210 protein-coding genes, 1 tRNA gene, 5 pseudogenes and 1 riboswitch are annotated in these 230686 nt (G+C 38.0%); of the genes and pseudogenes, 125 read left to right on the plus strand and 91 right to left on the minus strand.

The genetic code is table 11. The annotated features are described in order from the left end of the window. Positions 1–272: 272 nt before the first annotated feature. Positions 273–912: pseudogene (locus tag O1450_RS06700) on the plus strand (IS1595 family transposase). 41 nt (positions 913–953) lie between these two features. Here the strand turns inward: O1450_RS06700 and rlmKL are convergent. Then, entirely contained in the window at positions 954–3158 is a 2205-nt protein-coding gene (gene rlmKL, locus O1450_RS06705) for a bifunctional 23S rRNA (guanine(2069)-N(7))-methyltransferase RlmK/23S rRNA (guanine(2445)-N(2))-methyltransferase RlmL (protein WP_269230174.1), read from the minus strand. A 439-nt stretch (positions 3159–3597) separates the two neighbouring features. Here rlmKL and O1450_RS06710 point away from each other — a divergent pair, with 439 nt between their 5' ends. The 4 genes from O1450_RS06710 to O1450_RS06725 all read left to right on the plus strand — a co-directional run bounded on the left by O1450_RS06710 (position 3598) and on the right by O1450_RS06725 (position 7264). Next, complete coding sequence (locus O1450_RS06710; protein ID WP_269230175.1) at positions 3598–3969, plus strand: hypothetical protein; 372 nt, start codon at positions 3598–3600, stop codon at positions 3967–3969. A 119-nt stretch (positions 3970–4088) separates the two neighbouring features. Then, positions 4089–5105, plus strand: coding sequence for an aspartate carbamoyltransferase catalytic subunit (locus O1450_RS06715; RefSeq protein ID WP_004662590.1), 1017 nt, complete (start codon positions 4089–4091; stop codon positions 5103–5105). Positions 5106–5117: 12 nt separating this feature from the next. Beyond that, positions 5118–6350 carry a dihydroorotase gene (locus O1450_RS06720; RefSeq protein ID WP_269230176.1) on the plus strand — a complete coding sequence of 411 codons (1233 nt, stop codon included), beginning with the start codon at positions 5118–5120 and terminating at the stop codon, positions 6348–6350. A gap of 131 nt (positions 6351–6481) precedes the next feature. Continuing rightward, entirely contained in the window at positions 6482–7264 is a 783-nt protein-coding gene (locus tag O1450_RS06725) for a Rossmann-like and DUF2520 domain-containing protein (protein ID WP_269230177.1), read from the plus strand. A gap of 184 nt (positions 7265–7448) precedes the next feature. Here O1450_RS06725 and O1450_RS06730 read toward each other — a convergent pair whose 3' ends face one another. Then, complete coding sequence (locus O1450_RS06730) at positions 7449–7808, minus strand: hypothetical protein (protein ID WP_046738100.1); 360 nt, start codon at positions 7806–7808, stop codon at positions 7449–7451. Positions 7809–8173: 365 nt separating this feature from the next. Continuing rightward, positions 8174–8890 carry a tRNA (guanosine(46)-N7)-methyltransferase TrmB gene (gene trmB, locus O1450_RS06735; protein WP_269230178.1) on the minus strand — a complete coding sequence of 239 codons (717 nt, stop codon included), beginning with the start codon at positions 8888–8890 and terminating at the stop codon, positions 8174–8176. 184 nt (positions 8891–9074) lie between these two features. Between trmB and O1450_RS06740 the strand changes: the two genes are divergently transcribed. Together O1450_RS06740 and O1450_RS06745 are read left to right on the plus strand one after the other, a co-directional pair. Next, entirely contained in the window at positions 9075–11540 is a 2466-nt protein-coding gene (locus tag O1450_RS06740) for an ExeM/NucH family extracellular endonuclease (protein WP_269230179.1), read from the plus strand. 238 nt (positions 11541–11778) lie between these two features. Next, positions 11779–12390 (plus strand): glutathione binding-like protein, encoded by a 612-nt coding sequence (locus O1450_RS06745; protein ID WP_004662579.1) that lies wholly within the window; start codon positions 11779–11781, stop codon positions 12388–12390. 56 nt (positions 12391–12446) lie between these two features. On the opposite strand, the gene O1450_RS06750 is transcribed toward O1450_RS06745, so the two are convergent. Both O1450_RS06750 and ahpF read right to left on the minus strand, forming a co-directional pair. Further along, complete coding sequence (locus O1450_RS06750) at positions 12447–12791, minus strand: hypothetical protein (protein WP_269230180.1); 345 nt, start codon at positions 12789–12791, stop codon at positions 12447–12449. A gap of 159 nt (positions 12792–12950) precedes the next feature. Then, the gene (ahpF, locus tag O1450_RS06755) at positions 12951–14516 is read right to left on the minus strand and encodes an alkyl hydroperoxide reductase subunit F (protein WP_269230181.1); all 1566 of its coding nucleotides are present in this window, start codon (positions 14514–14516) and stop codon (positions 12951–12953) included. 231 nt (positions 14517–14747) lie between these two features. Here ahpF and O1450_RS06760 point away from each other — a divergent pair, with 231 nt between their 5' ends. Further along, positions 14748–14966, plus strand: a complete 219-nt coding sequence (locus O1450_RS06760) for a DUF1653 domain-containing protein (RefSeq protein WP_004662574.1) — start codon at positions 14748–14750, stop codon at positions 14964–14966. 38 nt (positions 14967–15004) lie between these two features. Then, positions 15005–15592, plus strand: a complete 588-nt coding sequence (locus O1450_RS06765) for an O-methyltransferase (RefSeq protein ID WP_005159636.1) — start codon at positions 15005–15007, stop codon at positions 15590–15592. On the opposite strand, the gene O1450_RS06770 is transcribed toward O1450_RS06765, so the two are convergent. Next, positions 15569–16618, minus strand: coding sequence for an AraC family transcriptional regulator (locus O1450_RS06770; protein WP_269230182.1), 1050 nt, complete (start codon positions 16616–16618; stop codon positions 15569–15571). The two genes, O1450_RS06765 and O1450_RS06770, sit on opposite strands and share 24 nt — an antisense overlap. A gap of 122 nt (positions 16619–16740) precedes the next feature. Between O1450_RS06770 and O1450_RS06775 the strand changes: the two genes are divergently transcribed. After that, positions 16741–17940: an alkane 1-monooxygenase gene (locus tag O1450_RS06775; protein ID WP_269230183.1), complete on the plus strand. Its 1200-nt coding sequence runs from the start codon at positions 16741–16743 to the stop codon at positions 17938–17940. Between the two features lie 46 nt (positions 17941–17986). Here O1450_RS06775 and O1450_RS06780 read toward each other — a convergent pair whose 3' ends face one another. Continuing rightward, entirely contained in the window at positions 17987–18199 is a 213-nt protein-coding gene (locus O1450_RS06780) for a KTSC domain-containing protein (protein WP_269230184.1), read from the minus strand. A 253-nt stretch (positions 18200–18452) separates the two neighbouring features. Continuing rightward, positions 18453–19016, minus strand: a complete 564-nt coding sequence (ahpC, locus tag O1450_RS06785) for an alkyl hydroperoxide reductase subunit C (RefSeq protein WP_004662563.1) — start codon at positions 19014–19016, stop codon at positions 18453–18455. A gap of 499 nt (positions 19017–19515) precedes the next feature. Here ahpC and O1450_RS06790 point away from each other — a divergent pair, with 499 nt between their 5' ends. The 3 genes from O1450_RS06790 to O1450_RS06800 all read left to right on the plus strand — a co-directional run bounded on the left by O1450_RS06790 (position 19516) and on the right by O1450_RS06800 (position 25797). After that, positions 19516–20676, plus strand: a complete 1161-nt coding sequence (locus tag O1450_RS06790; RefSeq protein ID WP_269230185.1) for a sterol desaturase family protein — start codon at positions 19516–19518, stop codon at positions 20674–20676. A gap of 113 nt (positions 20677–20789) precedes the next feature. Next, positions 20790–24644 carry an ATP-dependent RNA helicase HrpA gene (hrpA, locus tag O1450_RS06795; RefSeq protein ID WP_269230186.1) on the plus strand — a complete coding sequence of 1285 codons (3855 nt, stop codon included), beginning with the start codon at positions 20790–20792 and terminating at the stop codon, positions 24642–24644. Positions 24645–24690: 46 nt separating this feature from the next. Continuing rightward, complete coding sequence (locus O1450_RS06800; RefSeq protein ID WP_269230187.1) at positions 24691–25797, plus strand: beta-ketoacyl-ACP synthase III; 1107 nt, start codon at positions 24691–24693, stop codon at positions 25795–25797. 67 nt (positions 25798–25864) lie between these two features. On the opposite strand, the gene O1450_RS06805 is transcribed toward O1450_RS06800, so the two are convergent. Beyond that, positions 25865–27568, minus strand: a complete 1704-nt coding sequence (locus O1450_RS06805) for a DUF4394 domain-containing protein (RefSeq protein WP_269230188.1) — start codon at positions 27566–27568, stop codon at positions 25865–25867. Between the two features lie 385 nt (positions 27569–27953). Then, positions 27954–28967, minus strand: a complete 1014-nt coding sequence (gene lipA, locus O1450_RS06810) for a lipoyl synthase (protein ID WP_269230189.1) — start codon at positions 28965–28967, stop codon at positions 27954–27956. Between the two features lie 191 nt (positions 28968–29158). On the opposite strand from lipA, the gene sthA reads away from it, so the two are divergent. Continuing rightward, positions 29159–30574, plus strand: coding sequence for a Si-specific NAD(P)(+) transhydrogenase (sthA, locus tag O1450_RS06815; RefSeq protein WP_005159656.1), 1416 nt, complete (start codon positions 29159–29161; stop codon positions 30572–30574). Between the two features lie 87 nt (positions 30575–30661). After that, positions 30662–31144: a DUF3465 domain-containing protein gene (locus O1450_RS06820; RefSeq protein WP_269230190.1), complete on the plus strand. Its 483-nt coding sequence runs from the start codon at positions 30662–30664 to the stop codon at positions 31142–31144. 40 nt (positions 31145–31184) lie between these two features. On the opposite strand, the gene O1450_RS06825 is transcribed toward O1450_RS06820, so the two are convergent. The 8 genes from O1450_RS06825 to O1450_RS06860 all read right to left on the minus strand — a co-directional run bounded on the left by O1450_RS06825 (position 31185) and on the right by O1450_RS06860 (position 38299). Continuing rightward, a complete protein-coding gene (locus tag O1450_RS06825) occupies positions 31185–31637 on the minus strand; it encodes an Mpo1 family 2-hydroxy fatty acid dioxygenase (RefSeq protein ID WP_269230191.1) in 453 nt (150 codons plus the stop codon). 189 nt (positions 31638–31826) lie between these two features. After that, positions 31827–32438 carry a septal ring lytic transglycosylase RlpA family protein gene (locus O1450_RS06830; RefSeq protein WP_269230192.1) on the minus strand — a complete coding sequence of 204 codons (612 nt, stop codon included), beginning with the start codon at positions 32436–32438 and terminating at the stop codon, positions 31827–31829. 287 nt (positions 32439–32725) lie between these two features. Beyond that, positions 32726–33727, minus strand: coding sequence for a lytic murein transglycosylase B (gene mltB, locus O1450_RS06835; protein WP_269230193.1), 1002 nt, complete (start codon positions 33725–33727; stop codon positions 32726–32728). Positions 33728–33746: 19 nt separating this feature from the next. Further along, positions 33747–34889 (minus strand): rod shape-determining protein RodA, encoded by a 1143-nt coding sequence (gene rodA / locus O1450_RS06840; protein ID WP_269230194.1) that lies wholly within the window; start codon positions 34887–34889, stop codon positions 33747–33749. Between the two features lie 196 nt (positions 34890–35085). Further along, positions 35086–35745 (minus strand): hypothetical protein, encoded by a 660-nt coding sequence (locus tag O1450_RS06845; protein WP_269230195.1) that lies wholly within the window; start codon positions 35743–35745, stop codon positions 35086–35088. Between the two features lie 33 nt (positions 35746–35778). Next, positions 35779–36597 (minus strand): NADPH-dependent 7-cyano-7-deazaguanine reductase QueF, encoded by an 819-nt coding sequence (queF, locus tag O1450_RS06850; RefSeq protein WP_269230196.1) that lies wholly within the window; start codon positions 36595–36597, stop codon positions 35779–35781. Next, a complete protein-coding gene (locus tag O1450_RS06855; protein WP_269230197.1) occupies positions 36594–37367 on the minus strand; it encodes an ABC transporter permease in 774 nt (257 codons plus the stop codon). The genes queF and O1450_RS06855 overlap by 4 nt, the downstream gene beginning before the upstream one ends. Continuing rightward, positions 37364–38299, minus strand: a complete 936-nt coding sequence (locus O1450_RS06860; protein WP_269230198.1) for an ABC transporter ATP-binding protein — start codon at positions 38297–38299, stop codon at positions 37364–37366. The genes O1450_RS06855 and O1450_RS06860 overlap by 4 nt, the downstream gene beginning before the upstream one ends. A gap of 322 nt (positions 38300–38621) precedes the next feature. On the opposite strand from O1450_RS06860, the gene O1450_RS06865 reads away from it, so the two are divergent. After that, on the plus strand, positions 38622–39425 hold the full coding sequence (locus O1450_RS06865; RefSeq protein ID WP_269230199.1) for a DUF4882 family protein: 804 nt from the start codon (positions 38622–38624) through the stop codon (positions 39423–39425). A 64-nt stretch (positions 39426–39489) separates the two neighbouring features. On the opposite strand, the gene O1450_RS06870 is transcribed toward O1450_RS06865, so the two are convergent. The 3 genes from O1450_RS06870 to O1450_RS06880 all read right to left on the minus strand — a co-directional run bounded on the left by O1450_RS06870 (position 39490) and on the right by O1450_RS06880 (position 41090). Further along, positions 39490–39565, minus strand: a tRNA-Arg gene (locus O1450_RS06870). A 119-nt stretch (positions 39566–39684) separates the two neighbouring features. Beyond that, entirely contained in the window at positions 39685–40257 is a 573-nt protein-coding gene (locus O1450_RS06875) for a hypothetical protein (protein WP_269230200.1), read from the minus strand. Positions 40258–40397: 140 nt separating this feature from the next. After that, positions 40398–41090, minus strand: a complete 693-nt coding sequence (locus tag O1450_RS06880) for a putative quorum-sensing-regulated virulence factor (protein ID WP_269230201.1) — start codon at positions 41088–41090, stop codon at positions 40398–40400. A 266-nt stretch (positions 41091–41356) separates the two neighbouring features. Here O1450_RS06880 and O1450_RS06885 point away from each other — a divergent pair, with 266 nt between their 5' ends. Next, positions 41357–42595 carry an alpha/beta hydrolase gene (locus O1450_RS06885; protein WP_269230202.1) on the plus strand — a complete coding sequence of 413 codons (1239 nt, stop codon included), beginning with the start codon at positions 41357–41359 and terminating at the stop codon, positions 42593–42595. 56 nt (positions 42596–42651) lie between these two features. On the opposite strand, the gene O1450_RS06890 is transcribed toward O1450_RS06885, so the two are convergent. Continuing rightward, entirely contained in the window at positions 42652–43494 is an 843-nt protein-coding gene (locus tag O1450_RS06890) for a DUF695 domain-containing protein (protein ID WP_269230432.1), read from the minus strand. 162 nt (positions 43495–43656) lie between these two features. Here O1450_RS06890 and glyA point away from each other — a divergent pair, with 162 nt between their 5' ends. Continuing rightward, positions 43657–44913, plus strand: coding sequence for a serine hydroxymethyltransferase (glyA, locus tag O1450_RS06895; protein WP_241282463.1), 1257 nt, complete (start codon positions 43657–43659; stop codon positions 44911–44913). A 51-nt stretch (positions 44914–44964) separates the two neighbouring features. Here the strand turns inward: glyA and O1450_RS06900 are convergent. Next, positions 44965–45231 (minus strand): annotated as a pseudogene (locus O1450_RS06900) (IS4 family transposase); the annotation flags it as partial. Positions 45232–45305: 74 nt separating this feature from the next. Between O1450_RS06900 and O1450_RS06905 the strand changes: the two are divergent. From O1450_RS06905 to O1450_RS06915, 3 genes are all read left to right on the plus strand, one after another. Then, positions 45306–45467, plus strand: coding sequence for a hypothetical protein (locus tag O1450_RS06905; protein WP_269230203.1), 162 nt, complete (start codon positions 45306–45308; stop codon positions 45465–45467). Positions 45468–45883: 416 nt separating this feature from the next. After that, complete coding sequence (locus O1450_RS06910; protein ID WP_269230204.1) at positions 45884–46318, plus strand: putative hemolysin; 435 nt, start codon at positions 45884–45886, stop codon at positions 46316–46318. A 200-nt stretch (positions 46319–46518) separates the two neighbouring features. Beyond that, on the plus strand, positions 46519–47082 hold the full coding sequence (locus O1450_RS06915) for an FxsA family protein (RefSeq protein ID WP_269230205.1): 564 nt from the start codon (positions 46519–46521) through the stop codon (positions 47080–47082). A gap of 43 nt (positions 47083–47125) precedes the next feature. On the opposite strand, the gene O1450_RS06920 is transcribed toward O1450_RS06915, so the two are convergent. Further along, complete coding sequence (locus O1450_RS06920) at positions 47126–47308, minus strand: hypothetical protein (RefSeq protein WP_269230206.1); 183 nt, start codon at positions 47306–47308, stop codon at positions 47126–47128. 243 nt (positions 47309–47551) lie between these two features. On the opposite strand from O1450_RS06920, the gene O1450_RS06925 reads away from it, so the two are divergent. Beyond that, positions 47552–47809 (plus strand): hypothetical protein, encoded by a 258-nt coding sequence (locus O1450_RS06925; RefSeq protein ID WP_269230207.1) that lies wholly within the window; start codon positions 47552–47554, stop codon positions 47807–47809. 50 nt (positions 47810–47859) lie between these two features. Here O1450_RS06925 and metK read toward each other — a convergent pair whose 3' ends face one another. Next, a complete protein-coding gene (gene metK / locus O1450_RS06930) occupies positions 47860–49026 on the minus strand; it encodes a methionine adenosyltransferase (protein WP_004653111.1) in 1167 nt (388 codons plus the stop codon). Between the two features lie 385 nt (positions 49027–49411). Here metK and tkt point away from each other — a divergent pair, with 385 nt between their 5' ends. From tkt to O1450_RS06945, 3 genes are all read left to right on the plus strand, one after another. Continuing rightward, positions 49412–51400 (plus strand): transketolase, encoded by a 1989-nt coding sequence (tkt, locus tag O1450_RS06935; RefSeq protein WP_269230208.1) that lies wholly within the window; start codon positions 49412–49414, stop codon positions 51398–51400. Positions 51401–51463: 63 nt separating this feature from the next. Then, a complete protein-coding gene (locus O1450_RS06940; RefSeq protein ID WP_269230209.1) occupies positions 51464–51997 on the plus strand; it encodes a DUF3916 domain-containing protein in 534 nt (177 codons plus the stop codon). Positions 51998–52014: 17 nt separating this feature from the next. After that, positions 52015–52512, plus strand: coding sequence for a hypothetical protein (locus tag O1450_RS06945; RefSeq protein ID WP_269230210.1), 498 nt, complete (start codon positions 52015–52017; stop codon positions 52510–52512). A gap of 13 nt (positions 52513–52525) precedes the next feature. Here the strand turns inward: O1450_RS06945 and O1450_RS06950 are convergent, their stop codons facing one another. Further along, complete coding sequence (locus O1450_RS06950) at positions 52526–52936, minus strand: OsmC family protein (protein ID WP_269230211.1); 411 nt, start codon at positions 52934–52936, stop codon at positions 52526–52528. 227 nt (positions 52937–53163) lie between these two features. Here O1450_RS06950 and O1450_RS06955 point away from each other — a divergent pair, with 227 nt between their 5' ends. Then, a complete protein-coding gene (locus tag O1450_RS06955) occupies positions 53164–53742 on the plus strand; it encodes a YceI family protein (RefSeq protein ID WP_269230212.1) in 579 nt (192 codons plus the stop codon). 99 nt (positions 53743–53841) lie between these two features. Here O1450_RS06955 and O1450_RS06960 read toward each other — a convergent pair whose 3' ends face one another. The 3 genes from O1450_RS06960 to O1450_RS06970 form a co-directional block, all read right to left on the minus strand. Beyond that, positions 53842–54348: a GNAT family N-acetyltransferase gene (locus O1450_RS06960; RefSeq protein ID WP_269230213.1), complete on the minus strand. Its 507-nt coding sequence runs from the start codon at positions 54346–54348 to the stop codon at positions 53842–53844. A 78-nt stretch (positions 54349–54426) separates the two neighbouring features. Continuing rightward, complete coding sequence (locus tag O1450_RS06965; protein ID WP_269230214.1) at positions 54427–54684, minus strand: YjhX family toxin; 258 nt, start codon at positions 54682–54684, stop codon at positions 54427–54429. A 123-nt stretch (positions 54685–54807) separates the two neighbouring features. Next, complete coding sequence (locus tag O1450_RS06970; RefSeq protein ID WP_269230433.1) at positions 54808–55350, minus strand: lecithin retinol acyltransferase family protein; 543 nt, start codon at positions 55348–55350, stop codon at positions 54808–54810. Positions 55351–55521: 171 nt separating this feature from the next. Between O1450_RS06970 and O1450_RS06975 the strand changes: the two genes are divergently transcribed. Continuing rightward, complete coding sequence (locus O1450_RS06975) at positions 55522–56259, plus strand: phosphodiester glycosidase family protein (protein ID WP_269230215.1); 738 nt, start codon at positions 55522–55524, stop codon at positions 56257–56259. A gap of 46 nt (positions 56260–56305) precedes the next feature. On the opposite strand, the gene O1450_RS06980 is transcribed toward O1450_RS06975, so the two are convergent. The 4 genes from O1450_RS06980 to O1450_RS06995 form a co-directional block, all read right to left on the minus strand. Then, entirely contained in the window at positions 56306–56533 is a 228-nt protein-coding gene (locus tag O1450_RS06980; RefSeq protein WP_004661846.1) for a hypothetical protein, read from the minus strand. Positions 56534–56782: 249 nt separating this feature from the next. Next, on the minus strand, positions 56783–57868 hold the full coding sequence (trmA, locus tag O1450_RS06985; protein ID WP_269230216.1) for a tRNA (uridine(54)-C5)-methyltransferase TrmA: 1086 nt from the start codon (positions 57866–57868) through the stop codon (positions 56783–56785). 173 nt (positions 57869–58041) lie between these two features. Then, complete coding sequence (gene coq7, locus O1450_RS06990) at positions 58042–58677, minus strand: 2-polyprenyl-3-methyl-6-methoxy-1,4-benzoquinone monooxygenase (protein ID WP_269230217.1); 636 nt, start codon at positions 58675–58677, stop codon at positions 58042–58044. A 3-nt stretch (positions 58678–58680) separates the two neighbouring features. After that, positions 58681–60000, minus strand: a complete 1320-nt coding sequence (locus tag O1450_RS06995) for an MFS transporter (protein WP_269230218.1) — start codon at positions 59998–60000, stop codon at positions 58681–58683. Positions 60001–60163: 163 nt separating this feature from the next. On the opposite strand from O1450_RS06995, the gene O1450_RS07000 reads away from it, so the two are divergent. The 7 genes from O1450_RS07000 (at position 60164) to O1450_RS07030 (ending at position 72629) form a co-directional block, all read left to right on the plus strand. Continuing rightward, positions 60164–62890 (plus strand): autotransporter assembly complex protein TamA, encoded by a 2727-nt coding sequence (locus tag O1450_RS07000; protein WP_269230219.1) that lies wholly within the window; start codon positions 60164–60166, stop codon positions 62888–62890. Positions 62891–62938: 48 nt separating this feature from the next. Further along, a complete protein-coding gene (locus tag O1450_RS07005; RefSeq protein ID WP_269230220.1) occupies positions 62939–67444 on the plus strand; it encodes a translocation/assembly module TamB domain-containing protein in 4506 nt (1501 codons plus the stop codon). Positions 67445–67575: 131 nt separating this feature from the next. Continuing rightward, a complete protein-coding gene (locus tag O1450_RS07010; RefSeq protein WP_269230221.1) occupies positions 67576–68058 on the plus strand; it encodes a DUF4124 domain-containing protein in 483 nt (160 codons plus the stop codon). 103 nt (positions 68059–68161) lie between these two features. After that, positions 68162–68521, plus strand: coding sequence for a hypothetical protein (locus O1450_RS07015; protein WP_269230434.1), 360 nt, complete (start codon positions 68162–68164; stop codon positions 68519–68521). Between the two features lie 259 nt (positions 68522–68780). Further along, the gene (locus O1450_RS07020; RefSeq protein WP_050040059.1) at positions 68781–71420 is read left to right on the plus strand and encodes a bifunctional aconitate hydratase 2/2-methylisocitrate dehydratase; all 2640 of its coding nucleotides are present in this window, start codon (positions 68781–68783) and stop codon (positions 71418–71420) included. 116 nt (positions 71421–71536) lie between these two features. Further along, complete coding sequence (locus tag O1450_RS07025) at positions 71537–72118, plus strand: hypothetical protein (RefSeq protein ID WP_331276168.1); 582 nt, start codon at positions 71537–71539, stop codon at positions 72116–72118. A gap of 10 nt (positions 72119–72128) precedes the next feature. Further along, positions 72129–72629 carry a hypothetical protein gene (locus O1450_RS07030; protein ID WP_269230223.1) on the plus strand — a complete coding sequence of 167 codons (501 nt, stop codon included), beginning with the start codon at positions 72129–72131 and terminating at the stop codon, positions 72627–72629. A gap of 47 nt (positions 72630–72676) precedes the next feature. Here O1450_RS07030 and O1450_RS07035 read toward each other — a convergent pair. Then, positions 72677–74073: pseudogene (locus O1450_RS07035) on the minus strand (DASS family sodium-coupled anion symporter). 125 nt (positions 74074–74198) lie between these two features. On the opposite strand from O1450_RS07035, the gene O1450_RS07040 reads away from it, so the two are divergent. Further along, positions 74199–74813: a DUF2238 domain-containing protein gene (locus O1450_RS07040; protein ID WP_269230224.1), complete on the plus strand. Its 615-nt coding sequence runs from the start codon at positions 74199–74201 to the stop codon at positions 74811–74813. Between the two features lie 22 nt (positions 74814–74835). On the opposite strand, the gene O1450_RS07045 is transcribed toward O1450_RS07040, so the two are convergent. Then, positions 74836–76044, minus strand: a complete 1209-nt coding sequence (locus O1450_RS07045) for an MFS transporter (RefSeq protein WP_269230225.1) — start codon at positions 76042–76044, stop codon at positions 74836–74838. Positions 76045–76270: 226 nt separating this feature from the next. On the opposite strand from O1450_RS07045, the gene O1450_RS07050 reads away from it, so the two are divergent. Further along, positions 76271–77062, plus strand: coding sequence for a DUF4198 domain-containing protein (locus tag O1450_RS07050; protein ID WP_269230226.1), 792 nt, complete (start codon positions 76271–76273; stop codon positions 77060–77062). Here O1450_RS07050 and O1450_RS07055 read toward each other — a convergent pair. Further along, on the minus strand, positions 77043–77426 hold the full coding sequence (locus tag O1450_RS07055) for a demethoxyubiquinone hydroxylase family protein (protein WP_269230227.1): 384 nt from the start codon (positions 77424–77426) through the stop codon (positions 77043–77045). The genes O1450_RS07050 and O1450_RS07055 overlap by 20 nt on opposite strands. Before the next feature lie 11 nt (positions 77427–77437). Further along, complete coding sequence (locus O1450_RS07060) at positions 77438–77677, minus strand: demethoxyubiquinone hydroxylase family protein (protein WP_269230228.1); 240 nt, start codon at positions 77675–77677, stop codon at positions 77438–77440. Between the two features lie 291 nt (positions 77678–77968). On the opposite strand from O1450_RS07060, the gene O1450_RS07065 reads away from it, so the two are divergent. After that, the gene (locus O1450_RS07065) at positions 77969–78889 is read left to right on the plus strand and encodes a LysR family transcriptional regulator (RefSeq protein WP_269230229.1); all 921 of its coding nucleotides are present in this window, start codon (positions 77969–77971) and stop codon (positions 78887–78889) included. A gap of 123 nt (positions 78890–79012) precedes the next feature. Here O1450_RS07065 and O1450_RS07070 read toward each other — a convergent pair whose 3' ends face one another. Next, positions 79013–79468, minus strand: coding sequence for a DUF441 domain-containing protein (locus tag O1450_RS07070; protein ID WP_269230230.1), 456 nt, complete (start codon positions 79466–79468; stop codon positions 79013–79015). Between the two features lie 167 nt (positions 79469–79635). Then, entirely contained in the window at positions 79636–80493 is an 858-nt protein-coding gene (locus O1450_RS07075) for a hypothetical protein (protein ID WP_269230231.1), read from the minus strand. 441 nt (positions 80494–80934) lie between these two features. On the opposite strand from O1450_RS07075, the gene O1450_RS07080 reads away from it, so the two are divergent. Beyond that, complete coding sequence (locus O1450_RS07080; protein ID WP_269230232.1) at positions 80935–81495, plus strand: TetR/AcrR family transcriptional regulator; 561 nt, start codon at positions 80935–80937, stop codon at positions 81493–81495. Between the two features lie 125 nt (positions 81496–81620). On the opposite strand, the gene O1450_RS07085 is transcribed toward O1450_RS07080, so the two are convergent. Beyond that, entirely contained in the window at positions 81621–82400 is a 780-nt protein-coding gene (locus O1450_RS07085; protein ID WP_241336150.1) for a ferredoxin--NADP reductase, read from the minus strand. A gap of 100 nt (positions 82401–82500) precedes the next feature. On the opposite strand from O1450_RS07085, the gene tsaA reads away from it, so the two are divergent. The 5 genes from tsaA to O1450_RS07110 all read left to right on the plus strand — a co-directional run bounded on the left by tsaA (position 82501) and on the right by O1450_RS07110 (position 87600). Continuing rightward, positions 82501–83235: a tRNA (N6-threonylcarbamoyladenosine(37)-N6)-methyltransferase TrmO gene (gene tsaA / locus O1450_RS07090; protein ID WP_269230233.1), complete on the plus strand. Its 735-nt coding sequence runs from the start codon at positions 82501–82503 to the stop codon at positions 83233–83235. A 44-nt stretch (positions 83236–83279) separates the two neighbouring features. Further along, on the plus strand, positions 83280–85058 hold the full coding sequence (locus tag O1450_RS07095; RefSeq protein ID WP_269230234.1) for a GspE/PulE family protein: 1779 nt from the start codon (positions 83280–83282) through the stop codon (positions 85056–85058). A gap of 83 nt (positions 85059–85141) precedes the next feature. Continuing rightward, complete coding sequence (locus O1450_RS07100) at positions 85142–85504, plus strand: NirD/YgiW/YdeI family stress tolerance protein (RefSeq protein ID WP_269230435.1); 363 nt, start codon at positions 85142–85144, stop codon at positions 85502–85504. Positions 85505–85601: 97 nt separating this feature from the next. Next, positions 85602–86261, plus strand: coding sequence for a response regulator transcription factor (locus O1450_RS07105; protein WP_269230235.1), 660 nt, complete (start codon positions 85602–85604; stop codon positions 86259–86261). Positions 86262–86265: 4 nt separating this feature from the next. Beyond that, entirely contained in the window at positions 86266–87600 is a 1335-nt protein-coding gene (locus O1450_RS07110; RefSeq protein ID WP_269230236.1) for a sensor histidine kinase, read from the plus strand. A 76-nt stretch (positions 87601–87676) separates the two neighbouring features. Here the strand turns inward: O1450_RS07110 and hemP are convergent, their stop codons facing one another. Further along, positions 87677–87847: a hemin uptake protein HemP gene (gene hemP / locus O1450_RS07115; RefSeq protein WP_004661888.1), complete on the minus strand. Its 171-nt coding sequence runs from the start codon at positions 87845–87847 to the stop codon at positions 87677–87679. 176 nt (positions 87848–88023) lie between these two features. On the opposite strand from hemP, the gene O1450_RS07120 reads away from it, so the two are divergent. Further along, complete coding sequence (locus tag O1450_RS07120; RefSeq protein ID WP_269230237.1) at positions 88024–88935, plus strand: thiamine phosphate synthase; 912 nt, start codon at positions 88024–88026, stop codon at positions 88933–88935. A 7-nt stretch (positions 88936–88942) separates the two neighbouring features. On the opposite strand, the gene O1450_RS07125 is transcribed toward O1450_RS07120, so the two are convergent. Both O1450_RS07125 and mrcB read right to left on the minus strand, forming a co-directional pair. Continuing rightward, positions 88943–89515 (minus strand): tetratricopeptide repeat protein, encoded by a 573-nt coding sequence (locus tag O1450_RS07125; protein WP_269230238.1) that lies wholly within the window; start codon positions 89513–89515, stop codon positions 88943–88945. A 19-nt stretch (positions 89516–89534) separates the two neighbouring features. Beyond that, positions 89535–91943, minus strand: a complete 2409-nt coding sequence (gene mrcB, locus O1450_RS07130; protein ID WP_269230239.1) for a penicillin-binding protein 1B — start codon at positions 91941–91943, stop codon at positions 89535–89537. A gap of 234 nt (positions 91944–92177) precedes the next feature. Between mrcB and O1450_RS07135 the strand changes: the two genes are divergently transcribed. The 3 genes from O1450_RS07135 (at position 92178) to O1450_RS07145 (ending at position 94340) form a co-directional block, all read left to right on the plus strand. Beyond that, on the plus strand, positions 92178–93086 hold the full coding sequence (locus O1450_RS07135) for an NAD(+) kinase (RefSeq protein ID WP_034601775.1): 909 nt from the start codon (positions 92178–92180) through the stop codon (positions 93084–93086). Continuing rightward, the gene (locus O1450_RS07140; RefSeq protein ID WP_005159772.1) at positions 93083–93355 is read left to right on the plus strand and encodes a YeaC family protein; all 273 of its coding nucleotides are present in this window, start codon (positions 93083–93085) and stop codon (positions 93353–93355) included. The genes O1450_RS07135 and O1450_RS07140 overlap by 4 nt, the downstream gene beginning before the upstream one ends. 295 nt (positions 93356–93650) lie before the next feature. Next, on the plus strand, positions 93651–94340 hold the full coding sequence (locus O1450_RS07145; RefSeq protein WP_269230240.1) for a hypothetical protein: 690 nt from the start codon (positions 93651–93653) through the stop codon (positions 94338–94340). A 223-nt stretch (positions 94341–94563) separates the two neighbouring features. Here O1450_RS07145 and O1450_RS07150 read toward each other — a convergent pair whose 3' ends face one another. Continuing rightward, positions 94564–95562 carry a glycosyl transferase family protein gene (locus O1450_RS07150; RefSeq protein WP_269230241.1) on the minus strand — a complete coding sequence of 333 codons (999 nt, stop codon included), beginning with the start codon at positions 95560–95562 and terminating at the stop codon, positions 94564–94566. A gap of 249 nt (positions 95563–95811) precedes the next feature. Between O1450_RS07150 and O1450_RS07155 the strand changes: the two genes are divergently transcribed. Continuing rightward, positions 95812–96957 carry an acyl-CoA dehydrogenase family protein gene (locus O1450_RS07155; protein ID WP_269230242.1) on the plus strand — a complete coding sequence of 382 codons (1146 nt, stop codon included), beginning with the start codon at positions 95812–95814 and terminating at the stop codon, positions 96955–96957. A 90-nt stretch (positions 96958–97047) separates the two neighbouring features. Here O1450_RS07155 and O1450_RS07160 read toward each other — a convergent pair whose 3' ends face one another. Next, complete coding sequence (locus tag O1450_RS07160) at positions 97048–97992, minus strand: alpha/beta hydrolase (RefSeq protein WP_269230243.1); 945 nt, start codon at positions 97990–97992, stop codon at positions 97048–97050. A 191-nt stretch (positions 97993–98183) separates the two neighbouring features. Between O1450_RS07160 and pheA the strand changes: the two genes are divergently transcribed. The 4 genes from pheA to O1450_RS07180 all read left to right on the plus strand — a co-directional run bounded on the left by pheA (position 98184) and on the right by O1450_RS07180 (position 103911). Then, on the plus strand, positions 98184–99293 hold the full coding sequence (gene pheA, locus O1450_RS07165) for a prephenate dehydratase (protein ID WP_269230244.1): 1110 nt from the start codon (positions 98184–98186) through the stop codon (positions 99291–99293). A 142-nt stretch (positions 99294–99435) separates the two neighbouring features. Beyond that, positions 99436–101685, plus strand: a complete 2250-nt coding sequence (locus tag O1450_RS07170; RefSeq protein ID WP_269230245.1) for a bifunctional prephenate dehydrogenase/3-phosphoshikimate 1-carboxyvinyltransferase — start codon at positions 99436–99438, stop codon at positions 101683–101685. 280 nt (positions 101686–101965) lie between these two features. Continuing rightward, on the plus strand, positions 101966–102349 hold the full coding sequence (locus tag O1450_RS07175; protein ID WP_005215912.1) for a hypothetical protein: 384 nt from the start codon (positions 101966–101968) through the stop codon (positions 102347–102349). 101 nt (positions 102350–102450) lie between these two features. Then, positions 102451–103911, plus strand: a complete 1461-nt coding sequence (locus tag O1450_RS07180) for an aminoacyl-histidine dipeptidase (protein WP_269230246.1) — start codon at positions 102451–102453, stop codon at positions 103909–103911. Positions 103912–103927: 16 nt separating this feature from the next. On the opposite strand, the gene O1450_RS07185 is transcribed toward O1450_RS07180, so the two are convergent. The 6 genes from O1450_RS07185 to O1450_RS07210 form a co-directional block, all read right to left on the minus strand. Continuing rightward, a complete protein-coding gene (locus O1450_RS07185; RefSeq protein WP_269230247.1) occupies positions 103928–104497 on the minus strand; it encodes an RNA 2'-phosphotransferase in 570 nt (189 codons plus the stop codon). A 12-nt stretch (positions 104498–104509) separates the two neighbouring features. Then, positions 104510–105559, minus strand: coding sequence for an RNA 3'-terminal phosphate cyclase (rtcA, locus tag O1450_RS07190; protein WP_269230248.1), 1050 nt, complete (start codon positions 105557–105559; stop codon positions 104510–104512). A gap of 258 nt (positions 105560–105817) precedes the next feature. Further along, positions 105818–106276, minus strand: a complete 459-nt coding sequence (locus O1450_RS07195) for a DIP1984 family protein (protein WP_269230249.1) — start codon at positions 106274–106276, stop codon at positions 105818–105820. A gap of 12 nt (positions 106277–106288) precedes the next feature. After that, positions 106289–106672 carry a DUF7684 family protein gene (locus O1450_RS07200; protein ID WP_269230250.1) on the minus strand — a complete coding sequence of 128 codons (384 nt, stop codon included), beginning with the start codon at positions 106670–106672 and terminating at the stop codon, positions 106289–106291. A gap of 264 nt (positions 106673–106936) precedes the next feature. Next, on the minus strand, positions 106937–108211 hold the full coding sequence (locus O1450_RS07205) for an RtcB family protein (RefSeq protein WP_269230251.1): 1275 nt from the start codon (positions 108209–108211) through the stop codon (positions 106937–106939). Positions 108212–108505: 294 nt separating this feature from the next. Next, positions 108506–109471 carry a ribonuclease Z gene (locus O1450_RS07210; RefSeq protein ID WP_269230436.1) on the minus strand — a complete coding sequence of 322 codons (966 nt, stop codon included), beginning with the start codon at positions 109469–109471 and terminating at the stop codon, positions 108506–108508. A 67-nt stretch (positions 109472–109538) separates the two neighbouring features. Here O1450_RS07210 and rtcR point away from each other — a divergent pair, with 67 nt between their 5' ends. After that, a complete protein-coding gene (gene rtcR / locus O1450_RS07215) occupies positions 109539–111140 on the plus strand; it encodes an RNA repair transcriptional activator RtcR (protein WP_269230252.1) in 1602 nt (533 codons plus the stop codon). Here the strand turns inward: rtcR and O1450_RS07220 are convergent, their stop codons facing one another. The 3 genes from O1450_RS07220 to O1450_RS07230 all read right to left on the minus strand — a co-directional run bounded on the left by O1450_RS07220 (position 111141) and on the right by O1450_RS07230 (position 113426). After that, the gene (locus tag O1450_RS07220; protein ID WP_269230253.1) at positions 111141–112211 is read right to left on the minus strand and encodes a DUF2157 domain-containing protein; all 1071 of its coding nucleotides are present in this window, start codon (positions 112209–112211) and stop codon (positions 111141–111143) included. A gap of 125 nt (positions 112212–112336) precedes the next feature. Next, positions 112337–112768 (minus strand): hypothetical protein, encoded by a 432-nt coding sequence (locus O1450_RS07225; protein WP_269230254.1) that lies wholly within the window; start codon positions 112766–112768, stop codon positions 112337–112339. A 28-nt stretch (positions 112769–112796) separates the two neighbouring features. Then, on the minus strand, positions 112797–113426 hold the full coding sequence (locus tag O1450_RS07230; RefSeq protein WP_269230255.1) for an alpha/beta hydrolase: 630 nt from the start codon (positions 113424–113426) through the stop codon (positions 112797–112799). Between the two features lie 124 nt (positions 113427–113550). Between O1450_RS07230 and yaaA the strand changes: the two genes are divergently transcribed. Genes yaaA through O1450_RS07245 form a run of 3 tightly spaced genes read left to right on the plus strand, consistent with a single transcriptional unit; the run spans position 113551 to position 115245 of the window. Continuing rightward, on the plus strand, positions 113551–114333 hold the full coding sequence (yaaA, locus tag O1450_RS07235; protein WP_269230256.1) for a peroxide stress protein YaaA: 783 nt from the start codon (positions 113551–113553) through the stop codon (positions 114331–114333). 21 nt (positions 114334–114354) lie between these two features. After that, complete coding sequence (locus tag O1450_RS07240; protein WP_005313397.1) at positions 114355–114618, plus strand: hypothetical protein; 264 nt, start codon at positions 114355–114357, stop codon at positions 114616–114618. A gap of 9 nt (positions 114619–114627) precedes the next feature. Then, positions 114628–115245 (plus strand): HD domain-containing protein, encoded by a 618-nt coding sequence (locus O1450_RS07245; RefSeq protein WP_269230257.1) that lies wholly within the window; start codon positions 114628–114630, stop codon positions 115243–115245. A gap of 48 nt (positions 115246–115293) precedes the next feature. Here O1450_RS07245 and O1450_RS07250 read toward each other — a convergent pair whose 3' ends face one another. The 5 genes from O1450_RS07250 to O1450_RS07270 all read right to left on the minus strand — a co-directional run bounded on the left by O1450_RS07250 (position 115294) and on the right by O1450_RS07270 (position 119968). Beyond that, complete coding sequence (locus tag O1450_RS07250; RefSeq protein ID WP_005215950.1) at positions 115294–115605, minus strand: ArsR/SmtB family transcription factor; 312 nt, start codon at positions 115603–115605, stop codon at positions 115294–115296. 489 nt (positions 115606–116094) lie between these two features. Next, complete coding sequence (locus tag O1450_RS07255; RefSeq protein WP_269230258.1) at positions 116095–116664, minus strand: TetR/AcrR family transcriptional regulator; 570 nt, start codon at positions 116662–116664, stop codon at positions 116095–116097. 346 nt (positions 116665–117010) lie between these two features. After that, complete coding sequence (locus O1450_RS07260) at positions 117011–117517, minus strand: hypothetical protein (RefSeq protein WP_269230259.1); 507 nt, start codon at positions 117515–117517, stop codon at positions 117011–117013. A gap of 33 nt (positions 117518–117550) precedes the next feature. Next, entirely contained in the window at positions 117551–118606 is a 1056-nt protein-coding gene (locus O1450_RS07265; protein ID WP_269230260.1) for a linear amide C-N hydrolase, read from the minus strand. A 201-nt stretch (positions 118607–118807) separates the two neighbouring features. Further along, complete coding sequence (locus O1450_RS07270; protein ID WP_269230261.1) at positions 118808–119968, minus strand: cupin domain-containing protein; 1161 nt, start codon at positions 119966–119968, stop codon at positions 118808–118810. 203 nt (positions 119969–120171) lie between these two features. Here O1450_RS07270 and dnaX point away from each other — a divergent pair, with 203 nt between their 5' ends. The 19 genes and pseudogenes from dnaX to O1450_RS07365 all read left to right on the plus strand — a co-directional run bounded on the left by dnaX (position 120172) and on the right by O1450_RS07365 (position 140374). After that, positions 120172–122262, plus strand: a complete 2091-nt coding sequence (gene dnaX / locus O1450_RS07275; protein WP_269230262.1) for a DNA polymerase III subunit gamma/tau — start codon at positions 120172–120174, stop codon at positions 122260–122262. A 110-nt stretch (positions 122263–122372) separates the two neighbouring features. After that, positions 122373–123009, plus strand: a pseudogene (locus O1450_RS07280) (vWA domain-containing protein). Between the two features lie 34 nt (positions 123010–123043). Then, a complete protein-coding gene (locus O1450_RS07285; protein ID WP_269230263.1) occupies positions 123044–123685 on the plus strand; it encodes a TerD family protein in 642 nt (213 codons plus the stop codon). Positions 123686–123722: 37 nt separating this feature from the next. Beyond that, positions 123723–124358 (plus strand): vWA domain-containing protein, encoded by a 636-nt coding sequence (locus O1450_RS07290; protein ID WP_269230264.1) that lies wholly within the window; start codon positions 123723–123725, stop codon positions 124356–124358. A 34-nt stretch (positions 124359–124392) separates the two neighbouring features. Beyond that, on the plus strand, positions 124393–125451 hold the full coding sequence (locus O1450_RS07295; RefSeq protein WP_269230265.1) for a TerY-C metal binding domain-containing protein: 1059 nt from the start codon (positions 124393–124395) through the stop codon (positions 125449–125451). A gap of 21 nt (positions 125452–125472) precedes the next feature. Next, entirely contained in the window at positions 125473–127284 is a 1812-nt protein-coding gene (locus O1450_RS07300; protein WP_269230266.1) for a PP2C family serine/threonine-protein phosphatase, read from the plus strand. Continuing rightward, positions 127277–128809: a helix-hairpin-helix domain-containing protein gene (locus O1450_RS07305; protein WP_269230267.1), complete on the plus strand. Its 1533-nt coding sequence runs from the start codon at positions 127277–127279 to the stop codon at positions 128807–128809. Before O1450_RS07300 ends, O1450_RS07305 begins: the two co-directional genes overlap by 8 nt. After that, the gene (locus O1450_RS07310) at positions 128806–129867 is read left to right on the plus strand and encodes an ATP-grasp domain-containing protein (RefSeq protein ID WP_269230268.1); all 1062 of its coding nucleotides are present in this window, start codon (positions 128806–128808) and stop codon (positions 129865–129867) included. Before O1450_RS07305 ends, O1450_RS07310 begins: the two co-directional genes overlap by 4 nt. Positions 129868–129921: 54 nt before the next feature. Beyond that, positions 129922–131040, plus strand: a complete 1119-nt coding sequence (locus O1450_RS07315; protein ID WP_269230269.1) for a phosphoribosyltransferase domain-containing protein — start codon at positions 129922–129924, stop codon at positions 131038–131040. Positions 131041–131052: 12 nt separating this feature from the next. After that, on the plus strand, positions 131053–131871 hold the full coding sequence (locus O1450_RS07320) for an HAD hydrolase family protein (RefSeq protein ID WP_269230270.1): 819 nt from the start codon (positions 131053–131055) through the stop codon (positions 131869–131871). Next, positions 131855–133006: a cysteine protease StiP gene (gene stiP, locus O1450_RS07325; protein ID WP_269230271.1), complete on the plus strand. Its 1152-nt coding sequence runs from the start codon at positions 131855–131857 to the stop codon at positions 133004–133006. The genes O1450_RS07320 and stiP overlap by 17 nt, the downstream gene beginning before the upstream one ends. A 1-nt stretch (position 133007) precedes the next feature. Next, positions 133008–133892 carry an HpcH/HpaI aldolase/citrate lyase family protein gene (locus O1450_RS07330; protein WP_269230272.1) on the plus strand — a complete coding sequence of 295 codons (885 nt, stop codon included), beginning with the start codon at positions 133008–133010 and terminating at the stop codon, positions 133890–133892. A 72-nt stretch (positions 133893–133964) separates the two neighbouring features. After that, the gene (locus tag O1450_RS07335; RefSeq protein WP_269230273.1) at positions 133965–135149 is read left to right on the plus strand and encodes a TerD family protein; all 1185 of its coding nucleotides are present in this window, start codon (positions 133965–133967) and stop codon (positions 135147–135149) included. Between the two features lie 114 nt (positions 135150–135263). Next, the gene (locus O1450_RS07340) at positions 135264–135842 is read left to right on the plus strand and encodes a TerD family protein (RefSeq protein WP_269230274.1); all 579 of its coding nucleotides are present in this window, start codon (positions 135264–135266) and stop codon (positions 135840–135842) included. A 48-nt stretch (positions 135843–135890) separates the two neighbouring features. Then, the gene (locus O1450_RS07345) at positions 135891–136973 is read left to right on the plus strand and encodes a DUF475 domain-containing protein (protein WP_269230275.1); all 1083 of its coding nucleotides are present in this window, start codon (positions 135891–135893) and stop codon (positions 136971–136973) included. Positions 136974–137057: 84 nt separating this feature from the next. Continuing rightward, complete coding sequence (locus O1450_RS07350; RefSeq protein ID WP_018678204.1) at positions 137058–137633, plus strand: TerD family protein; 576 nt, start codon at positions 137058–137060, stop codon at positions 137631–137633. 87 nt (positions 137634–137720) lie between these two features. Further along, positions 137721–139013 (plus strand): VWA domain-containing protein, encoded by a 1293-nt coding sequence (locus tag O1450_RS07355; RefSeq protein WP_269230276.1) that lies wholly within the window; start codon positions 137721–137723, stop codon positions 139011–139013. A gap of 12 nt (positions 139014–139025) precedes the next feature. After that, positions 139026–139739, plus strand: coding sequence for a TIGR00266 family protein (locus O1450_RS07360; RefSeq protein ID WP_241336299.1), 714 nt, complete (start codon positions 139026–139028; stop codon positions 139737–139739). Between the two features lie 53 nt (positions 139740–139792). Further along, positions 139793–140374, plus strand: coding sequence for a TerD family protein (locus tag O1450_RS07365; protein ID WP_269230437.1), 582 nt, complete (start codon positions 139793–139795; stop codon positions 140372–140374). A 55-nt stretch (positions 140375–140429) separates the two neighbouring features. Here the strand turns inward: O1450_RS07365 and O1450_RS07370 are convergent, their stop codons facing one another. The 3 genes and pseudogenes from O1450_RS07370 to O1450_RS07380 all read right to left on the minus strand — a co-directional run. After that, the gene (locus O1450_RS07370; protein WP_269230277.1) at positions 140430–140873 is read right to left on the minus strand and encodes an acyl-CoA thioesterase; all 444 of its coding nucleotides are present in this window, start codon (positions 140871–140873) and stop codon (positions 140430–140432) included. Beyond that, the gene (locus O1450_RS07375; protein WP_269230278.1) at positions 140870–142030 is read right to left on the minus strand and encodes an iron-containing alcohol dehydrogenase; all 1161 of its coding nucleotides are present in this window, start codon (positions 142028–142030) and stop codon (positions 140870–140872) included. The genes O1450_RS07370 and O1450_RS07375 overlap by 4 nt, the downstream gene beginning before the upstream one ends. 150 nt (positions 142031–142180) lie before the next feature. Continuing rightward, positions 142181–142284: pseudogene (locus tag O1450_RS07380) on the minus strand (IS5/IS1182 family transposase); the annotation flags it as partial. Positions 142285–142500: 216 nt separating this feature from the next. Between O1450_RS07380 and O1450_RS07385 the strand changes: the two are divergent. Genes O1450_RS07385 through O1450_RS07400 form a run of 4 tightly spaced genes read left to right on the plus strand, consistent with a single transcriptional unit; the run spans position 142501 to position 146230 of the window. Beyond that, positions 142501–143007 carry a low molecular weight protein-tyrosine-phosphatase gene (locus O1450_RS07385; protein ID WP_269230279.1) on the plus strand — a complete coding sequence of 169 codons (507 nt, stop codon included), beginning with the start codon at positions 142501–142503 and terminating at the stop codon, positions 143005–143007. Between the two features lie 16 nt (positions 143008–143023). Continuing rightward, a complete protein-coding gene (gene murB, locus O1450_RS07390; RefSeq protein WP_269230280.1) occupies positions 143024–144058 on the plus strand; it encodes a UDP-N-acetylmuramate dehydrogenase in 1035 nt (344 codons plus the stop codon). Positions 144059–144066: 8 nt separating this feature from the next. Continuing rightward, positions 144067–145200, plus strand: coding sequence for a YdcF family protein (locus O1450_RS07395; RefSeq protein ID WP_269230281.1), 1134 nt, complete (start codon positions 144067–144069; stop codon positions 145198–145200). 1 nt (position 145201) lies between these two features. Further along, on the plus strand, positions 145202–146230 hold the full coding sequence (locus O1450_RS07400) for an alpha/beta hydrolase (protein ID WP_269230282.1): 1029 nt from the start codon (positions 145202–145204) through the stop codon (positions 146228–146230). A gap of 33 nt (positions 146231–146263) precedes the next feature. On the opposite strand, the gene O1450_RS07405 is transcribed toward O1450_RS07400, so the two are convergent. Then, on the minus strand, positions 146264–147934 hold the full coding sequence (locus tag O1450_RS07405) for an FMN-binding glutamate synthase family protein (protein WP_269230283.1): 1671 nt from the start codon (positions 147932–147934) through the stop codon (positions 146264–146266). Positions 147935–148434: 500 nt separating this feature from the next. On the opposite strand from O1450_RS07405, the gene hppD reads away from it, so the two are divergent. After that, the gene (gene hppD / locus O1450_RS07410; protein ID WP_005215973.1) at positions 148435–149490 is read left to right on the plus strand and encodes a 4-hydroxyphenylpyruvate dioxygenase; all 1056 of its coding nucleotides are present in this window, start codon (positions 148435–148437) and stop codon (positions 149488–149490) included. Between the two features lie 58 nt (positions 149491–149548). On the opposite strand, the gene O1450_RS07415 is transcribed toward hppD, so the two are convergent. The 6 genes from O1450_RS07415 to fahA all read right to left on the minus strand — a co-directional run bounded on the left by O1450_RS07415 (position 149549) and on the right by fahA (position 154450). Next, on the minus strand, positions 149549–150328 hold the full coding sequence (locus O1450_RS07415; protein WP_269230284.1) for an IclR family transcriptional regulator: 780 nt from the start codon (positions 150326–150328) through the stop codon (positions 149549–149551). Between the two features lie 271 nt (positions 150329–150599). Then, entirely contained in the window at positions 150600–151241 is a 642-nt protein-coding gene (locus tag O1450_RS07420) for a 3-oxoacid CoA-transferase subunit B (protein ID WP_241307579.1), read from the minus strand. Between the two features lie 10 nt (positions 151242–151251). Continuing rightward, positions 151252–151956: a CoA transferase subunit A gene (locus tag O1450_RS07425; RefSeq protein WP_250748919.1), complete on the minus strand. Its 705-nt coding sequence runs from the start codon at positions 151954–151956 to the stop codon at positions 151252–151254. Positions 151957–151958: 2 nt separating this feature from the next. Beyond that, positions 151959–152507, minus strand: coding sequence for a VOC family protein (locus tag O1450_RS07430; RefSeq protein ID WP_269230285.1), 549 nt, complete (start codon positions 152505–152507; stop codon positions 151959–151961). A 16-nt stretch (positions 152508–152523) separates the two neighbouring features. Continuing rightward, positions 152524–153156, minus strand: coding sequence for a maleylacetoacetate isomerase (gene maiA / locus O1450_RS07435; RefSeq protein WP_269230286.1), 633 nt, complete (start codon positions 153154–153156; stop codon positions 152524–152526). After that, positions 153143–154450 carry a fumarylacetoacetase gene (gene fahA / locus O1450_RS07440; protein ID WP_269230287.1) on the minus strand — a complete coding sequence of 436 codons (1308 nt, stop codon included), beginning with the start codon at positions 154448–154450 and terminating at the stop codon, positions 153143–153145. Before fahA ends, maiA begins: the two co-directional genes overlap by 14 nt. A gap of 355 nt (positions 154451–154805) precedes the next feature. Between fahA and O1450_RS07445 the strand changes: the two genes are divergently transcribed. Beyond that, positions 154806–156194 carry an amino acid permease gene (locus O1450_RS07445; protein ID WP_269230288.1) on the plus strand — a complete coding sequence of 463 codons (1389 nt, stop codon included), beginning with the start codon at positions 154806–154808 and terminating at the stop codon, positions 156192–156194. Positions 156195–156402: 208 nt separating this feature from the next. After that, positions 156403–157575, plus strand: a complete 1173-nt coding sequence (locus tag O1450_RS07450) for an MFS transporter (RefSeq protein WP_269230289.1) — start codon at positions 156403–156405, stop codon at positions 157573–157575. A gap of 1 nt (position 157576) precedes the next feature. Here the strand turns inward: O1450_RS07450 and O1450_RS07455 are convergent, their stop codons facing one another. Beyond that, positions 157577–159067, minus strand: a complete 1491-nt coding sequence (locus O1450_RS07455; protein ID WP_269230290.1) for an amidase — start codon at positions 159065–159067, stop codon at positions 157577–157579. 204 nt (positions 159068–159271) lie between these two features. Between O1450_RS07455 and O1450_RS07460 the strand changes: the two genes are divergently transcribed. Continuing rightward, a complete protein-coding gene (locus tag O1450_RS07460) occupies positions 159272–159748 on the plus strand; it encodes a hypothetical protein (protein ID WP_269230291.1) in 477 nt (158 codons plus the stop codon). 46 nt (positions 159749–159794) lie between these two features. On the opposite strand, the gene accC is transcribed toward O1450_RS07460, so the two are convergent. The 5 genes from accC to O1450_RS07485 all read right to left on the minus strand — a co-directional run bounded on the left by accC (position 159795) and on the right by O1450_RS07485 (position 164421). Further along, entirely contained in the window at positions 159795–161159 is a 1365-nt protein-coding gene (gene accC / locus O1450_RS07465; protein WP_269230292.1) for an acetyl-CoA carboxylase biotin carboxylase subunit, read from the minus strand. Between the two features lie 17 nt (positions 161160–161176). Further along, the gene (gene accB / locus O1450_RS07470; RefSeq protein ID WP_005160413.1) at positions 161177–161599 is read right to left on the minus strand and encodes an acetyl-CoA carboxylase biotin carboxyl carrier protein; all 423 of its coding nucleotides are present in this window, start codon (positions 161597–161599) and stop codon (positions 161177–161179) included. 26 nt (positions 161600–161625) lie between these two features. Continuing rightward, complete coding sequence (aroQ, locus tag O1450_RS07475; RefSeq protein WP_269230293.1) at positions 161626–162075, minus strand: type II 3-dehydroquinate dehydratase; 450 nt, start codon at positions 162073–162075, stop codon at positions 161626–161628. Between the two features lie 744 nt (positions 162076–162819). After that, positions 162820–163830, minus strand: coding sequence for an ABC transporter substrate-binding protein (locus O1450_RS07480; protein WP_269230294.1), 1011 nt, complete (start codon positions 163828–163830; stop codon positions 162820–162822). Continuing rightward, on the minus strand, positions 163831–164421 hold the full coding sequence (locus O1450_RS07485) for an ANTAR domain-containing response regulator (protein WP_004661975.1): 591 nt from the start codon (positions 164419–164421) through the stop codon (positions 163831–163833). A gap of 526 nt (positions 164422–164947) precedes the next feature. Here O1450_RS07485 and O1450_RS07490 point away from each other — a divergent pair. From O1450_RS07490 to O1450_RS07550, 13 genes are all read left to right on the plus strand, one after another. Next, complete coding sequence (locus O1450_RS07490; RefSeq protein ID WP_420001112.1) at positions 164948–166300, plus strand: MFS transporter; 1353 nt, start codon at positions 164948–164950, stop codon at positions 166298–166300. 28 nt (positions 166301–166328) lie between these two features. After that, positions 166329–168875: a nitrite reductase large subunit NirB gene (gene nirB, locus O1450_RS07495; protein WP_269230296.1), complete on the plus strand. Its 2547-nt coding sequence runs from the start codon at positions 166329–166331 to the stop codon at positions 168873–168875. Between the two features lie 11 nt (positions 168876–168886). After that, the gene (nirD, locus tag O1450_RS07500; protein ID WP_269230297.1) at positions 168887–170506 is read left to right on the plus strand and encodes a nitrite reductase small subunit NirD; all 1620 of its coding nucleotides are present in this window, start codon (positions 168887–168889) and stop codon (positions 170504–170506) included. Positions 170507–170698: 192 nt separating this feature from the next. Further along, the gene (locus tag O1450_RS07505; protein WP_269230298.1) at positions 170699–173479 is read left to right on the plus strand and encodes a nitrate reductase; all 2781 of its coding nucleotides are present in this window, start codon (positions 170699–170701) and stop codon (positions 173477–173479) included. Then, entirely contained in the window at positions 173476–174105 is a 630-nt protein-coding gene (mobA, locus tag O1450_RS07510; RefSeq protein WP_269230299.1) for a molybdenum cofactor guanylyltransferase, read from the plus strand. The genes O1450_RS07505 and mobA overlap by 4 nt, the downstream gene beginning before the upstream one ends. 172 nt (positions 174106–174277) lie before the next feature. After that, positions 174278–175153, plus strand: a complete 876-nt coding sequence (locus tag O1450_RS07515; protein WP_269230300.1) for a MaoC/PaaZ C-terminal domain-containing protein — start codon at positions 174278–174280, stop codon at positions 175151–175153. Between the two features lie 20 nt (positions 175154–175173). After that, positions 175174–177465, plus strand: a complete 2292-nt coding sequence (locus O1450_RS07520) for a molybdopterin-dependent oxidoreductase (RefSeq protein ID WP_269230301.1) — start codon at positions 175174–175176, stop codon at positions 177463–177465. Positions 177466–177737: 272 nt separating this feature from the next. Beyond that, positions 177738–178766 carry a GTP 3',8-cyclase MoaA gene (gene moaA / locus O1450_RS07525; protein ID WP_269230302.1) on the plus strand — a complete coding sequence of 343 codons (1029 nt, stop codon included), beginning with the start codon at positions 177738–177740 and terminating at the stop codon, positions 178764–178766. A gap of 27 nt (positions 178767–178793) precedes the next feature. After that, complete coding sequence (locus O1450_RS07530; RefSeq protein ID WP_087536153.1) at positions 178794–179045, plus strand: MoaD/ThiS family protein; 252 nt, start codon at positions 178794–178796, stop codon at positions 179043–179045. 2 nt (positions 179046–179047) lie between these two features. Continuing rightward, entirely contained in the window at positions 179048–179560 is a 513-nt protein-coding gene (locus tag O1450_RS07535) for a molybdenum cofactor biosynthesis protein MoaE (protein WP_269230303.1), read from the plus strand. Between the two features lie 17 nt (positions 179561–179577). Beyond that, positions 179578–180501, plus strand: a complete 924-nt coding sequence (gene moaCB, locus O1450_RS07540) for a bifunctional molybdenum cofactor biosynthesis protein MoaC/MoaB (RefSeq protein WP_004661994.1) — start codon at positions 179578–179580, stop codon at positions 180499–180501. Next, positions 180501–181727, plus strand: coding sequence for a molybdopterin molybdotransferase MoeA (locus tag O1450_RS07545; RefSeq protein WP_269230304.1), 1227 nt, complete (start codon positions 180501–180503; stop codon positions 181725–181727). Before moaCB ends, O1450_RS07545 begins: the two co-directional genes overlap by 1 nt. Before the next feature lie 179 nt (positions 181728–181906). Beyond that, on the plus strand, positions 181907–182389 hold the full coding sequence (locus O1450_RS07550; RefSeq protein ID WP_004661997.1) for a winged helix-turn-helix transcriptional regulator: 483 nt from the start codon (positions 181907–181909) through the stop codon (positions 182387–182389). A gap of 5 nt (positions 182390–182394) precedes the next feature. On the opposite strand, the gene O1450_RS07555 is transcribed toward O1450_RS07550, so the two are convergent. After that, on the minus strand, positions 182395–183789 hold the full coding sequence (locus tag O1450_RS07555; protein ID WP_269230305.1) for an aminotransferase-like domain-containing protein: 1395 nt from the start codon (positions 183787–183789) through the stop codon (positions 182395–182397). 121 nt (positions 183790–183910) lie between these two features. On the opposite strand from O1450_RS07555, the gene O1450_RS07560 reads away from it, so the two are divergent. After that, the gene (locus O1450_RS07560; RefSeq protein WP_269230306.1) at positions 183911–184774 is read left to right on the plus strand and encodes a DMT family transporter; all 864 of its coding nucleotides are present in this window, start codon (positions 183911–183913) and stop codon (positions 184772–184774) included. A gap of 10 nt (positions 184775–184784) precedes the next feature. Here O1450_RS07560 and O1450_RS07565 read toward each other — a convergent pair whose 3' ends face one another. From O1450_RS07565 to tusD, 4 genes are read right to left on the minus strand one after another with little or no spacing between them, the layout of a single operon-like run. Further along, on the minus strand, positions 184785–185096 hold the full coding sequence (locus O1450_RS07565; protein WP_269230307.1) for a TusE/DsrC/DsvC family sulfur relay protein: 312 nt from the start codon (positions 185094–185096) through the stop codon (positions 184785–184787). A 27-nt stretch (positions 185097–185123) separates the two neighbouring features. Next, positions 185124–185408 (minus strand): hypothetical protein, encoded by a 285-nt coding sequence (locus O1450_RS07570; RefSeq protein WP_269230308.1) that lies wholly within the window; start codon positions 185406–185408, stop codon positions 185124–185126. An 11-nt stretch (positions 185409–185419) separates the two neighbouring features. Then, positions 185420–185770 (minus strand): hypothetical protein, encoded by a 351-nt coding sequence (locus O1450_RS07575; protein WP_269230309.1) that lies wholly within the window; start codon positions 185768–185770, stop codon positions 185420–185422. Between the two features lie 43 nt (positions 185771–185813). Further along, the gene (gene tusD, locus O1450_RS07580) at positions 185814–186182 is read right to left on the minus strand and encodes a sulfurtransferase complex subunit TusD (protein WP_005160335.1); all 369 of its coding nucleotides are present in this window, start codon (positions 186180–186182) and stop codon (positions 185814–185816) included. Positions 186183–186245: 63 nt separating this feature from the next. Here tusD and galE point away from each other — a divergent pair, with 63 nt between their 5' ends. The 4 genes from galE (at position 186246) to O1450_RS07600 (ending at position 191063) form a co-directional block, all read left to right on the plus strand. Continuing rightward, positions 186246–187253 carry a UDP-glucose 4-epimerase GalE gene (gene galE / locus O1450_RS07585; protein WP_269230310.1) on the plus strand — a complete coding sequence of 336 codons (1008 nt, stop codon included), beginning with the start codon at positions 186246–186248 and terminating at the stop codon, positions 187251–187253. A gap of 152 nt (positions 187254–187405) precedes the next feature. Next, entirely contained in the window at positions 187406–188800 is a 1395-nt protein-coding gene (fumC, locus tag O1450_RS07590) for a class II fumarate hydratase (protein ID WP_269230311.1), read from the plus strand. 115 nt (positions 188801–188915) lie between these two features. Next, on the plus strand, positions 188916–189407 hold the full coding sequence (locus O1450_RS07595; RefSeq protein WP_269230438.1) for a hypothetical protein: 492 nt from the start codon (positions 188916–188918) through the stop codon (positions 189405–189407). A 140-nt stretch (positions 189408–189547) separates the two neighbouring features. Then, positions 189548–189637, plus strand: a riboswitch (glycine riboswitch). 181 nt (positions 189638–189818) lie between these two features. Then, positions 189819–191063, plus strand: coding sequence for a D-amino acid dehydrogenase (locus tag O1450_RS07600; protein WP_269230312.1), 1245 nt, complete (start codon positions 189819–189821; stop codon positions 191061–191063). A 39-nt stretch (positions 191064–191102) separates the two neighbouring features. Here the strand turns inward: O1450_RS07600 and O1450_RS07605 are convergent, their stop codons facing one another. Then, the gene (locus O1450_RS07605) at positions 191103–191750 is read right to left on the minus strand and encodes an A1S_1983 family putative colistin resistance protein (protein ID WP_269230313.1); all 648 of its coding nucleotides are present in this window, start codon (positions 191748–191750) and stop codon (positions 191103–191105) included. Between the two features lie 98 nt (positions 191751–191848). On the opposite strand from O1450_RS07605, the gene ispF reads away from it, so the two are divergent. Further along, complete coding sequence (gene ispF, locus O1450_RS07610; protein ID WP_269230314.1) at positions 191849–192340, plus strand: 2-C-methyl-D-erythritol 2,4-cyclodiphosphate synthase; 492 nt, start codon at positions 191849–191851, stop codon at positions 192338–192340. Here ispF and O1450_RS07615 read toward each other — a convergent pair. The 5 genes from O1450_RS07615 to glnL all read right to left on the minus strand — a co-directional run bounded on the left by O1450_RS07615 (position 192328) and on the right by glnL (position 197408). Beyond that, complete coding sequence (locus tag O1450_RS07615) at positions 192328–192852, minus strand: protein tyrosine phosphatase family protein (RefSeq protein WP_004662015.1); 525 nt, start codon at positions 192850–192852, stop codon at positions 192328–192330. The two genes, ispF and O1450_RS07615, sit on opposite strands and share 13 nt — an antisense overlap. 150 nt (positions 192853–193002) lie before the next feature. Next, positions 193003–193923, minus strand: a complete 921-nt coding sequence (argF, locus tag O1450_RS07620; RefSeq protein ID WP_004662017.1) for an ornithine carbamoyltransferase — start codon at positions 193921–193923, stop codon at positions 193003–193005. A gap of 112 nt (positions 193924–194035) precedes the next feature. Beyond that, positions 194036–194677 (minus strand): TetR/AcrR family transcriptional regulator, encoded by a 642-nt coding sequence (locus tag O1450_RS07625; protein WP_004662020.1) that lies wholly within the window; start codon positions 194675–194677, stop codon positions 194036–194038. Positions 194678–194824: 147 nt separating this feature from the next. After that, on the minus strand, positions 194825–196312 hold the full coding sequence (gene glnG / locus O1450_RS07630) for a nitrogen regulation protein NR(I) (RefSeq protein WP_005216038.1): 1488 nt from the start codon (positions 196310–196312) through the stop codon (positions 194825–194827). Continuing rightward, the gene (glnL, locus tag O1450_RS07635; RefSeq protein WP_269230315.1) at positions 196299–197408 is read right to left on the minus strand and encodes a nitrogen regulation protein NR(II); all 1110 of its coding nucleotides are present in this window, start codon (positions 197406–197408) and stop codon (positions 196299–196301) included. Before glnL ends, glnG begins: the two co-directional genes overlap by 14 nt. A 328-nt stretch (positions 197409–197736) precedes the next feature. On the opposite strand from glnL, the gene rimO reads away from it, so the two are divergent. The 12 genes from rimO to lpxA all read left to right on the plus strand — a co-directional run bounded on the left by rimO (position 197737) and on the right by lpxA (position 210073). Continuing rightward, positions 197737–199080, plus strand: a complete 1344-nt coding sequence (gene rimO / locus O1450_RS07640; RefSeq protein WP_269230316.1) for a 30S ribosomal protein S12 methylthiotransferase RimO — start codon at positions 197737–197739, stop codon at positions 199078–199080. Positions 199081–199131: 51 nt separating this feature from the next. Then, positions 199132–199860: a UMP kinase gene (gene pyrH, locus O1450_RS07645; RefSeq protein WP_004662027.1), complete on the plus strand. Its 729-nt coding sequence runs from the start codon at positions 199132–199134 to the stop codon at positions 199858–199860. Positions 199861–199937: 77 nt separating this feature from the next. Beyond that, positions 199938–200492, plus strand: coding sequence for a ribosome recycling factor (frr, locus tag O1450_RS07650; protein WP_004662028.1), 555 nt, complete (start codon positions 199938–199940; stop codon positions 200490–200492). Between the two features lie 4 nt (positions 200493–200496). Next, positions 200497–201246: a polyprenyl diphosphate synthase gene (gene uppS / locus O1450_RS07655; RefSeq protein ID WP_269230317.1), complete on the plus strand. Its 750-nt coding sequence runs from the start codon at positions 200497–200499 to the stop codon at positions 201244–201246. A gap of 2 nt (positions 201247–201248) precedes the next feature. Further along, the gene (locus O1450_RS07660; protein WP_269230318.1) at positions 201249–202076 is read left to right on the plus strand and encodes a phosphatidate cytidylyltransferase; all 828 of its coding nucleotides are present in this window, start codon (positions 201249–201251) and stop codon (positions 202074–202076) included. After that, positions 202077–203273, plus strand: a complete 1197-nt coding sequence (gene ispC, locus O1450_RS07665) for a 1-deoxy-D-xylulose-5-phosphate reductoisomerase (protein ID WP_269230319.1) — start codon at positions 202077–202079, stop codon at positions 203271–203273. A 5-nt stretch (positions 203274–203278) separates the two neighbouring features. Then, positions 203279–204634: an RIP metalloprotease RseP gene (rseP, locus tag O1450_RS07670; RefSeq protein ID WP_269230320.1), complete on the plus strand. Its 1356-nt coding sequence runs from the start codon at positions 203279–203281 to the stop codon at positions 204632–204634. A gap of 36 nt (positions 204635–204670) precedes the next feature. Then, positions 204671–207181 carry an outer membrane protein assembly factor BamA gene (bamA, locus tag O1450_RS07675; protein ID WP_269230321.1) on the plus strand — a complete coding sequence of 837 codons (2511 nt, stop codon included), beginning with the start codon at positions 204671–204673 and terminating at the stop codon, positions 207179–207181. A gap of 40 nt (positions 207182–207221) precedes the next feature. Beyond that, positions 207222–207722, plus strand: coding sequence for an OmpH family outer membrane protein (locus O1450_RS07680; protein WP_269230322.1), 501 nt, complete (start codon positions 207222–207224; stop codon positions 207720–207722). 3 nt (positions 207723–207725) lie between these two features. Next, positions 207726–208796: a UDP-3-O-(3-hydroxymyristoyl)glucosamine N-acyltransferase gene (lpxD, locus tag O1450_RS07685; protein ID WP_269230323.1), complete on the plus strand. Its 1071-nt coding sequence runs from the start codon at positions 207726–207728 to the stop codon at positions 208794–208796. Positions 208797–208802: 6 nt separating this feature from the next. After that, on the plus strand, positions 208803–209288 hold the full coding sequence (fabZ, locus tag O1450_RS07690) for a 3-hydroxyacyl-ACP dehydratase FabZ (RefSeq protein ID WP_004662038.1): 486 nt from the start codon (positions 208803–208805) through the stop codon (positions 209286–209288). Continuing rightward, positions 209285–210073, plus strand: a complete 789-nt coding sequence (gene lpxA / locus O1450_RS07695; RefSeq protein ID WP_269230324.1) for an acyl-ACP--UDP-N-acetylglucosamine O-acyltransferase — start codon at positions 209285–209287, stop codon at positions 210071–210073. Before fabZ ends, lpxA begins: the two co-directional genes overlap by 4 nt. A 47-nt stretch (positions 210074–210120) precedes the next feature. Here the strand turns inward: lpxA and O1450_RS07700 are convergent, their stop codons facing one another. Further along, positions 210121–211053, minus strand: coding sequence for an AraC family transcriptional regulator (locus tag O1450_RS07700; RefSeq protein ID WP_331276169.1), 933 nt, complete (start codon positions 211051–211053; stop codon positions 210121–210123). Between the two features lie 190 nt (positions 211054–211243). Between O1450_RS07700 and O1450_RS07705 the strand changes: the two genes are divergently transcribed. Further along, positions 211244–212488, plus strand: a complete 1245-nt coding sequence (locus tag O1450_RS07705) for an alkane 1-monooxygenase (protein WP_269230326.1) — start codon at positions 211244–211246, stop codon at positions 212486–212488. A gap of 155 nt (positions 212489–212643) precedes the next feature. Beyond that, positions 212644–213996: a glutathione-disulfide reductase gene (gene gorA, locus O1450_RS07710; RefSeq protein WP_269230327.1), complete on the plus strand. Its 1353-nt coding sequence runs from the start codon at positions 212644–212646 to the stop codon at positions 213994–213996. A gap of 66 nt (positions 213997–214062) precedes the next feature. Here gorA and O1450_RS07715 read toward each other — a convergent pair whose 3' ends face one another. From O1450_RS07715 to O1450_RS07730, 4 genes are all read right to left on the minus strand, one after another. Beyond that, positions 214063–215262 (minus strand): acyl-CoA dehydrogenase family protein, encoded by a 1200-nt coding sequence (locus O1450_RS07715; protein ID WP_269230328.1) that lies wholly within the window; start codon positions 215260–215262, stop codon positions 214063–214065. A 15-nt stretch (positions 215263–215277) separates the two neighbouring features. Continuing rightward, positions 215278–216564 (minus strand): acyl-CoA dehydrogenase family protein, encoded by a 1287-nt coding sequence (locus O1450_RS07720; RefSeq protein WP_269230439.1) that lies wholly within the window; start codon positions 216562–216564, stop codon positions 215278–215280. Between the two features lie 236 nt (positions 216565–216800). After that, positions 216801–218174 carry an ABC1 kinase family protein gene (locus O1450_RS07725; protein WP_269230329.1) on the minus strand — a complete coding sequence of 458 codons (1374 nt, stop codon included), beginning with the start codon at positions 218172–218174 and terminating at the stop codon, positions 216801–216803. Positions 218175–218367: 193 nt separating this feature from the next. After that, positions 218368–218673 (minus strand): hypothetical protein, encoded by a 306-nt coding sequence (locus O1450_RS07730; protein WP_269230330.1) that lies wholly within the window; start codon positions 218671–218673, stop codon positions 218368–218370. Positions 218674–218836: 163 nt separating this feature from the next. Here O1450_RS07730 and ybaK point away from each other — a divergent pair, with 163 nt between their 5' ends. The 9 genes from ybaK to O1450_RS07775 all read left to right on the plus strand — a co-directional run bounded on the left by ybaK (position 218837) and on the right by O1450_RS07775 (position 230535). Beyond that, the gene (ybaK, locus tag O1450_RS07735) at positions 218837–219304 is read left to right on the plus strand and encodes a Cys-tRNA(Pro) deacylase (protein WP_269230331.1); all 468 of its coding nucleotides are present in this window, start codon (positions 218837–218839) and stop codon (positions 219302–219304) included. Between the two features lie 320 nt (positions 219305–219624). Beyond that, a complete protein-coding gene (locus tag O1450_RS07740) occupies positions 219625–221409 on the plus strand; it encodes an IucA/IucC family protein (protein ID WP_269230332.1) in 1785 nt (594 codons plus the stop codon). After that, positions 221402–222883, plus strand: coding sequence for a lysine N(6)-hydroxylase/L-ornithine N(5)-oxygenase family protein (locus tag O1450_RS07745; RefSeq protein WP_269230333.1), 1482 nt, complete (start codon positions 221402–221404; stop codon positions 222881–222883). Before O1450_RS07740 ends, O1450_RS07745 begins: the two co-directional genes overlap by 8 nt. Next, positions 222880–224697 carry an IucA/IucC family protein gene (locus tag O1450_RS07750; protein ID WP_269230334.1) on the plus strand — a complete coding sequence of 606 codons (1818 nt, stop codon included), beginning with the start codon at positions 222880–222882 and terminating at the stop codon, positions 224695–224697. The genes O1450_RS07745 and O1450_RS07750 overlap by 4 nt, the downstream gene beginning before the upstream one ends. Before the next feature lie 33 nt (positions 224698–224730). Beyond that, the gene (locus tag O1450_RS07755; protein ID WP_269230335.1) at positions 224731–225378 is read left to right on the plus strand and encodes a GNAT family N-acetyltransferase; all 648 of its coding nucleotides are present in this window, start codon (positions 224731–224733) and stop codon (positions 225376–225378) included. Then, positions 225375–225746: a hypothetical protein gene (locus tag O1450_RS07760; protein WP_269230336.1), complete on the plus strand. Its 372-nt coding sequence runs from the start codon at positions 225375–225377 to the stop codon at positions 225744–225746. Before O1450_RS07755 ends, O1450_RS07760 begins: the two co-directional genes overlap by 4 nt. Beyond that, a complete protein-coding gene (locus O1450_RS07765; protein WP_269230337.1) occupies positions 225743–226993 on the plus strand; it encodes an MFS transporter in 1251 nt (416 codons plus the stop codon). Before O1450_RS07760 ends, O1450_RS07765 begins: the two co-directional genes overlap by 4 nt. A 9-nt stretch (positions 226994–227002) precedes the next feature. After that, on the plus strand, positions 227003–229261 hold the full coding sequence (locus tag O1450_RS07770) for a TonB-dependent receptor (RefSeq protein ID WP_269230338.1): 2259 nt from the start codon (positions 227003–227005) through the stop codon (positions 229259–229261). A 53-nt stretch (positions 229262–229314) separates the two neighbouring features. Next, entirely contained in the window at positions 229315–230535 is a 1221-nt protein-coding gene (locus tag O1450_RS07775; RefSeq protein WP_269230339.1) for an MFS transporter, read from the plus strand. Positions 230536–230686: the final 151 nt, after the last annotated feature.

Genomic DNA, 230686 nt, shown 5'->3' on the forward strand with positions numbered 1-230686 from the left:
GATTTTAATCTTGGAAGGTGGGATAAAAAGAAAAGAGTGATACGATTTGCTTTCTATTTGTTAAAATATGGAAAAATTGACAATTTATTTCACCTATCAAGACATTGTTATAGACAGACTTTTCTATGATAATTTGGTTGGTTTTAACTAGGTTCTGTTGACATTTTATAATGGCAACCAAGTGTATATGCAAGCTAAAGCAACAGTATTTTCATAATTTACGTTGGGGCTTAGGAAGTTAAGCATATTAAAAAGTATGGTAACTTCCTTATATGAAAGAAAAAAATAGATACTATTTCCGTTCAAGAATCGCAGAAGCAAAATTCAGGCAAATCATTCGCTTTTTTGACATGGATTTTACTGCATCTGATACTGTTAAACTTACCAATATTTCTGTTCGCTGCATCAATACAATTTATATCAAATTGCGTAAAAAGATTGCTGTCCAATGTGAAGAAATATCTCCCTTCAATGGCATTGTTGAACTGGATGAATCTTACTTTGGTGCTCGTCGTGTTCGTAGTAAGCGAGGTCGTGGGGCATCAGGAAAAACCATTGTATTTGGGTTGCTCAAACGAGATGGAAATGTGTACACGGAAATTGTACCAGATTGCTCAAAAGCTACGCTGCAAGGGATTATCCGTGGGCATATAGAACTGATTCAGTCATCAATACAGATGGATGGAGGTATAGATATTGGCTTTGATAAGCACTTAAGATTAAATCACGGGGACAATGAATTTGCCTGTGGGGAACGTCATATTAACGTTATAGAATCCTTCTGGGGGCTATGCAAAGAAGCGACTCAGTAAATTTAATGGAATTCACAAGAAGATGTTTTATTTGCATCTTAAAGAAACGGAGTATCGCTTTAATCATCGGCATGGTAATTTATACCTCGATTTGCTTTAACTACTCCGTAACAACCCTCTTTAAGTTCCTAAGCCCCTAATTTAAATTGGTTGGTGTTGGATTTTCCAAGCACGATGAATTTTCTGATTACGTTTAAAGTCTAGGCCTATCGTTTCAGAAGTAATTTCTTCAACTTGATACATTGCTTCGATTTCTTCATCTAACTCAAACCCACGATAGTTATTTGAGAAGTACAAAGTACCATCACTAGTTAAACGGTTCATTGCACGTTTAAGCAGAGAAACATGGTCGCGCTGTACATCAAATGTGCCATAAAACTTTTTCGAGTTAGAGAAAGTTGGAGGGTCAATGAAGATGAGATCGTATTGTTCATGGCCTTCTTTTAACCACTCAAAGCAATCGCTCGAAAAGAACATATGTTGTTCATCAGCATGATCTACAGTTAAACCATTCAATACAAAATTTTCTTTTGACCAATTCAAATAAGTATTTGATAGGTCGACACTCGTGGTACTTGCTGCACCGCCAAGTGCTGCATGTAAGCTAGCAGTTGAGGTATAGCTATAAAGATTAAGAAAATGTTTGCCACGTGCTTCTTTGGCAATTCTTAGACGAATTTGACGGTGATCTAAGAATAAACCAGTATCTAAATAGTCTGTTAAATTGACGAGAATTTTAGCTTTGCCTTCCTGCACAATAAAACGTTTAGACGCAGTGCTTTGTTTTTCATATTGATTGGTTCCCGTTTGCTTTGCACGAGTTTTGATAAAAATTGCGTCACGATTTAAGCCTGTTACTGCACGAATGGCAGCTAAACCCAAATTAAAACGTTTTTTTGCTTTTTCAGGATCAATTGTTTTTGGTGGTGCATATTCCTGAACATGCAAACGATCTCCATATAAATCGACGGCAATGTTAAAATCAGGTAGATCGGCATCATACAAACGTAAGCAAAATATATTTTCTTTCACAGCCCATTTCTTTAAGGCTTGCATATTTTTTTGCAAACGATTGGTAAAGTCTTCCGCACCTTCAATTTTTTCAAATTGCTGAGGTTGCCACGTCGCTAAGAATGGTTGAACTACGGCTGCAGGTTTTATTGTGCCGAAACGGATATAAATTGGAAGTTTACCATTCATCAAACGTAAAGTTTGAGGTTCGGTGATGGCTAGTACATCTGCTTGTTCAATTTGTGCTGCAATCACGGCAACAGGTTGATTTGGAAAATTCTTTTGTAATAATCCTGATAGACCTAAATAGAATGATCGACTAGAGGCTTTATCACCTAAACGTTCCCCATAAGGCGGGTTGGTGACAATAAAGGCTTTTTTACCTTCAGCGTGGAAATCATCCCAATCAGCTAAAGTACGTTCCTCAATTTGAATCTGATCGAGGATTTTTTCAAAACCTGCTGCAATGATGTTTTGGCGAGTAGCTTTAACTGCTTCCCAATCCGCATCGTAGGCATAAAACTTAGGCAGAGGTTGCTCTAAAGCCTTTGCATGACGTTCTGCTGCTTCTGCTTTAAGTGATAACCACAGTTCACGATCATGTCCATGCCAACCATTGAAGCCAAAGCGACGTACTAAACCTGGTGCACGATCAGTTAAAATCATTAATGATTCAATAATGAATGTGCCTGAACCACACATTGGGTCAAGAATTAAATCAGGTTGCAGTTGTTGTAGTTTTGCTTTTTGTAAGATTGCCGCTGCAAGGTTTTCTTTAATCGGTGCATCCGTCATAAAGTGACGATAGCCACGTTTATGTAAAGAATCACCTGATAAATCTAGGCAGTAAGTATGCTCGGTTTTACCAGCTAGTACATAAAGTGTAATTTCGGGCTGTTTAATATCAATACTTGGGCGTTTTCCAACCGCTTCCATAAATGAATCAACTACACCATCTTTAACTCGTAGAGTAGCGAATTGTGTATTGACTTTAATTTCGCGTTCTACATGTAGACGAACAGCAAAGGTACTTTGTGGTGCAAAAATTAGAGACCAGTCAAAGCTAATTGCACCTTCATAGAGCTCTTCTGCAACATCACGTGCATCATGCGTAAATTCAAGTTCATGGGTATGAATTGGTAACAACACACGAGAGGCAAGACGTGACCACATACAAACGCGATAGGCATTCTCTAGTGTGCCTTTAAATATTAAACGTCCAGCAAAACGTTGGATATTTTGAATGCCTAAATTCTCAAGTTCTTGTTGTAATAAGGTTTCAAGCCCGTCAGCACAGGTCACCCAATAGTCTGTTAGACGTGGTTTAGCGTTCATTCAAATTTCCAAAACATTTTTAGCAATCGGCTATTTTAACTGATTTTGGAGTATTGATGCGGTTGATATTTGCATCATTGGTAGGAATTTTAAAATTTATTTACATCAAACTGGACTCTCAAACCCCAAAATAAAGTGAATTGTTTTGTATAAATTTTTTAATTATTGCCTTTGTTCACAGAATTGGCAGCCTGCCGATCAATCGGATTAAAACTTTTGTGCTGTATTTGATGTGTCCGATTTTCTTTTCAAAGTGTATTCACAGCATAGGTATTGGATGTGAATCGTGGGAATGTTTATCTATTTTTTCTTATATAGACTCAGAGTATCATGATGTAAAGAAAATAATTTTTTGAATATATTTGAATAGTTGGTATATGTTTTGCTTCTCTCTAAGCGGATGATCAACAAGCACTTCTCCCAACGATGTGAGGACGTTATGAAAGCAAATATGAACCATGAACTTGTACTAAATGCCGAAGCTTTTTCTGTTGCAACTCAAATGTACGTGCGATTAAGACGAGTGTCTGGTCGAGTTATTGATGTTATGTATTTAGTCCACGATAAAGATTATGCAAAGTATGTCGTAGAAATCGCATTAGCAACTGAAGATACAGAGTTAGAACGTTATGCTGCACGCTTAGGTTCTTTAATTGATTTATACCCTGAGCCAATTTTGGCCCTTGATGAAGCTAAAGATGATTCAATCAATACGATGATTGATGATTTGGATACATATTCCTCAGAAGTAACTGATGAGGAAATTTACAAAGCGCAAGTTGCTCATCACTATATTGGTGCATTACGTTAATTCATTATGTTGCAACTCCCTAATTAATTGCAACATAATGGTGAAAAGTTGTTCTGCGAAAGTAGAGAAATTGGGCTACACTATGCAAGTTTTGGTGATTCGACCTATAGGAATCTTTTATGCATATTGCAGCCCTGCATCAACCAAGTCAGGTTCAATTGAATCAACAAGGAAATTTAAAGCACTTCTTAACCATTGAAGGTCTTTCTAAAGAAAGCCTGACCAAGATTTTAGATACCGCACAAAGTTTTTTAGACGACAATAATAATTTGATTAACCGTCCGTTATTAGAAGGGCTGACGGTAATGAATCTTTTCTTCGAAAACTCTACTCGAACTCGCACTACATTTGAGGCAGCTGCAAAACGGTTGTCTGCAAATGTTCTGAATATCGATATTGCACGTTCAAGTACCTCTAAAGGTGAAACTTTACGTGATACGCTTTGGAATTTGGAAGCGATGGCTGCGGATATTTTCGTAGTTCGTCATTCATCTTCTGGGGCAGCACATTTTATTGCTAAAGATGTTTGTCCTAAAGTTGCAATTATCAATGCAGGTGATGGACGCCACGCGCATCCGACTCAAGCAATGCTCGATATGTTGACGATCCGTCGTGAAACCAAGAAGCCATTTGAAGCACTTAGTGTTGCCATTATTGGTGATATTAAGCATTCACGTGTAGCACGTTCCAATGTGGCTGCTTTACAAACATTAGGTTGCAAAGATATTCGCGTGATTGCACCAAATACGCTATTACCAGTTGGTTTTAATGAATATGGCGAAAATGTACGCCTGTTTAATAAAATGGATGCAGGCGTGACAGACTGTGATGTGATTATTGCATTGCGAATTCAAAATGAGCGTATTGATTCACCTGCATTATCTTCACAATCTGAATTCTACAAAATGTATGGTCTAAACAAAGAACGCTTGGCGCTCGCTAAACCTGATTGTATCGTTATGCATCCTGGTCCAATGAACCGTGGTGTTGAAATTGATTCAAGTGTTGCCGATGGAGATCAATCGGTTATTTTGAAGCAAGTTACTAATGGGATTGCGGTTCGTATGGCAGTGTTGGCACTTGCGATGCAAGGGCAGTTACAGGAACAAGGTTTAATTGAAGCGATTGCACTTTAAAGGATAGATCACATGAGTATTGTAAAAGTTGAAAATGTCCGTGTGCTCGATCCAATTCAAAAAACTGATCAAGTTCAAACGGTTTATATTAAGAATGGTAAATTGGTCGATAGCGCAGATCAAATTGATGAAACGATTGACGGTCAAGGTAAATGGTTAATGCCAACCATGGTTGACTTGTGTGCACGCTTACGTGAGCCAGGGCAACAACAACATGGGACATTAAAGTCAGAAGGTAAAGCTGCGCGTGCGAATGGTATTTTGCATGTCATTACTCCACCAGACTCAAAGCCAATCGTACAAGATAATGGCGCACTCATTCATGGTCTGATTGAAAAGGCACAACTAGATGGCGGTATTTATCTACATATTATTGGTGCACAAACTCAAGGCTTAAATGGGAAGCAACCAGCGAATATGGCAGGCTTAAAGAAAGGTGGTTGTACTGCCGTTTCCAATGCCAATGCCGCATTTGAAAATGATGATGTTGTGATTCGTACTCTTGAGTATGCTGCTGGTTTGGATTTGACCGTTGTCTTTTATGCCGAAGAGCCACAGCTTGCAAAAGATGGTTGTGCGCACGAAGGTTTTATCGCTTCTCGTCAAGGTTTACCAATGATTCCTGCGATTGCTGAAACAGTTGCCATTGCTAAATACCTTTTGATGATTGAAGCAACAGGTGTGAAAGCACATTTTGGTTTATTGTCTTGTGGTGCGTCAGTTGATTTGATTCGCGCAGCTAAAGCCAAAGGTTTGCCAGTCACTGCAGATGTTGCGATGCACCAATTACATTTGACTGAACAACTCACTGATGGTTTTAACTCACTTGCGCATGTTCGCCCACCATTACGTTCTGAGCAAGATAAAGCATTGTTACGTCAAGGTGTGAAAGAAGGCGTGATAGATGCAATTTGTACTCATCATGAACCATTAAGTAGTTCAGCAAAAATGGCACCTTTTGCAGAAACGCAACCAGGAATAACGGCTTTTGATACTTATGTCGCTTTGGGTCTGCAACTGATTCAAGAAAGTCTGTTTGGACCATTAGAATGGGTTGAAAAAGTGACTTCAATTCCAGCGCAAGTTGCAAATATGACTGAACGTTGGCAGCAAGAAGCCGGTTGGGTATTGGTTGATCCAGAACTAGAGTGGGTAGTATCAAAAGAGACAATTTTATCTCAAGGTAAAAATACACCTTTGCTAGGTCAGACTTTGAAAGGTAAAGCAGTACAGACATTCATCTAAACTTTGTTGCTGAGCAGAATAGGTTTTGTGACTTATTCTGCTTAACTTTTTAGTAGGCTAATTCATTATTAGAAATTTTCCGTAAATAATTTAATAATGAATAGCTTTGCTTGTATATAGGTCGAATAAAAATGAGAATTACATTTATTGGTGCAGGGCGCGTTGCTTATCATTTAGCAAAAGTACTACATCCTGATCACCAGATTGTACAAGTTTTTAGTCGTGATTTAGAAAAAGCAAATCGTTTAGCATCTTTAGTTGAAGCCACTGGGATTAATCATTTTGATCAATTAAACTCCAATACTGATCTCGTTATTATTGCCATATCAGACCAATCCATACCTGATGTTATTCAGGAAATTAATCATTATTTGCAGCAAGCATTAATTGTTCATACCTCAGGAAGTACCAGTTTAGAGGTGCTTTCAACAGTACATGAGAGATCTGGCGTATTTTATCCCTTACAAACTTTTAGTCATGAGCGTGCGATTGATTGGGCGGAAACACCTATGTTTGTCGAGGCAGTTCGTTACAATGACTTGGAGTTGCTCGCTTCATTAGCGCATAGTCTGACTCCGAAGGTTTATCAATATAGTTCTCAACAACGCCAGACATTACACATGGCTGCTGTTTTTGCATGTAATTTTAGCAATTACTGTTATGATCTTTCTAAACAAATTGTTGATGAGCAACAGGTTGATTTTTCTTTACTTTATCCATTGATTTTAGAAACTGCTCAAAAAGCAACGATCAATAATCCTAAAGAAATGCAAACAGGTCCTGCAATGCGTGGTGATGAAAATATTTTAAAAATGCATCAACAATTATTAGAAAAGAATTCAGGAAGCGATTTTGTTGATGTTTATAAACTTCTAAGTGAAAGTATTATGAAACGACATTTACACGGAAAATAATGATAGGGAAACCATTTCATTTTATTTGTGATGGACAAAATTTGAATGATTTTTAATATCAAGAAATGTTAGAAAAGCATGTATTTGTATTCTAGAAAATCGAGCGATTATCTGTAAATACATTGAGCTGATACAATTTTTTAAATATCAGCTTAGAAAGAATGTAAATATGCCTTAAGCTTAATCAATTTTTCTGTTTAAAACGATGTTTACATTTGAGGCAAAGATAGTCTTGGAAAATATTCTTGTCGATCGCCACACCTGCTTTTTTCCCAAAAATATTACCTACGATTCCTCCAGTAATACCGACACTAATTGCACCTACAAATGTTCCGATAGTCCCACCCACAATGACGCCTAATGGACCTGCTACAGTACCAATCGTGGCACCAACTGATGCACCTGTTGCAGCTCCACCCACTGTTCCTGCAGTAGTTCCAGCCGCAGTCATTAGAACTCCGCCTGTTGTTTTTAGTAATTTGTTATGATCACGTACTTCGATTTCTGTAGAACCACATTTAGGGCATTGCAGTGTTTTTTCCATAAAACCAACCTATCTTCATCATTGAGTTAAATCATTACAGTGAATAGCACTCATTGTTTATGAAACGATAATTTCTTAAAGGGATGTAAAAATTATCTATCTCTCATTTTAGCTAAATATGAGTAAAAAATATTTATAGATCATGTAAATAGAAGAGCTTAAATTTGATCAGATTTGATTTTATAAAGTGAGTTCGATAATAACGGTTTTAGAGATATCGTTTTTATCGTCTATGGACACCAGAGAGCATTCAGTTTTTTGTTCTTTTAAGATTTGAAAAAACTAATATGAGTAAGCCAATAAGAGATAAATAGCATTAAATAAATAATATTTAATGCTATTTGTATTTGAAATTTTACGAGTCACTACTTAATTTTTTTAAAAATAAAGTCATTGATCTTGTGACCAGATTCAAGTCCACGACGTTCGAATTTAGTTACTGGACGCCATTCAGGGCGAGGGTAGCTATTGCCTTTACCTGCTAGATTTTCTAGATTAGGACGATGATCTAAAACGTCAAGCATCCATTCTGCGTATGGCTCCCAATCAGTAGCAGCATGGAAAGTGCCTCCAAGCTCTAACTTTTGTTCAACCAGTTGCATACGCTCGTGAATCACAAAACGACGTTTAAAGTGACGTTTTTTCTGCCATGGGTCTGGGAAGTACAGTTGCACACAGTTAATGCTATTGTCTGGCATTTCACGTAGTACTTGGATCGCATCTGCATCGAGTACAAACAAGTTCTTTAAACCAGCCATACCGACTTCATACACACATTGTGCGATACCAGGAATATGCACTTCAATCCCGACAAAGTTACGCTCAGGATTTGCCTTTGCCATTAACATTAAAGAACGACCCATACCAAAGCCGATTTCGACTGTTAATGGGCGCTCAGGGTGTTCAAAGTGTTGACGTAAATCACCAACAGGATATTCCAAAATTAAATCACGATAATCTTCTAAAGCAGTACGTTGTGAAGTATTGAGCGGAGCTGAACGACGCATAAACGTCACAATTTCACGGTGCTCTGGCAAATTGTCGAGTTCCGTAATTTGCGTTTCTAACTGATCGTTTGACATGATTCTGGAGATATAAAGATAGAAATGCCGTATTTTAAGTGTTCAGGTGGTCAAGTCAAATGTTTAAATGACTTTATTTAAGGGTTCATTTTTTTGATTGCCTAAAACTTGTAAAAAAATCTTCATATCGTTGTCACACAGATTGAATAGCCTAATGTCGATTTGAACATTAAGTAAAAAATTTATGAAAAACTTTAAATTCCATTCGATTGCAGTTTGTTTAGGATTGTTGGGTGCATCTTCGATATTTTCTGTGGCACATGCGCAGCTTATGTTTAGCCAGTATATTGATGGCAATAGCAATAAAAAGGGATTAGAAATTTATAATCCAGATGCGACATCGGTTAACTTGGCTGATTATGAGATCCAACAGTTTAATAATGGCACGACGTTGAAGCCTTTAGTTTTTCCTTTGAATGGGAACCTGAAAAGTAAGGGGCGCTTTCTAGTTGGACATGCTGCATTACAAACTGAGCTAGGTGATAAGGTTAATCAAGTCGCTGGATTTACGTTTAATGGTGATGATGCAATATTATTAGTTTATAAAGGCAAAGTGATTGATCGTTTTGGACGATTAGGTGAACAACCTACATCAGGCGGTTGGGGAACAACTACTATCAGTAAAGCGAATAGTTTTACTCGCTTGCAAACGGTCAATCCTGTAACTGAAATTGATCCAACCACAGCATTTGATTTAGATGGTTCATGGCGTGCATGGAAGGATCGGAATGATTTTTCAAATATAACAGGTTCAGCAACAACACCTCCTGTCAGTGAAACAGTGAGTTGCTCTAGTACGGACACAGCGATTGCAGATTTAAATAATAAAGCAACTCAAGGGCAAAACTATACGCTCCGCGGTGTGATCACTGCTGATTATCGTTATGAAAATGGTTTTTCTGGCTTCTATATTCAAACTGTTGATAGCAAAGCTAAACCAAACGTGAGTAATGCGATTTTTGTTTATATTCCAGCGAGTAGCTCTGTTAAAGGTGGGCAAGTTGGGGATGAAGTGATCTTACGAGGACGTTTGACTGCGTATCAAAACCAATTACAGATTGATCAGTTACAGCAAAATATTTTGACCTGTAATAGCAATATGGCAAGCCAGGTACAGCCAAAAAGTGTTGATTTACCGTTTAATAGTTTGACTGAATTAACTGTAAATTCACCACAACTTTATCAAGGAATGTTGGTAAAACTACCACAAACTTTAACCATCAGTGAAAATTATAATTATGGTCGCTTTGGTGAGCTGTCACTGAGTAAGGAGCGATTATTTATTCCAACAAACTTATATCCACCTTTATCTGCTGAGGCAAAAGCATTAGCACAGAAAAACTTATTATCGAAGATTATTTTAGATGATGGTTATAACAATCAAAACAGAACGCCTTGGTTGCCGCAGAGCTTCAGTGCAACAAATAGTTTGCGCTCTGGTGATCAGCTTAAGAACATTGAAGGGATTTTAGAATATCGTTTTAATGGTTGGCGCATTCAGCCTATTCAGGGGCGTAATCTCCCAGAATTGGTCGCTAAAACACCATCAAGACCAAATGTCGCCACTAAAGATACGCAGTTGATTCGTGCAGCAGCATTTAATGTCTTAAATTATGATAATGGTAAAACAGGTTTCCCTACTGAACGTGGTGCAACGAGCCAAGCTGAGTTTGATAAACAACATCGTAAAATTATCAAAGCATTAAAAGCAATTGATGCCGATGTATACGGTTTGATGGAAATTGCAAACAATGGCTATGATAAAAATAGTGCAATTGCATATTTAACCCAAGCTTTAGGCGCTGATTGGAAATATGTAGTTCCTGAAAATCAGGATCGTTTAGGAACAGATGTGATTGCTGTTGCCATTATTTATAACAGCAAACGTATAAAACCTGTGAACAAGCCAGTTGTACTTGATTTAGGTGATAAGAATAGATCGACGATTGCGCAAACTTTTCAACCGCTTTCTGGAAAGCAAATGTTCACGATTATTCCTAATCACTTGAAATCTAAAGGATGTACAGGTGTTGACACGAATACAACAGACGCTGATCAAAAAGATGGGCAGGGTTGTTGGAACCCGACACGTGTGAAAGCTGTTCAACAGCTCGTTCAATGGATGGCAAAAAATCCAACTCAAGTAGAAAAGCCAAACATCTTAGTTTTAGGGGATATGAATAGTTATGCCAAAGAAGATCCGATTCAGGTGTTTGAAAAGGCAAATTACAAAGTTCTATTAAATGACAAAGTTGTAGGGCAAGGTGAGCAGGCTTATAGCTATGTATTTGGTGTATCAAGTAATACGGAAGGCTATGGTGGCGCAGGCAATTTAGATCACGCAATTGCAGATGCAAATTTATATAGTAAAGTAAAAAAAGCATTTACTTGGCATATCAATGCAGATGAACCAACAGTCTTAGATTACAACGAAGAATATAAAACCGATGCACAAAAAGCATTATTTTTCTCAGAAGATGCTTATCGCTCTTCAGATCATGATCCTGTAATTGTTGATCTTGATATGAGTGATGTCGAGAATAAACCTTCACCGTCAAATACTTCATCGGGGAGTTTTGGATGGTTATCGATCTTAGGTCTTTTGGGTCTTGCAAGTTTTTCCAAGCGCTCAAGAAAAGATAAAGTGTGATCTATGCAAAAAGAGGAGGATAGAAGTAATCTATTCTCCTCAAAAAATGATCTATTTGAGCAGGATATATACGATGATAATAAAAAGTTGACATAAGACTACTTGCAAAATCATGTAATTTCACTAATAGTCAGATCATTCAGTATTTTTTACTTTTTTTGACAAATTTGTGGAAACACATTTTGCAAATTAAGGTAAAGCATTTTAGAACATAAGCGTTAGATAACAAGGATCAATTATGAAGTTGTATTATTCGCCTGGTGCTTGCTCATTGGCAGCACATATTATTTTAAATGAAATAAATGTAGATTTTGACTTAGAACGCGTTGACCTAAAAACACATAAAACCTCGAAAGGGGTAGATTATTATGAAATTAACCCGAAAGGTTATGTTCCAGCTTTAGAGATTAATCCTGGTTTAATCTTAACTGAGAACGTTGCCATCTTACCGTTTCTGGCACAACACGATCCTAAACAGGATTTAATTCCACCATCGGGCATGGGGCGTGCCAAAGTCCTTGAATGGTTAGGTTATTTAAATTCTGAGTTGCATGATGCTTATGCAGTTTTCTTTAGTGGTAAGTTAACTGATGATGAAAAAACCAAAGCGTATGCTGAAGTAGATCGTTTACTGAAATATATCGACAATTATTTAGCTGAATCAGAATATGATTATTTAGTGGATGATAATTTTGGTCCAGCAGATGCATATTTATTTGTACTTACAAATTGGTCAAATCATATTGAACATGACTTAACACCTTATATTCATATTATCGCTTTGCGTAATAAAGTGGCCGAACGTCAGTCGGTACAAATTGCAATGCGTGATGAAGGATTACTCGGTTAGTTTTCTCTGCATTAAAAAAGCCTCTGTGATCAGAGGCTTTTTTTATAATCAAAAGATTATTGTTGAGCTTTTTCTTTTACATCAGCAGCGCCGTTTTCAACTGCACCAGCAACTTTAGCAGTTGCATCACGTGCAGCGGCTTCAGTTTTTGCAGCAGCTTCAGCAGTTGCATTCGCAGTATGATCAGCAGCAGCATCAATTTGATCAGCAGCAGTATCTACCGCAGTAGCAACATTGCTCGCAGCAGAATCAGCAGCATTTTTTACATCAGCACTCGCTTGATCAGCGGCATGTTCTAAGTGTTCGCCAGTAGTTGCCCCAGTTTCAGGCGCTTTATCTTTATTACAGCCTACAAGTGCAACAGTAGCAGCGAGACCTAATGCAACAAGTAATTTATTCATTTTCATGTTTCCTTTTCTTTGTGGCATCCAATAGGTATGGATAGCGAAAATATAAACATAAACTGTATGAATAATAAAGTTGAAAATTTGTTGATAACTTGTAAAAACACGCACTTACATTTTTGAAATGTAAATGCGTGCACATGTTTTTAGATTATTTTAAACATCAGAGCGAATCATATAGTCAAAAGCTGATAGAGAAGCTTTCGCACCTTCACCTGTCGCAATAATGATTTGCTTGTACGGCACGGTGGTACAGTCCCCCGCAGCAAACACACCTTTGACATTGGTTTCATTTCGATCATTGATCACAATCTCACCACGATTGCTGAGTTCAACCGCACTGTTCTTCAAGAAATCGGTGTTTGGTAATAAACCAATTTGTACAAAGATTCCTGCAAGTTCGACCGTATGCTCAACATCAGTCGCGCGATCTTTATATTTCAACGCCGTCACTTGTGAACCATCACCGACAACTTCAGTACTAAGCGCATTCAAAATCACAGTAGTATTTGGCAAGCTGTTTAACTTGTCTTGCAACACTTGGTCTGCACGAAGCTTGGTATCAAACTCCACCAACGTCACATGCTCTACAATGCCTGCAAGGTCAATCGCTGCTTCTACACCAGAGTTACCACCACCAATCACCGCAACACGCTTGCCTTTGAAGAGTGGGCCATCACAGTGGGGGCAGTACGCCACACCACGGGTACGGTATTCTGCTTCACCTGGTACATTCATTTCTCTCCAACGTGCACCTGTTGAAAGAATAATGGTTTTAGATTCAAGCTTAGCCCCATTTTCCAATTCAACTTCAACCAGACCATTGGCTGTCTGATCTGCACCTGTGATCTTGCTGACACGTTGCAAATTCATGATGTCCACACCGTACTCACGTACGTGTGCTTCCATATCTTGAGCAAACTTTGGACCTACCGTTTTTTGTACTGTGGTGAAGTTTTCAATGTCCATGGTATCCATGACCTGACCGCCAAAACGTTCAGCCACGATACCTGTTTTGATGCCTTTACGTGCTGCGTAGATCGCTGCTGTACCACCTGCAGGACCGCCACCAATCACCAATACATCAAAAGCATCTTTGGCATTGAGTGCTGCGGCATCTTTCTCAGCAGAATTAGTGTCTAGCTTCGCCACGATTTCTTCCAAAGTCATACGACCTTGTCCAATATGTTGATTGTCTTGAAACACCATCGGTACAGCTAAGATTTTGCGTTCTTCAACTTCTTCTTGGAAGAAACCACCATCAATCATGGTCGCAGTTGCATTTGGGTTATAGATTGCAATCAAGTTGAGTGCTTGAACCACATCTGGACAGTTATGGCAGCTCAATGAAACAAACACATCAAAGTTTGCTTTTAAGTTTAAGCTTTTGATCTGAGTTAATACTTCATCAGAGACTTTAGGGGCATAGCCTGACACTTGTAATAAAGCCAAGATCAAAGAAGTAAACTCATGTCCCATCGGTAAACCAGCAAAGAACACACGTGGTTGTTCACCTGCTTTAGCCACACCGAAACTCGGACGGCGAGCGTTTGAACCGTCAAAACGTGCCGTGACTTGATCAGAAAGTTCTGCAATTTCAGTCACAAGTTCTTTAATTTTTGCGGCTTTGTCTGATTCATCTAAAGCAGCAACCAACTCGATTGGACTTTCTAAACGTTCTAAGTAAGCTTTTAATTGCGTTTTAATATTTTGATCTAACATGTATTTCTCCAAATTCTAAGCAGTTCAAATCAGCTAAATTCATTCAATGAAGCTATAGTACGCAAAATGTATAAATAGGTAAAACAGTATGTTTTTATAAATTTAATCGGATTTTTGAATTTTAAAGTATATTTGTGGAACTTTTGTGCGTACATGAGCATAAAAATTTGAATCGAATCGAACTTGTTATATAACTGCAATCATTTCATGGCATATATAAGGAAGCAGAAAATGGTATTACAACGTGGTATTTATCAACACTACAAGGGTCAAATTTATCAGGTATTTAATGTTGCTCGACATAGTGAAACTGAGGAACAACTTGTTGTATATCAGTGTTTATATGGTGATTATTCAATGTGGGTGCGTCCATTATCAATGTTTGTTGAAACAGTTGAACTTGAAGATGGGCAAGTTATTCCACGTTTTAAATTAATACAAGCGACTTAAATTTGACCTTTTGCTTTTGAGCATTACGGAGACAAGACATGACGAGCACCGTTTTTTTACAACGTATTGCTGATTTATATGATGAATTTAAGCAACATGATGCTCGGCAGTCTGATCGTTTAAGACGTTACCGAAATATTGAAGCAGAATCTGCTAAGTTACTTGGGATGTTAGTACGTACTCAGCAATCAAAGCAGATTCTAGAAATTGGAACATCGACAGGATATTCAACCTTATGGTTGGCTGAAGCTGCAAAATCGGTCGGAGGTAAAGTTCAAACCTTAGAGATCAATGCTTTCCGTAGTGCTCAAGCCAAGAAATATGCTGAAGAATTTGGATTAGAGAGTTTTATTGATTTTTGGGTGGGCGATGCCTCAGATTATTTGGCACAAGCAACTGAATCCTATGATCTAATTTTATTAGATGCAGAGCGTGGCTGTTATGTGAGTTATTGGAATGATTTAAAACGTCTATTGCAGTTCTCGGGTAATACTTTAATCGTAGATAATGTCATTTCGCATGCTGCTGAGGTCAAAGATTTTCTTGAGTTGATCAAAGCAGATGAAAACTATATGAGTACCATTTTGCCTGTTGGTGCTGGTCTATGTCTGGTCGTCCTGAAGTAAGGGCATCTGATTTTGATGTTTTAGACGATAGCTTTGTGGGCTACAACCAATAATTTTATTAAATGCACGGGTAAAGTTGGCAGGGTTCGAATAGCCTAATTCATAAGCAATATGGGTGATGGTAAACTTGGAATTCTTTAATAAATCAATGGCCCGCTCGGTGCTAATCTGCTGCTTTAAATTTTGAAATTCAACTCCTTGTTGCTGCAAATAACGTTGTAAAGTTTTGGTGGAAATATTTAGAACTTTAGCGCATTCAGTTAATGTTGGAATCTGATTGGCTTGTCTTAACATCATGCTGACCCATTCAACAATTTCACCTTGATGATAAATTTTCTGAATCTGTTCCTGACAACGTTGTTCAACCACTTTTAGGCTATGAGCATCCGCTAAAGGTAAGGGAAGTGCCAGTTGTTGTTGATCAATCACAACGCGTATACCTGATATCCATGTGTAATTAAAATGAAAATTTGCTTTAACGAGATGTATATAGCGTTCAGCATAAACAGGCTCGGGTATACTTAAATAAATTTGGTAACGTTGTAATTGTTGTCCTGCAAGTTCTAATAAGCTGTAATAAAATCCAACGGCAATTGCTTCAATATGAAATGCTAAACATTGCTTGTTCATTTGCAAGATGGGTTCAAGTAATAACTCAACCTTATGTTGATTAGTTGGAAATTGAATCGATAGCTTAAAGCTCGGCATAATTAGCCGAAAATATTGTGCGATTAATCTCAAAGCATGTTCTAAATTTGGACTGGTCATTAATGCATATCCAACCAAACTATGCGAACTGAGTTTTAGATTTTTACCGAGTTCAAAAGCCAAATCTTCTGTATTTGGTAGGCTCAGGCCAAGTGCAATAAATTGTTCAATTTGTTGAATTGATAAAAGCTCAGTTTTAGAGAGTTCGTTATGAAATGCGTTTAATACCTCATTATCATATTGATGAGTACCAATCAGAATTTCGATCAACCGCAAATAATAACGAGACGGAATAACAGGGATTTGCTGTTTTTGCACAATAAAAATCCAGTAAAGTCTTAAAATGATAATATCAAGTCTTAAAATGATAATATAGAGTGACTGTAAAAGAACACAATCAATTCAAGCAAAACTTTTTGTGTTTGATTGAGGAGTTTCTAATGAATATGCATACTCAACTGGATGTAGAGCAAGCAACAACAACTTTTAAAGATAAAAAACGTCACTTGTGGTTATTGGGTTTGGCTGTACCGACTATTGCAATGAGTGGTTTAGCAGGTTATCAATTTGGACCGAAAAAAACCAAAAAATTCTTTGCCTCTTTTGGCCCATTATTTATTCATGGTGTTATTCCTGCATTGGATAAGTTAATTGGCGAGGACACAGAAAATCCACCACTTGATGCGATTGCAGATTTAGAAGCTGATCCATATTATTCTCGAATTGTTAAACTTTTTATTCCATTGCAATATGCGACCAATATTTACGGCACTTATTTGGCAAGTCGTAAAGGTACATCACTTGCAGATCAAGCGTTATTGGGTACTTTGGTGGGGATGGTGAATGGTATTGCCATCAATACGGCGCATGAATTGAGCCATAAAAGTGGTCGTCTCGAACATTATTTATCACATTTGGCATTAGCTCCATCGGGCTATAATCATTTCCGTATTGAGCATCCATATGGTCATCACCGTCGTGTTGCAACGCCAGAAGATCCGGCATCATCTCGACTTGGTGAAACTTTCTGGAAATTTTTACCTCGTACAGTGATTGGTAGTTTCAAATCAGCGATTGAAATTGAGAAAAATCGTTTAGAACGTAAAAAATTGCCATTCTTCTGTAAAGAGAATGAATTGATTCATGGTTGGGCGATGTCTGCCGTATACCATGCTGCTATGTTTAGCAAATTTGGAGTGCGTTCAGTACCATTCCAAGTGACACAGGCTGCCTATGCGATTACTTTGTTTGAATCGGTAAATTATATTGAGCATTATGGTTTAAAACGTGAAAAGAAAGCCAATGGTCAATATGAGCGTACTTTACCTGAACATAGTTGGAACAATAACAATGTAGTGACTAACTTGTTCTTGTATCAATTACAGCGTCACTCAGATCATCATGCAAATCCAACACGTAGCTTCCAGACTTTACGTCATTTTGAAGATGCACCGCAATTACCAGCAGGTTATGGTGCGATGATTTTGCCAGCCTTTATTCCTTCATGGTGGTCAAAAATTATGGATGATCGAGTTGTAGAGCATTACAAAGGGAATATGGAGAAAATTAATATTCATCCAGACGCAAAAGAAAAAATATTAGAGAAGTATGCTGAACAAGCTGAAGTCGAAGCTGCTTAATAAATTTAAATAAAAAAACCAGCCTTAATATAGGCTGGTTTTTTATTTATGAGGCTAAAAGATAAAGTCGTTTAAAGTGAAGATCAAACTCAAGGTATTTATGAACAAATGCGGTCTTATCCGAGGTGCGTAGTAAATTATTATAAATAAACTCTGGAACAGGGTGATAAAGCTCGGCAGTGCCATTGCTATAGAAAATTTTTAAATAACGTGAAGAAATATCATATTTCCAAGAGGTTACAACAACAGTTTTTTCCATATATTTGCCCCCATTTCAGTTTGATCATTTAGTACATACAAAAAACTCTTTATGTTTCATAATTTGACATTACTCCATGTAATGCAGGCTGACAATTGATAAATGAATTTCGCTATAAATTTATAAGTATAAGAATTGTAAAAAATTTACTATTGAATTGAGATCGACGTATCGTAAAAAATGACCAAATGACAAATAAAAAGAAACCACTCTTTTTAGAGTGGTTTCTTTTCAACATTGTTAAATCTAAAAATTAGATTTTACCAACGAGGTCGATCGATGGAGCAAGCGTTGCTTCACCTTCTTTCCATTTAGCAGGGCAAACTTCGCCTGGGTGGCTTGCTACGAATTGAGCAGCTTTAAGTTTACGTAAAGTTTCTGATACATCACGCGCAATTGCATTGTCATGAATTTCAGCAGTTTTAATCACGCCTTCAGGATTGATGATGAACGTACCGCGTAAAGCTAAACCAGCTTCTTCAATATGCACATCAAAAGCACGTGTTAATTGATGCGTAGGGTCGCCAACTAATGGGAATTGAGCTTTACCTACAGCAGGAGAAGTTTCGTGCCATACTTTGTGAGAGAAATGAGTATCAGTTGTTACGATATAAACTTCTGCACCAGCTTTTTTGAATTCTTCATAGTTTTCAGCAGCATCTTCAACTTCAGTTGGGCAGTTAAAAGTAAATGCAGCTGGCATGAAAATAAGAACAGACCATTTGCCTTTAAGATCAGCATCAGTTACTTGAATGAATTCACCGTTACGGAATGCATCAGCTTTAAATGGTTTAACTTCAGTATTAATTAAGCTCATCATTGTCTCCATGATTGAGGTTTTATTGAGAGGCTATGCCTTACTTGTTTACGAGGTCAAGAATAAATAATTTTTAGTTATTGGGGAAATAGTATTTTTACATGACTAAAATCGGAAAATTGAATGAATCAATATAAAACGATTTTCACCCTAAGATATAAGCCTATTTGACTCCAACAAGATGAAGCAAATATGACGAATACCTAAAACTAACTTGCATAACAACATGCAGTCGATAGTATTAAAATTCAAGGGTAAAATTGAAAAAATCTAAAAAATATAGAGAAAACCAAGATATAGATTTAAGCACACGATAATTGTAATACGATGTTTTTATCGAACTGAGAGCTTATATTGTTTGTTTTCTGAGCTTGTGTTAAATATTTGATCACTTTAGAATCCGCTAAATTTGATGGATGCTCAAATTTTTTTATTTGAGAAAAACGAAAATTTTAGCTCGGAAATTTACATTCTCGGGTATACAGTGAAATCTATAAAAATGACTGATCAATTAAGACAAAAATTCGAAAATTTAGAGTTGAATGCAGGCTTAGGTAAAATTAGTGCTTTTATTTCAATGTCCTTGGGTTTGTTAGCTATTTTTGGGGCTTTGTGTTTTATGTTCCCGTCGGTACTGACTATGCCTGAACTACGTCCTATTTATGCCAAACATTATGATATTTTTTATTTCAGTTTGATGTTTGGTATTACGCTGAGTGCTGGTTTTGGGATTTTTAGTGCGTTATTTCGACAAAATCGTTATGGTTTTTATGGCTTATGTTTTGCTGTTGTGGCAGCAGTTTTAGGCTGTGGATTAATTAAAGCGCCAACCTTACCCAACCTACCTTTTTACGCAGGTATTGATTATTTCATTTTAACCCTAGTGCTCTTGGCTCTTATCTTCATTCCACTTGAGGGGTTCTTTGCTAAAAATCCTGATCAAAAAATCTTAAGGGTAGGTTGGGTGACGGATATGAAATATTTCATGTTGAGTCATATCGGAATTCAATTGTTCACCTTTTTGACAGTGATGCCGATTCAATACTGGATTACCCACTTACCCAATAATCCAATCGTACCTTTTGTGCAAGCTCAGCCAATTTGGTTGCAGTTTATTGAGTTATTGATTGTGGTTGATTTCGTCGTGTACTGGTTGCACCGAGCGATGCATGAAATAGATCTATTATGGCGTTTCCATGCGATACATCATTCCACCGAGTATATGGATTGGTTGGCATCTTCACGACTGCACATCGTAGAAGTACTAATGACACGTTTTATTGCTACCTTACCTATTTTCCTACTGGGCTTTCATACATCGGCTGTATTTGCTTATCTTGTTTTTATTTCGTTTCATGCCATTTTTATTCATTCAAATGTACGTTTTCGTTTTCCATATTTGCGCTGGCTAATTGCAACTCCTGAGTTTCATCATTGGCACCATTCTTCAGAGAAGCCTGCGATTGATAAAAACTATGCTGCTTTTATTCCAATCTATGATGTGATCTTTAAAAGTGTATACATGCCAAATCATCTTGCGAGTGTTTACGGCACAGTTGGTTATAAGATACCGAATAGTTTTGTTAAACAATTCACATGGCCATTTAAAAAGTATATAAAACGTTTGCGGCAACATTTTGATCATTCATCTAAATCATAAGCATAAAGACATAACTGCATTAATATTCTGAACAGATTGATGCAGTTTCTTTGCATAGCAACGCTTTAAGGCGTAAAATAGCCGATTATTTTTATTGTTAGGAAAGCTGTTCAGTGCAGAGTCATTTAAATGTAGATCAATGGGTTATGGCACGTGACCGTCACCGTTTAAATCGACTACGCAAAGATAAAAAAACAGAAACAGCGGAAATAGAAAAACTTTTTCAACAGTCAAATGACAAAGTCAAACAACGCTTAGCGCGTATTCCCCAAATTAAACTCAATCAAGATTTACCTGTTACTCAGTATGCAGATCGTTTGATTGCCGCAATACAAAAGCATCAAGTGATTATTGTGGCTGGTGAAACGGGTTCGGGTAAAACCACGCAGTTACCACAAATTGCCATGCTTGCTGGTCGTGGTCTCACTGGGATGATTGGGCATACTCAGCCGCGACGTTTAGCTGCTCGCAGTGTCTCACAACGTATTGCAGAAGAAGTTGGGCAGAAACTAGGTGAGGCGATTGGCTTTAAAATCCGTTTTAATGAGCAGGGGTCACAAGATTCTATCGTGCGTTTGATGACGGATGGTATTTTGCTGGCTGAGCTGACGAACGACCGCTTCCTTTCAAAATACGATACTATCATTATTGATGAAGCCCATGAACGTTCACTGAATATTGATTTCATCATGGGTTATCTCAAACAGTTGTTACCAAAGCGTCCTGATTTAAAAGTAATCGTGACGTCGGCGACTTTAGATGTAAATCGTTTTAGCCAATACTTTAATGATGCACCGATTTTTGAAGTAGAAGGGCGTAGCTTCCCTGTTGAAGTACGTTATCGTCCAATTTCGGAACTCAGTATTATTGGTAGTGATGATGATGAGTTTGATGATTTTGAAGAGAACTTACCACGTGCTGTGGTACAAGCAGTTGAAGAGTGTTTTGCCGATGCAGATGCCAAGGGGCATCCTGAACACGCTGATATTTTAATTTTTGCCAGCACAGAGCAGGAAATCCGTGAATTACAGGAAACGCTGCAAAAATATGGTCCTCGGCATACAGAAGTGTTGCCTTTATATGCACGTTTGGCACTCGCCGAGCAGCAAAAGATTTTCAGTCCAAGTGGTAAAGGTCGCCGTATTATTATTGCAACCAACGTTGCTGAAACAGCATTAACCGTTCCTAATATCCGTTATGTGATCGATAGCGGTTTTGCCCGTATTTCACGTTATAACTACCGTTCACGTGTGCAGCGCTTACCGATTGAAGCGATTTCACAGGCAGCAGCCAATCAGCGTAAAGGTCGTTGTGGCCGTATTGCTGCGGGTGTTTGTATTCGTTTATACAGTGAAGAGGATTTTTTAAGTCGTCCTGAGTTTACTGAACCAGAGATCAAACGAACCAACTTAGCTTCTGTCATTTTACAAATGCAAAGTTTGGGTTTAGGTAGTTTAGAAGATTTTGACTTTATTGAGCCGCCTGATTTCCGTTTGGTGAATGATGGGCGCAAGCTTTTGATTGAGTTGGGTGCATTAAGCGAACGTAAAAATGATTTAACTAAAGTGGGTCAAATGATGGCACGCATGCCGATTGATCCACGATTAGCTCGTATGCTGATTGGTGGCGCTCATTTTGGTGTACTGAAAGAAACTTTAATTATTGTCAGTGCCTTGGCGATTCAAGATCCACGAGAACGACCTGCCGATAAACAAATGCAGGCTGATCAGAAGCATGCTTTATTCAAAGAAGCAGATTCAGACTTTTTATTCTATTTAAAACTTTGGAATACGCTGCAAACCAGTCCTGATACGCAGTCTGAAAACAAGCGCCGTCAATTTGCGCGTCAACATTTTTTAAGTTGGTTACGTTTACGGGAATGGAAGCAAACCCATCAACAATTAGTTGAGTTGGCTGAAGGATTAAAGCTGAGCTTTAATGAAAAGGCAGCCAATTATGAAAATTTACATCGTGCTTTGTTAACGGGTTTACTTTCATTTATCGCCAATAAAACCGATGAACGTAATACTTTTATGGCGGTACGTCAGCAGAAAGCCAAGGTATTTCCTGCCAGTACGCTGCATAAGACCAATACTGCTTGGGTAATGGCATTTGAGATGGTGGAAACTTCTCAAGTGTATTTACGCACTTTGGCAAAAATTGATCCTGAATGGATTTTATTAGCTGCACGTGACCTATTGAAATATCACTATTTCGAACCACATTGGTCGAAAAAAGCAGGCATTGTGAATGCCTATGCGCAAATTTCATTGTTTGGTTTAATTATTGAACCAAAACGTATGGTGAATTTTGAAAAAGTGGATCAAGCCGCGGCACATGAAATCTTTTTACGGGATGCCTTAACGACTGGTAATTTGGGTATTACGCCACCGTTTTTAAAGCACAATTTATTGAAGCTTGAAGAAGTTGAGCGTGTTGAAGATAAATTGCGTCGTCGTGATTTAGTGGTCGATGAAGAAACTATTTATCAATTTTATGCTGAAAAAGTGCCAGAGGAAATTGCCAGCCGCAGTAGTTTTGAAGATTGGCGTGCAACAGTAGAGCCAGATCATCCGCGTTATCTTTTTGTAGAAGATGATGCCTTATGGATGAATGATCGGCCAACCACACAGCAATTCCCAGATTATTTACATAATGGACAATTGCGTTTAGCTGCGAGCTATCGTTTTGATCCAAGCCATGATGAAGATGGTGCAACGGTTAAAATTCCTGTGCAGGCTTTGCCACAAGTAGATGAAAAGCAATGGTCATGGGGGATTCCTGGGTGGCGTCAGGATTTAATTGAAGCTTTGCTTAAGGCGTTGCCTAAAGATAAGCGTCGTAATTTAGTTCCGATTCCAGATACTGCGAAAAAACTGATGCAAGGTGTTGATGCAGTACATTTACGTGAGCACTTATTTAGTTATTTAGCTTTTGCTCTGCGTGGTGAGCAAATTACTGAAAAAGATTTTTCTTTTGAACGAATTGATCAATATCTCGTACCTTTTATTAAAGTTGTGGATGAAAAAGGCAAACTCATTGCGCAAGGACGTGATTTAGATGAACTCAAAGCACGTTGTCGTGTTGAAACTCATCGTCCTGTGAAGCAACAAAAGGGTGAGTTCCATACTTTCCCTGAAAATTTTGTATTTGAAGCGTCTCAAAAAGTCACGGGTGTGGTCGTAAAGCAATATCAGGCTTTGGTTCCAAGTAAAGTTTTTGCTGAACTTGATGTTAAAGATGAGTCGGGTGTAGTGATTCAAATCTTTAATGATCAAGATGAAGCAATTAAGCAACATCGTGAAGGCGTGATTCGTCTTTTACACATGCAATTGGGGGATTTAATCCGTCAATTGAAAAAACAGATTTCCAAACCATTGGCTTTGGCATATTCACCTTTAGGTGATCGGGCGAAGTTGGAACAAATGCTGGTTTATGCAACCTTACAAGTTTCAATAAAAACTTTGCCTAAAGATACAGCGGAATTTAATCAGCTAATGGCTGATGTAAAAAAGCAATTCTTGGTAGATGGTCAAAAGGTTTTAATTGATATTACAGAGATTTTTACTCAATGGCAGCAAATTCGTCGCGAGTTATTGGTTTTAGATCAGGATATCTTTGGTCGAAGTGTAGATGACATAGAAGACCAACTTGATTTAATGTCATTAGGGAACTTTGTCTACAGTAAACCTGTTGAGATTTGGCAGGAATACCCACGGTTTTTAAAAGCATTACTATTGCGTTTGGATCGTTTGCCAAATAATCTACAACGTGACCTCGCTGCAATTGACGATGTCGATCCATGGATGGACAAAGTATTTAAATTTAAAAATGATCCTAAAATCAAAGAATTGTATTTGATGTTGGAAGAACTTAGAATTTCCTTGTTTTCTCAACCGATGAAAACAAAGATGCCAATTTCACCAACTAGATTGCAAAAACTATGGGATCGATTAGCAATCGGTTAAACTGAGCAATAATGAAAGTTAGAAGCATTCTTTACAGGAGTTTTACATGGGCATTCGTATAACAGGTACAGGGTTATTTCACCCAACCGAATCTATTTCTAATGAAGAGTTGGTTGAAAGTTTAAATGCTTATGTAGAACAATTTAATCAAGAAAATGCTGAGCAAATTGCTGCTGGCGAGATCGAAGCATTACGTGGCTCAAGCCCAGAATTTATTGAAAAAGCGTCTGGTATCCAGCGCCGTTATGTGGTCGAAAAGTCAGGTATCCTTGATCCGACCCGTTTACGTCCGCGTTTGCAAGAACGTAGCAATGATGAGCTTTCACTTCAAGCGGAGTGGGGCGTAATTGCTGCAAAACAAGCGATGGAAAATGCAGGTGTTACCGCAGAAGACATTGATGTTGTCATCTTAGCTTGTTCAAATATGCAACGTGCCTACCCAGCTGTTGCAATTGAAATTCAGTCAGCTTTGGGTATCCAAGGTTATGCTTATGACATGAATGTGGCTTGTTCTGCTGCAACATTCGGTTTGAAGCAAGCCTATGATGCAGTGAAATGTGGCGCACGCCGTGTATTATTACTCAATGTTGAAATTACCTCAGGTCATTTAGACTACCGTACTCGTGATGCACATTTCATTTTTGGTGATGTTGCAACGGCTTCAATTATCGAAGAAACTGAAACTAAATCAGGCTATGAAATCCTAGATATTCATTTGTTTACTCAGTTCTCAAATAACATTCGTAATAACTTTGGTTTCTTAAATCGTAGCGAAGATGCAGTTGTTGATGACAAGCTATTCCGTCAAGACGGTCGTAAGGTCTTTAAAGAAGTTTGTCCACTGGTTGCAAAAATCATTACTGCACAGTTAGAAAAACTTGAATTAACTCCTGAGCAAGTTAAGCGTTTCTGGTTGCATCAAGCCAATGCGAATATGAATGAACTCATTTTAAAACTTGTTGTGGGTAAAGAAGCTGATTTAGAACGTGCACCTATTATTTTAGATGAGTTTGCCAATACGTCTTCTGCGGGTGTAATTATTGCGATGCATCGTACAGGTGAGCAAGTTAATAATGGCGAATATGCTGTGATTTCATCATTTGGTGCGGGTTATTCTGTAGGTTCAATCATCGTGCAAAAACATATTGCATAATAATTATCTCTATTTAAATAAAAACACCACAATCAAAGTTGTGGTGTTTTTTTATGTGCTCTAAGTTCTACTTAAATAAAATTGCTAAATCAATCACTTGAGGTGTGCTATTGGTTCCGATTGTAGACGCATTTAGATTAGGTGTTCCATCCACATTAATTGCTAAACGTGCTCTTGGAGTTGTAATTGTAGTATCACTATTTAGATCAATACGATATAACACAGAAGGTCCTGAAGCACCTGAGACTGCTGCTAAAGCTAAGCCATTATCTCCACCCGCAATATCAAAGCCATTATCAGTGCCAAGATTAATACCTAGACTTCCAATTAGGCTCAGGGTGCCGTTATTAGGTGGATTCTGTTTGGTTAATGTCTTATTGGTTTGATCTAGATCAAACAATTCGGTAGCAAGTGTAGCCACAGGGGTTTTAAAACTGTTGGTATAAGCGGCTGCTGTTACTTTTGCACCTGAGGCACCATTAATATCACCATCTTTAATGGTGTCACCTGTATCTACATTAATTCGTAGATTTTGGCCTGTATTACTGATGACACGTAATCGATCCGCAGTTGGATTGAAATCAACAGCAAAGCTGGTTCCATCCAATGCAGTAAAACTACTACCTGCTGCTGGTTTTAATGTGCTTACTAAGCTTGCTAAGCCAGATTCAGGATTAATCGTGTATAAATTCGCTTTATTTGTTAATCCGTAAAGTTTACCCGAATGATCAGTTGCTGTTCTCAAACGATAGTCAATTCCCACAAATCGTTCATCAACGAGCAGACCCGTTAGTGATTTTTCAGAAACTGAGTTTGGATTATTTAAAGCAAAATTTAGTAATTTATTATTGGCCGTTAAACCAAAAGCTTGTGCAGTAGAGTCAGAAGCTCTTTTCAGAGCAATTCCACGAATTCCCATCGTATTAAAACTATTATTTAAATCACTAGAAGCAAACACGGCATCATTACTGGTTCCAACATTGGCAAGATTGAGTTGGAAGAATTTATATGCTCCAGAGGTGAGTTTAAGTACTGCGAATCCGACGTTGCTGACCGGATCAATGTCTAGGCCACCACCGCCATTCGTATTGATATCTGCACCTAATGCTGCTGAAGCTCCAAGAGTTCCAGCATTCGCATTTTGGATATAAATTCGATCACTATTTTGATCAATACTATAGAGTTTGGTTGATCCAGTTCCTGCAAATGCATTGGTATATGCACCAGCAACAATAGTAGGGTTGCTTTCTGTTAAATTGATCGCACCATCCGTAATCGTTGCGCCAGTATCCACATTAATTCGAAGATTTTGCCCCGTATTTGTAATAACCCTCAAACGATCTGCAACTGGATTGAAGTTCACGGTAATCAGATTTGCATCGCCTAAAATCTTAGTAAATGCTGCATTTCCATCAGTCGTATCAGTAGGATCAGCCATTAATTTTTTTGTAAAAGTGGCTGAACCGGTTGCAGGATTTAAAGTATAAATATTACCTAATAATCCCACCGCATAAAGTTTTCCATCTTTCGGGCGATAATCGATTCCAACGAGTTCATCATCTGTTTGTAGACCTATAATTTTAAGATTTGACACGATTTTATTTGGCATCATTCGATCAATTGAACTGATCATACCGTTATTTGTTAAGATTAAAGTGTCACCTGTATTAGTATTTGTAGTTTCTGTATCGTTGTTAGAGTCATTATTACAACCCAATAATATTAGGCTACTCAGGGTTGCTGCGGTTAAAGTTAATGCTCGTTTATTCATAATCGTTTATCCTGATACATATTTAAGTTATAAGAAGCTTTTGAGAAGTATTCCCTGTTATTTATTAACTGCTAGCTTCTTGTTATTGGATTGCTGTAATGAGTCTAGCCTTAGAAAAGATATCGACTTTTATTTTTAAATAAATAATTTAAAAATCTTATATTTACTTTTCTTAGATTATGTAGGGTAAAGTCGAAAGTAAATTAGTATTTTTAAGTGATTTTTGTGTATTTGAGTTTTTGTTTGTAATTGTTCACGCCAACTTCACGCTAGCTAAGAAATTCTAAATTATTAAAGTAATTGTTGTGGTAAAAATATAATGTTTAAAATCCCAAAAAAATCGAGAGAATTTTAAAAACCCTCTCGATTTCGATATATTTATTGATTACGCTTCTACAGTTTGAACTGCAATTTTTTTCGCTGGATCGACTTTACGTCGTACTGCTGGGACAGGTTCGCCATGATATTGACGATCTGCGAAATAGCTAGAACGAACCATTGGCGCTGACCAAATATTTCTAAAACCTAATTTTCGACCATGTTCAGCGTAACGCTCAAATTCTTCTGGAGTCACAAAGCGATCAATCGGTGCATGTTGCTTAGAAGGCTGTAGATATTGACCAATGGTCACGTAATCTACGTCGTGCGCACGAAGATCATCGAGTAAAGCAATCACTTCCTCTTCTGTTTCACCAATCCCAACCATCAAACCACATTTAGTTGGTACGTCAGGACAGTATTCTTTAAACATTTTTAAAAGATTTAAAGAATGTTGATAGTCAGAACCTGGACGCATTGCTTTGTATAAGCGAGGAACTGTCTCGATATTATGATTGAAAACATCGGGTGGACATTCGGTCATGATGCGTAAGGCAATATCCATACGCCCACGGAAATCTGGAACTAAAATTTCTAGTAAAGTTTTTGGACTGAGTGCGCGAGCTTCTTTAATACAATCCACAAAGTGTTGAGCACCACCATCTAATAGATCATCACGGTCTACAGAAGTAATCACTGCATACTTAAGACCTAAGTTGGAAATGGTTTCGGCCATGTGGCGTGGTTCATCTGCGTCGAGTGCATTTGGTCGGCCATGCGCCACGTCACAAAACGGGCAACGGCGAGTACAAATATCACCCATGATCATAAAAGTAGCAGTACCACCACCAAAACACTCAGGGAGGTTAGGGCAGGCAGCTTCTTCACAAACAGTATGGAGTTTTTGCGAACGTAGAGTTGTTTTTATACGCTGAACCTCTTCAGGTGCAGTCATTTTGACGCGAATCCAGTCTGGTTTACGAGGCACTTCAACCGTAGGTATAACTTTTACAGGAATTCTTGCGACTTTTTCTGCGCCACGAAGTTTTAAGCCCTGTTCAGGTTTACGGTGTTCAGACATATTATTTTCTACAACCTATTGCTTGAGATATTCGATTATTATAGTCAAATTTATTGGTTTATAGGATGAATTAGGTATTCATTTTGAAAATGTGAATATATAAAAATATATGGTTGAGAAATACATCAAGCCATAGCATATTAGTTATCATATATATAGAAGTAAACAGCGAAGAGACAAAGGAGCTTTGAATGCCACGTAAGAAAGAGGTCGTTGGTGGGAATGTTGTAAAATTTGATGCAGTAATTCTCGGTTCTGGCCCAGCTGGTGAAGGCGCGGCAATGAAGCTAGCTAAAGCAGGTAGACGTGTAGCGATCGTTGATATACGTGATCAACTTGGTGGTAATTGTGCTCACGTAGGAACAATTCCTAGTAAAGCATTACGTCAAACAGTATCAAGTATTATTCGCTATCAACGTGACCCTATGTTTCAAAAGGTCGGTGAGTGGAAACAATTCACCATGAAACAAGTGCTACGTAATGCACATAAGGTAATTCAACAGCAAGTTGATACGCATACACGTTTCTATGATCGCAACAAGATTGATGTGTTTCATGGACGTGCTTATATTCAAGATAAAAATACGGTTTTGATTTTTGGTCAGGACGGAATTAAAGATACGATCATTTGTAAGCAAATAGTGATTGCAACGGGTAGTCGTCCTTATCAACCACAAGGTTTAGATTTCAATCATCCGCGTGTATTTGATTCAGATAAAATTCTTGATTTGGATTATTCAATTCAAAAAATCATTATTTATGGTGCTGGTGTGATCGGTTGCGAATATGCTTCGATTTTCATTGGTTTAGATCATAAAGTTGATTTGATTAATACCCAACAAAAGCTTTTAAGCTACCTTGATGATGAAATCGCAGATGCATTGTCATATCACTTGCGAGAGCAAGGTGTATTGATTCGACATAATGAGCAAATTGACCGCTTAGAAACTTTCGATGATCATGTGGTTTTACATTTGCTGAGCGGTAAGAAGATTAAAGCTGATGCAATTTTATGGTGCAATGGTCGTTCTGGTAATACAGATGGTCTTGGTTTGGAAAATGTCGGTTTAACACCGAATAACCGTGGTCAGTTGATGGTCAATGATCAATACCAAACTGAAGTTGATAACATCTATGCTGCAGGGGATGTTATTGGTTGGCCATCACTTGCATCGGCTGCTTATGACCAAGGTCGTTGTGCGGGTGCAAATATGGTTGGTGAGAAAAATGTTAAGCCAATTAAAGATGTACCAACAGGTATTTATACAATCCCAGAAATTTCTTCAATTGGTAAGAACGAGCAGCAATTAACTGAAGAAAAAGTACCTTATGAAGTTGGTCAGGCTTCATTCCGCCATCTAGCTCGTGCCCAAATTACGGGGGATACGGTTGGTGAATTAAAAATCTTGTTCCATCGCGATACTTTAGAAGTACTAGGTATTCACTGCTTTGGTAATAATGCGGCAGAGATTATTCACATTGGGCAAGTGGTGATGCATAGTCCCAACAATACGTTGAAGTACTTCGTTGAAACGACATTCAACTATCCAACGATGGCAGAAGCATATCGTGTAGCAGCTTTGAATGGTATGAATCGTTTGTTTTAAATGGCGATAAATTTAGTTCGATAAGCAACAAAATGCCAATCAGTTTGATTGGTATTTTGTTATTTGGATTTAGTTAGGAAATTTGCGATGAAAACTAAAATAAATAATCTAATTCTTGTAGTAATCATTTTGTTGCTTGCAGCTTATTTGGGTTTTGATTTTAAAGAAAAGCAAAATAATAGAATTACTAGCAGTAACACACAAACTTCAGTTTCAAATACTAATATTTCTGTCGATGATCAAGACAAGATCATGCAGGCTTATCAACAGCAAAGAAGCAATATTCAAGTTCAAGCGCAGGGTATTGTAAAAGCAGTTTTGCCAGATGACGATCAAGGTTCAAAACATCAGAAAATGATTCTTAAACTTGAGAATGGTTTAACGGTTTTGATTGCACATAATATTGATTTAGCCCCAAGAATAGATGGACTTAAAAGAGGTGATCAGCTTGAGTTTTTTGGTGAATATGAATATAACCCAAAAGGCGGTGTGATTCATTGGACCCATCATGATCCACAAAGAAAACATATTGACGGATGGTTAAAATATGAAGGGAAAATATATCAATAATATTTTCCCTTAATCACTCATTCTATTTGTATGTTCTCAATCAGCTTGTAAGCGCTAATTTCTGACGAGATTTCCATTTAGGTAGGACTTTAGCTAAATAAGCGTCCACGCACCATACAGGGCCAATCAGGAGGAATTGTAAGTCTTTAAAGAAAGAAGGCTTTTTCCCTTCAACTTTGTGACCATAAAATTGGCCAATCCAAGCAATCACAAAGACACCAATATAGAATCCTACGCCTACAGGTAAAATAATAATGAGCCATGCCATAACGGCTAACAGTGCAGCCATTGCAACAGCGAGAACAATATCCAAACGAGCATAAAATACTAAAGTGAGTACAAGAAGCAAAGCGGTGAGTAGGGTGCTAAAATGAGCCAAAATACCAATAATTGAAAAAAGAATAGCTGGGACACAAACCCAATGAATTTTTTTATTCGTTTGGTTTTGATGGCTGTCACTATACTCATCAAACCATGCATCAATTGACTTCATATTAATTCCTTTGCTGTATTTATTTTATTTGCTCAATATACCGAATTGAATAAAAAGGGTCAAAATCATTCGCTGATATGATGTTGTTCTAAAAAGTAACTGTATTTTCTAAATTCTTTTGTCTCATAATAAAGAAAGCCACACTAGATGGCTTTTCTTGGAGAGTGTAAAACTAAGTTATTAAGGTTATTAAGAACTAGGTCCATCAACTCGTTCGATGCTCACATTACCAGTACCAGAACCAGACATACCAAGTTGCTTTGCAGCACCATAAGATAAATCTAGCACTCGATTGCCATGGAATGGACCACGATCATTTACTTTTACTACAACACTCTTGCCGTTCTCTTTATTTGTTACACGGATATAACAGTTTAAAGGAAGGCTACGGTGAGCTGCAGTTAATCCATTCATATCGAATGTTTCACCGCTTGCTGTTTTACGACCATGAAATTGACGTCCATACCAAGACGCAACGCCACTTTGGCTAAATTTACGAACTGTGTTCGAAGCAACAGTATTCAGTTTTTCAATCACTGAAGGCTCGTCTTCAGGAATATCGATTTTTGCAGCAATCGTCTGGCGACGGATTTGGTCACCTGAACTCTCAGTGATTGAAAGACTATTAACGTTTGAAAAACGCGAATTAAAATTTTGAGAATCTTTGCTTAGTACGCGGGCAGCTAAATTAGAACCCTCCACATCATTATTCATTGATGTCGATTGTACCATTTCCGCATGTAACGGGCTTAAACTTAAGCCTGCCGTCAGCGCTAGAATATATTTTAGCGAAAACTGCATTGTATAAACTCCTAGAGAACATGCTTTTCTATTTCAAAAAACAACTTTGAAATATAGTGCACATGTCTAATTATTCACTTTTGCAATTACTTTACTTGAGTGGATAATATTCATCGCTTACGAAGTGTGTCTAGTCTTTAACGATAAATAGTTACAAAAAGGGCAAAAACTTACAGTTTGCGGTTAAAAAATAACCAATATTGTAACAGATTATATTTTTTGCTGAATATGCGATCTTTTCGCTTTATTTTTTTATTGACTTTTCAGAATGTTATAAAAAAGCTAGTCTATCGACTAGCTACTTCGGTGCCCAATAACCATACTGCTGTTGCATACATACGACTTTTATTATAGGTCGTAATCACTTGGAAATTTGGATAAGTAATATAGTAAATTGGACCAAATTGGTCTTGTAATTGAATGACATTCACTAAGTCTAAATCATCAATTTTTACCAAAGGGTCAACAGGGGAAACCCCTAATCTTTTCAATTCTCCATAGGGAATAGGTTGGGTTAAATCCTTGGAAATAATACTATCTGGGTTGTTGCCTAAGTAACGGGCTGGAAACCCAATTGGCCGATCGCGCTGCCAACCATGTTGAGCTAAATAGTTAGCAATAGAGCCAATAGCATCTGTTGCAGAATTTCTTAAATCAATGTGACCATTTCCATCATAATCTACGCCCAACTTTTGAATATTGCTTGGCATGAATTGCGGAAAACCAATAGCACCTGCATATGAACCGACGATACTATTTGTTGGATAACCTTCTTTATATGTCCAAGCGATCAAGGCCGCTAGTTCATCGCTAAAATAATCTGCTCGACGAGGATAACCGAAAGCGAGCGTCGCAAGCGCATCTCTAGTGACGAAAGAGCCCTTATTTGCACCATAACCTGTTTCTACACCTAAAATGCCCAGAATGACTGTTTTAGGTACGCCAAACTGCTGTTCAGCACGATTCAACGCGTCTTGATATTGATATTTAAAGTTTGCCCCGCGTTGGATAGTGCCATCAACGAGAAACATTGAACGATATTCATACCAAGGTTTACTTTCGCCTGGGCGAGTCATGATATTGAGAATATTAGGTAAATCTTTAGCGCCACTCATGGCTGCATCAATTTGTTCACTTGTTAAATTATAAGTTGACATTGCTTTCTGCTTAAAAGCAAAGTAATTCGGATGTGTATAAAATTCATTTGCTTGAGCCCAATTACTGCTGACAAATAAACTGGCACTCAAACCAAGCAATTTAAAAATTTTATTTAAATTAGGAAGAAACATATGTTTATAAAATTCCTCATTATCGATGTGTATGAATAGACATAACCAGTCCAAAAGTAGACATCAGGGTAATAATTGCCGTCCCACCATAACTCATGAAGGGTAAAGGCACACCAACTACGGGTAAAATACCACTGACCATACCTGCATTTACAAATACATAAACAAAAAATGACAAACCAAATGCGCCTGCAACCAAGCGACCATAGTTATGGAAGCTCTGCAATCCAATTTGGAATGTTCTAAAGATAATTGCACAATAAAGAATAATAAGCAGTGTCACGCCAATTAAGCCAAATTCTTCAGAATAAGCGGCAATAATAAAGTCGGTATGACCTTCAGGTAAGAAATGTAGATGAGATTGGGTACCTTCTAAGAACCCTTTACCTGAGAATCCTCCTGAGCCAATCGCAGTTTTAGACTGAATAATGTTCCAACCTGTGCCTAGAGCATCTGCTTCAGGATCTAATAATGTAAGAACACGCTGACGTTGATAATCATGCAGTAAAAATTCCCAAGCAATTGGAATAATAATTGCAGCTAGACCTGCGGCTGCAGCGATGAGTCGCCAAGATAAACCACTTAAAAACAGTACGAAAATACCACTAGCCAGAATCAGTAGTGATGTACCTAAGTCAGGCTGTTCTGCAATAAGTAGAAAAGGTACGACAATCAACATCAATGACAGTACAACTTGTGAAAGGCTCGGAGGTAATGCTTTTCGTGAAAGAAACCAAGCAATCATCATTGGCATGCCAATCTTCATAAATTCACTGGGTTGCACACTGCCGAAGCCTGGTATATCAATCCAACGTTGTGCTCCCATACGGACTTCACCAAAAATGACGACTGCCACTAATGAAAGTACACCAAATACATAAAAATAAGGTGAAAATGCCTGATATACCTTGGGGGGGATTTGAGCCAAACTACACATAACAACAAAGCCAATCCCAAAGCTCATTGCTTGCTTACTGACTAGTCCGACATCTTGGGCCGAAGCACTATATAAAACCGTGAGTCCAAGTAAGGCATTTAGAACCAAAAAAGAACAAAGCCAAGGATCGATATGCAATTGTTGCCAACGAGAGGGCTGTGCAGCTGTACTCAAGCCATCACGAGGTGCTTGACGTAAAAATTTGTATTGTGAGCTTGGAGACATGTGATTCTAAATCAGGTAAATCAAGGCTTCGCGAATGCTAACATAAACGTGATCAGGACCAAAGCAAGGCTTTGTTTATCGTGTAAAAAGCAAAATAATCTTACAATTTATACGGGATAGATTATCTTGCATTTGTTATCTACGCGCATAAAAAAAGCGATGATTTTGCAATCATCGCTTTCTCGTTATCTCGAACTTATTTTTGTACCAATAACTGATCGAAATGTTTAGTAAACACTTCGAGTTCAACTTGGCTTAAGCTCGGGATTAATTTTTTAATAACGATATGAACAGCTGTCTCTACGCCACTTGTTGCAACGCTTGCAACACCACGTTTTACCATACCAAGACCTAAAGTCTTGTTGTATTCAGTCATAAAGTGATGAATGAGTGCATCAGCAAAAGATTTAAATTGATGTGTTAAAGCATCACGTTGTTCTTTGCCATTTCCAGCAGCGACTTCAGCAAAACTCTTTTTCATTTCAGAAACAAGTGCATCAGGTAGAGCAGTACCAATACGTTGTTTACCTTCATTATCAGTAAACAAGCTTTTTTCCATAAATGCCAATGATTCTAAAACTTGTTCATTAGAAGCTTTGCCTAATAATTGCTTCATTAATGTAGAAACAATACTACGAATCTTTTGTGCGAGTTCTTCAGTTGTATCTCGTTTATCACTTGGTGGAAATTGTTGAACCAAATGAACCAACATGGTGTCAATTAACTCATCAGTAAGCTGTAGAGAAATTTTGTCACGTAAAGGGTACTGTGGCTCTTTACTATCACGGTTGGCTTGTGCAAGTTGAATGTCCTGACTCAACGCTGCAGATGGAAGAATACCGAAATAACTGGTCATTGAAGAACGTCCTCTATATCAAATTTATTCGTTTTATTGTCGTGCCAAGCGAATTGGCTCTGGCATCCATGACAAATCTGATACTCGACATGGGTTAATATCCAAGCCCCCTCGACGAGTATAAGTTGCATAGACCATCAGTTTTTCTGGTTGAAGCAATTGCCAAATATCAGCAAATATTTGCTCGACACATTGCTCATGGAAACCATTGTGCTGACGGTACGAGATAATATAGGCTAATATGCTGCGATAACAAGGTTTTTTACCTTGAAAACGAATAAAAATCGTACCCCAATCTGGTTGTCCTGTGACTGGACAATTACTTCTTAAAAGATGAGAGTAAAGTTCAATTTCAACACTTTCTTCGGTCGTTGCAGGATCTAACTTTAATAGAGTTGAATCTGGATGTTCAGATAGACGCTCAGGGATGAGAGCATCAATACAAATCCCTTGCGGTTTAGAAATTTCTAAATCATCAACTTGGAATAATTGTAGTTCAACTTTTCCACCCGCCGCATTGGATAAGTCACGTTCAACCGTTTCGACAAAAGCTTGTTGAGACTCAAACTGAGTGAAGTTCATGCTATTGAAATAAAGTTTAAGTGACTTTGATTCAATTAAGTTGGGTGAGTTGGCGGGTAAAGTTAAACGACCAATTGCCACTTGTGGTAAGCCGAGATTATTCAGCCATGAAATTTCAAATACATGCCACCAATCTTTACCTTGTGTAGTTCCTTCAACATGTAAATACTGTTGACGAGACTCAGCACGGGAAATTGGAAATAAAACATCGGGCTGATATTGAGTAGGGTATTGGGTATCTTTGCCCAATAAAGAATGTTCAACACTCATTCACGCATTCCTGAACCACGAGCTAATAAATGATAAGCAACTGTATAGAGAGCAACGCAGCATAGGGTAACGATACTCAATGAGAAAGTTACATTGACATCACTGTGTCCTAAAATGCCAAAGCGGAAAGCATTGACCATATATACAATTGGATTGACTAAAGATAAATTTTGCCAAAATGGGCTAAGTGCACTAATCGCATAAAAAACACCGCCTAAATAGGTGAGTGGAGTTAATACAAAAGTCGGGATAATAGAGATATCATCAAATGACTTCGCATAAACCGCATTGATGAAACCACCAAGCGAAAATAATAATGAAGTAATAATGACTGTATATATAGTCACAAATAAATTATATATTTCTAAATGAGTAAAGAATAAACTCATAATGGTTACAATTAGACCAACCAAAACACCGCGACTAACGCCGCCAATCACATAGCCCCAAAGAATTAGATGTAATGGTACGGGGCTCATAATGAGTTCTTCAATACTTTTCTGGAATTTAGCACTAAAGAAGCTTGAGGATACGTTGGCGTAGCTATTCGTGATCACCGCCATCATAATTAAGCCTGGCACAATAAATTGCATATAGCTAAAGCCACCCATTTCACCGATACGAGAGCCAACTAAGTTGCCAAAAATCACAAAATATAGGCTCATTGTGATTGCCGGCGGTAACAAAGTTTGTGGCCATATCCGCATGAAGCGGCGAATTTCTTTAACAACCAACGTCCAAAGTGCTGTTTTTAATTGATTAAAGTTCACTGATTCGCTCCAGCAAGATTCTTCTCGACCATTTTCACGAATAATTCTTCCAAACGATTGGATTTATTACGCATACTGCTGACTTGAATATTTTTCGATTGTAGCAATAAGAACAGGTCATTCATGCTATGCGCTTTGTCCATGGTGATTTCTAAAGTCACTGGATCAATTAAATTAAACGTGAACCCAAGAATATCGAGTTGCAGTGTTTCAATCGGTTCAGCCAGATCGCAAATGAAAGACTCTTCATTGAGTTGATTGAGGAAACCTTTCATGGTGGTATCTTCTTTAATCACACCACGATCAATAATCGCGATACGACGGCACAGCATTTCTGCTTCTTCTAAATAGTGAGTCGTTAGAATAATAGACGTACCGTTTTCATTCATTTCGGTGAGAAAATCCCACATTGAACGACGTAACTCAATGTCTACACCCGCAGTCGGCTCATCTAATATAAGCAACTTAGGTTCATGCATCATGGCACGTGCAATCATTAAACGACGCTTCATACCACCTGAAAGCATACGTGATTGAATATTACGTTTTTCCCATAAACCGAGTTTTTCTAAATAATATTCAGCACGTTGTTCAGCAAGTTTTTTGGGAATGCCGTAATAACCTGCTTGTGTCACTAAAATATCGAAAGTTTTTTCGAATTGACCGAAGTTAAACTCTTGAGGAACAACACCAAGACATTGTTTTGCGTGGGATGGATGGGTATCTAAGTTATGCCCAAAGATTTCCACTGTACCCGATGTTTTTTTGGTTAAGGAGCTAATGATACTGATCGTTGTCGATTTACCTGCGCCATTAGGGCCTAATAATGCGTAAAATTCACCCTCAGGTACGGTTAAATCAATACCTTTTAACGCTTGAAAACCATTACGATAAGTTTTGGACAAATCGCTCAACACCAAAGCATCAGTCATGAACGTCTCACGTTGTTAAATAGAACGACTATTTTGAGTGATATAAAAAAATAAACCAAGTAGAAAAATAGGTTTATGATGTGTCAGAAATGGAACGCTCGTGGAAATGAGCAAGCAAGAATGAAGTGTGGGATTCATATGCAATAGGTATGAATTGAATAAGTTTTCTTTATAAACTAAGGTTTAACTTTAAAAGACCATTATGCCATAATCTTTTACTACATGGTGATGGAATGAGGCAATTACTTTTTACATTTGTGATGTTTTATTTTCAATCTATGGTTAAATTATATTGAATTAGGTTTGAAAAAGGAGAGATTAATTGAAAAAAATTATTATAGGAACAATCGTGCTCTTAACATTTTTTGAGAATACTCATGCAGCTTGTACTTATAAATTTGATGCTTCTCCCACACAAATTCATAACATGACTAGAAATAAAACACTCAAAATATTTCCAAAAATAATTGAACAGAATTTTTCATTTAGATTGGAGGGGGAGGATGATAAATCCAATATTTATAGGGCTGCCAGTTCAAAGGCGGCTGAAGAATTTTCTTCCCATACTTATGACTTTGTCGGTGATAAAAGCATTCCTTTATCTGGGAAAATTGGTATAGAATTTTTGGTCAATGATTTTGTTAATAAATATGATCGGGCCCATTCTTTAGAAAAACTAAATATGATTGGTACTGGATTTAGCTTTATACTTTCTGATGATCATAAATATTTAAATTATGGAGATATATCAGTGAATGATGAGAGAGTGACTAGGCATATTGGGGTAATGATTCAAGGTAATAATCCAAATAAAAGTAATTTTTTAATGGGGGAGAATTATGAGATATCCAAAGACTCTATTAAAGAAATTCGTTTTGGACTCATAATAGATCAAGATAATAAAAAAATAGATGTAAACATAAATGGCGATTATAAAGGATCTATAGCATCGTTAAGTGGTAAGCCTACAAAAATAAGTCTTTTTGTAGATGGGTATAGCACAAATATTGAACCAAAAAATCCATTCATAGGTCAGACAATTTCAGCTGAATTGATAACTGATCAATCAAATATGAAACTAAATTACAAAGTTGGTACAACGGATCTCTGCGGTTCACCACTTTAACGGTGTTTAATTTATATATGAATTCCGTTTTGCAATGGTCTTGAGAAGAAATGAAAAACAAATCTGGTGCGCTCAGCGGGACTCGAACCCACGCCACAGGCTTCGGAGACCTGTACTCTATCCAGTTGAGCTATGAGCGCATACATGTGTGGCACATCATAGGCAAAAAATACATATAGGTAAATATAAAGACGCAATCAATATGATCTATTGTTTATTAAAACAACGATTTTGAACCTTAATTGCCAAAATATTTCAATCATGTTTGCAAATGCTGTACTGAATAATTAATCAACTTCAACGTTTGATTCAATTGTGCTGGCGGAATTCGTGATTCTTGAAGAAAAGTAATCCATTGCATTTGGCAAGCTTTTAATTGCTGTAGATTTTTGATCATCTGTATTTTTTGTATCAATGGTCGCGCCATCAAACCACAGTAAGTTGTTAAGGTTTGAATCATGACTTGTTGAATTTCAACAAAAGGAAGTTTTTCTAACGTGATAATTTCTGCTTCAAGATTTTCTGTTGGATTAGGTATGTTTTTATTTTGATCTGGTTGAATATGTGGGATTACTGTAGAAGTATCATTGTCTGTTGCTGTGACTTCTTCTTCAATATGTATGGATTCGGGTTGTTGATGTGCTAATAAGCCCATATCAATCAGTTGTTGAACTAATTCCGTAGGTGCTATTCTTTCTTTATATCCATGATCAAGTTCTTGAAAATCTTCATGATCAATCAAAAGCAATAAACGACGCTGCCGTGCAGTTAAAGCACTATCACGTTGTTGCAGGGCATTTTGCCCGAGTTCCGTTTTAAAAAAATTAGACATTTCTTAATCCCCACAAGCACAAGATCTAGCATGAGGATTAAGATAAGGTTAAAAAATGACAATAATGTTAACAATTTATTAAATATCATTGTCTTGATTGGAATGACTGGAAAATAATTTAAAAGATTTTCTAAGAGGGCTTATCTAACTAATTTTGTTTCCAATGCCTTACGTAAATAGAGATCAAGATCGTCTTGGCGTAAAAGCCATTGAATATAATCTGCTGGAAGATCTCGAATCGCAGTACCTTTGTGTTTACCAAAAGTAATACTCTTCGGAATACGAGCTTCTTCTGAAGCTATATAAAGCTCTTCAATATTTTCAATGTTTAATTGATGAATGATATGCATCAAAATATTAGCCGTTAAAATAATGTCAGCATCAGCTCTATGAGCACCTTTGAGCATTTCTCTGGCTTTATCACTCCCTTTGGAGATGAGATAAATTAAGGCTGAAATATTATGTGCTTCCGCATTTTCCCAAACACGACGCGCAAGTGCTAAGGTGCAAATTGGTTTAATTTTTGATGTATCTACGCCGCACTTTGCAATAGCTGTAATATCGTAATCAACGTTATGACCGATAATATATTGGGTTTGTTCAGGCAGTTGAAACTCACTGTAAAAAGGTTGATCGGCTAGATCTGATTCTAATATGTGATGCACCGCCATCGCGGCATAAGAGATAGGTTGACCAACTTGATACAGCTGATCAAAAATCTTTTTCTTATCTAAGCTTAGCTTTCCATGCTCAATTTCAATTGGCGCGTAAGCAATTTCAATAGGCAAACCATTTAATGTATGTGTTTCCGTATCTAAAATAATGGCTTGCATAAAGTTGAACCTAATTGGGTAGGATAGTCTCTCAGACTTTTTATCTTACAAGAAATTTAGGATGAGCTGTGCTTAATCATGCTTAGATTGATTGGATTTTAAATAAATTAGTAGTGTATTGCGCAAATAAAAAGCAAATATAAAAGGATATAAAAAAAATACTTGAAACAATTTTGTAATAGGCGTAATTCTTATGGATGTAGTTGCCTTAGAAAAATAACATCTAAGGATAAAACCAAAAAAGAAGATAGTTAAGGAAAAACTAAATGAAAATTAAACTATTAACGGTTGCAATGCTGAGCACGACTTTGTTTTTGACAGCTTGTGGTGGTGGTGATAATGGATCGACAGTATTTGTACCTAAACCTGAGATTCCTGAAAATAATATCAAAGACCCTGTTGTTGGCATGCCAACAGCATATACAAAAAGTGATTTTAGTCTTGTAGCGTCAGAAAGCTCTGTTATGACTTATAAAATGTTAGGTCAAAATGGTCAAGAAACGACGGCAACAAGTTTAGTTTTTGTTCCGAAAGGGACGATGCCAGCGGATGGTTGGAAAATTGTCGCTTGGGCGCATGGAACAACCGGTGTGGCTGATATATGCGCGCCGAGTCGTAACGTGACTAATGAATATGTGTATGCAATGATTAGTAAATTTTTGGCAGCAGGTTACATTGTCGTTGCACCTGATTATGAAGGGCTTGGTGAACCGAGTGGGCGTGAACTTCATCCATTTTTAAATGTAAAAAGTGAGGCATATTCTATTACAGATGCTGTAGTAGCAGCTAGATCATATTTATCTAGTCAAGGAAAAATGACATCACGTCAATGGATGACGGTCGGGCATTCGCAAGGTGGGCAAGCCGCATTAGGAGCAGCTCAATATGCGAGCCGCGCAAAATTAGAGTATAAAGGAACAATTGCTGTAGCACCTGCATCTAATCTTGGTGCAATTTTAACAAATGGAGAGCTATCTGTAAAAGATGCGCCTGTAAACTTTCAAATTCCAGTTTATGCACAACTTGATACTTTTACTGCATTGATTACTGCAGGTCTAAGAAATAATAATTTAACATTCAGTTATTCAAATGTATTTAAATCACCAACTGACTTAATTGCAAGTAAAGCTGAGTCAAACTGCTCAGGTGCGTTAGGCAATCAGTTTGTTGGCGGGATGCAAAATTATCTAAAAACAAATGTTGATTTGAAAAATTACCCACGTACTCAAACAAATTTTATGGCTTTACCTTTAGTGAAAGAGTTTTTAGAAAAAGATTCTCAACCTGCACAAGTTAAGCTTAATCAACCTGTTGTAATTTATCAGGGAGCAAAAGATACAACTGTACCTAAAGAAGCAACTGATGCTCTAGTTTTGGTTGCCGCTAGTAAAGGGTCTGGTATTCGATATGTAACAAATCCTGAATGGGATCATGGAACGGCATATGTGTTTAATATTGAAAATATTGTGAATGATGTCAAATCAGTAATGCCACCTAGTAATTAAGATTTTAAGTTTTATCAAAGCCCAATTTTCGTGATTTGAGGATTGGGCTTTTTAATTTAGTTTTTAATGACCACGGTCTCCCAACCGTCATATTCACCATCTAACTGATTTGCTAATTGAGAAAGCTGTAATGTGCAGTAATCTATTGATTGTTGATCAACAAATTCAGTTTTAGAAATTTGTAACTGGTAAGGAAAACCATCATTTTCTTCTATTTTATTTTTTTGATTTATTTGAAAATCCCACGATAATATTATTTCCACAAATTTATTCAGATCTACTTCATTTTTAAAATATATCCAATGATCTATATTTCGAGCAACTTCAAGATTATCTCCATGATTTTGAAGGTTTTCAATTACGGATCGATTAGAGATGGTTTGCATAATTTCTTTACTTGGATACATATAATTGAAATATGTTGACCAATCTGAATCAAGCTTTTGACCAAACCTATAACTATATTCTGGATAAACCTGCATTACCTCATTAATGATATGTTCTGGATCTATTTCATCTTTACAATAAAAATAAAAATCTCTTAAATGATTGTGTGTTAAACGACCAACATACAAGATAGCAAGTTTGCTTGTAAGAGCAGGAATAATTTGATCTTCCATTTGAGCGAGGTGTTCAAATTCTTCACTTGAAGATAACCCATCCTCTCTTGAGCAGTTCATCTTTACTTCAACCCAAAGTAGGGTTGATCTATTGGTTATAGGGGCAATTTTAGCTAGAGCTAGATTTAGAAAGTAACTTGCAGGAACATCATCTATTTGGCACATATAAAAATTCCAGTTTTCTGGAACTTCAAGAGCTAAATCAGGTGAATCATTTTCTTGTAAATCTTCTTGAAAAGTATTGTTTTTTTTATGCCAAAATTTTAAGAAAGAAAACATATTTAGCTCTTGTGAATTTTTATCCAAAGCTTATCAGCTAAATTCAGTCAAATTCACCAATAATTAAATAAATATCAAGCTCTGTAACAGCAAACTTCATGCTATAATTCGCACCAATCTTTAGCACGGCTTAAAAGCCCTAATTTATAGGACCCTCCGCTAATGTTTGCCAATATCTCTATTGCTGAATTTGATCCAGAATTAGCTCAAGCGATCGCTTCTGAAGGCGACCGCCAAGAAGCTCACATCGAGTTAATTGCTTCTGAAAACTATTGCTCACCAGCTGTAATGGAAGCTCAAGGCTCGAAACTTACTAACAAATATGCAGAAGGCTATCCGGGCAAACGCTATTATGGCGGTTGTGAGTATGTTGACGTTATTGAGCAACTTGCAATTGACCGTGCAAAAGAGTTGTTTGGTGCAGATTATGCAAACGTACAACCACATGCAGGCTCACAAGCAAACTCAGCAGTTTACTTAGCACTTCTTAATCCTGGTGATACAGTATTAGGTATGAGCTTGGCTCACGGTGGTCACTTGACTCACGGTGCTAAAGTTAGTTTCTCTGGTAAAACTTATAATGCGATCCAGTACGGTTTGAACCCTGAAACGGGTGAAATCGATTATGAAGAAGTTGAGCGTTTAGCTTTAGAACACAAGCCACGTATGATCGTAGCAGGTTTCTCTGCTTATAGCCGTGTTGTAGATTGGCAACGTTTCCGTGATATCGCGGATAAAGTTGGTGCTTACCTTTTTGTTGATATGGCGCATGTTGCTGGTTTAGTTGCTGCTGGTGTGTATCCAAACCCAGTTCAAATTGCTGATGTAACGACAACGACTACACATAAAACACTTCGTGGTCCACGTTCTGGATTAATTCTTGCAAAAGCAAACGAAGAAATCGAGAAGAAACTTCAATCAGCTGTATTCCCAGGCAACCAAGGTGGTCCTTTAATGCACGCAATTGCTGCTAAAGCAATCTGTTTTAAAGAAGCTATGGCACCTGAATATAAAACTTACCAACAGCAAGTTGTTAAGAATGCTCAAGCAATGGCTGAAGTATTCATTGCACGTGGTTATGATGTTGTATCTGGTGGTACTGATAACCATTTATTCTTATTATCTTTAATTAAACAAGAAGATGTAACGGGTAAAGATGCTGATGCATGGTTAGGCGCTGCTCATATCACAGTAAATAAAAACGCTGTTCCAAATGACCCACGTTCTCCGTTCGTGACTTCTGGTATTCGTATTGGTACGCCAGCTGTAACAACTCGTGGTTTTGGTGAAGCTGAAGTTCGCGACCTTGCAGGTTGGATCGCTGACATTATCGATAGCAAAGGTGATGAAAAAGTTATCGCTGATGTTAAAGCTAAAGTTGAAACGGTTTGTGCTAAATTCCCTGTATATGCAAACTAATTTGTATATCTAAAAAAAAGCACCCCTAAGGTCACTGCTGTCCCACAAATATCACAAGAAGAACCTCAGTTGAGGTTCTTCTTGCTTATTCCACTTTTTGTCAGGTAAAAACAGAGCCTTCAATGGTTTCCTTTCAAATAAGTTCACCTGAATAATTCTTAATAATCTTTGAACACTCCATCCTTCTTGTGCCATATTTTTCGCAAAACTCACCAGTAAATACGCGATTAGTGCAATCCATATTTGTGTTTGTATCGCATTGCGGCTTCGGCCTAGAAACGATTTCAATTTTATGTTTTGCTTGATCGCTATTAAAAAATAGTTCTATAGTAAAACTGTTAAAAATAGCATACACTCATGGTATGCTAGGCTTAAGAAAAAAGAGTAAGCCTATGGATGCCATTGGAATAAAAGATTTCTCAGCTCTGACTGGGTATACAAATGCCATTTTAGAAATCGATGAGTGGCTTGAACACAAACCTTATTTCTATGTGATTAAGGATCAGTATTTGATTGATGAGGCTATTCGTGTTGAATATATCATTATTCAATAATTTTGAATTTAGGGGAGCTTATAAGTGAAAAAAATTTAGTTTTAATATTTTTAATGGTGGTTTGTAATACGGTTTTGCTGGGGAAATTTACAAATGTACGATAAAAGGTGCTGTCACTTATCAAGCAAAACCTTGCAGTGGAACAGGAAGTAAGCTAAATATTCCGCAAGCCTATCGTTCAAATACATCTAAGGAAAGTATACAAGAGAAAACGAGTGATGCGAAAGAATCTGATGCTGCTAAAAAAGCTGGATTGGCGATTGCTCAGGAAGCCTATCAAATGACAAAAAACCGATAGTTTCTTATAGGCTCATCTATTATTTATTGTTGATCTGAGATTGGGGTTTGTGTTTCAAATAATAGACATAATATTTTGATTTATTTGTTATCTTTAAATTTTTGCAAGATTTCAAATTATGAAAAAAATTCTATTTTTAGCTTTAGCAATTACTTCATTAACAGCCTGTTCTTCAACACCCAGCAAAGATGTTACTCCACCTAAAATTGGTATGGCAAATCCTGCAAGCCAATACTGCGTTGAACAAGGAGGCCAGCTTGAGATTCGTAATGAGACAAATGGTCAGGCTGGATATTGTAAATTACCTAATGGGCAAGTGATTGAGGAATGGGTATTTTTCCATGCAAATCAAAGTAAATGTGTTGCTGATGAAGCACAAAAACTTGTAGGGCAGACTGGTTTAACCGAACAGCAAATTAAGCAAAAAACCAAGTCCGAAATTGTGCGTAGTGTAGGACCAAATCAGCCAGTAACGATGGATTATCGTGAAAATCGAGTGACGGTAACGATTGATCCGCAATCTAAAAAAATTCTTAGTGCAAATTGTGGTTAATTGATGAAATAAGTTCTTGCTTTCAAGTTGGTATCTACCAATTTGAAAGCTTTTCTCATCTAAATGAAAGATAGACCTTGATAAATCTATTTTTGTACCCATCAATTATAATATTGCAGTAATATTTTTTGTTTTGGCTTTGACCAAAAGTATAATCACTGTATTTATTTTCTAATTTTTGAGATAGACGAAACTTTGACATGAATCTACTTCTTATCGTAGTGTTTGGCGCAATTGCTGAGATATTAGTATGGATCGGCGTGGGCGACCTTGTTGGGAGTATGTGGTACGTATTCTTTTGGTTTGTTATAACTTTTTTCGTGGGTTTGAATCTCGTTCGTTCTAGTACATCTAATATCATGCCGCAATTGCAACAAATGCAGATGACAGGTCAACTTGGAGCTGATCCTGCAGTTACTAAGAAATTAGCAATTGCAATGTCGGGTTTCTTGTTAATGATTCCTGGTTTGATTTCTGATGTATTGGCTGTATTGGTTTTAATTCCTGCTGTTCAAACAGCGTTTAGAAATATGTTGATGAAATCAATGGCAAAGCGTCAACAGGCGATGATGGATCAAATGATGGGTGGAATGGGTGGTAATGCTGCTGGGCAGAATCCATTTGCTGATCTCATGCGTCAAATGCAGGACATGCAGAATCAACAACAACGTGGTGGTCAATATCGTGACTCAACTATTATTGATGGCGAAGCGAGAGAAGTTCAACCTGATCAAAAGAAAATTGAATTCAAAGATGTTAATTAGTTGTTGATACGCTTAAAAAGCACATCCTAGTTGATGTGCTTTTTTATGTTTCATTTTTAGCACTTTGCTCTTGTTTGGATTCTATTTTGTCTAGTGTTTGTTGTTCTTTGCTCTGAGGTTGATAGTGGGTAGGAGGAAGATTTGTTATTTCATTTTCAGATTGTCTATATGAACGACTTCGATTAGCTCGTTCACGAAATCCACCTTTATTGATCAATTGAGCCATAGTAATGTCATCTATGATTTGAAAGATATATTTTAACAAATTATGTGAAAGATCAAAATAATACTGAGCGTTAGTTGAATCTAGCTTTGTATATCCCCTTTACAATGTATCTAAGAGAATTGTTAATTTGAATGAATTGTTTTTAAAACTAGATTGAATTCTCATTTTTTTTCTCATAGGATAAAAGTGCAACGAAAGAAATTGTTGTAAAAAGAAAATAAAAAATAGTAAGTGGAAGGAGGAATGATGTTATATCAATATCATTGCGCATGTTGTGACAAGGTAGTCGCTTCAACAGATAAGGAATGCCCTTATTGTGGTTCTCAGCATATTAGAAGTCCTTATGGTTTATGGATGTTCTGTGTGGCTGCGTGTTTTGTAGTTGTACTTGTAATTAAGATGGTACATGTATATTCATTAAATCATGAGGAAGATCAACCAACTCAGACAAGTTCTTTATTTGAAATTTTTAAACAAGACAGTGCTGAATTTAATAAATAATAACAAATAAAAAAGTTCGCAATGTGCGAACTTTTTTATGAGCGATAAACTTATAGTCCCGCAGCATCTTTTAGGATTTCAACTTTATCGGTTTTTTCCCATGTAAATGCAGAATCAGAACCTTCACGACCAAAGTGACCATAAGCAGCAGTCTGCTTATACATCGGTTGAATCAGATTCAACATACGGGTAATGCCGTATGGGCGTAAATCGAAGTGTTCACGAACAAGTTGAATAATCAACTCATCAGATACTTTGCCTGTGTTGAATGTATTAATCGAAATCGAAGTTGGCTCAGCAACACCAATTGCATAACTGACTTGGATTTCACATTTGTCTGCTAAGCCAGCCGCAACAATATTTTTTGCCACATAACGACCAGCGTACGCTGCTGAACGGTCAACTTTCGATGGATCTTTACCAGAGAAAGCACCACCACCGTGACGTGCCATACCACCATATGTATCTACGATGATTTTACGACCAGTTAAACCACAATCACCCACAGGTCCACCAATTACAAACATACCTGTTGGGTTGATGTGAAATTTAGTGCCCGCATGAAACATTTCAGCTGGGATGATCGGCTTAACGATCTCTTCAATAATCGCTTCTTTAAGCTGAATTTGAGAGATTTCAGGATCATGTTGTGTTGATAATACAACTGCATCCAAACGAACAGGCTTGCCATTTTCATAGGCAAATGTCACTTGGCTTTTTGCATCTGGGCGTAACCACGGTAATGTACCTGAACGACGTAATTCTGCTTGACGCTCCATTAAGCGATGCGCATAAGAGATAGGAGCAGGCATGAGAACATCAGTCTCACGGCTTGCATAGCCAAACATTAAACCTTGGTCGCCAGCACCTTGATCTTCAGGCTTTTGGCGATCAACACCTTGAGCAATCTCTGGAGATTGTTTACCGATCATATTGATCACGGCACAAGTTGATCCGTCGAAACCTAAATCAGAGTGATGGTAGCCAATACCATTTACGGTTTGACGCACAATTGCTTCAAAGTCGACATTTGCTGTCGTTGTAATTTCACCAGCAAGAACAACCGCACCTGTTTTTACTAATGTTTCACAAGCGACTCGCGCATACGGGTCTTCTTTTAGGATTGCATCTAAAATAGCATCACTAATTTGGTCAGCCATTTTGTCTGGATGACCTTCGCTTACAGATTCTGAAGTAAAAACAGCATACTCGCGCATGAACGTCCTATCATGGTTATTTTCAAAAAGACAGAGTATGTTACATCGACTTGGCGGATAGGACTAGCATAAGCTGACTAAAATGCATGAATTTATTTCATTTTCATTATGTTTTTATTGATATGTGTATCAGTAAAACTAATATTAATGCTTTAATTAATAAAGTTTTTCTGAATTGTAAATTTTCATATTGGAGTGAATGCATTTTAGTGGTTGTTTAGATGGTGAGCATTTATATAAAGAATTGTATTTGAATGATCAAAATATAAGAAATATCGTGTATTGCACTTTACCCCATCTTGTTTTTTTAAGACAATAGTCGCAGTTTTTGAAAGATGATTTCTCATCTTCTCTCATCTTATTTGATTTAATCGGATTCTGACTTATGACAACCCCTTTAAATGAACGTCGTATTGCAAATGCAATTCGTGTCTTGGCTATGGATGCTGTGCAACAAGCAAACTCAGGGCATCCTGGTGCTCCAATGGGGATGGCAGATATCGCTGATGTAGTTTGGCGCGAATTTTTAAATCATAACCCAAGTAATCCTCAATGGGCGAACCGTGATCGTTTCGTATTATCGAATGGTCATGGCTCAATGTTGCAATATGCGTTATTGCATTTGACGGGTTATGAATTATCTATTGAAGATTTAAAACAGTTCCGTCAATTACACTCTAAAACTCCAGGTCATCCAGAATTGGGTTATGCACCTGGTATCGAAACCACAACAGGTCCATTGGGTCAAGGTATTGCCAATGCTGTTGGTTTTGCTTTAGCTGAAAGAACTTTAGCTGCACAATTTAACAAAGATGGTTTAAACGTTGTTGATCACTTCACTTACTGTTTCTTAGGTGATGGCTGCCTGATGGAAGGTATTTCTCACGAAGTATGTTCACTTGCAGGTACTTTAGGTCTTGGTAAGCTGATTGCCTACTACGATGACAATGGCATTTCGATCGACGGTGAAGTAGAAGGTTGGTTCAGTGATGATACTGAACAACGTTTCAAAGCCTATGGTTGGCAAGTACTTCGCGTAGATGGTCATGATGCTGATGCGATTCGTCAAGCAACAGTTGAAGCGAAAGCTGAAAGCAATAAGCCGACGATCATTATCTGTAAAACGATTATTGGTTTAGGTTCACCAAACAAACAAGGTAAAGAAGATTGCCACGGTGCGCCGTTGGGTAAAGACGAAATCGCTTTAACACGTGAAGCATTAGGCTGGAAAGAAGAAGCATTTGTTATTCCTGAAGATGTTTATGCAGCTTGGGATGCAAAAGCAAAAGGTCAAAGCTCTGAAGCAGCTTGGAATGAATTGTTTGCTCAATACCAAGCAAAATATCCAACTGAAGCAGCTGAATTATTACGTCGTATCAATGGTGATTTACCTGCTGAATTTGCTGCACAAGCAGATGCATTTATTGCTGAAACCAATGCAAAAGCAGAAACAATTGCAACACGTAAAGCTAGTCAAAATACTTTGCAAGCATTCGGTCCATTACTGCCTGAATTATTAGGTGGTTCTGCTGACTTGGCTGGCTCTAACTTAACACTTTGGAAAGGTTGCCAAGGCGTACAAGAAAACCCAGCGGGTAACTACGTGTATTACGGTGTTCGTGAATTCGGTATGACTGCAATCGCGAACGGTGTGGCTTTACATGGTGGTTTCGTTCCTTACGTTGCAACATTCTTGATGTTTATGGAATATGCGCGTAATGCAGTACGTATGTCTGCATTGATGAAACAACGTGTGATTCATGTTTATACACATGACTCGATCGGTTTGGGTGAAGATGGTCCAACGCATCAACCAATCGAACAAATTGCATCGTTACGTGGTACACCAAACTTAAATACTTGGCGTCCATGTGACACAGTGGAAGCTGCTGTTTCTTGGAAATCTGCACTTCAACGTAAAGATGGTCCAACCGCATTAATTTTCTCTCGTCAAAACTTGCCATTCCAAGCACGTAATGAAGCTCAAATTCAAAACGCTGCGAAAGGTGGTTATGTACTTGCAGAAGAAAAAGGTGAGTTGAAAGCAATCATTATTGCTACAGGTTCAGAAGTTTCATTGGCGATGGAAGCATATGCACAGCTTGAGGGTGTGCGTGTAGTGTCTATGCCATGTGCTGAAGAGTTTATGAAGCAAGATGCTGCTTACCGTGAAGCTGTATTACCTGCACATATTCGTGCGCGTGTAGCGGTTGAAGCGGCTCATGTGGATTACTGGTGGAAGTTTGTTGGTTTAGACGGCAAAGTGATCGGTATGACCACTTACGGCGAATCTGCTCCAGCAAAAGACTTGTTCCAATTCTTCGGTATTACCACTGAAGCAGTTGTTGCTGCGGTTAAAGAATTGACTGCTTAATCAAATTAAGTGGTATAAAAAAGCGTCCTGAATAGGGCGCTTTTTTTTAAATTGGAATAAGAAATGAGAAGATTAGCTTTATCGAATAAGAAAGAACGAGGAATACCAAGGAAATTAAGAAATCTTAGATGCTGGAGTGAAAGTTTTAGAGGATATTTTCCTGATTTAAATGGATATGAAGATCGATACTATAATTGGAAAATACCTGTTCCGATAAACCTTGTTGAGGGTAAGCATGCAAGCCAAGAAATCAAAGCAGAATGTGCTCAACACCTAATCAATGCTTGTAAATATTTAATTGAAGCGAAACCTCAAGGACTTAAATTCTGTAAAGTAGTTTGTATGATTGAACAGCCAAATATGTTTGCTAGCGAGATTTGCTTATATCTGGATGAAGATTATTTTAATGCACATACATTATCAGCAGATAGATATGATTCTCAATATGTGTTGGCAGATGGGTTAAGTTTGGCTAAAAGTTGGAATCTGCAAATTCCTGAAAATATCTATGAACGAGGGGTAAAGATTCGGTATATTGATCCAGAAGATGAAGCTGATAGTTATAGAGCTGATCAGTGGTACTTTATTGAAATTTAAGAGATTAAGATGTTGCGATGAAAAGTGAATTCGAACTTAGTGCTTTTGAAAAAATATTAAATAATGTCAAATCTTTATACTTTTTTAATTTGAATGTAGATAAAAGATTTTGGCAACATGCTGAATATGGTTTTTTGATTTGTTTTCTCCACGAAAGTTCAAAGATAAAGGAGCATAAAAAGAGAGTTGATAACTATTCATCTCGATTACGTTCCTATTTTGATAAAGTAATTCAAAATAGACTTAAGCTAGATATAAATAAATCATTATTAAAATTAGAAGGAAAAATTTTAGCTTTCAATGTTCATTTAACCATGTTTGATAGTTTGGGTGAGGGTGAAACAGGTGGGTTTATCGATGGATGCGATACTCCACCACCTGAGTTTTGGATTCATTTTGATGGGGAAAATTTATATTCATTTATTCCAAATGAGCTCACAAATATTGTCGACCTAGCAATAGATATCTCTATGAGTGGTTCATTGGAATGGTATACGGATGTAATTGAAATTTAGTGTAAGAGGTCTCTCATCCGATATTTAATTCACTCTGAATTGAAATATTCGACGTTAATAATTTATGCACAGGACAGCTTTCAGCTACTTTGAGTAATCGTTTGTGCTGATCTTCGGTAAATTCACCTTTTAAGATAATTTTACGTTCAATATTGTTTTGACCTGCTTCAGGTTCAGCATTGGGATTTAAGGCTAAATCGACCTGAACATGATCAAGCTTAATTCCTTTATGATTCGCATACATCTCTAAAGTAATGGTTGTACATGCACCTAAAGCAGACAAGAGTAACTGAATTGGATTTGGTGCTGTATCTTGACCACCTTTATCTGCTGGTTCATCTGCATACCAAGTATGACCCGAAGAATCCGTCAACGAAACGCGATAAGGTGTAGATGTACTGAGTGCTTGTGCTGTATGTGTCATGTTTTACCTTGTTATTTATCTTTAAAAACTAGATGAAAATATACCCATTGATCATGTTACTTATAAAATCAATTGTCCACTACCTAATGGTCTTATGATAATTGTGTTTGATATGTGCTGTAACGCTTTTATTGTTGCACGGATGAAACATATCGTTTTATAAAGAATAATGAATAAAAATACTTGATCTATAAACTATTGCTTATATCAAACAAGGATACGAAAAAATGCAATTTAAAACATTAAGCCTCGGTTTAGCATTCGCTTTAGCTAGTTCTGTAACGTTGGCTGCGCCTGTCGACTATAAAATTGACCCTACACATACTGCGACCGTATTCAGCTGGAATCACTTTGGTTTCTCTACACCAAGTGCAAATTTCACTGATATTCAAGGCACAATTAAAGTTGATAATGCAAAACCTGCAAATTCATCTGTAGAAGTGACGATCCCTTTAAGCAGTGTAAATACCAATGTTGTTGCTTTGGATAAAGAATTCCAAGAAGAAGCTTGGTTTAATGCTGCGAAATATCCAAACATTACTTTTAAAAGTACTAAAGTAGAAACTAAAGACAAGAAACACTTCAAAATTACAGGTAATTTAACCGTTAAAGGTGTGACTAAGCCTGTGGTATTGGATGCTATTCTGAATAAACAAGGCGAGCATCCAATGGCGAAAGTACCTGCGATTGGTTTTAATGCAACAACAAGCTTTAACCGCTCAGCATTTGGTATCGGTAATTACGTACCAAACGTAGGGGATAAGATCACTGTGAATATTACAACTGAAGCAACTGCTGCAAAGTAATATATAATAAATCAATTGTTTATTAAAAAATCTCACGCTATCTACGGCGTGAGATTTTAAATTTTTTAGGCGTAAATTAAATACGATTTTCTACAACTATTATGTTGTTGCATTAAATGCACCTGAATAGATGGCATAGCCACTTGGTACGTAGTCGGTAAAAACAAGAATTTGAAAATACTCTGCAGGAACACCTTCTAAGATCAATCTAGTATTAGCCTTAAACCCAAATTTTCCATAATAATTAGGATCACCGAGTAATACGCATCCTTTTGCATTCAGTGCCTTGATCCTATTCAAACTTTCTTTCATAAGTTTAGAGCCTATACCTTTTTCTTGATATTCAGGAAGAACGGAAATAGGACCTAAGCCATACCAGTTTGTCGTACCATCGGAAATAGAGACAGGTGAAAATGCAATATGACCAATGACTTCCCCCTGAGTTTCAGCAACTAAAGAGAGATTAAGTTGTTTGGATTCACTAAGCGCATTGACGATAAATTGCTCTGTGTGGCTAGAATGTTCTACATCATTAAAAGCTTTTTGTGTTAAATCAAAAATTGCTTGGATGTCAGTGCCTTGTTCATCACGGATTTGAATATTCATTTTAATTGCCTATATGTTTTTAAATAACTGACGAAGCAAAATTATGTTGTTGCTTCATCAGATGATTGTTAAGGATGTTTATTGATTATCGAGTTGAGGTCGTACGTTTCTAAGCCCATTCAAATTGATTTGATAGGGTTGTCCTTCCTGTGATTTGATCAATCTTTTCTTTTTAAATTTTCGAAAAACATCGAGTGTGCAATCAGATAATACAAAACCTTCACGGCTATAACATTCTACAGCGATGAGTTGTCCTGATTCATTTTTGAGTTTTACGATTTTTCCGCCTTTTGCTAAGACGTGTAAAGTCCTTTGTTCAGACTTGGATAAGTTCATATTGGAATCCCAGATATAAGTAATCAAAAGCAAAGCTAGGCTTTTAGCCCGAAAATTCGCGTTGATAAATATGAACTATGGACAAAACAACAGATTGATTAAATCTATGAGCAAATTAGGAAACTAAATACGCTTATTTTTATTATATTTATCCTTTAATGATAAATATGCAGGAACTGATCTTTTTGCCTGCCGACGTAGCATCATTTTGATATATAACACGAGGGCAAAACAAGCCGTCGCAATGGTTAACATGATGCTATTCATATAACTCATGATCGAACTAATATAACCAATCGTTGCTAAACGCCGTTGCATACGCTCAACCTGAATACTCGATTCAATTCCAGTGATTGCCCATGTACATAAATGTTCGCAATTATTGATAATCAAATGGTAATGATTTTCATGCATACGCGAGTGCATACGACGAACGATCGCTTTCGCCTTGTAACGAGGGGAATGATAATTTTTCGTATAAATCGGTTTTCCCCGAGCGAAGCGCTGAATTGAGGTCGTCTCAATTGGATGTTTTTTAAAAATATGTGCAAAACCTGAATAATGGATAACTCGTCCACGACCTGCATAAATACCATGATGACTATAACCAAAGTGTTTAACAATTAGGTGTGCACCGAGAGGGAAATGTCGCTGTGTTTGCTGCATACTCATACAAGACTATTGTATTTACAGATGTATTTTAATCAAAAAATATGAATCTATCGAGTGCATTTAAAGACTCATTTATACGATTATGTGTGGAGATTGTATCTATTCTTTTTATGTTGAAATACATTGTGGGACAATGAGGTTAGTCGATTTGAACAATATTAAATTATGCTAAAAAAATGGTTTATAGCCTCATTGGTCAGTATTTGTATGTCTCATGTTTATGCGATGCAGCATCAAATAATTAAAGTAGACAATATTTCATATGATGTAATTAAAGTAGAGCATTTACAGCAACTCAGACTTTTCCTAAAAGATCCAAAGAATGCTCGTTATTATCAAAAAATTGCTCATATCCAAAAAGTGCTTCCAACATGTGAACATCTAAGTTTTGCTATGAATGCAGGTATGTATCACCCGGATTTTCAACCTGTCGGTTTATATGTTGAAGAAGGTAAAGAAATTATTGAACTCAATGAAGCGCAAGGATTTGGTAATTTTTTTATGCAACCAAATGGCGTGCTTGCATGGAATGATAAATATGCTGTAATTAAAACAACGACAGATTATAAATCCATGAGATTTAAGCCACGGTTTGCTACGCAGTCTGGACCAATGTTGGTTTATAAAGGCCAAGTAAATAGCCAATTTGTAGCAGATTCAAATTCTCTAAAAATAAGAAATGGAGTCGGTGTTAGAAATAATCATTTGTACTTTGTAATTTCACAACAACGAGTCAATTTTTATCAGTTTTCACAATTTTTCAAGCAAAATTTAAAAATTGATAATGCCTTATATTTGGATGGTTCAATTTCAAGTTTATATTCCTCCCAAACTAAACGTCATGACAAGACTTTTAATTTAGGTCCAATCGTTGGTGAAATTGCTCAAGAGAATTGTAATTAATCAACTTCTCATCTTCTATGCATTAGAAGATGAGAAGCACTTATTTTTATTGAATTGGCGTCTTGATAAGTGCAAGAAGCTCTTTGCGGCTATAACCTCGGGAAATGAGGACTTTCTTTATACCTTTAATCACATCTTCATCTGTCGCTTTGACTAAAGCATCTAGTAGTTGTTCATTTGATTTGCAAGAACAATCGTTTTCAACGCAAGAGGTTTGGTTCTTGTGTTCATTATATTGCTGATCTGCATTAAACAATTTTTGCCAAAAACTCATAGAGCCTTCATATACAACCTAACATAGATCGAAATATAGTCACTTTAAAATAAAATACAAGTCATCTTAAGTGATAAAAGCAGCAGTTGAACTTCAGTTTTTTCGATGATTCTTTTTGTTTCTAACGAAATTATGACAGTTGAATGACTTGATCTTTGAAAAACATCATTTTTTTTAGTAAAAACTTTAAATAAAAATAGAGAGTTATGAAAACTCTCTATTTTTAATGGTTACTTTGCAATAATTTGTTTAAATCTTTTCGAGCAATACACCAGATTCCACATGATGAGTAAAAGGGAATTGATCGAACATAGCAAATTTTATAATGCGATGTGTTTGACTGAGTGTTTTTAAATTATCATGTAAGGTATCTGGATTGCATGAAATATAAAGAATACGCTCAAAACCTTGTAATAATTTAAGTGTTTCGTCGTCAATTCCTGCACGTGGCGGATCTACAAAAACCGTGTCAAAGTCGTAGCTTTGAATATCAATTTCTGCTTCTTGGAGTCGTCTAAACGCTCTTTCACCTTGATACGCCTGAGTAAACTCTTCGGCAGATAAACGCGCCACCTGAATGTTCTCAATCTGGTTTTGCTCAATGTTCCATTGCGCTGCGTAGACTGAAGATTTAGCAAGTTCAGTTGCAAGGACACGTTTAAATTTCAAAGAGAGTGGTAGAGTAAAGTTACCATTACCACAGTACAATTCTAATAGGTCTTTCTCAGAGCTTTCAGTAGCATCACAAGCCCACTCCAACATATGTTGGCACACTTGTGCATTGGGTTGTGTAAAGCTACTTTCAATTTGTTTGTATTTAAAAGTACGACCATGAACATTGAGTTGTTCAACCACGTAGTCGTCACCAATAATCACTTTTTGGCCACGGCTACGCCCCATAATTTTAATCTTCAGCTTTTCTGCTAAAGCTTTCGCAGCGATTTCCCAATCTGCATCTAAACGGCGATGATAAATTAAAGTCACCAACATTTCTCCGCTCAATGTGGCGAGGAAATCAGCTTCAAAAATACGTTGCGATAAAATAGCAGTTGCTTTTAATTCTTCTAATAAACGTGGCATCAAATCATTGATGCTGCGATCTGCAATTGGAAACTCATCAACTCGTATAACTTCTTTTTGTTTACCATCTTCAGCGCGTTCAAACATGGCATAGAACAAATCATCTTCTGTATGCCAGATACGAAACTCTGCGCGCATACGGAAATGTTGGTCAGGTGATTGAAACACTTCTAAAGTTGGGGGATTGAACGGAGCGAATTGTGTGGTAATGCGTTCAACTTTCTCTTGAAGTTGCTGTTGATAAGATACGGTCATAAAAAGAAAGCTACAGCTGAAATCTAAACGGGAATGGTATCAAAAAAATTAAGATCGACCTAGTTCTGTTATATGAAATATAAGAGTGGATCATAAATAAAGAAGTATTGAATTTAAACCAAGCAGGCTTTAATGTATTATTACCTGCTTTGATTCAGTTTTTTCATATAAGCCTATAAATAATAACTAGTTTTAGTCATTAATTTTGATATAGCTGTCATGGTAATACGCACAGGTACGGGTAAATCAACACCTCCAGCCTTTAAGGCTGTTTCGCGGTGGTGTAATTCATCTTCATTCATTTGTTCTAAAATTTTACGTGAACGATCATCATGAGATGGAAGTTGTTGAATATGTTCCTGTAGATGTTGGCTGACTTGACGTTCCGTTTCAGCGACAAACCCTAAGCTATATTTATCGCCAGCAATACCTGCTATTGCACCCATACCATAAGATAGACCATACCAAATTGGATTGAGCACGCTCGTATGACTGTCTAATTCTTTTAAACGATCTTCACACCAAGCGAGATGATCTTGTTCTTCTATCGCAGCTTGTTGCATTTCTTCTCTAACATGAGGCAGCTTTGCAGTGAGCGCCTGACCGTGATAAAGCGCTTGCGCACAGACTTCGCCACTATGATTGACACGCATTAAACCTGCTACATGGCGAGCATCGCTAACACATAATTGTGAGGGTTCTGTATTTGCTGGATTAGATCGCTGAGCAGCAGTTGCCCCTGGCACTAAGCTACGCAAAGCCTGATCAAAAGAATTAATAAGTTTATCGATACCTGTAAAATGACGCATATATTAATCCTCTAAAGTATTGGGTGCATTTTCCAACAATGGTTTTAAACGCTTTAATAACCAAAATGAGAAAATAGCACTTAAAACTGCAGTAATCGTAAATAATATTTTAATATCAATTTTTAAAATGCTTAAGATTAAAATTGAGAAAACTGCAGAAGAAACCATAAATACAGCATTTAGAATATTATTTGCGGCCACCACACGCGCACGGTGAGAACGTGGCGAGTAAGCTTGCATCATTGCATATAGCGGCACAATATAAAATCCACCACTAATACCTAATAAAGTCACGGCAAGCATGACATGATAGTACACGGCACCTTGGGTAAAAATATCTTTTAAACTCAGTAAATCGCCAGTTCGCTCAGGAACAAAAGAGAGACTCGCTGCTAAATACAAAGCAAAGATCGTTAACCCAATCGCACCATAAGGTACCATTTTAATATTGATCTCTGTACCACCGATACGTCTGCACAGCAAAGAACCTACACCAATACCAACAGAGAAAAAGGTGAGGAGTAGACTGACAACGTTTTCAGAAGCATGCAGGTTTTGTTGGGTCAATTGAGGAATTTGAGTTAAATAGGTTGCGCCATAAAACCAATACCAAGAATTACCGAGCAAAACAATAAATATGATTGGAAGGCTTTTAGCATATTTTAAAGTTTGAAAACTTGTACGAAAAAAATTCCAGTCAATTTGTAAATCTGGCGCTGCAACCTTTTGAGGTAAAATAAATCGGCTACATAAATAGCCTAAGCAAGCTATGATGACAACAGTGACACTAATCCACAATAAGTTTCCTTCCGATGATGCAATGACTGCACCTCCAAGAATCATTCCTAATAATATTGCGATCGATGTACCTGATTGGAAAAGTGCATTACCAGACATCAATTCTTCTTGTCTTAGAATTTCTGGTAAAATTGCATATTTGATTGGACCAAAACAAGTTGAGTGTGTCCCCATCAGAAATAATGCAAAAAGTAGTAACCATAAATTTCCAAGCAAGAACCCTGCGGTTCCAATCAACATAATGATAATTTCTAATATTTTTATAAAGCGAATGAGTTGAGATCTTTCATATTTATCAGCAATTTGCCCAGCAGTTGCAGAAAAGAAAAAGTAAGGCAAGATAAATAATAAGGCAGCTAGATTATTGAGTGTACTGACGGGAGCACTTTGTTGCTGGATCCAACCATAAGTGATCACTAAAAGTAGAGCTTGCTTAAAAACATTGTCATTTAAGGCTCCAAAAAACTGAGTGAAAAACATCGGTGCAAACCGACGTGATGTCATTAAGCGCTCATCTTGTTTCATCGTGTGTTCACTTCATTGTGTTTTATAAAAAAATGTGACGTACTGTAAAAATGCTACAAAATGCATGTATGATACTTCAAATCTTTGATTGGATGAAAATCAAAGATTTGAAGTATTTTCACCAGTCACAAATGATAAATTAAAAATAAGTTTAGAGTTCTACATGTCATCTAAAGCTAATTTTAAACAGTTAACGTTGGTTCATTCTATGCATTTAATATTTAAAATGCAGAGCTTTCCTAAACTTATTTGTAGCACTTTTTTAATTACTTCTTGTATATCAGCTGCTTGTGCGCAAGAACAATTAACAGATACATCAAATAATAAAACCGTAGACCAACAGTCTTTGAATCAAGTTAAATCTGATCAAAATACTGAGGACACATCAACTGTTTTATCAAGCAGTACAAATCAGTCTCTTGTTAATCAAGCCGAACAAGACAGCTTGTTGGCATTGAAACAGCAAGAGCAGTCTAATAATCAGATTAATGAATTAAAACCGATTCAGCTTGATGATAATTTAGAAAATTTGCCAGTTATCCCTGTTGATCAAATAATGGCAAATGAAATTTTTCGTGAGGCTGAGAGTGCAAAAAATGAGGCCCAAGCTTATCGAGAAAGTACGTCAAAAAATCCGCCAACAGTTGTTAATGACATTTCACAGCCTGAACTGATAGAAATTACTAAGGCTCCAGTGGATATTAATCTGCTGATGCAAGACATTCAAACCGACAGTAAGATTGTCGTTGAAGCAAATGAAACGGGTAGAACATTACCAGAGTTTCAAACACAAAGTGATCAGCCTAAAGAAAAAGTCGGGTTCTTCCGAAAAATATGGAATCGTTTTCACCCAGATAACTTGATGGGTGCAGAGAAAATTCCGCGCATTACCGCTGATGTAACTGGTGCTCCCCCTGCGTTGGCTGCAAATATAAAAGCAAAACTATCAAGTTTTACTCAAGAATCTTTTGAAGACTTTAACGTTGCTTTACCTCAATTAAGAGTGTTGACCAATCAGGCTGCACAAGCTGTAGGCTATTATAATGCTACGTATAAATTTGAACGGGTAAGTGATAATAAAGTTAAAGTCATTGTGACACCGAATGAACCCGTCCGTATTAAAGAGCAAAATATTGAATTTTCTGGTGCGGGTGAAAACTTGCCTCAATTCCAAGTTTTACGTTTGATCCCAGAACAAGACAAAGGGGACATTTTTAATCACGGTAAATATGAAACAACAAAAACAAAGATAGTGAATGCCGCATCAGATAACGGTTTTTTTGATAGTTATTGGCGTTTGCATGATGTCAAAATTAGCCAGCCAGAAAAAGTAGCTGAAATTAATCTAAAATATGAGACGGGTGAGCGATATAAACTTAAACAAGTTGAGTATCGTATGAGCGATCCAACTAAGCCATTGCCTTTAACTCAAAAAGTTTTAGATAGTTTGGCACCTTGGAAAGAGGGTGATGACTATGCATTTTGGCGTGTAAATGCCTTAGCAAATAACTTAACGAATACACGTTATTTTAATTACACATTGGTAGATACGATTAAACCTGACCCAGTTCAGCCTACTTTAGAGTTAGCGCCAGATCTTCAAGCTTTAGTCGATCAACAGAAAATCCAACAATCCCAATTGCTAAATAGTCAACAGAAAGCAGAATTGGCAAGACAAAAAGTAACTTCTGCCCAAGAAGTGACGCAAAATGTCGTTGATGAAACACAATTCTCTGGAGGTCAACCCCCTCAAGCCTATGCTCTAGCACGCTCTATGCCCTTATCACATGAACATGATGATGACGAAGATGAACGCCAGAAATTAGAAGAGCAAACGAGAATTGAGAAAAAAATTCCAGTCGTAGTCACGCTTAATGCAGATCGTTTGAATAGTTTAGAAACTGGTATTGGTTACGGTACAGACACGGGTGCTCGTGTGCGTAGTCAATACAGACGAGCGATTGTGAATAAATATGGCCATGCATTTGATGCCAACATTGAGGTGTCACAAATTCGTCAATCTATAGATGGGCGATACAGCATCCCTTATAAACATCCACTCAACGATTACTTTAACCTTGTGGGTGGTTACGAGCGCGAAGAGCGCAATGACATTGGCCCAGATATTAATTTATTGGTTGAGTCCGCTGTTTTAGGTGGTGAACGTGTTATTAAAAATCCTTTGGGTGATTGGCAACATATCATTGGTTTACGTTACCGTTTAGATCGTCTAACTAAAAAAGGTGATATTGATATCAATGAATTACCTGATGCTTTTAAAGTATCAGGGATTGATTCGGAACAAGAGTCCTTGTTATTTGGATATGAACTTTCTAAGACCAATAGTAATTCTCGCTTGAATCCAACTAAAGGCTTTAAGCAAACCTACAAGCTTGAATTAGGGACAGAGTCATTATTCTCAAATGCAAATATGGCAATTTTGACAGGCGGCTGGCGTTTTATTTATTCATTGGGTGAAAATGAAAATCACCAATTTGTAGGTCGAGCTGACACCAGTTATATTTTCACAGATGATTTTAAAAAAGTGCCTTATAACCTCCGTTTCTTTACAGGTGGAGACCAGTCTTTACGCGGTTTCGATTACAAAAGTCTTTCACCAGAGGAGAACGGTTTTAAAATCGGTGGACAAGCTTTAGGTGTAGGATCTTTAGAGTACAATTATCAGTTTAAAGATGGTTGGCGAGCAGCAATTTTCTCTGACTTTGGTAATGCATATGACAAACAGTTTAGTAACCCAACCGAATATAGTATTGGTGTTGGTATCCGTTGGAGATCACCAATAGGACCAATACGGCTTGATGTGGCATCTGGTATTTCCAATGACAATAACCCGATCCGATTACATTTCTTCATCGGCTCACAGCTTTAATAATTTAAAAACATCCTTTAGAAAAGCTCAAACAATTTTAGGTTGATTATGACGGAAGTAGAACCGCAACTAACGCCACCAGTTGGACCAAGATCAGAACGACGCATCATGAGAAGTGTTGCGTTAATTTTGTCGATCATACTTTTGTTATTGGTTAGCTCTTTAATCGTTATGATTTCTACCGACAAAGGCAGTCGTTTTTTATTAGATCGGGTACTGCAAAGCCAAAAAATGATTCGTTATGAATATGAGGGTGGAAATTTACTCAGAGGAATCATCCTTAAGAATGTTTTAGTTCAATTAAAAGCTGTAGATGTTACTTTGGATCGTGCTGATGTTTCTCTTGGTTGGCGCGCAATCTTAAATAAAGAAATACATTTAAGTCATGCTGATGTACGTAATCTGAGAGTGATCAACAAAAAACCGCCTTCAGGTAAACCATTTGCCTTTGATGCAATCAAACTTCCATTCGTATTGCGTGTAGATGAAGCAACTCTTGACCATCTTGAGATTAAAACTCAAACATCGAAAGTTGGTTTTAATGATATTTACTTGAAAGATGCCCTATGGTCTGGAACCAAATTAGAGTTTAAAGACTCTAAAATGGATATGGGGTATTTGGCAGTGCAACATGCTACAGGAAAAATGGATTTTAGTGGTAAATATCCAATTAATGCGAAAGCAGATCTAATTATTCCATCGTTAAAAAGTTTAAATATTCATACTATTAAAGTTGTTGCAGCGGGATCTTTAGATACATTAAAAGCAGGTATCGCAACACAGACTCCAGATTTATTAACGGGTTGGGCTGTTATACATCCAGTGCGTGATCACGTACCGATGCAAGGCGAACTGCTTTTTAAAAATTATCATTTACCTTTGTTGCAAGAACAGAAATTATTTGCCAAAGATGGTGTGGCAAGATTTAGCGGTGATATTCAAAAATTGTTCCTAAATCTAGATACCGATTTGACAGGTGAGCAAATCCCCGAAGGTAAATACAATGCTTTAATGGAGACAGATCTAAAGAATCAATTGAATATTCAAGACTTTAATGGTCAATTAATGGATGGATCTATTGCGCTCAAAGGTTTAGTCAATTGGCATGAACATGTTTCATGGGATATTAAAGGTCGTTTGGATCATTTAAATCCTAAAGATAAAACTGTTCCGCAAATCGCACAGGATTTTTTACCACCTAATTTAGATGCTAATTTAAGTTCATCCGGATCTTTGGAAAAAGGTTTAGCTTTAAGTGCACAGCTTGCTTTTGATAAATATGAAACTTGGGCTGTTAAACTCAATCAAGCTGCATCGAAAGATCAAAAACCGCAGCCGATGCTATTAAATGTTGCATGGAAAAATATAGATCGAGCAGTCCCTTATATTGGTTGGTTGAGTAGTGAAGATGGTCATACCGACATCGCCTTAAAACAAGGTCAACAAGATATCTATGTTTCTACAACAGTGAAACCTCATGAGAAAGCATTATTACCAACAGGTAAATATGATGCCCGTCTTGATATAAAATCAAATCTGCTGAATGTTGAAAACTTTCGTTATCAGGCTGCGAAAGGGAGTTTGTCGGGGCAAGCAAAAGTTAAATTACCTACTGAAAAGCAACAGTTGGCGTGGCAGGCTCAACTTAAAGCCGAGAATTTCAATCCACAAACAGTCGTTGCTACTGCACCTGTTAATCTATTAAATGGCGATATTAAAGCAACTGGTTTTGCAAAACCGAATCAACAAATCATTCAACTTGATCGTATTGATTTAAAAGGTCAAATTGTTCAGTCAGATCGTATAGAAACCGTTGCATTAAAAGGCAAAAGTACAGCCGCATTAATGTTTAATGATCAGAAGTCTGGTGGAGGTTTTAAAAGCTTTGCAGTTGATTACAACGGTTCATTAAATGCATTAAATCAAGGCAATGGATTGTTGAAAATCAACGTGGCAGGAACACCAGAATATATAAAAATTAATGAGTTAAAACATGATGGTGTGGCAGGTAAGATTTTTGCTACAGGTGCTGTGAATCTAAAAGATAAACTTGGTTGGGATATCAATGCATCTTTAGTACGCTTCAAACCACAGTATTTTGTTTCAACACTTAAAGGTGAACTCTCAGGGCATGTTAAAACACAAGGTGTTTGGTCTGAAAAGCTTAAGCGCATTGATATTCGGGATTTAAACGCGGCAGGTTTTCTCAATAATAAACCTGTTCGTGGTCGTGGCAATCTTACTTTATTGTTAGACTCCAATCAGAAAGGTTTTTTACCGCAACAGTTTGAAGCCAATAACTTATTTTTTGCCTATGCTCAGAACCAGTTACAAGCCACAGGCAATGCACAAAGTTTAAGAGTGAAACTGAATGCTCCAGCCTTGTATGAGCTTTATCCGGGTTTGCAAGGTCGTGCCTACGGCGTTTTAAACGTTCAATCACAACCACGTTTAAAAGCAACAGCCAATATTGCCGTGGATAATTTTGCATTTAATGAATTGGCGAGTATTCGATCTTTACGTATTCAAGGTGAATTGCCTACTTCTGAAGCAACACCTACATTATTAGTTGCCAAAGTTGATCATTTACGTAGTGGTAATCGTGAAATAGAAAATGCAATGATTAATTTGGGTGGTACGCGCAAAGCACATATATTAAAAGTTGAAAGTAATAATCGCCAATCTAATTTTTATGTACAGCTTGCAGGTGGTTTCAATCAGAACAATGAATGGTTAGGACAATTACAAAAAGGTCACTTTAAATCACGCCGTATTGATTTAGTACAAAATCAAAGCGCGGCGATCATTTATTCTACAGCTCAATCTGAACTTTATATTGGACAGCATTGTTGGCAAAGTCTGCATAGTCAGGTTTGTTTGGATCAATCGGCACGTATTAGCCAAAATAAAGGTAATTTTTCAGTTGTTACAAAAGATCTAGATTTAAATGATTTTGCGGTATTTATGCCAGAAGGTTTAGCAGTTACTGGTCAACTCAATGGTTATGCTCGAGCTTCGTGGGCTAAAGGTAGTCGCCCAAAACTAGATGCAAGTTTAGTCACACGCAAAGGGGCATTGGGCCTTGCACCTGATGATCCTCAAGATATTGCGACCACAGTTACCTATGATGAATTGAGCTTAATTGCGAAAAGTGTCAATGATGGCTTGTTATTCCGTGTGGATATGAAAACACCAGACATTGGTACAGGTTACGCTAACGTGATCGTGAATCCATTTCAAAATGGAATGCCAATGCGTGGTGAAGTTGCTTTTGATGATGTACAACTCAAAGTATTCAAGCCATTTATTAAAGATGTACGTTCAATGGCGGGGACATTAGCACTTGCTGGAAAAATTAATGGCACACTGACTCAACCACAATTTACAGGTGAAATGCGCTTAAAAAATGGTGCAATTAGTATGATTTCACTGCCTGTAAATCTAAACAACATTCAGCTTTATTCGTCTATTCGACAAGATTCAGCAAGTATTGATGGTGCGTTCAACAGTGGACAAGGGGTTGGGCGATTAAAAGGTAGCTTTGATTGGAAAGAAGATCCTCATCTCGCGCTTAGCTTGAAAGGCGATAATCTTTTAATTCGACAAGCGCCGATGATTACCGCAATCGTGCAACCAGATTTAAATTTGGATGTTTACCCATTTAAACAACAATTGAGTTTAAGAGGAACGATTGATGTACCACGTGCTCGTATTTCAATGCCAGAGACTACTGCACCAGTTGTAAATATTTCACCAGATGTACGAGTCGTACAGCAAGGACAAGATTTGCTTGCGACATTGAAAGCAGCTAAACCGTGGGATATTCGTGCGGATATGACACTGACATTGGGCAATCAAGTGATCTTCCAAGGTTTTGAAAGTAATATTCCATTGGTTGGTCGCTTGCATTTATCACAACGTGGTTTAGAAACTGCAATGCGAGCAAATGGTGCAATTGGTGTAAGTCAGAAAGTGAAGATTGAAGCTTATGGTCAAAGCTTAGATTTGAACCGAGCAATCGCACGTTTTAATGGTCCACTTGCGAATCCAACACTTGATATTGATGCGAATAAATCAGTCCAAGGTAGTATGGTTGGTTTGCGTGTTACTGGGACAGCAACCGTTCCAAATGTTCAAATTTATAATGATGCAGGTTTATCTGAACAAGAAGCATTGAATGCGCTAGTTACAGGTCGTATCAATGAAGGAAGTAGCGGCCTAAGTAATACAGAAGGCTTTAAATCTGATGTAAATAATACCATTGCAGCCGCAGGCATCAGTATGGGCTTAGGAGGAACGCGCGCGTTAACGAATCAGATCGGTCGAACATTTGGTCTCAGTGGTTTAGCACTTGATGCACAGGGTACAGGTGATGACACCCAAGTGAGTTTAACGGGCTATATCACGCCAGACCTGTTTATTCGTTATGGTATAGGCGTGTTTACACCTGTAAATAAATTGACCTTGCGTTATCAAATGAATCGCCGTTTATACTTAGAAGCAAGTCAATCTTTAGAGCGAGCCATTGACGTATTCTATAACTGGCGCTTTTAAAGCTTTTTTAGAAAACCTGTTTTATGAAAATAAAGCAGGTTTTTTTATGCTAGATATTTTTAAAAATATGTTAAAATAAAAATAAGTTATTGAAAAATATATAGATTAATGACATTTTTTGGAGATAGTGAATGAAACCTGTCACTTTAAGTCAACTTTTGGCAACTATAGGCTTAATATTGCTCAGCTTTACATTCCAAGCACATGCAAAAGAGTATTATAAATGGGTCGATTCGAAAGGGGTAACGACTTATTCTGCAACACCACCGCCCACTCAGAAGCAAGATCCTCAACTTGATCCAACTAAAAAAAATATAAATACAACGGTGACAACTCCCAGTGCGATAAATGTTTCTGTGGCCAATAACAAAGAACAAAAAAATGTTCCAACGGTAACGACACAAACTGCGAAATCAACAGGTACAACTACTGCAACCTCAAATGTAACCATTACAGCCGCGAGTGAAGCACTGATCCCTGTGAAGAATTGTAATGGTGTAAGATGTTGGGATGCGAAAGGTAAACCTTATAATTTAGTTGCAGGCACAACGTATCTTTCTTCTATAGGCGGTAAATGTCAGAAAATGGGTAATAGCATGCGATGCAGTAAATGATTTGTATTATTTTATTGCAGCTCATACCGATTTAAACGCTTCTTTTTTGCAAAATGAACAACTTTCAGTATGATGTGTGCATCAAATTAGTCGCAGTATGATGATGAAGAAAGTTTTATTGATTGCAATAGGTTTGGTTCTCGTTGCTTGTGCAGATAAAAAACCATTAACTCCGGCAGAACAGTGGCATGGTTATTGTGTCAGTGTGGGGAATGCAGCACGTTCAATTACTTTAGATCGCCAAAATGGAATTGAACACAAGCAAGCAATAGAACATGCGACTAAAATTGAAGATGAAACAACACGTAAATTTATTTTTGAAATTATTGAGACGGTATATGCGTTACCTGTTGACCAGCTCAAGGCAAATCCTGATGCAGAACGTGAACAGTTGAAGCAAAAATTTACAGCGCAATGCTTAGCAACACCACATGATAAGCTACCAAAGTATAAATCATTTTAATGGATTCACAGAAAAGACAACACGTGTTGTCTTTTTTTATAGATCTAATCTGTTGTTTTATTTGGCTTTGATCTAAGACCAAAGCGGTATTCAAAAGAGACGAACATTTCGCTATAAAATAATGGGCATCACGTAGAAATACGGTAGTTGCATTAACTTTTAACGCGAAGTCTAGTAAAATTTTGCTGTCCATATTACTTGTATAGCTTGTAGCAAGCTGGAACTTACAAGTAATTTTTTAAAAAAGAGGAATAACACTGTGCTAGAAGCTTACCGCCAACACGTTGAAGAACGTGCCGCACTCGGAGTCCCACCGAAGCCGCTTGATGATGCTCAAACTGCTGAACTTGTAACTTTATTAAAAAATCCACCAGCAGGCGAAGAAGCATTTTTAGTAGATTTGCTTGAAAACCGTGTTCCAGCAGGTGTTGACCAAGCTGCGTATGTTAAAGCTGCTTTCTTGGCTGCTCTAGCAAAAGGCGAAGCAACTTCTCCACTTGTAACTAAAGAGCGTGCAGTTTACTTACTAGGTACGATGCTTGGTGGTTATAACGTTGCTCCTTTAGTTGAACTTCTTGACAATGCTGAGCTTGCTGAATTAGCTGCAGAAGCATTAAAGAAAACTCTTCTTGTATTTGATGCATTCCATGACGTAGCAGACAAAGCAAAAGCAGGCAATGCTGCGGCTAAAGCTGTTTTACAATCTTGGGCTGAAGCAGAATGGTTCACAAGCCGTGCTGACGTTCCAGAAGAAATCAAAATCACTGTGTTCAAAGTAACAGGTGAGACGAATACTGATGACTTATCTCCAGCTCAAGACGCTTGGAGCCGTCCAGATATCCCATTACACGCAAATGCAATGTTGAAAAACGAGCGTGACGGTATCAATCCTGAAAAACCAGGTGAAGTTGGTCCATTAAACCAAATCAAAGAATTGATCGCGAAAGGCAACCAAGTTGCTTACGTGGGTGACGTTGTTGGTACGGGTTCAAGCCGTAAATCTGCAACTAACTCTGTACTTTGGTTCTTCGGTGACGAACTTCCACACATTCCAAACAAAAAAGATGGTGGTGTGTGCTTAGGTTCTAAGATCGCTCCAATTTTCTTCAATACAATGGAAGATGCAGGTGCATTACCTGTAGAAATCGACGTTGCTAACATGAACATGGGCGACGAAGTTGTATTGAAAATTGATCATGCTGCTGCAAAAGTAACTGCATTCAAAGACGGTGCACAAATTGCAGAAGCTGAGCTTAAAACGCCTGTACTTTTAGATGAAGTACGTGCGGGTGGTCGTATTAACTTGATCATTGGTCGTGGTTTAACTGCGAAAGCACGTGAAGAATTAGGTCTTGCACCTTCTACTTTATTCCGTACGCCAGTACAACCTGCTGACACTGGTAAAGGCTTTACACAAGCTCAGAAGATGGTTGGTCGTGCATGTGGTTTAGCTGAAGGTCAAGGTATCCGTCCGGGTACTTACTGTGAACCTAAGATGACAACTGTTGGTTCTCAAGATACAACTGGTCCTATGACGCGTGACGAGTTAAAAGACTTAGCGTGCTTGGGCTTCTCAGCTGACTTAGTGATGCAGTCTTTCTGTCACACTGCTGCGTATCCAAAACCAGTTGACGTAACAACTCACCATACATTACCTGACTTCATCATGAACCGTGGTGGTGTATCTTTACGTCCAGGTGATGGTATTATCCACTCTTGGTTAAACCGTATGTTACTTCCAGATACTGTTGGTACTGGTGGTGACTCACATACTCGTTTCCCAATCGGTATTTCATTCCCAGCGGGTTCTGGTCTTGTTGCGTTCGCAGCTGCAACTGGCGTTATGCCACTGGATATGCCTGAATCTGTACTTGTTAAGTTCAAAGGTAAAATGCAGCCTGGTATCACTTTACGTGACCTTGTACATGCGATTCCTTACTATGCGATCAAAGCTGGTGACTTAACTGTAGAGAAGAAAGGTAAGAAAAACATCTTCTCTGGTAACATCCTTGAGATCGATTTATCAGAAATGGAAAATGACTTGACTGTTGAGCAAGCATTTGAACTTTCTGACGCATCTGCTGAGCGTTCTGCTGCTGGCTGTTCAATCACACTTTCTGAAGAGAAAGTTGCTGAATACTTACGTTCTAACATCACCATGTTGAAGTGGATGATCGCAGAAGGTTATGGCGATGCTCGTACAATGGCGCGCCGTGCTGAAAACATGCAGAAGTGGTTAGACAACCCAAGCTTGTTAAAAGCGGATGCTGATGCAGAATACTTAAAAGTTTACGAAATCGATCTTGCTGACATTAAAGAACCAATTCTTTGCTGCCCGAACGATCCAGATGACGCGAAACTTCTTTCTGACGTTCAAGGCGACAAAATTGATGAAGTATTCATCGGTTCTTGTATGACCAACATTGGTCACTTCCGTGCTGCGGGTCAGTTACTTGACAAAGTACCAAGTGGTTCATTGTCTACTCGTTTATGGTTGGCTCCACCAACACGTATGGACGAGCATCAATTGATGGAAGAAGGTTTGTATAACATCTATGGTCGTGCTGGTGCGCGTACAGAGATGCCGGGCTGTTCATTGTGTATGGGTAACCAAGCACGTGTAGCGCCGAACACTACATGTGTATCGACTTCTACTCGTAACTTCCCTAACCGTTTAGGTCAAGGTGCAAACGTTTACTTAGCTTCTGCTGAGCTTGCATCTGTAGCTGCTGTTCTTGGTAAATTGCCAAGTCCAGAAGAATATCAACAGTACGCGTCGCAAATCGACAGTGCTGCTGCTGACATCTACAAATACTTAAACTTCGACAAGATGGGCGAATATACTAAAGAAGCTGATCAAGTTGATACTAAGAAGATTCAAGCTGCTCAATTGACTTAATGAGCTAGGATCAAGAAAAGCCGAAAGGCTTTTCCCTAGCGCAAGAACAAAGCTATGCTTTGTTTGAGCAAAAAGCTAAAATAAGGGCTGAGTAATCAGCCCTTATTTTTTATAAAATGAAAAGTATTTTGACGATAAAAGATAATATTTCTGAACTAGTTAATATTATCCATAAAAAGCAGAAGGTTGAGGATCTAGAAATAGCAATTAAAGATTTAGTTTCTTTAATGTTAAAGGATTATCCTTATTTAAAACCGCCAAAATTTTCAATTATTCCGACAAAAACTTTAGCATTTTCTGTTTGGTATGAGGAACCAAATGCAATTACAGAGACATTACTGATTGAGCAAAATGGTTTTACTGCTTATTTATGGAGGTGTGATGACCAAAAATGGTATTTGGATGATTTAGATTCTGAACCTCATGAAATTGCTTGCAAATTAATAAAAAATATACCCGTACTTCACTCTATTCCTGAGAACCCGAAAGAGATTAAGCATTTACTTGAAATTGGATTAATATATTTTAATCCAATTTTATTTCCTTGTTTTTCAAATAAAAAATTAGACGACAGTAGAGAAGTATTAACATGGGACGATCGCTTTTTATTAGTAGGTACTCAACTGAAGAATCTTAAACTTTATAGCCATGAAGAGTGGAAAGCTTTGATAGATAGAGAAAACTACCATTTAAACTGAGGTTCTATTTATGGCATTACTACATGATTTTGTTTTATTGAATAAAAATGAATTCTCTTATGATGATTGCTGCGAGCTAGTCGGTAAGGTTTCTTATGATGTTTCAATCCATGATGATCTTATTATTTATTTTAATGATTTTTTAAAATGGATACCTACCTATAATCCAAGTTTAAAAGTTAGGCATACTGGTTTAAATTATTATGGTGTAACAGTGATTGATGGAGATGGAGCTAAAGAAGCATTTCAATTGTTTTCTAGTCTAGTTAATATTCTAAAGTTATCGCCAAATGTTTTAAAGTTAACAGGCGCATATACTTTTGTTCACGCATATGATGATGTGACTGACCCAAATGAAAATGTTGATCGTATTTTACGAGAAACAGCAGGCTATGAAAAAATTATTATGCAAAAGAGTGAAGTGATAAGACAATTTGAAACATTGGCAGGGCTTATGCAAAAGATCATTGATTCAGATGGTCATTTGTATGTTTTACATTTTGGTATTTAAATTTAGAGGAACATTTCTATTCGTACAGTATGTTCCTCATATTCAAATCACCAATAACCCAACACTTTCCACCAAAGTCCGCCAATCACCACAAAGATGATGATATTAACAACACTCATGACAAAGCCAGCTTTCCACCATTCACCCAGTGTAGTGTAGCCTGAGCCAAAAACCACAGGCGATGTACCTGTTGCATAATGGGTTAAAGTCATCATGATGCTTGAAGCCGCTGCCATCATTAAGGCAAACAACATCGGTGGGGCACCTAATGCCAGTCCCGCTGTATAAAAGGCTGCAAACATGGCGGTGATATGTGCTGTGGTACTGGCAAACATATAATGTGCATACAAATAAGCGAGCATTAACAATAAACAGGCAGGCATCCAGCTTAGCCCTAAATGACCAATCCCTGTTTCTAGCACACCTGAGAACCAAGTGATTAAACCGAGTTTATTTAAATAAGTCGCCATCATCACCAAAGCAGCAAACCAAGTAATGGTATCCCATGCGCTTTTTTGCGTCAGGATATCTTCCCAAGTCAATACGCCAGTAATCAACAGCAAACCCAAACCTATAAAGGCTGTTGTGGTTGGATCAACCGCCCAAGCTGAGCTAAAAATCATGGCAGGAATACCTGCTCACAAGAGTAATAGGATTCCGAAAAAACCAAGCATAATGATTTCATTTTTACTCACTGCACCCATTTCTTTGAGTTTTATTTTTGCAAATTGAGCTGCATTTAGTGTTTCTTTGAATTCAGGTGGATACATCCAGTATATGATCAATGGCATGATGATTAAGGCAATTAAACCAGGCGCTAACATTGCGATTGCCCATATACTCTAACTTAATGAAATTTCACTATGGGTTGCTTTTGCCACAGATCGACCACCAACGGGTTAGGGGCGGTTGCGGTAATAAACATGGCAGAAGTAATTGGATTGGCTTGGTAGTTGATCAAAGCTAAATATTTCCCCATACGACCTTCGGTGCCTTTGGCTGGGTCAGAGTCATCACTGGTGGAAATTGCACGTACAATCGGATGAATAATCCCACCGCCACGTGCGGTATTACTCGGGGTAACAGGTGCGAGAATTAGTTCAGACAGCACTATGCTATAACCGATACCAATGGTTTTCTTGCCCCAAACCGCGATAAACAAATAGCCTAAGCGTGCACCCAATCCCGTTTTTTGCAAACCTTTGGAGATCATGATCGAAATACCAATCAACCAAATTAGCGGGTTAGCAAAACTACTCAGTGCATCTTGGATAGCTCCGCTGGGATTATCATTGGTGACACCCGTCACGGCAACTAAGGTAATCGCAATAATGGCAATTGCACCAATCGGCATGGCTTTACCAATAGTCGCGGCAATGACAGCGACAAACATGGCCAACAAATGCCATGCATTCGGATCGACACCAGAAGGAACTGGAATAATGAACCATCGTCCAAGAAAAAAATTCGGTTTTAGAGGTCCGAGTCAGGTATTATTTCAAGAGCATGGTGTTGCACTTCAAATGCTAATCTAAGTAATTAAAAATCAAATTAATTTGAGAGTTTGATATGAATCAACCGAAGATTCTATTTTTAGCAGCTATTATTTTAATTTTGTTGCTACTTTTATCTGGCTTACAACCGTATGATAGAGCGACATGGTTAATGGAAGTTGTTCCTGTCCTCGTTGTTTTACCTATCTTATTTGCAACTTATTCCAGATTTTCACTAACTAATCTCTTGTATAGCCTAATTTTTTTGCATGCAATTGTATTAATCGTCGGTGGGGCATATACCTATGCACGTGTACCTTTAGGTTTTGAGATCGCTCAATGGTTCAGTTTAGATCGAAATCCTTATGACAAGATTGGACATTTTATGCAGGGTTTTGTGCCTGCCATCGCTGCACGGGAAGTTTTGATTAGACATCAGATTTTAGCCAAGGGGAAAATGCTTAGTTTTATTGTGATCTGTATTGTACTAGCCATTAGTGCGACTTATGAATTGATTGAATGGGCAGCTGCATTAGCACTTGGACAAGGTGCGCAAGAGTTTCTTGGTACACAAGGATATGAGTGGGATACTCAATCTGATATGTTCTTTGCTTTAATTGGAGCAATCGCAGCCTTGCTATTCTTATCTAAATGGCATAACCAACAACTCAATAAATTGATCAGTTCATAGCGATAAATTGATTAATCTGCCGTTAAATTACGGCAGATTGATTTTTGTGAGTGTATTTAGCATAAGCCAGAGCAATTAATAAGATTGCCAATCCCCCTAAACTCAGCACAAACCCAACCCATATCGGTGCTAACCAGCCCATATTATGGCTAAGTACCCATCCTCCAAGAAATGCGCCTAAGGCATTCGCTAAATTAAATGCAGAATGATTTAAGGATGCTGCTAATGTTTGTGCATCGCCTGCGATGTCCATTAAATGTGTTTGTAATGCGCCACCTAATCCTATCACAGTGAAACCAATCAGAAATAAGGCTGTAATCGCAGTATAAAGATTAGACATCATAAAACTTGCAAGTACAAAGGCGAGTGCAGAACTCACCAAAATTCCAATCATCGTTTTAAATAGGCTCTTATCAGCTAACCAGCCTGTTACTAATCCACCGATCACCATGCCAATGCCCCAAATGGCTAGAGCAATCGGAACAATTTCAATATTGGCATGTGTATATTCGGTCAAGATGGGTGAAACATAGCTATAGACAGAGAACATGCCACCAAAGCCAATCGCACCGACAGCAAGTGTAAGCCACATATTGATATTTTTTAAACCTTCCAATTCAGCTTTGATACTGGCTGTTTTTTGCAGTGGAATATTGGGAACAAATAAGCCAACGCCAATTAGGGTAATGAATGCGATGACTGCAGAAAACTCAAAACCTGCTTTCCAACCGAATTTTTGACCTAGCCATGTAGCAATAGGCACACCAATCACATTGGCAATGGTTAAGCCCATCATGACTTGTGCAATCGCAGTTGCTCTACGTTGTTTTCCTGCCAATTCGGCTGCAACTAATGCTGCTACACCAAAATAAGCACCATGAGGAAAGCCTGCAATAAAACGGGATATCAGCATAGCTTCAGATGATGTTGCGAAAGCGGTTGCGGCATTGGCTAAACCATAAAATAACATCAAGCTGAGTAATAGCGTTTTACGCGGTACTTTAGCTCCTAAAATTGCAATAATTGGTGCGCCAACCATAACACCAAGCGCATAGGCGCTAATGAAATAGCCTGCATGTGGAACACTGACATTTAAATCAGTGGCAATTTCTTGGATCAGACCCATTGCCACAAATTCGGTTGTACCAATGCAAAAACTTCCTATGGCAAGAGAGAAAATAACTAAGAATAAGGAGTAATTTTTGGCAGTAGGAGAACTGAGAACAGGCATAATATTTCAAAAATAATAACACCCAAGCATTATATTCAAGTGAATTTGAGAAAGGTGAAAGAGAACGTAATTTTTATGTTGATTTGCTGAATTACTTCAATTGATAGATATAAAGTTAAAATTAATGATAATTATTTGCATTTATGTATAATGCTCAACATAGAATTTTATTAAACAATTTAATGTGATGAGAGTCATGTTGGATTATTAAAGGTGGGAAGAACGAGTGAACAAATTATTAATTGCATCATTTCTTTTAGTTTCAGGTTATAGCTTTGCGCATGAACCCTATGTTGCTCCGATTGCCTATACAACGGAACAAACACAAGTAACAATCATTTCTGGTTATGCTGAAGAAGCTTTACAAAGTGAATATGCATTAAAAAATGCAAAATTTGAAATCACGAGTCCAAATAATACCAAGACCACAATTGAAGCAGATTCTAAATTAGGTTCGGCTACAGTTTTTGATTTGAAGTTACCAGAAGTTGGTACTTATAGTGTTCAAACCAGCGCGAGTTACCCTTTGAAATATGTACAAGATCAAAAAGAATGGAAAATGTTCTTTGATATGCCAGCAGACAAAGCACCTGCCAAATCTGAACGTGATTTTGTGATTCCTGCGGATTTAAAAGCTAAAAAAATTACGCCTGTTGAAATTACTCGTGAATGGACATTATTGACTTATGTATCTAAAGACAAGAACACACCTGTTCAGGTAAGTACAGCACCAATTCAAGTTGGTTTTTTAACACATCCAAGTGAACTAAAAGCGAATCAAGCCGTAAAAATTAAAGTATCTAAGGCCAATAAAGCATTAGCAAATGCCGATGTCGTGATTCGCGCGAAAGGAGCGACTGATAAGCAAGGCATCAGCTTAAAAACGACAATTGATGGCAGTGCTGATTTACTATTTGCCAAAGCAGGTGAGTATCTGATTGAAGTGAGCGAAACAGGGGATATGAAGCAGAAGCCAAGTAATCAGTTTTATAGCATTATTAGTGTCTCTGTAAATTAAGCAATACGAAGGCTGATCGAGATAAGATTAGCCTTCTAGATTTTGAGGGTTTTAATCTGTAAGAGGCGAATTCTTTTTTTGATGGCAAAGATATTTTAAGGTGTATGGCGAGAAATTTTGCAAGATAGGCACATTGTTGGGCAAATTTAGCAATCATTTTTGCTATGGGATAGTTAAAGTCTGCATGTTCAGAAGCAATCTTCTGATGATGAATTTCATCTTTTTGAATATCTAATACTGCATGATGAATCTCCATATCTTTTTCTTTGAAGAAAATTGCAGCTTCATCAAGTTCTTTGTTTACAATATTTTCAATGCTTGCAGTACTGATCCAAATTGCATTTCTACCTAGTAATCCAATCAATAATCCATAAATTATTCCGCCTGCGCACCAAAGTATAGAGGGGAAGACAACAGTATTTTTATATTGAGCAAAAAATATCCAAAAAAGTTGAAATGTTCAGTTTCATGTTGATGCATTTCATCTAGCGTTTTAACCATGTCTTTAAAAAATAGTTTTGCAATCAGCCTATGAGCGTAGTAAACCCCAGTTGCTCCTTTTTCACACGCATGAATGATTCTTAGTTGGGTTTCAATTTCTTTGTACATGCTCATGGTTTATCTTCATCATTATTATTGTTTGGAAAATATACAGTTCTTGGGTGAGTATGGGTAATTAACTAATTGAATTATCTTATAAAAAGCTTTTAAGATTAGATGATATTCTTATTACGTAATTCGCTTTCCTTATTTTTATAAATAAGAACATAAGCTTAAATCAATATAGTCATGATTCTAATTGTTAGTACATTTCATCTTGTTAAAAAATAATAAAATAAAATTCATAGTGAGACACACTCATGAATAACATGATAGGATGAATTAAATTCAATTGTGGTGATCGTTGTGTTAGAACTGCGTCATTTAAAAACTTTAATTGCCTTAAGAGAGCATGGTTCATTGGTTGCGGCTGCGACAGATTTATGCCTAACTCCTTCAGCAATTTCTCATCAATTAAAAGAACTTGATCATTGGTATGGCGTAGAGGTTGTTAATCGCCGTAGTCGTCCAGTAAGTTTTTCTAATGTCGGCGAGCGTTTGCTTCGACTAGCAGATGATGTGTTGCCTCAGGTTCAGATAGCACAAACAGATATTACTCGTATCGTGCATGGACAAACGGGGAGAATTATTTTTTCATCCGAATGTCATAGTTGCTTTGATTGGCTCATGCCGTTATTAAATCAATATCGCCAGCAATATCCAGATGTAGATTTGGACTTTGCAGCAGGTTTTGAGGCAAATCCACATGATCTATTGCAGAATGCTGAATTTGATTTATTGATCACGGCTGACCCAATTGCTTTAAAAGGAATTGAATATTTCCCAATCTTTGAATATGAATCACGTTTGGTTTTGTCCAATACACATCCTTTGGCTCGTGCTGAACAAATTTCAATACAAGATTTAGCTGAACAAACGTTGATTACTTATCCTGTCGATAAGCACCGTTTAGACATTATGGCGCATTTGTTTATTCCCGCGAATATTCATCCTAAGCACATTCGGACAACTGATTTAACGCAGATGTTAATTCAGTTGGTTGCAAGTGGGCGTGGTATTGCGGCTTTACCTGACTGGGTCGTTAATGAATATGAACAAAAGGGATGGGTTGTCAGTCGTCGTTTAGACTGCGTGTCGCCGCAAGGATTGAGACGAACATTATATGCAGGTTATAGAGTTGAAGATAAAGACAAAAATTATTTTGAAGGTTTTCTGAAGCAACTTGAGAAATTTTCAAAGAAGCGTGCGATGTATTATGAAGATTGATTAACTTTGTTATCTAGGTCGTAAAGGGAGATACACATTCTGCTTGAACGGCTTATATACTCTTATTTGCATATATAGAATGATTAACCAAGATGCCAATCCATAAGCATTGGCTTCAACCTATTAAGATTTTCCAATCAAAAGCGATAAAATACCAGCAGCAATCAGTGGGCCAACAGGAACACCACGTAAGAGTGCAACACCAGCGACCGTCCCAATTAATAATCCTGCCACAATATCAGGTTGATTACTCATTAGTTTTACACCGCGACCACCTAACCATGCCACGGCTAAGCCAACGACAATCGCAAGCAATGATTTAATACTGATAAAAGACTTGAGAATACTGTGCCCGCTAATTTTACCGCTTGCAATCGGTGCCAATACGCCAATGGTTAAAATAATAATACCAATATTTAGTCCATAGTCCTGAATATAAGGGAAAAACTGATTTAATGGTGTGAGTTTTACCAGTATTAAACTTGCAGCCGCAATTGTGATAGCTGTGTTTTGACTAAAAATACCACAGCTTAATAAAATGAGAAGAACCAATAAGTTGAGATCAAACTGAGAAAACATGAAGTAGGATATGTAGGAAAATAAAGTTGAATTATATCGTAAATAGCTTTGGGCAAGAGATTCTTTAGTTTAGAGCATTAGGGAAATTAAAAATATAAGCAACCTTTTAATCTGTAAATAAAAAAGCCATCTCCAGTTGAAACTTCGAGATGGCTTTTTTGGAGAAATTAAGCTCGTTTTTTATATGTTTCATATTGGTAAGCAATTTGTTCATCCCAAAATTGCTGCCATAGATCACAGTATTCTAAGCAGGTTTTGCGAATTGCACTGTAATCTGATTCAACGCAAGCTTGAGCAAGCACGAACCATAAATCATCTTCATGATCATCATCAGCAGCTTCGGCTGTTTCATCATGTGATACACCGTGAACGTAGTAATATCCACTATCTACATCAAAACCGACCGCATTGGTTGCTTGACGAAGTGCTGGGCTAAATAAAATCACTTCTTCTTCCGCAACCGCAAGTAAAGCAGAAACGACTTGATAACGATCGAAAGATTCTTCTAAATAATTACGTACTTGTTGAGCAATAAGGGACGGTTGGTAATCATTACGCTCAGATTGGCTCAACTCAAAATCATCAAGTACATCTTCAAAGAGAGGATAATGTGCATACTCTGGATTTCCAGAATAATAGCCGTCTTGATCAAGTCCTGGACGGAAACCAAACTCATCTAAGATATTAAGATTAAGTAAGAAGCGAGGATACATCTTAGAACCAGATAGTAAACGTGGCTCTAATTGCTTTGTTTGGAACTGTGCCATGAGCAATGCATCCGTAAATACCTGAACAATTGCATGGCGGTATTCTAGATGAATATGCTTCAAGGTTTCTTTGTCAATCACACCATCATTTAGAAGTTGAATGGCTGGATGGGTCGAAACAGGATGGTTGGAAATTTCTGCTCGCAACTCTTTCAGAAAGTTCAGGTTCTTGTTCCATAATTCTTCAGAAATACTATTCTTCATTCCGTCTATAGCTTTCTGTCTAGGGCTGTTAAAACATTCGAATTTTTTTGGCATAGTCTTCTACTCAATGAATTAATATTATAGCTTTTCCAATTATATAATTTCGAGTTTCTTTGGCTGCTTTTGAATAACTATTAGTTCAACCAAATATCTTTTTATTGGATTGCATAAATATAAAATGAATTTTTTGTGAAATCAATTTATTAAACAAGCTAAAAAATCATGATAGAGATTATTAATTAACTTAACGTTAGTAAAAAGTGATATACTTCACGGTATATTCTGATTTTTTTAAAATAGAAATTTTTTTTTACAAATAAACTTGTTTCTGAAATGGTTTTTGCTTAATTTATAATGGAGGGCATATAACAAAAGATTTTAATTTTTTATAATACGCTTTATATAAATAAGTATGGGTGCCAGAAATTATCCAGCATTTAACTATGTCTAAATAATTAATTAAATTCTTTGATAAAATTCTAAAAGGATAATAAAATGTCAAAAAAAGAAGATATTATTATAACGGCTCTAAATCTCTTTAACCGCTATAACTATAGTTCAGTCGGAGTGGATCGAATCATTAGCGAGTCTGGTGTTGCCAAGATGACCTTTTATAAGTACTTTCCTTCAAAAGAGAACCTGATAGAGGAGTGTTTGTCTCGTCGTAATCAAAGTATTCAAGCTGCAATTCAACAAGAAATTAGTCTACAGAAAGATGATGATTATCTAGGAAAAATTAAAGCAGTATATTTTTGGCACTTAGCTTGGTTTAACTCTGATGATTTTCATGGCTGTATGTTTCAGAAAGCATCACTTGAAGTATTACAGCAATATCCGTCCATTATTCGACCAATCATGGGATATAGAGAATGGTTGATGCAATTACTTGAAGGGTTGTTTGAGAAAGCAAAAGTATTTCAACCACATGTGCTGACAGCAATGTACATTAATATTTTAGATGGTATGACTGCTTATGCAAAAGTAAACAAAGATCATACACAAATAGAAGAGTGTTGGTATTATATTGAGAGGCTAATCAATTTAGATGCTGCATAATTATTATTTTTAGATTTTCTAAATAATTTATTTAAAATAAATTATTTAGAAATTAAATAACGATTTTAAATAGATAAAAAGAAACCGAGGGATTACCTCGGTTTCTTTTATATCGTTATTGACGTTTATTTTTCAACAAATGCACGTTCAATAACATAATCACCCATTACGCCCATACGAGGAGATTCAACTAAACCATGTTGGTCAAGTAAAGCAGCCACGTCTTTTAGGAAAGCAGGACTACCACAAAGCATTGCACGGTCAGTTTCACGATTGAAACGAGGTAAACCTATCTTTTCAAACAGTTCGCCTGATTCGATTGCCGTTGTTACACGACCTTGAGTGTGGAAAGGCTCACGTGTTACGGTTGGGTAATAAACAAGCTTATCTTTAATTCCTAATTCTTCGAAAAATTCATTGCTTGGAAGTTCATTCAGAATCAAGTCTTGATAAGCAAGTTCAGATACATAACGTGTACCGTGAACCATAATGACCTTTTCAAACTTTTCGTAAGTTTCTGGGTCACGAAGTAAAGAAAGGAATGGTGCTAATCCTGTACCAGAAGATAAAAGATATAAGTTTTTACCTGGTAATAAATCATCGTGTACAAGAGTACCTGTAGGTTTTTTAGAAATAAGGATTTCGTCGCCCACTTGTACTTTTTGTAAGATAGAAGTGAGTGGACCATCTTGTACTTTAATCGAGAAGAATTCGAGTTCTTCTTCATAATTCGCACTCGCAATCGAATAAGCACGCATTAAAGGCTTACCATTCACTTCAAGCCCGATCATCACAAACTGACCATTTTTAAAACGTAAGCTCGTATCGCGTGTCGTTTTAAAACTGAAAAGCGTGTCATTCCAGTGGTGAACATGAGTAATGCGTTCAACGTTAAAAGCAGCCATTAAAGGTCTCGATCACAGTTAAAAGAAACAGGTTGCTATTCTAATCTAAAATCATTCCCTATAAACTGAATATATTTAATTGTGTTTATAAGAAAAAGTGATGAATAGCTCTGTCGTCATGCCGATCATCGGTTATATGTCTTCTCCTTATCGTGAAAAATTTGGTATTCCAAGGCAGCCAAATTTGGTGCAAGTCGAGTCTTATATAGAGATGGTCGAACCTTATAACGATGTTTTAGCATTTGAAGGAATTGGGGATTTTAGTCATTTATGGTTGTTGTGGCAGTTTCATGATAATAAAAATAATACCAACACATTGAATCAAGAGCCTAAATTTCGTTCACAGGTGCGTCCACCACGCTTGGGCGGAAACCAAAAAGTTGGTGTTTTTGCAACAAGAAGCATGTATCGCCCATCTCCAATCGGTTTATCCGTGGTTCGTTTTGTTCGGGTTGAGAAGCATGGGAAATCGGTTCGTTTATATGTCACAGGCAGTGACTTATTAAATGGGACACCAATTTTAGATATTAAACCCTACATCCAATATTCAGATGCAATTGCGGATTCTGTGAGTGGCTATGCTCAAGATGAACCCATACGCAAAATGGTGATCTGGATGGAAACTGCACAATTACAGCAACAGTATCTTCTAAAGCTTGGAATTTTGAATAAAAAGATATTAGATGAACTTGAACAAGTGTTATCTTTAGACCCTCGACCTGCTTATCAAAATGATATTGAGCGAGTCTATGGAATGTGTTTTGCGGAATTAAATATTCGGTTTACAGTGGATGAAAACAACGTCACAGTTATTGCTGTAGAGTCGAATCAATAATCTAAGAAATATAAATTCGCAATGAATTGGGGGAACTGACGGTTATGCAAGCTCAGACAAAATTTGCAAACTTTTCTTTTACGGTTGATGTGACTTGGTGTTTAGAACAATTATTAAAAGATGGTCGTATTACAGAACGAGATAAGTTGTTAATTCAAACAACACATCGTCAAAAAGATCAGTTGAAATGGCATCCGTTGCAGTGGGTTGGTCATTTCAATTTAAAAGATCAATTAAATATTGCTTCGACCTTAACTGTAAATCGTTTATGCCAATGGTTGGCTGAGAAAGCTGAAGTCCCATTATTTGTCATCGACCCTTTAAAAGCAGATGTGACGGCATTGACCAGTGTGATGTCGCAGGAATTTGCGGTCAGAAACCGTATATTGGCTGTTGAAGTTAGTGTTGACCGTATTTTGATTGGTACGGATCAGCCATTTATCACAGAGTGGCAAAATAACTTAGAACGTAGTTTAGCACCTAAAAAGATTGAAAGAGTTTTATTAAATCCTGAGCAATTACAACGCTATTTAGTCGAATATTATCAAGTCAGCCGTGCAGTAAGCTCATCGCAAAATGCGAGTGTATATGATCGTGAAAATAAGGGCGTTGAAGCCTTATTACAATTAGGTGATACACAAAATCCTGATGCGAATGATCAGCATATTGTAAAACTGGTGGATTGGGTGTTGCAATTTGCCTTTGAACAAGGCGCGAGTGATATTCATTTAGAGCCTCGTAAAGACAAGGGTAAGGTGCGTTTCCGTATTGATGGTGTGTTACATACTATTTATAACATGCCAGCCAATACTCTTACGGCGGTGATTTCCCGTATTAAAATCTTAGGCCGTATGAATGTTGCGGAAAAGCGTAAGCCTCAAGATGGACGTTTAAAAACACGTACACCTAAAGGTCAAGAAACGGAATTACGTCTTTCTACGCTGCCAACTGCCTTTGGCGAAAAGTTGGTCATGCGTATTTTTGATCCTGAAGTATTAGTGCGTAGTTTTCAGCAATTAGGATTTGCAGGGCATTTATTACAAAGTTGGCAGCAACTGACGCAGCATAGCCACGGTATTATCTTGGTGACGGGGCCAACAGGTTCAGGTAAAACCACAACGCTATATTCGTCTTTAAAGCAATTAGCAACAGAGCAAGTCAATGTCTGTACCATTGAGGATCCGATTGAAATGTTGGAGCCGAGCTTTAACCAGATGCAGGTCAACCCAAATATTGAACTTGGTTTTGCTGATGGTGTACGCGCGCTGATGCGTCAAGACCCTGACATTATTATGGTGGGTGAGATTCGTGATCACGACACCGCAAATATGGCAATTCAGGCTGCTTTAACGGGGCATTTGGTTCTCTCGACTTTACATACCAATGATGCACCTTCGAGTCTTACTCGATTACATGATTTGGGTGTACAGCCCTTTTTGACAGCAGCGACGATTTTAGGTGTTTTAGCGCAACGGTTGGTGCGTCGACTTTGTCCACTTTGTAAGCAAGAAACAGCAATTAACGAACAAGAATGGGGACATCTTACTTTTGATTATATGATGGATATGCCAACCACGATGTATAAGGCTGTAGGATGCGAAGCATGCCGTCATACGGGCTATAAAGGTCGTGTGGGTATCTATGAATTTATGCCTGTCAGCCTAGAGTTAAAATCGATTATTAGTGCGCATGGCACGTTAAATGATTTAAAGGCTCAAGCAAAGAAAGAAGGTGTTGAGCCATTGCGTATTGCGGGTGCGCGTAAAGTGATTGAAGGTGCGACGACGTTAGAAGAGGTACTCCGTGTAGTGCCGTTAAGTTAAAATGATAGATCTTCAGATTCACCTCATCTTCATTTGTTTTAATGACTATATTGAAATAGTGAATTGATGATGAGGGCATGAATATGAATACTTTTTCTAAAGTTGCAGTAATTGCGAGTTTGATTGGTGCAACCACTTTTGCTGTGGCTAATACTGGTGCAGTAAATCAACAAGCCTTAGCACCGTCCATGACGACAGTAAAACAAGCTTTGACTTTAAGAGATGATACACCTGTAAAACTTAAAGGCTATGTCGTAAAAGCAGTTGGTGATGAAAAATATCAGTTTAGTGATCAAACAGGCATGATCACGGTCGATATTGATGATGATTTATGGCAAGGTAAACCTGTATCAGCGAAAACACCCGTGACGATTATCGGTGAAATTGATATTGACTATAAACCAACCAAACGTCTCGAAGTTGATGTCGATCAAGTACAGTTCTAAGTCGTAATTTTTTACAAAACCACATGAACAACATGTGGTTTTTTACGTGTAGGGTATTTAAAGGTAAATTTGAGTGCTCAAATGAGAGGATTATTTTATGCGGATTTTATTGGCGGAAGATGATGTTTCTCAGGCAGAAAGTCTTAAAGACTGGCTAGAAATGGATGGTTATAGTGTTGATTGGGTTGAGCGTGGCGATCATGCGATTTTAGCAGTAGAACAGCACCAGTATGATTGTATCTTGTTAGATCGTGGTTTACCCCATACCTCTGGTGATGAAATCCTTAAAATAGTTCGTCGTCAGAATACCCAAACTCCTGTCATTTTTATTACGGCTAAAGATCATATCCATGACCGAGTTGAAGGTTTGGACTTAGGTGCAAATGATTATTTGGTGAAGCCATTTAACTTAGAAGAATTATCGGCACGAGTTCGTTCACAGTTACGTCAGCATCAAGCACAAGCTGGGCAGTATTTGAGTTTTTCAGATTTACAACTCGATCCACAAGCGAAAACCCTGACCAAAGCAGGGCAGTTGATCAACCTCACTGCCAAAGAGTTTCAGATTTTACATAAACTGATGCAAAAGCCCGATCATATTTTGACAAGAGAACAACTTGAAGAGTCGCTGTATGCGTGGGGCGATGAAATTGAAAGCAATGCGATTGAAGTTTTTATCTATCAAATTCGCAAAAAAATTGGTGGACAATACATCAAAACGATTCGTGGTTTAGGTTATCGAATGCATCAGGAATAACAGCATGAAAGTCGTGTCATTACAGAGCAAATTGGTAAAGACTTCGTTGCTGAGTTCAATCGTTGCAGGTTGTATTGCATTACTTTTATTCGTGCTGATTTCAATATATCAAACCATGCAAGTACAAGATGAAATCATGGATGAGATTTCTGATATGTTGCTGATCGCCGACTTAAGCAAAACATCTGGGCACCAGATAGATGAATTAAGTGATCAGTTTGATATTCGATATCGTTTAAGTAACCAACAACAGATATTAACGCAGTCAGAAAATTTTCAGCTTGATCAATCGTATTACCAGCTCATCTTTAAAACTACTGATCATTATGGCTTGATTTGGCAGGATCATAAATTATGGCGAAGTTATACAACCGATGAGGCAGATTCACAATTGCAAGTCATGCTATTGCAACCATTGGATGAGCGATTTGATGAGTTAATGCATAGTTTTCTGAGCTATTTATTTATCCTATTGATGGTCTGGCTATTACAGTGGATCATTGTACATTTCTTGATTAAGCGTCAATTTAAAGTAATTCATCAACTAGCAGCAAAAATATCAGCAAAAAGTGCAGATGATCTGAGCCCCATTCAATCGAGTGAGGTTGAGCTGAAAGAGTTACAACCGATGCTAGGGCAGCTCAATCATTTATTGCATCGTTTAGATCAATCTTTACAAGCGGAGCAACGCTTTACGGCTGATGCTTCACATGAGCTACGTTCTCCTTTGTCTGCGATTCAAATGCGCTTACAGCTTTTACAGCGTAAATACCCTGAGCATGCAGCAGATTTTACGCAAATGCAGCAAGATGTGAGTCGAGGGATTCAGATACTAGAAAACTTACTTTTATTGGCACGTTTAGACCCAGAGCATGCTGAAAATTTACCCAAAACACAGGTTAATTTGCATGTTGTGCTTGATGAAGCTGTACAGGCTTTGCATTTATTTGCAAATCAAAAGTCGATTCAATTCCATCTACAGTCTATGACAGATGAAAATCACACGATTATTGCCAATCAACAGTTACTCTTTACCTGCATTCGAAATATTGTTGATAATGCAATTCGTTATACGCCAGAACATGGGCATGTGTATATCATCTTAAAGCAGCAACAGGACTTGGAGCTTATCATTGAAAATGAAGGGCATGGGTTAAATGAAGCAGTGTTTGAGCGGCTGGGTGAACGTTTTTATCGTGCTTTAGGTACAAAGACACAAGGTTCAGGTTTAGGGCTGTCGATTTGTACAAAAATCATCGAATTGCATCATGGGGAAATCAAGTTTGCACAATCTCAGTACGGTGGTTTAAGTGTGAGGATTCGACTGGCATTGACTTAATTTGAGAAAATAAAAAAAGCAGTATGCGCTGACATACTGCTATTCCCACGTTTATTATTATGCGGTTGTTATTATATTACTTCGTTAAAATCAGGCGATTATTACGAGTTAGGCGTAGGCGATATTCTTCGCCAGCATGCATAATGCGGATTTCACGACCTAAAGCAAAAAGGTTGTTGGAATGCAGCATTGGTAACGATTGAGCTGCGTCTGTACTACGAGTAAATAAGTTAAATGGTGCGTTCATTTGTTATGCTCCGTGGTGTGTTTTTTAATGTTTTAAATGATAATCATTATCGAATAGGCCTGTCAACGTAAATTTTAAGAATTTACAAAATCATTTATTAATTTTGTTTTTGTCATGTGAATTAGTTGGCAAATTACTTAGAATTGTTATGAAAAGATGTGGGATTTTAGACTGTTATGGCAAAAGCTATAGTTGATGTTGCAATCGCAATTTTATTACACAAGTCCAAAGTATTGGTGGGTTGGCGACAAGCAAATCAACATCAAGGCAATAAACATGAATTTCCAGGGGGGAAAGTTGAGCAGGGTGAAACACCTGAACAAGCCTGCCGTAGAGAAATTTATGAAGAAGTTGGTATTGGTCTAAAAGATTGGCACATGTTTGACATGATTCAGCATGAATATGATGACATCATTGTCAATTTGCATTTATTTCATGCCTATGTGCCTGATGAATTGCTTAATCAAATTCATCAACCTTGGGCTTGGTATCATCGTGATCAACTCGCTAGCTTAAATTTTCCTAAGGCGAATGCTGTGATTTTGCAACGTTTAATCTGGTCTCATTTGATCAAGATTAATGATCAAATTGATGCTTTACCTCAAAGTAATGCCCAATTGTATTGGCGTATGCAAACAGGTGAAATCGAGAAAATTGAACAGCAGTTGAGGACTTTAAATGATGCTCAGCGACAAAAATTGATACTCAATATTGATCTTTGGCGAGAGCTGAATACAGCATTACAAGCCAAAATTGATACGATTCATCTTAAACAGTCCCAATTGATGGGGTTGAACAAAGGTGAGTTAGTCATCGGGAAACGTTTTATTGCAGCATGCCATGATGCGGTTTCACTACAACATGCACATCATATTGGCTGTGATGCGGTATTTTTAAGCCCTGTCAATGCGACTGAAACGCATCCTAATGCAAAAGTTTTAGGATGGGATGATTTTGCTGAGTTAGCAAAGCATAGTGATATTCCAGTCTTTGCTTTAGGTGGTGTTGCACCTGAAAATTTAGAACAAGCCCAAAAACATCATGCTTATGGGCTTGCAGGAATCCGTCAATTTAGTTCAATTGATTAATTCAGTTTTACAGTGCCTGAATGGCTTTTTTAGCTTCTTGGGCTTTTACTGGATGATTACGAGCTTCGCTTGCACGCATTACAATTAACCAAAGCTGTTTTTTCATCGAGTTACTTTGTGCATAGCTTAAACCACGGCGTGCTAACGCTTCCGCATTTGCATATTGTTTGCGTTGGTCTGCAATCAATGCTAAATACAAGTAAGTTTCTGTGGCTTGTGGAGCAATACGTTGAGCTTGAAGCGCATAACGTTCTGCTTCCGCAAGTTGTTGTTGCTTATAAGCAACTTGGGTTTTTTGCATCAACGTTCGAAAAGCAGGAAGTTGGCTGCCATCATTGAACTTTTGCTGAACTTTTTGTTCAGGCACAACCACTTGTACGTTTTGACGCTTTATTTCTTTCTGCTCATACGGCGTAATTTTTACATTCGACGCTGGTGGTGCAGTTTTCTTTTTCTGCGTGTTCGTCGTAGTTGGTGGCTCACCTAATTTGATGACCACTTTTTTATTTTTTGGCGGAGGAGCAGAAGTACAACCTACGAGCAGCAATACCCCAACTACCATCGTTACTTTCTTAATCATGTCCAATCATCCTTGTAACTTAATTTTCACCGCTATAACTACCGCTGGAAATTACGCGTGTTGGGTTATGATTAGATAAATCTGCATCCATTTGGTTTTCACTTTCTCTAATATAATTGGTGTTACCATCATTGTTGCTGTCGTTTGGCATATCTTCCGCTGATGGGATATTGGTAGGCTCAACCCCATAATGTGATTGACCACATGTTGTCACACGACGAGGTACAGTTTGTCGAAGTAGAGGGATGTACATCGCGCCATCACAACCTTGAGCAGATAGATCACCAGTTGCACTGTCAATCCATTGCCATTCCACATTGTCTGTTTGACGCAGATTAACAGGTTGTTGGCGTAGTTGTTTCATCACATTGGTCCATACAGGTAATGCACCCGAAGAACCTGTTAGCCCAGTCACTTTGTTGTCATCGAGACCTAACCACACAACGGCGACATGATTACCTGAGTAACCAGCAAACCATGAGTCACGTGTATCGTTAGTTGTGCCTGATTTACCTGCCAAATTCAAATTTTCAGGTAAGCTGTCATAAGTTGATCGTCCAGTACCTGAACGCATAACTTGTTGCAAACCATAATTTAAAATATAGGCAGCAGCAGGATCAATCGTTTGTTGAACATTTAAGCTATAACGTTCAAGCAAATGTCCTTTTGCATCAACAACAGTACGAATAGAACGAGGAGGATACTTGAAACCACCTGTTGCAAAGTTGCCATATATACCAAGCACTTCCATTGGGGACATATTCACTGCACCCAAATAAATAGATGGATAAGCAGGAATATTTGAACTGACACCAAATTGTTTTAATTTATTGGAAAATGCTGATAAACCAAATTCATTGCCTAGGCGAACAGCAGAAAGGTTGTATGAGTTTGCCAAGGCTTGTTGCATAGGAACAACACCGTGTTCGCCACCACTATAATTTTTTGGTGTCCAGCTCTTATCACCCTCAACAGGAATATTTACCGCACTATCTTCAATCGGGCTTGCCCAAGTATAACGCCCAGACTCAATTGCATTTAAATAAATGATAGGTTTCAATAATGAACCCACTTGGCGTTTAGCATCCAAAGCACGGTTGAAACCTGTAAAGTCTTGGGTTGAACCCACAGCAGCAACAAGCTCGCCATTTTCAGGGTGGGCAACCAGTACAGCACCTTGTAAATTTTTCAGGCGCGCTGGATTTGCTTTTGCCAAACGTTCAACAGAATCTTTAAAAGCATTTTGAACTTGAGTTTGTGCAATCGGGTCAAGTGTCGTAAAGATTTTTAAACCTTGATTGGTAATATCACTTTCTTGATATTCTGTGCGTAATTGACGGCGTACGACATCAAGGAAATCTGGGAATTTTGCAGGCCCTAAAGTTGGTTTACTCACGATATTTAAAGGACGTGCGATTTCATCCTGATATTCCGCTTCACTTAAATAGCCCATCACCATCATATTGTTCAGTACAATATCACGGCGTTTTTTTGCAGCTTCAGGATTGCGCCAAGGATTATATAAAGTTGGACCTTGTACTAAGCCAACCAAAAAGGCTTGTTGGGAAATATTTAATTCACTCAGAGGTAAACCAAAATAGAATTGTGAAGCTAAGCCATAACCGTTAATTGAGTAATTGCCATTTTGACCTAAATTTACTTCATTTAAATAAGCTTCTAGAATTTCATCTTTGCTGTAATGCAGCTCAATCAACAACGCCATAAGGGCTTCATTGACTTTACGTTTGAGCGTTTTTTCTGGTGAAAGATAGAAATTTTTAACTAACTGTTGGGTTAATGTCGAGCCGCCTTGACGTCTACCGCCTGTTGCATTACTGACTAAGGCACGTGCTGTACCTCGAATAGAAATACCATGATGGTGATAAAAATTTCGGTCTTCTGTTGAAATTAAGGCTTCAATTAGTGTTTTTGGTACTTTATTTAGCTTAATGAGGACACGGTCTTCATTATGTTGTGGATAGATACCACCAATTAATAGGGGTTCTAAACGAGCAATGCCTGTACTAGAGGGTTTAGTGGAACGAATTTCACCGACTTGACCTTGATTGAAAGCAATCTCAAGCACCTGTTCAGGTTCATTACTATCACCATAGTCAAAACCACGTGTATGAACATACATTTGGTTACCTTGAATGATGTAACTTCCTGATTTTTCATAGTTCGCGGTATTTTTATAGCCCAATAATTTTAATTCTTGGACAAAATTTTCTTGAGTAATCGGTGCATTCGCATAGATTTCTAATGGACGAGCAAATACCTTGGCAGGAATATCCCAACGCTGACCTTCAAATTTATTGCGAATAATATTATCCAAACGGATCAGATAGATACTAAAGGCAATAAACACACCAATCACTAAAATTGAAAAAATTAGTGCTAGAAAACCAATACCACGTTCACACTTCATAGACTTGCGTTAAAACCGAAACAATGTGAGTAATGATGCGATAGCTTATTGTCATTTTGCAATCATAAAACTGTGAATAAATAGCAACATGCAATAAAAACTTTCAGAAGGTGTTGATATTAATCGTATAAAAAAACAACGAATAGACATTTTTATACTTTTTAATCAATCATCAACGAAAATTTGATTGTTAATGATATGATAGTCAATAGTCGCGGTGGAGCTGAGTTATTCGTGCAAATTTCACATAAATCCTTTCGAAATATTGGTCTAATTGGGCGACCAGATAAGAATTCTGTAGTAGAAACGTTATGTTTAATTCATGATCATTTGATCACTTTAGGCTTAAATCCCGTTTTTGATCAGGAAACAGCCAAACTTGTACCTTATAGTTATGGTCAGACCGTGAGCCGTAATTTATTAGGTGAAGTAGTCGATTTGGTGATCGTTGTGGGTGGAGACGGTTCTTTACTTCATGCGGCACGTGCTTTAGTCAGATACAATACACCCGTTATTGGGATTAACCGTGGTCGACTCGGATTCTTAACTGATATTAAGCCGGCAGAAGCAATTTTTAAACTGGATCAGGTACTACAAGGTCAATTTCAACTAGATCGACGTTTCTTGCTCGAAATGGAAGTTCGTACCAATAACGAAACCATTTATGATGCAATTGCCCTAAATGATGTGGTGTTACACTCAGGTAAATCTGTTCATATGATTGATTTCGAACTGAGTATTGATGGGCAATATGTTTATCGTCAACACAGTGATGGTTTAATTGTGTCAACACCAACAGGCTCGACCGCTTATTCGCTTTCGGGTGGTGGACCAATCCTACACCCAAGTATGGATGCGATTGCACTTGTACCAATGCACCCACATACTTTGTCATCTCGTCCAATCGTTGTCGGTGGACAAAGTGAGATTAAGATCACCATCCGTGAAAATCGTGTCTTACCGATGGTGAGTGCCGATGGACAACATAGTGTTGCATTAAATGTGGGGGATACGGTGCATATCCGTAAACATCCGTTTAAACTAAGCTTATTACATCCACCTGGTTATGATTTTTATATGGCTTGCCGTACTAAACTGGGTTGGAATCAAGATTTTGAATCTTTTCAACAGGATGACTCATGAATATTGAACAAATGCTCGCTATTTTAAATCCTGAAATTGTTGAGCGTCTGAAAACTGCTGTTGAAATTGGTAAATGGCCAAATGGTATTGCATTGACCAAAGAGCAACGTGAAATTTGTATGCAAGCCGTGTATGCATGGGAAATGGAAAATTTACCAAAAGAACAGCGCAGTGGTTATATTGACCGAGGTACGAAAGAAGAAGGTGAAGAGTGTGATGATGATCATCACAAAAATGAGCCTGAGTTTAAGCCGATTCGGTTTGTTTAATTAATTTCTACAAATCGTATTTAAAGCGATGATTTTAATAAAGTCATCGCTTTTTTGTTTTCAGGTTTATATTTGATTCAATAGTTGTATGATTTCCATATATTAACTTGATAAATTTTTATGAATTATCATTTAGTTAATTTGGCATCTCACTGTACTTGGTTTTTCTCTTTGCAAGATTAATTTCATCTTCATTTAATCAGGTGTACGAGAAATGAAACCTGAATTAATTGCCTAACTTTGTTATAAATGAAATACAATTAGCATCTGTTAAGATAACTATAGGTAATTAATCTTGAAAAAAATAATTTGTATTTTTTGGGTTATTGGACTTATTAGTTGTGGTAAAAGTCAAAAAGAAACGCACCTAGAAGAACAAGTGCAAAGACAACTTTTAGAACTAGAAAAACTTAATTCAGAAAAGTTAAAGAAAGAACAAGAAGCTCAAACAATGGTAAAGGAATTATCATTTGACCCTGAATCTGTTAAATTTCAGAAAATGAATGGTTCTTGCGGGGAAATGAATACAAAAAATAAGCTTGGAGCTTATGTAGGATATAGGAGATTTATGGTATCCAATTTTGGAGAGGAAAATGAAAGACAAGCCTTTGTATCAGGTATGTCTGTAAGTGAGAATTTAACACTAGATAAATTGGTTAATTTAACATTTGAACAAAAATGGCTAGTTGAATGTGAAAATTTTAAAGTAAGTAAAAATGCAAATCTAACTCAATGTGCTAAAGAGTCTCAAACAGCCTTTATGACCTCCGACTTTTACCTAAAACATAAGGGCGATGCTACCATTGAAGATATTAGGAGTGTTCTTACCAAAAATAAAGAGGAGAAAGAAAAACAATATGTCATTAATATATTAGATGAAATTAGTAATCTGGATAAGAAAGGTCATGTGCAGATGTTTGCTAATCCTACGGAATTTCCAATTAAATATGGCATAGATAAATATAAAATTTGTATTAGCAAATGATTTTTATCTTGTATATTAAGGAATCAATATAAGTATTCTATTAATTCAAGTATCTATAAAACAAAGTCGAAGGTAATGATCACTAGTAAGAAATAAATTCTTACTAGTGATGCTGAGTTTAAATTAGTTTAACTCAGCACTCTATCTAGTTGGAATGACACGTTGGCACCATAATTAGATATTTTTATTTTATACAAAAGAATTTACAAGCTTTATTAAGTGTTCAGATTTTTCGTGTTTCCCAAAGCTCTTTTGCTTTAATCATTGCTTCATCATAACTATTCACAGCACCCATCGTGTATAAAGCAATTCCCATCGTTTCAGTCACAGCCATTTCACCATATTCGTGAGATTGTTCGCCCAACCAAACAGCTTTAAATACTGCAAGATCTAGTTCTTCTTCGATTGGACTACGGTCAGGTGTTAACTTTGGTAGTTCGTGTTCGTACAACTCACCATTTTTAATGCCACAAATTAAAGTCTTGGCATCAGGATTACGTTCAAACTCACCACCTTCACCTTTAATTACCGCACTATTTTGATAGCCCAATCGAAAAGCCGTTTGTTGATGAGAAGTACGGTAAGCAGGGTGGAAAATTGCTTGTAAGGTCGCTTTCGCATTAAATGGATTAATCAAACGAGCAAGGGTATGAATTGGAGAGCGTAAACCCATCACATTGCGGAGTGAAATCAAATCACTTAGAACAGGGGAAATAGTTTCAAGTGGAAGAAATGCAAAATTATGTTGATCAAGTTGTTCACGAACATCTTGCTCATTTTCACAAATAGAATAGCCTAAGTATTGTAAAACTTGTTCGGTATAAACACGGTTAATCGTATGACCCGATGCGCCATGCATGACAATTCTATAGCCATGATGAGCCAGTGTTAATGCCGCCAATAAAAACCACGGATAGTGCTTACGCTTGCCTGCATAAGATGACCAATCAAGATCGACATCAAGTGGCTGAAAATTGAGTTGATCACGTGTGGCTTGAACAAAACCAGCCAATTCATCGACAGATTCTTCCTTAACACGTAAAAGCATTAAGAATGCACCCAACTGAACATCCAAGACTTCATCTTTTAAAATCATGCTAAATGCTTGATAGGCTTCTTCATAACTGAGCGAACGAGAACCTGTTTTCCCTTTACCCAAGATACGAACATACTGAGCAAAGGGGTGTTCTACAGTTTTATAGATATTTCGTTTTGTATTCATGATCGTATGAGAAGTCTTCGCCAACAATAAAAGGAATATGACATAAAAGTGACTTATTTAGCGTAAAAAATATGAGGAGCTGTCTAATCAATAAACAATTAGCGTTTGCTTATGCAGAGTGCAAATAAAATTATTGACCGAATCAGTCTAGTGATTTGATGTAAACGGAACATGACATCCAATCTAAAAATCATTAGCATGGCTGCAAATCGAATTTTTAAAAACAATGAAAGCGAAAGGAAATTAAAGATGTTAGCTTACGATGCAGATTTGGAACTCTTCCGTGATAACTTTAAACGTTTTATGAGCGAACACATTGCGCCTCATTATGAACAGTGGGAACGTGAAGGGCTTATGCCGCGTTCTGTTTGGACATTATTGGGTGAAAATGGCTTTCTCTGTGTAGATGTACCAGAGGAATACGGCGGTTATGGTGTTCCAACACATTACTCATTAATGTTGGTTGAAGAATCTGCTCGTGCGGGTTATTGCGCATTATCGACAGGTATTTCATGTCATTCAGAAATTGCTGCACCGTATATTCAACATATCGGAACTGAAGAACAAAAGCAGTACTGGTTGCCAAAAATGGTTTCTGGCGAAGTTATTGGTGCGATTGGTATGACTGAGCCAGGTGCTGGTTCTGATTTACAGGCAATGCGTACTAATGCAATTTTGCAAGATGATCATTATGTGTTAAACGGTTCAAAAACCTTTATTTCAAATGGTCAACATGCGGATGTTGTCGTTCTAGCAGTTAAAACTGATCCTCAAGCACGTGCAAAAGGTGTGTCTTTGATGTTAGTTGACACACATTTGGATGGTTTCAAGAAGGGAACTAACCTCGATAAGATTGGCCTACATTCACAAGATACATCTGAATTGTTCTTTGATAATGTCAAAGTACCCAAAGACCAATTATTGGGGAATGCGGGTTCTGGCTTTGCTTATTTAATGCAAGAATTACCGCGTGAACGTACTGCAATTGCTTCAACTGCTCTAGGTGCAATCCGTGGTGCAATTGATTTAGCAACTGCTTATGTAAAAGAACGCCAAGCATTTGGTCAAGCAATTGCTCAATTTCAAAATACACGTTTTGTATTGGCTCAAGCAAAAATTGATGAATTAGCAACAGCAGCTTTCTATAACCAAAACGTTGCTTTGTATAATGAAGGTAAGTTGGATGTAGAAACCGCAGCGGCATTAAAGAGCTTTAGTACCGATATGCAAATGAAAGTGGCTGATAATTTACTTCAGTTATTCGGTGGTTATGGTTATATGACAGAATATCCGATCTCACGTTTCTTTGTTGATGCGCGTATCCAACGTATTTATGGTGGAACGAATGAAATTATGAAAGAAATTGTTGCACGTGGATTGATTGGTAAAGCTTAAGCACAAAAAACATCTCTATTTAGCAAATGATTTTCAGACTGAATCAAGAAATTTGATTCAGTCTTTTTATTTGTAGTGATGTTTTTAAGATCAAGGGGTGACTGGCTCATCAAATAATGCGGAACAACTTTTATGATCTATACAACCTGCCAACATAATCGCTTTGGGTAAACTGGCATAGAGATTAGTTAAATGCTGCTCTGCTGGATGTTGAAACTTCCAAAATAAAAATTTTTCTGAACGTTGTTTCTTAAAATTTTGATAAAAATCATACTGCATTTGTGTTGAGTCTTCATTTGATTGCGTTTCTTTACGTCGCTCATGTGTCCCAACTGTTGCCATAAGCATTGTATTTTGCATTTTATTGGCTTTGTTATTTAACCAATCTGCCTGCCGATTGAGCAATGCATAATTATCAAACCAAAGCGAAGGACTAGCGGCGATATAACGCTGAAAAGTTTCTGGATGTGTCATAAAGGTATGCAAAACGAATAGCCCACCAAAAGAATGACCAAATAAGCTTTGTTGCCGTGTATTGATTTGAATTTTGGTCTGAATGGCAGGCTTGAGTTCTTTCTCTATAAATTGAATAAATTGGTCTGCACCACCATAACTGTACTTGGCTTGTTTTTGAAATTCGGCTGATGCTTTAGGCGTGTAGTCTAAAGCTCGCTTTTCTACGTCAAAAGTACTTTGTTTTGGATATCCAATCGCCACAATGGCAACCGGACTCAAACCTAAACGATTGGCTCCTCCACCCACAGATTTAGCGATATTGGCGGCACTATCAAATGTGGCATTACCATCGAGTACATAAAGCACTGGGAAACCTTCACTTGGAACTTCGCTAGCAGGAACAAAGGTCTGAATCAAATAATCATGTTGGGTATATTTTGAGCTTATTTCAAAGCTTTGCTGAATATTGGTTTGTGCTTTTAACGGCGGCTTGTTTGTACTGGTACTCGTTGGTTGTGCAAAAGACAATGGTGTGCCAATGAGCAGAGAAAAAGTCAAAATACCAAATTGTTTAATCATGATTTATTCGGAAGCATTAAAATTTTATTAGCAATATATAATGAAAATCATTATCAATAAAGTTTGGTAATAAAAAGAGTTAAAACTCAGCGTGTTTAATAGCTTAAAGTGTTGTTATACTAGCTCGGATAATCAATTCACAGATGAATTGTAATCCATTCTTATAGATGATTTTGCTGAGGCTGCATTCAATGGTAAACGATGGACAAAACACATCGACTTCACTTAATTTAGAACAAATTCGCGATGATATTGATAGTGTTGATCAACAAATTCAAGAATTATTAAACCGTCGAGCTTCTTTAGCTGAAGCTGTAGCGAAGGCTAAGTTTGCAGCTGAAGACAATCCATTATTTTATCGCCCTGAACGCGAAGCTCAAGTATTGCGTAAAGTCATGGAGCGCAATCAAGGTCCTTTATCTGATGCAACGATGGCACGTTTATTTCGTGAGATTATGTCAGCATGTTTGGCACTTGAAGCACCACAAAGCATTGCATTCCTCGGACCTGAAGGCACTTATACCCATTCAGCTGTGTTAAAGCATTTTGGTAAAGATGCCGTTGTACGTCCATTGCCAACTATTGATGAAGTGTTCCGTGAAGTTGAAGCAGGCAGCGCACATTATGGTGTCGTTCCCGTAGAGAATTCATCAGAAGGGATTGTGAACCATACCCTCGATTGCTTTAAATCATCGACAGTGAATGTGATTGGTGAAGTTGAACTGCGTATTCATCATCAATTCCTTGTATCTGAAAATACACGTAAAGACAGTATTAAGCAGATTTATGCACATCAGCAAACCTTGGCACAATGCCGTAAATGGTTAGATGCCCATTATCCAGGGGTTGAGCGTGTCGCGTTGAATTCAAATGCTGAAGCGGCGCGCCGTATTCGTAATGAATGGCATTCTGCTGCGATAGCCTCTGATATTGCTGCAAGCATGTACAATCTTGAGATTTTACACAGCAATATCGAAGATAACCCTGAAAATACCACTCGTTTCCTTGTGATTGGTCGTGAGAAGATTCCTCAAAGTGGTAATGATAAGACCTCTCTGTTAATCTCTGCCCATGACCGTGCAGGTGCTTTGTTGGAGATTCTTGCGCCATTTGCCAAGCATAAAATCAGTTTGACCAGTATTGAAACGCGTCCAGCCTTACCTGAAAAATGGGCTTATGTGTTCTTTATCGATTTAGAAGGACATATCGGTCAGGAAAATGTTGCGGCGGCATTGGAAGAAATCCGTCCAATGGTGAAAGAGTTACGTGTCCTCGGCTCATATCCAATCGCTGTTTTATAGGTCTATTTATTGTATTTTGAATCCCTCCTGAGCAGTATAACTGCGCAAGACCTTTAAAAAGGGAGGAGTTTCCCCTCTTTTTAAAGAGCTTACGAAGCGGGGTGCTTCTCAGGGGAGATTTTTACATAGGCAAATATGTTTTATGTCTCAACCATTATTTAAGAAAGTTGCATTTATTGGGCTTGGGCTGATTGGGTCGAGTCTTGCTCGTGTGATTGTGGCTGAACAACTTGCATCTCAAATTGTGGCTTCAACACGCTCAAAAAAAACATTAGAAGATGCCAAGGCACTCGGTCTTATTCAACACGGTTATGCAACGCCAGAAGAAGCAGTTCAGGATGCTGATTTAATTGTTTTAGCCTTACCTGTTCGTGCGACACAAAAAGTGCTGGAACAGATCAAGCCTTATCTTGCAGACAATGTCATTATTACCGATGTGGGCAGTACCAAAGGCAATGTGGTTGCAGCTGCAAAAGCAGTATTTGGTGAAAATTTACCAATCGGTTTTGTACCCGGTCATCCGATTGCTGGTGCAGAACATACTGGTGTACATGCGGGTAAAGTTGATTTATTTGCCAATCATAAAGTGATTTTGACACCACTTCCAAGTAGTGCGGATTGGGCGGTTGCAAAGTTGATTCAGCTTTGGTCAGCGGCGAAAGCAGAAGTGATTTGTATGGATGTCGCCAAGCATGATGAAGTGCTTGCCCATACCAGTCATTTACCACATTTGATGGCATTTAATTTAGTTGAGCAACTGGCAAATCGTGAAGATAATTTAGATATTTTCCGTTATGCTGCGGGCGGTTTTCGTGACTTCTCGCGTATTGCAGCCAGTGATCCACAGATGTGGCATGATATTTTCTTTGCCAATAAAACTGCAATTCTGAACGCTGTTGATGGCTTTGAACAGCAATTGTCAGTTTTAAAGAAATTGATTGAACAGGAAGACTCGCAAGCATTGATGGGTCTACTTGGACACGCGCAAGCCGCACGCCAACATTTTAATCATATGTTAGCCAAAAAACCTTTGATGGAGAAAAACAAGGTGACACAGCAATTTACCATTTTGCCCGGAAAGAAAACATTTACAGGTAAATTCACCGTACCAGGTGATAAGTCTGTGTCACATCGCTCAATCATGTTTGGTGCGATTGCAGAAGGCACAACCCATGTGACAGGCTTTTTGGAAGGTGAAGATGCACTCGCAACTTTACAGGCTTTCCGTGATATGGGTGTGAGCATCGAAGGGCCTAAGAATGGTGAAGTCACGATTCATGGCGTGGGTATGCAAGGCTTAAAAGCACCAGCGAGCGCGTTGTATATGGGTAACTCTGGTACTAGTATGCGTTTGCTATCAGGTATGTTGTCTGCACAAAAATTTGATTCAGTGATGACGGGTGATGCGTCATTGTCGAAACGTCCAATGGAGCGTATTGCTAAGCCACTTCGTGAAATGGGTGCACAAATCCAAACCACAGGTGAGAAAGGTACGCCACCAGTGAGTATCACGGGTAGTCAAGCGCTTAAAGGGATTCAATACGATTTACCGATGGCATCTGCTCAAGTGAAATCAGGCATTTTATTGGCAGGCTTATGGGCTGCTGGTGAAACTTCAGTGACGGAACCTGAACCGACCCGTGATCACACTGAACGTATGCTGCGTGCTTTCGGTTATGATGTGAAAACTGAAGGAAATAAAATCTCACTTGTGGGTGGTGGTAAATTAGTTGGTACAGATATTCAAGTGCCTTCGGATATTTCATCTGCTGCATTCTTTATGGTGGGTGCTGCCATTACTGAAGGTGCCGATGTGATCCTTGAAGCAGTGGGCATCAACCCAACCCGTACAGGCGTGATCGAAATTCTTAAGCAAATGGGTGCTGATCTAACTGTAGAAAATGAACGTATTGCAGGTGGTGAACCCATTGCAGATATTCATATCAAAGGTTCAAGAACATTGAAAGGCATTCATATGCCTGAAGATCAAGTACCGTTAGCAATTGATGAATTCCCAGCATTATTTATTGCGGCTGCATGTGCAGAAGGTCAAACGGTATTAACGGGTGCGGCTGAGCTGCGTGTCAAAGAGTCTGACCGTATTCAAGTCATGGCTGATGGCTTGAAAATCATGGGCATCGACTGTACCCCAACCGAAGATGGTATTATCATTGAAGGTAAAGGCAAGTCAGGTGACTGGTCGGCAATCTTTGCTGGCGGGGAAATTGAATCTCACCATGACCATCGTATTGCCATGAGTTTTAGTATCGCAGGTTTGCGTACTTCCGGTGAAATTACCATTCATGGTACAGAAACTGTCGCAACTAGTTTTCCAACTTTTACTGAGCTAGCAAACTCAGCAGGTTTAGATTTACAAGTCGTAAATCAGTAAACGAATCGAAAAATGCAGTATTTAGAATAGTTAAATGCTGCATTTTTTATTTGTTTATACATAAAAATAAGTTGTTAGGTGCAAATATAAAACTTATAAATAATGAAAATGATGAGTTTGGTCATGTACATATCTAATTAGGTCTAAATTTATCAATTTAGTAAAATAAGTAAGACAATCGGCTAATCAATTAAAGACAATTGTATATATAATCATTCTTACCGTACGAGTCGGTTTTATGCTGCGATCCAGCTAAAAACATAAAAATAGAGGGAATACCATGAAAACATTGCAATTTATAGCAGATTGCCCTAAACATGGGGTAATTGATCATCCACCAAATGAATGCTATATCACGCAAGAATATGTTGCAGCGCTACTCTATAAACAATTAGAACATTATGGTTTTGATGCAGAACATATTCGTCATGAGCATGAAAAAATTGAAGTACGCATCGATAATCATCAACTACCTCTGTCAATCTTATGCTCTCAACAAGAAACAGAAGGTCATATTCTCTGTGAAATCTCTGCCAATCCACAGCAAGAACAAGCTTGGTTTGAACGAATAGAAACGCAAAGTATTATCCGACAGTTGGCTCAAGCCGTAGAAAATAGCTTAAAAGCAGAGCATAGCTTTTCTCAATTTGTATGGAAAAGCTAAGACGATTTTGCTAATAAAATCTTAAATAAAGTGATTTAAGCATCGCCATTTAGGCGTATGGTGTATATTTGTTTAAACACTTCATTTGAGAGTATTGGTGCATGATACAGGTCGATTTTTCTAAATTATCTCCACAAGTAGTTTGGCGGCATTTTGAGACCTTATGTACAATTCCTCGACCATCTAAACATGAACAACGGTTAAGACAGCATTTAAAAGATTGGGCAGAACAGCGCAATTTGGAAACCTATGTCGATGAGATTGGTAACCTAATTATTCGAAAAGCGGCAACTAAGGGTAAAGAACAAGTCGCAGGTGTGATTTTGCAAGGTCATCTGGATATGGTGACACAAGCCAATCGTGGTACCCAGCATGATTTTTTTAAAGACCCAATTCAACCAGTCTTAAAAGATGGCTGGTTGATTGCTGAAAATACCACCTTGGGTGCAGATAATGGGATTGGCGTTGCACTTGCACTGGCGGTATTAGAATCCAGTGATATCGAGCATGGGCCGATCGAAGTTCTGCTAACCATTGATGAAGAAGCAGGAATGAGCGGTGCTCGTTTGCTTGAGTCAGGCGTGTTAACTGGACAGTGGCTTTTCAATATTGATACCGAAGAATGGGGTGAGCTGTATCTTGGCTGCGCAGGCAGTATTGACCTAGAAGTGGGACAGTCACTTGAATATGAAACAGCACCAAGTGATTTAATCTTTGTAGATTTACAGGTATCAGGCTTGAAAGGTGGTCATTCAGGTGTTGATATTCATTTAGGTCGTGGCAATGCCAATGTCATTCTAGCTAATTTTCTGAATGATTATTTGGCACAACCCAATGGTCGACTGGTTGAGTTTTTCGGTGGATCAGCAAGAAATGCCATCCCGCGCGAAGCGGTGGCAACCATTGCAATTCAAGCAGAGCGATTACCCGAGTTGAAAAATGCCGTTGCTGTGGCACAAACTGAATGGCAACAAAAGTTACAGAACATTGATGATCATCTACAGATCAGCTTACAGCAAAATGCTGACCCGATAAATGAAGTTATGACATTGCAGCAACAGCAAGTTTGGTTGCAAGCATTGGCAAGTTGTCCATACGGCATAGCACAGTGGAGTAGTACTTTACCCGATGTGGTTGAGACTTCGAATAATATTGGTGTGGTCAAATTGACCAAAGACGAAGCGAAAACCTTAATTATGGTTCGTTCGATGGTGAATCAAGAAGCAGTAGCATTTGCTCAAAAGATTCAACAGCATTTTGCCAATTTCCAGATTCAATCTGAATTAACGCCATTAGTATCAGGTTGGACACCAAATCCCGATTCGGCTGCATTGAAATGTTTGCAACAGGCTTATCAATCTGCATTTGAGATTGAACCCAATCTAAAAGTCATTCATGCAGGTTTGGAGTGTGGCATTATTGCGGAACATTATCCTGATTTGCAGATGGTGTCTTTTGGCCCTGATATTCAAGGGGCGCATGCACCAGGTGAGCGAGTTAAAGTAGATACTGTAGAGAAATGCTGGAAGTTACTGGTGACTGCATTGGAAAGTGTGAAATAACGAATTAATCCTGAGATCAGACCAATGATCCTGTCTTGGTCTGATCAATCAGTGATAAATATTGAGTTGGTACATGTGTTATGAGCCATACACCATTTTCTGCTTGATGAAACGTAAAGCCGTCTTTATACATTTGTACCGTGTCGATCAGGAATAAAATGGGCTTTCCATAACGTTGACCTACATTGAGTGCCGTTTCTTTATGTTCACTGAGATGCACATAATGACGCTGTCCCGCAATTAGGCCTTGTGCCTGAATTGATTCCATAAATCGACTGGCTGTACCATGATATAAATGTTGCGGTGGTTCAATTGCAATCATCTCTCTTTGTACGGTAGGGGTTGAATGACCTTGTACTGCACGAATATTCAAACCATCGTCTGAAATTTGAAAGCGTTTCTTGTCACATTGCGCCACAATTGTTTGGATTAATTCATCATCCAAAAATGTATTGTGTTGCTCTGCTGCTTCAATCAGCTCAGCAATCTTTGCCCAACCTTCTTGATCGAGTTGAAGCCCGATTTGCTCAGGTTTATGTCTTAGGATTAAACTTAAGAATTTACTTGTTTGAGTATGTGATTTCATTTCTAATCTTCATTATTTAACGTGTACATTGACTTGAAATTGAGTTTTTTCAAGTTCGATAAACTCAATATTACAATCAATAAATTTTTCAATCATTGCTGCTTGGGTGCGAGTATGTTCACTGATGCATTGAGCCGTAAAACGACCGCCTTGACCTAATGCTAAAGGTAACAAGAGTTGATCTGCTAAATACTCATCAACGGCTGCTTTTGAGTTTAGATAATATTTGACGTCCTCAGCTAAATTGTTCGCAATTTGTTCTGCACTTTTACGCATTTCACCTAAGGCTGTAAACAGTTGGGTGTGATGCTGATGTTCAACTTTGACATAAACGGTATTGCCTTGGCTGATTCCCTTTAAATGAAAGTGCTGCTGAGAATTGAGTGCTAACCTTTTATTTAAAGTCGCTAGTTCCCGTTGTGCGATTTGCGCTTCTTCTGAAAGATTCAGCACCGCTGCAAAAGCCTCAATGGTCTGTAATGAGCCAGAATCTAATAAATCTAGTTTTTCACGGTCTAGCCATGGTTGAATGGTGACTTGTATTTCTCCAGCACCAATCGGGAAGAAGCCTGCTTTGTTTAATTTAAAATCGACACCAATTCCTAGCTTTTTTAGGCAAGGCAAAAAACAATGCTCAATAAAATCAGCAGTTGGTGCAAGTGGATTATGTGTACCACCAGAGATGGTGAGTTCACTGGCTTCATTTTGTAATAGTAAAGCAGGCAGTAATGTTTGCAAAACGAGAGTTGTGCTTCCTGCCGAACCGATTTGAAATTGGTATTTTCCACTTTGTACATGTTGTGGCGCAAAGTACAAACGTTGGCTATGTAGTTCAGCACCTTCAATATAAGCTTGGCTGATCTGTTGAGATGCCTGTACACAGACCAAATGTTGACGCATCAGACCTGATTTTTTACGTCCAGCCCGAATATTAATTAGTTCAAACGCTTGACCTGTAATCATTGAAAGGGCAAGGGCGGTTCTTAAAATCTGTCCGCCACCTTCACCTTGTGAACCATCAATTTGGATGGTTGCTGGCATATTTGCCAAAGCTTTATTCACGTCTATTTTCCTTGTTTTCTAATTTAATGAACATACTGTCAGTACATGGTAATGCGAAGTAACGCGTGACTTTGCTTTTGGCAAAGGTTTGCTAGGTACATGGTGCTGAGCCTAATCAGTGAAGATTGATGCACGGCTCACATGCTGCCATAGCCGCCTGAATTATTTTCAATCCCTCAGATCGGAGTAAAGCGGGATCTTGTACTCGCCCAGTATGTTCAAACTGGTATTGTGAAATAAATCCACAAAATCTGTTGTCTATTCGACTAAGTCAATCTGCCAATTGGCAGCCTGAATGTTGATATTTAAGTCACGCAATTTTGCACTGATATCATCCGCCTGTTTTTGCAAGCTAGAAACGGGGATGACTTTTTGCCATTTGATCTCACGTGCGCTATAACGATCAGGCTCACGATGGGTATTGGCAATCGCATCAACGAGAATCTTATGTTGTTCAGCATAACTATCACGTAAGCTTAATAGGGATAGCAGAATTTTTCCATCTTCCAACTTGGCTTGCGCATTGGTCAAATGAATACGACAAATCAATTGATTGCTTTCTTGGGTTAAAGCAAATACTTGTTTGATCAGTTCATTTGGATCTTCACTCGGTTCATCACCATCTTGTACCAATACATTGGCATTGATCCGTTGTTTTAATGAAGCGAGCTTTTTTTGTTGATCGCTTCGAAGTAAAAGTGCTTCTGCAAGTTTCATTCTTTTTACCTTTTATTCAATCTGTACAATGACTAACTTTGAAATACTTTCCAATTGCATACCGATTTTTGCAAACTCAATAATTTCATCTAAACTTTCATTCTCATGCCAAGTGGTCATAAAACAAGTATCAATTGGCGGTTCATTGTTATAAAAAGCCACATAAGTCTCGTCTAAAACATCGTCCCAAATAGAACATTCATGTCCTGTAACCATTGCTTGAATACATAGTCTTGAATGGACAATCTGTTCACACAGCTGATTGCGCCATGATGGAGAAACCTGATCAGTGTTTATCATCAAAATGGCAAAATAATCATTCTTCGGCAAAGTTAATGTAATGTCCTCATTTGCTTCAGTTGTGACATATTCAATATTGATATTTTCAGTATTCATTACATTAACCTACATCTCTTAAAATTGGTGGATATGACGAGATTCGAACTCGCATCAACACAGTAACCTTCGTTTTTAGTCGAAAGGTCGAGAAGTATCATTGGAAACGTGCGCCAGTCGTAACCCTTACACAGAGCTAGTCCCTGCAATCCGCAACCTTACTGATGAACCCACTTACCTACCATGCCTAGTTTTACCCAGACCGCCTCCACTCAAACGTTTTAGGCGGTGTCGCTCCCTGTGTGACAGCATACCCATAACTTTTTAACCTTTCACACAAACCACTTGTCGTAAGGTATACACCACTTCAACCAAATCTTTTTGTGCATTCATTACATCTTCAATCGGTTTATATGCCGATGGGATTTCATCAATCACAGCAGCATCTTTACGGCATTCCACACCTTCAGTTTGTGCAATCTGATCTTCTACGGTAAAGCGACGTTTGGCTTCAGCACGGCTCATCACACGACCTGCGCCATGCGAACATGAGCAGAACGATTCTTGATTTCCAAGCCCGCGAACGATGAAAGATTTAGCACCCATTGAACCAGGAATAATTCCATATTGTCCAAGTTTGGCACTTACAGCACCTTTACGTGTCACCATGACTTCTTCGCCGTAATGTTCTTCCTTTTCCACGTAATTATGGTGGCAATTCACGGCTTCCAATTTGGCATTAAACGGCTTTGGAATAATGGTTGCTAAAGCTTTAATTGCTGATTGCATCATGATTTCACGGTTTTTCATGGCAAAGCGTTGTGCCCAACCCACAGCAAACCAATAATCATCAAAATGCTCAGTGCCTTCGACTAAATAGGCTAAATCTTTATTAGGTAAATTAATAAAGTGCTTTTGCATATCTTTACGCGCAAGTTCGATAAAATGATTACCAATGGCATTACCAACACCACGAGAACCTGAATGTAACATAATCCAAACGTGATCGTGTTCATCCAAACAGATTTCTACAAAGTGATTTCCTGTTCCTAAAGTTCCCAATTGTTTTCGGTTGTTGGTGTTTTTTAGGCGAGGGTGCTTAGCACAAATCAACTCAAAATCAGTCACTAAGTCAACCCATGCTTGATCGACCATTTCAGGTGGTGTTTCCCATGAACCTTGATCACGGCGACCACGTGTTTTAGTCATACCATGTGGAATCAAACGTTCAAGCTCGGTTCTTAATCCATGTAAATTATCAGGTAAATCTGAAGCCGTTAGACTGGTGCGAGTTGCCATCATTCCACAACCAATATCGACACCCACAGCCGCAGGAATAATCGCACTTTTGGTTGGAATCACACTTCCAATGGTTGCACCTAAGCCAAAGTGTACGTCTGGCATCACTGCCATCCATTTATAGATAAATGGCATTTGTGCTGTTTGTAATAGTTGTTGTTTTGAGTTGTCATCAACAATTACGCCATTTGTCCACATTTTTACAGGCATGCTTTTTTCGTTCTGTAAAACTTGATAGGCACGTTTTTGTTGCTCTTGTTCAATTTGAGCTTGTTGCTTAACTGCTTCAATAACTGACATTTTCACTTTCCTTTCAAAGCCTGCCTGCCAAGCGGTTGCAGACAGATGATATACACAAGATCCCAATGATGTTGTGTATATATACTATTGCAGTGAGTGTGCCAACTTGTTGGTAACAGATGAAATTAATTTTAAGATATTGATAATTAATTAAAATAAATTTTTAAATATTTTCCATAAGTATTTGTGCTGGTGATTTTGTCGATACTTATATATCTAAAAAGATATTTTAGTATCTTAAAAGATATGTGATCTATATGTAGTTTTCATTGATAGATCACATAGGAGGAAAAATTATGATGATGCAACGATTTTTGAAAGTTGACCTGTTTCATTTAAACTAAATTGATCAAAATCATCGGCTAAATAGAAATTGCCTTGATAAAGTTCACGAACTTCTTCAGCAATCGCTTGTTGTCCAATATTATCCTGATGACGAGGGCTAAAATGAGTCAGGATGAGATTGCTTAAATTCTGCTGTTGCACAAATTTAGCCACCATTTTAGCGGAACTATGCATTGGGCCTTTACCCACTTTATCCAAAATGACTTGGGTATACGTTGATTCATGAATCAGAAGTTGAGCATCTTTACAGGCATCAGCCAATAATTCAGGCTGATCATTATCACCACCAACAATGGCATGCATGCGCTGCGTTTGTATTTGAATAAAATCACTTGCTTTCAACGTTTTTTCATTGAACTGAATATCTTTACCTTGTTGTAAATCACCCCAAGCTTTGCCTTTTGGTACGCCGAGTTGACTTAAAGTCTGTGTATCTAATTTCTTTTGGGTGTATTGCGCAATAATACTAAAGGCAAAACTCGGTACTCGATGACTGAGTGGGTGGGCTTGAATCGAAAGCTCATCAGTCAACCGTTGTATTTGAGTGGCTTCATTCACATCAATGAATTTCAGTGGATAGGGTAAATGCAGATCCGTCAATTGTGCAGTTATTTCAATCCATTGTTGAATTTCTTTGGGTGCAATAATGGTTAAGGGCGCAGTCCGTGCATTCATGCCTGCGCTTGCCAATAAACCGACGAGCCCATAACAATGATCACCATGAACATGAGTAATGCAGATGGCAACTAAGCTTTGTAATGAAAGTTTGGCCTGTTGAATCCGATGTTGAGTGCCTTCACCAGCATCGACCAATATCCAATCTTTATTCTTGCTGTTACGGATTGCTAATCCCGAAACATTCCGAGTCAATGTGGGCACACCAGAAGATGTGCCTAAAAAAGTAAAATGAAGCATATTGTTGGAATTTTTCACTGAAATGCGTATTGTATATTATAGGCATTTATAAAATATTATAGAAATCATGGCGAATGCAAAAAAAACTGTCGTTATTGGCTTTGTGGGTTCTACCTTAGATCAAGGAAAACGTCCTGAACGTTGGCAGCGTTGGCGTCCAACGCTGAGTCTACTCATGCATGAAGACTTTATCGTGGATGAGCTGGTTTTATTACATGATCGACAGCACCGTAATTTGGTCGATTTTATTCGAGAAGATGCAGTCGAAGTTTCTCCTCAAACCACAGTTTCAGGATATAAAATTAGTATTCGTGACCCTTGGGATTTTGCTGAGGTATATGGCGCACTTTATGATTTTGTAAAAACCTACTCCTTTGATACTGCGAAAAATAATTATCTTCTGCATATTACGACGGGAACGCATGTTGCCCAAATTTGTTGGTATCTGTTGGTCGATGCGAATTATTTACCTGCCAAGCTGATTCAAAGTGCCCCGAATCAACAAAAAACACCACAGGGCGAATATCGAGTTATTGATTTGGATTTATCTCGATATGATGTTTTAAAACAACGTTTTGAGGATGAGCAGCAACAAAACTGGCAACAACTTAAAGCCAATATTTCGACTTATAATCATGATTTTAATCAGTTGATTACTGAAGTTGAAATGGTTGCAACACGCTCTAGTGCGCCGATTTTGATTATGGGAGCAACTGGGGTTGGAAAATCGCATTTAGCTAAACAAATTTTTCAGTTAAAGAAAGATAAATTTCATTTGAGTGGACGTTTTATTGATGTGAATTGCGCAACTTTGCGTGGTGATAGTGCTATGTCGAGCTTATTTGGTCATATCAAAGGTGCATTTACAGGCGCAGCGGCTTCTCGTACAGGTTTATTAAAAAGTGCAGATCAGGGCATTTTATTTTTGGATGAGATTGGCGAGCTTGGGCTAGATGAGCAAGCGATGTTGCTGAAAGCACTCGAAGATAAATCTTTCTTCCCAGTTGGGAGTGATAAGGAAGTACAGGCTGATTTTCAGTTGATTGCAGGAACGAATCGAGATTTAAGAGTTGAAGTGCAAGCAGGGCGTTTCCGTGAGGATTTATGGGCGCGTTTGAATACATGGACTTTCTTTTTACCGAATTTAAAAGATCGTGTAGAGGATATTGCCCCTAATATTGAGTTCGAATTGCAACGTTTTGCGGCAAACCATCAACGGCAATTACGTTTTCAACGTGATGCACTTGATGTGTATTTGAAATTTGCCAAGTCGAAAGAAGCATCATGGCAAGGCAATTTTCGTGATTTAACTGCAAGTGTCACACGCTTAGCGACTTTATCCAGTGGCGAGTTGATTCGCTCGGAAACAGTAGAAAAAGAGATTCAACGCTTAAAGCAACTTTGGTCAATTCAGACTGCTGCAAATGAGCTGAAAGAACAAGATATTTTACTGAAGTATCTAGATCAAACACAACTTGCAGAAGTAGATGAGTTTGATCAGATTCAACTGCGTGGTGTACTTCAAGTTTGTGAATATGCCAAGTCGATGGCAGATGCTGGACGAAAGCTTTTTGCTGCTTCACGCCAACAGCGTAATACCACTAATGATAGTGACCGAGTCAAAAAATATTTGGCTCGGTTTGGTTTGAGTTGGAGTAACTTTCACTAATCATTTAGCTGGATGATCTTTCTTTATTTGGGATTGATTGGGTATAAACTCTAAATTCCAGAGCTTTTCGGCATGCCGACCAAGCCACCAGAAAGATGCTGCCAGCAGAATAAAGAAAATGGCTTTATGCATACCATTCCAAAAGAACTCAAAATACTTGGTGTAGAGGTTAATAAATAAGAAGGTGATACCAAAACCACGTGAAGTGGCATCATCATGTTTTAAGCCATAGATAATCGCGATGATGGCAATAAACGCGAATAGCACGCCCCAATGTAACAGCTCATATTGCTTAACGCTGTACCAACTCCCTAAGTCACCATAATTACCAAAAATTGAAAGAATCCATAAGGCAATAAATAGATACAGCAGACTCATGACATAGGTTGAATGTGCAAAGCCTCTAAAATGCGCATAGCGTTTAAACAGCAAGCTTAATCCAATCAATACACCACCAAACAAGACAAAGCGTAAAGGAAAGTTCATCCCTAGGTAATAGGCACCCCAACCAGACATATAGCCTGTTTCAGTTCCAAACCATGAACCAAGCGAAAGCAGCGAAAACACCCAGATCAGTTTAGAAGGGAACCAGAATGCAAGTGCTACATAAATGATGGTGGAGAGAAGGAATAACAAAGAAAAATGCCCACTGCCGGTATCAATTGCTTGGCCGAAATAGGCGACAGACGCTGCTGTAGACAGCACGCCTGCAAAAATAATCGCTTCATTGCTAAATTGATGTAAGGGTTTGGTTCTGCGTCGACGATAGGCAAAACCATAAAAGGCCGCTGCAACTGCAGCAAAAATCAGACAAGGAATAATTTTTGAATCAATAAATATTTTTTCAATCAATTCCATCAAGAATTTATCTGCGGTAATTGCGGCAACCGCAATCACGGCGCAAATCATAGAAATCCAGAATGAATATTTTGCTAATCGTTCCCAATCGAAAGGTCGAATCGAAAAGCTGTGTTTTAACTGATTGGCTACATCAGGCGTAATCGTGCCTTGTTGTTGCCAATGTTCAATGGTTTGCTTTAAAAAAAGTCCCTGTTTTTTATTTAATTTCATTATGAAAGAATCCAAATGCTCATTTTATCGATATTGATATAGCAGAAATGGGGTATTAGGAGTATTTCTTTTAGTAATCGAATGAATGTTTTATTATATTTTTCAATGGTTAATATTTGATTTTATTATTTGAAAATGGGGGTTTTTTGATCTTTTGTTGTCATCCAATAATTGCTTTCATGGTAGAAATCTGAATAGGCATAAGGCAACTCTTCAATAGTTAAACAATTAAGCATATTTTGATACCACTCAATATAGGCAGAATTCTTATTTTTGCATTGATTTAAAAACTCTTGATGTTGTTGAATAAATAGCTCAGTCAGTTCAGTAATATCTTGAGTGATTTCTGTTTTGCGGATATCTCTATTTTTTTGAATCCAGCTAGAAATAATAATGGTAGATGCATTTTTATGGCTATTCAAAAAAGAACACCTCCAATGACAACCAGAAGGAGATATAGAGGGTTCAATATATAAAGATTCAAAACCTCGTTTATGTAATTCATGAGCAATATAAAGTGTTTTTTTAAGATTAATGATATAAAAATCCTTTTTCACTGTTAAATTCCTATTTTTATATTTAGGTCTATAATTTTAAAAAGTGAGTAATTACTTGTCTTAACTGTTTTAGATAACCCGTAAAGAAATGATTGGCACCTGGCAAAATCGTGATCGGGTGTTTTTGTGGCTTTGCCCAAGCAATCATATCTGAAAGCAAGGTAATGTCATCTTGCTCACCATGAACAAATAAGATATCGCCATCAATTGCAGGAGTTGTGTAGTGGCGTAAATCCACCACCGAACCTGTTGGCAAGCCGCATAATACCAATTGCTTTGGACGTAATTCATCGCTGAGTTGTGCTTGGCATTTTGCGAGTACATGAGAGCCGAAACTGAAACCGCCTGCATAGAAGGTAAGTCTTGCATGTTTTGCGCGGGCATATTCAATCACGGCCATAATATCCTCAGTTTCGCCATGCCCTTGGTCGTGAGTACCTTCACTGCCAGCTAAACCACGGAAGCTAGGACGGTACACCACACACCCCATTTCATTAAAAATCTGAGCCAGTAAAACAGGGACTTTATGATGCGGTGTACCACCTTGCAAAGGATGTGGGTGGCAGACGACAGCAAAACCTGTGATTTCACCTTGGGGCTGATCAACAAACATTTCGATTTGACCAACAGGACCTTGGATGAATAATTGCTCAGACATAAGATACGCAATGGATAATGGAAGAATCCACTATTTTACCGATAAAACTGAACGAGAACACGAATTGGCATTAAAAATTATCAACTGTTATAGTTTCACCAAGATAAATTTATTTTGATTGATTATGCTTGCTTTAATTTCTCCTGCTAAAACACTCGATTACACCACAGCACTTCCTACAGATACACATACCCAACCACGTTTGTTGGCGCAATCACAACAATTGATTAATGTTTGTCGCAAGCTTTCTGCGACAGAAATTGCATCGTTGATGACCGTGAGTGAGAAAATTGCCAATTTAAATGTAGAACGTTTCCGTGACTGGAATGCAGATTTTGATTTTTCCAATGCACGTCAAGCCTTGTTTGCATTTAAAGGTGATGTGTATACCGGTTTATATGCTTATCATCTAAAAGATCAAGATATTGATTTTGCTCAACAGCATTTACGTATGCTGTCTGGTCTTTATGGTTTATTGCGCCCATTGGATTTGATGATGCCATACCGCTTGGAAATGGGCACTAAACTAAAAAATACCCGTGGTCATAATCTATATGAATTCTGGGGTAGTATTATCACCGATCAAATTAACCAAGATTTAGCTGAAATTGATGCAAAAGTGTTGGTAAATTTGGCCTCTGACGAATATTATAAATCTGTGAATGAAAAGAAAATTCAGGCAGAAATTATCAAGCCTGTATTCTTGGATCAGAAGAACGGAAAATATAAAGTCATCAGTTTCTATGCGAAAAAAGCGCGTGGGTTGATGGCGAGATACTTGATTGAAAATAAATTAAGCCAAGTAGAACAATTAAAAGCATTTGATAGTGAAGGGTATTATTTTGATGCTGAAAGTTCATCGAATAAAGAATTGGTCTTTAAGCGAGATGAGCAGCACGCAGCTTAGTTTTGCCCTAGGCAGGGTGGGATGTTAACCAAAGAACATTTATTAAAACACGCGATATCGTCTGATCAAGTTTGTGTCAAAGGACACCTGACCGAACCTCGAAGTTACGGGGTGTATGCATTGCCGCTTGATCGAGACGGTACTCGACGATTCCGATTTGGTAATCATCCTATGCGCCAACAGGAACTAAAACATGAGTTTGGTTCCTGTACCTTGTATCAGCTTTTTTTAGAGCGTAAAGATGCTGAATCATTGGCAAAGTGGCTGAATAAAGAAATCCAATGAGGATGAGCAATGCCGCAGTATTTATCTACATTAGAAAAATCATGGTTTGAGCTGCATCAGTATTATCATTTTTCTGAACCACAGAAAGTTTTTAATAAGTTGATTGCTGCCTACAGTGAAAAGCAGCGGGCTTATCATACGCTGCAACATTTGTATGAATGTCTAGTTCTAGTTGATTCGATTCGAGCTGATTTAAATGATGCACATGCTGTTACATTGGCGCTCTGGTTTCATGATGCGATTTATGATCCCCAAGCAAAAGATAATGAGCTGAAAAGTGCAGAGTTATTCGAGCAATATTTAGCTCAAGATTTATCAATTGATATTGTTCAGAAGATAAAGCAGTGGATTATTGCCACGCAAAAGCACGAATCGACGAATGAGTTGGATTTGCAATTTTTACTGGATATTGACTTAGCGATTCTAGCTGCTTCGCCAGAGCGTTTTGCGGAATATGAACAGCAGATTCAACAGGAGTATGCTTGGGTAGATCTAGATATTTATTCGATTAAAAGAAAACAAGTTCTAGCGCATTTTTATCAGACAGAACCGCTGTATCAAACGGAATATTTTCAACAGAGTTTGGAGCAAAGGGCGAAAGAGAACTTAAAATTTAAGCTTTTTTAGAGAATTAAGAATTTCAATAATTCTCTAATAATCTTTCTTTAGTAAAATTTAGATATTAGGACAATAATTTTCATAAAGCGTTGTTAAAACAACCTGTAACTTAGGGTCACTAATTGAATAAAAGATTTGCTTTCCATCCCGACGTGTAGAAACTACATTACTTTTTCTTAACATCATAAGCTGCTGTGACAGGGTAGGTTGTAAGATATGGGTAGCTTCTTCAATTTGAGACACATTTAATTCTTGTTTGGCTAAATGACATAAAATAATTAAGCGATCTGTGTTTGCCAAAGACTTAAGTACATTGACAATAGAGCTTGCAGACTCTCTCATCACGTTGATCTCTATATCCTTTTGCATACTTTTCTCACTACATTCAAGCCGAACTTAGTATAAGGTGAGAAAAACATAAAAATGTATTAAAACTTGAAAAATACAATGGTTTTTTGTGAATATCTATATCAGTGAAACTTATATTTTTCATTCATAACTATTAGGCTTTAAAATTTGGTAGTTTAGATATTTTAAGCAATGTTAGAAACATTAGTAATTGTTAAAATTTTCTAAACAATAAAATTATGTAATTAATTTAATTAATAAATATAAAAATTTTAAAAATTTTCTTTGTGCTTGTAGGAAAAGCGTATATAATGAAAAACAAGACAGAAAGATCTGTCTTCATAAGAAGGATCGGGATGTGCAATTTGTACGACCGCCAGAGGGTAATATTTTTATTATTCTTTTTACAACTCAGACGCAAGCGTGAGCCACAATAACAACTATAAATCACGCTTTATTTTTTATATTTTCAATTTCATATTATTTTTTTCACTCAGTTTTCTGAGAATTTTATGATGCCATTTGCTTTTCAAAATTAATTAAATGTTCTACGCGAGTCCAATACTCACTCATTTCAACAGAGTTTTTATTTACATGCGCTTGGATGGTCATTCCATCTAAAATACTTACGATTAATGTAGCCAAGTGTGTCGGGCTTCGAATATCTAAATGAGTCAGTAAGTTTTGGATCAAGGCTGTTAGCCATATTTTATATTGTATCGCAGGTTCAAGGGTTGAAGGGTAAATTTTAATCACTTCTTCAAGTGCTTTTTGGAACATACAGCCGTTAAAGTCTTCGCTTTGGAACCAAGCATTGTACCATTTGAATATCGATTCAATTTGCTCTAAATAATTTGATTGATCACATTGAGCTAATGTTTCATTCAATGAGGTTTGAAGGTTAATATTACGTTGAAGTAAACATTCCTCAATAAGCTTTTCCTTCGATGGGAAATATTTATAGAATGTCATTTTTGCAACGCCTGACTCACTAATAATTCGATCAACCCCAATCGAATTGTAGCTATGCGAGTTAAAAAGTTTTAATGCTGTGTTAATAATATCTTCTTTTTTTGACATACAAACCTCGAATTCGCTCTCTACTAATATGAGCTGAGCATTATTTGCATTCCATCATGCAATTTTGGCACGAATTTTACATGGTATTAAAGAAATATCATAGAAAAAAATAACATTATTTATTTAATTGATTCTTAAATTTACAGTTTATTAGTTATTTTTTAGTTAAATATATGAATTAATTAAACTAATCTAAATAAAACAGAGTAATTGTAATGTGATTTATAACTCTATAATATGAATTTAAACTAATTCACATTTATTTAAAATTATGATAATTGAATAATAAAAGTCAGTTATTAAATTTTTAAGATAAATAACTGACTTTTATATATTTTATTAAAAATTAGCTTCTTGCTAAAGTTTCAATTAAACGCACAAAATTTTGATAAAGCGTTGATTGTTGAGTAGGTGTATATACAGGGCGTTTAATTGTGCCTTTATTGGTTTGGATCATTAAATCGACATTTTTTGCATTTCTAAGTTCATTAAGAAATAAACTCGGGATAACAAAAGTATTTGATGAGTGTTTAGGAATGAGACGATTGATGTATTTCTGCTGGGTTTTTCCAACAGGTTCATAACTGAATAATTTATTATCAACGCTGAATGTCATACCTGTAATGTCATAATATTCATAAGTACTACTCAATGCCACATCAATTTGTAGGCGATCTTTTTGCTGCTTATCCCATTCCACGACAACATTTGGACAAAGTTCATTTGCCTTGCAACTTAATGAACCTGCTGTTGCGAGTTGACTTATATTTGTAGCATCTGATGTTGGATTTGTTAGGTTACTACAACCACTTATTGCGATACACAGGCTAAGACAACCAAGTACTTTTTTCATATTTAACTTCTCGAGTTTATTTCTATTCAGGTGTTAATGATGTAACTCTGGACCAAGAAATTCAAATGGTTTTGCAATTTTAAATTGATCAGTCGCATCGCCAGCAAAAGTATTTTGTTGGTCTTTACCAAGATCTAATTTACGCGTGACACCATCTTTAAAGTTAATTTTCTTTAAGTCCACCCAGAAAACATTAGGAGATACAGCAGATTCAAAAAAGTAGAGTAGTTGTTTGTGATCTGCAACTGTCCGCCAACGTGTTGAAGAAATATTGGGCTCTTCTTCTGTATTTAAGCCAAAAGGAACCGATGCATTACGTATAACACTAAAGACAGAGGCAATCGCTTCTTTTGAATTATCATTTTTAGGGATAGCGTTGATATAAAATGATGCTCGGGCAAATCTATCGGATGCTCTATTCGTTCCTGGTAGCATTACAGTGCCACCAATTTGCTTCCAGTAGGTATTTAAAGCCAATTGTTGATCGAAGGTAGGGGAGTTGGTCATCACCTGATATTTCTTATTATGATGGATGACTTGTTTTCCATTAATGTATTCAATGATTGCACTATCACCAGTTTTGTCTGAAATTGATAAATGAAGTGTTGCTAGCCTTTGTTCATCAGGAACACTGTCTGTAATTAGTATAAATGGTTCTTTTTCTAAGGCTGTCACTGCTTCCGACACAGTTGCATAGTTATCAAGCACATATTGTGCCCAAGCAGAAATACTTAATTGTGGCTTATTTGATTGTTTTGCATTTGGATATTCTGATTCAACTAGCCATAACACATTTGCCATTAGACCAGCTTCATTCATGCCATCCGTGCTTGATATATCATAGCCTGAAGCGATGACACTGCCATATTTCGATTTCCATTTAAGTGATTTAGGACCTGCATTACTATCGCGATTTACACCACTCGGCATGATCCATAGGTTAGTTCCGACATCTACTTTCCAATCCATTGATCGTGCTGTAATGATGTGATTGTCATTGCCTAGATAAACTGCTCGAGTACAAGCTTGGGCTGTTTGAAGTACTAATGAAGATGCGATCAATGAACAAAATAGTGTTTTTTTAAACATATTGATTCTCCGTTATAGTAAAGAATAATTTAGATATAATTTATGTTTTAAGTTGTTATTAGTGAGTTTATGAAAAATATTATATTTTTCAATACTTAAAATGTAATCATTATAAAAAATTTTTAATTTTTTATGTCGAATTATAAAAGTAGAAATAGTCGAAACTACTTCTACTTTAATTAGATAGAGGATGTATCAGGCTTAATGAGGTGGTAACAACATAATAACTGCTTGATTCAGTAACAATACGATATCTTCTAAAATATCCGTATGATTAAATTCTTCATCAAATGCTAAGCTTGCACCATCTGCAATTTGTTTCAGTTGTGCTTGGAAAGATTGAGAAATACAGATATTTTCCCCATTTGCCCAAAAGTCTAATAATTGATCTTGTTGTCTATAGAGCAATCTTGATGCAGGTTCCAGAATAACTTGATAGCCGCCATTGATAACTTCAAGTAAATCATCTACCACAATTTCTTCTGGCTCAGGAATACTATTGGGATATTTAGACTCACTCATGTATGCCATGATCGCCGCATCAAATTCTGGTGCTTGGGTAAGATAATCAAGTAATTGAGTCTTGAGATAAGAAAACTCGGAATTATTTATCTCTCCAATAGCATTTGTTTTTATACGAGTAATATCCGCGAGAGGATTTGTTAAGACTGAGTTTTTTGCGAATTGTTCACTGAGTCGATCTGTCATTTCAGCTAAATTTGGCATACGGAAGCCAAAAGAGAAAGTTAAACAATCATCCTCAGCAACGCCATAATGAGCAAGACCAGGTGGTACATACAATAGATCGCCAGGTGCAAGTACCTCATCAAAATCTACATTGATTTGAGAAAGGAGTTTTAATGGTTGATCTGCAACAAACTCTGTTGATTCATCACACATTTGACCGAGTTGCCAACGGCGATGACCATGCCCTTGTACAAGGAATACATCATAGAAATCGAAGTGCTTACCAACAGAGCCACCTTTAGGTGCATAAGAGACCATGATGTCATCGCGGCGCCATTGAGGGATAAATGGAAATTTTTTCCAGAGCTCAGCAATATCAAAAGAATAATGGTCCACCGCTTGAACTAGGATCGTCCAAAGATTCGGTAACTTTTGGAAATCACCTTTAGTGAGTGGTGATGATTTTACATGCCATTCATTTGGATTTTTATTTTTTTGACGAATCAAGCGAGCACTGACATCTTCTTCTAGCGCAAGTTCTTTGACATCCTCAGGTTCTAATAAACCCATAATTTCAGGCATTGCATTGCGAACTAACAATGGTTTTTTTTGCCAATATTCATTCAGGAATTGTTCTGCGGTAATACCGCCGAGTACCGCTAAGGATTGAGACATGTCAAATAGACCAGCAACTTAAAAATTATGGTGTATTCTCTATTGAGTTGAATATCGGTGCAAGTCTTGTGATGATTGTAAGTAAATCTATAAGAAATTCGGTTTAAAAGCTCCAGAAAGTATTTAATCTTGATCAATTAGAAATGGACTCGTTCACAGCCTTTCAAAAAAACAGTATGCTTAAGATGCAGAAAGGAGCATACATGTATCAAGTACTGGCAAGAAAATACCGTCCTCGTAATTTCAATGAGTTAGTTGGGCAAAACCATGTTTCTCGTGCTTTAACCAGCGCATTAGAACGTGGGCGTTTGCATCATGCTTATTTGTTTACAGGAACGCGCGGTGTCGGTAAAACCACGATTGCCCGTATTTTAGCCAAATGTTTGAACTGCGAGACAGGCGTGACCTCAACGCCGTGTGAAGTTTGTGCAACTTGTAAAGCGGTCAATGAAGGTCGTTTTATTGATTTAATTGAGATCGATGCGGCATCACGGACCAAGGTTGAAGATACTCGCGAGTTACTCGACAATGTACCTTATGCGCCGACGCAGGGTCGCTTCAAAGTTTACCTGATCGATGAAGTGCATATGCTTTCAACGCATTCGTTCAATGCCTTGCTCAAGACACTGGAAGAACCACCTGAGCATGTGAAGTTCCTCTTTGCAACGACAGATCCACAAAAATTACCAATTACTGTCATCTCGCGCTGTTTGCAATTTACCTTGCGTCCTTTGGCTGTCGATGAAATCACAGAGCATTTGACAGCGATTTTAAATAAAGAGCATATCGAAGCCGATCAAGATGCAATTTGGCAAATTGCAGAATCTGCACAAGGATCATTACGTGATGCATTGTCTTTAACAGACCAAGCAATTGCCTATGGTCAAGGTGCAGTCCATCATCAAGATGTTAAAGATATGCTCGGTTTGATTGACCGAACCATTATTTATGATTTGATTTTGGCAATCCATCAAAATCAGCAAGCACGAGTAAGTCAGTTACTTCTACAATTCAGACAGCAAGCTTTAGATGTGTCGTTGGTTTTAGACCAATTGGTTTCTACCTTGCATGAATTGGCATTACTGCAATATTTGCCTGATCTTGCTTTGAAATATAGTGAAGAAATTAATCAGAAAATTTTGCAACTGTCTAAACTCATTTCTGCTCAAGATTTGCAGTTGTATTATCAAATTGCATGTAAAGGTCGCGCTGAGTTGCAACTTGCGGTGACGCAAGAGCAAGGCTTTGAAATGACGGTGTTGCGTTTACTTGCGTTTAGACCGTTGACTTTGAATGAAGTCATGGTTACGGCAACGCCTGTTATGCAAATTACAGCACCTGAAGTGCAGCAGCCAGTACAAGATTTAAGGATAGAAAATCAGCTTGCAGTTCAGCAAGAAACGGTTAGCGTTGAACCTGAACCTGAACCTGAACCTGAACCTGAACCTGAACCTGAACCTGAACCTGAACCTGAACCTGAACCTGAACCTGAACCTGAACCTGAACCTGAACCTGAACCTGAACCTGAACCTGAACCTGAACCTGAACCTGAACCTGAACCTGAACCTGAACCTGTTGTGCAAAATCCAGATAGCAGCTTAATAGTTTTTGATGCAGAAGATGGGCAGTTGATTGGATTGGATATATCAGCGCAACAACACACGATTCAGTCGAATATCGTTGAAGTGGATGATGTATTGGTTTTTCCTGTTGAGCAAAATCCTCAAGTACAGCTAGAGCAACCTCAAGCTGAACACGCACTTGATCTCATCGCAGAGCAAGTGCTTGAAGCTGTTGTTTCGGAACCGATTGTTGTCGCACACAAACCAGTAGCACCTGTAAGACAACAGAAAGATCACAGACAAACTGATCTGACGCCTCAAGATATTTTAAAATTGCGTGAGCAGGTTTTGGAAGGTGAGTGGAATTTGGAGAAGTGGGAATACTGGTTTAGAACCAGCCAGCTTTCACCTGCTGTACAAGAGTTAGCCCAACATGGTGTGATGCAAGGACAGATCAACGGTACTTCTATTTTCCATATTCCTCAAGAATATGAAGGTATGTTGTCGCAATTGCAGCATGGCTTAGAAGATGCATTAAAAGAACAATGGCCACAAACGTTGTTCAGTGTGCAATATGGTGCTGTGAATTCTAATACGCCTTTAATAATGCAGAATGAACGTAAAGAAAGAGCTTATCGTCGTGCCGTCGAGCTATTAAACCAAGAGCCGACAATTAAGAATTTGGTTGATACTTTTGATGCAGAATTGGTCAATATTCAGCTCAAACCTTAGGTGGAATAGACAGAAGAGTATTTATTTTTTTACTTTGTAATGATTTACATAGGTCAACAGTGTAATCTATGTTTAAAATTTAAATCATAACAAAATAAGGGTAAAAAATAATGCGTCGTTTACCAGTTTATTTATTACTTGATACCTTAGGCTCTATGCACGGTGAGCCTATAGAAGCCGTAAAAAATGGGATGCAAATTTTACTTTCGACTTTACGTCAAGATCCTTATGCGCTGGAAACGGCCTATTTATCTTTAATCAGTTGCGACAGCCAAGCCAAACAGTTAGTGCCTTTAACTGAATTGGCTGTTATCCAAGCGCCAGATTTGCAGGTCACAGGAACCACAGCCTTGGGCAATGCTTTAGCGCTATTAGCCGATAAAATTGAACAAGAAGTGGCAAAAACCACAGCAGAGGTCAAAGGTGACTGGAAACCATTGATTTTCATTATGACTGATGGTGTGCCAACAGATGATTGGCGTAAAGTTGCAACGTTTACAACAAGTCAAAACAGGGGTAATCGTGGCCTGCGCAGCGGGACATGGCGCTGATACTTCAGTTTTAAAACAAATCACAGAAGTTGTTGTTGAATTGGCAACGGCAGATTCAAATACGATTAAAGCATTCTTTAAATGGGTTTCTGCCAGTATTTCAACCGGCAGCCAGAAAGTGGATGCAGGACAAAAAGAAGTCACAGGCTTGGGCGATTTGCCACCTCCACCGCCTGAAGTCAACATCGTACTATAAAAGCAAAATAAAGATTAAATAAGAGGGTAAAACCATGGCTGTGAGTTTAAATAAAGGTCAAGGCATAAGTTTAAATAAAACTGAAAATAATTTGTCTCAAGTAACCATTGGTTTAGGTTGGGATATTCAGGAACAGAAAAAAGGTTTTCTTGGCGGATTATTTGGTGGCAATAGCGCTGAATATGATCTGGATGTGATTGCCTTTCTGGTGGGGAGTAATGGCAAGGTCAATAATCTGGGGCGAGATGCGCAGGGGAATGTCACCTTAGAAAATAGTGATGTTATCTTTTTTAATAATCAAAAACATTCTTCAGGGCATATTTGGTTAACAGGTGATAACCGTACGGGTGCGGGTGATGGCGATGATGAACAAATTATCGTGAAGCTCAATGACCTTGGTCAACAATACCAGAAAGTCGTATTTGTGGTGCAAATCTATAAAGCTGCTGAAAATAACCAACATTTTGGGCAAGTCAAAAATGCATTTATCCGTGCAGTAGATACCACGGGCAAGGAAATGGTTCGTTTCGATTTGTCGGGCATGGGACAATATGATCAACAGCGTTCATTACTGTTTGCTGAACTTGTCCGTGAATCAGCAGGATGGAAATTTAATGCAGTCGGACAGGCTTCCCAATCTGATTCATTTGTGGAATGGTTAAAACAATACGCTTAAAAATTTGATTTTCGGCTAAAGAAAGGTTTAGAACAACATGCGCCGTTTACCCGTTTATATTTTATTAGATACCTCTGGATCAATGCGAGGTGAGCCAATTCATTCGGTGAACGTCGGCTTGCAGTCCATGTTGAGTGCATTGCGCCGAGACCCGTATGCATTGGAGAGCGTACATTTAAGTATTATTACCTTTGATCTGGAAGCGAAGGTTTATTTGCCTTTAACGCCTTTGGATCAAGTGCAACTTACCGATATCGATGTGCCGAGTGCAGGCGCAACTTTTATGGGAGCTGCGTTAGAATTACTGGCAGAACAAGTGAGTCAGCAATTACAGAAAAGCACTGATGAGGTCAAAGGGGATTGGCGTCCGCTATTATTTGTGATGACTGACGGCTCACCTTCAGATGTCTATGCTTACCAGCAAGCGATTCCTGTCATAAAACAGTTAAACTTTGCCAGTATCGTTGCCTGTGCCGCTGGGCCAAAAGCCAAACAGGAACATCTCCTACAACTGACCGATAAAGTTGTGGTATTGGATACTATGGATGCGGCCTCTTTTGCAGGATTCTTTAAGTGGGTGTCTGCCAGTGTCGTGGTGGGAAGCAGTAGTGCGGGGATTTCAGACTCTGTTTCATTGCCGCCACCGCCACCCGAAGTGCAATTGGTGTTGTAAATAAAATAAAGAATATATTAAGGATAATCAGAAGATGCGCCGTTTACCTGTTTTTTTCGTATTGGATTGTTCTGAGTCGATGGCGGGGAAAAATATTCAACAGATGCAACAAGGCATCCAGTTGATTATGCAACAATTACGTCAAGATCCATATGCCTTGGAAACCGTGTATGTTTCTGTTATTGCCTTTGCAGGGATTGTCCGAACCTTAGTTCCGTTAGTGGAAGTGTTTGCTTATTATCCTGCGAAATTACCTTTGGGTGGCGGAACACATTTAGGCAAAGCCTTAGAACATTTGATGAATGAATTTGATCGTCATTTGATTAAAACAACAGAAGAAACCAAAGGGGATTGGAAGCCAATCGTATATTTGTTTACAGATGGCCGTCCGACCGATGAATGTAAAGATGCGATATATCGCTGGCAAAAGAAATATGCACGACGCTGTACGCTGATTGCCTTAGGAATGGGTAAAAACGTTGATTATGCAACGCTCAAGCAATTAACAGAACACTGTATTGCTTTTGATGAGTTGAATGAACAAGACTTTAAAAAGTTTTTCCAGTGGATTAGTGCGTCCGTGGTTGCACAAAGTAAAAGTATTGGCGATGGACAGCAGCAAGATCATTTACCGCCAATCGATGAGCGTTATATGCGTCTGGTCAAGGATTTGCCAGCCAAAAAAACCTTGGTGGATGAAAACTGTGTCACTTTTGTGGGGCGTTGTGGCAAGATGAATCGACCCTATTTAATGAAATTTGAACGTGAAATTCAGTATCAAGCGCCTCAAGATTTAAATATCAACCTGAATTTATATCATTTTCAATTGACCGAATGCTGCAAAATTGATGAGGATTATTTTACTTGGTCTGATCAAACCCAACATCAGCAGCAGGTCAATACCACGCTATTACAAGGTACTCCAGAATGTCCACATTGTTTGGCTGAAACGGCTTTTGCCATGTGTGGTTGTGGCCAATTGATGTGTTATGACGGTTTTAGCGAGGGCGTGACTTGCCCATGGTGTCGTCGCCAAGTCAGTTTTGGTTATGGTGGAATGGACGGCTTCGATGTGCAACGAGGACGTGGTTAACAATTGGATCTAGGAAAAGCCATGTCGCAAACTTTAACTCCTGACGTTCAGACCGCTTTTTTAAATACATTAAAGCAGCTGTTACAAGATCAAACTCAACAGAACCCTCTGTTACTGGATGATGATTCTCTTGATCAATTACTAAGTAGCAAGAAAATTTATAATGCCTATCATGATTTGGCTGAACAGATTTATGAGCAAATAGGCTTTCAATTAGAACAGTCAGCAGCGTTTCAGCATTCTTTATTACAGCGCATCTTGGAGCAGGGGCGCTTGCCGGTTTACATCTCGAAAGCGGAAAATATCAATAGCGCTGAATCAAGCCAACCGCTATTCGATCATACCCAAATGATACAGAATCCAATTCATGAGACTGATGCATTGGAGTCAATTGATCAGCTTGACTTTCTAGATGAGCTTTATTTGTCACCTCCCGTTGAAGCAGAAGCTGAACCATCTTTCATCAATGATAGCTCTGTCGCTACGTCACTTCCGACAACCTCGTTAATTTTAGTTAATTCGACTGCAGATATTGACGCAAAGAATACAGACCACAATCAGAATAATGCCTCAGGAAAACCAAATCATGAGGTGAAAATGGTGAAAAAAATGCCTCATTTTCAGATACCCAATGCGCGTGTTGGGCAAGACTATCAAGCCCGTATCCAAATGCAATATCCTGTCAAAGAGGATGTACTGATTTGCTCTGAATCGATCAAGATTCCAGAAGACTTAGGCATCGTATTTGATGATGACGCACAACAATTACAGGGCATACCGCTACAAGCAGGTGAATTTAAACTGGCATTTCAGTATAAAAATAACGAAGCCACGCAATCATGGTCTTCGGGTGAGGTGACCTTTATTATTACCGCTGATCCGCGTAGTTTATGGCAGGTCAATGAACCTGATATCAATGAACCTTATCAGAAAGCACATAGTGACCATCAATTGATTCAGACTGAGTATTTTAACCTTGCTGCCTGTAGCCAGCGCGGGCGCTCACATGAACACGCAGGTACTTTCCGTGATGATGATTTTTTGATTGCACGTGTTGCAGAGACTGATTGGTCAGTGTTGATCGTTGCAGACGGTGCTGGCAGTGCCAGTTACTCTCGGCAAGGTTCTTTACTTGCGGTGCAAAGTGCAGCCAAAACGCTGACGGATTACCTCGAACAGCATCATCCGCATCTGGATCGCTTATTGCAGCAATGGCAAGTTGGCAGTGATGATGAAATGACCAAGTCTGTTGCACAGCAGATTTATAAAAATTTTCATGATACCTTCTATAAAACAGCCCAAGTGGCGATTGAGACCATTGAGCAGGAAGCTGAGTTAAAGCAGGTTGCAGCCAAGGCCTATGCTACGACTTTATTGGTGGCTGTGGTTAAACAGTGTGAGCAAAAAACCTTCATTAGTACCTTTTGGATGGGCGATGGTGCGATTGCTGTATATGCCACAGATAAAGTACGTTTAATGGGCAAACCAGATGGTGGCGAGTTTGCTGGGCAAACCCGTTTCTTAGATCGCAGTTTTGCACAGCAGTTTGGTAGCCGCGTCAATATTGGCTATTACGATGATTGCGAAGCTGTGATTTTAATGACAGACGGTATTTCCGATCCGCGCTTTGAAACAGATGCTGGACTTGCGAACCACGAAAAATGGCAGGCATTATGGCAAGAAATTGAACCACAGTTACAGCAATCGCATCCAGATCAGGCTTTATTGGAATGGTCAAAGTTCTTTAGTGCAGGACATCATGATGATCGTACTTTGGCTATTTTATGGAATAAGCCTGTGATTGCGGATGTGGAGGATGTTGTCAATGACTAAGATTATCCAATGTCAAACTTTAGATGGTCGGCCAGTTGCATTCGTTGATGAAGTCATTGGCTCAGGAGTAATGAAAGATGTCTATTTTTCTCCTGATAAATCTTATGTGGTGTGTTTTTTTAGCAAAGAGAAAAACCATTTCTATCAGTCACATGCTGAGCTGGAAAGACAGAAGGACCGCTTGAAGGAAATTGTTGGCAATAAATGGCAAGGTATTTTCAACAGTGCTGGTGGTGATTATTGGAAGAATGTGTTTTGTTGGCCCGATGGTTTGGTTGAATATAATGGTTTATTGGGTATTACAGCCCCGACGTACCAAAAACAGTTTTTCTTTGAATATGGTTCTAAAAATAATGACTTTTTAGGTATCAAGGGTAAGGAAAAAGAAGGGAAATGGTTTGCCAGTGCTAATAACCAAAATCGGTTTTTAGATGAAAAAGAAAAAGGCAATTGGTCGAATTATCTACGTATTTGTATTTTAATTGCCCGTGCTGTGCGCCGTATGCATGCAGCAGGTTTGGCGCATTCAGATTTATCCTACAAGAATATTTTGATTGATCCTGTAACTGGCCGTGCCTGTGTAATTGATGTTGATGGTTTGGTTGTGCCTGGAAAATATCCACCTGATGTGGTCGGAACGCCTGATTTCATTGCGCCTGAAGTGGTGAAAACCAATCATTTAAAAAGAGATGACCTACAGCGGAATCTTCCGAATATCATGACTGATCGCCATGCTTTGGCAGTATTGATCTATATGTATTTGCTGTATCGGCATCCATTGCGTGGTGGGTTAGTGCATGATCTCAATGATCCTCAACGAGATGAAAATCTCGCAATGGGTGAACAAGCTTTATTTATTGAACATCCAACGGATCATCGTAATCGAGTCAAAGTAAGTCAAGTTCGTCCGAGTGCTTTACCTTGGGCTGATCCAGAAAAAATTCCTTTTGATGTGACAGGTCCTTATTTAAAAGAACTGTTTTTACAAAGCTTTGTGACAGGTTTACATCAACCGCAACAGCGTCCCTCAGCAAATGACTGGGAAACGGCCTTGGTGAAAACAGTTGATTTAATTCAACCTTGTCTAAATACGAATTGCAGTCAAAAATGGTATATTTTTGATAATACGACAAAACCTATATGTCCTTTCTGTGGTACTCAATTTAAAGGGCAATTACCTGTTTTAAATTTATATTCAGCGCGTCAAGAAGGCAGTTTTAGACCTGATAACCATCGGTTAATGGTCTGGACAGGGCAGTCAATCTATCAGTGGCATGCGAATAGTTTAATTGCACCCAATGAGCGTCTGACTGCTGAGCAAACTAAACGTGTGGGTTATTTTATTTTTCATCAAGGGCAATGGTGGTTGGTCAATGAAAATTTACCTGATTTGATGGATGTAGCAACGAAGACAGTCGTGCCGATTGGTACAAAAATTGAATTAACAGATGGCAAGCAAATTTTATTATCCCGTCAGGATGGCGGGCGTTTAGTGGTGGTTCAGATGGTAGTGTGTTCTTCATGATAAAGTTAAATTTAAATGCTCCACAAATTGATGAAACAAAGGTTATTTCTCCGCATTCAATTGGAATTTGGTTTACTCAAGCACATTCTTGTCAAAGAGATTTGGTCTTAGCTGCAAAGCAGATGCGTTCAGATTTTTCGATTCATATTATTGCATCTCATCAAGATTTGCGCCCTGAAATTACATCTGCTGCGGATATCGCCTTACAAGAGCCTATTTTGTCAGAACGAGTGGAATGGGTGTTGGAGCAAGCACAGCGCTTACAGGTTAAATTGATTGTTGCTGGACGATTTGGACGTATTTATTTGGAGCAAAAGCATCGTTTTGATGCGCTTGGTATTCGTCTAATGGCAGGCTGTGATACCGCAGAAAATGTAGGGCAGCTACATGATAAATCAGCATTTACACAAATTTGCACAGAGCATGGTATTCCTGTTGTGCCTGCAACGACTGTTGAAACAGCGGATCAATTACAAACTGCTTATGATGAATGGTCAGCGCAAGGTGATGTCTGTGTAAAGCCTGTGACAGGGGTATTTGCTTCTGGATTTTGGCGTTTAGACCCAAATGCTACACCGTTCGATATGTTTCATAACAGCCAAAATTTTAAAGCTCATCCACAGACCTTTATTGAAAGTTACCGTCAGCTCACACAAACCCCAGCCTATTTGGTGATGCCATTTTTATCTGGGCATGAATGTTCTGTCGATATGTTCTGTGTTCATGGTGAAGTGCGTTATGCCGTGGCTCGTTATAAACATCGTGGTGATTATCAAACCTTAACCTTAGATGATCCTGCGATTGATCTTGGGCGACGCGTAGCACGTTTATTTCATTGTGATGGTTTAGTGAATATGCAGGCGCGTTATAACCATGTCGGTGAACTCTATATTTTAGAAGTCAATCCACGACCTTCAGGTGGAATTAGTCATACCTTCCATAGTGGTGTTAATTTAGTGGTTGCTCTTATTTCAGAGTTTCTTGAGCATGAGTACCAAGCGGAAGTTTTGTCTAGCAATATAACAGTTCGAAATATTAGTCAAAGTCTGCAAGTTTAACTTCCAGATTTGATCACTAAATATACTTTTTACTGATTTGAATGATAAAAATTTATGATTAAGATTGAATTGCAGCGCGGCACATTAACCTTACAGCCTAGCAAAGATAATGTATGGCAATGGCAAGATTTATTAGGTTTTGCCGAACGTATTAACCCAAAACGTGCTTTTTTATTTGTATCAAAAGTATTGGGGCGGCATATTCCAGTGAGTCCTGTGATTATTCGCCAAGCTTTTACTGATTTAGCACAACAAGTTCCTGCAAATTTACCTGAACCTGTTTTGGTGATTGGGATGGCAGAAACCGCCGTTGGTTTGGGAGCAGGTGTGCATCAGGTGTTACAACGACAGTATCCTGATGCTTTGTATGTCACAACGACTCGACATCCTGTGGCAGACGCGCCATTACTCGTTCGTTTTTTAGAAGAACACAGTCATGCGCAAGATCAACTGTTATATAGCTCTGCTGATCCAGAAATTCATGCTCAGATCTTAGCGAGTAAAAGTATTGTTCTGGTTGATGATGAAGCTTCGACAGGGAAAACCTTTATTAATCTGATCTCAGCTTTGCAGAATGCAGGTTTAAATGAGATTTCGCATGTGGTGACTGCAACTTTAGCGGATTGGTCATCAGGGATTCATATTTCAGGTCTAGAGTGTCAATCTGTGGCGTTGATGACAGGCACATGGCAATGGCAAGATGCTGAAAATCCTAAAAAAATTGAGATGCCAAAAGTCGATACGATTGCATTTGGTGAATTTGAAGCTTTAGCGCAACCGACATGGGGACGCTTACCCGTAAAGGATACAACTGCACATATTCGACTCTCTGCTCAAGCACAAGAAAGAATCTTGGTTTTAGGCAGTGGTGAATATGTTTGGTCTTCTTTTTTATTGGCGGAACATTTACAGCAACAAGGTGCAGATGTGAAATTCAGTGCGATTACACGTTCTCCTATCGCAGAGGGACATGCGATTCAGTCGGGATTGGCATTTTCAGATAACTATGGTCTAGGTATTCAAAATTTTGTCTATAATATCAATCCAGTAGCGTATGATCGTATCCTTATTACGGTTGAAACGACGAAAGATTCAGTGGCGACCGAATTATTAGCTGCGTTACCAAATGCCGAAGTAATTAGTGCTGTAGATTACCCTCACCATATTTCTTAATTGTATGTTTTTATGACTGATTTTTTATTAAGTTCAACTCCCGTTTTAGCTCCAATTATGTTAGTTGATTTGGATGATACTTTATTTCAAACACATCGACGAATTACGCCTCAACCTGACTTCAAAATGGCAACGACCGATAAACAAGGGCAAGCTTTGGCGTATATGAACCCTGTACAACAACATTTTGTGCAATGGTTATTACAAAGTACGCATGTGATTCCAGTGACTGCACGTAGTGCGGAAGCACTGTCTCGTGTCCATTTGCCATTTCAGTATGGCGCGGTATGTTCTCATGGTGGAACTGTTTTAAATGCTGATCTGTCAATTAACCAAGATTGGCATTCACAGATGCAACAGGTTTTACTGCCTTATAAAGCGCGGTTGCAGGCTTTGATGCAAGTGATACAACAAGCAGTTGACTTCGGCTCAATTCGGACATGGATCGTTGAAGAACAAGGTTTGGGTTTATATCTTGTTGCCAAGCAAAATACTGAAAATGACAATCCATATGCGCCGAATTTTTTACCAGAACTATTAAATAGTTTGAGTGATGAATTATTAGATGGGTTTTATTTTCATTTGAATGGTAATAATTTGGCGTTTATCCCAAAACCTGTCAGTAAAGCCAATGCTGCAAAATTCTTATTACAGCAACTAGATGTGCCACAACGTAGTATTTTAGGTTTTGGTGATAGTTTGTCTGATGTTGAATTTTTAAATTTATGCGATTGGTGGGGCATGCCAAATCATAGCCAATTGAATCGTTGGGTCAAACATAACTTGGCGCAACAATATGTACAAGAAGGGTATTATGGCGATTATCAATAAGCAACAAGCCGATGCACTGATTTCAAAACAAGGGTTTAGTGGCAGTTATTTACCTGAGCAAGTGACCTTTTTATTGCGCCGTACTCATATTCAAGCAACGGATACTGTAGAGAAAGAACATTTAATTCAGTCTGGGAAAAAACACTATTCTCAAATGATTAGTCAGGAATACGCACCCTCTGAACGTCATTTAGCGCTGTATGAAAATGCTTTGCAACAAGGGCAGCAACGTTTGGCGGAGAATGTACAACAGTTGGCTCAAACATTGGTAACAGAATTTGTTGAGCCAATTGTATTAGTCAGTTTTGTTCGTGCAGGTGTGCCTTTAGGTGTGTTGCTTTATCATGCTTTACAAGATTTGGGTCGTCCTTGTATCCATTATGGGGTAAGTATTCTTCGAGATCGTGGCATCGACTTTGCTGCGTTAGAAACTATTATTGCCAAGCATGGACATCAATCCATTGTGTTTGTAGATGGTTGGACAGGCAAAGGTGCAATTCGACAAGAATTACAGCGTAGCTTAGGAGATGACCCTCGTTTTGCCAATCGACCACTGCCTTTGGTTGTATTGTCTGATATTGGGGGCTGTGCATGGTTGGCTGCAAGTGGTGATGATTGGTTGATTCCGTCAGGAGTGTTGGGTTCAACAATTTCAGGTTTAATTTCGCGAACGATTTGTGAGGGTGAACCACTGAAAGCCGAAGAGATTAATGCGCAAAATATTGACCAATGGCATAGTTGTATTGAATATACTCAGCTAGAAAAATTTGATCAATCACAACAATTTATTGAAAAAATTAACCAAATCCGCCGTCAATGTGCAGTTCAACCGAATGCACTTTGGACAGAGACACAACGGCAACAACAGCACCAACAAAGCCAGCAAGTGATTCAAGACTTGGCACAGCAATATCAGATCACCAACTTAAATCGAATTAAGCCGAGTATTGCAGAAGCAACACGTGCAATTTTGCGCCGTGTGCCTGATTTGGTGTTATTACGAGATGCCGATGATGCGGATACTGCTTTATTACGCCATCTTACGGATATTACCCAGACACCAACCAAAGTCGTTGGTGATCAAATTGCACCCTATCGTGCCATTACATTAATTCAAAAATTAGGGAAAAACTAATATGTTATCTGCATTGTCATTGGGGGCAACGTTATATATGCCAGCCACGCGACCAGATTTGTGGCAAGTGGTCAACGGTGAAAAATATCCTGAATTACGTTCAGTTGTATTATGTTTAGAAGATGCCGTGGTCGAGCATGATGTTGAATTTGCGAAAGAGAATTTAAAAAAATTATTACAACATTTACAACAGAATCAAAGAAACTCACAGCATCCACAGTTATTTATTCGTCCTCGTCATTTGGAGATGGCAGAAGAACTGATGCAATGGGCAGAGATTCCGTTATTAGATGGTATGGTTTTACCTAAATTTGGCTTATCTAATTTGAATCAATGGCATTCTATTTTATCATCTGATTTAAAATTGATGCCGACCTTAGAAACGCCTGATACATTTGATATGGGAGCGATGAAGGAATTAAGGCAAGCTTTACAACAACAGTTTCATCCTGTATTGGTCTTGCGGATAGGCGGTAATGATTTATTAAATTGTTTGGCATTACGTCGCCCAAATGATATGACTTTATATCAAACACCAATTGGGACTTTAATTTCAAATTTAGCTGGTCAGTTTTTGCCACATGGATTTTCTTTAAGTGCGCCTGTATGTGAACACTTTAGCCAAGTTAAATTATTGCAAGATGAATTGTACTTAGATATTCAACATGGTTTATCTGGTAAAACCATTATTCATCCAGCACAGATTCCGATTGTGCATCAAGCATTTCAAGTCAATGAAATTGAATTGAAACAAGCACAAGATATTTTAAATCAAGATGCACAGGCCGTTTTTGCATGTCATGGTTCTATGCTTGAACCTGCGACACATAAACATTGGGCAGAGCGAATTTTAGAGCGAGCTAAAGTTTTTGGTTTAAAAATCTAATTGTCGCTATGATGTAAAAATAATTAAATTTCATTTAAAACAAATCCAAATAATATAAACGAGGGTATCGCAATGCAACAACTCATTCCTGGAGCGAATTTAGCTTTAACACAGCCCCAGTTTCAAATAAAAATAAAGACAGCGATGCCCGAACAAATAAGTTTGGATATGAGTGCATATATTCTTAATGCCCAAGCTAAGGTGCGCGGCGATGCGGACATGATTTTTTATGGACAAAAGCAAACGCCAAATCGTAGTGTGGAATTACTAGAATCCACGCATAAGACGCCTTACTTAGCGCAATTTAATGTCAATACCCAATTGTTGGAAGCTGAAATCAGCAAAGTTTCATTTTGTGCTGCAATTGATGGAAACCTGACGATCAATGCAGTTCAGGATATTCAGATTGAGTTGTGGGAAAATGGTCAGTTGTCTGCCACTGCAATGATTAAAAGTGCAGAAAAAACGGAGAAAGCCTTAATCTTGGCAGAAGTTTATCGCTATAAAGAATTGTGGAAATTCCGTTTTGTGAATCAAGGTTTTAATGGTGGATTAAAACCATTGTCAGAATACTTTGGTGTAGAGATTAGTGATACACCGCCTACTGTTCAAACTGCTCCAGTACCGCCAAAACCTGAGAAGTTAAGTTTAAGTAAGGTTAGTTTAGATAAACAAAACAATAAAATTAATCTAACAAAAAAAGATCAGGCTTTTGGTGAAATTAAAATTAATCTGAATTGGAATCAAAAAACAGCGACAAAACAAAATAGCTTTTTTGACAAAATGCTCAATCATGGCAAAAGTGTTGATCTAGATTTGGGTTGTCTCTTTGAGATGCAAGATGGAACGAGGTCAGTGATACAGGCTTTAGGAGACTGTTTTGGAAGCTTCCATAACTTTCCATTCATTGAATTGTCTGGTGATGATCGTACAGGAGCATTGCAAGGTGGCGAATGGTTGAGAATCAATGGGAAAAACTGGGATCAGATTCATAGGGTTGTGATTTTCGCATTTATTTATCAAGGTGTTCCAAATTGGGCTGAAACAGATGCTGTTGTGACCATTTATGTACCTGAACAACCACCGATTGAGATTCGTTTGATTGAAGGGCAACCATTCGGCATGTGTGGAATTGTTGAATTAGTGAATCAAAAAGGTAATATTGAAGTGCGACGCCATGTTCAATATGTTAAAGGACATAAAGAACTTGATCGGGCATTTAGTTTTGGATTGCGCTGGGTTGCTGGCAGTAAATAAAAGTAAGATCTAACTTGAAGATTAGATGAAAATATTTTTATAGAAATTAATTTTATATCTATTTTTAAGTATTGAAGACATTAATTATAAATTTTATCGAGGAGAACATACAAAATGGCAATTAGTTTAAATAAAGGGGGAAATCTTTCCCTTAGTAAAACAGATCCTAACTTAGTTCGTATTTTAATTGGCTTGGGTTGGGACGAGCGTGCAACGGATGGAGCAGCATTCGATTTGGATGCAAGTGCATTCTTATTAACTGCAACGGGTAAGGTTCGTGGTGATCATGACTTTATTTTTTATAATCAACTTAAATCACAAGATCATTCGGTTGAACACACAGGTGATAACCGTTCTGGTCAAGGGGATGGTGATGATGAAACATTATTGGTTGATTTATCGAAAGTGTCACCTGAGATTGAAAAAGTTGCCATTACCGTAACGATTCATGATGCACAAGCACGTGGACAAAACTTTGGTCAAATTGCGAATGCTTTTATTCGTGTCGTAAATCAAGACACCAATGTTGAAGTGGTTCGTTTTGATTTAGCAGAAGACTATTCAACTGAAACAGCAATGGTTTTTGGCGAAGTTTATCGCCATAACGGTGAGTGGAAGTTCAAGGCTGTGGGTCAAGGCTATGCTGGCGGACTTGCAGCAATGTGCCAACAATATGGTATTCAAGTCGGTTAAGTTTAATTTTTAAATTATGACGATAAGATTTTATCAAAAAGGGGCACAATGAAACATTTTCGTTTCTCAATTATTTTCACGGTAATCTGCTTAGCGTTATCCGCTTGGTGGGGTTTCAGCCATGGACCAGAGGCAGGTATTCAAACCATGCTTCGCGTTTTATTAATTACTGCCATTTTAGCAGTGATGGAGGTTTCTCTATCTTTTGATAATGCAGTGGTGAATGCTTCGATCTTACGTCATTGGGATGAGTTCTGGAAAAAGATATTTTTAACGGTCGGTATTCTGATTGCTGTATTTGGGATGCGTTTAATTTTCCCAATTGTGATTGTTGCAATCACCGCAGATATGGGAATGGTTGATGTTGTTAAAATGGCACTCAATGACCCAGTCCATTATTCAGAAAAACTGCTTGCGCACCATGCTGAAATTGCAGCTTTTGGTGGCATGTTCTTATTGCTTGTTTTCTTGAATTTCTTGTTTGACGATGGAAAGGATACGCACTGGTTTCACTGGTTGGAATCACGACTAGCGAATCTTGCCAATGTTCCAGCAATGTCTGTATTTGTTGCCATGATTGCATTGCTGATTATGGTGAGTTTAGTGGATATGGAAACTAAACTGGTGGTGACTTTAGCCGGTATTTGGGGGATTGTGGTATATGTCGGTGTTCAGGCATTAGGACATTTACTTGAAAGTAGTCAGACAGAAGAAAGTGATGAAAGTCAGGATGAATCAAAAGCATCAGGCGCATCTAGTACGATTGTAAAAGCAGGTATTGGTGGATTCCTTTACTTAGAAGTACTGGATGCATCATTTAGTTTTGATGGTGTTATTGGTGCATTCGCAATTACTACAGATGTTGTGGTGATTATGCTTGGTTTGGCAATCGGAGCAATTTTTGTCCGTTCGATGACGATTTATTTGGTTGAGAAAGGCACATTAGAAGCATTTGTATTTTTAGAGCATGGCGCAATGTATGCGATTGGTATTCTTGCTGCAATTATGCTTTATACAGGTACAGGTGGTCATGTTCCTGAAGTTGTGACAGGATTGATTGGTGTCGCTTTCATTATCTGGGCAATTTTTTCATCGATTGCTTATGAGAAGCGACAAGCAAAATCGTCATAAAATATATAGATATAGTAGAGAAAATCTGTTATATCAAATGAGAATCAATATTTATTTGAACAGTAGAATAAGGAGTACACTTCAATGGCAATTAGTCTAACCAAAGGCGGAAATGTTAGCTTAACAAAAGAAGCCCCTGGAATTACCAAAACGACAGTAGGTTTGGGTTGGAATCCTCGTGTAACTGATGGTCAAGCATTTGACTTAGATGCGATTGCATTTCTTGTCACTGAAAGCGGTAAAGTACGTGCTGATAATGATTTTATTTTCTTTAATAACTTAAAATCATCTGATGGTTCAGTCGTACACAATGGTGACAACCGTACTGGCGAAGGCGCAGGCGATGATGAGACACTGAGCGTTGATTTAAGTAAAGTCCCAGCGGATGTTGCTAAAGTGATTTTTGCAGTGACTATTTATGATGGTCAAGGGCGTAACCAAAACTTTGGTCAAGTTGCAAATGCTTATATCCGTGTTTGTAATGACGCAGGCGGTAGTGAAATCGCACGTTATGACTTATCTGAAGATAGCAGCACAGAAACAGCAATGATTTTTGGTGAACTGTATAAAAATGGTAGCGAATGGAAATTCCGTGCCATTGGTCAAGGTTTTGCAGGTGGTTTAGGACCTTTAGCAGCATCTTTTGGTGTAGCTGTATAATTGATCCCATATCAGAGGATGATACTTCGGTATTGTCTTCTGATCATTACTATAAAATATAAATGAAAAAATAGGCAATTGTGTCATATGCTGAGTTTAATTCGTGGGCAAAAAATTAAATTAGATGATCTTTTACAAGGACAAAGTTCTTTTTATATTCACATTGAATATCAAGCCAATTTCGCTTTAGATATCGCTAGTTTTGGATTAGATCCAGCATATAAATTAAGCGATGAACGTTATATGACGTTCTATAATCAGCCTAAAACACCATGCCAAGCAGTGCAACTAACGGATATTCAAGCTCAGTCTAGTCGTTTTTCGATTGATTTAACAAAATTACCGCCGACGATTCAGCATTTAGTGATGACCATTGCTATTGATGGTCAGGCAGTGATGTCACAGACACAACAGATCTTAGTTCAAGTTCTGAATTTACAGCAGCAAGTCATTGCTGAGTTTAGGCTTGATGGTCATATGTTTGATCAGGAACGTGCTGCAATGCTGATCGAAATTTATCGCAAAGATAATGTTTGGCGATTAGCTGCTAATGGACAGGGTTTTAGTGCGGGTTTAGCTGCATTGATTCAACATTTTGGTGGTGAAGTGGCAGAAGAAGCTGCTCCTCAAGTCACCGTACCACCATTAACCAGTATTGATTTAAAGAAAAAATTGTCTTTAGAAAAAGCAGAAAAAACAGGCAATGCTTCAATTATTGACCTAACTAAGAAATCCTTGGTTCAGTTAGAAAAGAAAAATTTACTGGGAATAACGGCGCGTGTTGCCTTGGTTTTAGATGCATCTGGTTCGATGGATGGACAATATCGCCGTGGTGATGTTCAGAAAGTTGTGAATCGTTTAATGCCTTTAGCGATCCATTTTGATAATGATGGAAGCTTTGAGTGTTGGGCATTTGCAGCTAAAACAACACAGCTAGATGAAGTTACTCTGAGCAATGTAAATGACTTTATTAATACGACCCAACGAGGCTGGAAAAATTGGCAAGTTGGCGCTCGTTTCAATCAAGAGATTCCAGCCATTGAGGCAGTCATTAATTATTATCAAAAATTCACAGATAAGATTCCCACTTTTGTACTCTTTGTTTCGGATGGTGGTGTAGGCAGCCGAAGAGAAATGCAAAAAATCTTAACCCAAGCTGCAAAATTGCCAATTTTCTGGCAGTTTGTTGGCATTGGTGGGCGAGATTATGGGGCATTAGAAAAATTAGATGATCTAAAAGGGCGAGTGGTTGATAACTGTAATTTTTTTAGTTTAGATCGAATAGACAGCGTTTCTGATGATCGTTTATATGAATTGCTGTTAGAAGAATTTCCTGATTGGTTGAAAGCTGCAAAACAACATCAAATTATTGAGAATTAAGGGTTAGATAATATGGCTCAATTTAGTTTAGTCGGTTCACCAGAACCATTCTTACATGTTGCGATGCGCCGTGGCGATAAGATTTATTGCGAAAGTAATGCAATGGTGATGATGGAAGACCCATTGGAACTCAAAGGGCGTTTGCAAGGTGGTTTAATGCAGTCCTTATTGCGCCGTTTTGCTAACGATGAATCATTATTTCAACAACATATAGAAGCAGTGCGCGGAGATGGGGATTGTTTACTTTCCGCAGCATTAGATGGTGATATGCAAATTCTTGATGTTGGCGCAACGCAATATATATTAAGTGATGGTGCCTTCGTAGCAGCACATAATTCGGTGGAGATCAAAGCACGTCTAAATAGTAGTCTTGGTGGTGCTTTCTTTGGAAATACGGGTGGTTTTCTCGTTATGGAAACCAGTGGACAAGGTCAGGTGGTTGTTGCAGGTTGCGGTACATTATTTGAAATTGAGGTTGAGCCCAATAAAGAGATTGTAATTGATAATGGTCATGTCGTATGTTGGGATTCACGCCTAAATTACAGTTTATCTGTTTCTACCTCACAGAGTAGTGGACTCTTAGGTAATTTGATGAATAGTGTCATGAGTGGTGAGGGCATGGTGTTACGTTTTTCAGGTAAGGGCAAAGTTGTCATTTGTTCACGTAATCGCCAAAACCTTCTTGCATGGTTACAGAGTAAATTGAGTCCACGTTCGAATCAGTAATTTTTACAACGAAAAATCATTTAAAACATTTATTTAACAAAGAGGGCTTAATGATGGCGATTAATTTAGAAAAAGGGCAAAAAATCAATTTGCAAAAAGCAGATGGTAGCAGCTTACAACAAATTTTTCTTGGTGTTGGTTGGGATGTTGCCAAGAGTAAAGGCTTTTTAGGTTTTGGTGGTGGTAGTGCAGATATTGACCTTGATGCCTCAGTGATTTTGTTTGATGAGAATAAACAAGTTGTCGATGTTGTTTATTTTGGGCAATTACGCAGTAAGGATGGCAGTATTACCCATTCTGGCGATAACCTCACAGGTGCGGGTGATGGTGATGATGAAATCATTCGTGTAAATCTGACGCAAGTGCCAAGTCAAGTGAAATCATTGGTTTTTACGGTGAGTAGTTTCCGTGGTCAAACTTTTGAAAAAGTAGAAAATGCATTCTGTCGTTTGGTTGATCAAGCAAGCAATCAACAAATTGCGAGTTACAAATTGTCTTCACAAGGCGGTCATACAGGTCTAATTATTGCGAAAATCTATCGACATAATGACGCGTGGAAAATGCATGCGATTGGTGAGAATGTACATGGTCGTACTTTCCAAGATATCGTGCCATATGTATTGCCACATATCTAAAAAGTAATGTTAAAACCTGCCGACATGGTTATAGCAATCATGTCGGCAGGTTTATTTAAGAAATAGATAAAAGATATTCTTGTAAAATATTTCGCATGTTTTTAGGAATTGCTGTACTTTTTCGATTTTCACGATCTACAAACACATGCACGAAATGTCCTTGTGCTGCCGCTTCAAATTGATCTTGTTTAAAAATTGCCAGTTCATATCTAAGCGAGGAGTTGCCGATTTTTCCAATCGCAACACCAACCTCAACGACTTCTGGAAAGGAAAGCTCTTGCAAAAAACTACAGGCAGAGTCAACCACTAAGCCAATAATTTCACTGTTGTGAATGTCAAATCCTGTTTTTTGAATCAGTAAAGAATTGGCAGCGGTATCAAAATAACTATAGTAGGTCACATTGTTCACATGACCATAAATATCATTATCAGCCCAACGAGTTTGGATCGGGAAGAAAAACTTAAATTGCTCTCGTGTTTTTAAAATAGGTTTGGTCATGCATAAATCGCCTGATAGATCTGTAATGCGTCTTGCTCGGTCATTTCCCTTGGATTGTTTTGCAACAGTCTGGTTTGTAGCATTGCATCTTTTGCTAACTGAGGTAACTTCGCCTCAGGAATGTCTAAATCTTTTAATTTCAATGTTAATCCACTTTGGTCCAAATGATTCTCCATATGATCAATAAATAGATCACATAAACCATCGGTACAACCTGTACTACGTGGATCTAACAATTGCATGAGTTCTGCATACTGTTGCTTAGCTTTAGGTGCATTAAACTTTAGCACTTCAACTAAAACTAAGGCATTGGTATGTCCGTGTGAAAGATGGAAATGTCCGCCCAATGGATAAGCGAGGGCATGGACTGCTGCGACTGGGGCATTAGCAAATGCTTGACCAGCAAGCATTGAACCGACCAACATATTCTGGCGAGCTTCTAGATCAGCACCATTTTTCAATACCTTAGCTAAATTATGATTTAATAATTTCAGTGCATTTCTGGCTAACATATCTGCATAGAAGTTCTTTTTAACATTTGAAGTGTAGGCTTCAATTGCATGTACCATCGCGTCAATACCTGTTGCCGCTGTGATATGAGCAGGTAACCCTTGCGTAAATGTTGCATCTAAAATTGCGACATCTGCATATAGAATTGGAGAAACCACGCCCATTTTTGTGGTTGCGCCAGTGGTTACGATCGAGATCGGGGTGACTTCCGAACCTGTTCCAGCTGTTGTTGGAATAAGAATGAGTGGTAAACGCGGTGCTTTAGCTTGGTTTACCCCATAGATTTCACTCAGTTTTTGCTGTTGTTTAGGGTGTGCGAGCAAGGCAATGATTTTAGCCACGTCCATGGAACTACCACCACCAAAACCGATGATCACATCAATTTGCTCTTGTGTCGCAAAATCAACAGCTTCTAATACAATATGCTCTGGTGGATCTGCTTGGATATCGGAATAAATAATATACTCAAGACCAATCTGAGTCAGGATTTCTAAAATGGGCTGATGCAATTGATGCTGTATCATCCCTGCATCGGTCACAATGAATGCTTTTTGATAATTTTGTTGAGTAAGCACATTTTTAAGTTCTTGTATCGAACCTAGCCCCGAGATAATGTTGGGAACAGTTTGAAATTGAAACGGGTTCATACATACATCCTTATTTTCATCGTAAATACATCATTTTTATATCAAGTGAGTATAAGTTTCACTGTCCAAATAAATTAGCATAAGATGCTGTTAAAAAGTGTAGCTTTGAAGCGATTCTGCCATTTTGAAACTGTTATGGTGATGTCTGTGGGTCTTGGGATCAAACCAGATTGAAATATTTTCTCGCTTGATTAAAGCTTGGTTATACGAGGACCAATTGGTGTACGGTAGATTTTAGGTGCAGGTTTCTTCATCTAGAAATTATATTGCTGAAGAAGCCTTCAAGAACAGCTTTGTGCAACAAAGCCATATTCATCGTTACTATTTCCTTTCAAATCAAAGCAATTTTTGACAAAATACCTGATGTCACAATGGTCAATTCACGTATGATCACATTTAAGCAGTTTGCAGGAATTTTGTATGCAATATTTATATTTTTTTAAAAAACAAAATCTTGGAATGTTTTTTTAATGGAAAGACCGTATAGGGTTCTATGCGTTTGTTTAGGGAATATTTGTCGTTCTCCTACAGCAGAAGCAATTCTCAGACATTATTGTGAGACACATGGTTTAAATGTGGTGGTCGATTCTGCGGGAACTAGTAATTATCATCCAAACAAAGCGCCTGATTTACGTAGTCAAAAACATGCCATACAACGTGGTTATGATTTATCGACATTAAGAGCAAGACAAATTGTTTTAGCAGACTTTGTTGAGTTTGATCTTATTCTTGCGATGGATCATGAAAATTTTGATGATATTCAGGCATTAATATCAAAAGCGGTAAAACAATTCGGTGCTGATCGAATTCGAGCCAAGATCGCATTGATGAGTGAGCATGACCCTCATTTTATGCAACAAGCTGTTCCTGACCCTTACTACGGTGGATCGGATGGATTTGATCGAGTACTTGATCAATGTGAATCTAGCAGCCAAGCATGGGTTAACGTTTTTAAAAAGCAAATGAAAGTAGGGTAATAGGATTTAATTTAATATGCAGGTACAAGCACAAGTTCAGCTTAAAAACTTAAATACATTAAATTTGAATGCTATTGCTTCGCATTATGTTCAAATCAATCATCCTGATGATGTGATCGAGGCATTGAACTTTGCTGAGCAACACAATTTGAATGCTTTGATTTTATCTGGTGGAAGTAATGTGTTATTACCCCAACAGATTCAAGCTTTGGTGTTGCATTTAAATATACAAGGGATAAATGTTCTCGCTGAAGATGAAAATACCATCACAGTTAAAGTAGGTGCTGGGCAAGTGTGGCATGACTTTGTGTTGTACAGCACTCAACAACAATGGTTTGGTTTGCAAAACCTCGCACTCATTCCTGGTTTAGTGGGTGCATCACCTGTGCAGAATATTGGTGCCTATGGTGTTGAAGTTGGCGAGTTTATCGATTCTGTTCAAGTCTATGATCGTCAACTAAAAGTGTTTGATTCTATTTCAGGTTCAGACTGTCACTTTGCTTATCGCCATAGTATTTTCAAAGATTATCCAAACCGCTACATCATCGTGAGTGTTACTTTCAAATTACTAAAAAAGGTCGATTTGAAGTTGAACTATGGTGATCTTAAACAAGCAGTTGGAGATGAACTGACCGCTGAAAATTTACAAAATCAGGTGATTCATATTCGTCAAAGTAAATTGCCTGATCCAAAAGAATTTCCAAATGTTGGAAGCTTTTTTAAGAATCCAATTTTGACTGAAGCTGAATTTGGCAAAATTGCTCAGCATTTTCCAAATATTCCCCATTATCCTCAAGCACATAGCAATGTTAAAGTTGCGGCGGGTTGGTTGATTGATCAAACAGGTTGGAAAGGTAAACAACTTGGTTCGGTTGGAATGTTTGATAAACAGGCGTTGGTGTTAGTGAATTATGCAGATGCGACATTAGCTGATGTTAAAAATACCTATCAAACTGTACAAAGTGATGTAAAACAGAAGTTTAATATTCAATTAGAACCTGAACCAGTGTTGTATAGTGAGCAAGGCTTAATCCAAGCGCATCATGTATAAGGAATTTTATGGATAAAGTACATTGGATGATTGGCTTAGTACGAATCATAACTATATTTTTCGTGCTATTAGGCTGCTTTGTACTTTTTTTATATTCGCCATTTTATTCGCAATTGGTTGTAAAGGGGCTAAACCGATTTGTGCCTGTTGATGTGAATGAAGTTGCCGCACAAAGTCAGAAACCAGCTGCGTTAAGCGAGCATGAAACTTTGGAGCCGGGGTCTAATTTGTGGATTGCGCGCCAAGCTTATCTCAAGTTAATGGAAAAAACATTTCAGTCTGAAAAACCTGAAGATTTGAGATTAATTCAAGCACGTTATAAATTATTACAACAATTGATCATCGAAGAGCAAGAACGCGAAAATGTAGAAGAAAATCAGCAAACGAATATTCCATTAATGGCGGAAAAGTCAGAACAGGAACAAGAGAGTTCTGCTGTAGCAGCAAGTACGCCAATGGATTTTTTACAGTGGAATACGCCTGATAATCAGGCTTTAATGGGAAAATATATTGCTTTTTTAGAAACATATCCTGTTGAATTACCTGTTTATCCAGATGAAAAAGAGGAGACAAATAAAGATTTAGTTGAGCTGAAGAAGAACAAGGATGGAATGAACGAGTCGCAAGGATTGTCTCAGCCATATGCAATTGTTGTTTTAGGTGGTGGCTTGACACTTGGTGCAAATGGTAAAGATATTGTTGTAAATAACTATACACGTCTTCGATTGGAAAAAACTTTGCAAGTCGAAAAGCAATATCCTCTTCCTATTGTTTTAAGTGGTGTTGAAGCACCTTATATGCAAGCTTGGCTGAAAGAACGCGGTATAGAAGCGAAGCTTCTAGAAAATAGAAGTATGAATACCTGTGAAAACTCCCGATTTAGTTCATTATTACTACAAAAGAAAGGTGGCGCACCGACAGTCATTCTCATCACAGATGAATATCATATGCCACGAACAAGACGTTTATTTGCACTCAATGGAATTGAAACTGTTCCTGTGATCGCACCGATGCCAACCACATTGACAGACTGGCGACCAAGTGAACAAAACTATGATCACAGTCGTCGTGCTAACTATGAATTGCTAGCAACGATTCGTGATACGCTTTTTGGCTCAAGTGATTGTCGAGAGATACCATAATATGTCCAATATTCCATTTTTAAATCCGACAATACTTAAACAATTGGATTTACCTATCCCCAATAGAGAAACAACGCCTCAGCTTTTAGAGCCGCTTGATTTATCAAAAATAATAGAACCTTCAAAAGCACTACAAGCCTATAGAAAGCTTTATGGTTTAGATTTACTTGAATGCGAACACTGGCAAGGCTATGTTGAAATGCCATTATTTCGTTTACATGTACAAGTATTTCAGCCTCAACGTGAAAAGATTTTAGGTACTGTATGTTTATTACATGGATACTTAGAACATAGTGGTATTTATCAACCCATTATAAAAGAAATTCTTGATCAAGGATTCAGTGTTATTACATACGATCTGCCCGGTCACGGATTAAGTAATGGCTCATCAGCAAGTATTCAGAATTTTGATCATTACCAGCAAGTATTGCATGCAGTTTATGATGTTGTTCGTAGTGCTATACAATTACCAAAACCATGGTTAGGAATAGGGCAAAGTACTGGTGGTGCAATTTGGATGCATCATTTACTTGAATTTGCTGAGCGTAGAGAAGATCCGATCGTTAATCGAGTATTGCTCTTATCGCCATTGATTCGACCTGCAAAAACAGCTTGGTGGCATAATTCTGTTGGCTTAGGAATTATTCGTCGTATAAAGAGCCAAGTACCACGACATTTCCGTCGTAATAATCATAATCCTGAATTTTTAAGATTTATTCGCCTAACTGATCCATTGCAGCCTCGAATGATGGGGATGGATTGGATTTTAGCAATGTCTAAATGGATGTTAGAAATGGAACATCGACCTGCATGTCGTATACCTGTATGGCTTGCTCAAGGCGCACTCGATCAAACAGTAGATTGGCGTTACAACATTGAATATATTCGCCGAAAATTTAGATTACAGACCTTGTTGATGCTGGAAGAGGGTTCACATCAATTGATTAATGAGCGTGCAGATATTCGAGCTGCTTTGACTGGATTGATTCCAGCATTTTTACATGCAAAACCAAATCACCACTATTACTAGTGGTGATTTTTTATAGCTTAAGCATTACTAGAATTAGAATGTATTAGCATCTGCTAATTTCCACATTCTATAGTAGAAATTTTCCTCATCGTTCAGATCATTTTGCAGTAATTCATTTTCTTTGAGAAAAAAATGAATTTGTGCATAATTTTTGATTTCACGATCATTCATACGCTGGGCAAGATGATGGGCTTTAATATCAGATGGATGCTTTAAGCCTGCAGCTGCAATCATTTCTGATAATGCATGTAATGTATTTTTATGAAAATTAAATACACGTTCTGCTTTAGTCGGGACATCTATCGCTTTTTGACGATCTTGATCTTGCGTTGCAACTCCAACAGGACATTGGTTCGTATGACAACTTTGCGCTTGAATACATCCCACAGCAAACATAAAGCCTCGTGCTGAATTAACCCAATCAGCGCCCAAAGCAAAGCTGCTCGCAATATCAAAAGCACTAATCATTTTTCCACTGGCACCAATTTTGATTTGTTGTCGTAAGCCTGCACCTATTAAAGTGTTATGTACAAAGCGTAAGCCTTCTCTTAAGGGAGTGCCGATATAATCACTAAATTCAATTGGTGCTGCACCTGTACCCCCTTCAGAGCCATCAACGACGATAAAGTCAGGGATGATTTTGGTTTCAAGCATCGCTTTGACAATACTCATAAATTGCCAAGGTTGACCAATACACAGTTTAAAACCCACGGGCTTTCCACCAGATAGCTCTCTAAGTTTTTGAATAAAGAACATCATTTCGATAGGTGTGTTAAAACTTGGATGTTTTGCAGGAGAAATACAATCTTGGTCTCTAGAAACACCTCGTATTTCTGCAATTTCCTGCGTAATTTTGTGTTTTGGTAATATTCCACCATGTCCGGGTTTCGCGCCTTGAGAGAGTTTGAGCTCAATCATCTTAATTTTTGGATTTTGTGCTTGTTGTCTAAATTTCTCAGGATCAAATAATCCATCAACAGTGCGACATCCAAAATAGCCACTTGCAATTTGCCATACGATGTCACCACCATTTTCCAGATGATAAGGGCTCAAGCTACCTTCACCCGTATCATGATAGAAATTTCCTAGATGAGCGCCTTTGTTGAGTGCACGAATTGCATTCGCACTTAAACTTCCAAAACTCATGGCAGAAATATTCATTATGGATGCACTGTAGGGTTGACTACATTGGCTATTGCCAATCTTTACGCGAAAAGTGCTTGGGTCGGCAGGCGGGCATGGAGAAATTGAATGAACGATAAAGCGATAGTTTGGTTCATAAACATCAATAATTGAACCAAATGGTTTGTCTGCATTTTCATTTTTTGCACGTTGATAAACAAGACTACGTTGCATTCTTGAAAAGGGTAATGCATCTTGATCTGACTCTATAAAGTATTGTCTGATCTCAGGTCGAACATCTTCAAAGATAAAACGGAAATGCCCTAAAATCGGATAGTTTCTGAGTATTGCATGCTTTTTTTGCAATAAATCATGTAGACCCAAGAGGCTTAGTAAGCTGGTGACAATCCATAGCGTATTTAATAACGTATCTGAAATAAAATAATAAATGGTATGTGGTGTATAAATCGTTCTAAACCAAGTAATGGTTAAAGCAGTAAAAATACAAAGAAACCAAACTGAGTGTCTTGAAAAGAAAGTATTAAGTAATTTATGTCTTATTGCTTGAGCAGGGCTAGCCATAGGCAACAATTTCCTATAATTCAGCAGTAGTCAAACCATGCCCTGAACCTATGCAATCTACAAGTAACGAATTGTTAGATTTGATAATTATTTTTAATTGCCATGTAACACATCGGTATTTATTTACTCGATTTTTAAGAATGTCAGATTTTGATATGGCGTGCTTGTTTTTTAAATTTTATTCTAGTGAAAATTCACCTAATTTTGGTGAGATTGAAATCTCATTAAATTACATTATTCATAATTGAATTATGTATTGCATAAATTTAATCTTTCTTGTAGCATGGTTTTATGGATTAAAACCAATACTGAGAATAGGTTTTCTAAAAGATGTATTGGTTGCAATAAGGACAGGAAAGGTTTCAATCAGGATGTTTTTGAGACACTTATAAAAACACTTGTTACCTTTTCTAGTAAGTTAAGCAGATGCTATTGATTGTTATACATAAGCATGTGTTTAGTATTCAAACGGATGAATTTATCTAAATAAGGGAAACTAGATGGACATTTTAGATAACCCATTAGAACTATGTGGTTTTGCTTTTATTGAGTTTGTTTCGACGGAAAATGGCTTAGATCAAATTTTTGAAACAATCGGTTTTTCTAAAGTCGCAAAACATAAATCTAAAAAAGTTTATTTATGGCGCCAAGGTAATATCAATATCATTTTGAATTATCAGCCTGAATCTTATGCTTCATTCTTCTTCAAAGAACACGGCCCATCTGCATGTGCAATGGGGTTTAGAACCCGCGATGCAGCTAAAGCCTTTAAAAATGCTGTTGAGCTTGGTGCTGAGCCGATGTACACACAAGCTGGACCGATGGAACTCAATATTCCTGCGATTAAAGGAATTGGTGGAATGCCAATTTTCCTTGTTGACCGTGATATTTATTCTAATGACTTCGTCTTCTTTGATGACGTAGATAAAAATCCCAAAGGCGCTGGTTTAAACGAAATTGATCATTTAACTCATAATGTCTATAAAGGGCGTATGGATTATTGGGCAAATTTCTACGAGAAGATTTTTAATTTCCAAGAAATTCGTTATTTTGATATTAAAGGTGAATATACTGGTCTGACTTCAAAAGCTTTGACTGCACCAGATGGCATGATCCGTATCCCATTAAATGAAGATTCAGATAAAGGTAATGGTCAAATTGCTGAATTTTTAGCAGATTTTAATGGTGAAGGCATTCAGCATATTGCTTTTATTACTGATGATTTGCTTTCAACATGGGATAAGTTAAAAGGGTTAGGTTTGGAGTTTATGACACCACCACCAGAGACCTATTACGAAATGTTGAAGGATCGTTTACCAGCACATGGTGAACCCACTGAAGAATTACAAAAGCGTGGTATTTTGCTCGATGGTAATACCAAAGATGGTCAGAAAAAGTTGCTGTTGCAGATTTTTTCCCAAAATATGCTTGGACCAGTGTTCTTTGAGTTTATTCAACGTAAAGACGATGATGGTTTTGGTGAAGGGAACTTCAAAGCACTATTTGAATCAATTGAACGTGATCAAATCCGCCGCGGTGTATTAGAAGCAAAATAAAAACTTTAAAAAGAGAAAGCCAAGAAATTTATTTCTTGGCTTTTTTATTTGCAAATATTTATCGTGTTTGAATAAATTGATTGATTGCAGCGACTTCGCGTTTAAAAAATTCGAGTTTTTCACTGTCTTGATGTACAGGTAAAAACATTTCGCTATCTAAAGCAACAATACAAAATTCCATCGAGCGGTGAGCATTGAAGATTGGAATACCGACAGCATTGATTCCAACGAGTAAATCTCCTTGGGCAATCGCCATACCAGATTCTAATGTTTTCTCTTTTAAGGCGATGAACTCATTCCAATCGTTCGGCTTGATCGGATAATGATTACGAGTCGCTTTATCCCATTCAGCCTGCATAAGGGGCTTAATAACTGCTTCAGGTAAATATGAGGCAAACACACGACCTGCAGCAGAGTTGACCAAAGGCATAATTGAACCTACTTTGGTCACAATTGAAATCGGGTGATTTGATTCGATTGACTGAACAACCAAAGGACCTTGAGGTGACCATTTGCTAATCTGGATGCCACAACCGATCTTATTCTGTAATTCATAAATTAGATGCTGAACCAGTTGTAAAACATCAGTATGTTGAATACAGCTCAGACCTAAACGCCAAGCTTGATCTCCTAAAGTATATTGCCCATCATCTAATTGTTTGGCGTAATTCATACGAATTAGGCTAACCAAATAACGATGTACTTTGGCAGGATGCATATCTAGCTTATGAGACAGATCTTTCAAAATAATTGGTTTATTGTGTTCTAAAAGTGCATTGAGTACGGTTAAACCTACCTCAAGAGATTGAACCCCACCAGATAACTTTTCTTCAATCATTCAATAGCCCTTAATCTAGATTCTCTTTAGTGGTGTTCTATGGATCATTTTTACAACATCAACTCAGCACATAATGCCTGAGTAATGGATAAAATAAAAATCATCTTTTTAAATGACTTAAATAGGTGAATTGTATAAGCATATTTTGATGATTTGTATTCTTACACTCCACCTTATCATATTAAAAATAAACTTAAGGATGCGACTTCGATGAAATTTAGGCAATAAAAAATCGGTATTAAAGCTATATTTCTTCAATACCGATAGAAACTTATGCTGCAAGTGTATTTCGAATTTCAATACCAGTTGCTGCTTGTATTTCATCGAAGCTCACTTGCTCTGCTAATTCAACAAGTTCCACACCGTGTTCTGTGATATCCAGTACACCTAAATCACTGATAATACGATTCACAACCTGACTACCTGTTAGAGGCAAAGTACAGTTCTTTAGGATTTTGGGTTGACCATCTTTGGTGGAGTGCTCCATCAAGACGACAACTTTCTGTACTCCAGCAACCAAATCCATTGCACCACCCATGCCTTTAACTTTCTTTCCTGGAATCATCCAGTTGGCAAGATCACCTTGTTCTGATACTTCCATTGCACCTAAGATGGCCAAGTTAACACGTCCACCACGGATCATCGCAAATGATTCAGAACTTGAAAAGAATGCGCCACCATTTTTTACAGTTACGGTTTGTTTACCAGCATTGATTAGATCTGCATCGACATGTTCTTCAGTCGGAAACTCATCAATACCCAATAATCCATTTTCAGACTGTAACCAAACATCTATACCAGTAGGAATATAGTTTGCTACTAAGGTTGGTAAACCAATACCCAAATTTACATAAAAGCCATCTTGTAATTCTTGGGCTGCACGTTGTGCCATTTGTTGTTTAGTCCATGCCATGACTCACTCCTTATACAGCAACTTTTAATGTACGTTGTTCAATACGTTTCTCTGGATTAGCATTCAAAACGACTGCATTCACATAGATACCTGCTAAGTGAATATCATCTGGATCGATTTCGCCTAGCTCAACAATTTGCTCGACCTCAACGATGGTATAGCGACCCGCCATTGCACATTCAGGGTTAAAATTACGCGCAGTTTTTCTGAAAACTAAATTTCCTGCTTTATCTGCTTTATAAGCTTTGATTAAAGCAACATCAGCGGTTAATGATGATTCGAGTAAATAAGACTTACCTTGAAACTCTCGAACCTCTTTACCTTCAGCGATGCTTGTTCCGACACCTGTCGCTGTATAGAATGCAGGAATACCTGCACCCCCAGCACGAAGTTTTTCGGCGAGTGTCCCTTGAGGAGTGAGTTCAACTTCTAATTCGCCGTTTAAAAATTGACGTTCGAATTCTTTATTTTCACCCACATAAGATGAAATCATTTTTTTAATCTGTTTGGTTTGTAACAATAGACCAAGCCCATAGTCATCTACGCCAGCATTATTGCTAATACAGGTAAGTTGTTTAACACCACTTTGTTTTAAAGCTTGAATCAACGCTTCTGGGATACCACATAATCCAAAACCACCAACAGCAATGGTTTGACCATCTTTGACGATACCTTGAAGTGCTGTTTCGGCATTTACAGAGACTTTGTTGACCATGTCTATGCTCCTAATTCTTCTTCATGCAAGAAATGTGTATGTTGAGGTGCTCGTTTGGTACGGCTCCATTCATCTAACATTTCAAGTTTCATCTCTTCAGTGATACGAGCAATTTTGGCATCAGCATGACTATCGTTATAAGTGAGTTCTAGGCGATGTCCATTAGGATCAAAGAAATAAATAGAATGGAAAATACCGTGATTAGTTACACCTAACACTTTTACGCCATGTTGTTCTAAATGTGCTTTTGCATCTAATAGCGTTGCTTGATTTTCAACTTCGAAGGCAATATGTTGTACCCATTGAGGTGTATTTTCATCACGCCCCATTTCAGGCTGTGTTGGAAGTTCAAAAAAAGCCAGTACATTTCCTTGCCCAGCATCCAAGAACAAATGCATATAGGGGTCAAAAGCTTTAGTTGAGGGAACATGGTCTTCAGCAAATGCTAGGATAAAGTCCATATTCAGCATTTTTTTATACCATTCCACTGTTTCTTTGGCATCTTTACAGCGATAGGCAACGTGGTGAATTTTTTTAATTGCAAAACTCATATCAAATTCCTTTTCATTATTCCCAATCTGGTTGTTGTTCTGGTGAGGCATGTAGAAATGCTGGGAGAGTTAGACAATGCAGATAAATACTTTCAATTTTTGGAAAAGCACTTAAATCAATTTTGAAACGTTTTGCGTTATAGACTTGGGGGATTAAACAACAGTCTGCAAACGTTGGTTTAGTTCCAAAACAGAATTGTCCATTTGAATGTTGCAGTTGCAGTTCTAGACTTTTAAAGCCTTCGATTATCCAATGTGTGTACCAATCATTTTTTTGCTGATCACAGATAGCAAGTTCATGATTGAGATATTTCAAAACCCTTAAATTATTTAAAGGGTGAATATCGCAGGCAATTGCTTGGGAAAAAGCACGAACTTTGGCACGCTCAACCAGATTTTTAGGTAATAGGGCTTTGGTTGGATATTGTTCTTCCAAATACTCTAAAATACTCATCGATTGTAAGAAAACGTTATCTTCATCAATGAGCGTAGGCACCAATTGACTAGGATTTAAATTTTTATAGCGATCCATTTGTTGTTCATTTTTAACTAAATGAATGCTTTCTGTTTCGTAGCTAAGTTCTTTTAGGTTAAGTGCAATACGGACACGATAGGCAGCAGAGCTACGAAAATAACTATACAGTTTCATACTGATCAACCTCTTTTTTATCGAAGTTAAATGTATGCGCTGCAAGAATGGTATTTTCGACTTGACCGAATCCGATACGAATACCATCTTTTTCACAATAACCTTTCATGATGACGCGATCTCCATCTTCTAAGAAACCGCGTTTTTCCCCATTAGATAGGGTAATAGGTTTGGTCGTATTCCAAGTTAATTCTAACAAACTTCCATAAGAGTCAATTTTTGAACCAGAAATCGTACCCGAGCCCATAAGATCACCAACTTGGACATTACAACCTGCAATGGTGTGATGAGTGAGTTGTTGTGCCATCGACCAATACATATATTTAAAGTTTGTTTGGCAAATGACATCCGTTGATTGTGATTGAGGGCTTTGTATCTCAACGCTAAGATGAATGTCGTAGCTATTAGTAATATTTTCTTGTAAATAATCTAGTGGTTTTGGATCTTGCTCTGGACCTTTTACTTTAAATGGTTCAAGAGCTTCCATGGTAACAACCCACGGAGAAATGGCGCTTGCAAAAGTTTTTGCATTAAATGGTCCTAAAGGAACATATTCCCATTGTTGAATATCGCGTGCGGACCAATCGTTCAATAGCACCATACCAAAAATATGATCCCATGCATTATCGATAGAAATAGGCTGTCCTAGTTCAGTCGATTTACCAACAACGAACGCAGTTTCTAACTCAAAGTCTAGTTTACGGGTAGCAGAGAAAATAGGACGGTCAACATTTGGTAGTTTGATCTGACCTGATGGGCGAACGATATTTGTGCCACTGACCACGACTGAACTTGCACGCCCATTGTAGCCAACTGGAAGCTCACTCCAGTTCGGAAGTAAAGCATTTTTAGGATCTCTAAACATCGTACCAACGTTAGTGGCATGTTCTTTTGATGAGTAGAAATCGGTATAGCCAGGAATATGAATTGGTAAATGTAGCGTAATGCTATCTCTTTTCAATAAAGCTTGAGAAATCAAATCATGATTATTGCGAAGTATTGGATTATCAATTGAAAGTAAACTTTGCAGCATTTTGCGCACGTTATTCCAATTATGTTTACCTGACTCAATAAATTTATTGAGTGTAGGTTGATTGAAAAAATTTATATTTCCATCAATATTTAATAAGCCTTCTGACTCTAATAAGGCTAAGTCAAGTACCCATTCACCAATTGCAACACCAACGCGCTTATGACCATTAGGCACTTCACTGAAAATACCATAAGGTAAATTATGTATTGTGAAATCTGAATGGGGATCTATTTCAAGAAAAGATGTTAAAAGTTGCGTCATAATTTGCTTTCCTTGTCTCAAATTTTGTCAAAAACTATTTGGGTTGTTTATCTTTCTGAGCCTAATAATATGAAATTTAATAAAATATTTTTATTTCATATCGCTTATTTACTTCGATTAAGCAAGAAAGGTGGTGTCTTATTTATTCTATAATACGCAATTAAATTAATTACGCAATACATAATTTAATTACATAATTCATAATTATTGTTATTTATTGAGATTTCTGCTTATATGCGCAGTTACGAGAAAAGTAACTTAATTATTTTTCAATCAATACTAGGCATTTCTGATTAATTTATGATATACGTAATTTTGAATAATAAAATTACGTGACAAGGATGAGAATAATCATATGTCAAACCAACAGCAAGGAAACCTGAAACACGGTTTAAGCAATCGGCATATCCAACTTATTGCACTAGGTGGTGCAATTGGTACTGGATTGTTTCTCGGTATTTCTCAATCAATCAAGCTTGCAGGACCATCAGTCATCCTGGGGTATGCAATCGCTGGGTTTATCGCTTTTCTAATGATGCGACAGTTAGGTGAAATGGTTGTACAAGAGCCTGTGAGTGGTTCTTTCAGTCACTTTGCTTATAAGTACTGGGGCCCATTCGCTGGCTTTATGTCAGGTTGGAACTATTGGGTACTAAATATTTTAGTTTGTATGGCGGAGCTGAGTGCAATTGGTCTATATATCCAATACTGGTGGCCTGAAATTCCGACATGGGCTTCAGCATTAGCCTTTTTCCTATTAATCAACGGTATCAATTTATTGCATGTAAAATTGTTTGGTGAAATGGAGTTTTGGTTCTCAATCATCAAAATTTTGGCGATTTTAGCAATGATTGCTTTTGGTTCTTATTTACTTGCTACAGGCACTGCTGGCCCGCAAGCTAGTATTAGTAACCTTTGGGCACTAGGTGGTTTCTTTCCGTATGGCATAAAAGGTTTAGTTATGGCTATGGCTGTAATTATCTTCGCATTCGGTGGAATTGAATTATTTGGTATTACGGCTGCGGAAGCGCGTGATCCAGATAAAACCTTACCTAAAGCGGTAAACCAAATTATTTACCGTATTTTAATTTTCTATATTGCGACACTTTTTATCTTATTTGCTTTGTTTCCTTGGAATCAAATGGCAAATGGTGGTAGTCCATTTGTGATGGTGTTTGCATCATTAGACAGCCAAGGTGTTGCGACCATGTTGAACTTTGTAATTTTAACGGCGGCGGTTTCAGTTTATAACGGAACAAGCTATTGTAGCAGCCGTATGTTATTGGGCTTGGCGCAGCAGGGTAATGCACCTCAGTTCCTGAAGAAAATTAACAAAAATGGTATTCCTACAAATGCTGTACTGATTTCTGCATTTGTAACAGTATTGTGTGTTTTACTAAATTATGCTTTCCCAGAAAAAGCTTTTGGCTTGTTGATGATGCTCGTTGTTGCAGCGATTGTGATTAACTGGGTTGTTATTTCTTGGACACATCTAAAGTTTCGTAAGACGATGCAAGCACAGGGAGTAATAAGTAAATTCCCTAGTATCGCGTATCCATTCAGCAATTATCTATGTATCGTTTTTATGCTTAGCATTTTGGTGGTGATGTCTTTAACGCCGGATATGCGTATTGCCGTTATGATGATTCCAGCATGGATTCTTTGCTTAATGTTTGCGTATTTTCTTAAACAGCGAAAGTTAAGAAATGCTCAACCAAGTGTGGCTTTTCATACGGATATATAACGGCTGAAGTATATCTAAATTAATAAAGGGGCTGAATATTTCAGCCCCTTTATTATTGTTGAATGAAAAATAAAAGTTACTGAGGTGGATATTCATCATAAATAAAAGGACGAATTAAAGATCTAAATCCGCTAAAATTTATGTTTATCGAAAGGCAATACATCTTGTTGTGAATGATAGATGTTGATCCATGTAAAAGGCGCGTGAATTGTTTCAATCTCTAAGTATCCAAACCCGATTGGGCGGTTTCTATTTGTTTTACTATTCCATAGTGGGTACATTCATGCCTTATTGGAACTTGTATCTACAAGATCAAGGTTTCAATTATCAAGAAATTGGTATTTTGTCTTCAATTGCGATTATTACTCGTTTTTTTGCACCTTTGATTTGGGGATGGGTTGCTGATAAGTCAGGCAAACGAATGTTGCTAGTGCGTATTGCAACATGGATGGAAGCCTGTATCTGGTTTGCCATCTTCATCATTCCGAATAGTTTTCAATCTGTTGCACTACTCATGCTGATCTTTAGTTTCTTTCAAAATGCAATTTTGGCGCAATTTGAAGGTGTTACTTTATTCTGGTTGGGGGATAAACGCGCAGAGCTTTATGGAAAAGTTAGAAAATGGGGATCTGTTGGCTTCATATTGGGTGTATTCATTATTGGTGCTTTATTAGAAATTATTCAAATTTCCATGCTACCCATTTTACTTCTAGCGGTTTCTTTTTTAGCTTTTTTGTGGTCATTTACCATTAAAGAACCTGAACATGCGCCAAGCTCGCAAAAAAAACTAGAATCTATAATACCCATTTTAAAACGACCTACTGTGGCCGCATTTTTTGCAATTGAATTTGTTTTATTATTTTCACAAGCGCCATTTTATAGTTTTTATAGTAATTTTTTAAAAGAGATTGGGTTTAGCACAACACAAATTGGAACGCTGTGGGCAACAGGCGTAATTGCAGAAATTATAATGTTTTCCGTAGCGCAAAAAGTTTTCTTTACTCGTTTCTCTTGGCGGACACTAGTTGCAGTATGTTTGATTTTGACCAGTTTACGCTGGTTTCTGGTTAGTATATTGAACACACATTTTTGGGGGCAGTTATTTGCTCAATGTTTACATGCCTTTAGTTTTGGATTATTTCACTTAATTGCAATGAAAGTGATTTTTCAAAATTTTTCAGCTGAGCAACAAGGGCGGGGACAAGCACTTTACAGCACCATGTGGGGGTTAGGGGTCGCATCTGGAAGTCTATTAGCTGGGCATTATTGGCAAGTATTTTCAGGCGCAACAATTTTCTTATATGCAAGTGGTATCGTACTGGTTGGTTTGTTTTTAGTATTTTGGCTGCCGAATCAATTGGACACGGCAGCTAAAACTTAGATTAGAGTTGAATATTCTGATATTGAGACATCCATGGTTGTGTCTGTTCTAATTGTGCTGCAAGTTGCAATAAACGATCTTCACGTCCAAAAGGTGCAATAAACTGGCTGCCTAAAGGTAAGCCATTTTTGTTCCAATATAATGGGACTGACATGGCGGGTAGACCTGTAACATTTGCTAACTGCGTAAAAGGTACCCAACTTAAATTATCCTGTAACATTTTTTCAACTAATTTCCCTTGTGCGAGATAGTGCGCTTTTCCTAATTTTAATAGTCCTTTCAAGATTGGTTTTTGCCAATTAGGTGTGGCAACTTCCCCATTTTTTGGTGCGACTGATGCTGTTGTTGGGGTTAAATAAAGGTCATATTTTTCAAAGAAAATGTTCATTTGAGTGCTATAAAGCCCCCAATTATTAAGTGTATGAATATATTCTGTTGCGGTTGTTTTGGCCCCAAAAGCAGCGAGGGCAATAGAATCTAATTCGAAATCATGATCAGTTGCACCTGCCATTTGTTTAATTTGTGTCTGCATATATGCGAATTGACTAAACCAAGTCGTTACAAAGTCTTTTCCTAATGCCAAACCATCTATTTTTGGACGATCTTCTACAACAATATGCCCTAAAGACTCCAGTAACTTAGCAGTTTGTTGAACAGCTTGAATCGCATCTTTAGAAACCTTCGTTCCAATTGGTGATTGAGTATTAAAAGCAATTTTGAGTTTTCTTGGAGCCTGTTGAATGATATCTAAATATTTCTTTTCAGGTGCTTCTATTCTAAAAAGTGAAGTTTGTTCTGGACCTTGAACTGCATCGAGCATGGCAGCACTATCGCGAACTGTTTTGCAGAGAACATGTTGCATGGCAGCACCATGCATTGCTTCACTGTATTGTGGCCCCCAAGGTGTACGACCACGACTCGGCTTTAATCCAAATAAACCACAATAAGAAGCGGGGATGCGAATTGATCCGCCACCGTCACCTGCGCCTGCAACTGGGACGATTCCACTTGCAACTGCAGAGCCTGATCCACCAGAAGAACCACCACTATTGTGTTTTAAATTCCACGGATTGTGGCAAGTGCCCCAAGCATCGGGTTCAGTAATTCCTTTGATACCAAACTCAGGCGTGTTTGTACGACCAAAAGTAATAATCCCTGTTTGTTCCCAGCGGTTTACGATTTCAGCATTAAAATCAGGGGTATAATTAATTTTTTTTAGCGCTTGGCTACCATAAGAGGTTGGAATACCTTGATATTCTTGGAATAAGTCTTTGACTAGAAATGGAACGCCTGCAAATAACCCAGAGGATTCTTGCTGTGTGCGCTGCTTCGCTTGCTCATACATTGGAATAATAATGGCGTTTAGCTTTGGATTGACTTTATCTGTTCGTTCTAATGCAATTTTTAATAATTCTGAAGGATGAACTTGTTTGCTTTTGACCAGTTTTGCTAATCCTAAACCATCATATTGCACGTATTCAGAAAATTTCATGGCTTTTATCCTTAAAGCTAAATCTTTATAATGTAAATAAAATTACTGTAAATCTAGAACTAGCATACCTGAAAAAATGCCATAACAATCAACTAAAGCTCAAGCTAAAAATATTGTGTTTATATGGTTATGAATGCATGTTTTTCTCAAAAAATATGCTAATTTAAAGCCTTGCACCGTTTAGATTACGACTTAATTAAATCTATGAAAAATATTTATATTATTGGATTATTATGGGCTTGCTCAACATGGACTATGGCAGACACGGTCGTAAATGAAAAAGCAGTAACAGCACAACAATTGGCTAAAGCAAATGCGATTCGGGTGATAACTCGTCCTGAAATCATGGGGCTATGGGCAATGGAAATTCCTAATAATAAGAAGTGTGTCGAATACTATAATTTTCGTGGAATGAATGAAGTCGTGATTAAGAGTAACCAAGAGTGGTCTTATGGTTTATATGATTATCAACCTTCAGAAGATCATAAAGAGCGTTTACCAGCATTAGTTTTACAGATTAAGTATGACAATAATCAGATGGATTGCTCAGGTCAAGCACTAGACCAAACTGGTGAGGTTTCGCAATATTTTGTGAAGTGGGAAAATGATCACACCATTAATTTTTGCGCCAATGAAAAAGGCGAAAAATGTTTTGCGACATTACGCCGTGTCCTACCTTAGAAAGATTGAATAATAAAAAAGCCTCTTAACTTAGAGGCTTTTTTATTTATGCTTTTTCAGCTTTCGGTTCAAGCTGTTTTAGCAGATGCTTTTCTAGATAATGAATATCCATAGCTTGTTCACAGAAGTTTTTGTCCTGCAAAATAAGATCTTTGTGCAATGGAATATTGGTTTTAATTCCAGTCAAAATCATTTCATCTAAAGCTTGACGCATACGAGCTAAAGATGTTTTGCGATCTTTACCATGAGCGATGAGTTTTGCAATCATGGAATCATAATACGGTGGAATACTATAGCCTTGATAAATATGAGAATCTAAACGAATACCTGCGCCGCCGGGTGCATAGAAGTTTTCTATTTTACCAGGAGAAGGTAAGAAGGTCGTCGGATCCTCGGCATTGATACGGCATTCAATCGCATGGCCTTTTACTTCGACTTCATACTGTTCAATATTTAAACCTAAACCAGCCGCAATCCGCAGTTGTTGTTCAATAATATCAATGCCAGTAACCATTTCAGTTACAGGATGCTCAACTTGAACGCGAGTATTCATTTCGATAAAGAAGAATTCTCCTTCTTCAAATAAAAACTCAAAAGTTCCAGCACCACGGTATTGCATTAACTTACAAGCATTGACACATGCTTCTAAAATATCAGCACGTGCTTGTTCTGGTAGATTTGGAGCAGGTGCTTCTTCTAAAACCTTTTGATGGCGACGTTGTAAAGAACAGTCTCGGTCATATAAATGGATTGCATGACCGTTACCATCACCTAGCACTTGTACTTCTACATGGCGAGGTTTCTGTAAGAAGCGCTCCATGTATACAGTATCATCACCAAACCACATCTCAGCATCACGTTGTGCAGCTTGAACTGATTCAAGTAGTGTGTCGACACGTTCAACGATACGCATACCACGACCGCCGCCGCCTGATGCAGCTTTGACGATCAACGGGAAGCCAATTTCTTTTGCTTCAGCAAGTGCATTGTTAATCGTTACAGCATGGTCACATCCAGGCACGGTAGGTACGCCAGCCTTTTTCATGGCAATAATCGCGGATACCTTGTTACCCATAAGACGAATGTGTTCAGGGCGAGGACCAATAAAAATAAAACCTGAGCTTTCTACAATTTCAGCAAATTCAGCATTTTCAGACAAAAAGCCATATCCAGGATGAATTGCATCCGCACCTGTAATTTCTGCAGCAGTAATAATTGCAGGAATATTTAAATAACTTTCACTTGTGGTACCCGGCCCAATACAGACAGCTTCATCAACGAAGCGTAAATGCATTAAGTCTTTGTCAGCATCAGAATAAATACCAACTGTTTTAATGCCAAGCGTTTTACAAGCTCGCGTAATTCGTAAAGCGATTTCACCGCGGTTTGCAATCAATACTTTTTGCAACATTGGAATCCCCAAACTGATTAGGCGCGGTAGCGGAAAAGTGGTTGACCGAATTGGATCACTTCACCATTTTTCACTAAAATTTCTTCAATCACGCCGCTTTTAGTTGCCTCAATTGGGTTCATGATTTTCATCGCTTCGATGATACCCAGTGTTTCACCTGCAGAAACTGTTTGACCTACATTTACGAATGGGCCTTCGCCTGGGCTTGGTGCAGAATAGAACACACCAACCATCGGTGACGTTTCTACAGCGCCACGAGGTGTTTTTGCTGCTGGAGCCGCAGGAGCAGAAGCACTAGGTGCTGCTGCCAAAGGTGCCGCTGCGTAAACTGGAGTAGGGCGAGTTAATGAGATGGATTGATCACCTTCCTTAACTTCAATCGCTTGTAAGTCAGATTCAATCATCAAATCGATGAGTTTCTTGATTTTACGGATATCCATGAGTGAGCATTCCTGAAATGTATAAATTAGTTAGAAGATTGAATTTTTTCGATTGCAAAATCGAGAGCAAAGGCGTAACCCTTCGCACCTAAGCCACAAATAACACCAACGGCTTTGTCTGATAAATATGAGTGATGACGGAATGATTCACGGGCGTGAACATTTGACAAATGAACCTCAATAAATGGAATCGCAACGCCAAGGAGGGCATCGCGTAGAGCAACTGATGTATGAGTCAAGGCTGCAGGATTAATAATGATAAATTTAACCCCTTCAGTTCGTGCTTGATGAATGCGATCGACAATCGCACCTTCCCAGTTGCTTTGAAATGTATCTAGTGTAAATGATGCTTGATGAGCCTGAGTGGTGAGTTGCTGGTTAATATCATCTAAGGTGAGATAACCATAAACCTCTGGTTCGCGTTTTCCTAGCAAGTTCAAATTCGGTCCATGAATTACCAAAATGGTTGAGCTCATTCAGCCTGCTCCAGTTCTAAATCTGCAAATGTTTTTTGCAAGATGTCTGCAAAGTTTGCTTATTATGGCACAAAATTCTGCATTTTTTCTTATAATTTCTTTTAATGGATGAAGAAATTTGCATACCAAGCATGGTGCATATAATGAAAACTTTGCAAGGAAATGGCAATGTTAAAATATGACAAATTTCAGGCTTATTTATTTTTCACTATTTTAAACTGAATTACCTTATTTCGTTCATGTAATTTGTGTAACTCGAAGGTCATGTAATTTAGTGATTTGCTTTTTTGAAACTTAAATTGAGTTCTAATTAGTTCATGTGTTTATTTCAAGCCATGAATAATTTTTTAGTCTAAGTTCATGAAAATTATTTTTTTTATTCTAATAGGTTTTTCAAAAATAGTATAAATATACTTCTAAAGAGAGCAGTGGATGAAGCGTAGTAATACTGATTTATAAAAAATATGCCAGTTTAGATTGATAATAAGCATTAGCTTCAATTTGACATTGGGTTCAAGCTTGTGGGTAGGGATTGATTAAATCGACGAAACTGGCTTATTGGCAAAAAAGATGAATTGTGAAGTTTTGTATGGCGGCTAATGACATGAAAATGTCCGAAAAAGATAAATTGAATATAGATAATATAGTTATTACATAAGAGATAGCTCTCGATTGGCAGAATCTCTTATGGGTCTTTTCAAAGCTGTCTTTTCACAAGACAGCTTTTTTTTATCACGAGTTCTCTTATTTTGATGCTGCTAAATAAGTATCTAATAGTAGAAAATTTTGTGCTTTATTTTCGTAATCTATAGAACCTACAGGCAAATTGTTCCATTTTTGCATTTGCTGAAACAACCATTCAAAATCTTTACTTCTAGGTATAGCGCTACTTTTAACGAAGTTCCGAATTATATCTTGGATCGTATAGTATTTTTCAACATGAATGCTTGGCGAACATTCAAACTGGATGACATCAAAATCAATTAAAAGTTGCCATACAGGTTCAAAATCTTCTAACACACGTAACTCTTGCTGAGCTTGCAAGATTGCGCGAGTTAAGGCAATTAATGTATTTGGATGCTGTTGAGCCCATTCTTGCGTTACAGCTAGAACTTTATCTGCAACATTTGGAATGATGTCTTGACTTGAGCCAACAATTTGCCCTAATCCTGCCAGCTCTGCCTGAGTATTCCATGGCTCGCCAACACAAAAACCATCAATTAAATGGTTATTTAATGCTTCTACCATATATGGAGGTGGTAAGGTTTTGACTTGTATTGAATGTGCCAGTTCAGGATCTGCTAATGCTAGCCATTCTCTTAAGCAATAATGATGGATGGAATGCTGGAAAACATGTCCTAAAGAAACCACATGATTTTTTTTCATGTGTTCTACTAATTTTTTAGCTGATTGCTCTACAGCATCATATTTCTTTATATCTAACTGATAACACAGTTTTTGACTTAAACTTATAAAAGCTCGATTTTCACTGAGAATGAGTGGTGTTTGTAATGGAATACCAATTTGATCAGCACCTATTGCTGCTGCAGGTAACATGGCAGATAAACAATGTGCAGCATCTAAAAGACCAAAAGCCAGTCGATCACGTAGGCTTGCCCAAGAAGCTTCTTTGGTTAAGGTAACGTTTAGACCTACTGCTTCAAACAAACCACGCTGTTTTGCCCATAATAGCGCAATACAATCGAGCAAAGGGATGTAGCCAAGTTGCAATTCACTTTTTTCTAAACTGCTCATTTATTCATCCTTTAATTGATTGTTCAAAAGCTGTTGTGCATCGAGCAAGCGACGTGACATTTCACCAATGGTCATACGATGGCTCATGGCATTTTTTCTAAGGAGTTGGAATGCTTTGTCTTCGGTTAATCCGTGTAATTGCATGAGTAGGACTTTAGCTTTCTCAACATCTTTACGATCTGCTAGTTTGGTCTTTGCATCTTTGAGATCACCTTCTAACTTTTTATGTTTTTTATATTGTTGAATCGAAATATCTAAAATGGTATGTAATCGACTTGGATCGATACCATCAACGATATAGGCGGTAATCCCTGCATCAATCGCCTGTTTAATCATATCTCGGTCAGTGTTCTTGGTGAATAATACCGTTGGTAAGTCAAAATTGCTTACGCAACTCTCAATTACATCACGATGAGGATGATCCATATCAAGCAAAATGACATCTGCTTGAAGATGTTCTAATTTAAAAACATTGAGGTGATCTAAAGTCAAACTAGCAACGACATCAAAGTCATGTTGAATTAAACATGTTTTAATGTATTCAGCTCGAGCCTGATCATCGTCAATAAGTGCGATTTTGAGTTTCGGCATAAATATAAAGTCAAATTATAAGTCAATGCACATTTAGCATAATGTGCTTTAAGTATTTTTTTGAAGCAAAATTAATGCCATCAGGAATGATCTATTCAGTGCAGGCATTACTTTAGCCTCGATTTTGTGCGCTTTATTGTATCGTTGTAGCTAAGGGAAACAAATAAAAAATAGATGTGATCTTTATTAAAAATAATTAATGTTCATTGTTGGTGCATAAAAAGAATTATTTTGAAGCATGTTTAATTGTGCTTTAAAACAGTTCATTCATATATTCGGCATTTATTTAACCATTTAAAAGATATTTAAAATGCTATTTATTTTACAAAAAATCATTATTAAACAATAATTAATATTATTTTTTTATTTTTATTTTGTTAATTGGCATAACACTTGCTTTGTCTTTATTGAGTCAATGAAGACTTTTTAAAAAATTGTAAGACGGCCAACGATGTCCGATCTGATCGGTTTGTTTACACAGCGATATGTGTCAACAAAGCAATTACGTTCAGTATAGGAGATGGCAATGTCTTTAGATTTATCGGCGAAAAAAGCCACATCAATTAAGTTATTTAACTTCTCAGCGCCAGCGATGCGCGCATTCCACATGAGTTGGCTTGCATTCTTTGTTTGCTTCTTTGCTTGGTTTGCCTGCGCACCATTGATGCCTGTCATTGCAGGTGAGTTTCATTTAACCAAAGATCAAATCGCAAATATTAACATTGCCGCAGTTGCAATCACCATCTTAGTTCGTTTGATTGTTGGTCCTTTATGCGATAAATACGGGCCACGCAAGACCTATACCGCCTTGTTGATTATTGGCAGCATACCTGTATTTGGTGTGGCTTCAGCAAATAGCTATGAATCGTTCCTTTTCTTTCGCCTCCTTATCGGTGCGATTGGTGCAAGTTTTGTGATCACGCAATACCACACCAGCACCATGTTTGCTCCGAATGTCGTAGGTACTGCAAATGCTGCTTCAGCAGGTTGGGGAAATGCAGGCGGTGGGGCAACTCAAGCACTCATGCCATTACTGCTTGCTGCTTTAGTTATGTTTGGCGTTGAGCAAACAATGGGGTGGAGAATTGCACTGATTGTACCGGGTGTCATGATGGTGATTGTAGGTTTCCTTTACTGGAAATTGACACAAGATTGTCCTCAAGGCAATTTTAAAGAGCTCCGTGAACAAGGTATAGCGGTTGGTAGTGATAAAAAAGGTGGCCTTGCAATCTTAATGCATGCTGCACGTAACTATCGCGTATGGGTTCTATTCTTCTCGTATGCAGCATGTTTCGGTATCGAAATCTTTATTCATAACATCATCGCGATGTACTACGTCGAGCACTTCAGTTTTGGATTAAAAGAAGCTGGTTTAGCAGCAGGTATTTTTGGTTTGCTTGCATTATTTGCCCGTGCATTGGGTGGGATTCTTTCAGACAAAGTTGCACTCAAAAAAGGCTTAGATGGTCGTACTAAAGTGCTATTTGCTTTAATTCTTGGCGAAGGGCTTTTCTTAATGTTGTTCTCACAAATGAATGGTCCTGTGTTGGCAATTCTAGTGATGACTGTGTTCGCATTATTTACTCATATGGCATGTGGTGCAACTTATGCGCTTGTTCCATTCATTGATCGTGAAGCGCTAGGTGGTGTTGCAGGCATCATCGGTGCTGGTGGAAACGTTGGTGCAGTAGCAGCAGGTTTCTTATTGAAAGGTATGTTGGATATTCAAACTTGTTTAATGGTTTTAGGTGGCTTAGTGGTCATTGCTGCGAGTTCGGTCATGCTGATCCGATTTTCGGTAGAGCATAAAGAAAAAGAACAACGCTTGTTTGAACAAGCGATTTTAGAACGCGGCTCAGAACAAAACAGCGCAGCTTAATCTCAGATTAGATTTTAGGAGAAACACAATGAAATTAGTGATGATTGGTCACGGTATGGTGGGTCATAAATTCATCGAAGCCATCTTAGAGAAAGCTGATGATGAATTAGAAATAACGATTCTTGCTGAAGAACCACGCATTGCATATGATCGTGTTCATTTAACTGAATATTTTTCAGGAAAATCAGCAAAAGACTTATCACTTGCACGTTTCGATTTTGCAGATGCACATGGTATTGACTTACGCTTGAATACCAAAGCAATTGCAATCGATGCTGTAGAAAAAACAGTGACAACAAGTTTTGGTGATGTGATTAGTTACGACAAATTGGTATTGGCAACAGGTTCATATGCATTTGTTCCACCAATTTCAGGCAATGATCGTGAGAACTGTTTTGTTTATCGAACCATTGAAGATTTAGATTCAATTCGCGCTGCAAGCTTAAATTCAAAATCGGGTGTAGTGATTGGTGGTGGTTTATTAGGTTTGGAGGCTGCAAAAGCTTTACGTGATTTAAACCTAGAAACGCACGTTGTTGAATTTGCACCACGCTTAATGGCGGTTCAAATTGATGACTTAGGCGGTAAAGTTTTACGCCGTAAAATCGAGAACCTTGGTGTAAAAGTTCATACTCAAAAAGCAACTTCATCTATTGAAGCGGGAGAAAGCACAACGCATGTGATGAAGTTTGCGGATGGTAGCGAGCTTGAAACAGACATTATTCTATTCTCAGCAGGTATTCGCCCGCGTGATGAACTTGCACGCAGCAGCGGGTTGGCACTTGGTGAGCGTGGTGGTATTAAGATTAATGATTATTGCCAAACCTCAAATGAAGATATTTATGCGATTGGTGAATGTGCACTTTGGGACAATAAAATTTATGGTCTGGTTGCACCTGGATATGACATGGCGCGTATCGCAGCCAAACATATCTTAGCTGAAGAAACACATTGTTTCTCTGGTGCTGATATGAGCACTAAGTTGAAATTAATGGGTGTAGATGTGGCATCAGTGGGTGATGCACATGGTATGACACCGAATTCTCTCAGCTATTTCTATGCTGATGAAGATACTTTAGTTTATAAGAAAATCGTTGTCGATGCGGACAAAACCAAATTACTGGGTGCAGTACTGGTTGGTGATGCAAAAGAATATAACGATCTTCTACAAATGATGTTGAATGGTATCGCATTGCCAGAAACACCTGAAAGCTTAATCATGCCTGGATTTGCTGATTCTGGTGCGAAGGCGGGTGGCAGTGGTGTTGATTTACTTCCAGACAGCGCAACCATCTGTTCATGTAATAACGTGTCAAAAGCAGATATTTGCCAAGCGATCTGTGATGGTTCTACTTCATTAGGTGCTTTAAAGAAATGTACCAAAGCAGCAACGGCTTGTGGCGGTTGTGCACCATTAGTCACTCAAGTTTTAAAGTCTGAGTTACAACGTCAAGGTGTAACCGTCAACAACCATGTCTGTGAGCACTTCCCATACTCACGTCAAGAGATCTATCACTTGGTACGTGTCAATGAAATCAAAACATTTGATGATTTGATTCAACAACATGGTCATGGTTTAGGTTGTGATATTTGTAAACCAATGACAGCAAACATTTTGGCATCGTGCTGGAATGACTTTGTATTGGAACCAACGCACGCAGGTCTACAAGACAGTAATGACTACTACTTGGGAAATATCCAAAAGGATGGTTCATACTCAGTTGTACCGCGTATGGCCGGTGGTGAAGTCACTCCAGATGGTTTGATTGCTGTAGGTCAAATTGCTAAAAAATATAACCTGTATACCAAAATTACTGGCGGTCAACGTGTTGACTTGTTTGGTGCTCAACTACACGAGTTACCATTTATTTGGGAAGAGTTGAATGCAGCAGGCTTCGAGTCAGGGCATGCTTACGGTAAATCATTACGTACAGTGAAATCATGTGTGGGTAGCACTTGGTGCCGATATGGTGTGGATGATTCTGTTGGTTTAGCGATTGAATTAGAGAATCGCTACAAAGGCTTACGCTCACCGCATAAATTAAAAATGGCTGTGTCAGGTTGTACCCGTGAGTGCGCTGAAGCACAAGGTAAAGATGTCGGTGTAATTGCGACAGAAAAAGGCTGGAATCTATATGTGTGTGGTAATGGAGGAATGAAGCCGCGTCATGCAGAACTTCTAGCATCTGATCTTGATACCGAAACTTTGATCCGTTATATCGACCGCTTCTTTATGTTCTATATCCAAACTGCTGATCGTTTACAACGTACCAGTGTATGGCGTGACAATATGGAAGGTGGTTTAGATTATCTCAAAGCTGTGATTGTCGATGATTCGCTTGGCCTTGCAGAAGAACTGGAAAATCGTATGGCGCACGTGATTGGAACTTATCAAGATGAATGGCGTACTGCGGTAGAGAATCCTGAAATTCGTAAACGCTTCCAAACTTACATCAATGCAAGCGCAGAAGAGCAAGCTGATCCATATATTCAATTTACCGAAGTTCGTGATCAAATCCGTCCATTAAATGAAGCTGAACGTTCAGTTGATCGTATCCCGATGGTAGAAGCATAAGGAGAATCAAAATGACAAATTTAAAAGACATGAGTATGCTTCCAGAAAATCAATGGGTCGATGTATGTAACCTTGATGACATCACACCAAATACTGGCGCAGGTGCACTTATTGCAGGACAATCAGTTGCTTTATTTCGCGTAGGGAACGAAAAACGTATTTATGCATTAAGCAATAAAGATCCATTCAGCCAAGCAAATGTGATGGCGCGCGGTATTATTGGTGATTTGCAAGGTGAACGCGTGATTGCCTCACCGATTTATAAGCAACACTTCAGTCTAGCAACAGGTCGATGCCTAGAAGATAAAGATCAAAAGCTTTCTGTTTTCCCAACCAAAATCGAAAATGGTCGTGTCTGGGTCGGAGCTGTACCACAAAAAACTTATATTACCAACAATGGAATTTCACAAGAGAAGTTAAAGCTTGTTCTGATTGGTAATGGTTTGGCTGGGATGCGTTGCCTAGAAGATTTGCTTGATATGGCGCCTGATCGTTATGATGTGACAGTCATTGGTGAAGAGCCTTGGGGTAACTATAACCGTATCATGCTCTCACCAGTGCTTTCTGGTGAGAAAACCATTGATGACATCATGTTGCACCCACATGCATGGTATAGCGATAAAGGGATTAAATTTATTGCCGACGATCCAGCTGTGAAAATTGACCGTACTCGTAAAGTGGTACATACGCAAAACGGTGAAAGTGTTGATTATGACCGTTTAATTATTGCAACAGGTTCTAAACCATTTATTCCACCAGTTCAAGGCGTGGACTTGAAAGGTGTGATTAGTTTCCGCGATATTTATGATGTGAATACCATGATTAAATATTGTGAAACTAAAAAAAATGCAGTCGTGATTGGCGGTGGTTTACTTGGCCTAGAAGCAGCATATGGCTTGAAGCAACGTGGCATGAATGTAACGGTGCTGCATCTAATGGATCGTATCATGGAGCGTCAATTAGATGGTCGAGCAAGCCGTATGCTACGTCATAGCATTGAAGAGAAAGGCATCAAGATTATTACTGAAGCCAATACCGAAGCTTTAATTGGTAAAAATGGTCATGTCAGTCAGATCCGTTTAAAAGATGGTACTTTATTAGATGCTGATTTGGTGGTCTTTGCTGTAGGTATTCGTCCAAATATTGCTTTGGCGCAAAGCGCTGGATTACGTTGTAATCGCGGCATTTTAGTGAATGACACCATGCAAACCTTTGATCCAAGTATTTATGCTGTTGGTGAATGTATTGAACATCGTAATCAAACCTTTGGATTGGTGGAGCCACTTTGGGGACAAGCATTTATCTGTGCAACCCATTTGGCTGAACATGGTAGCTTAACGTTCAAGTCTCCAACTGTACCAACTCAGCTTAAAGTTAGTGGTGTCGATGTCTTCTCAGCAGGTAATTTTGAGCCTAAAGAAGATTATGAAGACATCATTCTAAATGACGAAAAACGCCATATTTACAAGCGTATTATTATCCAAAAAGATAAAGTGATTGGCGCTGTTTTATTCGGTGATACCGAGGATGGTATGTGGTATGCCGAGTTAATTGCGGATCAAACACCTGTTTCGACATTTAGAAATAAATTGTTATTTGGTAAAGATTTTGCATTGAAAAAAGCAGGTTAATCTTACTTTGGTTTAGGAGAAATTTCTCCTAAACCAAAAACTCAGTCATTTAACTACTTTATGGTAGTCAACTAAAGATTCACAATAAAAGTTAAGGCGTAGATTATAAATTGGCTATTGATCGCTGATCATACAATTTTAAGTGATCGAAACTTTAGTTAGGGCAAAGATGGAATAGGTAAAGGAGCAGTCATGAACAGTATTCAAAATTTAGAACACAGTCGCTCCGATCATGTACAAACACTCATTACAAAAACAACTTGTCCATATTGTGGCGTTGGATGTGGTGTTAATGTTGAAGTTCAACATAAAACACAAGGTTCAAATATTAAAGTTTCAGGAGACACAGAACACCCTGCAAATTTTGGACGACTCTGTATTAAAGGGAGCAATTTAGCAGATACCTTAGGGTTGGAAACCCGTGTTTTAAATCCGATGTTGGGACGCAAAAATCACCGTAATGTGACAACATGGGATGTTGCAATTGACAAAATTGCAACTCAATTTCAGGCATGTATTGAGCAATATGGACCTGAAAGTGTGGCATTTTATGTTTCGGGGCAGTTATTAACTGAAGACTATTATGTGGTTAATAAATTCGTAAAGGGTTATTTAGGCACAGCCAATATTGATACCAATTCACGTCTATGTATGTCTTCAGCAGTTGCTGCGCATAAACGTAGCTTTGGTGAAGATATTGTACCTGCAAGTTATGAAGACTTTGAACATGCTGATATGGTGGTATTGGTTGGTTCAAATACAGCATGGTGTCATCCAGTTTTATATCAACGGATTATGCAAGCGAAGAGTCAAAATCCTAATTTATTTGTGGTTGTCGTCGATCCACGATTTACGAGCACTTGTGAGCAAGCAGATTTACATTTGCCAATCTTGCCAGGTCAAGATGTGGCCTTGTTTAAAGGATTATTACAATATTTATATCAACATGGTTATGCTGATCATGAGTTTGTTGAATCTTACACAGAGGGGCTTCAAGCACTTTTAGAAGCGAATCGAACTGAACAAGATTTTAAAGCTGTTGCAAAACGCACAGGGATTTCAGAAGAAAAATTACAACTGTTTTTTGATAAATTTGCCACAACTGAAAAAGTAGTAACTCTTTTTTCAATGGGAGTTAATCAATCATCTCAAGGGGTGAATAAAGCCAATAGTATTATCAACTGTCATTTACTGACGGGTAAAATTGGTAAGCTGGGTGCTGCTCCATTTTCAATGACTGGACAACCCAACGCGATGGGTGGTCGTGAGGTTGGTGGACTGGCCAATATGTTGGCAGCACACTTAGACATTGATAATCCAACGCATCAAAATTTGGTGCAAAGTTTTTGGAATAGCCCAACCATTGCGACACAAGCTGGACTTAAAGCAGTTGATTTGTTTCAAGCGGTTGAAAGTGGAAAAATTAAAGCAATTTGGATTATGGCAACCAATCCTGTGGTGAGTCTTCCTGATGCTGATCAAGTGAAACGAGCCTTAGAAAAATGTGAGTTTGTTGTCGTTTCAGATATCTGTTCCGATACCGATACCACTGCTTATGCTGATATTTTGCTACCAGCATTAGGTTGGGGGGAAAAAGATGGGACGGTAACAAATTCAGAACGTCGAATTTCACGCCAACGCGCATTTTTAGCTTCACCAAAACAAGCCAAAGCAGATTGGTGGGCTGTTGCTGAAGTTGCAAAAAAACTTGGTTTTTCTGGTTTTGATTTTAGCAATGCGTGTGACATCTTTAATGAGCATGCTGCATTGTCTGCATATCAAAATGCAAGTTTAGCTGAACGTGATCAGGTAGAAAATTTTCGTTATTTTAATTTAAAAGGTTTAACCAATCTAAGTCTTGAAGAATATAATGAGTTAAAACCAACGCAATGGCCTGTGTGGGAAAAAGGTCAGACGACATCGGTTAAGCAACTTTTTGGTCAAGGTGAGTTTAGTTATGCTTCTCGTAAAGCAAAACTTATTCCAACGATCGCAATCGATCCCGTACACTCAATTTCTGAAGATTATCCGTTAATTCTGAATACGGGACGTATTCGGGATCAATGGCATACCATGACACGTACAGGTTTATCGGCAAATTTGACCACACATCGTGCTGAGCCATTTTGTGAGATTCATCCAAACGATGCGCTTAAATTTGGTATTCGTGATAAAGGATTGGTCGAGATTCGTTCGGCATGGGGAAGTTGTGTATTACGCGTGACATTGGCTCAAGGTGTTCGCCGTGGACAAATCTTTGCCCCGATTCATTGGACAGAACAAGTCGCTTCAGATGCTCGGGTTGGTAAAGTAGTTAACCCTGTTGTGGATGCAATTTCAGGTGAACCTGAGTTTAAGCATACGCCAGTATCGATACAGCCTTTCCATACGACTTGGCAAGGCGTTTTATATGTTCGAGAAGGGTTCGAACATCAAATCAAAGCATCTTTACAGACTTGTGCTTGGTGGACAAAAATCAAAACTGCAAAAGCAATGCGTTATGAGCTTTCCGATCGACACAGTATTGATCAAACTCAAAAAAACTTAAAAACCTTTTTGCCTTTTGTCGATGAAACATATGAATGGTTAAGTATTGAGGATATTTCATCGCAACTCAGTCATAGTATTGTACTCAAAGATGGGATTTTAATCGCAAGTCTTTATATTGCACCTGCTGAGTTATTACCAGATCGTGATTGGGTTGCAAGTTTATTTAAACGTGAACGATTAAGTGCTTTGCACCGTAAAGCATTGTTGGCAGGTATGCCAATGTCTGCTGCTAATAACGATGGTCCATTGGTGTGTAGTTGTTTCAAAGTAGGAAAAAACAAGATTATTGAAGCGATCAAAACTCAAAATATCACGCATGAAAAGCAAGTCACGGCATGTTTAAAAGCGGGTGGTAACTGTGGTTCATGTTTACCAGAAATTCGTGGTTTGATTAAGACTTGTCAGTTGGAGGCAGAAGCATGACTATACAAATTCCCGCTACAGATCTAGTGATCTTGGCGGGAGGACAAGCACGCCGTATGAATGGCATGAATAAATTACTTCAACAATTTGATGATCAAATTCAACTATCTAAAATTTGTCAGAAATTTAAATCAGAAGTGCAAAGCATTTGGGTAAACAGTCATCGAGATAGTTCGATTTACAAGCAGATTGAACCGAATATCTATTGTTATTCAGATGATCAAACAGGTTTTTTAGGTCCATTAATGGGGATGAAAAGTGCGTGGTCATATCTACAATCGGACTATGCTTTATTTATTCCGTGCGATGTTACGTATATACCCAATCAAGTTTTAATTAAGTTACATCGCGCACTACAAAAAAATCCACAAGCACTAGTGGCTTATGTTGCAATTAATGGAGATGCTTTATATCCATTTTGTTTATTAAAAAAAGAAAGCCTGCCAATTTTACAACAGCAAATTACTACCAATAAATTAAGTTTAAGAGATTGTTTTAAGCAATTGCATGCACAAAGTGTTTCATTTAAAAAGCAAAGCCTGTTCTGCCATAGTATTAATTCTTTGGATGAGTTACAGCAGTACAAACAGATGAAAGCTTTTCATCAGATATTTACAGCATACTAGCTTCTTTTAGCTTTCATAAAATATAAAGTTTTAGATAAGAATTCTTGACCTTTGTTTAAACAAGTTCTATTTTGGAACTTGTTTAATTTTACATCGAAATATTTTTAACAGATGTGAACTAATATTCTGTAGCTAAAGGAATATTAGAAAAATAAAAGGAAAGGGGCTTCAGATGTTCACAATTCGTTATCAACAGATTCCGTTGCATTTTTTGTTGGTGCATCAGTCAACTCTGGCTGGTCTCGGACAGATTGGACTTCGTACTTTAAAAAAGACCACACCAAGAGCGTTTGATTGGCAAGTTGTTGCTCCGATTATCGAGGTGATTGATCCTGCAAGTAACGATCTGATCGAGCATTATGTGAAATGGACGGGTTCAAAAATCAACAAATATCGAGACTCAATTCCTCCACATATGGTTTCTCAATGGGGGCTATCATTTGCGACACGTTTGTTATTACAAACTCATTATCCACTGAGTCAAGTAATTAATCAGGGTGTCAGTCTGAAAATAAATGGCAAGATTCCACGAAATGAAAAATTAATGATTCAGGCAAAAATTGCACAAGTTGATGAACGCAATGGCTTAGCTCGGGTTTCTGTTCAAATCACGACTGGAACGATTTCTCAGCCTGATTTGGTTGAAACCATATTGCATATGGCGTTTATTTTGCCAACTTTCAAAAAAGTTAAACGCACAGAAACACAAGAGCATAAAAATTGGACGGCACAAGGAGAATGGTCTGTTCAATCAGATGATGGTTTTAAATTTGCACTTCTTACAGGTGATTTCAACCCGATTCATTGGGTAGGTTTGTTGGCAAAGTTTTCGAATTTTGGTCAAAAAGTACTGCATGGCTTTGGGGTATTTGCAAAAAGTTTTGAGTTACTCCCAGAAGAAGTTAAACAAATTGATGTTCGATTCTTAAAGCCAGTAAAGTTACCATCACAGCATAATCAAGTTGAAACATGTACTGAACAGAGCGAAAAGTATATTCGAGTTGTAGGTTCTGCTGGACAAGTTTGTTTAATGGGGCAATTTAAATAATAAAGACAGGATGATGGAAAATGACAACAACAGTATCTGCATCGAAGCAAGACGTGACAGCGTGTATTTTATGTTCTCGTAATTGTGGTTTAAGCGTTGAAATTGAAGATAATCAGTTTAAAAAAATTAAGGGTGATGATCAGCATCCTTTCTCGCAAGGGTATATTTGTCAAAAGGCAGCTCGCCTGCAACACTATCAAAAACACGCAGATCGATTGACCACACCCCTAAAACGTCAGCCAGATGGCTCATTCCAAGAAATTAGTTGGGATCAGGCTATTCAAGAAATAGCAGATCAACTCGTGCATATTCGCGATACTTTTGGTGGAACTGCTTTTGCCTCTGTGGGTGGAGGTGGACAAGGAAACCATCTTGGTGCGGCTTATGGGCGCCAACTGCTATACGCGATGAAAAGCTTTTATGCATATAACTCTTTAGCCCAAGAAAAGACAGGTGACTTTTGGGTGAATGGTCGTTTGTTTGGCAGTCAGGCTTGTCACACGACAGAGGACGTTGAGCATGCGGATTATGTTTTGTTTATTGGAACAAACCCATTTCAAGCGCATGGTATCCCAAACGCACGCGATACCTTAAAGCATATAAAGAAAGATCCAAATCGTACTATGGTCGTTTTTGATCCACGTGTGACAGAAACTGCGAAACAGGCTGATATTCATGTGCAACTCAAGCCCGGAACAGATGCTTATTTAATGTCTGCTATGATTGCAATTATGTTACGTGAAAATCTTTATGATCAAGATTTTATTCAAAAGCATACACATGGTTTTGAAGAGGTAAAACAGGCATTTCTTGCTCTTCCGATAGAGGAATATATTCAAAAAGCAGATGTTTCAGTCGCACAGATTTATCAAATTGTTCGCGATTTTTCTAAAGCTAAACGTGGATGCGTTCGAATTGATTTAGGCATTCAACATACGCTAAATACGACACTGAATGGTTATTTAGAAAAACTTTTATATTTATTGACAGGGCATTTTGGTAAACAAGGTACGAATAATTTACATACCATGTTTATTCCGATTTTGACCAATACTGATGAGCGAAATCCTAAATATCGCCGTACAGTACATCATAAAATGTTTCCAATTTCTGGGTTCTTTCCGCCAAACATTTTGCCAGATGAAATTCTAAAAGCAGGTGATAAGCGTATTCGGGCTGTATTCGTCGATAGTTGTAATCCTTTACTTACGTACCCTGATACCACTGCTTATGAGCAAGCGTTTAAAGCTTTAGACTTATTGGTTGTAGTAGATGTTGCAATGACTGAGACTGCTCGCTTTGCAGACTATATTTTGCCTGCACGTAGTCAGTTCGAAAAATGGGAATTTACAGGCTTTAATTTAGAATTTCCAAAAAATGGATTCCATTTACGTCATCCGTTGTTTACCGCACAAGGTGATTCTTTGCCTGAGGCAGAGATCTATACTCGCTTGCTTGAAGCGATGAAGGTGATACCTCAACAATTTCCTATTTTGAGTAAAATTGCAGAAAAAGATTCAGCTAAAACAGCCTATCTTCCTTACTTTGGTGTATTAGCTGCAAGTTTTGCTAAAAATAAAAAGTTGATTCCTTTTGCTGCATCAATTATATATCGCACATTAGGTAAGACTTTGCCGAATGATGCGGCTGCCTTGTTATTACCATTATGTATGCAATATGCCGCTCAGCATTATCAGGCAGTTAAACAAGCAGGCTATGAGGGCAATCGTTTAAATCTTGGTGTTAAACTATTTCAAGCTATTTTGCAGCAACGTTCAGGTGTGGTTTTATCACAACATGACTATGCTGATGTATGGAGTTTGATTGCCTATAAAGATAAAAAAATACGTTTAGCTATTCCAGAAATGTTTATTGAATTAGCCCAACTCAAACAAAAAAATCTTCTATTAACAGATGATTATCCATTTATTTTACTTGCTGGCGAACGTCGTAGTTACAATGCAAATCAAATTTATCGTGATCCGGCTTGGCGTAAGGTTGATGCAGAAGGTCGATTAAAAATAAATCCAGAAGATGCATCTCAATTTGCTATTGAAACAGGTCAGAGTTTGCGATGTGTCTCTGAGCATGGGGAAATATATGTTGTCGTTGAAGTTGATGGGGGGATGCGTAAAGGCGTTGTATCATTACCGCATGGTTATGGCTTACGCTATAGTGGTGGTGAACCCATCGGACCTGAGTTGAATCGTTTAACGTCTACTCAACATTGTGATCCATTATCGAAGACACCCTATCATAAGTATGTACCCGTAAGATTGGAACGTTTAGATGTATCCGTTATTGCGGATTAGCTTTTACAAGAAATGCACCAAATTATTTCATTTTTAGCGGAAAATGGGAAAAATTGGTGCAATGTTTTTTATTAGAAAGGTTTACCTTATTTTAATTGTTGTTTACAAATTAAGATGATTGCTTATTTGAGTGAACAATAAGCGTTGTAAGTAAATAGATTTCATATTGGAATAAATATTGCTGTATTAAAATTAATTCGCTGTAAACTCGATAGCAAAGATGCACAGAACTTGTGCTGAAGGTAGTAATAAGTTTCACAATATGAGTGCAAATGATGAAGCATGATATATCTACGAACATTCCGATCTTAGAAGATCAGTATGGTCGTATTAAACGTAAGTTACGGATTTCCGTGACAGATCGTTGCAATTTCAAATGCACCTATTGTATGCCTGAGCATCCAGAATGGATGAAAAAACAAGATTTACTCAGTTTTGAAGCATTGCTGGTATTTTGCCAATATATGGTGAGGCAAGGGATTGAAAATATTCGTATTACTGGGGGCGAACCTTTAATGCGTCAGGGTGTTGTTCATTTTATTCGTGACTTGCAGAGCTTACGAGTTTTGGGCTTAAAACGAATCTCGATCACTACCAATGCACATTATTTGGCTAAATATGCGGAGTCCCTAAAACAAGCTGGATTAGATGATCTTAATATCAGCCTAGATAGTTTAGACCCAGATCAATTCAAACAACTGACTAAAAAAGAACTCACTCCCGTATTAAATGGGATAGAGGCGGCAAAAAAAGCTGGGCTTGCTTTCAAAATCAATTGTGTGTTGATGAAAGGTCAAAATGATGATCAGATTCTGCCAATGGTAAAGTGGGCGAAGCAACATAGCATTCCATTACGTTTTATTGAATTTATGCCTCTAGATGGCGATCAGCATTGGACAGATCAGTCAGTTGTGAGTGAAGCTGAAATTTTAGAGAAACTTCAGCCTTTTTATCAGATTCAAGTTTTGCAACAGCAGCATGAGCCCGCACGTCAGTATCAGTTAGACGGGCAATATTGTATTGGTATTATTTCTACGATAACTCATTCATTTTGCGGTGATTGTGATCGAATTCGATTAACAGCACAAGGTGAATTATATAATTGTTTATTTGCACAACAGGGTTTGAATATAAAGCCGTATTTACAAGCTGTGATTAAACAGAAACAACTAGCTCAAGAGATCAATTATCAAGAGCTTGATCAGCAAATTAAACCTTATATTTGGCACAAAGCGAAAGGTTATCATGCGATAAAACACCAACAAGTACGCAAAATTAGTATGCATATGTTGGGTGGTTAGTTTGGAAAAAAGTGGTCTGGAGAGAATATGCAAACTATTGACATAAAAATAGAAGCTTTTGGTGCTATTGAACGGTTATTGCCAAAAGAGCTTGCATTTGAGTTTGCAGAAAATCAAACGGTTGAAGAAGTACTAAGTCACATTGTGATGCTTTACCCAGAAGCAACAAAAGCGATGGATAAATGTGCGTGTGCGATAGGTGAAGATATTGTGCTACGTCAAACAGCATTAAATACTTCATGTACTTTGGTATTGTTATCACCTGTCGCTGGAGGATAAGTATGCGTGAATTTGCGAGAGTTCAAGATCAGGCTTTAAGCCTAGATTGTTTTGATCCGATACAATCTTTTCCTGAATGCGGTGGTATTGATATTTTTATTGGTACAGTCCGCAATCATCATGAAGGCAAAGAGGTGAAGGCTTTAAAATACACCTCGTATACGCCTGTTGCTGAAAAAATGATTCGTGAAATCGAACAGCAAATCAAAGAGAAGCATCAAGTCTCTTATGTGCGTGTGATGCATCGGATTGGATATTTAGATGTCAGTGAAATGGCGATTATTGCAATTGCGTATGCTGCCCACCGCCGTGAAGCTTTTCAAGCCTGTGAAGAAGCCGTTGAGCGTGTAAAACATGAAGTACCAATTTGGAAAGAAGAGTTCTTTATGGATGGTACCAGTCAATATGTAGAAGGTTGCTGTATTCGTAAAGATGCCGAAACTGAAATTCATGTCCATAAACATGAGCATCACCATCACAACGAACATTGTGCACATGAGCATACACACGAATAAAGTCTTAGGAAGTTAAAATGAAAAATGTTGGGATGAAACCCGAAAGTTATCGTGTTGCAGAAGCACAAGCGATTTTGTACGCACCACCACATTGTATTCAGCTATTGCGTGATGGAAATACTGAAAAAGGTGATGCCTTAAAAACGGCACGTATTGCAGGTATTTTGGCAGCAAAACGCACAGATGAACTGATTCCACTTTGTCATCCTTTACCGATTTACCGTGCTGATGTTGAATATGATTTACAACATGATCACGTTGTAATTCTGACGACTGTAGAAACCATTGGGCCTACAGGGGTTGAGATGGAAGCCTTAACGGCTGCAAGCCTTGCTGGTCTAACTATTTACGATATGTTGAAGCCACATTGTGAACCTGATGAATTATGTTTAGACCAATGTAAATTGCTTAAGAAAAAAGGGGGTAAGTCCCATTTTAAAAGGACTCTTCGTCAGCCTGTTTCAGCGGCAGTGATTGTACTCTCGGATACCGTTGCAGCAGGACGTAAACCTGATACCGCAGGGAAATCAGTGGTTGAGACCTTAACTGAAGCAGGTTTTGATCCAATTCATTATCAAATTTTGCCAGATGAATCAGATCAATTGAAAGAATTGGTACTAGAATTGACAAAGTCTTATGCATGTATCATGACGGTTGGGGGTACGGGCATTGGTAAACGAGATATTACTGTTGATACACTTGAACCACTTTTAGAACGTAAATTAGATGGTCTGATGGAAGCGGCACGTTCTTTTGGCCAAAAACGCACACCGTATGCAGCAATGTCTCGTGGTGTAGCAGGTTTTATTGATCGTTCCTTAGTGGTAACGCTGCCGGGTAGCCGTGGTGGTGCGAGTGAATCAATGGCAGCTATTCTGCCAGCTCTGGTTCATATTTTTGATGTTTGCCGAGATTTACCACATCCAGGGGGATATGAATAATGTCTGGATGTGGTGCTGAAAAGGGTTTAATCAGTATTGATGAGGCACTTGAACTCATTCGAACTCAGCCTAAAGCATTGACGACTGAAGTCTTGGCTTTAGCGCAAGGTTTGAATCGTTATCTAGCCAAAGCGATCTATTCTGAGGTCAATTTACCGAGCTTCTCTCAAAGTGCGGTAGATGGTTATGCGATCAATAGCTCACTTGTACAGCTTCAAGATGCCTATTTTGAGGTGATTGGTGAGATAAAAGCAGGTAGTGAACTTGATTATCAATTGGCTGATGGGCAAGCGATTCGTATTTTTACGGGTGGCAAAATTCCTGAAGGCACCACGCATGTTGCTCGACAAGAGATCATTCAGGTTGAGTCTGACAAAATTCGATTGCTTGAACAGATCAAGCCACATGCTGATATTCGATTTACAGGCGAAGAAGTACAACAAGGTCAACAGCTTGCGGACGTTGGTCAGAATATCAATATCGGTGCACTTGCTGCTTTAAGTATGGCAGGTGTGCAAACTGTCGAGGTATTTCAACAGCCTAAGATTGCTGTGGTTATTACAGGTGATGAGGTTGCTGAGCACCCTGAAGATTTACACGCTGGTAAAGTTTTTGATGCCAATGGGCCGTTACTGAAAGCTTGGTTCAAAGATTATGGCATAGATGTTGAAATCCTACATATTGCAGATGAAGCTGAACAGGTCACGGCATGCTTTGAGCGATTAAAGCATACATACGATGTGATTATTACGACTGGCGGCGTTTCAGTGGGTGATTATGACTTCGTTCGTCCATGTGCTTTTGAGGCTGGATTTGAACAGATATTTTGGAAAGTCAAACAAAAACCGGGTAAGCCATTATTTTTTGCAAAATATGAAAATCCTGACCATCATTGCTATTTATTAGGTTTACCGGGTAATCCAGCGGCGGTTTATGTGTGTATGCAGATTTATGGCAGCGCTTTATTAGATACTTTGCAAAATCAACGGGAGCTTATGCAATGGTTTAGTGGATTACTCACCCATGGACTGAAATCTGATGCACGTGAGCGATTTTTAAGAATGCATGCTTATTTTGATCAGGGACAGCTCAAGTTACAAAGCCTTGCGAAACAACAATCACATATGTTGAGTAATTTAATGCATGCCAATTGTTTAGTGCGTATTCCTGCAAATATTCAGTTAGATGCTGGACAAGAACTTTCAGGTGTTTTTATTAATCGCTAAGTTATCGAATGAATTTAGATGAAATGATCTGTTTTTTTGATATTTAACTGAGTGCCAATATTGCATCTGATTGATCAGGTAGTTTAGTGTATATTTTATAGTGTTTAGTTTCTAAATATGACGGTTCAAGGCATCGATGAGATGTCTTTAAAGTTCTAAAAAATGATCAGGTGATAATAATGAAATGGGAAGAAATTGGCGATCAGCCATGTTCAGTTGCGAGAACGCTTTCTGTACTCGGTGATCGTTGGACAATGCTAATTTTACGTAACGCTTTCATGGGAATACGTCGTTTTGATGACTTCCAACGTAGTTTGGGATTGACCCGCCACGTACTTTCAGAGCGTCTTAAGCGTTTAGTCGAGCATGGTATTTTAACCAAAGTACCTTATGTAGAACGTCAAGAACGGTTTGAATACCAACTTACTGATAAAGGTTTGGATCTTTATCCTCTTATTTTAGCGATGGTGCAGTGGGCTGATAAGTGGATGGATATGGGACTTGGAAAACCGATTGAGTTTACACACAAAGGTTGTGGTAAGAAAATGAATCCAAGGGTGGTTTGCTCAGAATGTGATGAACCGCTGAATGTAAAAGATGTCCGTGTATCAGCTGGTCCAGGATATTTTGCTTTTATTGAACAAAAACAAAAAACTGCATAATTTTATCAATGCTGCCGTTCTTGCTCTTGTTGAATAGCATGAGATAGAACGGCAAAAACCTTCGAGTTGCTGCATTGTGCGACATTAAAACGGATAAAATTCTTAAAATTTTGACTTTGGCTGAATGCATTCCCCGGCGCTAAAATCACACCATTTTCCAAACAAGTTTGTGCAATAGACGCAATATCTAAATGTTTAGGTAGTTCACACCATAAAAATAATCCTGCTTCTGGCTTAAACCAAGGTGTTATATTTAGTTTCTCTAATTTTTTGATGGTTAAATCCATTGCTTTTGCTAAGTTGATTTTTAGTTCTTCTAAATACTTACGATAATTCCCATCCGTTAATGCTGCATACAGAATTTCAGCAGACAATTGATTACCGCCAAAACTTGTTGCAAGCTTAATATCTGTTAAGTCCTCAATCCATTCTGGTTTAGTGGCAATATAGCCTGTACGAACTGAACCTGATAGGGTTTTAGAAAAACTCCCAATATGAATTACTCGTGATAAACCATCAAGTGCGGCAAGTCGTGAAGCAGTGTGCAATTCTAAATCTGCAAAAATATCATCTTCAATGACAATCAAATTTGACTGTTCTACCAGTTTGAGAACTTGATAAGCTGTTGCTGCATTTAATACAGCACCAGTTGGATTATGAATTCCAGAGTTAGTAATGTATAGCCTTGGGTTGAAGTCTTGAATAGCAGTTGCAAATGCGGCTAAGTCAGGTCCATTTTTGGTATAGGGAATGCCAATGATTTGAACTTGATGCACTTTTAGCAGAGCATGGAAGTTAAAATAACAAGGGTCGTCCACCAATACCACATCATTTGGTTTTAAAAAATAACGGCATATCAGATCAATCGCTTGCGTACCAGAATCAGTCAATAAAATCTGATTTGCAATCCCTTCAATCCCTTTGCTTTGCATTCTACGAGCTAACAATTCACGTAAGGCAGGAAGCCCAAGTGGGGTAGAGTAATCCGTCAGAATATTTGAATTGGTTTTAGAAACTTTACGGATTGCCTTACGAATATGCTCATGTGGCATCCACTCATTGGGTAGCCAGCCGCAGCCAGGCTTTAGTACATCAGCTTTTGCTTCTAAAGCTTGTCTTGATATCCACAAAGGGTCAATATTTCGATCGATTTTAGGGTGAATTTCAGAAATCGATAGAGGTACAAGTGGCCCAGCTACAAAGAAGCCTGAACCTGTTTTTGCTTCAATTATACCTTTTGCCACAAGACGTTCGTAGCCTTCGACAATGGTTGAAATAGATAAGTTTAATTGTCTCGCTAACGCACGAACGGAAGGTAGTCGAGAACCAGGCATTAATGAACGATTGTTGATTTGTTGATTAATGTGCTGTATGACTAAATCAATTTTTGTTATTTTCATATCATTTATTCGCACTGTGTTGGTAAAAATACCAATACAGTTCTTTGAAATTGTACTGTATCGTATGTGGGAATATAACATATTACAGATTAAATTCTCCAAATAGATTTGGAGAAAATAAATGAAAGTTGCGAATCAGGGTTGGTTAAATGGACTAATCGGCGTGATTATTTTTGCGGGTTCTTTGCCTGCAACACGTGTCGCCGTCATGGATTTCAGTCCTACTTTTTTAACTGCTGCTCGGGCTGCAATTGCTGGTTTATTAGGTTTATTCTTACTTTTGCTATTAAAACAACAGTTTCCTGTTAAAAAGGATTGGCTTGCATTATCTTATGTGGCAATCGGTGTGGTGATAGGATTTCCGTTATTTACTGCGCTCGCTTTGCAATATGTGAGTGCTGCACATACGATTGTTTTTGTTGGTTTACTTCCTTTATCGACTGCTATTTTTGGTGTATTACGGGGTGGAGAAAGGCCAAATGTAAATTTTTGGTTATTTGCCATTTTAGGTGCTTTGATCATTTTTACTTACATGATCATTCAAAGTGATACATGGCGATTTGGCTATGGCGATATTTTTATGTTACTTGCAATCTTACTGTGTGGCTTTGGTTATGCTGAGGGTGGAAAATTATCAAAGCGCTTAGAAGGATGGCAGGTTATTTGTTGGGCGCTGTTAATAACTTTGCCAGTTATGCTGTTGATTTCATATCTCTACATGCCTGCGGACTTCGCGCAGATTTCAAATGCTGCGAAATTGGGGTTAGCTTATGTTTCTCTATTTAGCATGTTGATAGGTTTCTTTTTTTGGTACAAAGGTTTAGCACAAGGAGGTATCGCAGCAGTAGGACAATTACAATTATTGCAACCCATATTTGGACTAATGATTGCAGCTGTTTTGCTTCACGAGCAAGTAAGTGTTGCGATGTTTGCTGTTACCATCGCTGTGATAGCCTGTGTTGCATGCGCCAAAAAATTTGCATAATTTATAGCAGTTATAAACAATTGGCAGGTTTGGGAACACCAGCTAAACGACTTAGATGACGCGCGACTAAACCTGTGTTAAATCTTTGCTGTAATTCAGCATTATTGATTTCAGCACTAACCGTCTTCATCAAAAATTTAATCAGTGGACGAGTTGCTGGGGAATGTCCAAATTGTTGATAAAATTGACGTACGGCGTGGAGAATTTCGAAATGCCAAGCGGTCAGTTCTAGATCAAGTGATTGAGCAAGTTGCTGGGCAACTTCAGGATTCCAAATTGTATAATCGACCAAATGACCGTCTTGATCTAACTCTAATTGCATGAAATAACCTAATTAACTAAAAATAATTTATTTTAAAGAAATACATCGTTTGAATTGCAGAACTAAATCAGCGAATTCAGCGTATTCTATAACTTTGACCTCAGATTTTATTTCATCTCCAAGTAAACTTTGCTCATTACTTAAGCAGTAAAGATTTGAATAAAGATCTACAATCTTTTTAGTTAGCACTAAAAGTCCATCCCCCATGACTACAACCGTATCATTCACATGTGCCATTTGAGCTAACTCAATCCAGATTTTATCTGTGTTGTAGTAAGGGGATTGAATCAAAAATAAAGTTGAATTTTCCATGTTTCTGAGCTCTACCAGTACAAAATATGATCGAAAGATTGAATAAATTCAGGTTGAATATCAACCAACTCGATTTCTTGATCACTATCTTGCACAATCGCCAAGTGTTGATTTTTAGTTTCAACTAAAATCGGGGTTAAATCATAGAATTCAAAACTGTCCACCATATTGGCAGCAACTTTGAAAGCTTGTTTGAATTGATCGAACTCTAATTTATTGTTCAATAAGCTCAGTGCAGCATCTTTTAATAATACTTTGACAGAAATGCCAAAGGTTGCTAAAACCATAGTTGCAGACACGCTTTCGTTGATCTGCAAACTAGTTAAATTGGATTGCGTTAGGATGACGAGTACAGATTTCACACAATTTACCTTTTAAAAGCAACACTCTATTAATGAACTTAAACTAAAATTGAATTAAACGAGAACAGCTTTGCACAGCATCAGCTAGCTCTCCAAGCCCAACTAGCTCAAAACCTTGCGCTAAATTGTGTTGTTGAAGTGAATGACGTTGGGCATTGCTTGCATCAGTGATTCCCCGAGCAAGGGCAGCACTGACACAGACAGGGAGTCGAATGCCAAGCTTTTGCCATTCTTGTTTTAGATTGCGTTGATCATCAGGAAACCACTGTAAATCATTCGCAACCTGAACACCATCTTGGTAAAAGAAGACACGAAAATCTTCGGACTTATTTCCTAATGCTTGAGCTAAACCAAAAGCATGCCAAGCCATAATTGAAGTAGGTGCAGAAGTTATTAACAGTAGTGTACTCATTGAACATTCACTATGGTCACGTAAGCAAAATGATGGACAGATTAAAAAGAAGGTAAGTATACAATGATTTTGGTGACAGGTGGTTTAGGCTTTATCGGTTCACATATTGCTTTGAGTTTATTAGCACGTGGGCAAGAAGTTGTTATTGTTGATAATTTGGCCAATTCGACTTTACAAACCTTGGAGCGCTTAGAATACATCTCAGGAATGTATATTCCATTTGTTAAAGTAGATGTGAGAAATACACCTGCCTTAAATAAAGTATTTGAACAATATTCAATTCATACTGTTATCCATACAGCCAGTTTTAAATCGCTTGAAGAATCTGTTCTAAAGCCATTGGAATACTACAATGATAATGTCAGCAGCATTATGAGCTTATTGAGAGCAATGCAGCGGATGGGAGTTAGAGAATTAATCAATATTTCTAGTTTGGCTGTATATGGGCAATCTAATCCAAGTGTAGTTGAAGAGACTGAGTTTAATTATCGCTACCCAAATCCATATATTCGATCTCAGCAAATGGTTGAAGATATTATTGCAGATACTTATAAAGTCGATCATGAATGGAAAATTATCAATCTCAGGTTATCCAATATTGTTGGTGCTTTTGAACATGGAGTTTTAGGAGAATACGTAACTCAACTCCCTAAAAATATTGTGCCTTTAGCTTTACAAGTTGCAGCGATGCAGCGAGATTGTATCGAATTGCAGAATCAAGCACAGACAGAAGATGGAACGGTTGAAAGGAGCTTTTTACATGTTTTGGATGCTTGTGATGCAGTTTTGATCGCATTAAATTGGTTAAAAACACAAACCAGTTGTTTGGAAGCATTCAACATTGCACATCATCAACTTACATCTATACAAAATTTGATTGATGAAGTTGCGAGAGTCACTCAGACCGAAATTAAAGTGCAACCTGCTGTATATCAAAACCAAGAGTTAGCGCAATTGGGTGCAAATATTGATAAAGCAAAAAAAATATTAAATTGGGTTCCTAAACGTTCTCTATCACAAATGATTGAAGACGAATGGCGTTTTTATCGAAATACCTTAACAGGCAATTAAGATAATGATTCTTATTTACAATTTTAATGGCTTTGTTTAGGATAATTAAGACTTATCGAATATACATCAATATGAACTGAGTCTTCGCTAGCCAAAAGCATCAGTTTGCTTCAGCCCGTGAACATTTTAACCAAATAAAGCAGAGGTTGTTTATGCAAATGCGAATTGAACATGACACTATGGGCGAAGTTGAAGTTCCAAATGACGCCTTATGGGGTGCACAAACGCAACGAAGTTTACAGAACTTTAAAATCGGTCAAGAACGTTTACCGCGTGCCATGATTCGTGCCATGGGTTTGGTGAAAAAAGCAGCTGCAATTACCAATGCTAAATTAAAACAGCTCCCTGAAGATTTAAGTCAATATATCGTCGGTGCGGCGGAAGAGGTGATTGCTGGACAATGGGATTCGCAATTTCCATTGGTGGTTTGGCAAACAGGTTCTGGTACGCAAAGTAATATGAACTGTAATGAAGTGATTGCAAACATTGCCAATCAAAAATTAGGACAAGTACTCGGTGCACAAAAACCAGTACATCCAAATGATCATGTCAATCGTGCACAATCAACCAATGATTCTTTCCCAACAGCAATTCATGTGGCTGCAAGTATTCAGATCAATGAACTGCTTATTCCTGCTGTTGAAAAGTTAAAAGCGACCCTACAACGCAAGTCTGAAGAATTTGACAGTATTGTTAAAATTGGTCGTACGCATTTACAGGATGCAACGCCTCTGACTTTAGGACAAGAGTTTAGTGGTTATGTGTCGCAGTTGGATCATGGCTTAAAACGTTTACATCAGGCGCTTGAAGGTTTGTATGAACTGCCATTAGGTGGGACAGCCGTGGGGACTGGACTAAATGCTCATCCTGATTATGCGGCGAAAGCAGCTGAGCAACTGGCTGAACTTACAGGTTTACCATTCGTGACAGCACCGAATAAGTTTGAAGCTTTGGCAGGGCGAGACGCAGCAGTATTTGCTTCAGGCGCTTTAAAAACATTGGCTGCAAGCTTAAATAAGATTGCTAATGATATTCGCTGGTTAGCCAGTGGTCCTCGTTGTGGTTTTGGTGAGATTCGTATTCCAGAAAATGAACCTGGTTCAAGTATCATGCCGGGTAAAGTCAATCCTACACAAAGTGAAGCGATGACCATGGTTGTTGCTCAGGTTCTAGGTAATGACACTACCATCAATGTGGCGGGTGCATCAGGTAACTTTGAGCTGAATGTATTTATGCCAGTGATTGCTTATAACTTATTGCAATCTATTCAGTTATTAGGAGATGCTTGTAATAGCTTTAATGATCATTGTGCGGTAGGTATTGAACCAAATCGTGAGAAGATTGATTATTTCTTGCATAACTCTTTAATGTTAGTCACAGCACTCAATCCTGTGATTGGTTACGAAAATTCTGCCAAAGTTGCCAAAACCGCTTATAAGGAAAATAAAACCTTAAAACAAGTTGCTATTGAATTAGGTCTAGTCACAGCAGAGCAGTTCGATGAAGTGGTTAGACCCGAAAATATGGTTTCTCCGAATAGTAAGTAAGTCGTATTGGTAGTTTAAAAAATCCTTCTTTAACCTAGGGGGATTTTTTATGAGTAGTTTTTATAAATCGATCTGCGTACAATATGCTTTTGATTTACCTGATTGTTGCTTCATTATGCTCAATATTTATTTGACAGATACCAAAACCAATATCCAGTTTTCTGATCTTCCAAATGAAAATCCTGTTAAATTTGTATTGAATTTAAAGAAAATTTTTCCAAGTACGGCTGATTTGTTGTTGCCTGTATTACCAGAAGACAATGATTTAGAGAATGTGACTTGGGAAGCAACTTCTAAAGATTTCGAAGTATTTAAGAAATTATTGGAAGGTTGGGGAATCATTGAATTACGTTTAAGTGCTATTACCGCTTATAAAGATAAAAATTTTGCCAACGAGTTAGTCAAAAAAGCGCAAGTTAAACGTAAGCAGATTTCTCAGAAACAAGCACAGCTTTCCTTGATTGCATTGGATTATGTGTTGATGCATGAGATTCATGCACTGATTGATGCTGAATTAGTGATGATTGGTGAAAAATTCTATTTACCAACGTTACGAGAACTATGGAAAGGACAGTTTTCAGATCAAATTTTGCAGTGCAAATTTTAATCTTCAAAAGCAGACGTTAAAGTCTGCTTTTTTATTGATTTATTTTGATTAGCACTGAAAGAGATACTTGATCTACAAAGAATTACAAGAATTTAGTGTTGGTATTTTTGGTCGGCATATATATTGCTTATAGGGATATAAATATTATTGCGGGAGAGAAGTTCTTCAATGAACTCGCCGAAGGAGCAACGACCCCGGAAACTCTCAGGCAGAAGGACTGTAATGATATAAATACAATCTGGAGAGCAGTGTTCGATTTGAAGAATTATAAGAGAAAAGTTTCTTCTACGATTAACACTCACCGAAGGGGAAGGCTTAATGATTAATTGGTAATCATCTGCCAAAACTCTCAGGTACCATGACAGATGGGGCTAAACATTATGAAATGTTATGCATTTCAAGGAGTTTGCTATGCCACATGTTGTTGTTATTGGTGCGGGGATTACGGGTGTAACGTCTGCTTATGAATTAATTAAATTGGGTTATGAAGTCACAGTGATTGATCGTCATTTATTTCCAGCAATGGAAACTTCATTTGCCAATGGTGGGCAGTTGTCTGCTTGTAACGCTGAGGTCTGGAATCAGAAGGCAACAGTGTTGAAAGGGATTAAATGGATGAGTAAGAAAGATGCGCCTTTATTGCTCAATCCGTCTTTTAGTGTGCATAAATATCGCTGGCTAGTCGAGTTTTTGACTCACATTAAGGACTATAAGGTAAATACAATTGAAACAGTTCGTTTAGCGTTGTTAGCAAGACAACGATTATTTGAAATTGCAGAAAAAGAGGATATTGCTTTTGATTTAGAAAAGCGCGGTATTTTGCACATGTACCATACTAAACAAGACTTCGATATTGCCAAAAAAGTGAATGATGTTTTAGTCGAGGGTAAACTTGAGCGTTATGCAATAACACCTGAAGAAATGAAATCTATTGAGCCAAATTTAACTGGTGATTATTATGGTGGATATTACACTGCTGCGGATGCAACAGGAGATATTCATAAGTATTCTGTTGGTCTTGCCGAAAAAACAAAACAATATGGTGTGAAATATCGCTTTGGTTTGGATGTTCTTGATGTTAAATGTTTGCAGGATAGAGTTGTAGTAGATTGCAAAAATAGTTCTGAGAATATGCACCCTGATAATAATCAGCTGACTCAAATTGAAGCTGATATTATTTTAGTGTGCGGTGGTGTTGGAAGTTATCAGCTTGCAGATTTGTTGGGGGATATAGTCAATATCTATCCTGTAAAGGGATATTCAATTACAGTCCAGCTTAAAGATGAGCGAAGTGTAAAAAATGCACCGTGGGTGAGTCTGCTTGATGAAAGCGCAAAAATTGTTACTTCTCGTTTAGGCGCTGATCGCTTCCGTGTCGCAGGCACAGCCGAGTTTAATGGCTATAATCGTGATATTCGCGCAGATCGAATCCAACCTTTAATTAACTGGGTGAACCAAAATTTTGATATTTCAACTGAGCACGCTGTACCATGGGCGGGCTTACGTCCGATGATGCCAAATATGTTGCCTGTAGTGAAACAGGGGAAACATGCGCGAGTATTTTACAATACTGGGCATGGGCATTTAGGCTGGACTTTATCTGCCGCAACAGCGGTATTGATTAGCGAGGAAATTGCACAAAAATTCCCAAGTTAAATATAAAAAGCCGATGTGAAAACATCGGCTTTTTATTTATCAATCATACAAACGATAAATTCCTGTAAAACGTTCACAACCTTTTTGCTCACTTTTTATAATTAATAAGGCTTTTTGAAAGTCAAATTGGTACTGGCACTTTTTCTCATTATCAATAATAAGATTCTTTTGTTCGGGAGTCGTATAGGCAAGTAAAGATAAAGTTTGAGTCTCTACACGATTATTGGGATTACGATAAGCAATTCCTTCGATTTTTAACTTATCTTTATCCAGTTGATGAATCTGGATGTGAACAGGTTGTTTGGCTAAATCACCATGTTCAAATTTTAAATAGTGTTGTGTAAGCGTCTGATTCATAGAAGTATAAAAGTTTAAATCATCTAAACGAATATCAAATTGTTGCTGATAACAATTTTTAGATTTGCACTGCTGGATTTGATTAAGCCAAAGCTTTTGTGTGTCATGTAGTAGTTGAATTGGAGCATCAGTCACAAGATAAGCGGTTAAAAACTTATTATTCAGCTTAGTTCGTTGGTCTTGATACTGCTTAGAACAAATTTTTTTTTGCTCAGCATTCTGTGTTGTACAATTAATTGACGCGGCAAATACAAATGATGAGCAAAAACAACTCAATGTGATGATATAACCAGATTTCTTTAATTGATTTATTAAGGTGTTCAACAGCATAATCACTTATATGTTCAGCCTAATTTGCTCACTGTACTATAGCGAAATAGAAAGCCTGAATACAAGATTTGTTCAGTATATTGTAAAAGGAAAATCATATGGTTGCTCAGATTCGTATTGGACAAGGGATTGATGTACATGCTTTTGAAGAAGGCAGTTTCGTTACTTTAGCTGGGATTAAAATTCCGCATACACATGGTTTAAAAGCGCATTCAGATGGTGATGTAGTCTTGCATGCATTGAGTGATGCTTTACTTGGCGCATTAGCATTGGGAGATATTGGGCAACATTTCCCAGATAATGATCCTGAGTATAAAGGGGCTGATAGCCGGATGTTATTGAAACATGTATATCAATTAATTTTAGATCGTGGTTATCATTTAAATAATGCTGATATCACAGTTGCGTGTGAACGTCCAAAGCTCGCAAAACATAATTTAGAAATGCGCCAAAGTGTTGCTGATGTACTTGAAGTCGATATCACCCAAATTAGTATCAAAGCAACAACAACGGAACAACTAGGATTTACAGGTCGTCAAGAAGGCATTTTAGCAACAGCAACAGTCTTAATTTCACATCAAGCAAGATGATCTACATCCATTAATGATTGTTCAAGTTCAAGTGTTGCTTTACGACCTTGCAGTTGTAAAGTAATACTATGAATTAAACCAGTCCAAGTCTCATTCGGTTCCCAAATCTCATGAAGTAATGCTTGAGCTGTGGGCATATCCATATCCATATAAAATTGACGATATAAATACATCAAACTACTTACACGCATGTTTTTGGCACAATGCAGCCAAACAATTTCATTTTGAACAAGATGAGCAATTAAATCTAAAACGAATAAGCATTGTTCTGCACAAGGAAGATCCCAATCAATAGGAATATGAATGTAGTTTAAGCCTAAATCCAAGCAGATTTGGTCTTGTTTCGCTAAATGATTTTCTGATTTGCTTGTCGCAAGATTGATTACTGTACTACAGCCATATTCTTTAATTTGCAATAATTGTTCAGCGCTTGGCTGAGCAGAACTAAATAGATGCTCGTGCACCAAAGAAAAACTAGGAATTTCAGACAGTGCTTGTTCGAGTGAAGTCATAATGTTCGCTTTGTAGTTATCAAAGTTTCAACCAAGAGGAGAAACTTCTTCTAATAAAAGATTTTCTACTATAAGTGTTTTTATTTAAGTGTTCAATTTAGATCGCAAAAATAAAAACAGCATCATGATGATGCTGTTTTCTTTAGCTATTTAGTCTTTTTTCAAATTCTCATTTAATAAGAATTCCATTAATGCCTTTTGAGCATGTAAGCGATTCTCTGCTTCATCCCAAACAACAGCATTTTTATGATCCAGCATGTGTTCAGAAATTTCTTCGCCACGGTGTGCGGGTAAGCAATGCATAAATAAACAATCTGGATGAGCCAGATCCATTAATTTTTCATTCACTTGGAAATCAGCAAATGCTTTTTCACGAAGTTTTTGTTCTTCTTCTTGCCCCATGCTTGCCCATACATCAGTTACGATCAAGTCAGCATTAACCGCAGCATCCTCAGCTTTATTGAACACTTCTACACAATCGGCAAATTCAGTTAAAAACTCAGGTTTTGGTTCGTAACCTTCAGGTGCAGCAATTTTGAGTTTAAAACCCATCATATGTGCTGCTTCAATGTATGAATTACACATATTGTTGCCATCGCCAATCCAAGCAACCGTTTTACCTTTGATGCTTCCACGGTGTTCTTGAAAGGTTTGTAAGTCAGCAAGTAATTGACATGGATGGTGGTCATCCGTTAATCCATTAATGACAGGAACTTTCGAATAAGAAGCAAAACGTTCAACAATATCATGGCCAAAAGTACGAATCATCACGATATCAAGCATGCTTGAAATGACACGTGCTGAATCCTCAATTGGCTCACCACGACCTAATTGAGTATCTCGTGGAGAAAGGAAAATCGCGTTACCGCCAAATTGGCAAATGCCAGCTTCAAAAGAAATACGTGTACGTGTACTCGATTTCTCAAAAATCATTCCTAAGACTTTACCTACAAATGGTTGAAAAACCGTATTTGCATGTTGCATGCGTTTCAATTCTTGAGCACGGTCTAAAATGCGTTGCAACTCTAAAGTTGAAAGGTCTCGTAAAGTCAGGAAATGCCGAAGCGCCATAGTTACTCCCACAATAATTATTGAATAAAAACAATAATTAATTGTTATTTAATGGGTGGTGATAAAAAAGGAATTGACTACTATACTACACCACCTAAAAAATGCAAAAGAATTAGACTTTTTGATGAGCTTTTAAGAATAAATCAACGGAATAATTAATATAATCAGTTATTTCAGCGTCATTTGCTGATACTTCTAAACCCATTAAAAGTCGCCACTCAACATCACGTAGAATTCCGAAATACATCATGGCAGAGAAATGAGGGTTAGAGCAGTATATTTCATTGAGGTCGTGTGCCTGACCTAAAGCAAATGCAATCGTATTCTGTATATTTAAAGCACATTGGTCATAAAAATAGTGCGCTAATTGTATATCTTTTTGAGTTTGCTCTGTGAACATACGCATAAAGGCAATATTTTCAGGTTGAATAATATGTTGATAAAAGCGTTGTAATGTTTGTACAAGGTATGTTCTTAAATTATTTTGTTCCGAAGTGTATGGAAAACAAACACCTTTAAAAAACACCTCACGACGATAATCACAAATCGCAGTAAAAAGCCCTTCTTTGTTGCCAAAATATTTATAAATAGAAGCTTTTGAGCCACCTGCATGATTGACAATATCATCCAAGGAAACCGCATCATAACCTTTTTCAAGAAATAAATCGGTTGCACATAGTAATAAGGCAAGGCGACGTTCTTGACCACGACGAGTTTGAGGTTGTTCGCAACTTGGGTAACAAATATCAGTCATTATATTCAATGAGCGTTGAGGGAATATTTTATTATAGCAAAAACCATATGTATTGTATGGCTATGGCATTGGATCATGTATCTAAACATCTCAATGTAAAAAAGCGAGTAATGTGATCATTACTCGCTTTTATGGACTATTTATGATTTATGCTGAACGCACTTCATCGTCTTCATCATCGTCTGTTGAATCCATGCCAAGCTCTTTAAGTTTGCGAGTAAGCGTGTTACGGCCCCAACCTAAAAGCTCTGCTGCATGGCGTTTGCGACCACGTGTTTGTTGAAGGGCTGCATTAATCAAAGTGCGCTCAAACATTGGTGTTGCGATATCTAAAATTTTCATTTCGCCATTTTTTAATTTTTGAATTGCCCATTGAGCTAGTAGCTCATCCCAATGATGTACAGCAATTCTTTCAACTAAAGCTGGGCTTGTAGCTGATGCGTCATTTGTCGACTTTTGTATAGCAACTTGTTTTAGCTCAGCAGGTAGATCTTCTGGATAGACTTCACGTCCAGTAATCATTACTGTTAACCAACGACAAGTATTTTCTAATTGACGAACGTTACCTGGCCAAGGGAGTTGCTGCATATAGTCAGTTGTTTCTGTACGTAAGATTTTAGGACTAACACCTAATTCTTTACCTGCACGCGCCAAGAAATGTTGCGCAAGCATAGGAATATCTTCGCTACGATGAGCAAGTTTCGGAATATGAATGCGAATGACATTAAGGCGATGGTACAAGTCCTCACGGAAACGACCTTCATTCACCAACTTCTCTAAGTCTTGGTGAGTTGCGGCTACAATTCGGACATCAACTTTAACTGGAATGTGTCCCCCAACACGGTAGAACTCGCCATCAGCAAGGACGCGAAGTAAGCGTGTTTGTGTTTCAAAAGGCATATCACCAATTTCATCAAGAAATAATGTACCGCCGTTGGCTTGCTCAAAGCGACCTTGATGCTGAGTATTTGCACCTGTAAACGCGCCTTTCTCATGCCCAAATAACTCAGTTTCAATTAAGTCTTTTGGAATGGCAGCCATATTGAGTGCAATAAATGGTTTAGCACGACGAGGCGAATGTTTGTGTAATGCATGTGCAACAAGTTCTTTACCTGTACCAGATTCACCATTAATCAATACCGTGATATGGGATTGAGATAAACGTCCAATTGCACGGAATACTTCCTGCATTGCAGGTGATTCACCAATGATTTCGGTTGATTGTAAAGGCGTCGTGGCTTTGGTTGCTTCTTGTTGTTGCAATTTATTGATGTGCAAAATAGCACGATTCACTAATGCTAAAGCTTCATCGATATCAAATGGTTTTGGTAAATACTCAAATGCACCAGTTTGGTAACTCGAGACAGCAGATTCTAAATCAGAATGTGCTGTCATGATGATGACAGGTAGATCTGGATGTGTGTTTTTAACTTTAGATAAGAAAGTTAAGCCATCAATTCCAGGCATGCGAATATCTGTCAAAATGACATCGGGTGCAGCATCATGCAAACGTTCTAGCGCTGTTTGTGCTTCTTCAAAGTTGGTGACGTCAAAACCTTCTTCTTTAAAAGTTTTTTCGAGTACCCAACGCATGGCACGATCATCATCTATTACCCAAATTTTATTTCGTGACACGGTCTAACTCCCAAGGTAAATATAAGCTAAATATGGTTTTTCCTGGAACGGACTGACATTCGATCATTCCGTTGTGTTGATGCATAATGTTTTGCGCGATACTGAGGCCAAGTCCTGTACCTTTTGCTCGTCCAGTAACAAGCGGGTAAAATACAGACTCTAATATGCTTTCTGGAACACCTGGTCCATTGTCTTCAATATCAATTCTTATCGATGAGCGATTCAGAACACCGTTAATTGTCACTAAGCGTTGAATGCGCGTTCTTAAAATCAGCTCTGGTTCTGAATCGACAAAAAAATCTTTATTTTCAGTCATTGCTTGCACAGCATTTACGCTGATATTGAGCATAACTTGAATCAGTTGATCACGGTCAGCCATCACATCAGGTAAAGATAGGTCGTAATCGCGGGTAATCTTAATTTTTTTCTTCGTTTGATTCACAATAAGTGAACGAACGCGCTCTAAAGGTTCATGAACATTAACCAGCTCGTAGCTTGGTAATTGACGTGAACCAAGCATGGTATCTGCTAGATTGGTTAGGCGATCGACTTCACTAATAATAATGTCGGTAAACTCACGATAGCTTTCATCATTTAAGCTGCGAGCAAGTAATTGTGTTGCACCACGAATGCCCGCTAAAGGATTTTTAATTTCATGTGCCACGCCACGGACCAATTGGCGCGCGACTTGATGTTGTTGTACTAAATTTTCTTCTTTAGAAATTTTCAACATTCGATCAATTGGATTCAGTTCGATTAATAAAAGTGGGTGATAACTTTTACCTGCATTTAATTGTGAGACCGTATAATCCACATGGATTGGTTTAAAGTTCACATTAATTACAGCTTCGCGACGTGTGTAATGTTGTCCGCTTTCTAATGTATTTAATAAAGCTTCATGTGTATTAAATGCATCATCATGTGCATGAAGCAGATTGAGCACTGGTTGGCCTGACGCGCGAAGTAAACTAACATCGAATAATGCTTCACAAGCCGAATTTAAATAAAAAATATTAAGATTACTATCGACCAATAATATGGCAGTGGTCAGATTATCTACGAGCAGTCGATAGTCGATAGTGTTATGTTGATCCATTTGTGAATCGTCCTGTTTTAAAATGGCGCAATAAATATCAATGTAGATGAATAGCCATTAACTTCTGAAATGTATTTAATGCAAAATGCAAGCCAACTTTGTATTGGCTAATATTCAATAACTTAATTCATAAATAATGAGTTTATGCTGTATTTTTCACATAGATTGAGTTATTTCAATATTTTATCATGCTTTAAAATGGTGCGTTGTTGGGGTTTGTTTAAAATTTTGGTTGTATTTTGGTGCATTACACAAAGAGATGGCTTTGTAGCTATGCGGCAGCAAAGAAAAGTCATACAATACGCCGATTCAAGTGGAGCGCAGATTCATGAAGACCCCCAAAGTCGGTTTTGTATCTTTAGGTTGTCCTAAGGCATTGGTAGATTCTGAACGAATTTTAACTCAGTTAAAGACTGAAGGTTATCAAGTTGCATCAGATTATGACGGTGCAGATTTGGTTGTTGTTAATACTTGTGGTTTTATTGAATCTGCAGTGCAAGAGTCTTTAGATGCCATTGGCGAAGCCATGAGCGAGAACGGTCGTGTGATCGTTACAGGTTGCTTAGGTAAAGATGAAGATAAAATTCGTCAAATGCACCCAAATGTGCTTAAAGTTACAGGGGCGGCAGCTTATCAAGATGTAATGGAAGCTGTACATGAATATGTACCAGCTCCTCCAAAACATAACCCATTTATTGATCTAGTCCCAGAACAAGGTGTGCGTTTAACACCAAAACATTATGCTTATTTAAAAATATCAGAAGGCTGTAACCATCGTTGTACTTTCTGCATTATTCCAAGTATGCGTGGTGATTTAGTTTCTCGTCCTGTAGGTAGTGTGTTAGATGAAGCAGCAGCATTAAAACGCGCTGGTGTAAAAGAAGTATTGGTTATTTCTCAAGATACTTCTGCTTATGGTGTCGATACCAAATACAAGTTGGACTTTTGGAATGGTCAACCTGTAAAAACTAAGTTCTATGATATGTGTGAAGCACTTGGTCAGCTTGGTATTTGGGTGCGTTTACATTATGTCTATCCTTACCCACATGTCGATGCAGTCATTGACCTAATGGCACAAGGAAAAATCCTGCCATATTTAGATATTCCTTTTCAGCATGCCAGTCCGCGCATCTTAAAATTGATGAAGCGACCAGCTCATAGTGAAAATACATTAGAGCGTCTGAAATTGTGGCGTGAAAAATGCCCTGAATTGGTGATTCGCTCAACTTTTGTTGTGGGTTTCCCTGGTGAAACTGAAGAAGATTTCCAAACTCTATTGGAATGGTTAAAAGAAGCCCAATTAGATCGCGTGGGCTGTTTTACTTATTCACCAGTAGAGGGTGCGACAGCGAATGATCTTCCTGACCATGTGCCAGAGGAGATCAAGCAAGATCGTTATGAGCGTTTCATGGAAGTTCAGCAAGCGATTTCTGCTGCAAAACTACAAAAGCGTATTGGTCAGACGATGACAGTATTGGTTGATAGCTTGGAAGAAGAATTTCCAGTTGCTGTTGCGCGTTCATATGCAGATGCACCAGAAATCGATGGCAACGTATTTGTTGAAGATATTGATAAGAGTGTGATTAAAGCGGGTGATTTACTCGAAGTCGAAATCACGGATGCAGATGAATATGATTTATTTGCTAAGTTGATTCAGATTAAATCAGCTTGATATTGAATTAAATTGAAGAAATTTTGAGATTAGTCGGTTTGGAGTAAAGGTATGTCAGCTTCTAAAAATCCACGTTATGCACGAATCTTGCTAAAGCTTTCTGGTGAAGCTTTAGCAGGCAATAAAGATATGGGTATCGATGCCCAAGTATTAGATCAGATGTCACTTTCAATTGCGCACTTGGTTGGTTTAGGTGTGCAGGTTGGTATCGTTGTTGGTGGCGGTAACTTATATCGTGGTAGTCAGTTACAAAAAGATGGTCTTGTAGGTCGCGTAACAGGTGACCAAATGGGGATGTTGGCAACTGTAATGAATGGTTTGGCAATGCGTGATGCATTAGTGCGCCGTAATATCAAAACACGTTTAATGTCTGCACTTCCAATTGGCACCGTTGTTGAATCTTACTCAAGTCGTGATGCAATTCGCCACCTAAGCCAAGGTGAAGTTTGTGTATTTGTTGCGGGTACAGGTAATCCATTCTTTACCACAGATACAGCTGCTTGCTTACGTGGTATTGAAATTGAAGCAAACCTCATCTTAAAAGCAACTAAAGTTGATGGTGTTTATAATAAAGATCCAAGTAAATATGATGATGCAGTTAAGTATGATAATTTAACTTTCGATCAAGTACTTGATGAAAAGTTGGGTGTAATGGATCTTACAGCAATTTGCTTATGCCGTGATCATAATGTCCCATTACAAGTATTCGATATGAATAAATCGGGTGCTTTACTTTCTGTTGTAATGGGTGAAAAAGAGGGTACTCACGTTACGAATTAATGTACGTGAGCCATAAAGCGCTTTATACTAATGTCTAAATATTTTGTAATACCTAATGAATAAGTAAGGAAGATCATATGATTAACGATCTCAAAAAAGATAGCGAATTGCGTATGAATAAAACACTTGACTCTTTGGAGCAAGGTTTTGCAAAAGTTCGTACTGGACGTGCGCATCCATCTATTTTAAATGGTGTGATGGTTCCTTACTATGGTTCTGATGTTCCATTAAACCAAGTTGCAAACGTAGGACTTGAAGACTCACGTACACTCTTAGTACAACCATTTGAGCGTTCAATGGTTTCAGCAATTGATAAAGCAATTCGTGAAGCTGGTTTAGGATTAAATCCTATTACAGCAGACGCAATTCGTGTACCGATGGCTGCATTGACTGAAGAAACACGTCGCGATATGCAAAAAGTTGCACGTACTGAAGCTGAGAATGCCAAGGTTGCAATTCGAAACATTCGTCGTGATGTATTAGGTGATATCAAAGCATTGTTGAAAGAAAAAGAAATTTCTGAAGATGATGATCGCCGTGCATCAGAGGATATTCAGAAAATTACGGATAAATTCGTTGCTGAAGTAGAAAAGCGCTTGGCTGCGAAAGAAGCTGAATTAATGAAGGTCTAACTTTATGACCTTGCAAGAAGATCAACTTCTTCCTCAGCATGTTGCCATCATTATGGATGGCAACAATCGCTTTGCCAAAAAGATGCAAATGCAAAAAGGTGATGGGCATCGTGAAGGCAAAAATGTCTTGGATCCGATTGTCGAGCATTGTAAAAGTGTCGGCGTAAAAGCATTAACGGTTTTTGCATTTTCAAGTGAAAACTGGAATCGACCACAATATGAAGTCGATTTACTCATGAAGTTGTTAGAAGATACGATTCATGAGCAGCTTCCTCGTATGGAAAAGTTTAATATTGCTCTACGTTTTATTGGTGACCGATCGCGCCTCTCAGATCATTTAAGTGATTTAATGCGATATGCAGAACAAAAAACAGCTGCCTTTGATTCCATGACCTTAAGTATTGCGATTAGTTATGGTGGTATGTGGGACATGGCGAATGCTGCAAAATGTATTGCTCAAGATGTTCTTGCTGGAAAAGTTCAAACAAATCATATAAATGTTGATTTATTTGATAAATATGTCAGTCTAAATGACCTACCTGCTGTGGATTTATTAATTCGTACAGGGGGGGATTATCGCCTTTCAAATTTCTTATTGTGGCAAGCTGCGTATGCAGAATTGTACTTTACAGAAACTTTATGGCCAGAGTTTAAGGTCGAAGAATTGGATTACGCATTTCGTGTTTTTTCAGGACGTGAACGACGTTTCGGTAAGACGACAGAACAGATTCAACAAGCGAAAATAGAGAATTAATAATGTTAGAGCGGATTATTACCGCATTGGTGTTAGTTGCTGTTGTTTTAAGTTGCATGTTTGCGACGCAATCACATTATCCAATGTTTGTGCTTATGATTTTAGCAGCTGGGGTTGCAGGCTATGAGTGGTTTAAGCTTATGCCTCATAAAGAAGCTATTGTTTCAAAACCTAAGGCTTGGATATATGGTATATGTGTAGCATCGGTTTCAATACTCGCTTTATTTTTTAATGATGTTGCATTGTTGTTATGGGCAGCATCTATTCTTACGTGGCTAGGGAGTATTTACTGGGTTAAAAGCTTTCCAGAATCAGATAATTGGTACAATATGTCATTGTATGCTATTGGTTTTATTCTAATTTCTGCAGCAGTGACTGCGCTTTATGCGGTTTGGCATAGCTCACCTTGGTGGCTGATGTATTTGTTCTTGTTAGTTTGGGGGGCAGATAGTGGCGCATATTTTGTTGGTCGTAAATTTGGTAAAAGAAAACTTGCTCCTACAGTAAGCCCGAATAAATCAGTTGAAGGATTGTATGGTGGTATTGCAACAACAGTTGTGATTATGTTGGTTATACAATATTTCTATTTAAATTTAACGACAATCCAGCTTATTTTGTTCTTAATTCTTTCAATTATTACCGTATTTGCATCAGTATTAGGTGACTTATTTGAGTCAATGATTAAACGTCGTGCAGGTATTAAAGACTCAGGGCGTGTACTTCCAGGGCATGGTGGAGTATTAGATCGAATTGATTCACTTCTTGCTGCCGCGCCTATTTTTGCAACTGGTATGTATGTATTAGTAAAACTCATTGGTGTAGATCTTTAAATGACACAAGCTGTTTGTATATTGGGTGTTACGGGTTCAATTGGGCAAAGTACCTTAAAAGTATTGGCACGACACCCAGACCAATACTCTGTTTATGCGGTTTCTGCATATAGTCGTTTAGATGAACTGGTAGAAATATGTAAAAAATACAGCCCTAAAATAGTGGTTGTTCCGAAAATAAAAGCATTAGAACTAGAACAACGTTTAAATCAAGAAAATCTAAAAAATATTGAAATTTTAACAGATGAAGCGGGTTTGATAGCCATTGCTGAACATGATGCAGTTGATATTGTTATGGCTGCAATCGTCGGTGCTGCTGGCTTATTACCAACACTTGCCGCAGTCAAAGCAGGCAAACGTGTGTTACTTGCAAACAAGGAAGCCTTGGTGATGTCAGGTGACATCATGATGCAGGCAGCACGTGATCATAATGCTTTATTGCTTCCTGTCGATTCAGAGCATAATGCGATCTTTCAGTCATTACCACACAATTATTTACAGATTGAGAGAACAGGTGAGCCACAACTTGGTGTGTCTCAGGTTTTATTGACAGCTTCTGGTGGTCCATTTCTTAATCATTCTTTAGAACAATTACATGATGTAACGCCTCAACAGGCTTGTAAGCATCCAAATTGGTCTATGGGGCAAAAAATTTCGGTAGATTCAGCGACTTTGATGAATAAAGGTTTGGAATTGATCGAAGCGTGTCATTTGTTTTCAATATCAGAACATTTTGTTACAGTTGTTGTTCATCCACAAAGTATTATTCATTCCATGGTGCAATATGTGGATGGATCAACTTTGGCACAAATGGGTAACCCAGACATGTGTACGCCAATTGCGCACGCATTAGCATGGCCGCAACGCTTAATGACGGATGTTCCTGCTTTAAATCTGTTCGAAACAGCTCAATTAAATTTTCAGGCACCTGATAATATTAAATTCCCAGCTTTAAATTTAGCTCGTCAAGCCATGCGTGCGGGTGGGTTAGCACCTACAATTTTGAATGCTGCCAATGAGATCGCGGTTGCTGGATTTTTAAAAGAGCAAATTCGATTTACTGACATTACGCAAGTGGTCGAGCATACTTTACAAGTTGTACAAAATGCTAAAGCAGAAAGCATAGACATCATCTTGCAGACTGATATGATCGCAAGAGGTATCGCAGAGAAGTACATCGTAGGTATAGGGGGTTAAATCGTATGAGCGCACTATTTATGATTGTTGCAGCGATTTTATTATTAGGCCCTCTGATTGCGATTCATGAGTTTGGCCATTATTGGGTCGCGCGTAAATTAGGCGTTAAGGTTTTAGTTTATTCTATTGGCTTTGGACCGACTTTGCTTAAATGGCAATCGAAAAAATCAGGTATACAATACCAGCTTTCAGCATTGCCGCTTGGTGGTTACGTTAAAATGCTGGATGAACGTGAAGGTAATGTTGCTGAGCAAGATTTACCTTATGCATTCAACCGACAATCTCCATGGAAGCGTATCGCAATTGTTGCTGCTGGACCGTTGATTAATCTTATTTTTGCAGTTTTATTGTTTTGGATTTTGTTTTTACCAGCCCAAGAACAGCTCAATACCCGTATTGGCAAAATCATGCCAAATACACCTGCTGCCCAAGTCGATTTACATGTTGGCGATAAAGTGGTGATGGTGGATGGTCAAACAACTGCAACATGGGAAAAACTGAATTACGCTTTGGTTAATCGCGTTGGAGAGACTGGTCAAGTTTCGATTGTTGTTGATCGTGCGGGAACTGAAAAACAATACAATTTGCCAATTAAAGACTTTTTAAAAGATCAAAGCCAATCTCCATTAGATGTATTAGGTTTCTTACCTTATCGTCCATTTATATCAGCGACTGTAAAGGAATTGAGCCCAGATGGTGCTGCAATACGCCAAGGTATGAAAGTGGGTGATCGCATCGTCGCAATTGATAGTGTTGCAATGAAAGATTGGTTTGATGTTGTGAATGTTGTGCAAAATTCACCTGAAAAACTTTTGAATATTGATGTAATACGTCAAGGTCAACTTGTACATTTACAGGTGATGCCGCAAGGTCAACGTGACAATATGGGTAATATGAGTGGTGTTCTTGGAGTGAAAAGTGATGCGGGTAAAATCACGATTCCCAATGAATACAAACAAACCATTCAGTATTCACCTGTTGAAGCATTAGGTGTCGCTGTTGAAAAAACAACACAATTGTCAGGTATGATTTTTAGTTCGATTACTAAAATGGTACGTGGACTAATTGGATTGGATAACTTATCAGGTCCTATTACGATTGCAAAAGTTGCAGGACAGAGTGCTGAAATGGGGTGGCAAACCTTTATTTCTTTTATGGCGTTGATGAGTGTAAGTCTGGGTATCCTAAATTTATTACCAATTCCAATGCTTGATGGTGGTCACTTAGTTTATTACTTTATCGAAGCAATTCGTGGTAAACCTGTTTCCGAACAAATACAAATGTTTGGTCTAAAAGTTGGTATGGTACTGCTCGGTAGCATGATGCTTTTGGCTTTATTTAACGACTTCATGCGTTTATAAAAAAACGCAAACGGAATTTAACTTACTGGAAAATATATGGGCATGCGTCACACACATTTATTAATGCCTTTGGCACTGGTTAGTGCGATGGCAGTGGTACAACAAGCATACGCAGCAGATGAGTTTCTTGCACAAGATATACGAATTGATGGCCTCGTGCGTTTAACACCTGCAAGTATCTATTCTATGTTACCAATAAATAGTGGCGATAGAGTAAGTGATCCTGTGATTGCTGAGGCGATCCGTACTTTATATGCTTCAGGTCTATTTGATGACATTAAAGCCTATAAAGAAAAAAACGTATTGGTTTTTAAAGTTGTTGAGCGTCCAATTATTTCTAAATTGGAGTTTAAAGGTAATAAGCTGATTCCTAAAGAAGCCTTAGAGCAGGGCTTAAAGAAAATGGGGATTGCAGAGGGCGAAGTCTTTAAGAAGTCAGCATTGCAGATCATTGAGACTGAACTTGAGCAGCAATATACTCAACAAGGTCGTTATGATGCTGATGTAACGGTTGATACCATTGCTCGTCCAAATAACCGTGTTGAGCTCAAGCTTAATTTTAATGAAGGTACGGCTGCAAAAGTTTTTGATATTAATATCATTGGTAATACTGTATTTAGTGATAGTGACATTAAGCAGGCTTTTGCAGTTAAAGAAAGCGGTTGGGCTTCGATTGTTACACGTAATGATCGCTATGCACGTGAAAAAATGGCAGCAAGCTTAGAAGCATTACGTGCTTTATATCTGAATAAAGGTTATATCAACTTTAATATTATCAATTCACAACTCAACATCAGTGAAGATAAAAAACACATTTTCATTGAGGTCTCAGTTGATGAAGGCGGTCAGTTTAAGTTTGGTGAAACCAAATTCTTAGGCGATGCACTCTATAAACCTGAAGAATTAAAAGCACTAAAACTATATAAAGATGGTGAAACTTATTCACAAGAAAAAGTAAATGCGGTGAAGCAATTACTACTTCGTAAATATGGTAATGCAGGTTATTACTATGCTGAAGTGAATGTTGTACCTGAAATTAACAATCAAACTGGTATCGTAAACCTCAATTATTACATTAATCCTGGTCAGCAAGTCACTGTTCGTCGTATTAACTTTACTGGAAATAGTAAAACAGCGGATGAAGTATTACGTCGTGAAATGCGCCAAATGGAAGGTGCTTTAGCAAGTAATGAAAAAATTGATTTATCAAAAGTGCGTTTAGAACGCACAGGTTTCTTTAAAACTGTTGATGTAAAACCTGTTCGCGTACCTAATTCTCCAGACCAAGTCGATTTAAATGTAGATGTTGAAGAGCAACATTCTGGCACAACGACATTAGCAGTAGGTTATTCTCAAAATGGTGGTGTGACATTCCAAGCTGGTTTGAGTCAAACCAACTTTATGGGTACTGGGAATCGTGTTGCGATTGATTTATCTCGTTCCGAAACACAAGACTATTATAACTTAAGTGTGACGGACCCATATTTTACTATTGATGGTGTTAGTCGTGGTTACAACGTTTATTATCGAAAAACGAAGTTAAGTGAGAACTATAACGTCAATAACTACGTGACAGATAGCGTCGGTGGTAGTTTAAGTTTCGGCTACCCAATTGATGAAAATCAGAGTATTAGTGCGTCTTTAGGTATCGATCAAACTAAAGTAAGAACAGGTCCAAGCGTATCTACATACATTCGTGATTATTTGCTGGCAAATGGTGGTAAAGCAACAGCTCAATCCACTTGGTGTCCAAGTGGAAAAAATCAGGTTATAGATCAAAAAGAAGTTCCAGGAACTTGTGAAGGTGGTTTTAAAAACTATGATAGTGCTTTTGAAGGTACATTCTTAACTTATAATTTAAACTTAGGTTGGTCTTATAACACCTTGAACAGACCACTATTCCCAACTTCAGGTATGTCGCACCGTGTGGGTCTAGAAGTAGGCCTTCCAGGTAGTGATGTTGACTATCAAAAAATGACTTATGATGCTCAGGCATTCAAATCATTGCCGATGGGATTTGTACTTAGAGGCTATGGTAAATTAGGTTATGGTAATGACCTACCATTCTATAAGAACTTCTATGCGGGTGGTTATGGATCTGTTCGTGGTTATGACAATAGTTCACTAGGACCTAAATACCCAAGTGTAATTTTCCAAGCAACTGGTAAAAATGACCCGAGCCCAGAAGAAGTTGGTGGGAATGCCTTGGTTCAATTTGGAACAGAGTTAGCATTACCTTTGCCATTTAAGGGCGATTGGACACGTCAAGTTCGACCTGTACTTTTTGCCGAGGGTGCTCAGGTATTTGATACGCAATGTAATGTACCAAAGGGTAATATATTAGTAGGTGCTAGTACTGTTGATATCAAACAATATTGTAATGATAACTACAAGTTCGATTTTGGCAATATGCGTTATAGCGTTGGCGCTGGTTTTACGTGGATTACGATGATTGGTCCATTATCATTAAGTTATGCTTATCCGCTTAATGATAAGAGTGGTGATAATACCAAATCTATTCAATTCGAAATTGGTCGTACTTTCTAAGTACGGCCCTTAAACTCTTAAAATATAAAAGGACGAAATAATGAAAAAATTAACGATGTTGATGTTAGGCTTAGGTTTAACGGTTTCTGCTATGACGAATGCTGCTGGTATAGGTGTTGTTGATCTAACTCGCGTAGTTGAAAGTAGCACATATCTTAAACAACAAAATGCTGCTCTTGGTCAATCAGTTAAACCAACATCGACGAGATTAGAACAATTAGGCAAAGAATTAGAAACTATGCAGCAAAAAGCGCAAACTGATGGTCCTAAGATGAATCAAGCTGATATTCAGAAAATGACTGCGCTGTATCAAGCTAAGTTAAATGAGTTCAATACAACCCAACAGGGCTTACAGACTAAAGTACAGTCTTCATTGCAGTCAATGAACACTGCATTTGAAGGAAAAGTGAAGCAAGCAGCTGAGCAATTAAGAAAAGAAAATAATTTAGATCTTATTTTGAATAAAAATTCAACAATTGCCTCTGACGCTCAGTATGATTTAACTGATAAAATGATCCAAAAGGTTAACGCACTGAAATAATCAATGAATAGACGTAGTTATCGTTTAGAAGAAATAGCTCATCTTGTAAAAGGTGAGCTTTTTGGTGATAAAGATTTTAAAATTTCTAATTTGTCTAGTTTGGAACAGGCACAAAATCATCACATTTGTTTTGTAAATGGTGAAAAATATTTAGCACAAGCTGAAGCAAGCGAAGCAGGTGTTTATATTGTAACAACTGCATTAAAACAACAATTATCATCGAAGCAAAATTTTATCATTGTAGAAAATCCTTATCTTGCTTTTGCAACTCTTACACATTTATTTGAGAAGAAAATTTCTCGAAAAGGTATCGAAAGTACTGCTCAAATTCATCCTTCTGCAATTGTGGCTGATAATGCTTATATAGGGCACTATGCTGTCATTGGTGAGCATTGTGTTATTGGACATAATACAATTATCCAAGCACATGCTTTTATTGATGATGAAGTTGAAATTGGTAATGACTGTTTCATTGATGCGCATGTCACGATCACGGGCGGTGCAAAGTTAAAAGATCGGGTTCGTATTCATGCGAATACTGTGATTGGATCAGAAGGTTTTGGTTTTGCACCTTATCAAGGAAAATGGCACCGTATTGCTCAACTCGGTTCGGTAAGAATCGGTAATGATGTCCGTATTGGCTCAAATTGTAGTATTGATCGTGGCGCATTAGATGACACAATTTTAGCAGATGGCGTCATTATTGATAACCTTGTGCAAATTGCCCACAATGTTCAAATTGATCAACATACAGCCATCGCTGCAAACACGGCAATTGCTGGAAGTGTCCGAATTGGCAAAAACTGTATTATCGGTGGTGGCAGTGCAGTTGCAGGGCATTTAAATATTGCGAATAATGTGACGCTTACTGGAATGTCAATGGTCACAAAAAGTATTTCTGAAGCGGGAATCTTTTCTTCGGGAATTGGACTATTTGAAAATAGTCACTGGAAAAGAACTGTTGTACGCCTTAGACAATTAGCAGATGTGCCATTGACCCAAATCACTAAAAGGCTTGATCATATGCAAGCTCAATTAGAGTCCCTTGAATCAACCTTTAAGTTACGTAAATAATTTATTATGACTGAGTCTACATCTCCAGCATTTACAATGCCTGCATTACCCATGGATATTCTGACGATTCGTGAATATTTACCGCATCGTTATCCTTTTTTACTTGTTGATAGAGTTACAGAAATAACTGAGAATAGTATTGTCGGCTATAAAAATGTCTCTATTAATGAAGAGTTTTTGCAAGGGCATTTCCCGACATACCCGATTATGCCGGGTGTGTTGATTATTGAAGCTCTCGCACAGGTCTCAGGAATATTAGGCTTTGTATTGACCAATCAAAAGCCAAAAGAAGGATCATTGTTCTTATTTGCTGGCGCAGAAAAAGTAAGATTTAAGAAACAAGTTGTTGCTGGTGACCAGCTTGTCTTAAAATCAGAACTAGTGATGCAAAAACGTGGCATTTACAAGTACAATTGTAAGGCTAGTGTCGACGGTATTGTCGCTGCAACAGCAGAGATCATTATTTCCCACCAAAAAATTGAGCAGACATGAGTAGTCAAAACCTAATTCACACAACCGCAATTATTGACCCATCTGCAGAAATTGCATCTGATGTACAAATTGGACCTTATTGTATTGTTGGTCCGAATGTAACGATTGATGCTGGGACTAAATTACGTTCACATGTGGTAATTGGCGGTTTTACGAAAATTGGAAAAAATAATGATATTTTTCAGTTTTCGAGTGTCGGTGAAATTTGCCAAGATTTAAAGTATCAAGGTGAAGAGACATGGCTAGAAATAGGGGATAATAACTTTATTCGTGAACATTGTACTTTGCATAGAGGTACGGTTCAGGATAATGCAATAACAAAAATTGGCAGTCATAACTTATTCATGGTGAATACTCATATTGCACATGATTGTGTAATTGGTGATCACAATATTTTTGCCAATAATGTGGGCGTTGCGGGTCATGTCCATGTAGGTAATCATGTTATTGTAGGTGGTAATGCGGGTATTCATCAGTTCTGCCGTATTGATTCATATAGCATGATTGGTGGAGCATCTTTAATTCTTAAGGACGTTCCGGCTTACGTGATGGCATCTGGTAATCCTGCACATGCTTACGGTATGAATATTGAAGGCATGCGACGTAAAGGTTGGACTCGAGATACGATTCAAGGTTTAAGAGAAGCATACAAGCTGATTTATAAGGCTGGTTTAACCACTGAGCAAGCCATTGAGCAGATTCGTAGCGACATACTGACGAAGACGCCTGAAGCACAATTGTTTATTGATTCACTCGAAAAGTCTACACGCGGTATTGTCCGTTAAAATTTACAAAAATAAAAAAAGACACTTAGGTGTCTTTTTTTAATATTCTAATTTTCTGCTTCGATAAATTGCTGTCGGTATTGTTTGGGTGATAACTCAAAAGTCCGTTTAAATGCTTGACTAAAAGCTGTTTCGGAAGAGTAGCCCACTTTGTTTGCAATCAGATGAATGGAATAATTACTTTTACGTAAATACTGGCTCGCTAAGCGCATACGATGTTGTTGTAGATAAGCCAAGGGGGATTCTCCGATCACCTCATGAAATAAACTTGCAAATTTTGAACGTGACATACAGCATTGTTCTGCAAGGGTTTCAACTGTCCATGCATCTTCAGGATGGTTATGAATTGCAGCAAGGCTATTGCTGAGCTCAGGATGATTTAAAGCGCTTAGCCATCCATGTTGATTTGAGATCTGTTGAATATGATCTCTTATACATTTGATCAATAAAATATTTACAAGATGATCAATAATAATATCTCTACCTGCCTGAATATTTTGTGTCTCTAATGCTAAAAAGTGCAAACCAATTTGTAACCATTCAGGTGCTGTATTTTCTCCGTGTTGAATATGAATGATTGAAGGTAACGCTTGAATAAAAGGGCGTGCCATGATGGTGTCAATCTGACAACGAACAGTTAAAATAAGATTTTTCTCTGACGAATCTGTACCGAATTCAATAGCATCCTCTTTATGTCCATCAAACAATTTTGAAATATTGACTGCATTCACAAGCTTTGTGATGGAGTTATCTGCACCCGTATGTGCTGTTCCAGAAGGAATTAGGACAATTTCACCAGCATGAGCAGTTAAACTATTTTGTGAATCAATTTGAATGAAAACAGAACCAACTAAAACAATGTATACGATAAGTGCTGTTTGATCTTGGCACGTAAAACTCCATTCTCCTTGAGTTTTCAAGTAGATATATTCCGTATGGTTTAAATGAATATCAGCAAATATTTTACTTAAAGCATCCATATGATTTTTAAATTATGTATTCATTGTAAATTATAGAGAGCTCTCCCAATAACTCAATATGTGTTTTTAGGACAAAAACATGGAAGATTATGCCAAAGACTTTCACATAGGTTTTTTGGACGCTTGCAACTGTCATGAAACTCATAATTCATCAAAATATACATATATATACAAAGACATGGATAAGATGATGAATGCACCAGTAAATGTAGAGCAAGAACGTACGCCAGTAAGCATTCCAAAATCGAAAACTGAATTGGATCGTAAACGTTATTTATGGGCAATTAGCCCAGCTTTACCTGCAATTGGCATTGGTATTTTAGCAGGTTATCAATTTGCACCTCGTCCATTAAAAAAAATCTTTGCATTAGGTGGACCAATTGTTTTGCATATCGTTATTCCAGCAATTGACACATTGATTGGAAAAGATGCAAATAACCCAACTGATGAAGATATTAAACTACTTGAAAAAGATCCCTATTATTCACGCTTAGTAAAAAGCTTTCTTCCATTACAATATGCAGCTAATTTTTACGCATGTTATTTATCTAGTCGTAAAGAAACTTCGTTTATCGATAAAATCCTATTGGGTATTTCAATGGGTGCGATCAATGGTATCGCAATCAATACTGCACATGAACTTAGCCATAAACATGATCGTATAGATCATATTCTTTCTCATCTTGCTCTTGTACCTACAGGATATAATCACTTCCGTGTAGAACATCCGTATGGACACCATAAACGCGCTGCGACACCTGAAGATCCAGCATCTTCACAAATGGGAGAAACATTCTATGAGTTTTGGCCACGTACAGTAATTGGTTCTTTCAAATCTGCTATTGAAATTGAAACTAATCGTTTGAAACGTAAAGGTAAAGAATTCTGGTCAACTGAAAATGAATTATTGCAAGGCTGGGGAATGAGTGCTGCTTTTCATGGTTCAATGATTGGATTATTTGGTAAAGGTGTAATTCCGTATTTAGCGACTCAAGCTTTTTACGGTATTAGCTTGTTTGAAATTATTAATTATATTGAACATTATGGTTTAAAACGTCAAAAAGATAAAAATGGTAAATATGAACGTACGATGCCAGAGCATAGCTGGAACAATAACAATATTGTGACCAACTTATTCTTGTATCAATTACAGCGTCATTCAGATCATCATGCTTATCCAACACGTCCATTCCAAGCACTGCGCAATTTTGATGAAGCACCAGAATTACCTAGTGGTTATGCAACCATGTTATTACCAGCATTAATTCCACCACTATGGTCAAAAATGATGGATAAGCGTGTATTTGATCATTACAAAGGTGATTTGAATAAAGCCAATATCTATCCAAAACGTCGTGCAAAACTGTTTAAGAAATTTGGTGTAGTGGATCAATCTTTAGTTGAAACTTCAGTAGAAGCTGTGGCAGCCGAATAGCTTAAAACTTTCCCAAAAGTAGAGCACTGATGATTTATCCTCAGTGCTTTTTTATTTTCTTGTATTAAAACTTTAACAAAATAAGTATTCAGAACTTTGTTGCTGTATATCTAATACTTATAAAATAATTTTGTAATTGATTCTATGAGGCAGTAATGACAAAACATTATGATTATATTGCGATTGGTGGTGGTAGTGGTGGAATTGCATCAGTTAACCGTGCTGCAATGTATGGAAAAAAATGTGCTCTCATTGAGAAAGCTGAAATAGGTGGCACCTGTGTCAATGTCGGCTGTGTGCCTAAAAAAGTCATGTGGTATGCAGCACATATTGCTGAATCAATTCAAAAATATGGACCTGATTATGGCTTTAACAGTAAAGTTGAATCTTTCGATTGGCAGACACTGGTCAAAAATCGTCAAGCTTATATAGAACGAATTCATCTATCTTATCAAAATAGCCTAAGTAATAATAAGATTGATCTTATTCATGGTGCGGCTCATTTTATTGATAAAAATACTATCGAAGTCAACGGTGAGAAATTCACAGCAGACCATATCTTGATTGCAACAGGGACACAGCCATTATTACCTAATATTGATGGTGTTGAATATGGGATTGATTCGAATGGTTTCTTTGAACTAACGGCTTTACCTAAAACTACTGCCGTGATTGGTTCTGGTTATATTGCAGTTGAGTTGGCAGGGGTACTCAATGCTTTAGGTTCACAAGTTGGATTATTTATTCGTAAAGATTTACCTGTTCGACGTTTTGATTCTTTCTTGAGTGAAACTTTGGTTGAAGTGATGCAAACAGATGGAATTACTATACATACACAAGCTGTTCCTAAAGAAATCACCAAGAATACCGATGGCTCTGTCATATTACATTTAGAAAATGGCGAAAGTCATACGGTCGATTGCTTGATTTGGGCAACGGGTAGAGAGCCAAATACGGCGAGCTTGAATTTAGAAAAAGCCAATATACAGCTCGATGATCGAGGATATATTCAAGTCGATAAATTCCAGAATACATCCCAAACGGGCATTTATGCGGTAGGAGATATTACAGGGAAAATGGAGCTTACACCTGTCGCAGTTGCAGCGGGTCGTAAATTGTCTGAGCGATTATTCAATCATAAGCCAGATGAGCATTTAGATTACGATAATATACCAACGGTTGTTTTCAGCCATCCTCCGATTGGAATAGTAGGGATAACTGAGCAAGAAGCGATTGAGAAATATGGTCAGCAAGCTGTGAAAGTTTATAATTCATCATTTACTGCGATGTATAGCGCCATTACGCAACATCGTCAGCCGACCAAAATGAAGCTAGTCTGTGTGGGTGAAAATGAAAAAATTGTCGGTATCCACGGTATCGGTTTTGGCATGGATGAGATTCTGCAAGGTTTTGCGGTTGCTTTAAAAATGGGAGCGACGAAAAAAGACTTTGATAATACTGTTGCAATTCATCCTACTTCAGCAGAAGAGTTTGTGACGATGCGATAGCGTGCTATATGAAAATAAAAAGGACGTAAATAACGTCCTTTTTAAATTTTTTGTTTAAATGGGTATTTATTTCAATTCACTCGAAGATTTACCCAATTCACGACGAGCAATGATGAGCTGTTGAATCTGTTGTGTACCTTCAAAAATATCAAGGATTTTTGAGTCACGTGCCCATTTTTCTAATAACTCATCTTCACCATAGCCCACGCTTGCAGCTAATTCGACGCATTTGAGTGTAATTTCATTACCTACACGCCCAGCTTTTGCTTTAGCAATAGAAGCTTCTTTAGAATTAGGCTTTTTATTGTCAGCCATCCATGTGGCTTTAATCATAAGTAGGCGAGCAGCTTCCCACTCAGCTTCCATACGATAGATTTGAGCAGCCAAATTCGAAGTTTGCAAATAAGGCGTTTTGTAGTCCGGATCAAGCTGATCTTTAAAAATTTCTTTAATACGTTCTAGAGATGCCTTTGCACAACCGATTGCCATGGCTGCAACAAGTGGACGAGTGTTATCAAAAGTTTCCATAACACCAGCAAAACCTTTAGCAACATCAATTTCTGGATTACCTAATAAATTAGCTGCTGGTACACGACAGTCAATAAAACTTATAGCAGCTGTGTCAGAAGCTTTGATTCCCAGTTTGTGCTCTAAGCGTTCAACTTTCATACCCTGCGTACCTTTAGGTACAACAAAGGATTTAATAGCAGCACGACCAAGTTTTTTATCTAGTGTTGCCCAAACCACAACTGAGTCTGCACGATCACCAGAAGTGACATAAATCTTTTCACCATTAAGGATATAATCATCGCCATCTTTGGTTGCTGTTGTACGAATAGCCGCTGAGTCTGAACCACAACCTGGTTCAGTAATTGCCATAGCAGCCCAAGTCCCTTTGAAACGTTCAAGTTGCTCATCATTCGCAACTGCTGCAATGGCAGAGTTGCCTAAGCCTTGACGTGGCATACTGAGCAGTAAGCCTGTATCACCATAACACATTTCAATAATACCAAGTGCCGCAGACATGTTACCGCCATTCACAATGGCATCTGGGTTAGCTGTCCCTCGTTTACTCGCATTGGCTGCACCGACACCTTCGCCACTTTCATTCATGCCATCTAATAGCGCAGCGAGCATATCGAGTTCTTTAGGGTATGCATGTTCTGCTTTGTCATATTTACGTGAAATAGGGCGTAATACATTCAATGCTGTTTCATGCGCCTGATCAACCAACATTTTAAATTTTTTCGGATTTTGTAAGTTCATTCTTCTTCTCCAAAATTACGCATGTAAGCCAGAATGTAAGATAGCGGTCGCGCGTAAATCACGATACCAACGTTCAACAGGATGCTCTTTAGTAAAACCATGACCACCTAAGATTTGTACGCCATCTGTACCAATTTTCATTGATTTTTCGGCACAAAGTAAGCGAGCAAGATAGGCCTCACGATGAAAAGGTTTACCTGCTTCAGCCAAGCTTGCCGCATTTAAAACCAACATACGCATAGCATCAATTTCAATGGCCATATCGGCAATCATGAAAGCAACACTTTGACGATGAGAGATAGGTTCACCAAAAGCAGTACGTTCATTGGCATATTTAATACAGTAAGCTTTGATTGCTTCACCTGTACCAATCGCCATGGCGCACCACATTAAGTTTCCAAGGTCGACAAATGCAGTGTAATCAAAGTCAGCATCGCCTAAACGCAAAGCAGGAGTTTGGTTGAATTGAAGTGTTGCTGTTTCAGTTGCTTTTAATCCCATTGCTGGATTAGCTTTGATTGCAATCGTTTGATTTGACTGCACAACAAAAATATCAGGTTGACCATTAAACTCAGCACTTACAAGGAATACATCCGCAGTGTCACCGAGGATAACTAAGGTTTTTTCACCGGTAATGTAGAATTGACCGTTTGCTTCAGTTGCAGTTGTTTTTAACTGATATGGATTAAATGCAGGAGTTGCTTCTTGAAATGCAAATGTTGCGGTAACGTCAGTATCTTCAGCAAATACAGGCAAATACATCGATTGAACTTGTGTTGAACCCCAACGTGTAATTGCATTAATAACGCTAAATGTGCTGAGTAGACCTGCTGTTAAACTGAAATCACCTTTAGCTAAACTTTCTGCGATTAATATATTACTCACAATATTTTGTTCAGCGGCAACACCACCTAATGCTTCAGGTAAAGCATAGTAGTTCAAACCTAAGTCGACCAAATGTTGCCAAAGTTGTTCTGGGAATTGTGCTTGATGATCAGCGTCATGCGCTAAAGTATATAAAACTTCTTCAGCGAATTGAGACATTGCATCGACAGTCATTTGCTGTTCTTCAGTAAGGCTGAGATCAAACAAATTTTTATTAACTTGATTCGGGAGGCGTTGCTTATCAATTGCTTGCGGTTTAAAAGCTTTTTGTGTCTTATTCAGTACTTTAAAACCTGTTTTTGATCCTTGATATAATGATTTCTCTACAAATTTTCTTAATTTGAGTTGATCTAATACTTCGCTTCCTGCGATTTTAGTGATCAAAGATAGCCCAAAGCCTTGAGCTTTATTCATCATATTCGACATGATTTTATCCTAGAGGATGGTTGTAAAATTATGCTGACATGCTCTAGTCAAAAAAACTATGTCTTGTTTGACGTGCTAAATTAAGAAAGATAAAGGGTAAAATGGTTCGTACATGGATTTTATATTATTGTTTTTAAATGAATAAAAGAAATATCAGAAAAATAAATTTTAAAAAAATTGACCAAACTGACAAATCAGATTGGTCAAAATGACTTTAGGTATAGCGCTTATGCAAACTGACGAATCATTTTTCGTACATTTGTCTTTGCTTCGATCACAGTCATAAACGTATATGCACCAATAAACTTACGGCTAATAAACATAAATTCTTTTGGTGGAACAGAGAAATAACGAGATGCCATTGATTGTGCTGCTTGTTGCATTACACGACTATGGAGTTGGCTTTTTTTCCAATCGTAGCGGTCTTGGTCATCCATTATACCAGCTGGCATATTCGGATTATTACTTGGGCAACTAAAGGCCTCTGTTGCAATCAAGAACACGTCTGCCATACCTGGTTTTATACTTTCTGGCATTGCATCAAAAAACTCATAACCAGTCATGGCTTTGACCATTGCAGTTTTATCATGGTCATAACCTGCATGAATAAGATTCCGTGCTACAGCAAGTAAGTTATCATCAAATTGACGGATCGCCCCGAAATCAAGTAAAACGATTTTATCCTTTACATCACCGCCGTTGCCCAAACGAACAAGGTAATTACCAAAGTTCGGATCAGTTTGCATTTCACCCCATTCAAATAATTCACGTACTGCAATTTCCAGAGAAGCTTCGCCTAATTTGTTACGACGTTCTTGGGGGAGGGAAAGCATTACCGGACTATTGATTGGTACACCGCGCTCGAAAGTCATGCACAACACTTTATTAGAGCAAAATTCATTTACGATTTCTGGTACCACATAGCGTGGATCATTCTTTAAACGATCAGCAAATCGACGCGTCGTTGCGGCTTCGATGCCATAGTCGACTTCTCGATGCATCATTTCACGAACTTCATCAAACCACTGATCAAATTCACGAGTTTGTGGCACCATACGGGTGAGTTTAAGCATGTTCTTAAATAGATTCATATCAGAATCAATTGCTTCCGCCACACCAGGGTATTGAATTTTAAGAACGAGTTCTAAACCATCTGATTTACGTGTCGCACGATGAACTTGGGCAAGTGAAGCTGTACCAATTGGTTCATGATCAATCGTGAGTTCATCTAATTTTGAACCTAACTGTTCTTGCAAATGCGCTTTGATTGCAGGCCAAGCAAGTGCGACAGTTTGATTGTTCAATGTATTTAATGCTTGTGTAATTTCTTCAGGTAAGAAATGTTCGCCGTATAAAGCCATCATTTGACCAATCTTTACGATAGATCCTTTTAGTTTTCCTATTTCAGAAACTAAATAATGAGCTTGTTCAGCCATGGCTTTTTTACGCTTTTTCTCTTTTTCTTCTTCACTAGAAAAAATTGAAGTAGCGCTAGCAGTCGCCCAACGTGTTCCAGCGAGTAAAGAGGCTTTTGCAATAGATAAGCGACGATCTACAGAGGAGGTTTTTAGATTCTTAAGCTTATCGTTCTGATCTGACATGAAAGAAAAATCCTATGCTGAAATCGGAGGGTTGAAAGCCGAGACTTAAATTGTAGCGGATATTACAGCTTTTGAACGTATTAAAATAGTTCAATCTCTTGAATTATCAGTCTAAATTTGTGAATTAGGTCAATAAATCAGAATAGCCTAAGTAAAATTTAAATTTCAAATTTGGCTTTACTATACAGATGTCCTAAATCCTAAACTGAATTTTTAGAGTAGATTTTCTCATTAAAGCTGCACGATTAGTATGAATATGAGCAATCAACATATGCTTTACATGACTATGATGAAAGCCTAAAGCATGAGCTTTCACAATAATGATACTGGGTAATGTAAAGAAAAAATACTTGGTGTCGTCTAAAGTCGCATCTTTAAAAATACCTTCTTCAATCAAAGTATTCCGAAGAAAAATTTTCTCTTCTTGCACAGTAGGAGATGACTCATCATCCCAATAATTCTGACGCATTGCCATCAAATTATTATGTTTATAACTCATCGTTGCTTGAGCTCATTCTGTTTACTGTTAGCAAATATATGAGGTTAATTGAATTTTTATCAAGAATAGATTTATCTCAAAATAGCCTAAGCAAATTTAATCCTTAATTTTTAAATGCTACACTTATACTACTTTAATCACTAAATCGAAGAACTGAAAAGAAATGACTCCAGCTTGTAAGTTATTAGAAAAAAATAAAATAGCATTCACAGTTCATGAATATGAACATGATGTAAATGCAAAAAGTTTTGGCTTAGAAGCCGCAGAAAAACTCAATCTAAATGTAGATGAAGTATTCAAAACGCTAATGGTCACCGATGAAAAAAATTATTTCATCGCAGTTTTGCCAGTGAATTATCACTTAAATTTAAAAAAAATTGCATCAGCAGTAGGGTGCAAGAAGCTACAAATGGCCAATCCAAAAGATGCTGAACGTTTAACTGGTTATTTAGTCGGTGGAATTAGTCCCTTAGGACAGAAAAAACGACTCAAAACTGTAATCGATGAGACAGCCAAGTCATTAAACAAGATTTATGTAAGTGGTGGAAAAAGAGGTTTGGACATTGGTCTTAACCCAGTTGATCTAGCTAAGTTACTGGAAGCGACGTTTTCAGATGTTTTAGATTGTTAATATATTTAAAAAAGACTTTAAAGCAGAAAGTCTTTTTTATTTGATTCGTAAAAACAATAAAAGAGTAAATTATAATTGAAATTATTAATAATTGGAATTATAATTTTTTGTATTTTTCTTGATCTAAATTAATTTTTCATATTAAAAAACAAAGTATTAAGTGCAGAGGTTTAGCTCAAATTTATAATTGATATTATTAATGATAATAATTATCATTAATAATATCTTATTTACTGTGAATAACATTGTAATAAGGTTTGTTTAGAGCTCAAAACATTCGAAAAAAAATTAACTCTCTCTTTATAAGAGGATACCGACAGATGCAATCACTTGCCAATCGGTTGGCGATACAACACTTCGTCAACGCATATACGCAAGAAACTGGCAAAGGTCACTTGCTTAATAAAAATCAGCAAAGTCCGCAACAACAAGCGTTTAGCCAAGGTTTAACGCTGTTATCAATCCCTATCCATTCTATTCAAGCTCAATGTAATTTTCCTTTATCTTATGTCAGCCGAGTCGGGCGACATCGTGTAGCAGATGTTCCACAAGTTATTATCCATGGACAAATCAAAACTTTAAGCCCTATTACAATTGTAGGTCTCCTGCTTGAAGAACTGGTTTTTGAATCGTCTATTCCATTAGATGCTGCATCTTTAGTAGAGAAGTGGATTCAAAGTCGTGATGCACTGCAACAGTTTTTAGTACAACGTGAGAGCGATTTTGATGATTTGGTCAAAGCAGGTCAGAGTTTTATTGAAACAGAGCAGGCGCTCATTCTGGGGCATAGTATGCACCCAGCACCAAAAAGTAGAACAGGGTTTGTGCATGAAGATTGGTTAAAGTTCTCTCCTGAACATAAAGGCAAGACGCAACTGTATTATTGGTTGGTTCATCAAGACTATATTTCTGAGGGTAGTGCTACTGATGAAAGTATTTCAGCTCAATTAAAAACTGCTTTACAGTGGTATTTATCTGAACAAGATATCAATCTATTAAAAACCCATATCGAATATAAATTACTGCCTTTGCATCCATGGCAAGCACGTTACTTACAAAGTAAACCGTGGTTTGAACGTCTTAAACAAACGGGGCAGTTAATTGATTTAGGCTTACGAGGCTGGCAATTTTCTCCAACCACTTCAATCCGAACCTTGGCGAGTTTTAATGCACCTTGGATGGTGAAACCCTCACTTTCAGTGATGATCACCAATTCTATTCGCGTCAATTTAGCCAAAGAATGCCATCGTGGTGAGCTGACGCATCGTTTATGGCACAGTGAATTGGGTCAAAACATTTTAAAACAGTGCCCAAGCTTAAAAGCGGTGAATGATCCAGCGTGGATTGCTTTAAAAATTGATGATGAAGTGGTCAATGAAAGTATCTGTATTTTCCGTGATCAGCCATTCCATCCTCAACAGCAAGTTACCTGTATTGCATCCTTATGTCAGGATCATCCAGATAAACCTTTAAATCGTTTTAATGCTTTATTTGCAAAAATAGCAAAAACGCACCATGAAACCGATTTTTCAGACATTGCTTTGGATTGGTTTAATCGTTTCCTTGAAGTCAGCTTGCAGCCTTTAATGTATGTCTACCATCGTTATGGTATGGCTTTTGAATCACATCAGCAGAATGTGTTATTGGAGTTAGAAAATCATTTCCCAAAAACCTTGTGGCTACGTGATAACCAAGGTTTCTATTACATTGAAGAATTTGCCACGGAAATTCTACAAGCCTTACCTGAGCTGAAAGAAAAGGCGTTTGCCGTCGGGCCTAAAGATTTCGTGGATGAACGTTTTAGTTATTATTTCTTTGGAAATACCTTGTTTGGCATGATCAATGCGATTGGTGCAACAGGCTATATCACCGAAGATGAATTGCTTGAACATTTAAAAACTTTCTTACAGGTGCAATTACAGCAATACCCTGATAGCACATTATTGCAGGGGTTATTGTTCAATCCAACTTTACCTTATAAGGGTAATTTACTGACTCGTTTGCATGAATTAGATGAACTGATCGCACCCGTCGAAAATCAATCCGTTTATGTACAACTGCCAAATCCACTGTTTATGACAGAAAAGGATGTCAGTTATGCTTGATTTTATTGGAATTGGTCTAGGACCATTTAATTTAAGTCTTGCCAGTCTGCTACAGAATAAAAGTGCATTGAACTATGCATTTTTCGAGCAAAAAGCTCAATTCGATTGGCATGCAGGAATGCAGTTACCGAATACGGTATTACAAGTGCCATTTATGGCGGATTTGGTGTCGATGGTTGATCCAACCAGTCCATTCAGTTTCTTGAATTATCTGCGTCATCATCAACGTTTGTATAAATTCTATTTCTTAGAGCAACCACATATTCCACGTTGTGAATATAACCATTATTGCCAATGGGTTGCAGAACAGCTTGACTGTATTGAATACCAATCTCGTGTTTTGATGATTGAACCTCAAACCATCGGTTTTAAAGTACTAGTTGAGTCAGAAGGGATTCAGCACAGTTATTTATGCCGTCATTTATTGATTGGAAGCGGCAATGTGCCTTATTTGCCTGAATGTCTGGAAAAAGTTCAGCAACAGCAACCACAAAAATGTCTGCATTCAGCTCAATATATGACGCATGCTAATACGGATTTACATGGCGATGTGGTGGTGCTTGGTTCAGGGCAATCTGCGGCTGAAGTCTTTATTGATCTGTTTGATGAACAGCAAGATGAGGCAAATCATCCATTTGATTTGCATTGGTTTACCCGTTCTCAAGGTTTTTTCCCGATGGAATATGCACCATTGGGACTGGAGCACTTTAGCCCTGACTATGCGCAGCATTTTTATGATTTGCCAGTCGAGAAAAAAGAACAGCAATTGCAGCAGCAAGCCTTGTTATACAAGGGGATCAGTGCAAAAACCATTCGTGAAATCTATCAAAAACTTTATCACCGCAGCATCGCGGGTCAAAGTTTACAAACACATTTACATAGTCAGTGCGATTTAAAAGATGCTGAAGTATTAGATACTCAAAAGATTCGACTGCATTTTCAGCATCGTGCCACGGCGCAAAGCTTCCATCTCGATTGTGATTTCCTTGTGGCAGCAACAGGTTACTTTACGCCTGACTTTGGTTTTATGCAGTTGCTGAAACCTTATATTGAATTTGATCATAAACAGCGTTGGCAAATTACCGAGGACTATCGAGTTGTACATCATCTGAATGGTCATATTTTTGTTCAAAATCAAGAAATGCATAGTCATGGGGTTGGTACACCAGACTTAGGTCTTGGCGCTTATCGTGCAGCTACGATTATTAATCAATTGGCTGAGCGTCAGATTTATGAGCTTGGGCAACAGGTACAGACTTTCCAGCACTTTAACCTCTCTCAAAATCCTAAAATTTGTATGGCAGATAAAGAAGCCGTTTTAGAAGATTGTCTTTGTGAAAAGACAGCGAGTAAAAACCTTTCGATTTTAAAGACAGCAGAACAGAACACGATAACGACACCTTCAACCAGTCGTGGTGTAGGCACACGAACACAAACTGCTGCTGTGTATTCAACTTATGAGAAATTGATATGAACTTTGCAACTTTAAAAATTAATCAGCAGCAATGGCGTGCCGCAGGGCAACGTCTCATTGAAATGGCGATTGCAGAGTTTCTCTACGAAGAAATTATTGAAGTTAAAGCCTTATCAGTAGGACGTTATCAGTTAGATTTAGGCAATCGTCAGTATGAATTTCAAGGACATCAATATTTACTTGGACACTGGAATATTCAGGAAGGCTCGGTACGTGATGTAAGCAATGGTCAGCACAGTGATCAGCCTGCTTGGAATTTACATGAGTTTATTGTCGCAATGTCTGACAGCTCGAATGTCAAGCCATTCACCAAAGCGTATTTGATTAAGGAAATGAATAATACTTGGCTGGCAGAAGCACATTTGTTCAATGAAACGCGTTTGCCAAGTGCTGCGGTTTTAACTGAATCGCATTATAAAGTTGAAGGCATGTTACGCGGTCATCCTTGGCTGATCATGAGTAAGGGACGTATGGGCTTTGGTTATGATGATTATTTAAGTGCTGCACCTGAACTCTCACCAGAAGTCAAAGTATTATGGTTAGCTGTACATCGTGATTTAGCGGAATATCGTAGCACTGAACAATGGGATGCTTGTGCTTTGTATCAACATGAGTTTGATGCCAATGAACTTCAACAATTTCAAAACATTTTACAAATCAAAGCGTTGAATCCACAAGATTATTTCTTGATTCCTGTGCATGCTTGGCAATGGCATCAATGGCTGGTTCCAACCTATGCCAATGAAATTGTCGATCAGAAAATCATTGAGTTGAACATTAGCCAAGACAGCTATGTACCGATGCAGTCAATTCGTACGTTATGCAATACATCCAACTTACAACGTCATTACATTAAACTGCCAGTGAGTATTTTTAACACGGCTGTTTATCGTGGATTACCTTCAAAACGTAATCTTGCAGCACCTGCTGTTACTGCATGGTTAAAGCAAATTCATCAACAAGATCAAGATTTGCAAGAAACAGGTGTGATTTTCTTGGGTGAAGTGGCGACATTAACCATTCATCAACCGTGTTTTGACCAAATTGAAGGTGCGCCTTATCAATTTAAAGAATTATTTGGTTGCTTGTGGCGTGAAAGTGTCGATCGCTATATTGATTCATCACAGCAAGTACTTTCTCAAGCTGCCTTATTACATCGAGATATTTCAGGTCAATCCATCCTTAGCGTACTGATTCAAGCATCTGGTTTAAATCCTTTGGCTTGGTTAGCGCAATTTGCGCAAGTCTGTTTAAGTCCGTTATTACTCTGTTTGTATCGCTACGGTTTAGCATTCTCACCACACGGCGAAAACACCATGTTGGTGCATGAAAATGGTGTGCCAAAAGCATTGGTCTTAAAAGACTTTATTGATGATATCAATTTGGTGGATGAAGATTTCCCTGAATTAGGTCAACTGCCATCTGAAGCTAATTTGTTATTACGTCATGAAGCAACCGATTTAAGTCATTTCATTTTCACAGGTCTGTTCATGGTGCATTACCGCTATATCTGTAATGTGTTCTTGCAAGATTATCCTGAATATTTAGAACTTGATTTCTGGCAAACCATTTCCAACGTTATCGTTGAGTTTAACCAACAGCATCCTGAATTGGCTGAACGTGCTGAAAAATTTGCCATGTTACGACCAACTTACACCAAGATTTGTTTGAACCGTGTTCGTTTATTTACCACAAGTTATAACGATGAAGCAGAACGTCCTGTGCCTGTTTTCCTTGATCCAATTGCAAACCCAGTGAGTCCAGAGACATTGGCGGAATGGGGCACTCAACAAGCTAAATCTAAAGCTGGCTAAATATTTCTAAGATTGAATAAATAAAGGTCTGATATGAACACAATCTCTCAGCGACTCCCTGATTACTATGAATACCATGAGAATGGTACGCAATATTATTTAAGACAAGTGCAATATCCACAAGATATTCCTTTATTGCATCAATGGATGCATGAGCCACATGTGATTCCACAATGGCAATTGAATAAATCTGAACTGGATTTGCAGGTGTATTTCGACAAGATGCTTGCAGATGACCATCAGCGTTTATTAATTGTTGGGGTGGATGGTAAAGATGTGGGTTATACCGAAATCTATGAAGGTAAACGGGATCGTTTAGGTCGTTATTACGAAGGTGATGACCATGATCTAGGCTGGCATCTACTTTTTGGCGATAAATCTGTGTTTGGCAAAGGCTTTTTGCGTCCAACCATTCGTTTGCTCAGCTTCTATATTTTTGAACATTCACAAGCGAAAAAAATTGTGGGTGAACCAGATCATACGGTTAAGCCTTATGCGGCAGTGGTCGAGGAGATGTGCTACGAAAGCCAGCGTCTCATTCCAATGGCTGAGAAAACCGCCATGTTGTACTACTGCTTTAGAGAAACTTTTTATAACAAGTTTGGTCAATCGCTCCAAACATCACAGCAATTACAACAACAGCTCGCAGATCAGCCAGCCAAATTCCTGAGTACTACATGAGTTTATCAATCAATGAGATGCACATCTTAGACATGCGCTTTGCCGCGCATGTCTCGGTGGCAGAATTTGAACAATGGTTAGCGCATATCCAACAATATTTCGAACAAAAAAGAAATTTTGTGTTGATTATGCAAACTGAGCTGAATACCGAATTTCCCGAAGAATATCGGGCAATTCAAGCGAAATGGTATAAGCAATATAAACCAGACTTTTATCAATATTGCCTAGGTTTTGCTCGTATTGCCCAAGATGAAGCAGATCGCATTCGATTAGATACACCAGCACTGCAAAAAGCGTGGCATGTGCCTTATTTCGTCAGTTTGAGCCAAGCCGATGCTGTGCAATGGGCTGTGCAGAGGTGGTTATGAATCAACAATTGAATCATGACAATGCCTTTCCAATCAAAACAGTATCCACACTGAGCCTATCGGTTGTGGTGGTACTGTACCTAGCACATGCTTTGCCATTGTATTTTTACAATGTGGCTTTACCTACGATTTTACGTCATCAAGGCGTGGATTTGCGTTGGATTGGGATGTTGTCGCTACTGTATATCCCGTGGGCATTTAAGTTTTTTTGGGCACCATTGCTTGATCGCTTTTATTTGAAATCATTGGGTAAACGCAAAACTTGGCTGTTATTTACTCAGATTGCATTGGTCTTGGGCGTGGTGGCTTTGGCATTGACACAGTTTGACTATGGTTTAAGTGTCTTTGTGATTGTGGGTTTATGGATTTCGACTTTTGCTGCAACCCAAGATATTGCGATTGATGGTTATACCGTTGAAACATTTTCCGAGTCTGAATACCGATTAGGAAGTATGGCGCAAAGTATTGGCGTTGCTTTAGGCAGTATGGTGGGTGGTGCTGGTACTTTATGGTTGTATCAACTCTATGGTTGGCAAACGGCACTAATTGCTTTAGCTGCAATGACAGCATTCACAATGTTGGCTATTTTCCAAATCAAAGAAAGATCGAATACAGAAAAAATTGCCAAGCAAGCACCGAGCCTGATCCGAGCGTTTAAACGCCCTGAAATGTTATGGGCTTTGACTTTGATTGTCTGTTATCGCGTGGTTGAAGCCCCCGCGATGGCAATGCTCAATCCCATGTTGATTGATCAAAAGTGGTCATTGGCACACATTGGCGTACTGATGTCTGTAGTCGGGGCTGGTGTCGGTTTATTGGCAGCAGTATCCGCAGCATTTTTATTAAAAAAATTAGCGGCAACTCAATTATTGATTTGGGCAGGTTGGGCACGAACTTTGATTTATGCCTTGCTTGGGGCTGCTGTCTTATTGAGTTGGTTTGATCAATGGCAAATGTTACTTGGTGTATTTGTCGTGGTCATTTTAGCTATTCGTTACGTCGCGATGACCGCTTTATATGCTCATTTCATGCAAACCAGTTCTAAAGAGCAAGCAGGAACAGACTTTACGATTTTAGTCTGTTTTGAGCTGCTGGTTTATTTCATTGGCGGAGCAATGTCAGGTTTCTTGGCTAAGGCATTTGGCTATGGAAATTTCTATCTCATTCTTGCAGCCGCATCTGTACTGAGCATCTTGCTCAGTCAAGTTCTAGTTCACAAAGCAAAACAAACGCAACAACATACCTAGGGGTAATTTATGAAAGTTCGTTCACTTTCGACATCATTCACACTGTTGAGCTTAGCCATAAGTACACAGCTTTATGCTCAAACTGTTGAAACAGCACCATCTACTCAAGCAGTTGTTGTAGAAAGTCAAAAAATAGCACAACTTGCACCGATTGTGGTGACAGCGACTCGTTCAGCTCAAAGTATTGCGGAAATTGCAGGGACAGTTTATAGCATCAATAAAGAGGATATTGCTAAACAAGCGGCTGCAGGTAAGAGTACTGCTGATATTCTAGGCTTATTAGTTCCATCATTAACCCCAAGCTCTGGTACAACCAGTAATTATGGTATGACCATGCGTGGGCGAACAGTACAATATATGATTGATGGTGTTCCACAAACAGGTTCTCGTGACAGTTCTCGTCAATTGAATAGTATTAGCCCAGATTCAATTGAAAAAATTGAAGTGGTTTCAGGTGCGAGTAGCATTTATGGTTCAGGGGCAACAGGCGGTATTATTAATATTATTACCAAAAAAGGTACTGAGGAAGGTTTAAGCTTTGAATCAAAAGTTGGTGTGACCTCTGGTGATAATTTTAAAAATGATGCACTTGCTTATGAGGCTTATCAATCGGTTGCCTTTAACCAAGGGGATTGGAATGGTTTCTTAGGTGCAGGCTATACCAAACGTGGTGAAATCCAAGACAGTCATGGTCATCGCATTGGACCAGAAATCGCACAAACTGATCGTCAAGACACTGAGACAATCGATGTAAATGGTCGTTTAAGCTGGCAATTAACAGACAAGCAAAAGTTAAGTTTTGGCGCTCAATATTATGATGATCAACAAGATTCAGAATATGGCCCTGATTATGGTCCTGATTATGCAGTTTTCAAAAAAGGTAGTGCACCAAGTTTAAATGCGTTAAAAGGCTTCGAGGTCGATAAACAACCTTTTACCAAACGCTATGCTGTTAATGCACAATATCAAAATACAGATTTATTAGGTCAGGAACTTAATGTTGAAGCGTATTATCGCAATGAAAATGCGCGATTTTATCCAACAGTTTTAAGTAATTTCATGAGATCTAATTATTACCTAGCATACCAATCAGAATCTGATATTGACGTTACTGGTGTTCGTGCTGCGATGACATCAAAACTGAACATTATTAATCGTGATTTAAAACTGACTTATGGTATTGATTATGATCATGAAAAAGATAAGCAAACAGCTGATCTTTATAGCATGGCTAACAATGGATTGAAATATAATAACACGGGTCGTAGTTATGATTTTGGTCCAGATGCAACCATTAAAAATTTGGGCACATTTATCCAAGCAAATTATGATGTAACGGATGCATTAAATCTTCAAACAGGCATACGTTATCAACGTATTGAAAGTGATACAGGGGCATTTAAACCAACTGTTGCAGCCATTCAAGGTGATATAACAGGTCAACCAGCTGGAATAGTTGCGGCTGGTTCAGTCAAACATGATAAAACTTTATTTAATTTAGGTGCTGTTTATAAATTAAATGATCAACAACAAGTGTTTGCTAATTTCTCACAAGGCTTTAGTTTACCTGATATTCAACGTGTACTACGTGATGTATCAGCAGGTTATGTTGTACGTTCTGAAAATGTAGATCCAATTACCGTCAACAACTATGAGTTGGGTTGGAGAATGCAGAATGATCATGGAGCGAATTTAGGTTTAACCTCGTTCTACAATACATCTGATAAAGTGATTCAGTTTAAAGCTGATCGTTCTATGACTGTAGCTGACACAGACCAGCGAGTTTATGGTTTAGAAGTAAATGCAAGTATGCCTGTACTCGATCAGTTTAATGTTGGTGGGACGCTTTCTTATACCCGAGGTCAATTTAAAGATGCTGCTGGTACTTGGCGAGAGCTAAATGCTTTACAAGTTTCTCCAATCAAGGGAACAGTATTTGGTGAGTGGAATGATGACAAAGGCAATGGGTTACGAGTGCAGATGCTTGCAGTCAAAGGAACAGATAAAGCGTATGAAGATGCTTTGGTTGCTAAATATGATACCAATGTTCGCCCTAATGCTGCGACAAAAATCAAAGGTTATGCTGTGATGGATGTGATTGCCAATGCAAAAGCAGGCCCTGGAACAGTTGGTTTTGGTGTCTACAATGTTTGGAATACGGAGTACAAAACTGTATTTAGCCAAGCTGCTGAAGCTGTATATAGTGCGATGTCTAGTTTACCTGCACAAGGTCGTACTTATGGTTTGAGCTATACCCTCAAATACTAATCTAATCAAAAAGGCATCTTTTTTAGATGCCTTTTCTTTTTATGACATTCATTATGCAAAGAAATTTTAAATTATTGGCTTGGGCAACTTTAGCCAACGGCACTTGTTTTTCCATGATTTTGCCTTTGCTTGCACCTTTAATTCGGCAGTTACACTTAACCGAGCTTCAGGGGGGCATGATTGTATCCGCGGGTGCGATTTGTATGGCAATTGCTTCAATCTTTATTGCTAAGCATCAGAAAATACAAACACCATATCAATTGATGAATTATGGTTTTTGGGGGATGACCATTACATGGGCGATTTTTACACTCATCCTTTATTTTGGCATCAATCAAAGTTTAGCTCCTATCGCAATTTTTATACTTCTTATACTCAGCCGTGCAAGTACAGGGGCATTCATGGCAATGCCACAAATTGGTTTACAAAGTTATGTGATGCAGCATGTCATTGATACAGAACAACGAAGTCAAAAAATGGCAATGTACGGTGCAATGAACAGTTTAGGGATGATCATTGGGCCATTTGTAACTTCTATTTTATTGCTAGGTGGGATTTTATTGTCAATGTGGGTGGCTGTTATTGTACTGATGATCTTTAGTGTTTTACTGACCGTATTTTTTCATAAAGACACGATTACTCAGATCAATTCAATACAACAACAAAGCTTAAAAGATGAATCAACAGCGTTTTCAATCAAGCCTGCTTTACCGTGGTTAATCCTTGGTTTTAGTACTTATATGGCAATCGTGACTTTGAATATGACAGCAGGATTTTATATTCAGGATCGCTTTCAACTCAACATACAGCAGAGTGCAAGCTACTTTTCTCAGTGTATGTTAATTGTTGGTTTTAGTTTGGTTCTGACTCAGATTATTATCGTGAAAATTGTTAAATTAAGCTTACAAGCCTTGGTAGGTTTAGGGATTACGGCAATGCTTGCTGGTTTATTATTGTCGTTAAATGCAGATCAAATCATCTTTTTCCAAGCCGGCTATATTTTATATGGAATAGGAGTTGCAAGCCTGCTTCCTGCATTTACGACAGGTGCGGCACAATCAGTAAGCCAAAGTGCACAAATTAAAATGGCAAGTTTATGTACTGCAATTCAGGCGCTTGGTTTAATTGTTGCACCTTTGCTCAGTACATTTTTATATCACTATGCGATCAATTTACCTTTTTATTTACTCAGTGTGTTAATGCTCAGTGTGGGTTTGTATTTGGCTTGGATCTTAATGCTACAAAACAAAATATCGACTAAGCTCGTGATTTAGATTCGAGTCTATAAGCACAAACATTTGCCGTTTTTGCTTAAAAAAACAAGCATATTTTTTGGAATAATGCAAATTATTAACAGAATGAGCGGCTCTTGAATCAAAAAATAACCATTTTGGTGTGTTTTTTGATCAGATTTATTTCATTTAT

Source organism: Acinetobacter sp. TR11, from assembly GCF_027105035.1.
Classification (GTDB): domain Bacteria; phylum Pseudomonadota; class Gammaproteobacteria; order Pseudomonadales; family Moraxellaceae; genus Acinetobacter.

Excerpts from the sequence above, each read along its gene's own strand:
- O1450_RS07045 (WP_269230225.1), bottom strand. The coding sequence starts at position 76,044 with ATGCCTGTTCTCAGTTCTCCTACTGCCAAAAATTACTCCTTATTCTTA.
- O1450_RS07750 (WP_269230334.1), top strand. The coding sequence starts at position 222,880 with ATGAACTTTGCAACTTTAAAAATTAATCAGCAGCAATGGCGTGCCGCA.
- moaA (WP_269230302.1), top strand. The coding sequence starts at position 177,738 with ATGATGAAGCATGATATATCTACGAACATTCCGATCTTAGAAGATCAG.
- O1450_RS06800 (WP_269230187.1), top strand. The coding sequence starts at position 24,691 with ATGGGCATTCGTATAACAGGTACAGGGTTATTTCACCCAACCGAATCT.
- O1450_RS07595 (WP_269230438.1), top strand. The coding sequence starts at position 188,916 with ATGCTCAATATTTATTTGACAGATACCAAAACCAATATCCAGTTTTCT.
- O1450_RS06725 (WP_269230177.1), top strand. The coding sequence starts at position 6,482 with ATGAGAATTACATTTATTGGTGCAGGGCGCGTTGCTTATCATTTAGCA.
- fumC (WP_269230311.1), top strand. The coding sequence starts at position 187,406 with ATGCAAATGCGAATTGAACATGACACTATGGGCGAAGTTGAAGTTCCA.
- O1450_RS07140 (WP_005159772.1), top strand. The coding sequence starts at position 93,083 with ATGAATATTGAACAAATGCTCGCTATTTTAAATCCTGAAATTGTTGAG.
- rtcR (WP_269230252.1), top strand. The coding sequence starts at position 109,539 with ATGGCGAATGCAAAAAAAACTGTCGTTATTGGCTTTGTGGGTTCTACC.
- O1450_RS07555 (WP_269230305.1), bottom strand. The coding sequence starts at position 183,789 with ATGAAAATAACAAAAATTGATTTAGTCATACAGCACATTAATCAACAA.
- O1450_RS06765 (WP_005159636.1), top strand. The coding sequence starts at position 15,005 with ATGACGAGCACCGTTTTTTTACAACGTATTGCTGATTTATATGATGAA.
- O1450_RS07755 (WP_269230335.1), top strand. The coding sequence starts at position 224,731 with ATGAACACAATCTCTCAGCGACTCCCTGATTACTATGAATACCATGAG.
- O1450_RS07245 (WP_269230257.1), top strand. The coding sequence starts at position 114,628 with ATGCCGCAGTATTTATCTACATTAGAAAAATCATGGTTTGAGCTGCAT.
- O1450_RS07290 (WP_269230264.1), top strand. The coding sequence starts at position 123,723 with ATGCGCCGTTTACCCGTTTATATTTTATTAGATACCTCTGGATCAATG.
- rodA (WP_269230194.1), bottom strand. The coding sequence starts at position 34,889 with ATGTCTCCAAGCTCACAATACAAATTTTTACGTCAAGCACCTCGTGAT.
- O1450_RS06910 (WP_269230204.1), top strand. The coding sequence starts at position 45,884 with ATGAAAAAAATTCTATTTTTAGCTTTAGCAATTACTTCATTAACAGCC.
- O1450_RS07200 (WP_269230250.1), bottom strand. The coding sequence starts at position 106,672 with ATGAATACTGAAAATATCAATATTGAATATGTCACAACTGAAGCAAAT.
- O1450_RS06720 (WP_269230176.1), top strand. The coding sequence starts at position 5,118 with ATGAGTATTGTAAAAGTTGAAAATGTCCGTGTGCTCGATCCAATTCAA.
- aroQ (WP_269230293.1), bottom strand. The coding sequence starts at position 162,075 with ATGAGCTCAACCATTTTGGTAATTCATGGACCGAATTTGAACTTGCTA.
- ybaK (WP_269230331.1), top strand. The coding sequence starts at position 218,837 with ATGACTCCAGCTTGTAAGTTATTAGAAAAAAATAAAATAGCATTCACA.
- O1450_RS07100 (WP_269230435.1), top strand. The coding sequence starts at position 85,142 with ATGAATACTTTTTCTAAAGTTGCAGTAATTGCGAGTTTGATTGGTGCA.
- mrcB (WP_269230239.1), bottom strand. The coding sequence starts at position 91,943 with ATGAAGTGTGAACGTGGTATTGGTTTTCTAGCACTAATTTTTTCAATT.
- O1450_RS06965 (WP_269230214.1), bottom strand. The coding sequence starts at position 54,684 with ATGAACTTATCCAAGTCTGAACAAAGGACTTTACACGTCTTAGCAAAA.
- lipA (WP_269230189.1), bottom strand. The coding sequence starts at position 28,967 with ATGTCTGAACACCGTAAACCTGAACAGGGCTTAAAACTTCGTGGCGCA.
- O1450_RS07365 (WP_269230437.1), top strand. The coding sequence starts at position 139,793 with ATGGCGATTAATTTAGAAAAAGGGCAAAAAATCAATTTGCAAAAAGCA.
- O1450_RS06925 (WP_269230207.1), top strand. The coding sequence starts at position 47,552 with ATGATGTTATATCAATATCATTGCGCATGTTGTGACAAGGTAGTCGCT.
- O1450_RS07430 (WP_269230285.1), bottom strand. The coding sequence starts at position 152,507 with ATGAGTTTTGCAATTAAAAAAATTCACCACGTTGCCTATCGCTGTAAA.
- O1450_RS07765 (WP_269230337.1), top strand. The coding sequence starts at position 225,743 with ATGAATCAACAATTGAATCATGACAATGCCTTTCCAATCAAAACAGTA.
- O1450_RS07400 (WP_269230282.1), top strand. The coding sequence starts at position 145,202 with ATGTCCAATATTCCATTTTTAAATCCGACAATACTTAAACAATTGGAT.
- O1450_RS07370 (WP_269230277.1), bottom strand. The coding sequence starts at position 140,873 with ATGACCAAACCTATTTTAAAAACACGAGAGCAATTTAAGTTTTTCTTC.
- O1450_RS07260 (WP_269230259.1), bottom strand. The coding sequence starts at position 117,517 with ATGAAAAAAGTACTTGGTTGTCTTAGCCTGTGTATCGCAATAAGTGGT.
- sthA (WP_005159656.1), top strand. The coding sequence starts at position 29,159 with ATGCCACGTAAGAAAGAGGTCGTTGGTGGGAATGTTGTAAAATTTGAT.
- O1450_RS06995 (WP_269230218.1), bottom strand. The coding sequence starts at position 60,000 with ATGAAACAAGATGAGCGCTTAATGACATCACGTCGGTTTGCACCGATG.
- coq7 (WP_269230217.1), bottom strand. The coding sequence starts at position 58,677 with ATGCGTCATTTTACAGGTATCGATAAACTTATTAATTCTTTTGATCAG.
- O1450_RS07255 (WP_269230258.1), bottom strand. The coding sequence starts at position 116,664 with ATGTCAAAAAAAGAAGATATTATTAACACAGCATTAAAACTTTTTAAC.
- O1450_RS07095 (WP_269230234.1), top strand. The coding sequence starts at position 83,280 with ATGCAAGCTCAGACAAAATTTGCAAACTTTTCTTTTACGGTTGATGTG.
- O1450_RS06945 (WP_269230210.1), top strand. The coding sequence starts at position 52,015 with ATGAAAAGTGAATTCGAACTTAGTGCTTTTGAAAAAATATTAAATAAT.
- O1450_RS06805 (WP_269230188.1), bottom strand. The coding sequence starts at position 27,568 with ATGAATAAACGAGCATTAACTTTAACCGCAGCAACCCTGAGTAGCCTA.
- tsaA (WP_269230233.1), top strand. The coding sequence starts at position 82,501 with ATGAATAGCTCTGTCGTCATGCCGATCATCGGTTATATGTCTTCTCCT.
- hppD (WP_005215973.1), top strand. The coding sequence starts at position 148,435 with ATGGACATTTTAGATAACCCATTAGAACTATGTGGTTTTGCTTTTATT.
- O1450_RS07505 (WP_269230298.1), top strand. The coding sequence starts at position 170,699 with ATGAACAGTATTCAAAATTTAGAACACAGTCGCTCCGATCATGTACAA.
- O1450_RS06875 (WP_269230200.1), bottom strand. The coding sequence starts at position 40,257 with ATGTCTAATTTTTTTAAAACGGAACTCGGGCAAAATGCCCTGCAACAA.
- O1450_RS07335 (WP_269230273.1), top strand. The coding sequence starts at position 133,965 with ATGCAACAACTCATTCCTGGAGCGAATTTAGCTTTAACACAGCCCCAG.
- O1450_RS06970 (WP_269230433.1), bottom strand. The coding sequence starts at position 55,350 with ATGCAGCAAACACAGCGACATTTCCCTCTCGGTGCACACCTAATTGTT.
- O1450_RS07350 (WP_018678204.1), top strand. The coding sequence starts at position 137,058 with ATGGCAATTAGTCTAACCAAAGGCGGAAATGTTAGCTTAACAAAAGAA.
- O1450_RS07660 (WP_269230318.1), top strand. The coding sequence starts at position 201,249 with ATGTTAGAGCGGATTATTACCGCATTGGTGTTAGTTGCTGTTGTTTTA.
- accB (WP_005160413.1), bottom strand. The coding sequence starts at position 161,599 with ATGGATATCCGTAAAATCAAGAAACTCATCGATTTGATGATTGAATCT.
- O1450_RS06915 (WP_269230205.1), top strand. The coding sequence starts at position 46,519 with ATGAATCTACTTCTTATCGTAGTGTTTGGCGCAATTGCTGAGATATTA.
- O1450_RS07515 (WP_269230300.1), top strand. The coding sequence starts at position 174,278 with ATGTTCACAATTCGTTATCAACAGATTCCGTTGCATTTTTTGTTGGTG.
- maiA (WP_269230286.1), bottom strand. The coding sequence starts at position 153,156 with ATGAAACTGTATAGTTATTTTCGTAGCTCTGCTGCCTATCGTGTCCGT.
- O1450_RS07160 (WP_269230243.1), bottom strand. The coding sequence starts at position 97,992 with ATGATTAAACAATTTGGTATTTTGACTTTTTCTCTGCTCATTGGCACA.
- glnL (WP_269230315.1), bottom strand. The coding sequence starts at position 197,408 with ATGGATCAACATAACACTATCGACTATCGACTGCTCGTAGATAATCTG.
- fahA (WP_269230287.1), bottom strand. The coding sequence starts at position 154,450 with ATGACGCAACTTTTAACATCTTTTCTTGAAATAGATCCCCATTCAGAT.
- O1450_RS06750 (WP_269230180.1), bottom strand. The coding sequence starts at position 12,791 with ATGAATAAATTACTTGTTGCATTAGGTCTCGCTGCTACTGTTGCACTT.
- mobA (WP_269230299.1), top strand. The coding sequence starts at position 173,476 with ATGACTATACAAATTCCCGCTACAGATCTAGTGATCTTGGCGGGAGGA.
- O1450_RS07195 (WP_269230249.1), bottom strand. The coding sequence starts at position 106,276 with ATGAAACTTGCAGAAGCACTTTTACTTCGAAGCGATCAACAAAAAAAG.
- O1450_RS07730 (WP_269230330.1), bottom strand. The coding sequence starts at position 218,673 with ATGAGTTATAAACATAATAATTTGATGGCAATGCGTCAGAATTATTGG.
- O1450_RS07375 (WP_269230278.1), bottom strand. The coding sequence starts at position 142,030 with ATGAACCCGTTTCAATTTCAAACTGTTCCCAACATTATCTCGGGGCTA.
- O1450_RS07415 (WP_269230284.1), bottom strand. The coding sequence starts at position 150,328 with ATGATTGAAGAAAAGTTATCTGGTGGGGTTCAATCTCTTGAGGTAGGT.
- rseP (WP_269230320.1), top strand. The coding sequence starts at position 203,279 with ATGAGCGCACTATTTATGATTGTTGCAGCGATTTTATTATTAGGCCCT.
- O1450_RS07240 (WP_005313397.1), top strand. The coding sequence starts at position 114,355 with ATGTTAACCAAAGAACATTTATTAAAACACGCGATATCGTCTGATCAA.
- O1450_RS07210 (WP_269230436.1), bottom strand. The coding sequence starts at position 109,471 with ATGCTTCATTTTACTTTTTTAGGCACATCTTCTGGTGTGCCCACATTG.
- pyrH (WP_004662027.1), top strand. The coding sequence starts at position 199,132 with ATGTCAGCTTCTAAAAATCCACGTTATGCACGAATCTTGCTAAAGCTT.
- ispC (WP_269230319.1), top strand. The coding sequence starts at position 202,077 with ATGACACAAGCTGTTTGTATATTGGGTGTTACGGGTTCAATTGGGCAA.
- O1450_RS07330 (WP_269230272.1), top strand. The coding sequence starts at position 133,008 with ATGTTATCTGCATTGTCATTGGGGGCAACGTTATATATGCCAGCCACG.
- O1450_RS07305 (WP_269230267.1), top strand. The coding sequence starts at position 127,277 with ATGACTAAGATTATCCAATGTCAAACTTTAGATGGTCGGCCAGTTGCA.
- O1450_RS06775 (WP_269230183.1), top strand. The coding sequence starts at position 16,741 with ATGAATATGCATACTCAACTGGATGTAGAGCAAGCAACAACAACTTTT.
- O1450_RS07605 (WP_269230313.1), bottom strand. The coding sequence starts at position 191,750 with ATGCTGTTGAACACCTTAATAAATCAATTAAAGAAATCTGGTTATATC.
- O1450_RS07270 (WP_269230261.1), bottom strand. The coding sequence starts at position 119,968 with ATGTCTCAATCCTTAGCGGTACTCGGCGGTATTACCGCAGAACAATTC.
- O1450_RS06845 (WP_269230195.1), bottom strand. The coding sequence starts at position 35,745 with ATGACCAGTTATTTCGGTATTCTTCCATCTGCAGCGTTGAGTCAGGAC.
- O1450_RS06890 (WP_269230432.1), bottom strand. The coding sequence starts at position 43,494 with ATGTTTTCTTTCTTAAAATTTTGGCATAAAAAAAACAATACTTTTCAA.
- O1450_RS07395 (WP_269230281.1), top strand. The coding sequence starts at position 144,067 with ATGGATAAAGTACATTGGATGATTGGCTTAGTACGAATCATAACTATA.
- O1450_RS07120 (WP_269230237.1), top strand. The coding sequence starts at position 88,024 with ATGGCAAAAGCTATAGTTGATGTTGCAATCGCAATTTTATTACACAAG.
- O1450_RS07775 (WP_269230339.1), top strand. The coding sequence starts at position 229,315 with ATGCAAAGAAATTTTAAATTATTGGCTTGGGCAACTTTAGCCAACGGC.
- rimO (WP_269230316.1), top strand. The coding sequence starts at position 197,737 with ATGAAGACCCCCAAAGTCGGTTTTGTATCTTTAGGTTGTCCTAAGGCA.
- O1450_RS07560 (WP_269230306.1), top strand. The coding sequence starts at position 183,911 with ATGAAAGTTGCGAATCAGGGTTGGTTAAATGGACTAATCGGCGTGATT.
- O1450_RS06975 (WP_269230215.1), top strand. The coding sequence starts at position 55,522 with ATGCTAAAAAAATGGTTTATAGCCTCATTGGTCAGTATTTGTATGTCT.
- O1450_RS07745 (WP_269230333.1), top strand. The coding sequence starts at position 221,402 with ATGCTTGATTTTATTGGAATTGGTCTAGGACCATTTAATTTAAGTCTT.
- ahpC (WP_004662563.1), bottom strand. The coding sequence starts at position 19,016 with ATGAGCTTAATTAATACTGAAGTTAAACCATTTAAAGCTGATGCATTC.
- frr (WP_004662028.1), top strand. The coding sequence starts at position 199,938 with ATGATTAACGATCTCAAAAAAGATAGCGAATTGCGTATGAATAAAACA.
- O1450_RS06780 (WP_269230184.1), bottom strand. The coding sequence starts at position 18,199 with ATGGAAAAAACTGTTGTTGTAACCTCTTGGAAATATGATATTTCTTCA.
- O1450_RS07700 (WP_331276169.1), bottom strand. The coding sequence starts at position 211,053 with ATGGATGCTTTAAGTAAAATATTTGCTGATATTCATTTAAACCATACG.
- O1450_RS07625 (WP_004662020.1), bottom strand. The coding sequence starts at position 194,677 with ATGACTGATATTTGTTACCCAAGTTGCGAACAACCTCAAACTCGTCGT.
- O1450_RS07740 (WP_269230332.1), top strand. The coding sequence starts at position 219,625 with ATGCAATCACTTGCCAATCGGTTGGCGATACAACACTTCGTCAACGCA.
- O1450_RS07025 (WP_331276168.1), top strand. The coding sequence starts at position 71,537 with ATGAAAAGTATTTTGACGATAAAAGATAATATTTCTGAACTAGTTAAT.
- O1450_RS06740 (WP_269230179.1), top strand. The coding sequence starts at position 9,075 with ATGAAAAACTTTAAATTCCATTCGATTGCAGTTTGTTTAGGATTGTTG.
- O1450_RS07460 (WP_269230291.1), top strand. The coding sequence starts at position 159,272 with ATGAAAAATATTTATATTATTGGATTATTATGGGCTTGCTCAACATGG.
- O1450_RS07445 (WP_269230288.1), top strand. The coding sequence starts at position 154,806 with ATGTCAAACCAACAGCAAGGAAACCTGAAACACGGTTTAAGCAATCGG.
- O1450_RS07155 (WP_269230242.1), top strand. The coding sequence starts at position 95,812 with ATGTTAGCTTACGATGCAGATTTGGAACTCTTCCGTGATAACTTTAAA.
- O1450_RS07425 (WP_250748919.1), bottom strand. The coding sequence starts at position 151,956 with ATGGTCAACAAAGTCTCTGTAAATGCCGAAACAGCACTTCAAGGTATC.
- glyA (WP_241282463.1), top strand. The coding sequence starts at position 43,657 with ATGTTTGCCAATATCTCTATTGCTGAATTTGATCCAGAATTAGCTCAA.
- O1450_RS07180 (WP_269230246.1), top strand. The coding sequence starts at position 102,451 with ATGATACAGGTCGATTTTTCTAAATTATCTCCACAAGTAGTTTGGCGG.
- O1450_RS07360 (WP_241336299.1), top strand. The coding sequence starts at position 139,026 with ATGGCTCAATTTAGTTTAGTCGGTTCACCAGAACCATTCTTACATGTT.
- O1450_RS07310 (WP_269230268.1), top strand. The coding sequence starts at position 128,806 with ATGATAAAGTTAAATTTAAATGCTCCACAAATTGATGAAACAAAGGTT.
- O1450_RS07480 (WP_269230294.1), bottom strand. The coding sequence starts at position 163,830 with ATGAGCAGTTTAGAAAAAAGTGAATTGCAACTTGGCTACATCCCTTTG.
- O1450_RS06825 (WP_269230191.1), bottom strand. The coding sequence starts at position 31,637 with ATGAAGTCAATTGATGCATGGTTTGATGAGTATAGTGACAGCCATCAA.
- O1450_RS07285 (WP_269230263.1), top strand. The coding sequence starts at position 123,044 with ATGGCTGTGAGTTTAAATAAAGGTCAAGGCATAAGTTTAAATAAAACT.
- O1450_RS06920 (WP_269230206.1), bottom strand. The coding sequence starts at position 47,308 with ATGGCTCAATTGATCAATAAAGGTGGATTTCGTGAACGAGCTAATCGA.
- trmB (WP_269230178.1), bottom strand. The coding sequence starts at position 8,890 with ATGTCAAACGATCAGTTAGAAACGCAAATTACGGAACTCGACAATTTG.
- O1450_RS07105 (WP_269230235.1), top strand. The coding sequence starts at position 85,602 with ATGCGGATTTTATTGGCGGAAGATGATGTTTCTCAGGCAGAAAGTCTT.
- O1450_RS06885 (WP_269230202.1), top strand. The coding sequence starts at position 41,357 with ATGAAAATTAAACTATTAACGGTTGCAATGCTGAGCACGACTTTGTTT.
- O1450_RS06730 (WP_046738100.1), bottom strand. The coding sequence starts at position 7,808 with ATGGAAAAAACACTGCAATGCCCTAAATGTGGTTCTACAGAAATCGAA.
- O1450_RS07030 (WP_269230223.1), top strand. The coding sequence starts at position 72,129 with ATGGCATTACTACATGATTTTGTTTTATTGAATAAAAATGAATTCTCT.
- O1450_RS07565 (WP_269230307.1), bottom strand. The coding sequence starts at position 185,096 with ATGCAATTAGAGTTAGATCAAGACGGTCATTTGGTCGATTATACAATT.
- O1450_RS06940 (WP_269230209.1), top strand. The coding sequence starts at position 51,464 with ATGAGAAGATTAGCTTTATCGAATAAGAAAGAACGAGGAATACCAAGG.
- O1450_RS07490 (WP_420001112.1), top strand. The coding sequence starts at position 164,948 with ATGTCTTTAGATTTATCGGCGAAAAAAGCCACATCAATTAAGTTATTT.
- ispF (WP_269230314.1), top strand. The coding sequence starts at position 191,849 with ATGGTTGCTCAGATTCGTATTGGACAAGGGATTGATGTACATGCTTTT.
- tkt (WP_269230208.1), top strand. The coding sequence starts at position 49,412 with ATGACAACCCCTTTAAATGAACGTCGTATTGCAAATGCAATTCGTGTC.
- O1450_RS07060 (WP_269230228.1), bottom strand. The coding sequence starts at position 77,677 with ATGAGCATGTACAAAGAAATTGAAACCCAACTAAGAATCATTCATGCG.
- nirB (WP_269230296.1), top strand. The coding sequence starts at position 166,329 with ATGAAATTAGTGATGATTGGTCACGGTATGGTGGGTCATAAATTCATC.
- O1450_RS07000 (WP_269230219.1), top strand. The coding sequence starts at position 60,164 with ATGTCATCTAAAGCTAATTTTAAACAGTTAACGTTGGTTCATTCTATG.
- accC (WP_269230292.1), bottom strand. The coding sequence starts at position 161,159 with ATGTTGCAAAAAGTATTGATTGCAAACCGCGGTGAAATCGCTTTACGA.
- argF (WP_004662017.1), bottom strand. The coding sequence starts at position 193,923 with ATGGCGCTTCGGCATTTCCTGACTTTACGAGACCTTTCAACTTTAGAG.
- O1450_RS07085 (WP_241336150.1), bottom strand. The coding sequence starts at position 82,400 with ATGGCTGCTTTTAACGTTGAACGCATTACTCATGTTCACCACTGGAAT.
- O1450_RS06790 (WP_269230185.1), top strand. The coding sequence starts at position 19,516 with ATGACTGATCAATTAAGACAAAAATTCGAAAATTTAGAGTTGAATGCA.
- O1450_RS07760 (WP_269230336.1), top strand. The coding sequence starts at position 225,375 with ATGAGTTTATCAATCAATGAGATGCACATCTTAGACATGCGCTTTGCC.
- O1450_RS07205 (WP_269230251.1), bottom strand. The coding sequence starts at position 108,211 with ATGTCAGTTATTGAAGCAGTTAAGCAACAAGCTCAAATTGAACAAGAG.
- O1450_RS06830 (WP_269230192.1), bottom strand. The coding sequence starts at position 32,438 with ATGCAGTTTTCGCTAAAATATATTCTAGCGCTGACGGCAGGCTTAAGT.
- O1450_RS07005 (WP_269230220.1), top strand. The coding sequence starts at position 62,939 with ATGACGGAAGTAGAACCGCAACTAACGCCACCAGTTGGACCAAGATCA.
- O1450_RS07725 (WP_269230329.1), bottom strand. The coding sequence starts at position 218,174 with ATGTCAGATCAGAACGATAAGCTTAAGAATCTAAAAACCTCCTCTGTA.
- O1450_RS07250 (WP_005215950.1), bottom strand. The coding sequence starts at position 115,605 with ATGCAAAAGGATATAGAGATCAACGTGATGAGAGAGTCTGCAAGCTCT.
- O1450_RS07770 (WP_269230338.1), top strand. The coding sequence starts at position 227,003 with ATGAAAGTTCGTTCACTTTCGACATCATTCACACTGTTGAGCTTAGCC.
- rlmKL (WP_269230174.1), bottom strand. The coding sequence starts at position 3,158 with ATGAACGCTAAACCACGTCTAACAGACTATTGGGTGACCTGTGCTGAC.
- O1450_RS07075 (WP_269230231.1), bottom strand. The coding sequence starts at position 80,493 with ATGCCAAAAAAATTCGAATGTTTTAACAGCCCTAGACAGAAAGCTATA.
- O1450_RS07405 (WP_269230283.1), bottom strand. The coding sequence starts at position 147,934 with ATGGCTAGCCCTGCTCAAGCAATAAGACATAAATTACTTAATACTTTC.
- O1450_RS06715 (WP_004662590.1), top strand. The coding sequence starts at position 4,089 with ATGCATATTGCAGCCCTGCATCAACCAAGTCAGGTTCAATTGAATCAA.
- hemP (WP_004661888.1), bottom strand. The coding sequence starts at position 87,847 with ATGAACGCACCATTTAACTTATTTACTCGTAGTACAGACGCAGCTCAA.
- O1450_RS07385 (WP_269230279.1), top strand. The coding sequence starts at position 142,501 with ATGGAAAGACCGTATAGGGTTCTATGCGTTTGTTTAGGGAATATTTGT.
- O1450_RS06880 (WP_269230201.1), bottom strand. The coding sequence starts at position 41,090 with ATGCAAGCCATTATTTTAGATACGGAAACACATACATTAAATGGTTTG.
- fabZ (WP_004662038.1), top strand. The coding sequence starts at position 208,803 with ATGACTGAGTCTACATCTCCAGCATTTACAATGCCTGCATTACCCATG.
- O1450_RS07175 (WP_005215912.1), top strand. The coding sequence starts at position 101,966 with ATGAAAACATTGCAATTTATAGCAGATTGCCCTAAACATGGGGTAATT.
- metK (WP_004653111.1), bottom strand. The coding sequence starts at position 49,026 with ATGCGCGAGTATGCTGTTTTTACTTCAGAATCTGTAAGCGAAGGTCAT.
- ahpF (WP_269230181.1), bottom strand. The coding sequence starts at position 14,516 with ATGTTAGATCAAAATATTAAAACGCAATTAAAAGCTTACTTAGAACGT.
- O1450_RS06710 (WP_269230175.1), top strand. The coding sequence starts at position 3,598 with ATGAAAGCAAATATGAACCATGAACTTGTACTAAATGCCGAAGCTTTT.
- queF (WP_269230196.1), bottom strand. The coding sequence starts at position 36,597 with ATGAGTGTTGAACATTCTTTATTGGGCAAAGATACCCAATACCCTACT.
- bamA (WP_269230321.1), top strand. The coding sequence starts at position 204,671 with ATGGGCATGCGTCACACACATTTATTAATGCCTTTGGCACTGGTTAGT.
- O1450_RS07300 (WP_269230266.1), top strand. The coding sequence starts at position 125,473 with ATGTCGCAAACTTTAACTCCTGACGTTCAGACCGCTTTTTTAAATACA.
- O1450_RS07230 (WP_269230255.1), bottom strand. The coding sequence starts at position 113,426 with ATGTCTGAGCAATTATTCATCCAAGGTCCTGTTGGTCAAATCGAAATG.
- O1450_RS07320 (WP_269230270.1), top strand. The coding sequence starts at position 131,053 with ATGACTGATTTTTTATTAAGTTCAACTCCCGTTTTAGCTCCAATTATG.
- O1450_RS07220 (WP_269230253.1), bottom strand. The coding sequence starts at position 112,211 with ATGAAATTAAATAAAAAACAGGGACTTTTTTTAAAGCAAACCATTGAA.
- O1450_RS07265 (WP_269230260.1), bottom strand. The coding sequence starts at position 118,606 with ATGTTTAAAAAAACACTATTTTGTTCATTGATCGCATCTTCATTAGTA.
- moaCB (WP_004661994.1), top strand. The coding sequence starts at position 179,578 with ATGAAAAATGTTGGGATGAAACCCGAAAGTTATCGTGTTGCAGAAGCA.
- O1450_RS06760 (WP_004662574.1), top strand. The coding sequence starts at position 14,748 with ATGGTATTACAACGTGGTATTTATCAACACTACAAGGGTCAAATTTAT.
- O1450_RS06860 (WP_269230198.1), bottom strand. The coding sequence starts at position 38,299 with ATGACTGATGCTTTGGTGTTGAGCGATTTGTCCAAAACTTATCGTAAT.
- tusD (WP_005160335.1), bottom strand. The coding sequence starts at position 186,182 with ATGAGTACACTACTGTTAATAACTTCTGCACCTACTTCAATTATGGCT.
- O1450_RS07715 (WP_269230328.1), bottom strand. The coding sequence starts at position 215,262 with ATGAACTTACAAAATCCGAAAAAATTTAAAATGTTGGTTGATCAGGCG.
- O1450_RS07720 (WP_269230439.1), bottom strand. The coding sequence starts at position 216,564 with ATGATGAATAAAGCTCAAGGCTTTGGGCTATCTTTGATCACTAAAATC.
- O1450_RS07010 (WP_269230221.1), top strand. The coding sequence starts at position 67,576 with ATGAAACCTGTCACTTTAAGTCAACTTTTGGCAACTATAGGCTTAATA.
- O1450_RS07550 (WP_004661997.1), top strand. The coding sequence starts at position 181,907 with ATGAAATGGGAAGAAATTGGCGATCAGCCATGTTCAGTTGCGAGAACG.
- O1450_RS07615 (WP_004662015.1), bottom strand. The coding sequence starts at position 192,852 with ATGACTTCACTCGAACAAGCACTGTCTGAAATTCCTAGTTTTTCTTTG.
- O1450_RS07520 (WP_269230301.1), top strand. The coding sequence starts at position 175,174 with ATGACAACAACAGTATCTGCATCGAAGCAAGACGTGACAGCGTGTATT.
- lpxA (WP_269230324.1), top strand. The coding sequence starts at position 209,285 with ATGAGTAGTCAAAACCTAATTCACACAACCGCAATTATTGACCCATCT.
- trmA (WP_269230216.1), bottom strand. The coding sequence starts at position 57,868 with ATGACCGTATCTTATCAACAGCAACTTCAAGAGAAAGTTGAACGCATT.
- stiP (WP_269230271.1), top strand. The coding sequence starts at position 131,855 with ATGGCGATTATCAATAAGCAACAAGCCGATGCACTGATTTCAAAACAA.
- O1450_RS07340 (WP_269230274.1), top strand. The coding sequence starts at position 135,264 with ATGGCAATTAGTTTAAATAAAGGGGGAAATCTTTCCCTTAGTAAAACA.
- gorA (WP_269230327.1), top strand. The coding sequence starts at position 212,644 with ATGACAAAACATTATGATTATATTGCGATTGGTGGTGGTAGTGGTGGA.
- O1450_RS06905 (WP_269230203.1), top strand. The coding sequence starts at position 45,306 with ATGGATGCCATTGGAATAAAAGATTTCTCAGCTCTGACTGGGTATACA.
- O1450_RS06980 (WP_004661846.1), bottom strand. The coding sequence starts at position 56,533 with ATGAGTTTTTGGCAAAAATTGTTTAATGCAGATCAGCAATATAATGAA.
- O1450_RS07545 (WP_269230304.1), top strand. The coding sequence starts at position 180,501 with ATGTCTGGATGTGGTGCTGAAAAGGGTTTAATCAGTATTGATGAGGCA.
- O1450_RS07080 (WP_269230232.1), top strand. The coding sequence starts at position 80,935 with ATGTCAAAAAAAGAAGATATTATTATAACGGCTCTAAATCTCTTTAAC.
- O1450_RS06745 (WP_004662579.1), top strand. The coding sequence starts at position 11,779 with ATGAAGTTGTATTATTCGCCTGGTGCTTGCTCATTGGCAGCACATATT.
- O1450_RS07535 (WP_269230303.1), top strand. The coding sequence starts at position 179,048 with ATGCGTGAATTTGCGAGAGTTCAAGATCAGGCTTTAAGCCTAGATTGT.
- O1450_RS07125 (WP_269230238.1), bottom strand. The coding sequence starts at position 89,515 with ATGATTAAGAAAGTAACGATGGTAGTTGGGGTATTGCTGCTCGTAGGT.
- O1450_RS07295 (WP_269230265.1), top strand. The coding sequence starts at position 124,393 with ATGCGCCGTTTACCTGTTTTTTTCGTATTGGATTGTTCTGAGTCGATG.
- O1450_RS07705 (WP_269230326.1), top strand. The coding sequence starts at position 211,244 with ATGAATGCACCAGTAAATGTAGAGCAAGAACGTACGCCAGTAAGCATT.
- O1450_RS07530 (WP_087536153.1), top strand. The coding sequence starts at position 178,794 with ATGCAAACTATTGACATAAAAATAGAAGCTTTTGGTGCTATTGAACGG.
- nirD (WP_269230297.1), top strand. The coding sequence starts at position 168,887 with ATGACAAATTTAAAAGACATGAGTATGCTTCCAGAAAATCAATGGGTC.
- dnaX (WP_269230262.1), top strand. The coding sequence starts at position 120,172 with ATGTATCAAGTACTGGCAAGAAAATACCGTCCTCGTAATTTCAATGAG.
- O1450_RS07315 (WP_269230269.1), top strand. The coding sequence starts at position 129,922 with ATGATTAAGATTGAATTGCAGCGCGGCACATTAACCTTACAGCCTAGC.
- O1450_RS07680 (WP_269230322.1), top strand. The coding sequence starts at position 207,222 with ATGAAAAAATTAACGATGTTGATGTTAGGCTTAGGTTTAACGGTTTCT.
- mltB (WP_269230193.1), bottom strand. The coding sequence starts at position 33,727 with ATGTTTCTTCCTAATTTAAATAAAATTTTTAAATTGCTTGGTTTGAGT.
- O1450_RS07185 (WP_269230247.1), bottom strand. The coding sequence starts at position 104,497 with ATGAAATCACATACTCAAACAAGTAAATTCTTAAGTTTAATCCTAAGA.
- O1450_RS06950 (WP_269230211.1), bottom strand. The coding sequence starts at position 52,936 with ATGACACATACAGCACAAGCACTCAGTACATCTACACCTTATCGCGTT.
- O1450_RS07600 (WP_269230312.1), top strand. The coding sequence starts at position 189,819 with ATGCCACATGTTGTTGTTATTGGTGCGGGGATTACGGGTGTAACGTCT.
- O1450_RS06820 (WP_269230190.1), top strand. The coding sequence starts at position 30,662 with ATGAAAACTAAAATAAATAATCTAATTCTTGTAGTAATCATTTTGTTG.
- uppS (WP_269230317.1), top strand. The coding sequence starts at position 200,497 with ATGACCTTGCAAGAAGATCAACTTCTTCCTCAGCATGTTGCCATCATT.
- O1450_RS07355 (WP_269230276.1), top strand. The coding sequence starts at position 137,721 with ATGCTGAGTTTAATTCGTGGGCAAAAAATTAAATTAGATGATCTTTTA.
- O1450_RS07110 (WP_269230236.1), top strand. The coding sequence starts at position 86,266 with ATGAAAGTCGTGTCATTACAGAGCAAATTGGTAAAGACTTCGTTGCTG.
- O1450_RS07040 (WP_269230224.1), top strand. The coding sequence starts at position 74,199 with ATGAATCAACCGAAGATTCTATTTTTAGCAGCTATTATTTTAATTTTG.
- yaaA (WP_269230256.1), top strand. The coding sequence starts at position 113,551 with ATGCTTGCTTTAATTTCTCCTGCTAAAACACTCGATTACACCACAGCA.
- lpxD (WP_269230323.1), top strand. The coding sequence starts at position 207,726 with ATGAATAGACGTAGTTATCGTTTAGAAGAAATAGCTCATCTTGTAAAA.
- O1450_RS07455 (WP_269230290.1), bottom strand. The coding sequence starts at position 159,067 with ATGAAATTTTCTGAATACGTGCAATATGATGGTTTAGGATTAGCAAAA.
- O1450_RS07170 (WP_269230245.1), top strand. The coding sequence starts at position 99,436 with ATGTCTCAACCATTATTTAAGAAAGTTGCATTTATTGGGCTTGGGCTG.
- O1450_RS06955 (WP_269230212.1), top strand. The coding sequence starts at position 53,164 with ATGCAATTTAAAACATTAAGCCTCGGTTTAGCATTCGCTTTAGCTAGT.
- O1450_RS07015 (WP_269230434.1), top strand. The coding sequence starts at position 68,162 with ATGAAGAAAGTTTTATTGATTGCAATAGGTTTGGTTCTCGTTGCTTGT.
- O1450_RS07070 (WP_269230230.1), bottom strand. The coding sequence starts at position 79,468 with ATGTTTTCTCAGTTTGATCTCAACTTATTGGTTCTTCTCATTTTATTA.
- galE (WP_269230310.1), top strand. The coding sequence starts at position 186,246 with ATGATTTTGGTGACAGGTGGTTTAGGCTTTATCGGTTCACATATTGCT.
- pheA (WP_269230244.1), top strand. The coding sequence starts at position 98,184 with ATGGTAAACGATGGACAAAACACATCGACTTCACTTAATTTAGAACAA.
- murB (WP_269230280.1), top strand. The coding sequence starts at position 143,024 with ATGCAGGTACAAGCACAAGTTCAGCTTAAAAACTTAAATACATTAAAT.
- O1450_RS06960 (WP_269230213.1), bottom strand. The coding sequence starts at position 54,348 with ATGAATATTCAAATCCGTGATGAACAAGGCACTGACATCCAAGCAATT.
- O1450_RS07420 (WP_241307579.1), bottom strand. The coding sequence starts at position 151,241 with ATGGCATGGACTAAACAACAAATGGCACAACGTGCAGCCCAAGAATTA.
- O1450_RS07345 (WP_269230275.1), top strand. The coding sequence starts at position 135,891 with ATGAAACATTTTCGTTTCTCAATTATTTTCACGGTAATCTGCTTAGCG.
- O1450_RS07570 (WP_269230308.1), bottom strand. The coding sequence starts at position 185,408 with ATGGAAAATTCAACTTTATTTTTGATTCAATCCCCTTACTACAACACA.
- O1450_RS07150 (WP_269230241.1), bottom strand. The coding sequence starts at position 95,562 with ATGAATACAAAACGAAATATCTATAAAACTGTAGAACACCCCTTTGCT.
- O1450_RS07485 (WP_004661975.1), bottom strand. The coding sequence starts at position 164,421 with ATGCCGAAACTCAAAATCGCACTTATTGACGATGATCAGGCTCGAGCT.